Genomic DNA, 227,930 nt, shown 5'->3' on the forward strand with positions numbered 1-227,930 from the left:
AGGAAATCACCAAATTGATCGGCGATGAAAGCCTGCCGCCGTCGACGCCCGCGGACGCCTCGCGCGGCCTCTATGTCAACCGGCTCGGCACGTCGATGCTCGACGCCGTATTGCGCTTGCTGCGCCTGCTCGATACACCCGAGGACATTCCGATTCTCGCACCGCTGGTCAAGCGCGAGATCTTGTACCGGTTGTTAATGAACGGTCCCGGCGCGCGCTTGCGCCAGATCGCGCTGCAGGACAGCCAGACACAGCGCATTGCGAAGGCGATCATGCTGCTGCGCCGGCACTTCGATCAGCCGCTGCGCGTGGAGTCGATCGCCCGCGACGTGCATATGAGCGTCTCGTCATTGCACCATCATTTCAAGGCCGTCACGGCGATGAGCCCGCTGCAATACCAGAAGCAGTTGCGGCTTCAGGAGGCGCGCCGCCTGATGCTGATCGACATGACCGATGCAGCGACAGCGGCGCATCGCGTGGGATACGAGAGCGCATCGCAATTCAGCCGCGAGTACAGCCGCCTGTTTGGTGCGCCGCCATTACGCGATACCCGCAAATGGCGCGAAACTGCGGGCGCTTGATCAAGGTTCGACGCGCGGCATTCACGAGGCTGAAAACGGAAAAAGCCAGGGACGTCCCTGGCTTTTTCGTCTTTAACGCCTGCGCGACCGGTCAATAGTAACGATTCGGAGGGCCGTAGTAACGCGGTGCGTGATGGCGTTCCCACTCGCGCCTTTCCCAGTAGCGATGCCCGTCGTAATACCGGTCACCGTGCCAGCCGCGGCTGTCGACATGAACGTAACCGGGGTGGAAGTGGTCGTCGGCGAACGCGGTGTTCGTGAAGCCGAGACTCGTTGCTGCCGCCACCGCGAGCGATGCGGCTGCCAGGCCTTTTCTGACTGTCAACATGATGGTTTCCTTCGCGCTTGTTGTTCGGCGTGTTCCGCGGTTTAGTACCGGCCGTAGTAGTCGTGATGGTGGTATCCGCCATCCGGCACGACGATACAACCACCCAGGGTGCTGCCGAGGAGTACTGCGAGCGTGACTAGAATCGCTAATCGTTTCATGGGTTTCTCCAAATGAAATCCGTGAAATCAATGTAGCGATTAGCTAAATGACAAGCCGTTTGCGTTTGTAAGGAAAAGTGTGGCCGGAAATATTCGGGAGAGGCAGCGAAGGCCTGATCCCCTGGCGCTGTTACCGAACGATCCTGGGCCTTACATTTGGGGTGAGCGAAACACCGACCACACGCCCGTCGCGCACGCCGCAGCTGCTGTCAACGCGCGTCCATTGCGACTTTCCGCGAATTTTGGCGAACGCGCGCATGGCGATTACTTCGTCTACGGGAATGGGATTGTCCGCGCTGAAGATAGGGGTGTCGTTATCGATCTTCGCACCCAGTACACGCCGGTCGGGGACCATGAACGTGTCGTACCTGGGCGTCAACGCCACCCATCGATCGAACGCCGCCACGCAGCGGATCACCGGTTCAGGGACGTGCATGCGGGTCAGGTAAGCGTAGTCTTCCTGCGGGGAGGCAGGCGATTCCTGAGCGTGACTGAGTTGATTGAATGGACCGAATTGACACAGCGACGCGCAGAGGATCAAGCCGAAAACAAGAGGTAAAGATTTCATGCGGGGAAAGGTAAAGGGAAAGGTACGGGCACGGGGCGGTTGACGGGTAACGTTGAAAGACGGCATCGGACCGTGGCTCGAAGTGTACCGCGTGAGCCGTCGCACGATGCGTTTCAATATTGACGCGGACTACGCGCCGTGGTCACCAGAATGGCGGGTTGATCGCGATTGCCACTTCCGGACGCGACAACCACCATAATATCGGTCACACGCAACTTTGCCGGATAACCGCGAATGACTGACATCAAGCTGAATGCAACCCCGTCACCCCGATTGACCAGCCTGTCCCACGGCGGCGGCTGTGGCTGCAAGATCGCGCCGGGCGTCCTTGCCGACCTGTTGAAACGCAGCGTGCCATTGCCGTTCTTTCCCGACTTGCTGGTCGGTAACGACACCGCCGACGACGCGGCGGTTTATCGTTTGAACGACGAGCAGGCGATTGTTGCAACCACCGACTTCTTCATGCCGATCGTCGATGACCCGTTCGACTTCGGCCGTATCGCGGCAGCCAACGCGCTCTCCGATGTCTACGCCATGGGCGGCAAACCGATCCTCGCGCTCGCGCTCGTCGGCATGCCGATCAACGTGCTGCCGCACGAGGTGATCGCGGCCGTGCTGAAGGGCGGCGAGTCGATCTGCGCCGAAGCGGGCATCCCCGTCGCGGGTGGTCATTCCATTGATTCCGTGGAGCCTATTTATGGCCTGGCGGCAATCGGCATCGTGCATCCGAAGCGCGTGAAACGTAACGCGTCGGCTCGCCCCGGCGACGTGCTGATCCTCGGCAAGCCGCTCGGCGTGGGCGTGTTGTCGGCGGCGCTGAAAAAGGATCAACTCGATGCCGCCGGCTACGCCGCGATGATCGCCGCCACGACCAAGCTGAACCGCCCGGGCGCGGATCTGGCCGCACTCGACGCCGTACACGCGCTCACCGACGTAACCGGCTTCGGCCTGCTGGGCCACACGCTGGAACTCAGCCGTGGCGCCGGGCTGACGGCACGCCTGCGATACGCCGACTTGCCATGGCTGCCCGGCGTGGAGGCATTCGCGAAAGCGGGCGTGGTCACGGGGGCATCGGGCCGCAACTGGACCGCCTACGGGCAGCACGTCACGCTGGCGTCGTCATTGCACGATGTGGCACGAAGCCTGCTCACCGACCCGCAGACTTCAGGCGGCTTGCTGGTGTCATGCGCGCCGGAGGCGGTTGACGAAGTGCTCGCCATCTTCCGTGCGGACGGCTTCGATCAGGCGGCGGTGATCGGAGAAATGATCGATGGCGAAAGCCGCGTGGAAGTCGTTTAGCGCATTTGTGGTTGGTTCATTGTTGATGTCCGTAGAGCGTCCCTGACCCGCTTCCGACTTCCGCCAGGAGCACGATGAAAGAAGAATCGCCGAAAGCCATTTTCTACGCGCTCGCCGCCAACTTTGGCATCGCCGTATGCAAGTTCGGGGCGGCTGCGTTCACCGGTTCCGGCTCCATGTTTGCCGAAGCCATCCACTCCACCGCCGATTGCGGCAATCAACTATTGTTGCTGGTGGGACTCAAGCGTTCACAAGCCCCCGCCGACGTGTTGCATCCGCTCGGCTCGGGCCGCGAGATCTACTTCTATTCCATGCTCGTCGCGCTGCTGCTGTTTTTCGTCGGCGGCGCGTTTTCCGTGTACGAAGGTGTGCATCGGATTGCCCGGCATGAAGTGGTGAGTAACCCCATTGTGGCGCTTGTCGTGCTGGGGATATCGGTCGTGCTCGAATCGTTTTCCTTGGCCGGCGCGTTGCGCGAGATCCGCAAGACGTCGGGGAAAAAGTCTCTCTGGCGATGGTTTCGCGAGACGCGCGAGTCCGAACTGATCGTGGTCACAGGCGAAGATGTCGCAGCCCTGGCGGGTCTTGCCATTGCGTTTTGCGCCGTGCTCATGACCATGATCACCGGCAATCCCGTCTACGACGCAGCGGGGTCGATCGGCGTCGGCCTGCTGCTCATGGTGATCGCGTACCTGGTCGCCCGTGAAGTGAAGTCGATGATCGTCGGGGAATCGGCGAGTCCGGAAGTGCGCCGGGCTATCGATGCGCACTTGCGCGCGCGCCCGGAAATTGTCCGCGTGATCAACCTGATTACGCTGCAGTGGGGCAAGCAGATCGTGGTGGCCGTGCAAGCGGAGATGGTGGACTACGACAGCGGCCGCGCAATGGTCGATGCCATCAATGTGATTGAAGCGGACCTGCAGCGCGCGTTTCCCCAGGCACGCTGGGTCTTCTTCGAGCCGGATATTCCCCGCGTGGCCGAGGCGCGTGCTTGAGCGCCGGTGAGCGTCGCGATAAGCCGTCCAACCATGGTTCCACTAAACTGCACGACGTCGCACAGAATCCTTGCATCACGGCAAATGAGCGGGTGGCCGATCATAGTGCGGTCGCGGGGTATCGGGTGTCGCGGGAAGCTGGGTGTCGCCGCTGGCGGGAAGTTGCGTGGTGCCTTCGTCCGGCGGCGCGACGCTGTCTACGTGCTTGGTAACCTTCGCAGCCGAGGGCGGGATGGGCTTCGCGGCGCGCTCAAGGTTGGCGTGTTCAGCGGCGCATACCCTCCCGGGCGCAAGAAGTGCTAACAGCAGTCCGGTCGCCGACAGCAACATGGCGGCGCCGGACAGGGCAACTCGCAAGGATCGCGTAATTTGGACGTGCATGCCCATATCCCGTAGTTTTGATCTGATGTTTGTTGCACGAACCATTCCAGCTTGAGAGTGAACACCGCAGGTTCAATCGCGCCGCAGGCCGGGCGCATCCGTGGCGGTTTCCCTAACCGAGTTCGTCATCCTCGCCTATGCGCAAAATTGTTCTCGTCGTCTTTCTTTTTGTCCTGAGCGTTCTGAGCGGCACGCTTGCATCTGCCGCGAATGCAGCCGCCGGCGCGGCCAGCCCAGCCCTTGGCTCATCGAGCGTCACCCTGACGCCCGAACAGGCGCGTGCCGCGCTGGCGGTCCTCAACGACCCTGCACGCCGCAGCCAGGTCGAGGACACGCTGCGGGCCGTCGCGGCTGCCGGAGCGCTCTCTACGCCTGTGCAGGCCGCCTCAGGCAGCTCGGCCCCGGCGGCGGCCGCTTCGGCTGCGAGCGGTGCATCGGGCGCGGCGAGCGTGCTGGCCAAGTCGCTGACGAGCAACGGGCTGGCATCGCAGATCTCGCATGAGGCGGGTTACTGGCTCGTGGAACTCAGCAGCGGCCTGCGCCGTTCCGTCACCGCGCTGCTCGACTACGGCTCGGTCATGCAGTGGTGGCACGAGCGCGCTGCCACTGCCAGCGGCCGCGATCTGATCGGCCAGGTGATCTGGTCGATCTCGATCTCGTTGCTGCCTGCACTCTTGCTGGAATACCTGAGCTCGCGATGGCTGCGCCGGCCGCGCGAGCGAATCGCTGCCCGCGGGATCGTGGATGTCGATGCAGCCCAGCCGGAACTGGCGAAGGAAGAGCAGGCCGCAGTGCACGCCGAAGCCGTGGCCGAGCGTTCGGGCAACGAGGCGGCTATCGAAGTCGCCGAGCACAAGACTGATACAGCCCGCGGCGTGCGTCATGCAGCGCGGCACTGGACTTTGTTGCAACGGCTGCCAAGCGCCATTCTTCATAGCTTGCTCACGTTGCTGCCGCTGCTCGTATTCGTGATCGCCACGACTGTGCTGATGTCTGTTTTCATCGACGACAGCACGCCGCAAGGCCGTTCCGTCGGCGCGCTGATCGACGCGTACCTGGTGTGCCGCGGCATTGTGATCGCGTGCGGGTTCTTCATCGCGCCTCGCGCGCCGGGCCTGCGCCTGATCCAGATCAGCGACGATGCCGCCCGCTTCGCACAACGCTGGCTGGTGCGGCTTGTGTGGGTGGCGGGAGCGGGCTCGGCGTTCGCTGAGGCAGCGGCGCCGCTGGGCATGACCGACACCGCTCACGACTCGATCCTGAAGGTGGTCGCGCTGGTCGTGCACGTGCTGATCGCTATCGTGATTCTCAAATGCCGCGTGCCGGTTGCGGTCTGGATTCGCGAGAGCGTCAAGGGACGTCGATCATTCGTACTGCTGGGCAATTGGATTGCTGATGCCTGGGCCGGGCTCGCGGTATTTTTCGTGCTGGCGCTGTGGTTCGTCTGGGCGCTCGATGTACGCAACGGGTATCGCACATTGTTTCATCTGTTCGGCATCTCGGTGCTCGTGCTGGTCGCGGCGCGCGTGGTCGCAATTGTTGCGTTCGGTGCGCTCGGCCGTATTTTCCATACGGCCGGCGGCGAGGAGGACCTGTCGAACAAGTCGATCGTGCATCGGCACGCTTACCGCTATTACCCGCTGCTGCGGCGTGTCGTGCGGACGGCGATCGTCGTGGTTACCTTGCTGACGCTGCTGCAGGTCTGGGGGCTTCACGTCCTGACGCTGTTCTCGTCGGGCGGGGTGGGCCATCGGCTTGCATCCGCGCTGATTACCATCGGGGTCGCCGCTGCGTTCGCCGTCATCGTGTGGGAAGGCGCGAACGTGATGGTCGAGCAACGTCTGGAAACGTGGACCACGAGTGGCGACAGCTTGCGGGCCGCGCGTCTTCGAACGCTGCTGCCAATGATGCGCAGCGCGCTCTTTATCGTGATCGCGATGGTCGTCGTGATGACGGGATTAAGCGAGATCGGTGTCAACACCGCGCCGCTGCTCGCGAGCGCGAGCATCTTCGGCGTGGCGCTTGGTTTCGGTTCGCAAAAGCTCGTGCAGGATCTGATCACCGGCATCTTCCTATTGATGGAGAACGCGATGCAGGTCGGCGACTCGGTCACGCTCGCGGGGGTCTCGGGGACAGTCGAGTACCTGTCGATCCGCACGGTGCGTTTGCGAGGCAGTGACGGCTCGCTGTTCACGGTGCCGTTCAGTTCGGTATCGACGGTGAACAACACGAATCGCGGCATTGGCAATGCCGCGGTACGCGTGAGCATCGCCCTTGGGCAGGACGTGAACCTGGCGGCGGATACGCTTAACGAGATCGGGGCGTCGCTGCGTGAAGATGATGCGTTCAAGGACGGCATTCTCTCCGACTTCAGCCTGTGGGGTGTAGATGCGGTAGATGGGTCGAGCGTCACGCTCGCCGGTCAGATCCAATGCCGCGACAGCGCACGCTGGGGCGTGCAGCGTGAATTCAACCGGCGCATTGTGGACCGCTTCACGGAACGGGGCATTGAGATAGCGAATCCGCAGCGCAATTTCGTGATCGTGAAGGGCGGCGATGCGGGTGAACTGGCTGCAGCCTTCAAGGGAGATCAGCGTGGCGATTGCTCAACCAATACAACCAATACGGCTGTGAACGTGAATGCGAACGCCAATGGCGATCAACGCGGCGAGCGCACCATCACCGGCGAGCCTTCGAACTTGCCGCCCGAGCGTTCGAAGCCCAACCGGCCATAAAATGCTTCGAGCGCGGCGCTGTCGGGTGCGGCGTGATCGATGGAAGGCGCGGCGGGGCCTTCTCCTTTCTGCGTGAGTGGCCGTGGCACGAGTGAAAGCATGACCCCGTGCCTGTCCGCCAGCGCGACCAGCCGGTCCATGGCCACGCGTGCATGTCCCCGATGGTGTTCTCCTTCGGACCACAGGGCCTCTAGCGCGACGGCGCAGTCGCCGGTAGCCTCGAGCCACATCTCGACGTGCTGGCGGTCCTCGACATGGCTGGCGTGAAATGCATCGATCATTCGTGAAGCGGCGGTGTCGGACATGGGCGCCTTGCAGGGAAGTGGACTCAACAACGAGCAAGCGAAACAGCAAGACGAGTGCTTGATGGCCGTTACCGGAACATTTTATGCTGCTTACAACGGCGTCCTTCGTCCTTCTATAATGCGCTCAACACACGCACGCACGGTCGTCCGGCGGTGGCACGGACGAGACGGGCGTGTTGTCCCGTCCGGCATCTTGCCCGTGTGTTTCACCTCGCGTCCTCCTTCCACTTACGGTGCCGCCCAGATGAAATCGATCGTCCGTTCCACGCTCGGCCTGCTCCTTCGTTCTACCCGCATCGTCACGCAGATATCTACTCACATTCCCTCACGAATTCCCGCGTTGAGCTTGATGGCCGCGATGGCTATGCTCTTGTTCAGCGCGTGTGAGCCAACGTTTGCGCAGGTCCCGGATAGCTCCCAACGTAGCGCCAACGGCAATGGCCGCGGCCAGCCCGTCAAGGTCATGATCATTTCCATGTTCGGCCCTGAGGCCCAGGTCTGGCTCGACAAGCTCGGACCCTGGAAGGCCATTCGCGTGGCTGGCCTGTCTCCGGATTATCCCGTTGTGAACTGCAACCGCCAGGAGGTCTGCGTGATGACCACCGGCATGGGGCATGCGAACGCGGCTGCTTCGCTGATGGCGCTCACGTTCTCCGACAGATTCGATCTGCGCCGCACCTATTTCATGATCGCGGGGATCGCGGGCATCGACCCGATGCGAGGCACGCTCGGCTCTGCCGCGTGGGCAAAGTATCTCGTCGACTTCGGGATCCAATGGGAGCTCGATGCGCGCGAAAAGCCCGATAGCTGGCCGAGCGGTTATCTCGGCATCAATACGAAAAGCCCGGCCGACAACCCCCCGCTTGATTACAAGACCGAGGTGTTCCGGCTGAATCCGGATCTCGCCGACGCAGCTTATGCGTTGTCGAAGAACGTGGTGATGTCCGACAACCCCGAAGCGCAGGCCGCGCGCGCCAGGTTCAGCTATGCGCCCGCGAACCAGCCGCCCAAGGTGATCCAGTGCGACACGCTGGCGAGTGATACGTGGTGGTCGGGGAAGGTCATCGGCGAGCGGGCGCGCGACTGGACGAAGCTCGTGACTGACGGCCAGGGCGTGTATTGCACGACGCAGCAGGAGGACAACGCGACTTACGAGGCACTGTCGCGTGCGGCGAGTGTGCATCGCGTGGATTTGAACCGGGTGGCGGCCTTGCGTTCCGGTTCGGATTTTGATCGGCCCCATGACGGGCAATCCGCCTCCGATAATCTCCTCAATTACGCCGCCCAGGGCGGTTTCGCGCCGGCTATCGACAACTTGTATCGGGCGGGGAATCCGCTGGTGCAGGAGATTGCAACGCACTGGACCGAATGGCGCGACGGCGTACCGCAACACTAGCGGCACGAGACCCGCAGCCCACCGCCCGTCCTCCGCATCAGCGCGCTACGAGACGAGCGGCGGCACGGAAGAAGAATTTTCTATCGATACCCCTGCCTTCATAGTTTCCGCGGACGCTGTTACAACTCGGTGCAACATATTCCTTCCGGCGGTCATTCGGACGTTCCGTTAGTCAAATTTCCGCATCAAAAATGTAAGCAGGGTGACAGTTTTTATCCAAGGGTTTTCCTGCGCCGCAATTCCGGAGGTTCACTGACCGGCTGTTACAACTCCGCCATTCCTCGCAATCCGGTTAATTCGTCGGGCATATCAACCGACTATTCCGCGCATCTGTTTTTTCCCCACGAAATCAACCGTCAAGAAAACCCTCTGTCAATTGATCCGGCCCATTTCGCTTCAAAATAGTTGCCATGAACCGGTCACATTTTCCTGTTACAACCCCGGGAAAAAATTACCGTTTCTCTTTGTTGTTTTATGGAAATTTATTATTGAGATGTTCTTGATTTCCCGCAGCGTGGTACTTACAATCCGTTTCACAGTGTTGTTACAAGATGTAACTCAGTGAAACAAAGTTTAAACGTAGCCCGACAGAACAAACGTTTGGCTAGGCAAAAAAGATAGCCGGCAAGAATGCCGGCAGGGTGCTCGGGGTTTATATCGAACGCAGGAAAATCATGAACGGTCGCGAAACGCTGGACTCGATTCGAGAAATCAACTTGTCGTACATCATGCTCGCGCAGCGCATGCTGCGAGAGGACCGTGCCATCGGGATGTTTCGACTGGGTTTGTCTAAGGAACTCGCCGACCTTCTGTCCGGGCTGACGCTCGCGCAGGTTGTCAAACTGGCGGCTTCAGACCAGTTGCTGTGTTTTTTCCGTTTCAACGATCACACCATGCTGGCTGCACTCACGTCGCCCGCGAAGCATGCGGATATCGCGCCGACGCACGCCGCCATCTTGCTGGCCGGCCAGCCAGCAGAACAGTTCCTCTAAGCACGAGAGCGCGCCATGCTTAAGAAGAGCCTCACCGAAGATGCACTGGAAGTTTTCCGCGCGATCGCATTGATCGAACTCGGGGCGCGGATGCAGGTGCTCGAAAGTGAACTGACACTGTCGCGTGACCGGATGATCCGGTTGTATCGCGAGGTGAAGGGCGTATCGCCACCGAAGGGCATGCTGCCTTTCTCGGCTGACTGGTATATGACGTGGCTCGCGAACATCCACGCTTCGCTCTTCTACAACACGTATGCGTTCCTGAAGAAAGAAGCAGGTTGCTCGCACCTCGATGCCCTGACGAAGGGGTATCGGTTGTATCTCGAACATTGCAGGAATAGCGATGTCGAGGCGGTACTTGATTTAACGCGGGCCTGGACCCTTGTGCGCTTTTTCGATGCGGGCATGCTGCAGCTCACGAAATGCTGCCGCTGCACTGGAAAGTTCATTGCGCACAAACATGATTTGCAAGAAAACGTGGTGTGCGGGGCCTGCCAGCCGCCGTCACGCGCGGGGAAGACCAAGAAAGCGGCGGCCGCCCGTCAGGCGAGCCTTGAGACCGCGCTGGTGGAGTTGAGTAGGGTATCGACTAACGAAGTGCCGGAACCGACGGTGCTCGAACACGTGGCGATGTTACAGCCGCGCACAGAAAGCCTGATTGCACAGGCTGCTTAGGCGGCAAGCGGACCGGTGGCCCCGAGGACCATCATTCGATGGGGTGGCCGCAGGACCCGCTGCTGTTTTTTAAGGTTTTAAAGGGGTGTTGGATTTTTTTGGGCTACCGAGGTTGGTAGCCCTTTTGCTTTTCCAGGGGACGCGGTGCGCTCCAACCCCTATGCCGACAATAACGACCCTGTCCTGTATGCAGTCGCACTGGCGACGCGAGCCACCTCCATCCCCGCGGTAGCAAACCGTGCAATCTGCCGCGCATACAACATGCCGGTGGTTGTGCAATTCAACGGCGTAACGGTATCGGTCAGCGGATCGACCACATCGGCAATTGCATCGCCGGCCTTGACCAATGCCCCGACCTTCGCGCGAAACACCAGCACGCCGCTCACAGGCGCAACAATAGGTTCGGCGCCGGCAAGCGGCGTAGCCGGATAGGAAAGCGCCGGCATGGCGGGCGCAGCCGCATCGATCACGCCACGATGCATCAGGTAATTGATGATGCCCTGCGCGTCAGCATCGGCGAATTCATACGACACGTCGTGCTGGCTGCGCAGTTCCACCGTCACCGAAATACCGCCATTGGGCACCGGGAAACGATCGCCAAACCTGGCTCGCAGATCCGACCAGCAGAAACTGTGAATCTCGTCGAACGGGTTGCCCACCGAATTCAACGCCAGCAGCGACGCCTTCGAATCCAGATATCGTGCAAGCGGCTCGACTTCGTCCCAGATATCCGGGTTGGTGTAGAGGTGCAGCGCCGCGTCGAGGTCACAATGCAGGTCGAGCACGACATCGGCATCGTAAGAGAGCTTTTGCAACGCAAGGCGTTGCGACTCAAGCTCGGTTTGCGGTTTTTGCTCGTCCAATGCATCACGCATCGCGCGGCGCACAGCAAGCTTGTTGGCATTGCTGTCCCCAGACAGCCGGCCTTCTATACGCGGTGCGATCAGCGCGGCCAGGTCGTGGAAATTGCGGTTGAAGTTGTGGCCGCTGTTCAGCTCGAAACGCCCGAGCAACGTGCCATGCATGTTCTGGTTCAAGCCGATCGGGTTCGATACCGGCACGATCACCACTTCGCCGTGCAGCTTGCCTGCCGCTTCGAACTCGGCCAGAAGGCGCCGCAGACGCCAGGCGACCAGCATGCCGGGAAGTTCGTCGGCATGCAGCGAGGACTGGATATAGATCTTTTCGCCGCCGCCCGGGCCGTAGTGAAAGCTCAGGATATTGCGGGTGGTGCCGATAGACGGCGAAATCAGGGTGTGCGTTTTGGTTTGCATGATTGTCGGTGCACGGCGCTCGGATACGCGTCGCGCTTGGGAAAAGTGTCGGCGTGTTCAGGAGAGCGGGGCGGAACGTTCGCGACGGCCACCGGGTTTTGCTGCGCGCCCGTGGCGCCGGTTATTACCTGCGAGTAGTTGCGGCGCCGCCTGCCCCAGACGCACGATCTTAGCTGAAAACGACAGCATTGCCGCGCCAGGAGAAAAAGACGCCGAAAACAAAACGGGCTCCGCGTTTGTCGCGGAGCCCGTTTTCTCAAGCGCTCAACCTGTGTCCGGAACGCGTTCCGGACACAGGTTCAGGGACTGCTTAGCTGCCGTACACGTCGAAGTCGAAGTACTTCTTCTCAAGCTTCTTGTACGTGCCGTCCTTGATGATCGAGGCAATTGCCTTGTCGATCTGTGCCTTCAGGTCGGTGTCTTCCTTGCGCAGGCCGATACCCGCGCCGTTGCCAAGGATGGTCGGATCGACCAGATCCTTGCCCACGAACTCGTAACCCGTACCGCGCGGCGTCTTCAGGAAGCCAACTTCAGCTTGCACGGCGTCTTGCAGCGCTGCATCGAGGCGTCCAGCTTGCAAGTCGGCGTAGACGCCGTCCTGGTTCTGGTACGGCGTAACCGTTACACCCTTCGGCGCCCAGTAGGTCTTGGCGTAGGTTTCCTGGATCGTGCCTTGTTCCACACCGACCGTCTTGCCCTTCAAGCCATCGGCTGTCGGCAGGATGCCGCTGCCCTTCTTGGCGATCAGGCGGGTCGGCGTGTTGAACAGCTTGCTCGAGAACGCAATCTGTTCGGCGCGTTGCGGCGTCATGGACATTGACGACAGCACGCCGTCGAACTTCTTCGCCTTCAAGGCCGGGATCATGCCGTCGAAATCGTTTTCCACCCATACGCACTTCGCATGCAGGCGTGCGCAGATTTCATTGCCGAGGTCGATATCGAAGCCGACCAGCTTGCCATCCGGACCTTTCGATTCGAACGGGGCGTAAGAGGCGTCGACGCCGAAACGGATGGTCGAGTAATCCTTCGCATTGGCGGTGACGGAAGTGATCGATGTGACGGCGAGCAAGGAAATCGTCAAAGCCGCGAGCAGTTTTTTCACTGTTTTTACTCCATAGGTGGTCAGTACATCCCGGATAGGTCAGTACCCGGGTTCGTCCGGCGTGAGGCCCCTCGGCACCGGACAGCGAGCATTCCGCGGATTGTGTCCGCAATAGAACCGCAGCAGGTTACCAAGCCAAAAAAATAAGGGAGTTGGTGAAAATCCCGATAGCTAATCTTGCAACCCTTGTGCGGTCAGGCATTTGAGCCTGTGCAGGCAATTGAATCAATTTTCGTGCAACGCGATTGTAAGTCCGATTGGTGAATCAGATGATGAGTCTCGTCATGAAACGTGCGTAGCGCATCTAGTGCGAGTGCGGTGGGCAAGGCGTTGCAAGCCCTTTGCTTGAGCGACACCTCGCAGGCCAGGCTGTTACGAGGTCAGGTCTTCTATCGGCGTGCCCGTCAATGAAACGATGAAGTCGAAAAACGCCCTCACTTTGGCCGGCAGATGATGGCGCGACGGATAGGCAGCATAGAGAGGAAAGGTCTCGTCGGGCCAATCGGGAAACAGGTCCACCAACCGGCCGCTGGCCAGCAATTGCTCGGCGCCAAGCGCGAGGACTTGCGCGACCCCGTGTCCTGCGAGACAAACGCCGTGCATTGTCCCGACGTCGTTCGCGCTCAGGCGTCCCCGGGCGGCAATAAGGATCTTCTTCTTGCCGCGATGAAATTCCCACTGGAAGGGGCGCCCGGTTTCGGGATCACGGAAATGGATGCACGTATGCGGCTCGCGTTCGAGATCGGCCGGGACGAGCGGGCGGCCATGTTTCTTGATGTACCCCGGCGATGCCACGGTAATGACGCGTGTATCCAGCAGCTTGCGCGCGATCAGCGTGGATTCACGCGGCTGACCGAAGCGAACGGCGAGGTCGAAACCGTCCGCGACCATGTCGCCAAGCTGATCGCGCGTGATCAGGTCGAGTTGCAGTTCGGGGTATTTTTCGACGAACGCACCGAGCCGCGGTCCAAGAAACAGACGCGAAAAGAACGGATCGATATTCACGCGCAAGCGCCCGCGCACCGCAGTTGCCCCTTGCGACGCGGACGCCGCCGCTTCTTCAAGTCCGCTTAGCAGCGGCACGATCTGCTCGTAGAAACGCCGCCCTTCGTCGGTGAGCTTGACTGAGCGGGTAGTACGGTCGAATAGCCGGATACCCAGCCGGGCTTCGAGTCGCGCCACCGAGCGGCTCACCCCGGATTGCGACATATCGAGCGCTTCGCTGGCGGCGGCAAAACTGCCGCTGTCGACGATCGCACTCAACACGCCCATGCCGTTCAGCATCCGTTCGTCGAAGCTCATGGACATGCTCTCCTGTCATTAATCGGCTGGAGCTCATGCTATCGTGAAATGAGTGCAATGATGGCGGAGTGGGCGATCGGACACGCAGCGTAGTCGACGAGTCACATGCCTGCCGACAGTCAAACCTTTTCGGGAACCTTGGTCTGCCTAAGCAAGGTTCCTGGACTCGACATATCGCTCGAACGGAAACGCTGCCGGTATTCCATTGGGCTGATATGAAGGCGCTTGCTAAAGGTTCGCCTGAGCGTGTCGGCGCTTTCGAATCCACATCGGCGCGCGATGCTTGAAACCGGATGGTCGGTGCTTTCCAGATATCGCCGGGCGGCATCGATGCGTGCGTCATTGAGAAAGGTCATCAGGCTGACGCCGCACTCCTTGCTAAAGACACGGGACAGGTTGCGCGCGCTCATGTTCAGCCGCTGCGCAAGAGACGCCACGGTGTGCGGCCGATGGAGATTATCGAGCAGGTACTGCTGAACCGGCTGGATCTGTGAATCGGCGGCAGCCTGCGTTTCCAGGAGCGGACTGAATTGCGATTGCCCACCCGCGCGCCGCACATACACAATCAGGTACTTCGCTACGTCCAGCGCCATCTTCCTGCCGAAATCTTCCTCGATCATGACAAGCGCGAGGTCGATGCCCGCCGTCACGCCGGCGGTCGTATAAAGACCGCCGTCTTTCACATAGATCTGATCCGGTTCGACTTTCGCTTTCGGAAACATGGCGGCGAGTCTTGCCGCATCCATCCAGTGGGTCGTCACGGTCTTGTGATCAATCATGCCGGCCGAACCGAAGGCGAATACTCCGTTGCAAATGGCGGCAATACGACGGCTGATGCGACGTTGCTTCAGCAGCCATTCGCTGAGCGTGGAGTCTTCCAGGACCTCAAAAATGCCGAGACCGCCCGGGATGATCACTGTATCGAATTCAGGGCAGGGGTCGAAGATCGTCCTGTCCGGCACGACCGTCAAACCACTGGACGAGAGCACGGATCCGCGCGTCGTGCCAACGGTCAGCATTTCGTACTCACACTGCCCCTGGCTCAGGATACGGACCTCGGCGAACGCATCTTTCGGCCCGGCGATATCGAGCAACTGGAAGCCGGGAAACAACACCATGGCGACGGTGATCTTGCGCATATGCGGGTCCGATGAATTCGGGGTCCGGGCAGGCGGAGCTTGGCGCCGCTGCGGCACCCGCTCACGCGATGAAACCACGCCGGAAATCAGGCTGACCCCGGGCGACGCCAGGAACAATTATTCTAAGTTGGCAAAATTTCGATGACCAGCGGGACGTGACGCCAATTGATCAGCACGGACCCGGCGCACTTGGATTGCGCCGTGCCGCGCTGTTTTAACAAAGTGCTTAGACAGCTTGGTGAAGTGAACGCCCATTCGCCGTTCGGGAACGGGCATGCAGGCTACGCTGTGCCAGGTTGCCGAACAGCAAACCCAACGTGGTCCACATGATCACTTGCATGCCGATGGCAGCAACCCGGAATTTCCAGAGCAGCACGGCAGGAAAAGCGGCTGGGACCTCGTTGATCGCCGGCATGCCAATCTGCACCGCGGCAATGATCACGACAAACACCGCTGCGCCGGCAATGGACGCATTCCATGATCCGACGTAGGCAATTGCCGCCCGGCGAATCCTTAGCGAAAACACCATGGTGGCTAGCGAGATCACGATCATCAGAAAGTACAGGCTTGTGCGATAGCCTATGGTCGCCGGGTCTCCAACCGAAGGTGGATTGGCGGGGTACTTGAGGTTCGGCACGATCACTAAGGCAATGAATCCCGCAATGGCCAGCCACGCCGACAAAGCATTGGCGCTGAGCTTGCCGGCCCGGCCAACCATTGCCGAGAAGGTCAGTGCGAACAGGCCGCCGATAGCCGCGCTGTAAGCCATTACGCCCGTGAGCAACCCGAGCCCTGCCTGCGTGTGACGGCTGACGAGTTCCGGTTCGGGCGCTTCGCCTTTTGCAGCATCTGCTTTTTCCTCGAACGAAATCGCCTGATCGACTTGAGGCTCGCCGACTATTTTCGCAAAACTGAACGTGAGCAGTCCGGCTGCAATGCCCGCGAGCATGCCGCGCACCAATAATTTGCCGACCATGGGAGTCTCCGGATCAATGGCAAGGGAAGCCGAGCAGGTGCCGGCCATCGTGTACAAATTCATGCACGTACATGCCGGGAATCAGCGATGTCGCGCCTTCTTCCGCACCCACGAAATAGATCGCGAGCAGCATCAGCAAGCCACCGAAAATCATCCACGGCATAAGCTCGCGAACGGGAAGCGGTAACGGCATGACGGTTGAATCCAGAACAGCGTCGATCATAAGGATCTCCAAAGGGCGTTAGCCCGGACAGGTGGACATTGAGAAAAATATGACCCGGTTCAAGCGTGAGCGGTGACGGCTGCAGCGTCGATAGCGGCTATTTCCGCCGCCGACAGCACGCCGGCTTCGACCAGGGTCTTCTTGAGCGCGAGAAAGAAACGTTCGTAATAGTCCCAGCGCGGTTGGCCCGCGCAATAGCCGTCCTCCCATTCGGCAATCGATTCGATCAGGTTCTGCCGGAAGGCTTCCCACTCGAAATATCCGGCCTTCGACAACGACAGCGCGAGGCCGAAGACATCGCGTTCCCAAGGTTTGTCGAAGAGAAATTTGCCTTGGCTGCGCGGCGGTGAATCGGGTTGACCCAGCATGCTTGATGCAGCGTATTCCTCGAAGCGCGTGAACATGATCAGCCCGCGGCGAGTGATGTGGGTGATGTCGGTGACATCGATGATGGCGGGGGCACCAGCGCAACGCCCATCATCGCCTCTGGCGTGATGAGTGCGGCCAGTGCCTCTTCGCTCATGCCGTCCGTTCCCGCTGGACGTTCCGGTACGACGAACCAGCGAATCTGCGCACTGCTGTCCCACACCTTGACCTCGGTGTCAGCCGTTACAGGCACGCCGAATTCGCGCAGCACCGCACGCGGTTCACGCACGCCGCGCGCGCGAAATACGGGGTCTTTGTACCAATACGGCGGCAGACCGAGTACCGGCCATGGATAACACGAGCACAGCGTACAGATGATCAGGTTATGCACACCGTCGCCGTTCGCGACTGCAGCCATGTGTTCGCCTTCCGCGCCGTCCATGCCCTGCGGCAAGTCCATTGTCGCGATGGCTCTGGGCGTGTCTTCGATCAAAAGCTGCTTGAACGCGGGATCGACCCACGCATGCGCGACAATGCGCGCGCCGTTGAACGGGCCCGCCACAGTTTCGAAATGGCCGAGCACGGTATCCACCGAGTCGCTGCCCAGCACGCCTTTCTCGATCAACAGCGCTTCCAGAGCGCGTACTTTTGCGGCGCTGGCCGCTTCGCGCTCATCGTCGTATTTAAATAGGTCGCTCATGGTCGTGGTTCCTGGCATGGATCAGTTGGGTGCAAGCAGATAGGTGTCGAAGAGATCGGCGTAGACGGTCGTATTGGGCTCGCTCTTCTCCTCGCCCCAGATGTCGGCGGCATTGAACGCCACGCGATACACGGGCATGGCCTGACCGATGCCATCAGGTCCCGTCGAAACGAAATATGAAAATGCACCGGGATAAACAAGGTCCACCGTGCCGCGTTTGTTACGAAGATATCCGGGCAAGCGCGTGTGCTCGACAGCATCGGGGTCCGCCACGCACACTGGCGCGCCCTTCGAAAAACGCGGCGCCTGTTCGAATGCGTGAAAGCCGGAATCGCCGTTGACCAGGTACGCGTTGATCTGCGCGGCAACCGCGGGATTAGGCATGGCTGGAAGCGCCGCTTGCGGATCAGCGCGGTAATGGCGGGTCTTTTCGTCGAGCTCATCAGCCGACAGATATCCCTCGTCGATAAAGAACTGCGAGATGCCCATCAACCATTTTTCGTAATAGCGGTACTTGAAATACTCGAACGGCTGCATGCCTTCGGCACCCGTGCGCAACGACGCCCAGGTCCATGTATTCCTGAATGTAGTGGGCAGGTCGGCCATGGGATAACGCGGCAACGCATCGGCCAGATGTGTGCTCTCGGCCATCATCACCGTATGGATGCCGAAGATGCGTTTCTCCCACGGCTCGACGAACACTTGCGTGTCCACATTTACCGGACCGAGATTTTCCAGTCCACCCAAGTTGTGCTGTAGTTTCATTCGATGTTCCCGGACGAAAGTGAGTTGAAGTTCAGTTGAAGTTCAGTTGAGCTGCGGCTCGGGTTTGCGGGTCAGGGCGTCGCCGAGGACTTCGGACACGATCCCAAACAACGCGCCCGTGATCAGCGCCGCCGCTGCAACGAGTGCGGGGTTATGAATGCCGGCCGTGGTGATGGCTCGGCCGGTGGCCACCGTCGTACCCACGGTCGACGCAAAACCCCACACGACCGCCGGCAGCACGTTCAGCAACTTGACCTTCGACGCCTGCACCATTGCCGCACTGCCAACGCCCACGCAAATTGCCGCGATGGCGGGCGTCTGCGCCGAACTTGCAATGGCAAGCAACGACAGCGACGCAATCACCAGACCCGTGAGGTTCGAGGCAACGCTTTGCACGAATCCGGCCGAGCCGCCACCGACCACGAAGAACGATGCCCATGCGATAAATGTCACCCAGACGGGGACGGGAAATACCGTGGCGGTGATGTAGGTATCGACTACGGCCAACACACCGATGCTGAGGGTAAAGGCTTCAGACTTTTTCATTGCAGGCTCCTTGAGGGTGGGGATTCAGGGCTGATGCAGGCAATCGAGGAAAGCTTCGCGCAGGCGCGGCATGTCGAGGTCGCGGCCGATGAATACGAACTTGCTGTCACGTGTTTCATCGGTGCGCCACGCGCGTCCGGGACGTGCTTCGAGCAGCATGTGGACGCTATGAAAATGGAACTGCCGCGGCTCGGACTGGAAATGCAGCACGCCCTTCATCCGCATGAGTTGCGGGCCGGACTGCTGCACCAGCTGGTTGATCCAGCGATTGAAGCGATTCGGATCGAGGGCGCCGCTTTCGACCAGCGCACACGATTGAATCGATGAATCATGTTCGTGGTCGTGGGCATTTTCATCAAGCAGATCGGGCTCGATTTCAAGTAGCGCGGGCAAGGAAAAACGCCGTACGCCAAGCAGCGAATCGGCTGGGACTCGCGAATGGCTCGCAGTGGTGATGGCCGCGGTCCGGTTCAGTGCACGCACCTGCGTTTCGAGCTGATCCAGCGCGTGAGCGTCGATGAGATCGACCTTGTTGATGACGACGATATCAGCGAACGCTACCTGCTCGCGCACGATCTCGTCCTGGAGTTGTTGAGCGAAATGATGTGCATCGACAACGGTCACCACGGCTTCGAGTTCGACCGCTGCGCGCAAATCCGGGTCCGCAAGGAAGGTCTGCAACACCGGCGCAGGATCGGCGAGTCCGGATGTCTCGACGATCAGGCGATCAAGCCTTGCGTGCGTGCTGCCTTGCGTGCGCGTCAGCAATTCCTTGACGCTCGCCACCAGGTCGGCGCGCACCGTGCAGCACACACAACCGTTGTTGATTTCGATCAATGCCTCTGCTTCGGCGACGATCAACTGGCCGTCGATACCGACCTCGCCGAACTCGTTCACGACAACGCCGATGCGCCCGGCCGTGCTGTGCTGCATCAGGTGATTGACCAGCGTGGTCTTGCCGGCGCCTAGAAAGCCTGAAATCACGGTGACGGGAATCTTGCGTCGCGGACTGGATTGAGGTTGGTGCATGGCTGATCTCGACAAAGGCGTGAGGGATTTGGCCTTGTAAAGAGCGAGTACCAGGCCCGGTTTTGCCAGACGGCTTGAGTGAAACGCGCTCTGTCTCGATTGCCCCGCTCTTATGGCCGTATTGGTATAAGCGGTCGATAACGGACAAAATTCAGATATGACCGGCTTTAGGCTCAAGACAGGAAATGGTGCAGACACGGGCAGGCGTGCTCACATTGGGTGCGCGATGTGCTTTGATTAGTGGAGCTGGGTTTGAGAGAAGAGCGACGAGCGATGATTCAAGCCGCTGCGCACTAGGCGACCATTCAGCGCGTAGGGGTGAACAATCGCAAGAACAGACGTCAGCGATAATGCGTGAAGCGACGCCGCCTTCCCGCGCGTCGACCTATGAAGGAGTGACGGCGTGGTCGATTCATCCGCAGTCCTGGCTGTTTTGTCTGTCTATATTGCGGGCGTGGTTATTCCCGGACCGAACTTTGTCGCGGTTGCGCACAAGGCGGCTTCGTCGACGCGTTCCGAGGCCCTGGCGGTCGTCGCGGGCATCGTCCTGGTCAGCCTGTTCTGGGCGACGTGCGCCATTCTCGGCGTCGGAATTGTGTTCGCTGCATTTCCGTGGATGGCGCTGGTCGTCAAGATTGGCGGCGCGGCGTATCTCATGTGGTTCGGCTGCCGGCTGATCTTCAAGGCGCGAGCCGGCGAGTCGGGCATGGCTGCGGCGAGCGTGTCTGGCGGATTGCGCAAGGCATTCGTGCAAGGCTTCGCGACCAATATCACGAACCCGAAGTCGGTAGCGTTTTTCGCCGCCATCTTTGCTTCCGCCACGCCCGCGCATATGTCGCCGGTCACCTTCGCGGCCATGCTTGCGATGGTCGCTCTGGTTGCAACGACGTGGTACGACTTCGTCGCACTCGTGCTCTCACACGCGGGGATTGCGTCAGGCTACCGTGGGTATCGGGCATGGATCGACCGGGTCTGCGGCGGGTTGATCGTGGCGCTGGGCGTTCGCCAGCTACTGACTCGATGAAACGCGCTTGACGAAGAAGACGGCGGCGACGGACGGGACGGGCGCTACGGAGGCTCTTCGCTTACGGATGCGAATACGCACCCTTGTCGGCAGTATGTCGCGTCTTCTTGTGCTTCTTATGTTTCGGCGGCGGCGCGTGCCGCGAAGCACCGCCGGATCCCGACACCGACGACTGTCCCTCGCCGAAGTGATAAGTCTCCGCCAATGCGGCGGTCGAGATAAACGCAAAAGCGCTGAGGGTCGAGGCGATCACTATGTGCGTAAGCTTCATTGCGTGGACGTTCCAAAGTTAAAGTGCGTCAGCTTAAACCAAAGCGCCGCTGCCGCACTTCATTCCCCCGGCCTTGCCCTTACTTGCGAAGCGGCTGGTCCTGCATCAACCAGGACAACGCGAACGCAAGCAGGACGACCGAACCTGCCACAAGAAACACGAGATGCATCGATCCCGAGAACGCGTTGAGATAGGTATCGCGCAAAGCGGCGGGAAGATGCTGGACCATCGTGGGTCCCATCGATCGCGGTAACTCCGCACCCGGCGGCATGGCATCTGCCAGACGCGAATGCAGACTGTTCGTAAAGATTGCACCGAACGTGGCTACCCCCACCGAACCGCCAATCGACCTGAATAGTGTCGCGCCGGATGTCGCCACGCCCACGTTCTTGAACGGCACCGCATTTTGCACGGCGAGCACCAGCACCTGCATGACCATGCCGAGTCCAAGTCCCAGCAGCAGCATGAACAGGTACATGGTGTGAAGCGGGGTATCCAGTTGCAGCGTGGACAGCAGGAACATGCCGCAGGCCACGAGCGCGGTACCGCAGATCGGGAACCAGCGATATTTGCCGATTCTGCTGATCAAGCGTCCGCTGATGATGGAGGTGGACAGTATGCCGGCCATCATCGGCAAGATTTGCAGGCCGGCTTGCGATGGTGTTGAACCCTTCGCCACTTGCAGGTACAGCGGCAGGAACGTGATCGCGCCGAACAGCGAAAATCCGATGATGAAACCGATCAGCCCGCTCAGCACGAACGTGCGCTCCCTGAAAAGCTCGAGCGGCATAATCGGTTCATCCGCGAGCCGTTCTTCGTAGATAAAACCGCCCAGCGTAATGAGTCCGAGCGCGAGCGTGAACCAAAGCTGCGGCGAACTCCACGGCAGCAGTGTGCCGCCCTGGCTGGTAAAAAGGATGATACAAGTGAGCGAAGCGGCTAAAAAAGCGGCGCCCATGTAATCGATTTTATGTTTTACATGCGCCACATGCGGTTTGAACACGAGTCCGATCACGATCAGCGCCAGCACGCCCAGCGGCACGTTGATATAGAAGATCCAGCGCCACGAAAGATGCTCGACGATAAACCCGCCCAGCAGCGGTCCGACGACCGTCGCGAGTCCGAATACACCGCCGAACAAGCCCTGGTAGCGGCCGCGTTCGGCGGGTGGAATGACGTCGGCGATGGCGGCCATGGTCACGACCATCAAGCCGCCGCCGCCGAGCCCTTGCAACGCGCGTAACACGATCAACTGGGTCATGTCCTGCGCGACGCCGCACAGGATCGAGCCGGCGAGAAAAATGAGGATTGACGCCTGAATGACGACTTTGCGGCCGAACAGATCGCCGAATTTACCGTACAGCGGCACCACGATAGTCGACGTCAGCAGGTATGACGTCACGACCCACGACAGGCTTTCGAGCCCGCCGAGCTCGCCCACGATGGTGGGCAGCGCCGTCGAAACGATGGTCTGGTCGAGCGCGCCGAGCAGCATCACGAGCAGCAGCGCCGTGAAAAGCAGCCGGATTGGAGGTCGCTCTTCAATGGTGGGAAGTGCGACAGAGGGTTGCAGGGATTCCATTCAGCCGCCCGATGAGATAAATTAATGTTGGAGTTAATATTAGGCGACGCCGTCCCCGGGGTCAATTGCGACTATGACTAAAAATGTAACTGCTCCTTCCGACCATTCTGTTCCTTCCGTCCCCGCCGAGCCGCGGAAGGCTGGGCGCCGGCCCGGGCGGCCGACCGGCGCGCAGCACGGCGAGCCGCGGGCGTTGTTGTTGGACGTCGCGCTGGTTTTATTTGCGCGCCAGGGAATCATGGAGACCACGCTTGGCGCGATTGCGCGCGAGGCGGGCGTGACGCCGGCCATGGTCCATTACTATTTCAAGACGCGCGATCAACTGCTGGACGTGTTGATCGATGAGCGATTCGTGCCGTTGCGCGCCGAGCTTGGCCGCGCGTTTGCGGACTCGGACGCGGAACCGGCGGATGCGTTGCGCGCGTTTGCGGAGGGTCTCGTCGCGGTGGCGGAGCGGCATCCGTGGTTTGCGACGTTGTGGGTTCGAGAGGTCATCAGTGAAGGGGGGTTGCTGCGCCAGCGTATTGCCGAGCGTTTCGGCGATGCGAATAAGAAGGCATCGATTGCACGCATCGCGCAATGGCAGAAGGAGGGCAAGCTCAACCCGCACCTGGAGCCATCGCTCTTGTTTGTGTCGTTGTTCGGATTGACGTTGTTGCCGTTGGCGGTGACTTATACGTGGGCTGAGGAGAGTGGGGGCCGTGCGCCCAGGCGGGATCAGATTGCGCGGCACGCAGTGGCGTTGCTGATGCACGGGGTTGGGCCGTTGGTTGGGCCGTTTTGAGCGGTTGATTTTCGCTCGCGCCGGTGGACGGGGTTTGGGGTGGAGTGGTCGGAGTCTATGCCGGGTTGGTCGGTTCTGGCGTTAGCGGTCGGAGTCTATGCCGGGTTGCTGCTTTCGGCCTTAGCGGTCTGCGAGAGTCGGATATTCTCTTTATCACTATTAGCCACTGTGCGTGGCGGCACGTCATTTCTTTGTCCAAAGCGACAAAGAAACGAAGCAAAGAAAGCGCTTTCAACCACGCTACCCTAAGTGTCCACAGCGTGCAGTTTTGATTCATAGGTGCCCCAAAAGCACGGTGCTCGCCAGAGCGAAGGATGTGTGAAACCCTCCTTCTCCGAACACCGATACCCACACGCTTCGCCACCAGTGATTGAACCTGCCCAAGGGGCACCCCGCGCTATCCGCGGACGACCGACCACCAATTTGTATGCACGACCAACTACCTTGCCAACCTACGTTGAAACGAGGCCGCGGGATGCGTGAGGCCGTAACCGACGAATTCCATGCAACCGACCAGCCGACTCGCCAAAGGTTGAAGCGGTAAATACACATCAGGCTGTGATTGGCGAAGCTGGTCACGGGGGCCCTCCAGCGCAAGCCATTCACCCAACCTACCAAGAAACGAAGCCTTAAATGCGGGTGGGGTCGAGCGGGTTGCCGGGCGAATGGTGCTTGCCCGAGAGCGTACGGGGCGAAGCGTGTTCGTGTCAGGATTCGCGAGAAGGAGGGGTTCACACATCCGTGGCTCTGGCGAGCACCGTGCTTTTGGGGCACCTATGAATAGAAACTGCACGCTGTGGACACTTAGGGTAGCGTGGTTGAAAGCGTTTTCTTTGCTTCGTTTCTTTGTCGCTTTGGACAAAGAAATGATGTGCCGCCACGCACAGTGGCTAATAGTGATAAAGAGAATATCCGACTCTCGCAGACCGCTAAGGCCGAAAGCAGCAACCCGGCATAGACTCCGACCGCTAACCTCCGAGCCTAGCAACCCGGCATCGACCCCGACCGCTAACCCCAGAACCGACCACCCCAGCATAGACCCCACCCGCTACCCCCACCCCCCAAAAAAAGCATCTCAAACCGGCACCACGACGGGCGCGTAACCCCGTCCCCCATCGAGCATACGAACAGCAAACCCATAACACCGTTCGATCAAATCGGGCCGCATCACCTCCCGTGATGCACCTTGCGCGATGATCGCGCCGTCGGCCAGCAGGGCAATGGTATCGGCGTGCCGCCCGGCGAGATTCGGATCATGCACGATAGCCAGCGCGCCGATATGCCAGTCCCGCGTCAAGTCGCGCACCGTCATCAGCAGCCGGTGCTGATGCGCAAGATCGAGCGCGGCGGTTGGTTCATCGAGCAGAAGGTAACGCGGCGTTGCGTGGGTCGAACCATTCGCGTTGGCCGCGTCGGGCCATAGCTGCGCCAGCACCCGTGCGAACTGCACGCGCGCAAGCTCACCGCCCGAAAGCGTCGTGATCTCGCGGCCCGCAAGGTCATTGGCGCCGGCCAGCATCAAGGCATCGGCGACAATGCCCCGGTCATGGCGCGACGGCACACCGCCACGCAGATGCGGATATCGCCCGAGCAGCACGATTTCCTCCACGCTGAATGGAAACGCCGCTTGCGACGCTTGCGGAAGCACCGCGCGCAGCAGCGCAAGCCGCCGTGGCGAGATCGTGTCCAGCGGCTCGCCGTTGAGCGTAGTCGTGCCGCAATGACGCGCGCCCCGCGCTGGTCCGCTGATTTGGAAATCCCCGGCCAGTGCCTTGAGCAAGGTGCTCTTACCCGCACCGTTGCGCCCCAGCAGCGCGGTCAGCGTCCCCGGTTTTATGGTCAATGAGAGGTCGCGCAAAATCGGTGTCGCGCCATGTGCCACGCAGAGGTTGCTCGTCATCAGCATCGGTTGGTGCTCTCCATCGATATCAAACGCTTACAGGCCGAGCTGGCTGCGACTTCGCCACAACAGCATCAGGAAAAACGGCGCGCCGAGCAGCGCGGTCAGGATGCCGAGCGGCACTTCGGCGGGCGAGGCCACGGTCCGCGCAGCAAGATCAGCGAGTACGGTAAGGACGGCACCCAACAGCATCGCGCCGGGCATCACCACGCGTTGATCCGGACCGCACGCAAGCCGTACGCAATGCGGGGCGACCAGCCCGATAAAGCCAATCACGCCCGTGCAAGACACCAGCGCGCCCACGCTCAGCGCCGACGCAACCAGCACGGTGCGTTTGACCGCTTGCGTGGGTACGCCGAGATGCTGCGCTTCGGTCTCGCCCAGTTGCAGAGCATTCAACGCGTGCGAATGGCGCGCGATCAGCACAACGCCCAGCAACACGAACGGCAGCACCGCGCCGAGCACGGGCCACTGCGCACCGCCAAGACTGCCGAGGCTCCAGAACGTGAGCGAGCGCAATTGCGCGTCGTCGGCTATGTAGGTCAGCAGACCGATCGCCGCGCCCACGAGCGCATTGATCGCGATGCCCGCCAGCAGCAGAAGCGGCAACGCGAGCCGCCCGCGTGCCGCCGCGAGCCGATAGACCAGCGCGGATACCGCCAGTGCACCGGCGAACGCGGCTATCGGCAGGAAGTAGAGGTTCACCATTCCGACGGACCCGCCCAACAACGGCCCAAGCACGATCAGCGTCGATGCACCGAGTGCCGCACCGCTCGAGATGCCGATCAGGCCCGGATCGGCGAGCGGGTTGCGAAATAGCGCCTGCAATGCGCTGCCCGCCGCGCCGAACCCCGCGCCCACTAGCAGCGCCAGCAACACACGCGGCAGCCGTATGTTAAGGAGTACAGCATGAGCCTGCTGGAGGGCGGGATCTGATGCGATCAAGTCACCACTTGCGCTCAGTGCCGACCAGACCAGTGACGGTGTCATGCGGTAAGCACCCACGCAGATCGCAACCAGCGTTGCCAGGAAGAGGACTACTGCCAGCCCCGCCAGCATCAACGTTGCTACGCGACGTCTGCGATCGACCATCTCCATGGGTGCGACCGATGCCGCGGCAGAGGTGTTCATCAGGCCTGCCCCAGACGCTGGTTGAGCGCCGTCACGGCAGCCGGCAGACGCGGTCCGAACCCGAGCAGGAATAGCGCGTCGAGCGAGACCACGCGCTTCGCGCGGCCAGCGGGCGTGGCACCAAAACCCGGGCTCGCGAGCAGCGCCGCTGGGCCGCCGACTGCGCTCAAACCTTCATCGGTAATCAACACGATGTCCGGTGCAGCGCTGACCAACGCTTCCGCCGACAACGGCCGATAACCGTTGAATCCCTGCATCGCGTTCCGTGCGCCGGCATAAGCGAGCATGGCGTCGGCCGCCGTGTTCTGACCCGCGGCCAGCGCCTGATTACCCGTGTGATTCAGCACGAACAGGATGCGCGGCGGCGACCCGCTTCGACCGAGCGCCGACGCCTCCACCGCTCGACGTGCGCTCTGCCATTCGTTATCGAATTGCGCCCGAAGCGCATTGCCGGCAGTGGTTGCATCGAGTGCACCGGCAATGCCCGTGATCTTGCCGCGCACGGTGTCCGCGTCGTGGCGCTCGGGAAACGAAACCACTTCCACGCCGGCTTTCTGCACCTGACTCAGCACGCCCGGTGGCCCGGCTTCGGCGGACGCGAGAATCAGGTCGGGTCGCAGTGACAACAAGCCTTCAGCCGAAAGCGCACGTTGATAACCGACCTTCGGCAACTCGCGCGCGGCGGCGGGATAGGTACAGGTGGTATCGGTTGCGACCAGCGTTCCGTGCGCACCGGCTTGCGCGCCGAGCGCATACACGACTTCCGCGAGCGCACCGCCAACGACGATCACCCGTCGTTGCGGTTGCGCCAGCGCACGGCCCTGCAACGCGCCCGTTACCAGCATCACACCGCCGCCTATGAGGAGCTTTCGACGCTGGCCGTTGAAGCGTTCGTGGTTCATACCGGAACCTCATTTTGCAAGGGCACGATGCCTGCAATCAGTTCACGCCAGCCCTCGAGTTCCGGCGTGCCGGGTTTGCGGGCACCGAACAGCATCGCGATGTTTTCACCATCGGCATCGAACAATTCAAGCGATGTGACGATACCGTCGCTCGTCGGCTTGCGCACGACCCATGCGCCAGCGATGAGATCCGCGCGCAGATGCAAGTTGAAATCCGGATCGAGCACGTTGAGCCACGGCCCCATCACGCGGATGGTCTTGACCGGTCCCGTATGGATCTGGATCATGCCGCGGTTTCCCACGAATACCATGATCGGCAATTCGGTCTCTGCGGCCCTTTCCAGCAGGCCCTGCAGTGCGTCTACCCCGACCGGTTGCGCATAACGCCGGTCGGCCAGCCGCAACGCCTGCGTCCGCGCAAGGCTGAACTTACGCAGGATGCCGAAGAACTGATGCGTGTCGGTCATCGCATTCCATGCAGTGTGGAAGGCCGGTACGTCGATGTCACTGTCCGGCAGCACCGCGGGCGGCGGCGCGATCTCGCCGAGCGTCAGGCCAGGTATCTGGTCGCGCATCTGCCAGCGTTCGACCAAGGCATCGAACGCTGCGTGATTGCTATGCTCGCGCAGAAATACCTTATGCACGGCATGACCTTGCGGATCGAAGAATTGCAGGCTCTTTTGCAGGCCGTGCGATGTTTCTTCACGCACGGCAAAACCCGACGCCCAGTTCCGATAGAACACCCGCAGGTCGATCTTGCTTCCCAGCACGAGGCCTACCAAACCGTCATGGCTCATGTCTTCGAACGTGCCGTCTTTCTCATGGACAGCGGCTTCGTTGCGAGTCAGTACCATGACGGCACCGAGTTGCGGCATCTGCTCGAACAACTCGACAAAGCTCGGCTCCAGCCGCACCACATGTTCACCGGTGAACGCGGCCAGCGCTTCGCCCTCGCTGATACCGAGTGCATGCGCCGCTTCGCGGTTGCGCAGCTTTTGCGTGGTCTTGAGAGTAAGAAAGCCGTGGCGCAATTGATGCAGCTTCGCAGCGTCCGGGCGGGTGGTATTCAGCATGTTGCGGGTCCTCTAAATGCGGTGTGGCGGGTGGAAAATAGTCAGCATCAGAAATCAACCTTCATGCTGACCGAGACGTTTCTTCCGGGCGCGGTGTACGCGTCCTTGATCGGCGATGAATCGGCAATGCCGCGCACGTCCGACCAGTTCCAGTATTTGCGATCGAAGAGATTGAACACGCCGAGATACGCGACGACGTGCTTGTTGAAGCGATACCCGCCGCGCAGATCGACGACAAAGGACGAAGGCGGCGCAAAGCAGGTCGCCGAGGTGCAGCTCTTGGGCGTGATATCGCTGGATTTCTTCGCCGCCTGGAACAGCAGATCGGCTTGCGCGAACCAGCGTTCGCTAGGCTCGTAACGCACGCCGAACACGGCCGAGAACGGATTGATCGTGTCGAGCGGCTGGCTGGCGCTGCCGTTGTTGTCGACGCTGCCTTTCGTAAAGGCCATTGCCGTCTTCAATGAAAAGCCGGCCGGCAGGAACCATTCCGCACGTCCTTCGAAGCCGTGGATATAAGCCTTCGAATAGTTGACGTACTGGAACACGAGCGGATCGGTGGGACGTCCGGTGCCGCCCACTGTCTGCTGCGAAATAAAGTCCCGATACCGTCCGGCAAATGCCGCCGCGCTATAAGTCAGCGGACCAAGGCCCGTGCCAAGCTTGCCGCGCAAACCGGCTTCTATGGTGTCGCTGGTCTCCGGCTTAAGATTAGGATTGCCAATCGACGTATAGCCGTAAAGCGGGTTAGCAAAGCTGTTGTTCACCTGATCCGGCGATGGCGCGCGGAATCCGTGCGCATATTGCGTATAGGGAATCAAGGCGGGCGATATCTCATACAGCACCGCGAGGCGCGGCGAGAGCGCGTTGTCGCTCGATGAAACCGGTGTGCCGGTGTACTGCGGATCACCGGTCTTCGCACCCAGCCTGTATGTATCGAAGCGCAGGCCGGGCGTGACGGTCAGCTTGCCGTAGCTGATCTGATCCTGTACGAAGGCCCCGAGCAGCGTGTAGTCGGTGTCCGGGAATGCCTTGTTCGGGAATGGCGATTCACCGGTACCCGGGATCGTGCCGTTACGCAGGTTCGTGATGTGATCGACGCTGCCGTCGCCGCCATAGAGCAGTTTGTGCGTCAGGATGCCGGTGTGGAAGGTACTTTCCGCAAACGCCGAGCCGCCGATCATGCGCTCGCCATAACTGCTGTCGCGGGTGCGCGAGGGTTGCGAACCGCGCGTTTCGTGCGAGTACTGATCCTGTGACGAATCCTGGTAATAAACCTGCACGTGCGCGGTCTGGAAGAAACGCGCGGCTTCATTGCTGAAGTCGTAATCGAGGCTGTAGCGATTGCGTTCCAGCCGGTCGTTACCCGTCAACCCCAACGTGGTGGGCGGATTGATCGCGGAAAGCACATTCGTATCGATGCGCTGACGCACCGTTTCGGCAGTGAACTTGAACGTGTCGTGCGCGGTTGGTTTCACAACGAGCTTGCCCAGCAGCGTCTCGGAGTACGTGTCCTGCGGGTTCGGTGTCGTGCGGTTTGTGCCGGACGAATCGTTCGAGCCTTTGTTGTCGAGTTCGTGGCCGCGCCGGCCGTCGGCTATCACCATGCCCTGGATCATGTCGTTGCCGCCGGCGGCCTGCACCGTCGCGCCAAAACTGCGATCCGTGGAGTCATAGCTCGGGCGCAGCGAGAAATACGTCTTCTTGCCATAGATATCGAGGAGGTCCTGCGGGTCCTTCGTGATGAAGTTGACCGCGCCGGTGAGTCCGTCGCTGCCGTACAGCGCCGAGGCCGGTCCGCGCAAGATCTCGATGCGCTTCAGCGTGCCGAGGTCCGCATAGTCGCCGCGTCCCGCTTCAAGTGGTCCGAACGAGAACGAGTTGGGCAAGCGGATACCGTCTTCCATCAACAGGATGCGGTTCCCTTCGAGGCCGCGAATATTGATGCTCGAGTCGCCGTCGCGGCCGCCTCCCATCGCGGCTGACGACGGCCGGTACGGCGCTCGGCGTACGGTGACGCCGGGTTCGTATCGCAGCGCGTCCTTGATGTTTTCTGCTTGCTGCTCTTCCAGGTCCTCGGCCGTGATGACCGAGACGCTGGCCGCCGTATGGCTCGCGGCCGTGGCGGTGCGCGTGGCCGTGACGGTGACGGGGTCCAGCAGGTTGGAGGTGGTGCGTGGTTCCGCATGTTGCGCAGCGCTGTCCTGAGGCGGCACGACGGGTGTGTCGGCTGCTGCGCGGACTTCGGTGGTCCAGAGTCCGGCAACCCCGAAGATGCCGGCCAGCATGGCGGACAGCGGACGTCGCGCCAGATGAATGTGATGCACGTGAGTTCTCCCGATCAAACAAGCCCGTAAGCTGGCTGGGTGACTGAGAGCACCTGGCTGGCAGCACGCATCGATGTGCGGACTGTGTGTTGGTTAAGTTAAGTGATGGTTATGATTGTTAGCTTCGTAACACGACTGTAAGCTTGATGAATTTATTGTAAATAAGAATCATTGTCAATGATGATCGGGAAGAATGTTCCGATGTCTGCAACAAATTTGCAGATACGCCGTTAAAATGCGCGCCGGGCAAGCTGCCCGGGCGCTCGACAAAATGGCGCGTTACTGGCGGGAAAACAGGCCCCGACAAGGAGACATAAATCGATGACAACCGCTCAGGACCTAGCCCTTTCCCGATCTGATCACGACCATGCATCGGACGCGGCATCGGACGTATTAAGCGCGGGCACGATCTCCGCACGGCTCGATCGCCTGCCTGCGACCCGCTCGATGTGGGTACTCGTCGTCTTGCTGAGCCTCGGGTTCTTCTTCGAACTCTACGATTTGCTGTACTCCGGCTACGTTGCGCCGGGGCTGGTCAGGAGCGGCATTCTCACGTCGACCACCGTCGGCCTGTTCGGCCTGACAGGCGTCGCGAGTTTTATCGCGTCGCTGTTCCTCGGCTTGTTCATCGGCACGATTGCTTGCGGTTTTCTCGCCGATCGTTTCGGGCGCCGCGCGATCTTCACTTACTCGCTGCTCTGGTACACGGCCGCGAACGTGATCATGGCTTTCCAGGACACGGCCGGCGGCCTCAACTTCTGGCGCTTCATGGCGGGGTTGGGCATTGGCGTGGAGTTGGTGACGATCGGCACGTACATCTCCGAACTGGTGCCCAAACACATTCGAGGCCGCGCCTTCGCGTGCGAGCAAGCGGTGGGTTTCGCGGCCGTGCCGGTGGTCGCATTCCTCTCGTACGCGCTGGTGCCGAACAAGCCCTTCGGTTTCGATGGCTGGCGCTGGGTCGTATTGATCGGTGCACATGGCGCGCTGTTCGTGTGGTTCATCCGGCGCGCGTTGCCTGAGAGCCCGCGCTGGCTGGCGCAAAAAGGGCGGCTCGCGGAAGCGGACGCGGTGATGACGGCGCTGGAAGCGAAGGTCGAGAAAGAATATGGGCGGCCGTTGCCGCCGCCCGCCGCGCCGGAACCCGTCAGCACGCGCGGAAGCTTCCGCGACATGTGGGTCGCGCCGTACGGCAAACGCGCGACCATGATGATCATCTTCAACGTCTTCCAGACGGTCGGTTTCTACGGCTTCGCCAACTGGGTGCCGACCCTCCTGATTCATCAGGGCATCACGATCACGACGAGCCTGATGTACTCGACAATCATCGCAATTGCCGCGCCGGTCGGGCCGATCATCGGCTTGTTCATCGCCGATAAATTCGAGCGCAAGAGCGTGATTGTCGTGATGGCGGGCTTGATCGTGGTCTGCGGACTGGTCTTCAGCCAGGTCTCGGGCGCGGCCCTTTTGGTCTGCATGGGCGTAGGGCTCACGCTCGCCAGCAACATCATGTCGTATAGCTTCCACGCGTATCAGACCGAGCTTTTTCCCACCAGCATCCGGGCGCGCGCGGTCGGCTTCGTGTATTCGTGGAGCCGCTTTTCGGCCATTTTCACGTCGTTCTTTATCGCGGGCGTGTTGAAGGCGTTCGGCACGACCGGGGTGTTTATGTTTATCGCCGGGGCGATGGTGGTGGTGATGCTGGCTATCGGACTGATGGGGCCGAAGACGCGGGACCTGGCGCTGGAACAAATCTCGCATTGAGTTTTCGATCGCGCCTGTGAGCGTGATCTCGCCGTGATCTCGCCGCGATTTCGTCGTTATAGGACGCTATACGGCCTGGCGGCTGCGGCGGGCCAACGCGGCAGAAGCACGCGCGTTATGCCAAAATCTGCATAACGCGATTAATTCTCCCGTTACGCCATGTCCGACACGCTCACGCCTGCCGAAGCCGACTACGCGATGCGTCACTGGACGTATCGATCCACCGGCCAGATCAAGATTGGCTCCGCACAACATAAACGCATGTTCTGCGAGATGCTGCTCACTACTCACAACCCCTACAAACCCGCCGTCATCGACTGGCCGATGCTCGCGCCCGCCGTGCTCAAACGCGTCACGTCGCTGCCTATCTGGGATATTGCGGTGCAGACCGAAGGCCGGGCGTCGATTCGCGTGTCGACCTATGCGCGCGGTATCGAAGACCCGCTGCTGCGTGAAGCCGTCACCATGAACGGCGCCGAGGAGGCGCGTCACAAGATCGTACTGTCCCGGCTGGTCCAGGCATATGGCATCGAACTCGCGCCCGAACCACCGTATCCCGCGCCGAAGGACGCGTTGCGCGCGTGGATGCTCACGGGCTACAGCGAATGCATCGATAGTTTCTTCGCCTTCGGTTTGTTCGAAGCTGCGCGCCAGTCGGGTTATTTCCCCGAAGAACTGGTTGAAACCTTCGAGCCGGTGATTCAGGAAGAAGCGCGCCATATCCTGTTCTTCGCGAACTGGGTGGCGTGGTACCGGCGCAGCCTGCCGTGGTACCGGCGGCCCTGGTTCTTCATGAAGACCGCCGGCGTGTGGTTCTCGCTGATTCGCGACCGGATATCGCTGGCACGCGGAATTGACACCAGCGGCGCCGCGCAGGACATGAATTTTCCCGCGAATGTGGGTGATTCGGTGGGCGGCGGGGTATCGGCGAGGGCGCTGATCGATTTGTGCCTGACCGAAAACGAGCGCCGCATGGGCGGTTACGACGTCCGCCTTTTGCGGCCCGTGACAGTGCCCTGGCTCGCTCGGATAGCGCGGCGGTTCATTAAATAGCAACTAACTGTCTGCCGGTTTCTGCCCCGTGGATTGGCGGGGCTTATGATTGGTTTTTTTACGAGGATTTGCAACTAACTGTCGGCCGTACTCGCGTCCGCGAGTTTCCGCCACTTCACTTCTCCCGGCTCGCCGCTGCTTCGAACCGTCGCGATGCTTCTTCCACGTCCCGTCTGAACTGCGCAAGCGCAGTCAGGCTGGCAGCGGGGGGCTGTAGCGCGGTCCACAGCACGTCGATGAGTTCATCGGCGGTCGTATCGATCTGAGCCTGACTCAGATGCCGCTTCGCCAGCGCCGCGTCCCACAGCACATGCTCCATTGGCCCGAAGACCAGGGAGCGCATCAGCCGCAACGGCAAGTCGGCCCGCACCTGGCCGACTGTCTGGCCATGAGCGAGCACACTCATCAGCGGCGCGGTATAACGGCGTTGGAGGTCGGTGAGCGTGTCGCTGAGGTCATGATGTTTCGAGCGCCCCTCCGATAAAACCAGCGCACACAGCCCCGTCCCGTTCACCAGCATCAGCCGCAAATGCGTCCTGACGATAAACGCAAACTGCTGGCGCACGCTGCCGTCGCGAGGCAGTCCGGTTTCGAATGCATCGATGATCTCGTCATACCAATCCGCGATCACGCGCGCGCACAACTCCCGCTTGCCGCTGAAATAGCTGAACACGGTTGCCTCTGAAATCCCGGCACGCTGGGCGATTTCGGCGCTCGTGGCGGCGTCGTAGCCTTTCTCGGCGAAGACTTCACGCCCGGTCTGAAGAATGTCCTTCACGCGCTGCTGCGACTTGACCCCGGCGGGCGTGCGGCGATTTCCGATGACAGGGGGAGAGGACATAGAAGGCGTACGCGATGATGAACCAGATGTGAGCGTAGCTCAAATCCCTATTGACGGGAAGTGGTCTTCGGCGTGAAACTGCCGTCCATCATGGAAATTATCGAGTGTGAGTGCGACTCATAGTTGGGTCGATCATTTGATCCTGCAAGCACCACGCTGCCGACCTCGAGCCGATACACCGAAGAAGGAGACCCGCATGAACGACGTACCCGGTCTGAATTTCGCCTTGGGCGAAGACATCGACATGTTGCGCGACTCGCTCGCCAATTTCGCCGCGAAGGAGATTGCGCCGCGCGCCGCTGAGATTGATAAAACCGATCAGTTCCCAATGGATCTCTGGAAGAAATTCGGCGATCTGGGCGTGCTCGGCATGACGGTGTCGGAAGAGTACGGCGGCGCGAACATGGGCTACACGGCGCACATGGTCGCGATGGAGGAGATTTCGCGGGCGTCGGCGTCGGTGGGGTTGTCGTATGGCGCGCATTCCAACTTGTGCGTGAACCAGATTCATCGCAACGGCACCGAAGCGCAGAAGCGCAAATATCTGCCGGGGCTGGTGTCGGGCGAGCACATTGGCGCGCTGGCCATGAGCGAGCCGAACGCTGGATCGGACGTGGTGAGCATGAAGCTGCGCGCCGATGAAAAGGGCGACCACTACGTGCTCAACGGCACGAAGATGTGGATCACCAACGGGCCGGATTGCGACACGCTCGTGGTGTATGCCAAGACGGATATTGAAGCAGGCGCGAAGGGGATTACGGCGTTTATCGTCGAGAAGGGCATGAAGGGTTTTTCCGTCGCGCAGAAGCTCGACAAGCTCGGCATGCGCGGCTCGCATACCGGCGAACTCGTGTTCGAGAACGTGGAAGTGCCCAAGGAAAATATTCTTGGGGCATTGAACGGCGGCGTGAAGGTGCTGATGAGCGGCCTCGACTATGAGCGCGCGGTGTTGGCGGGCGGCCCGACGGGCATCATGGTCGCATGCATGGACGCGGTCGTGCCGTACATCCACGACCGCAAGCAGTTCGGTCAGGCGATCGGCGAATTCCAGTTGATTCAAGGCAAGGTCGCCGATCTCTATACGACCTTGCAGGCGTGCCGCGCGTATCTCTACGCGGTAGGACGTCAACTCGATACGCTCGGCGTAGGTCATGGCCGCCAGGTCCGCAAGGATTGCGCGGGCGTGATTCTTTACACGGCCGAAAAAGCGACGTGGATGGCTGGCGAAGCGATCCAGATTCTCGGTGGCAATGGCTATATCAACGAGTATCCGGTCGGCCGCCTGTGGCGCGATGCTAAGCTCTACGAAATCGGCGCAGGCACCAGTGAAATTCGGCGCATGTTGATCGGCCGCGAACTGTTCGCTGAAACAGCTTGAGCGGGTAGACAAGAACATGCCGATCATCGAATCGAAACTGAATCCACGCAGCGACGAATTTCGCGCCAACGCGGCGGCGCTCGAAGCGCTCGTCGCCGATCTGAAGCAAAAGGTCGCGAAGATCGCGCTAGGCGGCGGACAAGCGGCGCGCGACAAACACGTGTCGCGCGGCAAGCTGCTGCCGCGCGATCGCATCGCGCAATTGCTTGATCCGGGCACGCCGTTTCTCGAGTTGTCGCAACTGGCCGCGTACGGCATGTACAACGACGACGCCCCCGGCGCCGGCGTAATTACGGGTATCGGCAGGATTGCGGGCCAAGAGTGCGTGATCGTCTGCAACGACGCAACCGTGAAGGGTGGCACGTACTATCCGGTGACGGTGAAGAAGCATCTTCGAGCGCAAGAGATTGCGGAAGAGAACCGCTTGCCGTGCGTGTATCTCGTCGATTCCGGGGGCGCGAATCTCCCCAATCAGGACGATGTATTTCCCGATCGCGATCACTTCGGCCGTATCTTTTATAACCAGGCGAACATGTCGGCGAAGGGCATCTCGCAGATCGCCGTGGTGATGGGATCGTGCACCGCAGGCGGCGCGTATGTGCCTGCAATGAGCGATGAATCGATCATCGTGAAGAATCAGGGCACGATTTTTCTGGGCGGTCCGCCGCTGGTGAAAGCTGCAACAGGCGAAGAAGTCAGCGCTGAGGATCTGGGCGGTGGTGACGTACATACGCGGCTATCAGGCGTTGTCGATCACCTCGCCCAAAACGATGCCCACGCGCTGGGAATTGCTCGCAGCATTGTCGGCAATCTGAATCGCGTGAAGGTCTCGCCGCTGGCGCTTAAAGAGCCGCTGCCGCCGCGTCATGATCCGCATAGCTTGTACGGCGTGATTCCGTCGGACACCCGCAAGCCGTTCGACATCCGTGAAGTGATCGCGCGCATTGTCGACGACTCCGCTTTCGATGAATTCAAGGCCCGTTATGGCACGACGCTCGTATGCGGTTTTGCGCATATCTGGGGTCATCCGGTCGGCATCATTGCGAACAACGGCATCCTGTTTTCGGAGTCGGCGTTAAAGGGCGCGCACTTCATTGAACTGTGCTGCCAGCGCAAGATTCCGCTCGTGTTCCTGCAGAACATCACGGGCTTCATGGTCGGGCGCAAGTATGAAAACGAAGGTATTGCGCGCAATGGCGCAAAGATGGTGACGGCCGTTGCAACGGCGAAGGTGCCGAAGTTCACGGTGATTATCGGCGGCTCGTTTGGCGCGGGAAATTACGGCATGTGCGGCCGCGCTTATTCACCCCGTTTCCTCTGGATGTGGCCGAATGCGCGCATCTCCGTGATGGGTGGCGAGCAAGCCGCGTCAGTGCTTGCGACCGTGCGCCGCGATGGCATAGAGGGGAAGGGCGGTACGTGGTCGAAGGAAGAGGAAGAAGCCTTCAAGTCGCCGATTCGCGAGCAGTACGAAATACAGGGGCATCCGTATTACGCGAGCGCACGCCTGTGGGACGACGGCGTGATCGACCCGGCGCAGACGCGCGATGTGTTGGGGCTTGGGTTGGCGGCTTCCATGAATGCGCCTATCGAGGACACGCGTTTCGGCGTGTTCCGGATGTGACGGCAGCACTTAGCGCTTTAGCGCTTAGTGCTGCCCCATGCTTCGCGGACGGCAGCACTTGGCGCTTCAGCGCTTAGTGCTGCCCCATGCTTCGCGGACGGCAGCACTTGGCGCTTCAGCGCTTAGTGCTGCCCCATGCTTCGCGGACGGCAGGACTTAGTGCTTTAGCGCTTAGTCCCCGTCCCCTGCAAAGCTGACCTCTTCCTACCAGGCTTCGTCATGTTCAACAAAATACTGATTGCGAATCGCGGCGAGATTGCGTGCCGGGTGGCTGCAACCTGCAAACGATTAGGCGTGGGCAGCGTGGCGGTCTATTCGGACGCAGACGCCCAGGCGAAGCACGTCGCCGTCTGCGATGAAGCCGTGCACGTAGGCGGCGCGGCTGCGTCCGAGAGTTATCTGCGGATCGAAAAGATCATCAACGCTGCGTTGGAAACCGGTGCGCAGGCCGTGCATCCGGGGTATGGGTTCTTATCGGAGAACGAGGACTTTGCGCGGGCTTGCGAGAAGGTTGGGCTAGTGTTCATAGGGCCGCCGGTCGAGGCCATCTCCGCGATGGGATCGAAGGCGGCGGCCAAGGCGCTGATGCAATCGGCGTCGGTGCCATTGGTGCCGGGGTATCACGGCGACAGCCAGGACCCCGCGTTGTTGCAAAAGGAAGCGGATGGAATCGGCTACCCCGTGCTGCTGAAAGCAAGCGCGGGTGGTGGCGGCAAGGGCATGCGCGTGGTCGAGAAAAGCGCGGATTTTGTGTCGGCGCTGTTGTCATGCAAGCGTGAAGCCGCGAGCAGTTTTGGCAACGATCGTGTGCTGATCGAAAAATATTTGCAGCGTCCGCGGCATGTGGAGGTCCAGGTATTCGCAGATCAGCATGGCAACGCCGTGTATCTTTTCGATCGCGATTGCTCGGTGCAGCGCCGCCATCAAAAGGTGTTGGAAGAGGCACCGGCTCCTGGCCTCTCGGATGAGGTGCGTAAAGCCATGGGCGAAGCCGCGGTCGCGGCCGCGCGCGCGGTGAATTACGTTGGAGCGGGCACGGTCGAGTTCATCATGACCAACGACGGTCAGTTCTATTTCATGGAGATGAACACGCGGCTACAAGTGGAACATCCGGTGACCGAAATGGTGACGGGCCTCGACCTGGTCGAGTGGCAACTACGCGTGGCGAGTGGTGAACCGTTGCCGTTGTTGCAGGATCAATTGAAGGTGAACGGCCACGCGATCGAAGCGCGTATCTACGCGGAGAATCCATCGCGCGGGTTCTTGCCGTCGACAGGAACGCTGAAGCATTTGCGTCTGCCTGACGCGGTCGAGTTCCAGTTGAACGGCAACGTGCGCATTGATAGCGGCGTGCGTGAAGGCGATACCATCACCCCGTTTTACGATCCGATGATCGCCAAGCTGATTGTGCATGGCCGCGATCGTAACGATGCGCTGCTGCGCATGGCGCTTGCATTGAAACAATGCGAGGTGGTGGGGCCGTCGACGAATATCGAGTTCCTGCATCGGATTGTGGTTAGCGTTCCCTTCTCGGCGGCCGATCTCGATACGGGTCTGATCGAGCGTCATCACGATACATTGTTCGCGCCATCGACAGTGCCAAAAACGCAGGCGCTTGCGTTGGCTTGCGCCGCGTTGCTCACGCGTGAAGGCGGCGAGGCGCATGGCGTGTCGCCGTGGGATGCGTTGTCCCACTGGCGGATGAGCGGTGGCTACACGCAGGCGTTGAACTGGCGCCTCGCGGGTTCGGACGATGAAATCCTGGCCGTCTTTACACGCGATTCAACATCAGGCCGCGCCGATAACAAACAACTCGAACTGCTCGGCGAAACGCTCACGTTCGACTGGTCGCATGGGGATGAGCCACATGCGTTCGTAGTGCTGATCGACGATAAGCGGATCAAGGGCCGTGTGTTTATCGACGGCGATGTGTTCCATGTGTTCTACGCCGGTGCGTCGCTGGCGTTCGAATGGCAGAACCTGCTGGCGCATGCCGCCGATGCCGAGCATGGCGAAGGCCGCTTGACGGCGCCGATGCCGGGCAAGGTGATTGCGGTGCTGGTGGAGGCGGGCGCGGTGGTCGAGAAGGGTGCGCCGCTGCTGGTGATGGAAGCCATGAAAATGGAGCACACCATTGTTGCGCCGGCGGGCGGCACGGTGGGCGAGATTTTGTTCAGCGTTGGCGATCAGGTTACCGATGGCGCCCAGCTATTGGTGATGGAAGTGCAGCCCGCGAAATAACTAGAAGCGTCATTTCGTCTTGACGCTCCCCAATAGCGTTTCTTCAGTTTCCGTCTTCACGATAATCTCCACGCGCCGGTTCAACGCACGCCCTTCGGGCGTGTCGTTGGTCGCGATCGGTTCCAGGAATGCGATCCCTTTTGTCTTGATCCGCGCAGCAGGAACGCCGCGTGCGACTAGCGCATCGCCCACGGCATTGGCACGCGCCGTGGACAGTGCCTGGTTGTAGTCGAACGCGCCGACGTTGTCCGTGTGTCCTTCGACCATGATCGGGCGCGTGCTGCGCTTGAGGAGCACGGCTGCACGATTGAGCACGGCGATGCTTTCGGGGCGCATGGAGGCTTCGTCGAAGTCGAATAGCGCGGATTCCTGAAGACGCAGCTCCACGCCCTCGCGCACCGGATGGACGACGATGCCGACCTTCTGGTTGAGCGCTTCTTCCTTCGACCGGTTCAGGCCGGAAGCGCAGCCAGCGAGCAAGGCCGTGGTTGCGCACGCGTTCACAATCGTTTGAATGGCTTTCACTGCATGTCTCTTGAACGGATGGCGGGACGGGGGTTCCGATTATAGGGAAACGAAAATGGCCAAGTGTGAAATTAGAACAACATCCGGAAAGCCCGTTGAAAGCGCTCCGGCCTTGATTCTGGCCGATACCGGCCCGACTTACAATGCAGGGTTGGTACTCAGTTGGAAGTCTCCGTGAGACTGGGTTTGAAGCGGTTTGCGGGCTTTCACCCAAAGAAGAAATAACAAGGGCGTTTTATATGATTCCACGCGATCAAACCTCTGCGGACGAAAAGGACCGCACGCGGCGTCTGCAACGAACCGCGTCGGGGTTGCTGTACGCGGTGCTCGTCGCCGTTGCGATCTGGATGATCCGCGACTTCATTCCTGCGGTGGTATGGGCGACGGTCATCGCCATTGCGTTATGGCCGTTGTTGACCTGGCTCGAACAGCGGCCGATGTTCAGGGAGCACCGAACCTGGCTTGCGGTGGGATTGACCGTCGTGATCGGGCTGGTGTTCGTGGTGCCCTTTATCCTGGTCGCGGCGCAGGCGGGAAGCGAAGCCCGCGACCTGATGCGGTGGTTTCACGAATCGCTGAGCACGGGTATTCCCATGCCTGATCTCGTCAACCATCTGCCTGCGGGGTCGAAACAGATATCGGTATGGTGGCAGGAGAATCTTGCTACGCCGCTGGGTTCATCGCCGGCCGTGAAGCACTTTCATAGTGCGACGGTGGTTGCCATGACCCGGCACTTCGGCGGTCGGGTGGCGCACGGGCTGGTCGTGTTCGGCTTCATGCTCGTTACGCTGTTTTTCCTGTTCAAGGCGGGGTCGAAACTCGGGGAGCAGTTGCTTGAAGCGTCGAGGCGCGGGTTCGGTTCGGATGGCGCATCGCTCGTGCGGCGTATGGCCGACTCGGTTCGCAGCACGGTGACCGGACTGGTGGTGGTGGGGCTGGGCGAGGGTGCACTGCTTGGCGTGGCTTATGTTGTGACTGGCGTGCCGCACGCCACGTTGCTCGGCATGCTGACCGCCATCGCCGCGATGTTGCCGTTCTGTGCACCAATTGTCTTCATTGGCGCGGCATTGTGGCTGCTTGCTCAGGGCTCAATGGTGGCGGCGGTCTGTGTCGCGGTGTTCGGGTTTATTGTTGTGTTCGTGGCCGAGCACGCTATACGGCCGGTGCTGATCGGCGGCGCGGCGAGGTTGCCGTTTTTGCTGGTGCTGTTCGGGATTCTGGGCGGAGCGGAAACGTTCGGTCTGGTGGGGCTGTTTATCGGGCCGGCATTGATGACGATCCTGGTCGTGCTTTGGAATGACTGGGTGCATTGATGGGGGGTGTTGATCGGGTGTATTGAGGCAACGTCCGCACTGCCGCTGGCAGGAGAAAATTTCCGCAGCAGCAGGGCCTAAGCGTCGCTTGCAGTCGGTCGGAGCCAAGCCAGAATGGTTCTCCCCTCGGGCTGGTAGTGCGTCCCAAAGCGCACGAGACCGCGCTTTTTCAGGTGGCAGGTCATTTCGTAGCTGACTACCATCCCCGGCTTTGCGGGCATCAATTCCAAATCTATTGAACGGATGCGCGGCTCATAGACCAGCAACGTGGCTTCCATCTGCGCCTTGAGTTGATGCGCCGACACGGGCAGGTTCCTGTAGACGGTCGTCAGATCGGGAAGTCCATAGTTGGGCAGGTGCTTGAGCGTTCCCGCGCGGGTATTCAGTATGCGCCTGAGATTCTCCAGCACGCTCAGGATCTCAAGCGTGTTGTCGTCGTGGTCGTCAAGTGCGTCGCCGTTGATGTGGCCGAGCAGCATGTCGTAAAGGGAAGGTCCAGATCTCGTCATGGCTTCAGGCGGGGCAGGTTGGCCAATTGCACGTCGAGCGATTGCCCTAGCACGAACCAGATCAGGCCAGCGGTAACGCATACGACTCCAGCGATGGTCCAGGGCGAGAGCCGGCGTAGCCAATCAAGACGTGTGCCGCTAACGGTGTCAATGACGAAGCCACCGCGCCGGGGTTCCGTTCTCAGGATGCGCTCATTCAGCAAGGTCACCCATTCAGCGCGCTGGAGTTCGCCCTCGTGCGCGTAGCGGCCGAGGAAACCGAGGCCAAGGACGGCTGCGTAGCATTCCAGGAGTGCTACGTCAGGTAGTATCTCCCGCAAGCGAACGGCAATTCGTTCGTAGATCCGATTGCCGGCGTCATGATTCCCAAAACGTTCGACCTGCAATGGCTGAACGTCCCATTCCGATCGTTCGCCCTCCGGTAGACATCTCAACGCCGCCTCGTCCAGCAGCCCGCATTGGGCATACACAGCGTCTTCCCGTACGTCATGAGGAAATTGCTTCGCTTGCAGCGCCCGATCGAAGTCATCGACCACTCGCAGGCAGCGTTTCCGTAAGTCAGAGGCGGAATGCTCAGCCGTGTCTTGCGAAAGCAGAGAGACTTCGAGGGCGGTATCTCGCAGCAGTGCACGCATCGAAGCCGGGTCGGATTCGCGCCGGGTTGTCCCGCTCACGACGTCAGCACCGCATAAAGTTCAAACGATGCATCGGGCAAGGTGGTTGGAAGATAGACGTGGCATGCACGTGCAGCGAGCATTCGTGCATGCGCGGGATCGCGGGCGTCGAGCGCAAAGTACTGGTTTTCGAGGCGCACCGGAATCGCGGCAGGTACTCGTAATACCGCCTTCAACGGTATACCGGCGAGCGCTGAGTTGACAATCCGTTCGATGTCGTCTGGCGCACCGACCTTGCATAATTTTGGAACTTGTTCGGCGATCTGGAACGCCGGCGCAGAAGAACTCACCGATAAATAATAGTCCGCACCTTCCAGCAGTCGGTCGTCATTGAACTGGCCAGACCAGGTAGTCGCGCTCTTGCGCGCCAGGCCTATTGGAATCACACGGGACGGGATGATGGCATCGAGAAGATCGCGGATCAGGGATTCGAGGGCCGAAAACACTTCGTCTTGCTTAGCGTGTTCGTACATAGGAATGGACGTCAACGCGGTGCCAGTCGAAAATGTCATCAAGGCGCCGGTCAGTCCCGCCAGGACTTCGTAAAGGCGCTCGGGCGGCTGATTGGGATGGGTGCCGAGGAACGCCAGTTTGGGCCAGTGCGTATGAATGCAGTGCAGAAGCCAGAAGAGCGATACATCGGACACGCCGAACTCTGCAATTTGATCGACGCGCTCGCTGCGCCGCACAGAGAGCGCCGTACTTTTTGCCAGCAGGATGTCTGACAGACGCGCGACGCGCTCCTGATGCCGCGTATTGGCTGAAAGCGTAAGACAAGGTGGGACGTAAGTGCGATCGACCTCGAACTGGCCCCGTGCCCCGCGTGTGAGCCGCGCTATCGGGCATACGACATCGTCAGCGTGCGGTTCGAAGTCGAACAAGAGATGAACCGCGTGTCGTTCGACTGAAAGCTCTTCCACGCCAGTTCCGTTCAGGTCAGGCACTTCGATGAATTCCCGGAAATAGCGGCGTGGACGCGACAGGGTCTCGTTATCAAACCTGCAATTGCTGCCGTCTGCATTGAGCAACGGGAGCGCCGCGACCACGATCAGGCTCTGCATGTCGGGAGCCACGTCACGGCCGAGATCTCGCGGCCTCGGCAGCACGTCGGTGACTGACGTGTCGATCAGCGTTCCATCAGGTAGCCGCAACTTTAGACGCGTGAGAGACAGACGGCCGGCATCGAGCATTTCCTCATCGACCTGCACATCGATAACGCCCCACGGTTCAGCCACGGCGAGCGAGGCGAACTGCCGGTGAGAGAAATTAAGCCACTGTTCTTGCTGTTGAAAATGCTGCGGCGTGAGTATCAGACCTTCATGCCAGAGCGGTTTGAAAGTCCGCATAGCGATTAAGTTTATTGTTGGCTTATTGGGGAAGCATTCTAAACACGAACCATGCGGTGTCGTCTATTAAAGAGATAGCCAGCGCAATGGATTAAATTGAAATTGTATTTCAGGTGCTGGGCTCGTGTCTGTTTGGCGTTGAGTCAATTTTTTGGTGTTGAAATTTCACATATCTCTTCGCTCGGTTTGATTTTGCAAACATAGCTTCGTCATTTAGATCGAATCGGATACCTAACCGGTTGACGAACGTTCGTTCGTCCTGTTTTAATTAAAAATATGCATGGGCCAATTTAAGTTTGGTTTCGATGAACCCGGCCGGACGTTCGTCACATCTTTCGTCGCATCGTCATCCGTGTTCTCCTTTTCCGTACTTCGTGGTTAGCGTTCTACGCGGGCTGCACAGTCATAAATACAGGGCCACGAAGTCATGTCGGATAACTTTGAACGGGAAATTCCCAAGGCCCGAATTTCCATCGCTGTAGACCTGCACACCGGTGGCGCGCTGCAGCGGGTCGAGCTGCCTCTCAAGCTCCTCGTCGTGGGCGACTATAGCGCGGGACAGGCGCGTGACGCACTCGCCGAGAGAAAAAGAATCGACGTCAATAAGGCCAACTTTGATGCGGTTCTCACCGAGCTGAACCCGAAGATTGAGGTTGATCTGGCACACGCTCTGGAAGACGCGAACCCGGGCTTGAGCGTAGCGCTAGGCTTCAAGTCGATGAAAGACTTCCAGCCGGAAAGTGTGGCGGCGCAGATTCCGGAATTGCAGCGGCTCATCGCCATGCGCAACCTCCTGTGCGACCTCAAATCGAACCTGCTTGACAACAACGCGTTTCGGATTGAACTGGAGCGAATCGTCAAGAGTGCGGCGCTTTCCGAAAGCCTGATCGCCGAACTCGGGCACCTTGATACTGGGGAATTGATGTGACGCGCGCTGATAGTCTGCAAGTCGGCGCGCTGCCGTTCTCACCATCTACGCACGAAAATCGCTGCGTCTTAGCGAATCTGTTCGAAAAAATCGACCTGACTCCCGTCTACGACGGGCGGCCGCTAGAAGGGTTTCAGGACAACGATGCGCTATCTGCTGTTCCGGTCGATGAACGCTTGTCGCGGGCGCTTGGCGTGCTCATGGCGATGCTTGCCGATTCCGGCCGCCCGGTCGGGAGTCTCGATAAATCGCTTCTGGATTTTCATATTGACGCGCTTGATCGGCGCGTCAACAAATGCCTTGACGCGGTAATGCATTCGACGCAGTTTCAGACGATCGAGTCGGCTTGGCGCGGGTTGAAGTTTCTGGTTGACCGTACTGATTTCCGCAAAAACGTGAAAATCGAGGTGCTTGACTGCTCGAAGGAGACTTTGCAGCAAGACTTTGACGATACGCCAGAAGTGATCCAGAGCGGGTTGTACCACCACGCGTACATTCAGGAATATGACACACCAGGTGGCCAGCCGATCAGCGCGATCATCTCGGATTTCGAGTTCGTGAACTCGGCAAAAGATATTGCGCTGTTGCGCAATATTTCGAAGGTCGCGGCGGCTGCGCACATGCCGTTTATCGGCGCTGTGGGTCCGACATTTTTCGGCAAGAAGTCGATGGGAGACGTTGTAGCGATCCAGGATATTGGCGGCTACTTCGAGCGTGCTGACTATCTCAAGTGGATGGCTTTTCGCGGTACCGAAGATGCGCGCTACATCGGCCTTACGATGCCGCGCGTCCTCGGTCGGCAACCGTATGGCCCTGCCAATACGCCCGTGCGTGACCTGAACTATCAGGAAACCGTCAAGGGTATGGATCCAAATCGTTTCCTTTGGGTCAGTGCCTCATTCGCCTTCGCGTCGAACATGGTGCATAGCTTTATGCGCAACGGCTGGTGTGTTCAGGTTCGGGGGCCGCAAGCAGGCGGGAAGGTTGCGGGCTTGCCTGTGCATCAGTATGACCTTGGTACTGGATTTCAAAACAAGATTTCAGCCGAGGTGTTGATCCCTGAAACGCGGGAATTCGAGTTCGCGAATCTGGGTTTCATTCCGTTATCGTTCTTCGAGAACCATGACTTCGCTTGTTTCTTCTCTGCAAATTCCGCGCAGAAGCCTGCGCTTTATGCCACCGCGGAAGCCACTGGTAACAGCAGGATCAACGCGCGCCTGCCTTACCTCTTCCTGCTGTCACGCATTGCGCATCATCTGAAATTGATTCAGCGCGAAAACATAGGTACGACCAAGGACCGACGTCTGCTTGAAGTCGAACTCAATAATTGGGTCAAGACGTTGGTCACGGAGATGACCGATCCCACCGATGACCTTCAGGCTGCGCATCCACTGCGTCAAGCGGAAGTGACGGTAGAAGACATCGAGGACAACCCGGGGTTCTTTTGTGTGAGGCTTTTTGTCGTCCCGCACTTTCAGGTGGAAGGGATGGATGTTGGTCTTTCCATGGTTTCGCAGATGCCGAGGGATAAAAGCCAGTCGACGTAACTGCGGACAACGGACCTCAATAATCAGCCGATGTCCTGCAAAGACATATCGGCCAACAGGAGACGCTCATCAATGGGAATCATGGTTCTACCGACGCAAGCCTATAGCCTGCGCATCTCGAAGCAACCCGCTGCTTTCTCCGTGCTGTCATTGGAGGGCCACGAGGCAATTAGCCAGACTTACCAGTATGTGATTGAGTTCACTTGCGCTCGCGCCGGACTTCCGATTGCAGACGTTCTGGGTAAACGAGCCAAGTTCCTCGTTGAACCGGTGGATCCGAACGCGGGATTGCCGGCGGAATTGGCCGCGCGCGTGGTGAAGCCACCTGAGCGACTGGTCAGTGGGATCGTCGCCGAATTCGATGAATTGAGTTCATCGGCCGATGAAACGCGGTACAGCGTGAAGCTTGTGCCGCGTGTGTCCAATCTTGACTCCGAGGTCGGGAGTCGGTTGTTTCAGAACCAGACAGTGCCGGCTGTTATCGAATCGGTGTTGCGGCACTACGGTAATACCGCCGTTGATTTCAAGTTCCAGCTTAGAGCCGAGTACGAAACCCATGAATACATTACGCAGTATGCCGAATCGGCGCTGGCGTTCATCCAGCGTATTGCTGCTGAAGAGGGCATCTGGTTCCGTTTCGAACAGACGCCCGAGCACGAAGTCATTGTGTTTGGCGACGACCTCGATGCGTACGCGCGTGATCCGAAACTCTCGGCGCCGTATCGCGAGGAAGGCGGTTTTGCCAGCCGAGGTGCGGATTCAGTTATGACACTGATCGAGCGCCGCAAGCGCGTGGCGCAATCGATTACGGTGGATGACTACAACCATCGTACTGCAGGCGTTGCGCTGCTTACGCAAGTGAATACTGCGCGCGACGACGAAACTACCGTCGGCAATCAGTACCGCTGGGGTGAGCATTACACCACGCCCGATGCCGGGAAGCGCGTAGCGACCTTGCGGCATCAGGCTGAATTGGCCCAGCAAGTGATCTTTGAAGGGAAAGGCAATGTGATCGGCATGACGCCCGGCGCTGTCTTTCGCTTTACCAATCGCGAGCTCGACAATGCTGAACATGGATTGATGATCACGCGTGTCAAGCACAAGGCGTCGCGCAAGGAGGCGTACACCTGCGAGTTCACGGCGATTCCGTCGGATCGTATCTATCGGTCGATGGTGGATCCCGCTGCCAAGCGGCGCATTACCGGCATTTTACCTGCGCGGGTCATGTCGCCCGATAACTACAAGTACGCGTACATGACGCCGCAGAGCGGGTACAGGATCAAGTCACCGTTCGATCTCGATGAATGGAGTCCCGGGGGTACCAGCCGGCCGGTTCGGTTGGCGAAACCGTACGCGGGGAGAGACTATGGGCATCACTTTCCGTTGATCGACGGGACCGAGGTGGCCGTTATTTTTACGGATGGGGATCCGAATCGGCCCATTATTATTGGTGCAATGCATGACAGTCAGCATCAGGACCACGTTAATAACGAGAACAACACTCGCAACATCCTTCGTACTGCTGGTGGTAATGAGATGCGGATGGAGGACCGCGAGGGAACCGAACACGTTCATCTGACGACACCGTTTCAGGCAAGTCAGTTGAACCTGGGTCATATGGTGAATGACCAGCGGGAGAAGCGAGGGCTGGGTGGTGAGCTTCGCTCGGATGAGCATGTGGCTATAAGGGGAGGGATGGGGGTTCTCGTTTCTGCTGAGGCGCAGCCCAATGCCGTCGGTAAGCAATTGGACATGCAGAACGCCAGCGACACGCTCACGCAAGCTTTGGAGATCATGAGCACGCTGAACGACTCGGCGACGGCCGCGAAGGCTTGGGTCGCAGAGATTGATGCGCAGCGTGTTTTGCTTGAGCAAAAGCTGTCGCAACTTCAGGCGCCGGTTGTGCTGGCGTCCGCCCCGCAGGGTATTGCGCTTGCGAGCGGTCAACATGTGCAGATGTCGGCGAAGAAACATGTCTTCGTGACGGCCGGGGATGGTCTCGACATAGGTGTCCTGAAACGCATCACGGCAGCGGCTGGCGATGCGATCTCGCTATTCGCGGCCAGACTCGGTATCAAGATTTTTGCGGCGAAGGGGAAGGTCCAGATTCAGGCGCAGGGAGACGAAATGGAACTTCAGTCGTTGAAGGACCTGTTGATCAGTTCGTCGAATGGCGAGGTCAAGATCACCGCGTCGAAGGGCATCACGTTGGGCGATGGATCCGGGGCGTATCTCAAGGTGGCGAACGGGAAGATCGAGTTGGTTAGTACGAGCGAAGTGGACGTTAAGGGCGGGCTGAATGTGGATGGGCCCGGGGGCGGGAGTTTTACGTTTCCGAGTTGGGACGGCGTACCCGTACAGGTCGTAAAGGACCGTATGAAGTCTGGTTTTTCTGAATAAGGTTGGAAATGACGACTGCTACGCCTGTTAGCCCAAGCAACACTTCTTTGCCGCCTAAAAAGGCGGATGACAGCCAACCCGCCGCGCTGAACTTTGCATTCCCATTCAAGAAGTCAGATGGCAAGGACTTCATCGATGAACACCAATTCAACGCGCTGCTCGCGCTCGAGAGCGGTGGCTTCTTTCCGGTTAGCGATTCGGGCATGTGGCACGGTGGCATTCACATCACCACGGGCGGTGCGGGCACATCGCTTGATCTGAAAAATGGCGTGAGCTGCCTCGCCGATGGCGAGGTGGTTGCATATCGAGTCGATCGGGCGTACCCGGTGAGCGAACTGTCGGCGCTAGCTGGTAAGCCCGCCGTCAAGGCGACCTACAGCACGGGCTTTGTGCTCGTTCGCCATACAACGGAATTTCCCCGCGGCACGAAGCTGACCTTCTTCAGCCTGTACATGCATTTGAAGAGCTTCGAGGAATATCAGAAAGACACTTCGCTCAAGATGCCATCGTATTGGACGAAGGTTTGGAAAGTCACGCCGTTCGCCAAGGACATACCGAAGCCGGATGTGCATCGTGGGAAGGCTGCTGCGGGACAGATTGGACTGAACATCCGTTCCGCGCCCATCGGCGGAGCGCCCAACAGCACGTCCGTGATCGGCATATTGCGTCAAGGCGCGCAGGTGCAGATCGGCGCCCAAAAAGGTTCCTGGGGACAGATTGCATTGATTGAGTCGGGTGGTCCTGTCATTGCCGCGACCGTTGGCAGTTTCGCCGATCCGAAGGCGAACACTGGCTGGATATTTCTGGGCAAAGCACATGGCCATCAATTGATGGAGGCGGTGCTGTCGGAGTCGCACTTCGATCAGGTCGTTGTGTTGCCTAAACCCGTCAAGATCAACGCGGGAGACCTGATCGGACATCTGGGCCACTACGACCATTTAAGCGAGCCGAGCGCGGGCAACCAGATGGTGCACATCGAGGTGTTCTGCGATGAGAAGGTCAAGCCATACATCGAGCAGGGCCGGGCGTGGGTCAAGAAAAACGCGGGGAAGCTCGAGCCTACGATCCTGCGTATCGACCGGAAAGTGAAGCTGTATGCGGCGATGGGCCGGGAAGGCGCCGATGCGCCCCAAACGGGTGTCATCCAGATTTATCCGCTTTCGGCGCTCGCACAGGGTCCGAAAGAGGATCAGTTCGAGGAAACGACCGCCGGCACGGATGGATCGAAGTTTCATTGGTGGAAGGTCGATAGCGCGGATGTTCGTCGCGCACCGATCTCGGGATGGGTGCGCGAACAGAATCACGCGGGTGGCAAGGTGACGCGCGAGTTCGCGTGTAAGTGGGTGGACTTTGAGATACACGAAGAAGCCCATGATCCTATGCACACGATGTTCGCCACGCCCAAGGCGTATCTGGATTATTGGCTCGATGCGGATGAGCCGGACGTGCCTGCGCTTGCGAAGTTGAGTCCGCTTGCGGGGAAGGTGTATCGGTCAGTGTTTACAACGGGAAGCGGCTCACACGCGGCTGACGAATTGCGCAAGGCTTCGCGGGACCCGTGGCTGCAGTTACGGTTATCGCGGCTGATTGTGAAGCATGAGAGCGAATGGGCAAATCCGGGGAAGTGGAAGCAGCTGTACGAGTGGATCGAGCAGCGTACCGGACCCGATCCGGCGCATGAGGAAGAGCAGAAGCGCATCGCGAAACTAGTGTGGTGGGATGCGGTGACGGGGAAAATTGAGGGGTTCCCGGAGTCGGCGGATGTGTTTCATATTCATCCGGTGGGATTGGTGGGGAATTTCAGGACAGTCCGCACGTTTGCTCTTGAAGAGGCGCGAGTTCGAGCGTTCCTACGGATGATCCGAGTAGGGGAAGGAACGCAAGGTCCACACGGCTACGAGACCTTGTTTGGAGGAGCATCCTTTATAACCGACTATGGCAGAGATTTTTCAGATCATCCACGAATTAAAATTAAGAGTGGGGCATACACTTCATCCGCTGCCGGGGCTTATCAGGTAATGGGGTACACGTGGGATGATCCAAGCCAGATCGCTCAGAGGGTTAAATACGGAATCACTGATTTTTCACCAAAATCGCAAGATAGATACTGCATTTTACTTATAAAATTCAAGCGACATGCGTTGGAGGATGTAAAGCAGGGAAATATCGAGGCGGCCATAAAAAAATGTAATACAGAGTGGGCAAGTCTTCCCGGTTCTCCATACGGTCAGCCGACTGTAAATTGGGATGTGGTTTTGAAAAAGTATAGTCTATTCCTACAGGATGAAATAGCTGGGAAGGGCGATCTAGCGATAGGATTGCATGAAATTGACGATCTAATAACGTAGAAAATATGAAACACATAATAGGCATCATTGCAGTAGTTGTTGTATTGGCTTTATTTTCAAATAATTCACACGCGTTTTTACCAAATAATCCATTATTGGATGGTGGCGTTGATATATATACAGAAAAATTAATTTTGCCAAAAGGTTACACCAGGGCCGATGGCATTTGGCGTGATGGTCAAGGGAAAGCAATTGATAAGCCGGAAGTAAATTTTGCAGGTAAATACTGGGTTGGCCTACACAGTTGTGGGGCAGAGTGCCGTTATTATTCAATGCTGGATCTTTCCACGGGTATTGAATCGCGTGCGCTCGATATGTTTTCTACTACAGAGCCCCCATCGAAAACGCGTGACGGAAAATCATATGTCACTAGCTTGGAAACTCGTGCACAAAGCAAGCTGTTGATTGCTCAGTATCACGTGACACTCAATCTCTCCGGAGCAGAAGAGTGCAGAGAACGGGTGTTTATTCTGAAGAAATTTTCTCTGATTCCCGTGACCAAAACAAAAATCGGGTGTACCACCACGCAGAATACTAGCAAGTGATGAGCAAAGCGGCTGTTGACTGCGGGCGTTGCAGCAGAACGGGTATCCGTTGTGCGGTATGCGCCTGCACGTCTTAGCAAGGGATTGAACCAAGCCCACGGATTCGCTTCGCAATTTCAGTTAAAGGTAGATTTTATTAATTGATCAGACGATCGCGGGCGAAATAATATTTTGAGATTGTAATGAAATTCGAATATATAACATTTGTTATTCTATCAATGCTGCTGTCTTCTCTTACATATGCTAAAGGTGTAGAAATACAAAAAAACGTGCTGGTGGGTGATTTTGAAGGGGTGGGAGTTAAGAGTCAATTTTTATACGAAACAAGGTCTGGTAGTTTAGAAGTCAGCTATTTTTCGCCCTCGTTGCGGCGGAATTTTCATTATGTCATTGATAAATTTGACGAATGTAGTTCGATGGCAATTTATGCGATTCCGGGAACACGGCGGATAGCAATTGACGGTAGTTGTTCGAGTCGGGGTGGTCAAATATTTATCAACATATACCAATGGAAAGGAAAGTTTTCAAATTGGTGCTTGATCCGTGAAGTAACCGGCGAGAGGGCGGACGACCCGTCTGGAAAGCCCGGGAAAACTGATAGCGTCTTACATACATCGGGTTGTATTTTGATCGGTGAATCGGCGCCGTGACGTTTAGGTAATTGGTTGCGTGGATATCCGGAATTCTGATTTGTGCACGTCAGTCTGGCATGTGATGGGCGAACCGAATAGTTATGCAAGAAGTGCCGCACGTTTTGGCCTTAATAGTGTTTGAGAAACATCTTGTTTTGTCTGAAAATGTAAAAAATGACGGATTTTGGTTCTGACCTTAGGATAAATTGCCTTAAGCTAGCGCCCTATTAGTGCGAGAACAGCCGCCAAATAAGATGAACCGCCAAAAGTCGTATGGAGATGCGAAAGCGTTGTCATTAAGACCGAAGTAAAGCGAGTGACGAATCCGGAAAAAATCAGCCAATCAATAGATGGCTACGGCCGGTGAGATCGATGAGTTGAAGAGCACTTCAAAGATTTCAGAACGCGCAAGCGTTCATTGATAAAGCTCCTTAAAAATAATGAGACACCATTCCATGAAAAATCTAATCTATGTAGATGATGACACCAGCCACGGTGGCAAGGTACTTACCGGTTCGGACCTCATCAAAGTGGGTGGCCGTCGCGCTGCCCGCATCGGCGACCGGGTGTCATGCCCAGAGCACGGTGAGAACGACATTATCGAAGGCTCTAGCAATATGAAAGACGGCGGAATTCCACTCGCTCGGGACGGTGATCACACCCGGTGTGGTTGCGTTCTGATCGCGTCATCGAGCGGCGCGAGAGTGCGGTAAATGCCGGTTGATTTTGCCCGCGTGCCGCCGAGAGTTATTGTCCCAGAAGCGCCGCGCCTTTCCTGGCCGTTGTGGGCACCGCTCTTCGCAATCGTGATGAGTGCCGGAGTCGCGCTTTCCGTCTATATCCTGCCGCCGAGCGGAACGTCCAACGGTCCGTGGTTCTGGATCAGTGTTATCGCGTATCCCGCGATGGCGTGGTTATTCCTTTTGTGTTGCTGGCTGGGTTGGCTTCATGCTCGACGAAGCACCGCAGAAGCCACCAACCATGTCAATGAGCGTGAGCTGCAGAAGTGTCACCAGCAGGCGAGCAAACCTCTTGCCGTGCTTGGTCACGCTTGGTACTTTTCGGAAAGCGAAGAGAAAAACGGGATTGCCGGCCTTGTTGACGGAAGCTTGAAACTGGAACCTCGCGTAAGTCTGGCTGATCCCGACACCGATGTAACCGCGCGGTGGATAGACATTCCAGGGCAGGCGTTCTACGCGGGCTCCGAGGTCGCCGAGGATGCGCGTTGCATAGCTACCTTCGAATGGCTCTTATTGAGGTTGGTCGGCAAGCTTGCTAACGATTTACGCTTGCTACCGGCGTCGATCACGTTGCGGGTAACGCTGTCTATTGCGGAACCGATCGATGCCGAAGCCGCAGGTCAGCTTTTGCGCCGGATGCTCATTGAGATGCGGTTGAACGCGGATGTAACAGTTGAGGCGATAAATGAAAACGTGTCGTTGTTTCAGATCGACGCTTGGCTAGACAGCAAAGATGCAAAGCTTGCACATCTGTTGGTGGCCATTCAGTTACGCAGCGCGGTCAGTGAAGTACTCGCAGCAGGCTCGGCGGAGGCAGGCGTAGCACTTCTTTTTGGCCTACCTTCGCATGCGCAAACGTCAACCGTACATGTACATCGTCCTTCGAAGGGCGCTCAGGATGCGATTGACTCAACGCTCGCTCTTGCTTCGCGCTGGGGCGCGAGTCGAGCGCCTGAATTCAAAGCAGCTTGGGAGAGTTCTGTCTCGCCACCCTTTCGGACAGCCATTCAGTCGTCGTCTGAGTTTGATCCGAATACTTCGCTAATAGGCTTGGACACGAGCGTAGGCGATTGCGGTATCGCTGGCTCATGGTTGGCGTTGGCTCTGGCTTCACAGCAAGCGCTGAACACCGGCGAACCGCAACTTGTTCTTGTCCAGGAAGGCGAAGAACTCATTGCACTCACCTGTAAAAAGCAAACATGAAAGAACATAAGCCGGTGCCAGTCGCGCTGTTCATCGGCGTCGGGATTTTTATCGTCTTCCTGGCAGCCGAGCTTTTCGTTTGGTTCCAGGGGCAGTCGCGCGGTTGGTCGCGAGATGCGCGCATCATGATCGAGTTGTGTCTTCTCTCGGGTCTGCTGCTGTGCCTGATGCTTGTGAAGTACTTCGAAGCCGTCACCCTCTGGGTGGCGTCGCTGCACGCGATGCGATGGCTGCAGCGCTACGACCACAACCATTCCACGAAACCGGGCAGCGCGCCCAGCGAAACCGCGCCTACAGCTTTCGCCAGCCTCCGCGATCGTCTTCGTTCGGTGCACGGTTATCGGTGGGGTTATCGCGACCGCTGGTTGCTGGTGTCCGGTGATGACCTGTTAATTGACAGACTTGCGCCAGGCCTAAGAAAGAATGGTTATACGATCCAACAGGGTACAGTTCTGCTGCACGCGGGAAGCGGCGGCCAAGAATGGCTCAAACATATCCGCAGAATGCGTCGTCATCGTCCAATCGACGCGATGGTCGCAGTTATCTCCGCCAGTGAACTAAGCACGAAGGCGCCGGACACTGAAGCACTCGATACCGACGCTCTCGTCAATCGTCTGGCGCAGCAAAACCGAACGCTCGGTTTCTCCGCGCCGGCATATGTATTGAACGCGGTGGACGTCGACGGTTCGGTTCCTGCGCTGATCGAGCCTGTTATGTGTTCCTGGTCGACTCGTTCCAATAACGCACGCGGGGTCGAAGCGTCGCTCACCGATCTGTCTGACTGGCTCGCCGATGCAGGCGTGCAACGTCTCAGTGAACGCAATGATGAAGTCTGCCTTGCGCAACTGTCGCAACAGGTAGCTCGACGCGCGGAGGCGCTGTCACGTCTTGTCTCGCAGCTATGCAACTCGCGGACTTGGCGCACGGAGGTGTTCGGCGTAATTTTCACACCCCTGTTCAAACAGCAGCCCACCGACGCCACTAACGTACCCCATCTTCCATCTTCACTCGCGCAACCAACATGGCATGCCATCGCTGCCCACAGCCGGACTGTGCGTGGCCGTCACGTTGGCTTTTCGTTCTCACGCGTCGCGGCATGGAGTGCACTCGCACTCGCGGCCATATGGATCACAGGCACACTGATATCCGTAGCCGCCAATCGCGACGCTATCCAAACCGCTTCCACGACGATCGAAAAACTCGCGGCACCACATGACGCAACCCAAGCCACGCAAACCCTCGACACCCTGCAAAACCAGATCGCCACGCTCGAAGCACGCCAGCACGATGGTGCCCCGTGGTACTCCCGCTTCGGTCTGAACCACGACGCTGCACTGTTAAGCGCCACGTGGCCAGCCTACGAAGCCGCAAACAACCGCATCCTGATACAGCCCTTACGCACCAAGCTGGAAGCCGATCTACGACAACTCGGCTCACTCACGGATCAGGAACTGGCGAGTGGTGGCGACGCGCAGGTTAAAGGCGCCTACAGCACCCTCAAGTCATACCTGATGTTAGCCGAGCCTCAGCACGCCGATTCGGGCTTCCTGATCCCTCAATTGCTGGCTACAGATCAACCTGCACGTCCGGAACCATCAACTGTCAACCCGGGCGACTGGCGCGACCTGACGCAGCGTCTCGTGGCGTTCCATGCGAACCACCTACGCCAACGCCCGTCACTCGCGATCACACCCGACGCAACGTTGATCAGCACAGCCCGTCAGACGCTTGTGAGCGTGATGGGTCTGCAGAACTCTACCGACACCGTCTACCAGCAGATCCTCGACGAAACCCGTGTCAAGTACCCACCCGTGTCATTGCAGTCGCTATTGGGCGACACCAGCAGCCGAGGCGTCTTCACAACGAGCGAAACCGTACCCGGCGTCTACACGCGGCAAGCGTGGGACGAGCGCATCGGCAAAGCTATTGATGACGCCGACGAACAACGCACAGTCACCCGCGACTGGGTGCTCTCCGATACACCAACACCAAGCGCAACCGCATCCACCGCGTCACTCAAGGAGCAATTGCGCCAACGCTACTTCGCCGACTACGGCCGTGCCTGGCAGCAGTTCCTGAACAGTGTGCACTGGCAGGCGGACACCTCGTTATCCGGCACTGTCGACCAACTGAGTCTTTACGCCGACCCACAACGATCGCCGCTATCGGCGTTGTTCAAGGTGATCGTGTATCAGGCCAGCACGGGCGCTGCGGGGCAATCGCTATCGGATACGCTCGTCCGCAAAGCCCGGTTGCTGGTGAATGGTGGCGACAAGGATAAAGACCCGTCTAACGCCACCAGCGAACCCGAAGCACCGCTTGCGTCGGCTTTCGGTCCGCTGCTGCGCGTCGCGGGCAGTGATCTGGCGACGACTGGCCCCGCCAAGGCCGCTGCTGCTCAACCTGCCAACACATCCGATATCAGCCTGCCGCGCTATCTCGAACGTGTCACTGGAGTACGTCTCAAGCTCCAGCAGATCATGATGAGCCCCGATCCCGACGCCATGTCTCGTACAGCAGCGCAGGCGATCCTGCAGGGAAAGACATCGGATATCGGTGACAGCCGTGACTATGCAAGTCGTGTTGCCGCGAGCCTTGGCGAGCAATGGTCGGGCTTTGGCAACGCTGTCTTTCAGCGACCGCTCGATCAAACCTGGGATGTGGTTCTTCAACCCGCTACCGCGAGTCTGAACGAAACGTGGCGAACGGCCATTGTCGCGGCCTGGAACAAATCGTTCGGCGGCCGTTATCCGTTTGCGGACTCGGACAGCGACGCATCGTTACCCGAAATGGCCCGCTTCCTGCGCGTGGACAGCGGCGTGCTCTCGCAATTTGTATCGACGCAACTCGGCGGCATCATCGAGCGACAGGGCGACCAATGGGTGGTCATGCAAGCCACTGGACGCAACACGCTCAGAGTTGATCCCGAGTTCGTGAGCGCATTGAATCGGCTCACGCGGGTATCGAACGTCTTGTTCCCAACAGGCGACGCTAGCCTGCGCTACGAACTGCGTGCTATCCCCACACCCGGAATTACGGACGTAAAAATCGCGCTGTCAGGCCGTGATTTGCACTACTTCAACCAACGCGAGGAGTGGACGCCGTTTGTCTGGCCGGGTGACGCGCTGGAAAACGGCACGCGTATAGAGTGGCAGACCGAGCAGGCGGGTCCGCGCGTGGCGTTCGACTTCGCGGGACGTTTTGGGCTGATTCGCTTGCTCGAACGGGCAACCGTGTCGCAGCAAGACGGCGCCCGTTACTTGTTGCGCTGGCCGTTGGGTAAGGAGGCGGAAGGCGTCGTGCCTGAAGCAATGGTTTCGCCGCAGGCGCCGGTCGCGAAGGCGAGCTCACCCGAGCCGTCGAGGCGCACGATGCCGCGCGAGAATGACGACTGGGCCGCTCGGATCCGGACAAGCGTTACCGTGCCGGAAGCAGCCTGGAAACCGGACGAAAGCAGGGTTAGCCGCCCATCTCCGCAGCCACTCGGACCCGTGAAGCCGCGCTTTTTGCAGGTGCAATTGCGCAGTGAGGTAGGAGCAGGTCCGCTCGATGTCCTGAAGCTTCGTCATTTCGTGTTGCCAACGCGGATCTTTCTGCGCAGCGACGCGGGTGGCCGTCCTATACCCATACCCACTGGACCTAATCCACCGCCTTTGCCAGTGACGGCGATAGAAGCGGCGAAACGCGCTTCAACGCCACTCCCTCGCGGTGCTTCGCCGGACATCGAATGAACCTCTTTCGCTGTCCCGCATAAATCGCTGCAGGCCAGCATTGACCGAGAATGAGCGCTGCGATGCAGCCGTAACCGAACCTAAGGATCCCAAACAAATGGATGACGCTATCCTGCGTTATTACGAAGCCGAGATGCGCTACCTGGGCGAGGCTGCGAAGGAATTTGCCGATGCCCACCCGGACCGCGCCCGCATGCTGAATCTTGATCGTGTCGGCGATCGCGATCCGTACGTCGAGCGGCTGTTCGAGGGTTTTGCGTTTCTCACCGGCCGCTTGCGCCAGAAGCTGGATGACGAACTGCCCGAGCTGACTGAAGGACTAGTCAGCTTGCTGTGGCCGCACTATCTGCGCATGATTCCGTCACTATCGATTCTAGAGATGACGCCCGCGCCCGAAACGCTGCAGAAAACCGAGCGTGTTCCCCCGGGCCTGGCGGTACGCTCAGGCAAGGTCGGAAGCAGCGGCGTGCAGTGTTTGTACCGCACAACGCAAGCCGTGACGCTAATGCCAATCCGGCTGACCGAGGCGACACCATCGGTGCGGCACGATGCCCGCTCCGTCATCCGCTTCAAGTTTGAAATCGATCGGTCCGCTCGTCGTGAAGCACTCGATTTGTCGCGCATCCGGCTCTATCTCAATGCCGATTTGCCGGTTGCGTTCGCGTTGCATCTCGCGCTCACACGTCAGGTGCAATCACTTTCGTTGCGGATACCCGAAGTGCACGACGGTGTAGCGACGCCGCTAAAAACTGCCCGGATCGAAGCGGCGGGATTCTCGGCAGAGGAGCGCTTGTGGCCGAAGGCCGATATTGCATTCTCGGGTTATCAACTCCTGCTGGAATATTTTACGTTCCGCGAGAAATTCCTGTTTGTCGACTTGTGCGGCCTGAGCATGAACGCGTTGCCGACAGACGCCTGGAACTTTGAGGTCGAGGTGCTACTCAACGAAAGCTACCCGGTCGATCTTCGGTTCACCGCAGCTAACGTACGGTTGTTCTGCACGCCGATTATCAACCTGTTCGAACTCGACGCCGAGCCCGTGCGGATCGACCATCATGAAACCGAGTATCGCGTGAAGCCGATGCATCACCACGGTGACTTCGTGGAAACGTATTCGGTCGAAGCGGTAGAGGCATTCGATCACGATACCGCCGAACGTTTCGAGTACGTGCCGTTTTCGACATTTCGGCATCGGGGCGGCATGCTCCGCCATGAAGCACCGGAGCGTTACTTTCATACGCGCGTCAGGCAAGGCGTAAAGGGTTTGTTCGACACATGGATCATTCTCGGCGGTCACGCGTGGGAATCGATGCCGGATCTGCCTGAGGAGACATTGTCGTTGCGAGTAACGGGTACCAACGGCATGCTACCGCGCAAAGGGTTACGCGAAGCGAGTATCAACGAACTGGTCGCGAGTGCACCAAACGTCGGGCGTGTCCGCAATCTTACGTCGCCTACGCTGCCGGTTTATCCGCCGGTGAATGACCGCTTCCAATGGCGCGTGCTGTCGCATCTCGCGCCTAACTTCTTGTCGTTGATGGACGCAGAAGTTTTGCGCGGGGCGCTGGCGTTGTATGACTGGACGGGGGACGAACTTAACCGCCGTCGTCTCGCGGGTATTCAGCATGTATCGCAGAAACTCTTGCGCAAGGTGATAGGCGGAGGCATCGAGCGAGGCGTGCTGATCGAGGTGACACTCGACAGCCACGCTTTCGCGGGACCCGGCGACGTGTACCTTTTCGGTGAGCTATTGCACCGGTTTTTTACGCTGTATGCCGAGATCAATCTGTTCACTCAACTGGCGATAGTCAGCTTGCCTTCGGGGAAACGCATTGAATGGGCGGCAAGTCATGCGGAGCGCTCGCCGCTATGAATACGCCCGACATGCCTGATGCAATGACGCCACTTGTGGGGGCCCTTCTCGCACGCGCACCGCAGATGAACTTCTTTCAGTTATGCCAACTTCTTGAACGTCTGATGCCGGAGGGCATGAGCCTTGGCGCGCGTGACACGCCAGCTGGCGAGACGGTCCGGTTCCGGCCGTATCCCAAGGTGGGGTTCCCGGGTACTGAACTTGCCGGCGTGGAATTCGATCACGAGCGTCCGGACCGGCCGCCTAGCATCCGGACCACCTTCCTCGGACTGTACGGCGTGAATGCGGTCATGCCGCCGCATCTGATCGACGACATCGTGCTGAGGCGGGAAGGGCACGAGGAAGTCATGTCCTTTCTCGACCTTTTTAATCACCGGATTGCGACACTCTTTTATCGCACCTGGCGCAAGTATCGGTATCCGTCGGGATTTGAACGGGGCGATGACACTACGTCGCGTGCGCTGTTGTGCCTCGCGGGCTTTGGCATCGGCGACAAGGCAGGCAGCGCGGGTTTGTCTGGTGCGCGCGTTCTTGGATTGCTCGGTCTCTTGACCCAGCGTACGCGAACCGTGGAGGGGTTGGCAGGCGTGGTTGCGCTAACGCTGCCCGGTGCCGGTGTAAAGGTTGATGAGCGCTTTCCTGTATGGGTGAGACTTCACGATCAACCAGGACTACGTTCGGGTGGTTCATTGGGCGCGCCGCGCGAAACCGCTGGACAAGGCCTTGGTCAAGGGCATGTTCTGGGACGGCGTGTCAGGAATCGCGGCGAGGCGGTCCGGCTTACGTTGCGTCCCTCAACCCCCGAACAGGCGCACGAGCTCTTGCCCGACGCGCCGCTTTATCAAGAGTTGATCGGCATATTGCGTGTGTACGTGGGTAACAAAGCGGACGTCGTGCTGCGTATGGAAGTATCCGCCGCAGTTGTGCCGGTACTAAAGCTGAGGCAGCCACACGCTCACGCACTCGGTAAAGGCCATCAGGGTCGCCTTGCCTGGACCACGCTATTGAAACCAGCCAATGACCGTGTCATCACCATCCCGTTAGGCCGATACGAAGCGATCCCCACAGAGAATGCTCCGCGTCCGGCGCCCGTTAGCCAAGCTGCATGAACCAGGAGTTTGCATGCACATTATTTCTACCGTAGTGGCCGTCGCCACGAGCCTGAGTCTATGCGCATGCGGCGCTTGGCAGGGCGTTTCCGACACGTCCTCAAGCGCTTATCAAGCCGTGTTTCACAAGCAGGTCAAGATACTGAATGTCGACTTGAACGCGCGTGCTTCGCTGAACCCTGACGAGGCTAACCGCCCAGTCTCCGTAGCCGTTCGCGTTTATCAGCTAAAGGATCGTAAGTCGTTTGATGGAGCATCCTACGACGACCTGTTAAAAAACGAGCGAGCTGTTTTGAGCGCGGACCTGCAAGACGCGGCGGGAGTGGTTGTCAACCCCGGCAGTGCTGCGAGCCTGTCGCAGCCCATGCGGCCGGACACGGAATTCATAGCGATCGTGGGTTTCTTCCGCAACCCGAAGAGTGATCGCGATTGGCGCCGAGTGGTGGCGAGGAAATCGTTATCGACGAGTGAGCCGCTTAAGTTCGATTTGGTCGGGCAGGAGCTCGTTGCCGCTGATGAAAATCCACGGGAGCAACCTGCACGATGACCTCTCACTCACCTCCTGTCGATCAGGATGGCGCTCGGCCGCCTGCCGATTTCGTGAAGCGTGTCGGTCAGCGGTTCCCAGGTATCTGGCCGGAACTAGACCGGCTTCGTGGTGAATTGCTGACCCATGTCACAGACTTTCCTGCCCATTGGTATTTGCCGTTCCATGCAGTAGCTCGCACGATGGATTCGGCACTAATGGAGATGGGCAGGGCGGGTCTGAATCCACCACGGTTTACAATCGCCACGGTCAATCTGGTCGGCACGATTGCGGGGTGGCGCGTCACGCAAGGCGTCTATAGGTTCGACGCCACGTTATTCGATGCCTTGATTACCACGCCCGTTTCTGGACGCTTACCCACGGACTTGCTATCAAGGCTGCCTGAGTGGACGGTCTACATTGAAACACCTGGCATGCAGTGGGCAGGCGAGCCATTGCGCGGAGTGTTCGCGCAGGTCGGCGAAATGGAGGACGGGGCGGAGTGCCTGTATCTCGTGCTTAGCGTCCGACGCCAGTTGTACGGATTTTTGATTCGGCTCGATCAACCGTCGCTTGAGGCCTCTCTTGATTTAGCCTGTCATCCTGAGTCCTGTAGAGAGATCGGCATCAGTGAAAGCGAGGTACGCGAGGTACTGCCGCGCATTGTGTCGTTGCTGCTGTATCTGTGCAGCGAGTCAGCAGAACTCGGCGACGGTACACGACTTCCCGTAAGGCCGACTCCGCGACGCACGAAAAAGGGTGTGCGTATGTTTCCTGCCGAGCGGCCAACAACGTGGGATGTCGGCATGCGAATGGGCGCGGCGTTGCGTTTGGCTTATCGCGAAGACGAGGAGGAACGGGCCGGCGGCAGCGGTGGTCACGCAAGCCCGCGTCCGCATATTCGCCGAGCACACTGGCACACGATCTTGAGCGGGTCCCGCCAGAATCCAACGCGCACACTTCGCTGGCTGCCTCCCATCCCGGTGAACGTTGAACGCGTCGAAGATCTGGTTCCAACGCTCAGGTCGGTTACCGCGGCTGGGTAAGTGTGAAGAAAAACAGCCGTTCGTAACATCACGGACGGCTGTTTTAGTTGGCGCTGGTCAACTGACTAAATCACGTACAAATCTACATATTCATTGACCGGCATTGCTTCGAGCGTTGCCTGATCCAGCGATACCGCGAGGATTGCCTCTTGCTGCTTGGCTGGGAAACGCCGTGCGAGGTTGGTCCTGAACTTCTCGACCAGAAGGGGGATGCCGTCTTCCCGGCGACGCTTGTGTCCAATCGGATATTCGACGACCACCTCGTCGAATTTCGAGCCGTCGTTAAACTCGACCGTGAGCGCGTTAGCGATCGAACGTTTCTCCGGATCGTGATAATCCTTCGTGAATTGCGGGTCTTCCACGCATTCCATCTTCGCGCGCAACGTGTCGATACGCTGATCCTTCGCTATGCCGTCTTCGTAATCCGAAGCGGTCAGGCGACCGTGAATCAACGGCACGGCGATCATGTATTGAATGCAGTGATCGCGATCGGCGGGGTTATCGAGCGGACCCTTTTTATCGATGATGCGAATCGCCGCTTCGTGCGTGCGGATCGTGATCTTCTTGATGTCTTCAACACGCTTACCCGTTTCCGCGAGTTTGGCGTGCAAGGTCATTGCCGCTTCCACCGCCGTTTGCGAGTGGAATTCAGCCGGGAACGAGATCTTGAACAGCACGTTCTCCATCACGTACGAGCCGTATGGACGCTGAAACTTGAACTCGTTGCCCTTGAAGAGCACGTCGTAAAAACCCCATGTTTTAGCGGTCAGAACCGACGGATATCCCATCTCGCCCGTCTTCGCGATCAACGCGAGACGCACGGCGCGGGAGGTTGCATCCCCGGCGGCCCACGACTTGCGCGAGCCCGTATTCGGCGCATGACGATACGTGCGCAGCGAATGACCATCGACGAAGGCCAACGATACCGCATTGATCAACTCATCGCGCGTGAGGCCGATCATCTGACCGACCACTGCAGTGGATGCCAGCTTCACCAATAAAACGTGATCGAGCCCAACCTTGTTGAACGAGTTTTCCAGCGCGATACAGCCTTGAATTTCATGCGCCTTGACCATCGCGATCAAAACGTCTTTCATCGACAGCGGCTTCTTGCCGGTAGCCACCGCGTTACGCGAAAGCCAGTCGGCCGTTGCCAGAATGCCGCCGAGATTGTCGGACGGATGGCCCCATTCGGCAGCGAGCCATGTGTCGTTGAAGTCGAGCCAGCGGATCATCGCGCCAATGTTGAACGCAGCCTGAACCGGGTCGAGCTGGAAAGAGGTGCCGGGCACCTTGGCGCCGTTGGGGACAATCGTGCCGGGCACGATGGGTCCCATCAGCTTGGTGCAGGCAGGATAAGTCAGTGCTTCGAGTCCGCAGCCGAGCGTGTCGATCAGGCAGTTGCGCGCGGTGTCGAGTGCGAGCGTGCTGTCGACTTGAAAGTTGAGAACGTAGTCGACGATATCGACTAATACTCGATCCGGCTCGGGCCGGACGTTGGAAATATGGCTCATGTGTTTAACAGGTCTCCGTAATTTATTTGCGTTTGTTCAACGGCTCGAACTTCAGGTCGTCCGGGCCCGTGTAATTTGCACTCGGCCGAATGATCTTGTTGTCGATACGCTGTTCAATGATGTGAGCGCTCCAGCCCGAGGTCCGCGAGATCACGAACAGCGGCGTGAACATGGCTGTGGGCACGCCCATCGCGTGATACGACACTGCGCTGAACCAGTCCAGGTTCGGGAACATCTTCTTCGCGTCCCACATCGTTGTTTCCAGGCGCTCGGCGATGTCGTAGAGCTTCGTGTCGCCGGCTTCTTTCGCCAGCTTTTTCGCGATTTCCTTGATCACCTTGTTGCGTGGATCGGAGATCGTGTACACCGGATGACCGAAGCCGATCACGACTTCCTTCGCTTCCACGCGGCGACGGATATCGGCTTCCGCTTCGTCGGGCGTCTGATAGCGCGATTGAATGTCGAACGCGGCTTCATTCGCGCCGCCATGCTTCGGACCACGCAACGCGCCGATACCGCCGGTAATGGCCGAGTACATGTCCGAGCCCGTGCCGGCAATCACGCGACACGTGAACGTCGATGCATTGAATTCGTGCTCCGCGTAAAGGATCAGAGAAGCATGCATTGCATCGACCCATGACTTCGACGGCGGAACACCATGCAGCAAATGCAGGAAATGCCCGCCGATGGAATCGTCATCGGTCTCGGTTTCAATGCGCCGGCCGTTATGCGAATAGTGGTACCAGTACAGCAGAATCGAGCCGAGCGAGGCCATCAGGCGGTCGGCAATATCCTTGGCGCCGGATATGTTGTGGTCTTCCTTCTCGGGCAACACGGTGCCAAGCACGGAGACGCCGGTGCGCATCACATCCATCGGATGAGCGGATGCGGGGATCCATTCCAGCGCGGCTTTCAGGTTCGCGGGCAAGCCACGCAAACCCTTGAGCTTGGCCTTGTAGGTCTTGAGTTCAGCGACGGTCGGCAGCTTGCCATGCACGAGCAGATAAGCGATCTCTTCGAACTCGGACGTGCCGGCGATATCGAGGATGTCATAGCCACGATAATGCAAGTCATTACCCGTCTTGCCGACGGTGCACAGCGCGGTATTGCCGGCTGTCACGCCCGACAGCGCGACCGATTTCTTGGGTTTGAAGCCGCCGGTGGCGGGTGCTTCTTTCGCTAACGTATCGCTCATTTGTGTCTCTCTCCTGATAGGGTTGACGCGTTACTTCGCCTGATTGAACAGGGCGTCAAGCTTGTCTTCGAACTCGTGATAACCAATGCTCGCGTACAGTTCCTCGCGCGTTTGCATGGTGTCGAGCACGTTGCTTTGCGTGCCGTCGGTGCGGATCGCGCGATACACATTCTCCGCGGCCTTGTTCATGGCGCGAAACGCTGAAAGCGGATACAGCACGATCGATACATCCACGCTGCGCAGTTCTTCAACGGTGAAAAGCGGCGTCGATCCGAACTCCGTAATGTTCGCGAGGACCGGCACCTTCACGGCATCGACGAATTGCTTGTACATCTTCAGGTCCGTCATGGCTTCCGGGAAAATCATGTCGGCGCCGGCTTCGACGCAGGCACGCGCCCGCTCAATCGCCGCTTCCAGACCTTCCACCGCCAGCGCATCCGTGCGTGCCATCACGACAAAATTCTCGTCGGTGCGGGCATCGACTGCGGCCTTCACGCGATCCGCCATTTCCTGCTGCGAGACGATCGCCTTGCCCGGCCGATGTCCACAACGCTTGGCGCCCACCTGATCTTCGATATGCATCGCGCCCGCACCCGCCTTGATCAGCGACTTCACCGTACGCGCAATGTTGAACGCGCTGGGACCGAAGCCCGTATCGACATCGACCATCAGCGGCAGATCGCAGACATCGGTGATGCGGCGAACGTCGGTCAGGACGTCGTCGAGTGTGGAAATGCCGAGGTCGGGCAAGCCCAGCGAGCCCGCGGACACGCCGCCGCCCGACAGGTAGATCGCCTTGAAGCCGGCACGTTTGGCGAGCAGCGCGTGATTCGCATTGATCGCGCCGACAAGCTGAAGGGGCTTTTCAGCCGCGACCGCGGCGCGAAATTTCGCGCCGGCGCTGAGTGTTGCAGTTGAGCTCATAGATGTGTCTCCGTTGACCCGTCGATACAGCGCAAGTTGCCTGCCAGATTCCAAGGTTCTGATTTTTAAGAGATTAGACCTTCTTCACAGCACCACGAAATTTCATTAATGAAATCATGGATTGCAAAAATGGCGTTAAACTTCACAATCCCTCGTTCAGCCATAAGTCATGAATCCTCCTCCACGCATCTGGGCAGTTGGTATCAGCAAGTTGCGCGACCTGTATCGCGACATCGCGGCGGAGTACGACGGCATTGCGGATCTGCGCATCGTGCCGCTGGGGTATGAGGACGCAGTGCACGAGGTCGAGAACGCAGGCGATGCGCGTCCAGACGTGGTTGTTTCGGCGGGATCGAACGGGAGCTACCTGAAGGCGCGGATCAGCGTGCCGGTCGTACTCGTGAATCCGACCGGCTTCGACGTGATGCACGCGTTGGCGCGGGCGCGTCGTGAAGGCGACTCCGTTGGTCTCGTGATGCACGGCGAAACGCCGTCCGAGCTCAAGCGGTTTTTCCGCGCATTTGGTGCACACGTGGAGTGCGCTTCGTATCTGTCGGCGGAAGACGCGGAGGCCTGCGTGCTCGATCTGCGCGACCGGGGTGTGGAGGCCATTGTCGGGCCGGGACTGGTGACGGAACTGGCCGAGAAGGCGGGCATGAAGTCGGTGTTTTTATACTCGCGCGCGTCGGTTCAGGGCGCCTTTGAAACCGCGCTGGAAGTCGCACGAGCCACGCTCGCGGAAACGCAGCGGCGCCGGCGGCTGGATCAAGTTCTGCAGCATCTGCGTGACGGCGTGATCGCGCTGACCGCCGATGGCCGCATAGAAGCGTTGAGCGGCAAGATGGCCGACATGCTGCGGCTCGCGCCGTCGCAAGCGGTGGGCAAGCGGCTGGCCGATCTCGCGCCGGAGGTGGCCAGCGCGGTGCCGAAGGAGCCGGGTGAATCGCTGGAGACGGTACGCGGGGCGAGTTATGTGGTGCATCGGAATGCATGGGGCGATGCGTCGACGTCGGCGGCTTCCGGTTCCATCATCACCTTCCAGGAGTCGGTGGCGTTACAGCGCATGGACCGCTCCGTGCGGGCGCGGCAACGTGCGCCGCAACTGGTCGCGCGGTATCGGATTGAGGATCTGAGCGGGACGAGCGAGGCGATAGAACAAGTGCGGCAGCGCGCCCGGCGTTATGCGCGAACGGATGCCACCGTGCTTATCCGGGGCGAAAGCGGCACGGGCAAGGAGCTGGTTGCGCAAGGCATCCATACCGAGAGCGCGCGACGCGAATTCGCGTTTGTCGCCCTCAATTGCGGCGCGTTCCCGGAGACGTTGCTGGAAAGCGAATTGTTCGGCTACGAGGAAGGCGCGTTCACCGGCGCGCGACGCGGGGGGAAAGCGGGGCTGATCGAATCGGCGCATCGCGGCACGCTTTTCCTCGATGAAATCGGCGAGATGCCGATGCCTTTGCAAAGCCGTTTGCTGCGCGTGTTGCAAGAACGTGAAGTGGTGCGTTTGGGTTCTACGGAACCACTGCAGGTCGATGTGCGCGTGGTCGCGGCGACGCATCGCGGGCTGAGCGAGCGCGTGAAGGCGGGGCAGTTTCGGGCTGATCTTTATTATCGGCTGAATATCTTGAATCTTGCTTTGCCGCCGCTGCGGGAGCGGTCATCCGATATTGCCGGGCTTGCCGCGCGGTTGCTGTGGCAGACGGGGCGCGTTGGGTCGGTCGATGCGGCGCACGGGGTGCTTGAACCGGCCATGCCATTGCTGGCGGCGTACCGATGGCCCGGGAACGTGCGCGAATTGCAGAACGTGATTGAACGGATTGCGGTGGAGCTGGACGAGATGCCGGGGATGCGAGTCACGCCTGAATTACTGAAGTCGATCGCGCCGGAACTTCAGGAAGACGAAACCGCTTCGGGCCCGGAAACGCTGAAGCAGCGCAGCCGCAAAGTCGAAGCCGATGAGATCCGCGCGATGCTGGATTCGTTCGGGGGAAATCGCGAGGAGGTCGCCCGGGCGCTTGGCATCAGCAAGACTACGCTTTGGCGGAAGTTGGCGGGGCGGTGAAGGGGCCTCAGCGAACCCTCACCCACGCTCCTGCACACAAACCCACGGCGACACCACCACAGCCCACAGTTCGGGATTCCGCGCAGCAAGATCCTCCGCCACCGGAGGCTCGACGCGCTCGAGCAATCCTGCCGACAACCACTCGGCGACCTGCTTCGCATCGTCACTGGCGACGGCTTCGGCCACACTCACCAGATCGATATCGCGAGCCACTTTCAACAACACGCCGCGCGCGAAAAACCGCTGCAGTTCAGACCATTCGATCTGCGCGGTTTCGGCGAAAAGTTTGAGATACAACGGACTGGCGGACTGAGCGTCTTTCATAGGGGAATCACAGGCAAGTTCGAGCGACCGACATCATAAACCATCGCGCCGGACGCTCTGCCTGGCTGCCAGCGACCGCTCAAAGATCGAAGAAAACCGTTTCCTTGGGTCCTTGCAAATGAATATCGAAGCGATAAATCGTATTCGATGTACCCGCTTCGCGTTGGGCGATCAGCGTGCTGCGCCGCTCCGCAGGAACGAGCGCAAGGACGTCATCGCATGCATTGGCTGCGGTTTCATCGTCGAAATAAATGCGTGTGTAGGCGTGCAGCAACATGCCGCGCATCAATACGATCACATCGATATGCGGGGCCGAATCACTCCCCGTGCTACCCGGTTTGACCGTGTCCACGACAAAGCGCAACGCCGGGTCCGTCCCCGTGCCCACCCGTGCGAAACCACGAAAACCCGACTCACGCGTTTCGGCGAGCGTGCTCACATAGCGACCGGTGGAATCGGCCTGAGCCATTTCGATCACGGCATCGCCGACCACTTTCCCGTCACCATCGAACACTTGCCCCACGATGCTGATGTGCTGCCCCGCCGATTCCCGATCCGCGATCGACGGCGTGAACAAGCTCTTCAGGTCGAAGTTGTATTGCTCGGGACACAGGCCATAAGCGAAATACGGTCCGACTGTTTGCGACGGCGTTTGTTTGTAGATGGTCATGTTCAAGCCTCCGTCGGAGTCTGGTTCGCGCCGCGCAGCACGATGTCGAACTCATAACCGAGCGCATACCCTTCCTCGGTCGTATCGATGGAAAAGCGCGAGATCAACCGGTCGCGCGCATGTTCCGGCGTGCCCTGGAAGATTGGATCGAGATCGAGCAGCGGGTCGCCGGGGAAATACATCTGCGTGACAAGGCGCGAGCCGAAGTAGTCGCCGAACAGCGAGAAGTGAATGTGATTGGGACGCCACGCGTTCGAACGATTGCCCCACGGGTAAGCACCCGGTTTGATCGTGAGAAATCGATACCGTCCTTCGTTATCGGTCAGGCAACGGCCCGCGCCCAGGAAATTCGGATCGAGCGGCGCCGCGTGCTGATCGGCTTTGTGAACGTAACGCCCGGCGGCGTTCGCCTGCCAGATCTCCACCAGCGTATTGCGCACCGGCCGGCCGCTTTCGTCGAGCACGCGCCCCGTCACGATAATGCGTTCGCCCAGCGGCTCGCCATTCTTTGCGGCGTTGCGCGTGAGGTCATGATCGAGTTTGCCGAGGTCGTCGGCGCCATACACGGGTACGCGCCGGTCCTTCAGGTTCTCTTTCAGCGGGATCAGCGGGCGCGACGGGCTACGCAGCACGGAGGACTTGTAGCCCGGATGGCAATAAGGCGGGTGGGAATCCCAGTCGCGCGGCGTCAGGATGAGGGAGGGGGCAGTCATTTTTTCTGTCTCGGATTTTTAAAATGTGAATCAACACTTTATCGAAGCCGTGAAGTTATGGAAAATGACCTTTTATGCATTCAGACATAACTGATCGTCATGGATACCGACCCTACATCGTCCGGCGTGCCTGTCCCGGCGGGTGCGCTAAATAAGCCGACCAAGATGGGTAAACCCGTCACGCCGCTCGCCAACCTGACTAGCGGCCGGATCAAGTTCCGGCACCTGCAGTGTTTCCTGGCGGTGACGCAATTCGGCAGCGTGCAACGCGCCGCCGATAGCCTCTCGATCACGCAACCGGCGGTATCGAAGACGATTGGCGAGCTGGAGTCCATTCTGGGCGTCCGGTTGTTCGAACGGGGCCGCCGAGGCGCCGCGCCCACGCGTGAGGGGAGACTGTTTGCGCCTCACGCCGCAGCCTGCGTAGGGGCTTTGCGGGAAGGCGTGGATGAGTTGTCGCGGCATGGCGTCGAGATGCCCGGCACGGTCGCGCTAGGCGTCCTGCCCACCGTCGCGCCTGCGTTGCTGCCGCCCACGCTTGCCGCGTTTCGGGCGCATTGGCCGAATGTCTCCGTGCGGGTATGGACCGGGTCGAACTCGCAGTTGCTCGAACGTCTGAAATCCGCCGATACCGACCTGGTCATCGGCCGTCTGTCTGAACCTGAAGGCATGGTGGGGATGACCTTCGAGCAGTTGTACCGCGAGCCGTTGACGGTCGTCGTGCGCCGCGATCATCCACTCGTGTACGAAAGCAATATCACGGCGTCGGTGCTTGCCCGTTTTCCGGTAGTCGTGCCGCCGTTTGGAACACTGATCCGCCAGTCCGCTGAAAGCGTGTTGACGGCGTTCGGCGCACAGGCGCTGAGTTCGCTGATCGAAACCTTGTCGGTGTCGCTCGGGCGCGCTCTTGCATTGCACAACGACGCGGTGTGGTTCGTCCCGTCGAGCGTGGTGGAACATGACATCGAATTGAAGCTGCTTGCCCGCTTGCCCATGCCCTTCGCGAGTACCGATGAACCCATCGGCCTGATACTCCGCCATGACCGCGTCCGCTCGCCTGCGCTGGACAGCCTGATCGATGCAATCCGGGAAGCGGGGAGGCAGCGGGAGGCGGTTCGTATCGGTATGAAATAGCTTGGAGAGAGGCTTGCCGCAGGCACTTGTTACCGCAAATGCGGGATGGGCAAAACCCCATTAGCATACGTTCGATAAAAGCTATATAAGTGGGCCAGACGCCGGGCCATGCAGCGTTCAAGGCACGTGCAATGCTGCCACAAAGCAGGCTCGAAGCGGACCTCGCGAGCGGCGGGTGAGCACTGCAAACAACCGTACTGTAAGCAAGCGCAACAGAATTTGCGTGCAACCAAAGTTCGCTCTGTGCTGTCTGACTCCGCAGCTCTTCCATCACCGGGATACCCATCAAAGCCGCCAGCAAGATGAAAACCGTATTGCTCGTCGACGACGACCCCGCCACCCTCGAAGCCTGGACCTTGTGCATGCAGTCACCGGACTGCACGGTGCTGTCCGCGTTCGACGGTAACGGCGCGCTTGTATTATTGGGCGAGCACAGCGTGGATATCGTGGTGTCCGACTGGATGATGCCGGGGCTCGGCGGCGCGCTGTTATGCCAGACGATGAAGACCAACTCGGCCTTTGCACACATTCCCTTCCTGATGATCTCGGGCCATCCGCACCCGCCGGCTTTCGTTCACTACGACGGCTACTTACAGAAGCCCGTCGCGACGGAAGCGTTGTTGTCGGCGGTGGACCGGTTGTGCGCAGCGAAGCGCCGCCGGCCGTTCTGAACCTGCGCACCGCGGTTTCATTTACCCCGTGCTACCGTGCTTATTGCGCGTAGCCGCGCGCGGTTCAGACGAGCCGCGCCAGCTCCTTCTCCATCCGGTCTTGCGCAAGCCGGTTCAACTCTTGAGGCACCACGCAATCGGCCGGCAGGGGCGGCAGCACGATCACGCGGATATGCCCGGGCTGATCGGGCCAGCCTTTTGCCGGCCAGTATTTGCCGGCGTTATGCACGACCGGCACGGCGGGCACTTGCGTCGAACACGCAAGCCTCACGCCGCCCGATGCAAGCTTGAGCGGGGCATCGTGCGCCACTCGCGTGCCTTCGGGAAAGATCACCACCACGTCGCCCAGTGCGAGCTTTTCCGCGCATTCGCGCGTAACCGCCTGATGCGCCTGACGAGGCGAACCGCGATCCAGGCTGACCATGTCCAGGCCCTTCAGCACCCAGCCGAAGAACGGGATGCGCTTGAGGTCGCTCTTGAACACGAAGCTGATGCGGCGTGGAAACAGCGCCATGAACGCGAGCGTTTCCCATGTCGACTCGTGCCGGCACAACATGATGAACGGCTCATCCGGCAGGTTCTCCAGTCCTTCGACCGAACACGATACGCCCGTGATCACGCGCATCATCCTGACCATCGCGCGGCACCATTGTTTGGCGAGCCAATAACGGCCGCTGCGGCCGACGAACGGAAACAGCGGCAGAATCAGGATCGACCACACCGTACCGCTGCCAAGCAGGTAGGTCGCGAACAGCCACTTGACGAAGGTTCGATGCATTAAGAAATGGACGGTGGTAAAAAGGTGCGAAAGGAGTGCGGCGGGTTGCAAGGCGTCCAGGGGTACGGTGACCCCCCGACGTTTGAGCCCGGCGAGCGAAACCCGAAGGATAGCGTGTGCGGCGGCGCATGTCCCAAACCCGATGCTGGGTGCGCGCACGCTGCCCGCCCGATGACAGTCAGGGAGACACCGGTCTCTCTTAAACGGAGTTGCAATGACGGACGAAGCAAACAGCGAAGTGAAGGGCGAGTTGACGAACGACAAAACCGCCAGGCAGGCCGGCGAGCCGACGCCGGCTTTCGACGATGGTCTGCTGGATGTCGGCGATGGCCACGCCGTTTACTGGCGTGCGCAAGGACCCAAGGACGCCCCCGTGATGCTGATTGTCCACGGCGGCCCCGGCGGCGCGATGAATCTCAAGTGGGCGGATGTGCTCGATTCATCGAAGTGGCGCATGGTTTTCTTCGATCAACGCGGCTGCGGCAAATCCACGCCCTTCGGCAAGCTGGAGCACAACGGCACGAATGATCTTATCGGCGATATGGAGAAGCTGCGGGTCGCCCTCGGCATCGAGAAGTGGGCGCTGTTCGGCGGCTCGTGGGGCACGACGCTCGCGCTCAGCTATGGCGTGACGCATCCCGAGCGCTGTCTCGGCTTTTTGCTGCGCGGGATTTTCCTCGCGCGCAAGGAGGACATCGACTGGTTCCTGTGGGACGTGCAGCGCGTGTTTCCGGATGCGCACCGGGCGTTCCTGGATGCCATCGAGACCGCGAGCGGCCAACGTCCGCGCAATGCCGCCGAGATCCTGACGCTCACCGGCGCGCCGCTGGCCCGTTTCGATAACGCCGGCATCAAGCTCGCCCGTGCATGGTCGGGCTTCGAGGCGACGTTATCGGTGGTGAATAAACCCGCGCCGAAGAAGGGTGCTGACCAGGCGCAGAAGGACGAATCGAAAGGCGACGAATCGAAAGGAGAGGCTTCGACCTTGGCGGCTCAAACCGATGTCGCGCAAGCCACCGCCGCGCTGCCCGAAGCGCCCCAGGCTGATCCAGCTCAAGCTGAGCCGGCGTCCCCCGAAGCGACCCGCGAGGCCAACGCCGCTGCGATCTCGATGTCGCTGCTGGAGCATCACTACATGGCGCATGAGTTGCCGCCGGAGCCGTTGTTGCCGCGTATCGGCAGGATTGCGCATCTGCCGTGCGTGCTCGTGCACGGCCGCTTCGACATGGTGTGTCCCGCCGATCAGGTGCAGGCTCTCGCCGACGTTTGGCCGGGCGCGCAGCTATCCATCGTCGATGCGGCGGGCCACTGGACCTTCGAACCCGGCAACGTGACAGCGTTGAAAGCCGGCGGCGAGTATCTTGCGCGAACGCTGGCCGCGAAGCCAACGCCGACCTCAACGCCAACGCTAGCCTGAAGGCGGCAGCAACCCGGCCGCCGACACGGCGAGACGCTCCCAGTTGAGATCCGTGCCGAACACGAGCGGATCGCCACGATAGTTGATGAAGATGGACAGCGTCACGCAGAGTCCGGTGCCAGTCGCCGATAAATACGGAGCGCTTACCATTAGCCGCTGCGGATGCGCGAGGGCGTCGACGAAATACGGCCGGTTGTCCCAGCGGCCGATCGACGGCTTGCTCAGCGGCGCGAGGCGAGGAGCGATCGGGGCAGTGCCGGCGCCGTCGATCATCGGGATACATTCGCGGCCGCCCTGATCGAGGAAAAAGCAACCTACCGTGCACGGCAGCGCCAGCAGGTCCTCGCAGGCCCGCTCCGGCAATGCGCCGGCGCACATTCGCTCGGCCGCCTCCGCGAAGCGCGTCCGATACGGCATCAGCAGCAAATCGATGCCAAGCTCGCGGGTCTGGCGCGTGTGGGCGAGGGTATCGAAGACGGTTTCGATTTGCTGCGTCGCGGCTTCCTCGGGCGACTCCCCGGGACCCGGCTGGCCAAACAGGAAGCCCTGCACGAAGTCCACACCCGAGCGCGCCGCCAGCAGCAAGTCCTCTTCGGTCTCGATCCCTTCGGCCACCACCAGCATGCCTGCCTCGTGCAACAGGCTCACCAGCTTCGGCATGACCGACTCGCGCAAGTCCGGCTGATGCGCATGGATGAGGCTGCGATCCAGTTTCACGATGTCCGGCCGCAGGGTCAGCAACCGGTCCAGATTCGAGTGCCCGGCGCCGAAGTCGTCCACTGCGACCAGAAAGCCTTGCGACCGGAACGCCTGAGTTGCGTGGGCGAACGCGCAGACGTCGTTGCCGCCCGATTCCAGCAACTCGATCACGATTTCTTCCGGCCGGACACCCGATTCCCGCGCGATGTCGGCGAGTTGCCGCGCATAGCCCGGATCGATGAAGCTTGCCGGCGTCACGTTCAGGAACAGCCAGGTCTGGCCGGGCAGCCATCTGGCGGCGTTGTGCAAATGAGTGACATGACTCAGGCGGTCGAGTGCGCCGGTCGAGCTCGCAACGATCGCCTTTGCGAACAGTTCGAACGGCTCCAGCAAACCGCCCGTTGATGCAACGCCGCGCAACAAGGCCTCGTAACCGACCTGGCGCTGGTGGGCCAGGCTGTAGATCGGCTGGAAATGCGAGCAGAGCACGATGCCGTCGAACGTGGCGGCCAGGTGAGGTTTCCCGAGTTTCCCGAGCGTGCGCCGCATCAGGAGGCTGCTGCCTGGAGACGGGCATTGCCGGTCGGCGCAGCCATGCCGGCTACTGCAACATGTCCCGCGACGAATAGTGAAAAGGCGCGCAGGATGAACGGCGTCAACCGTGCGGGCAACGATGTCAGCCCCGCCGTGCTACGACGGCGAACTCGCCCGGTCAGATCGGCTGCACAAACGCGAGCCAGGAACAGTTCGAACATGATGTTGGTCTGCGCGGGTGGTGAATAGGACGGTAGGACTGTAGGACTGTAGGACGAATGCGACGAGTGGGCCGCGGCTCGGCAACGCTTGAGGACGGACAACATCTTATCGGATCAAATGGCGGCCGACTTGAGCGTGGAGTCATCATGCCACGCGTTGGCGAGACGCCGGCAGCTTTGATGGGCGGGCGTTTGCGCGATGCTAAAAATTCCCTGGAAGGCCTGTCGGACGGTAAATTTGGGACAGGAATGGTACGATCGCGCCTTGCAAGCCGGCGCGCGATGCTCGTCGAATAGTGAATCAAGTTACGGAGGCGAACCGATGGCCCAACAGAAAACCAACCCGAAGCTGGAGCAGGCGCTGACGCGCGGCGACCTCGCGATTCGCCAGGCCAACTCCGGCCGCGCAACGGCCGTGCTGCGCGCGCTTGGCAAGATGATTGTGGAGGCTTCGGCGACCATTGGTGTGGAAGCGTTTGTCGTGATTCATGACGGCGACAAGATCTACGATCCCGCCGACGGCATGTGGCCGCAACAATTGCTGGTGTCGCTCGATGGCCCGGTGGAAGACGCGGACCCGGACGAACTGCGCACCGTGACCTTGATGGCCGACACTCCCGCAACCGTGTTTCGATGCGAATGGCAACGTGCGGACGGCAAGATCGGCCGTCAGGAAGGGCGTCCGCTCGCAATGGTGGCGTTTATCACCGACGTGGACATTCCCTGGCTCGACGACGAAGACTGAAGAAGCCTCGGCCTTATTCTGAAAAAACCGGCGGATGCGCCTTGCATCCGCTGTCCCCAGGCTTCTTCATTCGGTACGGCCGGCACCTGGTTTGCGCTTCAGGCGGAATTCTCTTCTTTTCCTAAAGCGCAAATGCGTAGCGCCCTCGAATTGCTTCTGCTTTACATATCGAATTCCATAGTGCCCCAAGGGCTTATTCGCAGCAGACTCTATTCATCAGTTTAATAGGTCTCACTTATTGTGAGCGGGTCATTTTTTCCGCTTCGCCATCCAGCCGTTTCGCTTGCCCGTTATTCACCCTCGATATAAAGTCGGCGACAGAAAATCCGTTATATAAGCATGAGCACCCGAACGGTGCAGCACCGGAGATAGCGGAGGCCAAAACATGGCTTTAGAATATTTCTAACCATAATTAATGGCAAAAAAGAGTCGCGCTTCACGTGTACGACACATACTTGCCTCCGCATAATTTTTCATGATACGAAATGCGGGGAGATGATTTGAGGCGTCGAACACGAAAAGCGCTGAAAATGCATATTTTTTTTAAATTTCTCTAAAGATTTATTTGGTAGCGCGCACCTCATCAATTGCCTTTGGGCGAGACTAAATCCGTCGTGTGATTCGTTTGCGTGAAGTCAAACGTTCCGCGGCGTCCTCCTTCTCGCCAAAAATGGGGTAGCACAAATGGAACAGCTTAATAAGGCAGGTCAAAGCAGCGTTTTTCGCAACGGACATATTGAACACGGTGAACGTGCAGGGCGGCTCGAGCGGGCGGTTGTCCAGGCTCAGGAGAAGCGCGAGTCCATGCCGTTCACGATCCGTATTGTTCGCGAAAACGCCGACCTTGAAAAAGTCGTTGAGATGCGGCGCATGGCTTATGGCCGGCATTTGCCGGTTTTTGCCCAGAAACTGGGCATTGAGGAATGCGATCGGGACCCGGGTGTGGCAGTGCTTCTTGCGGAATCGAAGCTGGATGGCGCGCCGCTGGGTACTATGCGTATTCAAACCAATGAATATGCGCCGCTGGCAGTGGAACAATCGGTGCGCCTGCCTGACTGGCTGGCCAGTAGCCGTTTGGCGGAAGCCACCCGGCTGGGTGTGGCGGGCGGTGGCGTGGGCCGTGTCGTCAAGGTAATGCTTTGCAAGGCCCTGTGGCTTTATTGCGAGCAGCAACTGGTCGACTATATGGTTATTACCGCGCGTGCGCCGCTCGACCGGGAATATGAAGGCATGTTGTTCGAAGATGTATTTGAAGAAAGAGAATTCCTGCCGATGGCTCATGTTGGCGGATTGCCGCACCGGGTACTTGCAAAAGACGTGATGGCGGCTCGGCGCCGCTGGGAGGAAGCGAAGCATCCGTTATTCCAGTTCATGGTGCATACGCATCATCCGGATCTGGATTTACGGACGTCTGATTTATCTTTCCAGCAGGAACCGGTACGATGCCCGGAGGTACCGCAAGTTGCTTACGGCAGGTAATAAAAGATAGCCCGGCCGTTCATTGACCGAGGCCACAAAAAGACGGTGGCGATTCACTGGGGTTTCGCCACCGTCGGCGCGACATCTGTCGTGCATCACGGGGGATTAAAAGGTATGGCGTCGGTTGCCTTATTTTCGCGGGCGAAGTCCGGATATACCGGGTCGAATATGGACCGGTTTCTGTACGCGTTCGCCGTTTATATCGTCCCGACACTGATTGCTCTCGGCACCCTTGCCACCCTGGTGTGGGGAACGCCCCAATTCGATTCGAGGGGCGGTCTCACCCTGCCCCTCCACGTCCTGAAAGACCCGTCTGGAACGCTCGATCCTGCTACCGCGCTTGAGCGGATGCCTACGGCTGTCTTGTCGAACCGGTTCAACACGCAGCTCGCCGAAACGCCATTCTGGTTCGAATTCGCCGTGCCCAACATGAGTCAGGAGCAATCGACTTACGGCGAATTACCGTCGCGTCACGCGCAAACGCTTTCGTGCTGGATTGCGTCAACCATGCAGCCGCTCGGCAGCGCCGATCGCCTGACCACGACCAACGAATTTACCCCCATCAAGGCGGGTTTCGCGCTCCAACTCGGCCACCTCGCGGAGCCGGTCAATGTGCTGTGTCGCGGCACGTTTTCCGGCCCGGCACAAATTACCGCGCTCGGTTGGAGCGGTCCGATGTTGCAAAAAAGCGCGCTCGACTTCCAGGAGAGTTCGGGGTTGATCGCGGGCGGATTGTTGACACTGGCCGTCTTCGTTTTCGTCACGGCAATGATCAACCGCGAGTGGACCTACGTGATCTTCGCGGTCTGGCTTGTCGGCAACCTGCGGTTGTGCGCGAACGCCATGGGCTGGGACATGGAGTGGCTTGGTCGCGTGATCCCGCCGGATTACCTGCAGATCATCCGGCAACTGACGTTCGCAGCCTATTACCTTTTGACGGCCGCTTTGTTCAGTTCGCTGTTCCGGCGCGAGCTGAAGGTCATTGGTTATAAATGGCTCCTGAGGATCGTGCATTACGTCGGCCTCGTGCTGTTTGGCGCGGCGATCGTGTTGCCCTATGCACGCTTTATCCCGACGCTCTGGGTAACCACCGGGTTCGGCGTGTTCGTGCTGATCTTCCTGCTGGCTCGTCTCGTCTGGATGACCCGCTCGCGCACGGTGATGTGGTATGTGGGCTCGCTGGCAATCGTGCTGTTCGCGACATTTTCTGAAGTCATGGGCGCAGCGTTCGGCATCAAGCTGCTGGTCGGCGGCGTCAATACGGTGATGGCCGCATTGTCGTCGAGCATGATGGCCGCCTTCGCTATTGCCGAACAGATGCGTGCCGAACGTGAACACCGGCGGCAGGCCCAAACCGAATTGCGCAACACGTATGACGTGACGCCCATTGGCCTGTTCACGCTCGACAGCGCTGGCCATTTCGTGCGCGCGAATCCCGCGTTGCGGACCATGCTGTCGCTGCAGAAAACCGAGTACAGGGTGCGGCACTGGAATGACTACTTCGAATCGGGCGCCTGGGGTGCTTTGCAGGCGCTGGCATCGAAGGGAAGTGAAGGCGAACTGGAGATGGGGGGCGCGGCATCGCGGGGCAATGGCGAGCGCCGTTTCCTGCTCAAGGCTACGCGCTCGAACGGCTGGATCGAGGGCTCGCTGCAGGATGTGACCGAGCGTTCGAAAGCCATCGAACGACTGCGGTTCCTGGCTGAACACGACCCGCTCACAGGGTCGCTCAACCGGCGCGGCGTGGAAAAGGCTATAGCGGCACAAAGCGAAGAAGGGACGTCCTGGGCGCTCGCGTACGTGGATCTGGATCGCTTCAAGCTCGTCAACGATCTGTTCGGCCATCGTGCCGGCGACGAAGTCCTGAAGCAGGTCGCCACGCGCACGCGGGCGTTGTTTTCAGCCGGGTTTCCGTTCGGGCGGATTGGCGGTGACGAGTTCGTCTGCGTGATGGGTGGCATGTCCATAGACGAAGCCATCGACTGTTGTCATCACCTGATCAGTGCATTGAGTGATGCGCCGTATCAGGTCGGCAACCGTGCGTTCCAGGTGAAGGCATCGGTGGGGCTGGTGGAGTGTTCGCACGGCGTGCGTGTGCAGGACGCGCTCTCGCATGCGGACCGTGCGTGCCGTGAGGCCAAGAAGAGTTCGAATGCGCGGATGGTGACGTATCGCAAGGGTGCGGCGGCGTTCGAGGAGCGGGCAGAGGAATTGAAGCTGGTTGAAACGCTGGGGCGCAATCGATTGCCTCCGGGTCTTTTTCTTGTGATGCAGCCGATCATGTCGCTGTCTGCGCCCACAGAGTCGCTTAATTTCGAGGTGCTGCTGCGCATGCGCGCGCCCGATGGTGCAACGCTGCCTGCCGGCAAGGTGATTGTGGCGGCGGAGGAATCCGGCAACATTGCGGCTATCGATAAATGGGTGATTACCACGTTGCTTGAGTGGATCGAGAAACATCAGGCGTCGCTCACGAATACGCGTTTTATTTGCGTCAATCTCAGTGGGGGTTCGTTGAATGACGAGCAGTTCATGGAAGACGTCTTTGCGTTGTTCGCGCGTTTCCGGCATATCGTTCCTTATCTTTGTCTTGAGATTACCGAGAGCGTCGCGTTGCATGATCTTGGCAATACGCAACGCTTTATTGCACGGGTTCATGAGATGGGTGGCAAGATCGCACTCGATGATTTTGGTGCGGGGTATACATCGTTTAAATATCTCAAGGATCTTTCCGCTGATGCACTCAAGATTGACGGCGAGTTTATTCGGACGATGTGTGCGCATCCGGCTGATATAGCCATTGTTGAAGCTATTGTTGCGCTCGCTCGCAATCTTGGAATGCGTAGCGTTGCCGAGTGGGTTGAGGATGTGGGGACGCTGCGCGCGCTGAAGGAAATTGGCGTGGATTACGTGCAGGGATATCTTATTGCCAAGCCGCAGGAAAGCAGTGCGATTCTTGCCGCTTCGTCGGCGGCGAGTTTTGTGAAGGATTTAGAGGTGGTGCAGTTTATTGATAGTATTGTTGTGCAGGATAAGGCTCTTGCCTTTACTTTCGATGTGGCGGCTAAAGCTGGTTTGCACTGAGAGAGGCGGGGGCGGTGTTATGCGGGGTTGGTCGGTCGGTTTTGAGGTTAGCGGTCGGGGTCTATGCCGGGGTGGTGCTTTCGGCGTTAGTGGTCGGGGGTGATGCCGGGTTGCTGCTTTCGGCGTTAGCGGTCTGCGCGAGTCGGATATTCTCTTTATCACTATTAGCCACTGTGCGTGGCGGCACGTCATTTCTTTGTCCAAAGCGACAAAGAAACGAAGCAAAGAAAACGCTTTAAAACCACGCTACCCTAAGTGTTCACAGCGTGCAGTTTCTATTCATAGGTGCCCCAAAAGCACGGTGCTCGCCAGATCGGAGGGTGTTTGAACCCCTCCTTCTCGCGAATCCTGACACGAACACGCTTCGCCCCGTACGCTCTCGGGCAAGCACCATTGCCAATGAACCCGCACGGCCTTACAGGTATTTACTGCTGCGGTTTTTTGACGGGTTAGCTACCTGGTCTGTGCGACCGTATTCATAGGCCACAGCTTCATGCGTGTTTGTGTTTACTGCCTCAGTTTTTGTGAATTGGCTGCGCGTTCTGTACAGCCATTTTCGTCGGTTACGGCCACCCACATCTTCGCGGCCTCGTTTCTCGGCGGGTTGGCGACGAGGTTCGAGGCGCGTACACATTGGTGGTTGGTGTCCGAGGATAGCGCGGGGTGCCCCTTGGGCAGGTTCAATCACTGGTGGCGAAGCGTGTGGCCGTGCGGGTCCCTTGGCGAACTGTGCTTGCCCGAGAGCGTACGGGGCGAAGCGTGTTCGTGTCAGGATTCGCGAGAAGGAGGGGTTCACACATCCGTGGCTCTGGCGAGCACCGTGCTTTTGGGGCACCCATGAATAGAAACTGCACGCTGTGGACACTTAGGGTAGAGCGGTTAAAAGCGCTTTCTTTGCTTCGTTTCTTTGTCGCTTTGGACAAAGAAATGACGTGCCGCCACGCACAGTGGCTAATAGTGATAAAGAGAATATCCGACTCACGCAGACCACTAACGCTGAAAGCACCAACCCGGCATAGACCCCGACCACTAACCCCAGAACCTAGCAACCGGGCATAGACCCCGACCGCTAACCCTGGAACCTGACACCCGGGCACTGACCCCACCCGAGCCCACCAAAACCGGTCCACCGGCGCGAGCGAAACCCTTACACCCTAAGTTGTTTTCATCCCGTTCAGGATCTTTGTCGCGGCAATCGGAATACGCGTGTCATCCCATTGCGCCAGCCATTGCACTTCCTTCGTCGTGAAAAACCCAGGCTGGTTACGCAATGCAAACTGCAACGAATCCACAATGTGATCTCGGATGATCTGGGGCGAATCTTCGTCGGTGACGATCGCGTGAAGGGCTTCGAGTGCGCTCATGGTGCAGGAGACCAAAATGATAGGTTGGCAAGAATGCTGGTAAACCATAACCCGATAAAAATCCGGAAAACAATTCAATTCAACGCTTTTTTAAACCCCTTTTCCACCCATTAGTGTTTTTACGTAGACGCGACGCAACAATCGCTGCTTGCATAACCCGATTGATCTTCAAAGCGATCTAATCGGCGTCATGCTGCACTGCACCGTTTGGGTGTCATTCCATTTTCTTGACTTGTCTCCATGTCGCTGTTGTACTAAATAAAGTCAATTGATTTAGTCGGCGAACGCGTCCGGTGCGCTTCATCTTCTCGAAGTCGCGGGCGAATAAAAATCTATGGAGCGAGACATGAAAAATCTTCGGCGTGCTGTCGCACGTGCGTCCTTCCTCGGACTTGCAGTTGCGTCGCTGGTGAGTTCAGGCGCGGCAATGGCGACTGACCAGATCGCGATCGGCCTGATTACCAAGACCGACACCAATCCGTTCTTCGTCAAGATGAAACAGGGCGCCGAAGAAGCCGCCTCGAAAGGCGGTGTCAAACTGATCACAGCAGCCGGCAAGTTCGACGGCGACAACGCAACCCAGGTGACGGCGGTCGAGAACATGATGACGGCCGGTGTGAAAGCCATCCTCATCACGCCGAGTGATACCAAGGCCATCGTTCCGACGCTCAAGAAAGCGCGTGCGGCGGGCATTCTCGTGATCGCGCTCGACACGCCGACCGATCCGCAAGATGCCACCGACGCGCTGTTCGCCACCGATAACTTCAAGGCCGGCGTGCTGATCGGCGAATACGCAAAAGCCTCGTTTGCCGGCAAGCCCGCGAAGATCGCCACGCTCGACCTCGCGCCCGGCGTGACCGTCGGTGTCCTGCGTCATAACGGCTTCCTGCAGGGCTTCGGCGTGAAAGAGGGCGACCCGTCCGTGGTATGCAGCCAGGACACTCGCGGTGACCAGTCGAAGGGCCAGACGGCGATGGAAAACTGCCTGCAGAAGGAGCCGGGCATCAACCTCGTTTATACGATCAACGAACCCGCGGCGGCCGGTGCGTATCGTGCGCTCAAAGCAGCGGGCAAGGATAAGGACGTGATGATCGTGTCCATCGACGGGGGCTGTGAAGGCGTGCGCAACGTGAAGGCGGGCAGCTTCGCCGCCACCTCGCAGCAGTACCCGCTGTTGATGGCGCAGCAAGGTGTGCAGGCGGGGATCGAATACGCGAAGACGGGCAAGAAGGCGACCGGCTATCACGACACCGGCGTCACGCTCATCACCGATAAACCCGTGTCCGGCGTCGCGGCCAAGGACACGAAGTTCGGGCTGGATAACTGTTGGGGCAACAAGTAAGCCGTCGCGCCGCATTTGAACCCGCGGCCCGGGCTTGAGCCTCAAGGCGTTTCAAGCCCGGGTCGCGCGAGCGGCGCATTTTTTCGATGTTGCTGTCGAGGTCCCGAGTCATGACGCAATCCACCTCTCCCACGGCCGGCCGCGCGACGTTCTCTGATCGTCTGCCATCGCTTGCCGATATCGGTCCGCTAGTGGCGCTCGTGATCGCATGCGCTTTCTTCATCTGGCAAAGCGACCGGTTTTTATCGATACAAAATCTCTCGCTGATTCTTCAGCAGACCATGGTCGTAGCGGTGATCGCGATAGGACAGACGCTGATCGTGCTGACCGGCGGAATCGATTTATCGTGCGGCATGCTCATGGCATTCGGTTCGATTGTGATGACGAAGTTCGCCGTCACGCTGGGCGTACCCCCCGTGATTGCCATTGCATGTGGCGTGGCGGCAAGCACATTGTTCGGATTGCTGAACGGTACGCTCATCACGAAGATCAAGTTGCCCGCGTTCATCGTCACGCTGGGGACGCTGAACATAGCGTTCGCGCTGACGCAGGTGTACTCGAATGCCGAGAGCATCTCGAACCTGCCGGACGCCATGATGTTCTTCGGCAACACTTTCCATCTTGGCGGCGCGGAGGTCACGTATGGCACCGTGCTGACCTTGTTGATGTACCTCGTGGTCTGGTTCGTGTTGCGCGATACGGTGCCCGGCCGCCATCTCTACGCACTCGGGAACAATGCCGAAGCTGCGCGGCTGATGGGACTTTCGTCGCAGAAAATCCTGATCACCGTGTATACGCTCGCGGGATTTTTCTATGGCATTGCGGCGCTGTTGTCGGTGGCGCGAACCGGTGTGGGCGATCCACAGGCGGGCCAGACCGAGAACCTCGACAGCATTACGGCCGTCGTGCTCGGCGGCACGAGTCTCTTCGGCGGACGCGGCACGATCGTCGGAACCTTGCTGGGCGCTTTGATTGTCGGCGTGTTCCGCAACGGCCTGACGCTGATCGGGGTGTCGTCGGTTTATCAGATTTTGATCACCGGCATCCTGGTGATTCTCGCGGTCGCCGCCGATAAACTCGCGCGTCCCCGCGCCTGAGGAGCCAAGCTCATGAACGACACACTCAAACCCGTTCTGGAAGCGCGCGGCGTCAGCAAGCGCTACGGCTCCGTGACCGCACTCGACGGCGTCGATTTCGAACTGCTGCCAGGCGAGATCATGGCGGTCATCGGCGATAACGGGGCAGGCAAATCGTCGCTGATCAAGGCGCTTTCCGGCGCGCTGGTGCCCGACGAAGGGCAGATCCTGCTGGACGGAAAACCCGTGCATTTTCGCAGTCCGCTCGACGCGCGCTCGCAAGGTATTGAAACCGTCTATCAGGACCTCGCGGTCGCGCCAGCGATGAGCATCGCGGAGAACCTTTTTCTCGGGCGTGAGTTGCGGCGTCCCGGCATCCTCGGCTCCGTGTTCATGATGATCGACAAGCGGCGCATGCTGCAGGAAGCCATCGCGCATATGGAGGGATTGCAGATCGGCATCCGTTCGATGAAGCAGGCGGTCGAAACGCTTTCCGGCGGTCAGCGACAGGGCGTGGCGGTGGCGCGCAGCGCGGCGTTCGCGCGACATGTGGTGATCCTCGATGAACCCACCGCCGCGCTCGGCGTGAAGGAATCGAACATGGTGCTGGAGTTGATCCGGCGCGTGCGTGATCGCGGGTTGCCCGTGATTCTCATCAGCCACAACATGCCGCATGTGTTCGAGATTGCGGACCGCATTCATATCCAGCGGCTTGGGCGACGCGCGGCGCTGGTCAATACGAAGGACATCCATATGTCGGAAGCCGTGGCCATCATGACCGGTGCAAAGCAGGCCGACGTGCAGGCGATCGCCTGATTGCCGATGACGCCTTCAATGTCCGCAAGCACGGCAACGCCGAAGCCGGCCGGCATGCGGCAGATGAACGAGCGCATTGTGCTACAGGCGGTGCGTGTCCACGGTCCGCTGCCAAAGTCCGAGATCGCGCGCCTGACGCATTTGAGCACGCAGACGACGTCGCTGATCGTGGATCGTCTGATAGACGATGGCTTGCTCGCCCGCGAGGCCAGGACGCGCGTGCGGGGACGCATGGGGCAGCCGTCGGTGCCGATCTCGCTGCGGGCGGATGGGGCGTTTTCCATCGGCGTGAAAGTGGGGCGCCGGAGTCTTGATGTGCTGACCATGGATTTCGCGGGGCAGGTGCATGCGCGTGATGTGATCGAGTATGCGTATCCCGATCCGCGTACGGTGTTCGCTTTGCTGAGCGGGAAGATTGACCAGATGATGGTCGCGCTCGGCAATGACGCTACGAAGGTGGTTGGAATTGGCGTGGCGGCGCCGTTGTGGCTTGGTGGCTGGCGCAATTTCTTCGATACTCCGCCGGACGTTTTCGCCGCGTGGAACGAGATCGATATCAGCGCGCGAGTCCAGGCGCTGACCACGTTGCCGGTGGAGTTCGCGAAGGACACCACCGCTGCGTGCGCTGCTGAATTGCTGATGGGGCAAGGGCGCGGATTGAGCGATTTTCTTTATGTGTTTATCGGCACGTTCATTGGCGGCGGGCTGGTCATTGATGGACGGCTGCATGCCGGGCCGAAGGGGAATGCTGGTGCTATCGGGTCGTTTCCGCTGATGAGCGAAGGCACGCCGCAGTTGCTCAATGTGGCGTCAGTGTATGTGCTGGAAAAGCGCTTCATCGATGCCGGTTTTCCTGCCGCCGCCGCTCACGATCAACGGGCGCTGTCGGCGCAATTGTGGCCTTTGTGCGAGGCGTGGCTCGATGCCGCGTGTCCGGCGCTCGCCACGGCTATTGCAACGGCGGCGGCGCTGGTCGACGTCGACGCGATCGTGATTGATGGGGAGCTGGATCGCCAGTTGTTGCGGGAGGTGTTGAGCCGGACCAATTCGGCGCTCGATGCCTTCGACTGGCAGGGGATGGTGAGGCCGAGACTGGTTGAAGGGGAGATAGGCGCTGATGCCCGGGCAATGGGGGGGGCAATCCTGCCGTTGTATGCGCATTTCGCGCCCCGTTATGTGTTGTTTCTGAAGTCCGGGTTGAGTGGGTGATTGGCGGGAAGGGTTGCTAGGTTTTGGGGGGGGGCGGTCGGGGTCTATGCCGGGTTGCTGCTTTCGGCGTTAGCGGTCTGCGAGAGTCGGATATTCTCTTTATCACTATTAGCCACTGTGCGTGGCGGCACGTCATTTCTTTGTCCAAAGCGACAAAGAAACGAAGCAAAGAAAACGCTTTAACCGCTCTACCCTAAGTGTCCACAGCGTGCAGTTTCTATTCATAGGTGCCCCAAAAGCACGGTGCTCGCCAGAGCCACGGATGTGTGAAACCCTCCTTCTCCGAACACCGATACCCACACGCTTCGCCACCAGTGATTGAACCTGCCCAAGGGGCACCCCGCGCTATCCGCGGACGACCACCCTCCAAATGTGTACGCACCTTGAACCTCGTCGCCAACCCTGCTGGAAACGAGGCCGCAACGGTGCATGGGGCCGTAGCTGGTGAAAAGAATCGTGCGGGCCGCGCAACGACCCACCAAACATGAAGCCGTAAATATGCGTTCGGCCGTGTAGCCCACCCAAAAAAAGCAGCGCACGCTCGGCCAACGCACCAAGAAACGCGGCAGCGAATGCGCGTGAGGCCGTGCTCATTCGTGGGCGTTCGTGCTTGCCCGAGAGCGTACGGGGCGAAGCGTGTTCGTGTCAGGATTCGCGAGAAGGAGGGTTTCACACATCCGTGGTTCTGGCGAGCACCGTGCTTTTGGGGCACCCATGAATGAAAACTGCACGCTGTGGACACTTAGGGTAGCGTGGTTTGAAAGCGTTTTCTTTGCTTCGTTTCTTTGTCGCTTTGGACAAAGAAATGACGTGCCGCCACGCACAGTGGCTAATAGTGATAAAGAGAAAATCCGACTCTCGCAGACCACTAAGGCCGAAAGCACCAACCCGGCATCAACCCCGAACCGCTAACCCCGGAACCCCAGCATCGCCCCCCCACCAACCCCACCAAAACCCCGTCCACCGGCGCGAGCGAACTTCTCAATCACGACTGGCTTCAATCATGGCTTTCAGCCTGGCGCGTTCTTCCGCCACACCCTGCGGCGTTTGCGGCCAATCGAGAACAACGCCGCTGTTCATCGCTTCCCGCGTGAGGGCGGCATAACGTGATTTGCTGATCTTGTCTTCTTTCATCGACTCGCTCAGTTCGTGCTTGATACCCTGCGGGAATTGCGGATAAGCCTCGGCGAGAGACGCATATTGGCGCGCATCGATCTCGGTCGATTCTTTCGTGACCGCCCACGACGCAACGAGCACGATCGCCACGAACGGGACCAGGGTGTATCGGAGGAAAAATTGGATTGGCTTCATGGTTGCGGCTGATTCGTCAGCCGTTATTGTAGAGCGTCGCAGTTTTTTTACTTGTGTCACTCCTTCGCCGGACAAAATGAAAAGGCTGTTCCAACTTTCGTTGGAACAGCCTTTTCATTCAACCCGAAAGCTCATACGCGCAAATCGGGTCTCACATGTTTCAGACCCGGCGGCGCACGACCAGCCCCCAGACGAACAGCAGGACGATAGCGCCGACCACGGAGGCAATCCACCCCGCAGCCTGTCCTTCGTGATACCAGCCGAGTGCGCGGCCGGCATAGCCCGCCACGAGCGAGCCGGCAATGCCCAGCAGAATGGTCATGATCCAGCCGATGCTGTTGTCGCCCGGTTTGATTGCCCGGGCGATCAAACCAATAATGCCGCCGATGATGATGGTGCCGATAAGTGAAAGCATGAAGATTCCTTCGTAGTGTTGGCAAAACGCCCGGCATTCCGGGCGCGCGCCGGCGCACCCTTTGCACGCGACACTTCTGTAACAAAAAGACGGGCGGTGCGCAAAGTGCCCGTCGAGTAGACCGATCAGCCAGCGTGTGGGCATTTTCGACGATGCCGGGGCTTCATGCAGGTTAAAATTCGTCGCTTAAGCACGGTGCAACACCCGCGCGCTTCCACACCGTTTCATGCAACTCGAGCTTTTTATTCCCATGACCGATTCAGACCCCGATCTCCAACCCGCCGAAGACACCACGCTCCACGAAGACCGCCTCTGGCGTGACGACGGCTGGACCGCAAGGGTGATCAAGAACGAGGATGACGACGGCTGGGCGGTCCAGATGATCAAGGACGGCGAAGCCGAACCGGCGCTCACCGGTCCCTGGACCATGGGCCGCGACAAGAAGAATCCCAAGCCGCTCGATCCGAACGCGTTCCGCACGCTGGTCAAGACGGCCTCCGAAGTATTGCGTCGGCACGAGCAACAGCGCCACGCAATGCTTCACAAGGATTTTACGGTTCGCGCGGACGGCGAGGATGTGACGGTGTCGCTGGATATCGTGCCCGACGAGGACGATCCCTACGCAGACCTGAAAGCGCTCGATTCGTTCGGTGCGCTGCTTGCCCACGTGCGGGTGTCCGCGGGATTCAAGCTCAGCAAGACCAGCGCGCAGGCCTGGGTGGACAACGACTTCCGCAAGCCGGACTGATCGCGGCACGCGCTGACACTGATACTGAGACGACATTGAGACTGACACGCCCGGGCGGCGTGCAGCACAGGTTCAATAGACGCCGGCTACACCTTCCGGCCGGTGCTTGAAGCGGCGATGTACCCAGTAGTATTGCTCCGGAAAACGCACTATTTGCGATTCCAGGAACTCGTTCATCCGGCGGGCATCGGTTTCGTCGCTTTGCGAGGGAAAGTCGGCGAGCGGCTCGAAAATCGTCATCTTGTAGCCCTTGTAATCGGGCAGCACTTCGGTCACGAACGGCACCACGCGCGCGCCCCCAAGGCGCGCCAGCCGCGACACCGACGTCAGCGTGCAGGCCTGTACGCCGAAGAACGGCACGAATACCGAGTTTTCGATGCCGTGATCCATGTCGGCGGCCAGCATCACCGAACCGCCCTTGCGCAGCAGCTTCAGAATGCGACGGGCACTGTCGGCGCGCATCACCATGTCGGCGCCGAAACGGCCTCGCTGCTCCACGGCGAGCGTGTTGAGCCGCTTGCTGGACATCGGCGTGTAAAGCGCGGTGATGGGCAGCTTCATGGAGTACAGCATGCAGCCCACTTCAATGGCGACAAAGTGGAAGCCCATGAAAATGGTGGGCGGTGAGTTTTCGTCGTCGAGATCGATACGGCTTTCGAGCTGCACCAGTTTTTCGATAGCGGGAGCTGAACCGAACCACTGCACGCCGCGCTCTACATAACTGCGCACGACGTGACGAAAATGCGAACGTCCGAGCAATTCGTATTCAGCGGCGGTCTTTCCGGGAAAACATAATTGCAGATTGACCTGCACAATATGTTTTCGACGGCTCGGAATGCAATAAAGCAGTGCGCCAAGGCCGCTGCCGAATCGCGCGACCAGGCCATAAGGCAGGCGAGCGAGCGAGCGGAGCAGCGCTACGACGAGCGCGAAACCGATGTTATTCAAACTTGCCCCTTGAAACGGGCGGCGAAATGCGTATGACGAGCGCCGAGTGAATTTAAGCTTCAACGATTGGCGCGCAGCCGGATGTTGAAGAGGAGTAACGGCGAAACCCAGGCGCGGCGAGAGTGATTAACCCTTCAGCCGGGGAACCAAGAGGCGAAAAAGCCGCGGAACAGGCATGTTCCGGAGAGCGTCCGACGCTGCAGGAATCTTGAGCGTTGCGGGTAATTCGCGAACCTGCGCCAAGGTAAAAGTCGAAAGTGCCGCCATGATCGCACACACGGACTCCGGCATACAGTTTTGGCGTGCCTACCAAGTCTTACATGCAAGCCTTACACGCATGTCATATATGCGCTTATTACAATGTGGCACGATGATTCGATTGCGACGCGCACAGCTTCGCCTACAACGGAGATAAAGCCATGCACTTTCTATTGATGTACGAACTGAGCACCGATTATCTCGAACGCCGGGCGGCGCTTCGTGACCGCCATCTGGCGGCGGCCTGGGCATCGGCGGAACGCGGAGAATTATTGCTGGGCGGGGCGCTGGAGGCGCCCATCGACCGGGCGATACTGCTGTTCGAGGCGGATTCGTCCACCGTGCCGGAGGCGTTCGCGCGGGCCGATCCGTACGTGACCGAAGGGTTGGTCACGCGCTGGGAGGTACGCAAGTGGAATACGGTGGCGGGCGAGGGGGCCACTCAGCCGGTCAGGCCGGCGTGAGCGTTCATGGCGGCGTCACGTAGGGTCATGACTCGCTGGTGGTTTCCTCGTGCGCGTCCTCATCGCGGGCGGTAGCAGCTCTTGATGCCGTCGCCTTCGCGGCAGAGGAAACCGGGCGGCGAGCCGTGCTGAACAGGCGCGTGAGCGTATCGTCCATTTCCTGCGAGCGCTCGAACAATTCCGCCAGCCAGTCCACGAACGCGCTGACCCTCGGCGCGGCTTGCCGGCTCTTGACGAATGCGACCGACACATTCATCGGCATCGATTTCCATTGCGGCAGCACCTCGCGCAGTTCCCCGGAACGCAGGTACGGCAAAGCGGCAATGCGCGGCGGCTGGATCAGCCCAAGTCCTTGCAGGCCGCACGCGAGATACGCGTGTTCGTCGGTGACTTGTACAAACCCCGCCATTTTCACAGCCACTGCTTCGCCATCCACTTCGAAGTCGAAATCACACGGCCGGCCGGTACGAGCCGACACGCAGTTCACCGCGACGTGCTGCGCGAGTTCATCGAGTGTCTTGGGCGTGCCGTGCGCCTCCAGATACGCGGGCGTGGCGCACGTTACGTGCTCGAAGCTGCCGAGCCGTCGTGCGATCAGCCCGGAATCGGGCAGTTCGCCGAGTTGCACGCTGCAATCCACGCCTTCGCCGACCAGATCGACGGCGCGATTGCAAATGCCGATCGACAACTCGATATGCGGATAACGCGCGTGGAAATCGGGCAGCGCGGGTACGACCAAGGCGGTAGCGACCGTATCGGGCAACTCGATGCGCAGACGCCCGCGAAGACGCTCGTCGCGGCCATGAAAGCCTGCTTCCAGGTCGTCGATATCCGCAAGAATGCGCACGCAGCGCTCGTAACACTCGGCCCCTTCGGCCGTGAGATTGAGGCGCCGCGTCGTGCGTGCGAGCAGTTGCACGCCGAGCAGCGCCTCGAGTTGTTGAATGGTCGTCGATACGCTTGCACGCGGCATGCCGAGAGATTCGGCGGCGCGCGAGAAGCTGTTGGTATCGACGACGCGGATGAAAACACGCATGGCATGAACGCGATCGGTCACGGGAGTTTTCCTGTAGAAGCGATAAATGCGATGACCGGCGGGCACCTTCGGGTGATGCAGAAGGAATGCCGGCAAGGTTCACACTTTAGGCATCAGGAAGGTTCGCGTGAATACATAAAAGTCGCAGATTCTTGCCTGCTTCTCCAGCTAGAGCGTGGGCAATTCGCCGCGCAAACGGCCGCTTTCCGCGCTGCCAATGGTGTTTGAGCTGCTTGCGCCGCCGATCCGCCCGCTCACCAGTCCGCTCATGTCGGCACCGGACGGCGCTTGATAGAGCCGCAGGCCCATCTCCGGCAGGATGGACAGCAGGTGGTCGAACACGTCGCCCTGGATGCGCTCGTATTGTGTCCATGCGGTGACGGCGGTGAAACAATACACCTCGACGGGAATGCCTTCCGATTGCGGTTCCATCATCCGCACCATCATCGACATGTCCTGTCTGATCTCCGGATGCCGTTGCAGATACGCGAGCCCATACGCGCGGAAGGTGCCGATATTCGTCAGCCGCCGCCGGTTGGCCGGCTCGCTGGCGAGCGCGCCGAGATTCTTGTTGGCCTGGTCGACTTCGATCTGCTTTTCTTCCAGATAATCGTGCAGCAAGCGGAATTGCTTGAGGCGCGCGGTTTCTTCATCGGTGAGAAAACGCACACAGGTGGCATCTATTCTCAACGTGCGCTTGATGCGCCGCCCGCCCGATTCGAACATTTGCCGATAGTTTCTATAACTCTCCGAGAACAGCTTGTAGGTGGGCACGGTAGTCACCGTGTTGTCCCAGTTCTGCACCTTCACGGTATGCAGCGCGATGTCTTTAACGAAGCCATCGGCGTTGGATTGCGGCATCTCGATCCAGTCGCCTATGCGCAACATGTCATTCGATGTGAGCTGCGTGCTTGCCACCAGCGACAACAACGTGTCCTTGAACACGAGCAGCAGGACGGCGGACAATGCGCCGAGCCCGGACAGCATCCAGAGCGGCGAGCGGTCGATCACAATGGACAGCACCAGCACGCCGCATATCAACGCGAGCGCGAGCTTGCCGATCTGGATGTAGCCTTTGATCGAGCGTGTCTGCGCCTGCATGCTGGCGGCGTAGACGTCCTGCCATGCGCTGAGCGCGCCGCCCATCGCGAAGAAGACGCAGATCCATGCGCCCGCATGCGCGAGCCGCTCGATCACGTCCGCCGCGTGACCGATGTGCGGCACATCGCCGATACCGATCGCCACCGCCGCGAACGGCACGGCGTACCAAAGCTGGTGATACGCGCGATGCCGGGCGAGGGCCTTGTCCCACGCTTCGCGTTCGGTCAGCACGAGCAGGCGGTGCGCGAAATACAGCACGATGCGCGCGACGACCCACTGCGCGAACAGCGCCGCCAGAACGAGCATCAGCAGGCCGAGCGCGAATTGCGCCCAGTGGTGGGTGGGGTAGTGCTGTTGCACGGTATCTGCAACAGTGTCTATCAGATTGTCCAAATTCAAAATCATGCGGGCCGGGTGAAACATGAAAAGGCGAACTCGACTACAACAAACGAAGCGACCCGTATTGTGCATGAAAGGCGGCTTTGCATTCTCAGGCTTTCACGCTTTCTCGCATTCTGTATAGGGTTCGTCACGCACTCCATTATGATTACGCCTTTATGCATTCCCACGCGCGAGCGCAACGCCCATGCGAACCGTCAAGCTGGAACATAACGACGACACCGTTCTCGATCCCGCCGATCCTCAACTGGTCAAACGCGGCTCCCTGCTGCTGGACGGCCATGAATGCGGAGGCTGGGAACAGCGGCGCGACGGCACGTGGATTGCGCGGCTTACAAGGTCCGGCGAGATGGTCGTCGCGGCGAGCCGTGAGCAGCTCATCGAGCGTCTAACGCTCATTCCTCTCTGATCTTCTGCCTTCGCTCATGTATCTGTCGATTCTGGCTGTAGGTATTGGCGGCGCGCTCGGTTCCCTGTTTCGATGGGTCCTCGGCCTGCGCCTGAACGCGTTGTTCCCCAATCTGCCGCTTGGGACGCTCGCGGCGAACGTCATCGCAGGCTATGTGATTGGCGTGGCGGTGGCGTGGTTCGCGCGTTTCCCCGGGGTATCGATGGAATGGCGGCTATTCGTCATTACCGGCTTGATGGGCGGCCTGTCCACCTTCTCGACGTTCTCGGCCGAAGTCGTCGCGCATCTGCAGCAAGGACGCTACGGCTGGGCGGCGGGCGAGATCGCGATTCACGTGACGGCGTCGGTCGTGATGACCATTTTGGGTATCGCGACGGTCTCGCTGACGCGCTAAAGAACCCGTGCATTCATCGATGCAACCTGTCATCCGGCGTTATGAAGCCGCCGATCTGGACGCGGTTATCAGTGTGTTTCTGCGCTCGGTGCGGGGAGTGGCGTCTCGTGATTACGATGCCGGGCAGATCGCGGCGTGGGCGCAGGTGGACCGCGATGTGTGGTCGCGTCGCCGGCTTGACCGGCCTACGTGGGTTGGGTTGATCGACGGTGTCATTGCAGGTTTCATCGATCTGGAAAGCAGCGGACACATCGACATGTTGTTCGTTGATCCGGCCAGCCAGCGTAGAGGCGTGGCTAGCGCGCTGCTTGATGCGGTGGAAAACGCGGCGCGTGTGCAACGGCTCGCGATCCTCGATACCGACGCCAGCATTACCGCGCGGCCGTTCTTCGAAAGGCACGGTTTTCAGGTCATCCGCTCGCAAGATGTGGCGCTGCGCGGCCAGTGGTTGACGAACTTCCGGATGGAAAAGCAACTTTTCGCTGTATAGACAACCGACCGGAAAAATAACCGGACGGATCCCTGAAAACGCCAATTAGGTGTTTTCAGGCCTTGTTTTGGGGGATTTATTTGTTTAGACTGGGCCGCAACTTGTATAGACAGGACTTGCGATGATCGAATTGACTCCCGGCCACCTCACGCTGGCGCACTTGCGCCAGATCGCCCGCGGCTCTGACGCCTTAACCCTCGATCCGGCCAGCTTCGCCGCCATCGACGCGTCCGCGCAAACCGTTGCCGACATCGCCGCCAAGGGCGAGCCGGCCTACGGCATCAACACGGGTTTCGGCCGTCTGGCGAGCACCCACATTCCCGCGGATCAGCTCGAACTGTTGCAGCGCAATCTGGTGTTGTCGCACGCGGTGGGCGTGGGCGAACCCATGTCGCGCCCGGTCGTGCGGCTGCTGATCGCGTTGAAGGTGTCGAGCCTGGGACGCGGGCATTCGGGCATCCGCCGCGAGGTGATCAACGCGCTGATCACCCTTTTCAACGCCGATGTCCTGCCAGTCATCCCGGTCAAGGGGTCGGTTGGCGCATCGGGTGATCTGGCGCCGCTTGCGCATATGTCGACGGCGTTGCTCGGTATCGGCGAAGTCACCATCCGTGGCGAGCGCGCGAGTGCGCTGGACGGGTTGCGCGTGGCCGGTCTCGAACCGCTGACGTTGCAGGCTAAGGAAGGGCTTGCGCTGCTTAACGGCACGCAGGCTTCCACGGCGCTCGCGTTGTACAACATGTTCGCGATCGAAGACCTGTATCGCACGGGGCTGGTATCGGGCGCGCTGTCGGTGGACGCCGCGATGGGTTCCGTCGTTCCCTTCGATGCCCGCATTCACACGCTGCGCGGTCACGCCGGACAGATCGATGCCGCTGCTGCTTATCGCACGTTGCTGGAAGGCTCCGCGATCAACTTGTCGCATCAGGATTGCGACAAGGTGCAGGACCCATACAGCCTGCGTTGCCAGCCTCAAGTCATGGGCGCGTGCCTCGACCAGATGCGTCATGCAGCCAATGTATTGCTGATCGAAGCGAATGCTGTCTCGGACAATCCGCTGATCTTCCCGGACACCGGCGAAGTGCTGTCGGGAGGAAATTTCCACGCGGAACCCGTTGCGTTCGCTGCCGATAACCTCGCCATTGCCGCTGCGGAAATCGGTGCATTAGCGGAGCGCCGGATCGCGTTGCTGATCGATGCGACGCTCTCCGGTTTGCCACCATTTCTCGTGCGCGATGGCGGCGTGAATTCGGGCTTCATGATCGCGCATGTGACGGCGGCGGCGCTGGCGTCGGAGAACAAGACCTACGCGCATCCGGCATCGGTTGACTCATTGCCGACATCGGCGAATCAGGAAGATCACGTTTCCATGGCGACGTTTGCCGCCCGCAAGCTTGGATATATTGCGGAGAACGTCGCGCATATTCTCGCGATCGAGTTGCTGGCGGCGGCGCAAGGCGTGGACCTGCGCGCGCCGCATCAAACCAGTCCGCGACTCGCCGACGTGATGAAGACGCTGCGCTCGGAAGTCGCGCATTACGATCTCGATCATTATTTCGCACCGGATATCGCGGCGATCGCGAAGCAGGTGGTCAGCGGTGAAATCGCGAAACATTGCCCGCTTTCGTTTGTTTCGGAAGTTCAATCCCATGTTCAACCGGACGCCACACGCCCAGCATGAGCACGCCCGCGTATCAGGAAATCAAGGATCACATTCTCACGCGCATTCATGCCGGGGAGTGGAAGGAAGGCGATCAGGTGCCTTCCGAAAACGAACTGGCGCGTGAGTTCAAGGTAGCGCGCATGACGGTCAATCGCGCGTTGCGCGAACTGACCGCCGAGCAGATCCTGACACGCGTGCAGGGCGCGGGCACGTTCGTGGCGCAGCCGAAATACGCATCGACGCTCGTGGAAATCCGCAGTATCTCCGACGAAATCACCGGACGCGGTCATGTGCATCGGGCAGAAGTGATGCACTTGGGCGCATCCGTACTGGACGAACGCCTCGCGCTGGAAATGCAACTCACCGAGGGCAGTCCGGTGTTTCATTCGCGGGTGCTGCACTTCGAAAACGACTTGCCGATCCAGTTGGAAGAGCGCTGGGTCAATCCCGCGCTTGCGCCGGAATATGCGCGCCAGGATTTCACCAGGATCACGCCGAATCAATACCTGATGGTCGCTGCGCCTTTGCAGCGCGTTGAATACAGGATTGAAGCAGCGCTTCCCGATGAAAGCACGGGCCTCGCGCTCTCCATGAAAGCGGGTGAGCCGTGTCTCATGCTGCATCGGCGGACGTGGTCGCGCGACGCGGTGGCGTCAGTGGTGAACCTCTGGCATCCCGGCGATCGATATCAATTCACGGGCCATTTCTAGGCCTGTATCCACGCCGGGCCCATTCCGGGTTTGGCGGAATTATTGTGGAAACCGCAATATAGTTCGCCGTGCTTGGATTATTCTTCAAATTTAGACGCGTTCTCCGTCTTTTTTGGCAATAAATCCCGAAGCACCTCCTCCAATTCCGCTTGCCTGGCCATTTTCATTCGATTGTTGCGATCTCAACAATGATGTTTCGCATAAATAAGGGTTTTCCCTCAGAGTATCGAAGCATAGACTTCTTACATCCGAAACAAATTCAGAAAAAGGCTTATATCCCTCTGAGATTGTTTCGAGACCACATACAAAATACTGGAGGTTTTCCCATGTTCAAGTCACTTATTCCCGCTGTGGTTATCGTGTCGGCATTGGCAGCTCCGACGTTCGCATTTGCGCAAAGCACTGACAACAACGGTCCGTTGACGCGTGCTGAAGTCAAGGCGCAACTGGTTCGACTGGAAAAGGCTGGGTACAACCCCGCTGGCGACGACGTAGACTACCCGGCGAACATCCAGGCCGCTGAGGCTCGTGTGACTGCACAAAACGCTCAGGCAGCGACGGCGTATGGTCCTTCGAGCAGCGGCACCTCGGCAACGGGCGTGCGTAGCTCGGCTGCAGCGGCGCAAAACGGTGCCGATTAAGCGCCCTTCGGTTGCTAATTCGACGTTGTGAAGATTTGAAGTGGACTTGGCTGGATCAGGTCCGGTGCAAGACTCGATTGGGTGTTAATCGCCCTTTTTGGGTGTTGTTCCAAATGAAAAACTCGCCATTCGTGTTTAAGCGGAGGGCGAGTTTTTTTTCGCTCGCGCCGGTGGACGGGTTTGGGGTTTTTGGCGGGCTTGGAGTCGCGGTGGGGGGGTATGCCGGGGTGGTGGTTTCCGGGGGGGGCGGTCGGTCGGGGTCGATGCTGGGGTGGTCGGTTCTGGGTGTAGTGGTCGGAGTCAATGCCGGGTTGGTGCTTTCGGCGTTAGTGGTCTGCGAGAGTCGGATTTTCTCTTTATCACTATTAGCCACTGTGCGTGGCGGCACGTCATTTCTTTGTCCAAAGCGACAAAGAAACGAAGCAAAGCGCTTTTAAAACACGTTACCCTAAGTGTCCACAGCGTGCAGTTTTCATTCATAGGTGCCCCAAAAGCACAGTGCTCGCCAGAGCGAAGGATGTTTGAACCCCTCCTTCTCGCGAATCCTGACACGAACACGCTTCGCCCCGTACGCTCTCGGGCAAGCACCATTGCCAATGAACCCGCACGGCCTTACGGGTATTTACGGTTGTGGTTCTTCGCTGGTTAGTGGCTAATAGTGATAAAGAGAAAATCCGACTCATGCAGACCACTAACACTGAAAGCAGCAACCCGGCATCAACCCCGACCACTAACCCCAAAACCGACCAACCCAGCATCGACCCCTGACCACCGAGCGCCAGCAGACCCCATCCACCCCCCAGTGCGAACGAAAACCAATTTCGTAACAACCTCTAAGGAAAAGTGGCCGCGGTTCAATGACCGGCCACCCCACGTGCGACCGCGCTTAATTTTCTTTGGAAGTCGGCGCGGCAAACGCAGCACTGAGGCGATCCCTGTTAACGACCGGCCTCGAAATGGCCGAGAATCGCGCCCGGATGCGCTTGCGAAGGGGCTCTTCGTAAAACCTGAAGATCAGCAGGCTCGCAACGACGGCGAACACCATCGCGATCCAGCCATTCGATTGCCTGAAACCCGCTATGTACGCGAGATAGGCAATCGGCACGTGAATCAGATACAGCGAATAACTTGCCTCACCCAGCTTGATAAATGCCCGCCGGTTCAAGACATTGATCACCGGCCGCTCAAGTAGCGCGAGCCCCAGGATCAACGCGGCGAACCACGGCGAGGCGAGATAGAACGCAGGAGAAACCGGCCGCCAGAGCCCAAGAACCGTTAGCGCGATCAACGCGATGCCGACGAGCTTGATGCCCAATGCGTGCCGGCTCACGCCTTGTTCGCGCAACTGGTGAAACAGAATGGCGGCGTAGATGCCAACGACGAATTCGAACAGGCGCGTCAGCGGCAGGCCAACGACAAGAAAGCCGCTGCGCGATAGCGGCAGGAAAGTTTGCAGGAACACGATCCAGAGCCCCTGCATCAGGAAGAAGCCGATGCAAGCGAATGTCAGCCAGGCCAAACGCATGGACATCATTTTTCGCAGCATGAGCGGAAACATCAGATAGAAAAACGCTTCGCATGAAACGCTGTCGGATGGTCCGTTCCAGGGCTGGTTGACCGCAGCAAACGGGAACCACGCATTCAGCAACAACAACTGGCACGCGAGACTCACGCCGAGCGACAGGTACACGTGATTCTTCAGCGCATACCACCGCGTGAGCAAGGTCGGATCGTTGCCGTTCAGCAGGTACAGCGTGGTCGGCACGCACAACGCCAGGCCAAGCAATATGCCTGGATAGATACGTGCAAACCGCGCCTGATAGAAGGGCCGCGGGCCCTTCACCGGCAGCTGGTCGCGGTAGGTAAAGGTGAGGATAAATCCGGACAGCACGAAGAACAGGGAAACGGCGGGACGACCACCATCGACGAAATCGAAGATCTGCGACGGGAGAGGGAGCAGACCAAGTTCTGAGTAATGCGAAACAACTACCGTGATTGCCGCAAGAAAACGGACGCTGGTCAGCGCAGGTAGAGAACCGCCAGACTGGTTTATCGGCGCATGCAAAGTGTTCTCCCGTTTCCCCGCTGTTTTAGCACTTCGGCAGGTTATCACCGTGCGGGCGGGATCAATGTCCGGGAACGCTCACACAGCGAAATTGGCGGACCACTGCGTAACTTTGGCGGCATTCAACGCCATCATGGTGCCGGGCGAACGAGCACTCGAACAGGGCTATGATTGTCCTCGGATAACTCGATTGCAGCGTGACCGCTGCATTACTCGCCGGTCCGGCGCATCGCCATCACGATGGCGACAGGCAACGTCCCGGCGTCGGCGCAGTTTGACCGATCAACCCGAAGATGGCGTCACGTGTGGCGCTAAAAAGGAGACCCTGCAATGAGCAGCATGGATGTTGTACAGACAGAGCGTGCGAGCGAAATAGCCAAGCGTGTGGAAGAGTTCGTGCGCACGGTAGTGGTTCCATACGAACGCGATCCGCGTTGCGGCAGTCACGGCCCGAGCGAGGAACTGGTGCGCGAACTGCGCGGCAAGGCGCGCGCTGCGGGCGTTCTCACGCCGCATATCCTCGCCGGAGGCGATCATCTCACGCAGCTCGAAACCGCAACCGTCCTGAAACGCTCAGGCTTGTCGCCGCTTGGCCCGGTCGCGGTGAATACCGCCGCGCCGGACGAAGGCAACATGTACCTGATCGGCAAGATCGGCACTGCGGCGCAGAAAGAACGGTTTCTCGCGCCGCTTGTAGCGGGCGATGCACGCTCCGCTTTCTTCATGACGGAACCCGCATCCGATGGCGGCGCGGGCTCCGATCCCTCCATGCTTCAGACCACGGCCAGACACGACGGCGAGCACTGGGTTATCGACGGTACGAAGGCCTTCATTACCGGTGCCGAAGGGGCATCGGTCGGCATTGTGATGGCGCGCAGCAACACGGGCGAAGACGGAGACCAGAAGGACGGCAAGGTCAGGGCGACCATGTTTCTTGTCGACTTGCCGCATCCCGCCGTTCACCTTGAGCGAATTCTCGACACCATCGACAGTTCAATGCCCGGCGGCCACGCGGTGGTCCGTATCAACGGGTTGCGCGTGCCCGAGAGTCAGGTGCTGGGTGAAGTGCACGAAGGCTTTAAATATGCGCAGATCAGGCTGTCGCCCGCGCGGCTGTCGCATTGCATGCGCTGGCATGGCGCGACCACGCGCGCGCATGAGATCGCGACACACTACGCCTGCACGCGCCGCGCATTCGGCAAGTTGCTGATCGATCACGAAGGCGTGGGGTTCATGCTCGCGGAGAACGTGATCGATTTGCAGCAGGCGGAACTGATGATCGACTGGTGCGCGGCGGTACTCGATGGCGGCTCGCTAGGCACATCCGAAAGTTCGATGGCAAAGGTCGCCGTGGCCGACGCGCTGTTCCGCGTGGCCGACCGCTGCGTGCAGGTCATGGGCGGCACCGGCGTGTCGCGAGACACGGTAGTCGAGCAAGTGTTCCGTGAGATTCGCGCGTTTCGTATCTACGATGGCCCCACGGAAGTACACAAATGGTCGATCGCCAAGAAGATCAAACGCGACACCCTTTCAGGGCTTAACAGGACGCTTAACAGGACTTAAGGAAACTAACATGCGCTGAAATCGCCATGAGTCTGCCGCCGCCCAAGCAGGGTGTCCATGCCCGCGCCAGATCAGCCGAACAACGCGCGCGCCTGCGAATAGCCGAGCGCGCGATGCGACTCCCACTGGACATCGTCGAAGAACTGGTCAGCGGTTGTTTCATGCGGGAAGTCGGGACTGGTGTTCTTATATTGACGTACGTCGTGAGGGGCGGCCGCGGTCAGGCGGGGTTTGATCGCGACGATCTGACCGGTGCGCCCGTCCGGAAACGCAACCATCAGGCGAATCGCGAGATAGTCGGGACCTTTTGCAAAAGCATCAAACGATTTGGCAATCAGGCTCGTGTTCAGCCGCAGGCCGTCGGGCGAAGAGATCTTGCACGATGACTCGAAAATTTCGATGCCGAAGTCGACGCGAACACGCCGCATCAGGTTGGCCAGGTCGTCGAACACATAATCCGGATCGCACCCGTTGTCGAAGATGACAATGAACGCCAACTGGCGGCGCAGCAATTCGTATGCGCCGGTGTTCTCGAAATGGCCGCCGTCGGTCAGATACCAGCGCCGGCCTCGCGGCCCGTCGAACTGCCCGAGCAGTTCGCTGGTCAGGCAGAACTGCGTGCCGAATACCTTCTCGCGAAAAATACGCTTTGGGTCCTTGTCGTCCGGAAGCGGTACACGTGCGCGCGGGCTGCTTTTCGTGCCGTGGCGAAACGGCGCAGAGTACGTGTCCCACCAGTAACCAAGGCGAATGTTGGCAATGCCCAGCAGCAGCGAATAACCCGGACGCGTCATTTGTCCAAGTCCGGTGCTCACCGCCGCGCCCGAGATCGCGATCCAGTCGCCCAGCGTCAGCGACTCGAGCCAGATGTCCGGCGTCGGGTGGCCGGACAGGATGTGCGTAGCGCGCGTGGAGATGTCGTTCGCGTGGTCCCATTCGCATTTCAACACGCCTAGTTTTGCGCCCACGGTCATGCCGGCTGGCCCGATGCTCATGATCATGCCGCGCGCGCCGCGCTGCACCAGCGACGAATTCCAGTCGATGGTCTTGTTGATCGTCGTGTTGATCAGATGCACCGGCGCGCAACTCTCGCCGTGGTAATAGTGGCCCATCGCAATGTTGTCGCCGGGGACGAGTGACGTGACGTCGCGGCGGTTCGCATGATCGAGCCGGACGCGGTTCGTGGCGCCAATAAACGCGCGCGTCAGGCGCGTGCTATAGAAGCGCTGGTAGGTCGAGAGATTGAGAAACTGGATGCAAAGGCCATCGACGACTGCGAGTATCAGGATGACGAAGCAGGTAAGTCCAAGGAATAGCAGGCCGCCGTGATTGGCATCCCGCCAAGTGCCTGATAAGCCGTCGAGGAGCGCGGTCTTGCTCGCATAGTGCCTTAACGCGGTGTCGGCGGCGCGCGCGGCGATCGACCAGAACGTCAGCGTAATCAACGCGGCGAGTATGGCGGCGACCGAGGCGAGCACGATCTTCGGCACCTTCATGATCTGATCCTTGACGGTGCTGCCCTCCGACAAAAGGAACTTGGCCGCCGCCCAGATCGCCGCGCCGGAACCCGCCAGCACGCCGAGCGAAGCGGGCACGGACGAAGTATCGGCAGAGGCGGCGGCGGTGGCCGCGGCATCGCTAGACGCCAAGAGCATGCACATGTGGCCGGAGAGGACCGGTGCGCATGCATAGCCTATTTGACCGAGAGCATCGATCGCCGCGATGGCGGCAGCCCAGATCATGACCTGGACGGGACCGGAGAAGAAGCGATGCCGGCCGATGCGAAGCGGCGTGGTGTACGCGTTCGTCAATGCGTTGCGCAAGCGGTCCGCGAACGCGCGGCTATCGAGGCGGGATGCGGGGCTCGCTCTCGGACCGGCGCGCCACGCAATGCCCGACGTGCCCGGCGAGGCATTGCGGTTCACGAAGGCCCATGCAATAGCGAATGCAGCGACGGCAAGAATCTCGGTCAGGATAACGAACCATGAGCCAATTCCAACAAACGAGTAATTAATCGAGGACGATGAGACAGTCGTGGAATGCACCGGAAAAATTGTCCCGGGACGATTGATTTCCACGCTGACCAGCGCGATCAAGGTCACCAGGATCAACGAGGCGGCCGGCAATACTTTGTAGGCCGAGTGGGTTCCCTGGGCGAGATTTTGCGTGAGCCAGTATGCGCGGCTCAAAGGTGAAATGAGCAGGATGGAAATGCCTATTGCCAGGAGGCCCGGAACGGATTTGAGCAACGGATGCCAATGGTAGGCGAAGCGTGCGAAATGAAAGATCGTTTGATTCGCGAGACTGATCCACAGCAGGACGGTCAGCAGCGATACACCAATGACGTATTGCAACGCGAACCAGTTGCGCAGCGAGAACGCAACGGATTGCAGCAGGTCGCTCATACCGTTCGGCACGAGGTAGTTACAGTTATCGCGCAGGTACGCAATCGGCGTGACCGAGGCGGGCGTGGCCGGGCCTGTCTTTGGGGCGAGCGTAGCGGCTGCCCTCTGTGCGCGCGTTTCGAACTCGCTAGCGGGTGTTTGCGCTTCGCCGCTGCGCAACGTATCGGGGACAAAGAGGCTGCCATAGAACGCGCCGATGTAGCTGCCGCCGGATACCGTCGATACATAACCGAAGTGCTTCAGCACTTGTTGATCCGCCATGGCCTGAAGGACACCGAGCGAGAATACCGCGCTGCGAATACCGCCGCCGGAGATGGCGAGGCCAGGTATGCCGGCGGCATCGTGCGGAGAGTGTGGAACGTCAGACAGCGACTCGAGCCCGACCGCTCGCCGATGACGCCGCGCTTGCGCAATCTCGATGCCGATGAAGTCCTGCGGCAACGTGGAGGACGTATCGTTTTCGGCGTTAGCGGCAGAGGGTGCCGATGCAAGCAAGGCCCGGCGCTTTGCAAGCAGGTGGCGTCCGAACAAACAGGCGATGAGCTTCAGCATGGCGGATTTTCCCGAAAAACTTTCGTGAGTCGGACGCTCTAATGCTTTGACGTGTATTCGGTGTTCGTACGGCGCAGACAGGTAAACCGTTGCCATGGCGCGCAATTGTCTGAACAATAACCAGACTGTTTGCGGTTATTGCGGCGCTTGTCGAATGTACTGCAAAGTGTTTTACGTGGGGAAGGTTTCACGATGACGCGGCAGTACGTCGATCGATATTGAGCGAATAGCGAGGGGTGATGGCGAGGCAAGCCAAGTTCGAGCCCGGACTCGCCGCCGCGAGCCGGAGCTTGAACCTTGGTTGAAGCTGTACCGTTCTAGCCGTTCTGCGTGCTGCTTTTGTAGCTTCCCGTGCTGGCGAATCCCTTGAGGATCAGCATCAGGTGGAAGTAGAGCCGTTTGCTGAGCCCGTGGTTGTACGCGTACAGATGCGCAAGGGCGATGCTCAGGGCCTGCATGGGTTGATGGTTGCGTGCATACACCGACACGACAATTGGCACGATCCGCTTGAGCGCCAGTTCACGCGCCGGCTCAAGACTGCTGTCGAGCTTCAGCGACTTAAGAAAGTCGTACGCCAATACAGCCGCGGCGGTGGTCGAGCGCGCCGTGGTCTTGGACATGGATACGTCGGTCTTTCTATAAAACGACACGTACTCCTTGAGGTAATACACCTTCCGGGCTGCAATGCAAATCTGCGCGCCGAACACGAATTCGCAGCCGATGCCGTATTGTTTCCTATAGCTGATTTTCTTGACCAGATCCGCATTGGCGAGCCAGCCATTGTTCGGCATCATCTGGATCAGGCCAGTGCGTCCGGGATTGGCTTGCAGGCCAACCACGGCTTCCGTGCGGTGGTAATCCGTATTGAGCTTACGGCTGGCTTCCAGGTCGACGTGGCCGTTATCGTCCATTTGATATTGATCGCCGAATGCAATTTCCAGATCCGGATAGAGGTTCCAGAGGGACAGCAGACGTTCTATGCAATCGGGAGCGAGGGCATCGTCATCGTGAATCAGGAGGATTTTATCGCCTGTGGCGCGCTCGAAAAGGCTGGCGATATTGTCCGCCTGCCCGAGCGACGGTTCATTCTTGACATAGGAGATACGCGTTTCGTGCAAATACGTTGTATCGATCAGGTTACGCGTGCGGTTATCGCTGGAATCATCACCAATGACTATTTCAATGCTCGCGTGAGTTTGCGCAAGACACGAGGTCAGCGATTCCATCAGCAGTTCGGGGCGGTTGCACGTTGGCAGGCAAATCGAGATTTTGGTCTGTCGCATGATGTCTTCACCGTGGGCTGAATGATTGGATCGACCGGGCGCATTCGGGCTAAGCTAAACCAGCAATAGCGGCGTCGGATGATGGAAAGACTGCGCAAGGACGGGCGGCGTTGATGGTTTTATACGGTTGCGCATTTATTTCGTCAACGCGATTAAATGGCGATAAAACCCGGACTGATTTATTTTTATTTTTTTACCCAACAAACGCTTAAAAATCTTTCATATCTTTGCACGGGTGAATGAGCGCTCGAATGCAGGAGCATTCGAGCGTCCGTGCCGGCGCGATGGCGTTTATTCGCCTTCCAGGTTGTAACCGCTGAACCCCATCAGCGCGGACAAGCGCCCGGTCATCTCGCCGACCATCCTGCAGACCTCGTCGAACTCGGGATTGATCTTTTTATCGATACGTTCGAGATACGGCACGTTGACCGCCGCCACGGCATCGCCGGCGCTTCCGATCACCGGGAATGCCACGTTGGTCACGCCGCGCATTTGCCGGCTGGGCACGATCTCATGTCCGGCCGCGCGAATCTCGTCGAGCAACGCCAGCAAGACCGCCGGTTCCACATCGTTCTCGCCTTCCACGCGTGTATGCGCGGCAAGCATTCTCTCCCGCTCGGCGAGATCGCGGAAAGCAAGCAGCACGTGGCCTGACGAGGTATCGGTTAGCCCCATCACCGCGCCGACTTTCAAGCCGAAGGACCATCGTTCAGGGCTATCGACTTGCGCGATAACCGCTACGCGGCCGCTGTGATAGATCGACAAATGACACGACTGCCGCGTCACGTTCGCCAGATCGCGTAACAGCGGCAGCGCCATGGCGGTCAGCGATCGAATCGGCTGTTGCCGGTGCGCCATCTCGAACAGCTTGAGCGTCAGCGTATAGCGGTCGTTGTGATCACCTTGCACATAACCGCGGCGCTCGAGCGTCACGACCATGCGAAAGATTTCACTCACGGTGCGGCCGAGTTTCACGGACAGTTCGTTGAGCGTGTAACCCTCGGCGGTGTCCACGAGCACGTCGAGAATATCGAGTCCTTTTTCGAGGGCGGGCGCGGCGTAGCGCGGGCCGTCAGTGCTCTCGTCGGACGCGTTCCGGGAAGGTTTTAGAACTGTATTCATGGCAATGTCTTGAGCGAAAGGGAGCGTATCGTCATCAAGCTGAGCGAGATCATCAAAGCGCTTGATCGCGGTTCGCAATACGAGCGGGCAAGCCGAACAGGATCAGCAGGGCCGCGAGGATCAGGACCGCCGCGATAGCGTACAGACCGCCTGACGGTACGCCGGTCATATCCACAACCTTACCGACCAGATACGGGCTGATGATGCCGCCCAGATTGCCAATGGAATTGATCAGCGCAATCCCGCCGGCCGCTGCCGTGCCGCTCAGGAACGCAGGCGGCAAGGTCCAGAACACCGGCAGGCAGCCGATCGCGCCCACGGCGGCAATCACGAGCGAGATCATGGCAAGCGTGGTGTCATGAGCGAAATACGCACTCAGCATGTAACCGATGCCGCCCACGCCGACCGCCAGCCCGAGGTGCCAGCGGCGCTCGCCGTGCCGGTCCGAACTCCTGCCGAGCGCCACCATGCCAATGCCCGCTGCCGCATATGGAATCGCGGTCAGCAGACCGATGCTCATCGGACTGGTGATGCCGGTGTTCTTGATCAGTTGCGGCATCCAGAACGTCAGTCCATAAAGTCCCATCAGCATGAAGAGATAGATCAGCGAGAGCAGCAGCGTGCCGGGCTGGCGCATGGCGTCGATGAATTTGTGCGACGTGCCGTGGTCCTCGCGATCCAGGTTGGCTTGCAATACAGCCTTCTCTTCAGCGCTGAGCCACTTCGCGCTGGCAATGCGGTCATCGAGAATGGCCAGCACCAGCAAGCCGAGCAGGGCGGTCGGCAAACCTTCGAGCAGGAACAGCCACTGCCAGCCCGCCAATCCGCCGAGTCCGGCAAAACGGGTCATGATGAAGCCCGACAACGGGCCGCCGATCACGCCCGAGATGGAGATCGATGTCATGAAAAGCGCATTGATACGCGCTCGCCGCTTGGCGGGGAACCAGTACGTGAAGTACAGGATGATGCCCGGCAGAAACCCTGCTTCGGTCGCGCCAATCACGAAGCGCAGCACGTAGAACCACGTTTCCGACGTAACGAACATCATCGCGGCCGAGGCGATGCCCCACGAGATCATGATGCGCGCGATCCAGACGCGCGCACCTACACGGCTCAGGATCAGGTTGCTGGGAATCTCGAAGATGAAATAGCCCACGAAGAAGATGCTGGCGCCAAAACCGTACGCCGCGTTCGAGAGGCCCAGGTCGCCCTGCATCTGCAGCTTGGCGAAGCTGATGTTGACGCGATCGAAGTAGGCGAAGATGAAGCAGACGATCAGCAACGGCACGATCCGCCACACCGCCTTGCGATACGCATTTTCTTCAAGCGCGGCAGCGGTTTCCGGGCTCGCCGCCAGCGGAATAGATCCTGACATGAAGGCCTTCTCTTTTTATATTGATAAGCTATACGAATCAATCAACCTTAATTCGACCAGCCACCGTCGATCATGTGAATCGTACCGGTGGTGAACGCGGATTCATCGGAGGCGAGGTAGGTCACCAGCGCCGCGACTTCTTCCGCCCGCCCAACCCGTCCAATAGGCTGACGTGCGACGAACGCAGCGCGGACCTGTTCTTCGTCCAGATGCGACGCCGCCGCTTGACTCGCGATCCGGCCTCGCAGCGACGGCGACTCGATGGTGCCGGGACAAATCGCGTTGCAACGAATGGCCTGGCCGACGAAATCAGCAGCCACGGACTTGGTCAAACCGATCACGGCCGCTTTCGATGCGCCATAAACGAAGCGATTCGGCACGCCTTTCACGCTCGACGCCGCCGAGGCCATGTTGATGATCGATGCCCCCTTGCCTGTGTCGATCATGGCCGGGAGGAACGCGCGAATGGTCCGGTACATGGCTTTGACGTTCAGGTCGAAGCTGAAATCCCAGTCCTTGTCCTCGCACTTGAGGATGTTGCCGTCGTGGACGTAGCCGGCGCAGTTGAACAGTACGTCGAGCGGGCCGGTCGTCGCGGCGAAGGTCTCGACATCGGCGGAATCCAGCACATTCAGACGCGCGGTGCGCAACGTGGAGCCAGCGCCTGCGTCGCGGGCGAGTTCGGCGAGGGCGTTTTCGTCGATATCGGTTGCCCAGACGTGGGCGCCTTCGGCGGCGAGCATGAGCGCGGAAGCCCGTCCGATGCCTTTGCCGGCAGCCGTCACCACGATGTTTTTGCCTTCGACACGCTTGACCATTGATGCTCCTTTTTCGGTGGTTGGTCCCGTCGATGCGGTTCCCCGCATGGGTTTCGTGTCCGATTTTCACATATGAAAAGAATTTTTATAAGTGAAGGTAAACGCGGAGAGGTATTGCAGGAGGGGTTTTCCGCCTGGGCCGGCAGACGGGATAGGGCGTTCCGCCGATGCGGGCAACAAGCGGCGCCAACGAAAACGACCGCGCGTGATACCGTTCCCCTTTTTCCAGCCAGGAGACGGCCATGCCGACCGGACGAGTAAAGTGGTTCAGCGATGCAAAGGGTTTTGGTTTCATCACGCCGGACGACGGCAGCGAAGAGTTGTTCGCCCATTTCTCGGAGATCAAGACTGAAGGTTTCAAGTCATTGCTCGAGAACCAGAAAGTCAGTTTCGATATTGGCCAGGGCCCCAAGGGCAAGCAGGCGTCGAACATCCAGCCTGCCTGAAACCTCTTGAAGCCCCGTGGAACCCCGCTGAATCCGCCGGCGCGGCTGGTCAGCGTCGTGCCCGAGTTGCTAGCTCAACCGACGCCGCACGCTTATCCCGCGTGCCGCTCCGGATGCCGCAGCCGCGAGTTATTGCGTCCATATGAGAAGTAGATCACGAGCCCGATCACCAGCCAGACCACTAGCCGCATCCACGTGACGAGTGGCAAGCCGGTCATGAGCAGCACGCAAAACAGGATGCCGAGAATCGGTACGACCGGCACGCCTGGCACACGAAACGGCCGGTTCGCGCCGGAGTCGCTGCGCCGCAGATAGATCACCGCGCCGCACACCAGGACAAAGGCGAAGAGCGTGCCGATGCTCACCATTTCACCCAGCACGCTGATTGGCGTGAACGCCGCGACGATTGCAACAACAGCGCCAATCATGGTCTGGCTGAGGTGGGGCGTCTTCAAACGCGGATGAACCCGCGCGAACAATCCCGGCAGCAAGCCATCCTGCGACATCGTGAAGAAGATGCGGCTTTGCCCATACAACAGCACGAGGATCACGGTCGTCAAACCGGTCAGCGCGCCGATCTTGATGAGGATGGAGAACCAGGTGAGGCCAATCACGTCCACGCCCTTCGCAATGGGATCGGGCACGTTCAATTCGCCATAAGGCACGAGTCCGGTGAGCACCCCCGCCACCGCTATATACAGGATCGTACAGATCACCAGTGACCCGAGAATGCCGACCGGCATGTCGCGCTGTGGTCTTTTGGCTTCCTGAGCGCAGGTCGACACCGCATCGAATCCGATGAACGCAAAGAACACGACCGCGGAGCCGCGCAGGATTCCGCTCATGCCGAAGTTGCCGAACTCGCCGGTATTCGCCGGAATGAATGGATGCCAGTTCCCGGGATGCACGAAGAACACGCCCAGCGCGAGAAACGCCACCACGACAACCAGCTTGATCGCGACCATGATGTTGTTGAGCCGCGCCGACTCCTTGGTCCCCATCACCAGCATGAGCGTAAGGGCGGCGACAATAAAAACGGCCGGCAGATTAACCATTCCCGCTACCGACGTGCCGTCGGCAAGCTTCACCATGGTGCCGGGAGCAGCTGCCAGTTGGGGTGGAAAGGCAATCCCCACGTTACGCAGCAGGCTGACGATATAACCCGACCATCCGACCGCAACGGTGGCCGCGCCCATTGCATATTCGAGGATCAGGTCCCAGCCTATGATCCACGCAAACACTTCGCCCAGCGTGGCATACGTGTAGGTGTAGCTGCTGCCGCAGACGGGCAGCATGGCCGCGAGTTCGGAATAACACAGGCCGACAAACGCGCACGCAATGCCGCCCAATATGAATGACAGGATGATGGCTGGTCCCGCGAACTGCGCAGCGGCCGTGCCTGTCAGCACGAAGATGCCGGCGCCGATGATTGCGCCAATGCCCATTGCCGTGATGCTGAGTGCGCCCAGTGTCTTCGCTAGCGGGCGCTCGCCGCCGTCAGCACTCTTGACGATATCGGCAACGGATTTACGCGCCATGTAACTCGTGTCAGCCATGATGTGTCGCCTCGGTCGTACGTTGGTGGGCACGAATTGAACGGGACGCAATGCCCGGATCAACTTGCGGATCACTACGAAAAACGCTTGATGCAAGACGACTCGCGATCCTCACTGCAATGAGTGAATGACGCTGACGGATTAAGTCTATGCCTAATGAAATTTAATGTGAAGCAACGCAATAACCCTATCTTGCACGGGTCAGGGTGCAAGACAGGTGTGGCATGCGCAGTGCTACGGGGGAGAGTTGATCATCGCGTGAGCACGCGATGTGGTTGCGGCAACGCAGCGTTCCACGAAGCTCGGGGAGCCTCGTGGCGAGTCCGTATCAGTGCTTGCGGCGCTCACGTACTGCAGCAGCGAGCGTTTGCAATACCGGTTCGGTTTGCGTCCAGGCGAGGCACGCATCGGTAATGGAGACACCGCGGCGCAGCGGTACACCCGGTTTCAGATCTTGGCGGCCTTCTTCCAGGTGGCTTTCGATCATCACGCCAATAATGCGCTTGTCACCGCCGTTCAGTTGCCGCGCGATGTCCTGACCTACCTCGATCTGGCGAAGATGCGACTTGCCCGAATTCGCATGCGAGCAATCGATCATCACCTGCTCGCGAAGTCCGACTTCCTTGAGTGCGGCACAGGCGGCAGCGACCCCTTCGCTATCGTAGTTCGGTCCCGTCTTGCCGCCGCGCAGGATCACGTGCGCGTCCGCGTTGCCGCGGGTTTCGAAGATGGCAGCCATGCCCATCTTGGTCATGCCCATGAACGCATGGCTCGCATGGGCCGCAACAATGGCGTCTGCCGCGATCTGCACGCCGCCGTCGGTGCCGTTCTTGAAACCGATCGGGCAGCTTAGTCCCGAAGCCAGTTGCCGATGGCTCTGGCTCTCCGTCGTTCGTGCGCCGATAGCGCCCCAGGCAATCAGGTCCGCAATGTACTGCGGGCTTAGCAAGTCGAGAAACTCGGTGCCCGTTGGCAAGCCGATGCCGCTGATGTCGAGCAGCAACTGGCGTGCGCGTCGCAGGCCTTCGTTGATACGAAACGTGCCGTCCAGAAGCGGGTCGTTGATGTAACCCTTCCAGCCCACCGTGGTACGTGGTTTTTCGAAGTACACGCGCATTACGATCAGCAGGTCGTCGCGCAGTTCGTCAGCGGTGGCCTTCAGCAAGTGCGCGTATTCAAGCGCCTGGTCATGGTCGTGAATCGAGCACGGTCCGACGACAACGACCAGCCTGTCGTCGCGGCCTTGAATAACGTCGGCAATTTCAACGCGGCTTTTTTCAACCAGCGTCTGCACTGAAAGTGGTACAGGCAGGTCGTCTTGCAGCAGCGCAGGGGAAATCAGCGGACGGACGGCGCCGATGCGGACGTCGTCGATGCGGGTCGTATCTTGCGTCGAGTCGGCACGGCCGGCCTCCTGGTCGTGAAACGGGTTGTCGAGGCGGCTCATGGGATGGTTCTCCGGAAACAGGGTGACAGCCCGGGATTATCGCATTCGGGCCGCGCTTTGGGCGGCAGCCAGGACTGGAACAGTGGCTCGTGCGAGGGGTCGGACTTGCTGAAATCTGGTATGTCCGTGAGCGCGAGTGAAATAATCGGCTGGCTGGATCCTGATTCCGTCCAGACCTGTTTCGATAACAACCTCGCAGGTTTACCCTCAATTTAGTCATACTATTTGGAGCTTTTTGCCGCCGTGCTTATGCTATGCGTACGTCGGTCGAGACCGAGGCATCATCCTTCACTGAACATGGACTATCGACATCTCCGGCAAGGCAAAAGCATGCACGGGCGCATCGTGCAGAACCTCGGCATGGATATCGTCGGCGGCAAGGTTGCACCCGGCGAACGCCTGCCCGCCGAAGTACTGCTGTGCGAAACCTATGGCGTGAGCCGCCCGGTCTTGAGGGAAGCAACGCGTGTGCTTGTGGCAAAGGGACTGGTGGTGTCGAAGCCGCGGGTAGGCAGTGTCGTCAGGCCACGGGCCGACTGGCACATGCTTGATCCCGACGTGCTCTACTGGACGCTCAGCAGCGTGCCCGAAGGTGAGTTCTTCCGGTCGCTGCTCACCGTGCGGCGGATCATCGAACCGGCTGCTGCGGCGCTCGCGGCGACAAGCGGCAGCGGCGAGGATCTCGCCCGGATCGAAGCCGCTTACATGCGCATGGAAGCGGCCGCGACCGCGCCCGAATTGCTCGAACCGGATCTGGAGTTTCATCGCGCGATCATGGCTGCCACGCACAACGACATGCTGGCGTACATCGGCAATATGTTGTCGCTTGCCTTGTCCGAATCCATTCGCCTGACCAGCCGTCATCCCGATACTCACGCGCTCTCCTTGCCGCGGCACAAGGCGATTCTCACGGCCATTCAAAGCCGCGATCCGCTGGGCGCGCGTCAGGCGAGTCTGGTGCAACTCGAAAGCGCGCGGGTCGATGCGGACAGCGTGCTTGAAGAGGGCGGTGCGCGCCACGCTTGAGTCATTGCGTCAGTCGTCATTGCGTCAGTCTCCATTTAGTGGGAAATATAGTAAGACTATTTGATGGTCGGCCCGGGTTTACTCCGCTGCCTCCCGGAATCATTGCGAAATATAGTGTGACTATTAAAAACCCCTAAAAAGGGCGTCCATTCGACGGCGCCCATTGGCATAGACGAGGAGACGGATGTGGCTGACAAGCTCGTATCCCCCGCTGAAGTTGCAACCGGCACCGGCATGAATTTTCGCTGGACCGTGCTGATATGGCTGGTGGCGGGCGGCATCATCAATTACATCGATCGCGCCAGTCTCTCCATCGCGGCGCCGGAAATGATTCGCGAACTCGGGTTGTCGCGAACGCAGATCGGCTTGCTCGGCACGGTGTTCGCATGGACCTACGCCGTGATGCAATTGCCGGCGGGATGGGTGATCGACCGCTTTGGCGCGAAGAAGGCCTACGCCGTTGCCATGATCTGGTGGAGTGTCGCGACCTACATGACCGGCGTGGTCGGATCGGTCAGCGCGCTGCTCGTGATGCGCGCGCTGCTCGCCGTCGGCGAAGCGCCGTGCTGGCCAACCTCGGCGAAGATCACAGCCGCGTGGTTCCCGACCAAGGAGCGCGGGTTCGCGACGGGCATCTGGGATTCGTCATCGAAATGGGGCCCCGCGCTTGCGCCCGCTGTGCTCGTTGCGTTGATGGTTGCGTTTGGATGGCGTTCGCTATTTCATGTGGCGGGGTTTGTCGGCATCGCGTTCGCCATTGTGTTTCTCTTTCTTTATCGAAATCCCGAGCAGAGCAAGCGGCTTTCGAAGGAAGAGTTCGCTTATATAGAAGCGGGCGGAGGCGGGCGTGAGCGGTCGATCAGCAATTCAACCCACGAGTGGCGCGGACTGTTCACGCACCGCAGCGTGTGGGGCATGATCTTCGGCTACTTCTGCGCGATCTGGCTGTGGAATCTGTTCCTTGTGTTCCTGCCGCTGTATTTGCTTGATCGCTTTCACATATCGTTCGTACAACTGGGTATCTATGCGAGCATTCCGTGGATCGGCGGCGCGGTGGGCGAGATTATCGTGGGATATCTGACGAAGAAGATGGTTGATCGCGGAATGGCGACGCCCATTGATGCCAAACGCATGTGGATCGTGATCTGCGCGATCGGTGCGGCAGTTTCGGCGTTGGCCATTCCTTTCGTTGACTCATTGGGTGTCACCATCACGCTGATGACGCTGGGCCTTGCGTTCCTCGCGGCGATTATTGGCGCTGCTTGGGCGCTAGCGTCGGACGTTGCGCCCAAGTCGATGGTCGCGTCCGTCAGCGCGATCCAGAATTTCGGCGGGTATTTCGGCGGCGCGTTCTCGCCGGTGGTGGCAGGGTTTATCGTCGATAAAACCGGCTCGTATTCGATCGCGTTGATTTCAGGCGGGTTGATTGCGGGATGCTCGGCGCTGTTTTACTGGTTCATGGTGCGGCGGGTGGTGCCGGAGCGGGGAGGGGTTGTTTAACGACGCGGACGAGCCTTCTGGTTGCCTGCAATTGTGAATCGCGGCCGAGGTATGTCTTGGCTTAGATGCTGAGTAATCTCCGGTTGAGGGTCTCCTCCAGATCCTGGGTTTGTCCGCAGATCACATGGATAAATATCTGATCGCCTGCAATTTCGTAAATGATGCGTTGCTGATTGGTCAAGACTTGTCTGTATCGATCTGGATAGCCGAGCAGTTCCGGAGGACATGCGCCCGACAAGGGGAAATCTTCAATCTGGAAAATTTTGCTTTGGAGTTGGGTCTTGATCTCGCTCCAGGTTCCCTTCGGTTTGTGTCTGGCGATGTAATCCCGCAGATCAGCCAAGTCTCTTTTGGCCGAGTCGAGGATGGTGAGATTCATTCCCTATCCTTTTCGTCAAGGCGATCCAGCTCGGCAAAAACATCAGTTGCAGATGAAAACTTACCCTCAGCAATCTCTTTTTGGCCCAATGCCAAGATGCGAAGCAGGGCGTTCGTTTGCCGCTGTCGCTCGAATGTATGGATGTCTTGCACCACCAGTTTCGCTTCCCCATTTTGAGTAATGATCAAAGGCTCATGTGTTTCCATAAGTTCCGTCACAATCCTCGCCGCATCACTCTTGAGGTAACTGATGGGTTTGATATTCGAGAGCTTCATATTGGGTCTCAACGATTTTTGCATGAGTCTAAATATAGACTAAATTTAGTCTCATGTTGATCGGTCTTCGCTAAACGCATTGCCCGACAAGCTGTTTTGTCCTCGATTGATCACGCAAGAAGGCAGTCTCAACGCAGATTGAGACTGCCTTCGCTCTTGCTTCGCTTAAGGCATGCGCTGCAAGGGAGAGAGACTTGATCACGCTCACTGCAACGGCTTTTAGGGGAGCCTACGCGGTCCGCAGCGTACCGGATTTTCCCTGATCACGAGCGCCGCGCTGTTAGACCCTCAAACCGCCGTCGCTTTCCCCGATCCAAGATCGGCGCCGGTCGTCGGATCCGAACTCTTGTCCGATGCCGTGCGCGTGGCCATTGCCTGTAAAACATCCACCTCTTCCGCTGACACTCCCACGGTCGCGAGTCCATCTCCGCCATCCACGGCGGGTTGCGGATCTTCCACGAACCTCCAGTCGCCGCCTTCGTTCCACGGTCCGCGCACTGCCGGCTCGTTGCCTTGCGACATGTTGTAGTAGACGCTTGTAAATTCCGGCACCCCCGGTAATTTGCCTTGCGGGAAATTCGGCTGGATGGAATGCAGCGCTTTCTCGAACGACTTCTGATGCGCAATTTCACGCGTCATGAGGAACCCGAGCGCTTCCTGGATACCAGGGTCGTCGGTGACATTGATCAGGCGCTCGTACACGATCTTGGCGCGCGCTTCGGCTGCAATATTGGAGCGCAGGTCGGCAGTCGGCTCGCCAATGGTGTCAATATAGGCCGCCGTCCACGGCACGCCTGCCGAATTCGTGAGCGCAGGACCACCGCCGTAGAGAAGGGCGGTGGTGTGAGAGTCGTTGCCGCCAGAAGTCATCGACCGATACAACTCCGCCTCCTGCTCGACCGCTTCGGCCAGTTGACCCTTTGCGCCTTTGTTCAGCATCGCGACGATTGAACCGATGATTTCCAGATGGCTCAGCTCCTCCGTGGCGATATCGAACAACATGTCCTTGCGGCCCGGATCGTCTTCCCCTACGGCTTGGGTGAAGTAGCGACAGGCTGCGGCGAGCTCGCCCTGCGGGCCGCCGAACTGTTCGAGCAGCAGGTTGGCGAGACCCGGATTCGGCGCGGCGACACGGACGGTGTATTGCAGGCGTTTGTTATGGACAAACATAGGTAGTACTCCTTTAATAGTTTATCGTTCGGATTTTTTTAAGCGCGCAAAAGGCGTGCAGAAGCACGCGAAATCGTCGCGATAAAAACAGAACGAAGGTGGCGAATTGCTCCGGACAGCAACGCGATACAAAAACCGCGTCACACCCAACCCTGGGCGCCCGGGTCTCAGAGCGGCGAAATGCTCTGGCGTACAAGCGGCAATTTCGCCGCGAGGGAAAAGGGACTGCGATGACAACTTCAGCATGGCCCGTTCCTGAGGCGCCGCGGCCCGATTTCCGGCTTCTCCAGACCATGGTGAGTTGGCTAAAAACCTTGACGCACTGCAAAAACCAGCCTATAACCATCTCATTGGATGGTAACCGGATGTTTTTGATGATTCAAAAAATTGAAGTACTCAGGCCGAAGGGCGGTGAGACGGAGAAGATCACGATCAACCTGGGTCCTGTGGATCTGGGCCAGATCGACCTGCTGGTGGAAGAGGGTTTTTATTCCAACCGCACGGACCTGATTCGCACGGCTATCCGGAATCAACTGGCGACGCACTCTCAGGTGGTGAGCGAAACGGTGACACGGCGCGCGCTGGTGCTGGGCATGCAGCATTTTTCCAGGCGCGATCTTGAAGCGGCGCGCGCGGCGGGTGAGCGGTTCGACATTCAGGTGCTCGGACTCGCGAGCATTGCTGCCGACGTGTCCGCTGAACTGGCGCTCGAAACCATCGCATCGATCGTCGTGCTCGGCGCCTTTCATGCCTCGCCTGCGGTGAAAACGGCGCTGGCCGGCCGGATTGCCTAGTGATGCGGGTAGACAAGCAATAGCAGGGAACAACGGGAAAGATAATGAAAATCAACGAAGCATTCCTGCATTCGATGCAGGATGCAATGAAGCTGCTGCGCGCACGCGGCCCGAAGGAAGCGACGGCGGCGCTGCAGCGTGCGCTTGGGGCGCACGCTCAGCCAACGCCTCAATCGAATACAGACGTCCCGGCTGTCACGTATCCGGGAACGTTCACGACTCATACGTTCGCGAACGCCGCAGGTCATCGGAACTACAAGCTCTATGTGCCGAAGCAGCACAGCGGCCAGTCGCTGCCGCTGGTGGTGATGCTGCATGGCTGCACGCAGGACGCCGACGACTTCGCTGCCGGCACGCAAATGAACGCGCTGGCGGAGCGGGACGGATGCATCGTGGTGTATCCGGTGCAGCCGCAGGGGGCGAACGCATCGAAGTGCTGGAACTGGTTCAAACCTGCCGATCAACGGCGCGACAGCGGCGAGCCGGCACTGATTGCAGGCATCACGCGCGAAGTGATGTCAAAGCACGCCGTGGATCCGGCGCGCGTATTCGTGGCGGGTTTATCGGCGGGTGGGGCGATGGCCGCCATCATGATCCAGGCGTATCCGGATCTTTATGCCGCTGCGTGCGTGCATTCAGGGCTGGCAGTCGGGTCGGCCCATGATTTGCAATCGGCGCTGGCGGCCATGCGAGGCGGGAAGTCATCGGGCGCTCGTCGCGCGGAGGCACCGAAGCGACCGCTGATCGTGTTTCACGGCGATGCCGATGCAACCGTGCATCCATCAAACGCGGCTGATTTGTTGCGCGGCTTCGGCGCTGAGGCTGTTGTCTTCGACGAGACTTCCCATGTAGAAGCGGGCAAGCGTACGAGCACGGTGGAGCGGCTGAAATCAGTGGACGGAGTTGATGCCGAGTTGTGGCTCATCCATGGCGCGCCGCACGCCTGGGCAGGCGGTAGTGGAAATGGTTCGTACACCGATGCAAAGGGTCCGGATGCGAGCGCGATCATGATGCGATTTTTCCTCGATCATCCATTGAAAAGTTGACCGTAGCATCTTTTTATAAAAAGGGAACGAGAGCATGCACGAACAGGCAAGCGAACGCGATATGGCGCTGTTGCGCGAGGTTATCGCGTTATCGGAGAAGTCAAAACGCGATGGACGGCATCCGTTCGCCGCGCTGATAGCCGATGAAAACGGCCACGTAGTTGCAAGCGCAGGAAACAATTCGATGCCCCCGCTCGGCGATCCGACCCAGCACGCCGAACTGCGCGCCGCGGCTCAGGCAGCGAAAGATCTGACGCCGGAGCAATTGCTGACGTGCACGCTTTATACGAATGCCGAGCCGTGTTGCATGTGCTCGGGCGCGATCTATTGGTGCAACATCGGGCGTGTGGTGTATGCCATGTCCGAGCGGCGCTTGCTGGAGATCACCGGCGATCACCCCGAGAACCCGACGTTCTCGTTACCTTGCCGCGAAGTTTTTGCGCGAGGGCAGAGGACGGTGAGTGTGGTTGGACCGCTTATTGAAGATGAAGCGGCGGTCGTGCACGAGGGATTCTGGACGCGCGAATGACGTGCAATCAGAAACGCGTGCAATAGAAAAGTCTTGTTGATGCAAGACGAAAGGGCCATGCGAATGGCCCTTTCGTTCATTTGCAAAACTCAACCCGGCAGCGAAAAGCTCCCGATCGCTTCACGCAGCACATCGACCTGATCCTTCAGCGAATGCGCCGCCGCTGCGGCTTCTTCCACCAGCGCCGCGTTCTGCTGCGTCACCTGATCCATTTCACCCACTGCGCGATTCACCTGTTCAATACCCGCGCTTTGCTCATTCGAAGCGTGGCTGATTTCATCGAGGATCTCGTTCACGCGGCGCACCGAATTCACGATCTCGCCCATCGTCGCGCCCGCGTTCGACACCAGCGACGCACCTTCCTTCACCGTCTCCGTCGATGTCCCGATCAGCGCCTTGATCTCCTTCGCCGCCGTGGCCGATCGCTGTGCGAGACTGCGCACTTCCGCTGCCACCACCGCAAACCCGCGTCCCTGTTCGCCGGCACGCGCAGCTTCCACGGCGGCGTTCAGCGCCAGGATGTTGGTCTGGAACGCGATGCCATCAATCACGCCGATGATGTCGCCAATCTGCTTCGAGCTTTCCGTAATGCGCGTCATGGTGTGAATGACTTGCTCGACTACACCGCTGCCCCGTTGGGCCACGTCGGCGGCTTCGCCGGCCAGCTTGGCGGCTTGCGTCGCGCTGTTGGCGTTCTGCTTCACGTTCGCTGTCATCTCGTCCATGCTCGACGCGGTCTGTACCAAGGCGGCGGCCTGCTGCTCGGTGCGTTGTGACAGGTCGGTATTGCCCGCTGCAATCTCCGATGCCCCCACGTTGATGTTCTCGGTCCCGGTGCGCACCCGCGTGACGGTTTCCACCAGGCCGCTTTGCATCTCGCTCAGCGCGAACATCAGGCTATGCGAATCGCCGATGGCAAGCGGCACGTGCGTGGTCAGGTCGCCGCGCGCAATGCGCTGCGCCGCGCCGACAGCAATCGACGGATCACCGCCGAGTTCACGCTTGATGCTGCGCAACACCAGCAGCATGGCCAGCGAAGCGAGCACGCCGAGCACGGCGGTAATCGCGAACCAGCGCAATGCGCTGGCGTAGAACGCGGCCTCGATGTCGTCGGTGTACATGCCGGTCACGATATACCAGTCCCACGGGACAAAGTGCTGGGAGAAGCTGAGCTTGGGCACGGGTTTGTCGCTGCCGGGCTTCGACCACAGATAGCTGACAAAGCCCCCCTCGGGCGTCGAATTACCGGCGTTCACAATATCGACGAAAAGTCTGTTGCCCGCCGGGTCGGTAAACCCCGCCATGTTCTGGCCATTCATGGACTTCTTGATCGGATGCATGATCATCACCGGGCGCGAATCGTTGACCGAGATGTATCCGTCTGTACCGTAGCGCATGGCGGCAAGTACTTCCAGCGCCCGCGTTTTGGCTTCTTCTTCCGTGATCGTTTTAGCCGCGGCGAGGCTCTGGAAATGGGCCGTCATGCTCGCGCCCTGGGCAACCAGGGCTTTCAATTGATCACGACGATCGTCCATAGTCGATGAACGGCTTTGCCATGCCCCTATAAATCCGATCGCGACCAGTCCGAGCCATAGCACGGCGATCATCGATCCGAGCTTCTGATTCAATGTCATCTTCTTCATGTTTCCGCCGTCGCCTAGTGTTGAGCCGTCTGATTGAATTTGCGGCGTCGGGCGTTGCCGAACGCTATGCCTGACTTCTTTACGGCAAAGCGGTGGCGGAATGTAGGGGTGGGATAACCCGTACCAAGAGAAATAATCGGTCTGTTCTGGACGTGTGCGCGTCAGGTTATTCATCAGACAATAAGCTTCGTGCGACGCGTTTAGTCGCGTGTCCGGTCGCACGGCCTCGTAAAACAACCGGACACGTATCGTCTTGACGGGCAGTGGTCAGATCGTCGAATCAAAAACTGCTGCGAATCCCCACTCGGCCAACCGCCTGCTTCTGATTGCTTGAAGGATTGAAGCCTGCGATCTGAGCGGCCTGCGCGTCGCCGGCAGCTTTCTGGAATACGCCCAGCGCATACACCGATGTCCGCTTCGACAACGCATATTCGGCCGTCAGGTTGAACTGGTTGTATTTGGGCTGTGCGCCGGTCGCATGATCGCGGCCGGTGGTGTAGGTGTAACCCGCGCCTATCGTCACGTCAGGGGTTGGATTAAAGAGGCCCGACAACTCGTAGTTCTGGAACGTCGCATCATGTCCCGCGCTGCCTTGCTGGAAAATCGTGTTCGTGAAATCGGCGAGCACGCGCAGCGACGCCAGCACCTGATACGAAGCGCCTATGCCCAACACCTTCTGCGCCCGCGCTGCGGCGAGGAAGTCGCCATAAACCGAGTTCGTGAAGCCCGGATAGTTCTGGTAGCCCTGTGTGGAGACACCCGGATCGTTGATGCGCAGATACCCCACGCCTGCGCTGACCGGTCCGGCGGCATAGGTCGCTCCCGCGCTGAACGTGGCGTTGTTCGAGAACTGCCCGGCGATGCCGCCTAGTGAATACAGTCCGCCGAACGTGAACCCGGCAAAGGTGGGGCTGCGATATTTGATGGCGTTCGAGATGGGGAAACCATTGTCGGTGTTATCCATGTCGTTCGGATGGGCGAAATAATAGCCGCCGACGTTGCCGTTAAGCGTGTAAGGCTCGACGAAATCCACAACCGAGTCCCATTGACGTCCGAGCGTCACCGTACCGGCCTGTTCGCTCTGGAGACCCACATAAGCGTTACGTGAAAACGCGAGCCCGCTGCCCAGGTTTCCCGAGTTGATATTGAAGCCGCTTTCGAGGCGGAAGAGGGTTGAGAGACCGCCGCCCAGATCCTCGGTGCCGCGCACGCCCCAGCGGCTGCCGGCGGTCACACCGGATGCAAGCTGAACGAGATGGCTACCCTGCACGTTGCTGACGATATCGATACCGTCCTCCACGATTCCATATAACGTGACCGAACTCTGTGCGTGCGCCACGGAGGCAGTGGCCATGATTGGAATGATTGCGGCAAGTTTTTTAATCATATGAACGCCCGGTTTAGAAAGTTAGACGATGGATTTATTTAGAGGGCATACATTTAGTACAACAAAGCTGAAAAAGCGAGCGAATGGCGTGTCAAATTTCGTTCATTCGTTAATTCAAGAGTTGCGTGTTAAGATCGCGAAATTTTATTTCGGATAACTTATGTACTGGGGTATAAGAAAACTCTGAGTTTCCGCTCGACGTTCTTTTGTGAGCGCTCAAACGTGTTCCATCACCAGGCTAGACGCGGCAAACCTCGCGAACACCGGCAATGCCCCGTTGCAGTCCTGCATCGGTCAGCGCGAGCGTCGCGCCAACGCAGGTGCCGAGCCTGGTGCTCGCAAGGTGACGGATATTACGAATGTGGCGAATGGCTGGGAGCTCACGCTTGCGGTTTCATCGACCCGGCGAGCCATTCCCGGCCCTTCAACATGCCTTTCCAGTAGAGCCACGGAAAGACGGCAGTTTTCAGGTACCACGCGAGGGCACGTGGCACGGTCGGGTCGAGCGGGAAGGTCGGCAGCAGCTTGCCGCCATAGCCGAATTCCGCCAGTACAACCTTGCCTTTTTCAACCGTCAGCGGACATGCGCCGTAGCCGTCGTAGCGTGCGGGTAGAGGCTTTTGCTCACGCGCGGCCAGCAGGTTTTCCGCCACTATGACAATCTGCTTGCGAACGGCCGCGGCCGTTTTTGCGTTGGGCGCTGAACAGGCGTCGCCGAGCGCAAAGATGTCCGGATAACGGGGGTGAATGAGCGTGGCATGATCGACTTCGCACCAGCTGGCCTTGTCGGCGAGCACGCTCTTGCTGATTACGTCCGGCGGAAGCTGGGGCGGGACGACGTGCAGCATGTCGAACGGTTTGTCGATACGAACTACGTTGCCGGCATTGTCTTTGACGTTGAACGAAGCGACCCGGCGGGCGCCGTCGACGCTCACCAGGTTCGATCCAAACGCAAGCGACGCGTGATACCGCTCGACATATTTCATCAACGACGGCACGAACGCAGCGACCCCGAAAAGGACATCGCCGGCAAGGTTGAACTCGACATCGATATGATCGAGCACGCCTTGCTTGAGCCAGTTATCGCAAGACAGGTACAGCGCTTTTTGTGGCGCACCGGCGCATTTGATCGGCATGGCCGGCTGCGTAAAGAGCGCCTTGCCACGCTTGAGTTCATTGACCAGTTTCCACGTGTACGGCGCAAGATCGAATCGATAATTCGACGTCACGCCGTTCTTGCCCAGTGTGTCTTCCAGACCTTCAATTTTCTCCCATGCGAGCCGCAAGCCGGGACAGACGATCAGGTGCCGATAACTGGCGGTTTGCCCATTGTCGAGCCGGACAAGATGCTGCTCGGGCTCAATCGCGCTCGCACTGGCCCGCAGCCAGTGCGCTTTCTTCGGCATGACCGACGACGTCAGCCGCATGGTGTCGTCTATGTTGAAAGCGCCGCCGCCGACCAGCGTCCACGCGGGCTGATAGAAATGCCGGTCACTCGGCTCGATGACCGCGATGCGAAGATCGGGCCGTCGGCGCAGCAAGCTCGCCGTCACGCCGATACCCGCAGCGCCGCCGCCAATGACCACCACGTCGAAGGTCTCTGTGTTGCCTGAAGATGCTGCATTCGTGCTCATTGCGGTATTCCTGCTTCCAAGTTCATTTTCTTACCCTGCCCGACTGCCTTAAAACGTGTTCAGCGGAAATTTCAGATAACTTACGCCGTTGGATTCGGCCGGCGGAAAAGCACCCGCGCGGATGTTCAGTTGAATCGAGGGGATGATCAGCGCCGGTGGACCAAGCGTCGCGTCGCGGGCCGTGCGCATGGCGACGAATTCGCTGACAGTGATGCCATCGCGGACGTGGATGTTTGCTGCGCGCTGATCAGCGACCGTGGTTTCCCAGCGCGTTTCACGGCCATCGGGCGGATAGTCATGGCATGCAAACAGACGCGTTTGTGGCGGCAAGCCAAGCAGTTTCCCGATTGATTCGTATAACGTGCCGGCGTCGCCACCGGGAAAATCGCAGCGCGCCGTGCCGACGTCCGGCATGAACAAGGTGTCGCCCATGAACGCCATGTTGTCGAACACGTAGGCGACATCGGCCGGCGTGTGACCGGGAACGTGCATCACACGGCCGATCAGCGCACCGACCTGGAACGTGTCGCCGTCAGCAAACAAGTGGTCGAAAGGCGCGGGGCCGGGTGATATTGACGACATCGGCGGCTCAAGGTTAAAAAGCCGTTCGAACACGACCTGCACCGACCGGATATGTTCGCCGATGGCAATGGCGCCACCCAGTTGTTTCCGGAGATATGCCGCAGCCGAAATGTGGTCGGCATGGGCGTGCGTCTCGAGCAGCCATTGCACCTGCAAGTCCTGCTCGTTCACGAAACGGATCACGCGATCCGCCGAATGTGTCGAAGTGCGGCCGGATTGCGGTTCATAGTCGAGCACCGCGTCGATGATCGCGCAGGGTGAACCGGCTGCCTCATACACCACGTAGGTGATGGTTGAGGTCACCGGGTCCGGGAATGCTTCAACGCATGGCGTCATGACATGCTCCAAAAATTAACAAGAATCGGCCGGATAACTGTGCAGCAAGGTCGCCGCCGCCCGGAAATCCGGCGTCAGCGGCCGGTCGCGATCGAGGAGCGCAAGCTTTCCGGGCAGCGCATGTAGAGGCCCGCGGTGGCCGGCGACAGCGTGAAGCCCGGTTGCTGCTGGCGGCGCAAATCGATGGCCTGGTCCGCCGATATCCAGCAGCGTGAAGCGGTTGTCGATCTGCTGTCGCACCCGTTCCACCACACGCGACGCATTGGCCGCCATGTCCTCGATGTCACCCGCCACCGGCAGGTAGTCCACGGATACCGGCATGGCCAATTCCTTTTTTTCCATGGCCAGCGCGACCGGCGATTTTTTCATCGCCGAACGCGTGCAGGGTTTGATCGATGCCGAGGAAGCGCGACAAGCCGGTCATATGCGGATCGTTCAGCTTGATGATACGTTGCGCCGACGCCAACGAGTTATGAGCAAGGACAAGGCCCGTCTCTTCGAACGACAATACCCACGGCAACGGCTCGAAATTCGCGCTGCGCAGCACCGCGCTGGTCACGCCATTGACCTTCACATAACTGCGCGATTCCTGTGCACGTGCCGAAGTGCAGCGTGACGCCTATGGCGACGCGGGGGCATGGTCTGACGAGTGGAGCTGGACGTCGAGCAGCGTCGTTGATGGCACGCGCGTTTTTGTATCAAACCATTCGCGAGCTGGATGCAGTGCCGGCGCCTGCCCGGACGATAACAAGCGGGCATGAGCCCGTAGCGTTCACCAACTGTGAATCCCGCCGCCGCGAGTGTGCTCCTTGAGCGGCATCTGCCAACTGTTTCTCTGGCCGAATCCTTCGGATGCGCGAAGGCAAACACACGGCTCCCGAGTAATCCGGCGGGAGCCATTGGCGTATTGGAAAACTGTTTTTAATTCTGTCGCCGCTTCCGTCACAGCGTAATGTCACGCCACTTAGCCGATACCGGCTGACCGTTGCCTACCCGGCGATCTCACCCATCTGAAAAACGCCTGCGGCATTGATCGTCGACACTCAAGTCCGAATCCCCCTGTGCCGATAAACAAACATGGCAAGCCGCCGCCGATTTAAACAACCATTGCAAAGCCATGGCGATCAATCCGGCGCTTTTCCCTTTGCGACAAAGTGTTGCGATTTTGCCGACAACCCGCCCAAACGGGCGATCCAGGCATACAGTTAAAGTGTTTTATCAAGTTCAGGTTGCAGTGCGGGAGGTGTGCCATGAAGCGCAGGACAGCTAGACAACTTGTTGCTCAACTTGCAGATTTAAGGTATTCCGCGCGGTGCAGCGCACTGAGAGCGGCGGCGCTCAGCAGGACGATAGCTCAAAGCCCGGATGAAGAAATGGGGCGGAAAGCGGACAGCGTCAAGCAGGAATCGTTTGCCGGAGCAGCACATGAAATCCACGCATGAATATTCGCTACGTACTCAGGTCGACAAATGGCTGGCTCCCGGCTTTTCGACACCGGTTCGTGTCACTGAGTTCAGCCGCACGCGCTTGGGCGGAAGGCGGTATGTGTGTGTAGAAACCGCATTGCCGCCTGGATCGCGCGCGCTGCTTTTCTTTCGACACGACGACGGCTGCTGGTGCGTATTCCCACCGGCGTTGGATAGGCCTAATATGAGTATGGGACGTTTCATCGAACATTGACCAGCGTTGCAGAAATTGAGGGGCGCCAATAGTTCGGGATGCTTATTTCGTTAGACCGTTGGTATAGAGATCGTTGGCAACCCGACGGCGGCGGTTAACGGACTAACCGGCTAACAAAGCGAAAGGCTGATAAGCGGAAAGAAGGAGGATTATGCAGAAACGACAACAACTATATACGCCAACCCCCTTAATTAGCGGAAGCGAATAAGCCCATGTCGCCGCGCGAATGCGCGTTCGAACTCCGAGCTGCCGACTTTCCGTGAACTCAAAAGTCCAACGTTGGGAGAGTCACCATGTACATCGGGCTGCTGGTCTCGCAGGTTCGGCAGGTTCAGGAAGTTCACTACCATCCTGACGAAGCATTGTTGATCGATGTCCCGCCTCCGCATCGGCTCGCGTTCTGGCAAAGAATCAGACGTTTGTTCGCGTGAAGCTTGTCTGCGGGAGCGTCATCCAGTGAGTATTAAAACGTCGCAGCGATGCTTGCAAAAGCCGTTTCAGCCACCGGGAAGAAACGCATTCGCTGCGGCGTCCGGTTTACCGGGCCAAGTTCCACGTTCGAAGTTTTCATTTCAACCCCCGCCAGCGCATTGACGTACGAAACAGTCAGCGAGTCGCCAGAAACACGCAGGGTTAGCGACGCGAGAGATTCGGCATGGTCCGGTCGACCGCAAAAACACGCGACGCCGGATCAGCGAACGTCTCCATTGGAGGTGGGTTCGACAATCGATCGATCCGCCGCCTTGCGCTCGCCATTGGCGGCCGGCGATTGCTGCGGGTTGTCCCGTTCATATTTCTCGTTCTGTTGAACCACGCGGTCCAGCGCTCTTGGGCCGTCGGCTTGGGCGGCAAACGATACGGCGGGCAGAATCACGACCGAAGCGGCGATGACCACGGACATAAGCTGTTTCATGATGAACTCCCGGACCGCGCGTTTCATGCAAAGCGTTGCACGAGTCGAGGAAGATGACGACCCGGCCGCTCTCGCACTTCCAACCTATACAAGAGAAATAGCCGTTCAGAACATTGAGCGATCTCATTGTTCATGATGACGTCTGTGTACGGCTGTTATGACAAGAGTAGACGGAAATACTTAAAAAAACCTTGCAAATATCCGGTGAGTCGAACGAATGCGCCGCTCGTGAATGGACAAGCTGCCGGGCTGGTTATCCGGCGTTCTCGGCATCCTCGGCATTCTCGGCGAGCTCAGGCCGCAGCATGGCGCGGCCCAGTAGCTTGCGGGCCTGGTCGGTCTGGACATGCTCAAAGGCATCCTCGAAGTCATCCAGTTCCTCAGCGCCAAGTCCGACGTCCGGCGTAACGGCCACTTGCCGCCAGTCCATTACCGCGTCCAGGACTTCCCCAAGGATCACCTTGGCCTGTGCGTCGGTCAGCGAAAAGTAGGCGCACGTATCCAGAAGCATCTGGACCGATTCAATGGGGCCCGCATCTTCTGTGAGCCACGTCTTGGACTCTCGTACCTTGCCGGGCATCGGGTTCACGTCGAACGCCGGTGAGATGCGCCACAGGCCGTTGCCGTCGTATAGAAAACCGAGGTTCTGCAGATGGTCGTCGGTGTTGGTGATGAGCAGGTTGAACATCAGGCGGCGCCATAACTCTCGCGCGTCGTCGTCCGGATGTGAGCACTTTTGCTGCATGACATCGACGATCTCGGTGTACGCGTGGACATTCTGCCGCGAGGCCTGAAGCATGGACGCAGCCGAGAGATAAGGGACGCGCAGGTCGCCGTCCTCCCGGTCAAACCGTTCGATGATCGCGACTGGCGTGTCATTGAGGGTGACGCACCGGGCGTTGGCCGTCGTAATGCCGGCCTGACGCGCGAGCTTGAGCGCCAGCACTTCGGCCCGGGTGACATTGATGGTGTCATTGACGCTTGGAAACTTGCCGATGGCGAGCTTGCCGTTTTCATCCAGTACGGTGCATTTGGGCCGCATCCCACCGAGCGAGGTGCCTTTGCCTTGCAAGTAGCGCAGGTCCTCGGTCGTTTCCCTGGTCGTCTCGACCGCGCGCGTGGCCTTGTACATGCGTTCGAGCTCGATCATTGGCGGCGTTGTGCGCCGGCCTTCATCAACTGTCCTCAGATAGATCCCTTCCTTGCAAAGGCGAAGCGCGCCGATGCGGCTGAAGTCGTCCACTGCACACAGGTAGTCGAGTTCGTTCAGAGGGAGCAGGCGAGGATTGTCCTTGCGGGCTCGCGCGTGGATCCGGTTGATGACACGACGCCCCCATGCGTCAGGCGCCGTGTCGGCCAGTGCGAAGTGAAACACCGAGTCCACGGGGTTGGGCGCCCGACGTGGCTGATAGCCAGGTTCGAGAGGCAGGTCGGGCGAAACGTCAAACCGGTCGGGGTTAGTCAGCCACGTCTCGTCATAAGCAAACTGCGACACTTCGCGCCGTCCCTGGCTTACGTAGTTCAGATGGCCGACAAGCGTACCTGTGGCCCCGAGGTGAACCTCCAGGGCGGTACTGATTCCGGGCTTGCCGAACCTGGAAGGTTTGGTTTTCATTCACTTATGCCGTTAGAACGCTTTGGTGGTTTTCTTGGCGGTTCGTACCCGCTGCGGTAGCTTTTCATCCATCAATGCGAGACCGATATCATCCTGGCCGCTGTCGAGGAGGTCATTGAGCCGCTGCAACTCACCGAAAAAATGGAGCGCTCGCACGAGGAAATGCAACTGCACGTGCGGATCGCCGTTCTCCATGCGCTTGACGGTATTGAGTCCCGCACCGATGCGCGCGGCGAGCGCTTGCTGCGTCAGCCCTCTGCGGCGGCGCGCTCGATTGAGGTCTTCGCCCAGCTTTGCGAGTGACCGCTGCACTGGAATGGGAAGCGGTTTACCGGCTTTACGGACTCTAGCAGGGCTTTTAAGGGGTTTAGTAGACTCCATGTGGGCCATTATAGCAATTTAAAGTGAGTGTCATGAGATATTGCGTTTAAAGAACCCCACATGGGCTTTTAAAGGATTTTGTGACCCTTATGAGGGTCTTTATGGGGATTCCAGTACTTGGCAGCAAGTTCTTCTTTTTCGGTGGTTTTCTCACCGTTTCGACACGCCCAGGCAGAGGAGATCAGACTCTCGCATTCGCCTCCATCGGCCCGTTGGCACAGACACGCCAACGCCTTGCACGATTGCAGGCGCTTGCGAACGATCCGCTCTCGTTGCTAATCGCCAGATCGGTTTCGTTTATCCCGGAAGAGGTTTCGTTAGTCTGCAACCAAAAGAAAACGTCATTGAAAAAAACGTGAGCGCGTGTTTAAGTGCCCGCTGAACGTCGTTTTTCTCGCTCGCCACGAGCGTTACGCGACGGACCTTGGCCGCCAACGTGAATTTCAATGAACGCCGTATTCAAGACTTTTCTCGCGCTGATCCGTCTTCCCGGTTATCCCGGCATTTCCCTCGCAATGTTCCTGTCAGGCATCGCGTCCTCATTCGCGGTGCCGTACACGTCGCTGTTCGGCGCGACCGAGGCGCACATGACGCCGGTTCGGCTAGGCATCTTCATGACGCTGACCGCGGTGAGCAGTGTGATCGTGAGTACCTATCTCGGACGTATCGCCGATCGCCGGACCGATAAAAAACGCATTGTGCTGCTATCCATCGCGGGGTCGGCGCTGGGTTACGCATTGCTGTGCGTCACGCGCAACTACGTGTTGCTGACGATCTTCGGCTGTGTATTCCTGAGCATCGGCGCGGCGGTGTTCCCGCAACTTTTCACGTTCGGTAAAGCGAGGCTGCACGCGGAAGGCATCGAACATACCGAACTGCCGATGGCCACCTTGCGCACCACACTGTCCTGCGCGTGGGTGTTCGGCCCGGCGGTGGGCGCGATCGTACTGGGGGTGTCGGGATTTAACGGACTGTTCTTGTCGGCGGCGGGCGCGTTCGCGGTGGCTGGTTTCATCGTGCTGTGCATGCGTGAACCCAAGGCCTATGACACCTTTGAAGCCGCCGATAAAACCACCAGCGAAATTCCGCCGCAAGCCAAAAACGCGCATGTATATGCAGCGCTGGTGAGTTTTACGCTGATCGGCATGGGCTCGGCGATCGCGACCATCATGCTGCCGGTGCTGATTGTCGATCAGCTGCACGGCACGACCGCGCACGTCGCGCAGATGGTCGGCCTTGGCGCGTTCGCCGAGATTCCGATGATGCTCTTTCTCGGCGGTGCGTCCCGGCGCATCAACAAGGCGAACATGATCGCGTTCGCGTCGCTGTCGCACATTGTGTATTTCGCGGGCATCGCGCTCGCGCCCAACCTGTGGGTGCTCGTGCCGCTACAGATTCTTAACGCCGTCGTGGTCGCGGTGACGTCATGTCTTGGCATGTCGTACTTTCAGGAACTGATGCCTGGCGCGCTGGCCCGGGCGACCACGCTGTTTTTCAACACCATGCGCACCGGCTCCGTGCTGGCGGGCGTTGCGTCGGGATTCGTGGCAGCAACGTGGGGTTATCGCGCGGTGTTCATGTTTTGCGTGTTGCTGGCATCTACCGCGTCGATTGTGCTGTTCATTTTTAACTATCAACGCGGTGCGAAGATTTTCTTCGATCCCACCCGGGAATCTGCTGCCGAAGGCAACGCGGTCACCTCGGTGGTCGCCGTTGGCGAGCAAAACGGAAGCCGTGTCATAACAATGGTAGATAACGAGTCTATTTAGATAGGATGCCCATCCGGTGGCGCGTCGGGATGCTGTGGCTCATCAGGCCGATGTCCGGGCGACGGCGGCGACAGCGGGTCTGCCTCGGGATCGCGGTTTGGATCGGCGAGCGGGTCGGGGATCGGGTTGGTCTGCATGTCGTATCTCGGGTACTGGAAGTTGTTCACGTGGTTCATGAGTGCGCCTCGGTTTGTTCTGTCGTCGATAGTGAATGCCGTGTCCTCCAGCATAGACGCATGCGGACTGAAAGGCAGGTCCGCGAACTCCGGCCGTGCACGTTAAACCCGGCCGGGTGCCATGCGGGCAACGGTTCACGCCTGACGGCTCGCGTCCCGCAGGCCGATGACAATTAAAGGAGTGCCGCTTTCATCCCCGGACGTCCCTCTAGCTACTACCTTCAGACACCCTCATGCCGCCATTTTCCGCAGGCGCACAGGGACCGCCTTGGCCGCCGGCACCTTGCTGCGTTTCGCGTGATGCGACACCGGTATCAGACGATTGCACTCCGGGTAATAGCCCATCACACAGCCGGCGGGGATGTCGAACGCATGCACGCGCAGACCGCCCAATTCGCGCAATACCTCATCCTGCGCGACTGTGATTGCCGTGACCGTATCGTTTTCGGCTAAGCCCAGCCGGGTCATATCGGCTTGATTCATCAGCAGCACGTCACGGGTGTCATACACGCCGCGGAAACGGTCATCGAGCGAATACACAGTCGTATTGAACTGGCTGTCGCCGCGTGTGGTCATCAGGCGCAGCGTGCGTTCGCCGTCGAATTCCATGTCCGGGTCTTCACCGAAACCATCCGGCACGATGAAGTTCGCCTTGCCGGTTTTTGTTTTCCACTCGCGTTTCGCAGCCGGCAACGGCCGATGAAAACCACCAGGCTGCGTCATGCGCTGGTTGAAATCCTTGAACTGCTCGGGGTAGGTGCGCTCGATGGCATCACGAACCAGCCCGTAATTGCCTACCCACGCATCCCAGTCGACATTCGGATTCGGCGGCAGGATCGCCTTCGCCAGCCCGGCGACAATAGCCGGCTCCGACAGCAAGTGTTCACTCGCCGGCTCAGCCATACCCTTCGATGCGTGAATGCACGCCGTGCTGTCCTCCACGGTCACCGTCTGCTCGCCGCTCGCCTGCCGGTCCACCTCGATCCGGCCAATACACGGCAGCAAATATGCCGCGCGCCCGTGCACGATATGGCTGCGGTTCAGCTTGGTCGCGATCTGCACGGTGAGCGGCAGTTGCATCCACGCCGGGTCCATTACGCCCTGATCGGGGGTTGCGCGCGCGAAATTGCCACCGAGCCCGATAAACGCGTCGAGATTGCGGTCCCTGACGGCCTCGCAGGTATCCACGGTGGTCAAGCCGGTTTCCTGGGGCGGCTCGAATTGATACAGCTCCCTGAGCTTGTCCATGGGGACGAGCTCAGGTTTTTCGGTGATACCAACGGTTCGCTGCCCCTGCACGTTCGAGTGGCCGCGAATCGGGCAGATCCCGGCTCCCTTCTTGCCGATATTGCCGCCAAGCAGCATCAGGTTCGTGAGCATCTGCACGGCAAGCACGCCTTCCCGATGCTGCGTGATGCCCATGCCGTACAAGATGATCACGGCCTTCGCGCGCGCATATTCGGCCGCGGCCGCTTCGAGTGCGGAGCGGGTTAGCGCTGACATCGACTCGATCTCTTTCCAGTCGGCGGCCCGCATGGCGTCGGCGAACGCGTCGAAACCGTGCGTATGTTCCGCGATGAAATCCGCATCCAGCACGCGTGGTTTGTAGGCTGCACGGGCTTTGTCGTCGGCTTCTATCAGCGACTTGCAAATGCCCGTGATCGCCGCTATGTCGCCGCCGATCTTCACCTGATGGTATTGCGTGCTGATGCAGGTTTCCTCGGTCGAAAGCATTTCCTTTGGCGACTGCGGGTTCGCGAAGCTCACCAGCCCGCGCTCGCGCAATGGATTGAACGTGATGATCTGCGCATTGCGTTTTCTCGCTTCTTGCAGCGGATGCAGCATGCGAGGCGCGTTTGTGCCGGTGTTGTGACCGAAGAAAAACAGGCAGTCAGTGTGCTCGAAGTCTTCGAGCGTCACTGTTCCAACCGGCACGCCGATGGTGTCGGGCAACGCCACCGACGTACTCTCGTGGCACATGTTCGAACTGTCCGGCAGGTTATTGCAACCGTATAAACGGGCAAGCAGTGCGTACATGTAAGAGGTTTCCAGCGACGCGCGACCCGAGGCGTAGAACACCACGCGTTTCGGATCGAAGCTGCGAAGCTTTTCGCCGATCTCATCGAAGGCTTGTTGCCACGGGATGGGCTGATAGCGATCGGTCGCGGCGTCGTAGCGCATGGGGTGGGTCAGCCGGCCTTGCGACTCGAGCTCGAAATCGCTCCAGGCTTCCAGCGCGGCCAAGGTGTGGTGGTCGAAGAACTCGGGCGTCGCGCGTTTGGTCGTGATTTCCCAGGCGGTGGCTTTTGCGCCGTTTTCGCAGAACTCGAACAGGTGCGGATCGGCTGGTTTAGCCCACGAGCAACTCACGCACGCAAAACCGTCCGGCTTGTTCTGCTTGAATAGCACCCGCGTGCCGTTCACGGCGACGTGCTCTCGCATAAGTATCGATGAAACGGCTTTGACCGAGCCCCAGCCGCCGGCCGGATGGTCGTATTGCTCGATGCGAGGTTGTTTGCTCATGGCTGTGTCGCTCCGCGGGTGAACAGGGCGAACGGCGGGAATGCGTTCGCGGACGCAATTCATCCAGCAAAAAACAGACTCGGCGCGCGAGCATAAAAATGAAAGCCGCCGGCCCGCGAATGCGGGGCGGCGGCTTTCAGATTCGTTCACATCCGGATTTTCACCCGGTAAACGGTGATTTTTTTGCGATGTCTTTCGCCGCGGTTTATCCGGCGAAACGCACGACGATCAGCTTTCTGCCGGTTCCAGACCTTCGGCTTGCGGTTTGAACGCATCGGCGCGACGGCGAATTTCTTCCGCTTCCACGGTCACGAACGTCCGGTTGTCGGCGGCGAGGGCGTTTTGATACGAGATGCCTTCCGGGACACGATGCAGCAGCACGCGCAGCTCACCCTGGGTGGTCTGTTCGACGGGTTCGTAGTTGTAGAGCCGCAAGGTGAGTTCCGTGCGCTCGTGCAGCAGGAACAGGCACGCCGCGAACACCGCCACGCCGACCACTTCCTGGGCACCGAAACTGAAGTCGTCGGGGATGGACGAGAACGGCAGCACGGCGACGACGATCACACCCAAGATAGCCAGCGCGATGGTCGCATGGAGGAAAAATTGCGCGCGCCCGACGATGCGGTCGTGTTCCGCCTTGAGTTGCCCGGCGGATCTCGGAACGAGCGCCGCGTGGCCTTGTTTTTGTCGACGTTGCTGGAGTGCTGAAAGCGGAAGGGCGGCCATGGGGTCGGTTGCCTTGAAAATCGTCGCCAGGATTGGCGCTGTCCACGGGTTAACGCCAAGCTTTCAGGAAAGTTGACTCTGGTTACGTGTTGTTTCAGTTGGATCTCAAAATGTTTCGGGCGGTTTTACTCGTTAGCCATTCGGACAGCTATCAGAGGTCGACTGCTCGTGTGTAATATTTACCACGTCGGGATGCTTATTTCGCCGATAGTTGTTAGCAACGTTCGCGCAAACAAGGGAGAATAAAATCGATGAAAGTGGGTCAATATAAGGGGAGGCGAATCGCTGTGCTCACAAGAGACGAGCATTGTCCGCCGCATGTGCATCTGGATGGCGGCGACTGGTCCGCACGGTTTGAATTTTCGTTCTGGCACAACGGGGTGAGTCTGCTGGACGTCATTCCGGATACCGCCAGGGTGCCTTCTCAAGTGAAAAGTGACGTCATCGCCATTGTCAAAGGTCGCTTGCCCGTGGCCAGGGAAAGTTGGATGGAAGCTATAAAAAACACCTGCCTGGAAAATCAGGCGTGGGACGACGCAAAACAGTACGTTGTGAAGCCGAATCTGGCGGGAAGGACGCTGGTCAACATCCAGGCGGGAACGTACGATCCCGCCGAGCGTCTGACCGTGCTGCACTTGGCAGACCGCACGCAAGTAGGGATCAAGTTATGAAAATCATCAACGCGCCTGACGAGAAACCTGTCGATCTCGACGAGGGAAGCAACACGCATTTCGTTTTGGAGCGTCGCCCGGTTGGCGCAGTGTTCAAGCTCAACGCTGCTTTCGAGACCATCCAGAGCGCCTTGCATGGCGCTCGTTCCGGTGCTTTCCCTAGTATTGCGGACGGCGTGAAATATCTCCCGGAACAGGCCGTGATCATGATCCATTTCCCGCGCGGAAAGAGTGTCATGATCCCGGTGAACCAGATATCGGAACTGGATAACGTCCCGGCTGACGCGCTCTCGTCAATTGCACTGTCCTTTGCTGGTACGGCGCTCACCCTGATTGATCACAATATCGACATATCCGTACAGGGGCTAATGAAGTCCCGTCAAGGTAAGGATGGCTCAGGATCACCGGAAGATCGGTTCAATGGAAACGCCGCTAAGCACTTCGGTTGAGGCTGAAGCCTGCAAACCTCGGCGGCAGTAGCAACATGGTAAAAGTCCAAAGTCGAATGCTTCCACGGTGGTTAGGGTCGAGTTAAGGGCTGCCAACAAGTTTCACGATCCGATGGCCGATTGAGCCGTCCGATGCTGTTTTTCTGCGAAACGGCCTTCTCGTGGAACAGGCGAAGCCGGCCCACTCGCTGCTTCGTTTTCTGAGTGCGTGTGTACTCCAGGCACGCCTGCGCCATCTCAGTATTGTCCGCGGTTCAAACGTCTACCCCTTCCAATGTTCGCTTGCCCACATTTCGCCTGGGTGCCGGCAGACCTTTCAATTCACTGGGAATAGCCATTGCTGTGTCCTTCGGCAACCGTGTCCGGGCAATCTGGACGCCAAAAATGCGAAGGGAGAAAACAACATGCTTGGCATCGTCATTCCCGCTCATAACGAAGGGGCACATATCGGGGCGTGCGTAAGCGCGGCAAAACGCGCGGCGGATCATCATGAATTGCTGGGGGAGGACGTGCGCGTGATCGTGGTCGTCGATCATTGCACCGACGATACCGCCGCTATCGCTGCCTCGCTGGGGGCCGACGTGCTCAGTGTGAGCGCGCGCAATGTAGGCGTGGCGCGGGCGGAGGGGGCGCACCGTGCGTTGTCGCTGGGCGCGCGCTGGCTGGCCTTCACCGATGCAGACAGCGTCGTCGCCGATGACTGGCTGGTGCGGCAACTCGATTGCCGCGCCGATGCGGTGTGCGGTGTGATCGCCGTCCACGACTGGTCGCCGCATCTGGCGGCCGTGCGGGAGCATTTCGCGCGCACTTATAACGATGCCGACGGTCATCGGCACATTCATGGCGCGAACATGGGGGTATCGGCGGAAGCGTATGTGCGGGTAGGCGGCTTCGCGCCGCTCGAGCACAGCGAGGACGTGGCGCTGGTGGAAGCGTTGATTGCGGACGGGGCATCGATCGCATGGAGCGCTTTACCGAGAGTGGTCACGAGTGCGCGCACGGATTTCCGCGCGCTGAAGGGGTTTGGCGCGACGCTGGTGGATGTGAGTCGGCGATGTTTTTTGGCGGAGACAGACGAGGATGGGGCGTTGGCGGCTTGAGAGATTGGGGATCGGATGCGCGAGCCAATGTGATTTGCGTCTTGCCGACAGCGTGACTGTTGCGGCATTTTTATCGCAATGGAGCAATCAGATCCCCCATGAAGTTGGGTTCCGCGTGCTATATGAACGGATAGCGCCCGATCGCTTCAACATCTCAATGCAACTGCAAATCCTCCGGTAAATCCACATCGCGCAAAATGTTCGCGTCTTCAACGTCGATACGCTGAACCGCTTCCGACATAAACAACGCCCTCGCGCCGGCATCGCCGTCGAGCGCACTGAGCGCGTCAAGATGCATGGCGCCAAATCCCGCAGGATGTCCCCTTTGCCCGCGGTAAAACGGCGCAACAATCGAGGCTCCCGCGTCCAGCGATCGCGCCACCGCCTCGACCGTCCCGGGCTCGATCCACGGCATATCGCCCAGCGTGACCAGCCAGCCTTCCGCGTCCTGCGTCGCGCGAACTGCAGCGGCAAGCGTCGCGCCCATGCCGCGCTCGGCATCGATGGAAAACATCACGTCGCAGCCCGCTTCGTTCAACACCTCCGCCAGCTTCTCCGACCCCGGCCGCACCACGGCCACCACCCGCGACACCGCCGACAGCAACCGTCGAGCGGACTGAAATACAACCGGCGTGCCGTTCGGAAGCGTGGCGAGAAGTTTGTTGTGAAGACCGCTTGGATCGAAGCGGGAACCGTAACCGGCTGCAAGCAGAATGCCGGTCGCACTCGATGAATAACTCATGGCCGGCTTCCTGATAGTAAGAATCGTCGATTTTGACAAGCACCACGATACACCGCAAGCACGAAAAAAAGCCGCGCGGCAAGCGCCGGAGCGCAGCCGCGCGGTTTTCCCGGCAAAAACGTCACACCGTTGTTTTCGGCATCACCTTGTCGAGCGTGATCGGCAAATCGCGCACCCGCACGCCGGTCGCGTGATACACGGCATTTGCTATCGATCCCGCCGCCCCCGTAATGCCGATCTCGCCAATCCCGCGCGCGCCGAGCGAGTTGATATGCGGATCGGGTGTGCCCAGCAAGGTGATGTCGAGCAAACCGATATCAGCATTCACCGGCACGTGATACTCGGCAAGGTTGGCGTTGGTGTAGCGGCCATAGCGCGTATCGAGATCGCTCTTCTCGGTCAACGCCGAGCCGATGCCCCACACGAGGCCGCCCATCAACTGGCTATGAGCGGTCTTTTCGTTGAGCAGGCTGCCGACGTCGTACACCGCCACAATGCGCGGCACGCGGATCGTGCCCAGGTCTGCATCGACATGAACTTCCGTGAACACCGCGCCGAACGAGTGAAACGCGAACTGCTGTTTCTCATCGCCGGGCTTGGTGGTCGCCAAGGCTTCGATCGGTTTGCCGCCGTTGCGCGCGATTACCGCGGCAGCCGGATCACGCTTAGATGGATCGGCGCGACTGATGACCCAGCCGTTGTTGACGGTGACATCATCAACGGACCCCCCGCTTAGCGGCGATCCCGAGTCCGCTATCGCCATGGCAATCAACTTGGCGCGTGCCTGCGACGCCGCCTCACGCACTGCGGGCGACACGCTCGCCGCCGACTGCGAACCGCCCGACACCGGCGCGTGCGGCAGCGACGAATCGCCGAGCGCGAAGTCGACCTTGTCTACCGGGAAGCCTAATGCGTCGGCGGCGACTTGCGTCATCACGGTATAGGTGCCGGTGCCGAGATCCTGCGTACCCGATGCGACTATCGCCGTGCCGTCCGGCAAGATGCGCGCAATAGCGGATGCCTCGCTGCGGTTCGCCGGATACGTTGCGGTCGCCATGCCGAAACCGGTCAGCGTGTTGCCGTCGCGCATGGAACGTGGCTTGGGATTACGCCGCGACCAGCCGAATTTATCGGCGCCGATTTGATAACACTCGCGCAGTGATTTCTCCGACCACGGCTTCTTTTCCTGCGGTTCCATCTCGGCATAGTTCTTCAGCCGGAATGCGAGCGGGTCCATGTTCAACTGGTAGGCCATTTCGTCCATCGCGGATTCGAGCGCGAATGAGCCGCTCGTTTCGCCGGGGGCGCGCATAAACGTCGGTGTGCCGACATCGAGTTTCACCAGCTTGTGCGTGGTCGCCTGGTTCGGCACGGCATACAGCATGCGCGTGAGAATGGCCGAGCTTTCGTTCCAGTCCTCGAACGTCGATGTGGTCGAGATCACGTCATGGCGCATGCCGGTAAGCGTGCCGTCGTCGCGCGCCGAGATCTGGATGTGCTGGTCCGTGAACGGCCGGTTGCCGACCATGCCGAACATTTGCGGACGCTCCAGCACGAGCCGAACAGGCCGGCCGGTTTGCTTCGCGGCCATGGCGGCGAGCACGACATGCGACCACGCCGAGCCCTTGCATCCAAAACCGCCACCAACGAACGGGCAGAGCACCCGCACGTTTTCTTCCTTGATGCCGAGCGTTTTCGCCACCGCGCCGCGTGCGCCGGAGACGCCTTGGGTTGCATCGTAGAGGGTTAGGTTTGGGCCGTCCCAGCGGGCGAGCGTGGCGTGCGGCTCCATCGGATTATGGTGTTCGTTCGGCGTGGTGTAGACCACGTCGAGGCTCGTCGTGCCCTGACGCAGGCCGGCTGCGACATCGCCGCGCTGGGTGTTGATCGGCCGCCCCATCATTTTTTCCGGCTGGTAAGCGGTGCCTTTCGCGCGCTGATAGTCCGCGTTGGGCGTCGCGGCTTCGTATCGAATCGATGCCTGGAGTTTGCGGGCGCCATCGGTTGCACGTTCCAGCGTATCAGCAACGACTACGGCCACCGGCTCATTGCTGTAGCGCACTTCGTCGGTTTGCAGGAGCGACAACCTGCGCACGGCCGGCGGCTCGGCATTCGGTTTGCCGCCATTGGGCAGGCGCATGGCGGTTTCGTACGTCATCACGAGCAGCACGCCGGGCATGGCCTGTATGCGCGCGGTATCCATTGAAGCCACCCTGCCATGCGCGATCGTGCTTGTCACCAGCACCGCATGCGCGAGCTTCGCTTCGGGGTTATCGGCGGCATATTTTGCCTGGCCCGTGACTTTCAGAAGACCGTCGGTGCGGTCGAGCGGTTGTCCAAGAACACTCATGCCACACCTCCTGCAGTCGACACCGCGCGGATAATCGCGCGCTGCGCCAGTTCGATCTTGAAGCCATTCTCGCGATAACTCCGCGCGTCGCGAACGGCAAGCGCCGCGGCGCTACGCAACATGTCGCGTGATAACGGCTGGCCAGTGAGCGCTTGCTCGGTCGCTGTGGCACGCCACGGTTTGTGCGCGACGCCGCCCAGCGCGATACGCGCTGTCCTCACCGTGTTGCCATCCATCTGCAAGGCGGCGGCCACCGACACAAGCGCGAACGCGTAGCTTGCGCGGTCACGTACCTTCAGATAATGCGAGTGCTGTGCAAAGAGCGGCGGTGGCAGATCGACGGACGTGATCAGTTCGCCGGGTTGCAGCGTGGTATCGACTTCAGGATGATCGCCCGGCAAACGATGAAACTCTGCGAACGCAATCGTACGTTCACCCTGGGGACCGTTCACGTGCACCACGGCATCGAGTGCGGCGAGCGCCACGTTCATATCGGATGGGTTCGTCGCGATGCATTGCGCGCTCGCACCCAAAATTGCGTGGATGCGACTGTTGCCTTCTATCGCCGCACAGCCGCTTCCGGGCGTGCGTTTGTTGCATTGGGGAAAGCCGGTGTCGTAGAAGTAATAACAGCGTGTGCGTTGCATCAGGTTGCCGCCGACGGTGGCCATGTTGCGCAACTGCGCCGATGCACCCGCGAGGAACGCCTGCGACAGCAGCGGATAACGCCCGCGAATCCATGCATGATTCGCGGCGTCGCTGTTGCGAACCAGCGCACCGATCCGCAGGCCGCCGTCGGGCAGTTCGCTCACCGTGTTCAAGCCGGCTATATGGGTGATGTCGACAAGCTTCATTGGCCTTGCGACGCCGCCTTTCATCAGGTCGAGCAGATTCGTTCCGCCGCCGATAAACGCGACACCCGGCTGCTGCGCTGCCTTGATCGCCGCGCTTACGTCAGTGGCGCGTTCGTAGGAAATAGCATCCATTTTGCGCTCCTAAGCTTTATTGATCGAGACGGTTTTCACCGCCGCGACAATGTTCGGATACGCACCACAGCGACAGATATTGCCGCTCATGCGTTCGCGGATTTCATCGTCGGAGAGTTGGGGCGGACGGTAGCGGACATCGGCGGTCGCGGCGCTGGCGTCGCCGGCCCGGAATTCATCGATCAGCGCGGTGGCCGAACACAGTTGGCCGGGCGTACAGAAACCGCACTGGAAGGCGTCGTAATCGATGAAAGCCTTTTGTATCGGACTGAGACTGAGCGTTTGCGCGTTGGCGAGTCCTTCCACGGTCACGATCGATTCGCCCTCGTGCATGACCGCGAGCGTCAGGCACGAGTTGATGCGGCGGCCGTTTGCGATCACCGTGCACGCGCCGCACTGGCCTCGGTCGCAGCCTTTCTTCGTGCCGGTGAGGCTCGCGTATTCGCGCAATGCGTCGAGCAATGTCGTGCGTGCTTCAAGTTGCATTTCGTAAGCATGGCCGTTGATGGCCAGCTTCACGGGCATCAGCGGCGCGGCGGTGGTGGACGTTGGCGGCGGTGGTGCGGAAGTCGCCGCCGGTTGCTGCGCGTGGGCGAGCGGCGCGGCGGTGACGGCTGCCGCTGCTGCTGCGGATTGCAAGAACCTGCGCCGGGACGGTTTTATTGCTTCGGATGATTCGAGGTCTGGGTTGCTGTTACGGGGGACGTTGATGTGGCGCATGGCGATATGAAGCTCCTCGCTCGGTCGAGTTGGCGCTGCGTTGGCTGGACGCGTCTGGGGTGGCGGCGTGTCTGGCTGGAAAAGAAACTGACGACATTCGCGTCAATGATGCAGGACGCAATACGATGACGCGAATGAAGATGAACGGCAGCCAGCAAATCCAATGCCATCGACGCGCGCCGCGCCCCTACGGTGTTTGCCGTTAAGGATTGCAGGTAAGGGCTACATTCATCGGTAAATCGCGAAGCGGGAAAGGTTGGGGTTCTCTGCGCTTACTGTGCGTTGGCAGGTTCGATGTCGGTTTCCTCGGTCCATCCGGTTACTCATTTGATGGCGCGAAAGTGACCTGGAAGTGCTGCAGAAGTGGCGCCTGTGTCATATCGCAAAATCGGCCAACACACTCTTGCTAAAAATAACCAAATAGGTTATTTTGATTGCATGGAAAAAGGCGTCCCGCACTGCAAACTGTCTCTCATTATCGCCTTGATCGAAGCGGGTAAAGTCCGCTCAACTTTGTCGGCACTCGCCGGCGGAGCTGCGCTGGGCTTTGACTTCGAGGGAGTCATCGGCGTAGTCAAAGCGCTGGTGTCAACCGACTTTTACAAAAGCATGACCACGCACGCCGATCACCGTGTCTGGCAGGACGTGTATCAACCGACTACGCCCGCAGGACCGGTCTATCTGAAATTGACGGTCATTGATGACGTGCTCGTCGTGTCCTTCAAGGAGCTATGAACATGAAGTGTCCAATTTGCGCGGCGGCAGAGCTGGTGCATGACACGCGCGACGTGCCATACACATACAAGGGCGAGTCGACCGTCATTCCAGATGTGACCGGTGATTTCTGCCCCGCATGTAGCGAGGCTATTTTTGATTTATCCGAGTCGACGCGCGTCAGCGCGGCAATGCTTGAATTCAACAAACAAGTGAATGCATCGATTGTCGATCCGGCTTTTATTGCAGGCGTCCGTAAGAAGCTTGCACTGGATCAACGCGAAGCTGCTGAAATATTCGGCGGTGGCGTCAACGCGTTTTCGCGCTACGAGAACGGTAAGACCAAACCGCCGTTGGCCTTGGTCAAGCTATTGAAGATACTGGATCACCACCCTGATTTGCTCGACGAGGTAAGGGCGGCTTAAAGCTGATCTCGGTACCACCACAACCAGAAATGCAAACTGCCACCTCGCGGTGGCAGTTTCACATCGACAACACTGAGCTTGCTTACAAATCGCTCGGATACGGCGCTTTGAGCCACTTCGTCGAGAGCTTGTTCAGCGTGCCGTCGTTCTTCGCTTTCAGCACAGCCCCATCCACTTCCTTCAGCAGGCGTGTCTCGCCTTTGTTCACGGCAACATGGTCGGGTGAACTAAAAAGCTGGAATTTCTGCTCGGGCGCGATAGGCGGATTACGCGCGATGATCGTTGCGCCGACGTCGTTACCCACCACCAACAACTGAACCTGCCCCGACAGAAACGCCGAAATGGCGCCATTGGGATCGTCGAAACGCTTGATGGTCGCGTCCGGCGGCGCGACCTTCGTCACGCTCAAATCTTCCAGCGTGCCGCGCGCCACCGAGATCGTCTTGCCTGCGAGATCCTTTTCGCTTTTCACCGGCAACGACTTCGGTCCGAACACCGCGAGATAGTACGGCGCATACGGCCGCGAAAAATCAAGCACCTTGTCGCGCTCCGGCGTCTGGCCCACGCTCAACAGCACGTCGGCCTTGCCGGTGGCGAGATAGGCAATGCGGTTTTCGCCGGTGATGGGTACAAGGTCGACCTTCACCTTCATCGTCTTGGCCAGATAGTCGGCCATCTCGATGTCATAACCCTGCGGTTTCATGTCCGGACCGATAGAGCCGAACGGCGGATAGTCCATGAATACGCCAACCCGGAGCACGCCGTTTTTCTGGACGGTATCGAGGGCATCCGCGTGGGCGAAGGTGGCCGTGGCCGCCAAGGGCACGGCGAAAGCCGCAGCCACGAAGAGGCGCCGGGCGAGGCGGGAAAGGCGAGTCGTCATGATGGTGGCCTTGGGCAGAAAAGTCGGAGAGCGGGAAATCGGTATCTACTCGCGGTATTGACTCGCAGTATCCACTCGACATCCCGGAGCGCTACGTGACCGTACGCGTGCAAGCACTCTAGGCAGGCCAAAAACCCGCAACAATCGAAATCTGCTCATGCCAGCCATGACCGGCGTGCATGCCTCGCGGCGCATTTCCCGATGCTATTTGATCAGCGCCAATGCGTCCTTGAAACGCGGATGCCGGCAGCTTCCCAACCAGCCGAAGATCGCGGTTTCCGTGGTGGTAGGAAGCGCGCCCTCGCGCTGCGCTCGGGCCAGCGCGATTGCCTTATTCTCCGGGGCGCGTGAACCGACCGCATCGGCGATCAGTTCCACCGTATAGCCCAGTTTCAGCAAGCCGGTCACGGTCAGCAACACGCACACATGCACTTCGCAACCGGCCACGAACAGCACAGTTTCCTTCGATGGCAACGCCGCCACGAAGTCCGGGCACAGCGTGGCGTCGAAGGTGTCCTTCTCGATCGCGCGCTGCCGCTCGCCAATCAGGCCATCGACGCACGCGCCAAGGCGGAGCGGATTCTGCTCGGTGACAAGGACCGGGATATCGAGCAAACCGGCTGCTTTCACGAGCGTTAAACAACGCTTCAGCACAGCCGCGCCGTTATCGATATGCGGCAACAATTTCACCTGCATATCGATGACAACAAGCACCGGATCAGGCTTCACTTTCCATGATCCGGTCGATCAGCCGCGCGTTTTCCCCCGCCGACCCAATGCCTTCGTGCTTGGCCATCGGGATGAAAAAATGCATCTTCACGTTCGGCAGGTTTGCATGATCCAGCCATTCGGTCAGATGCCGGGTGAGCCTTTGCGCGGGCGCGTCGACCTCGGCGCGCAATGCGGGCGGCAACTGACTGAGATAACGCGCTTCGGTCTGATAGGGCTCGGGCGCGACGCATAACGCATCGGGACGGCCATCGGGGTCCGCCGGCAGGCGTTGCAACGCCTCACGCAGCAACGCGACCCCCAAGCCTTGACCGCGCCACGGTTTCCTCACTTCCCACGTGCTGATATATACCACCCGGTGCGTATTGAACACGCTGCACAGGCGCTCGGCCCCAAGCGCTTCGGTGGCGGCGAGCGCGAGAGACAGCATCTCGCCGGAGTAGGTATCGAGGACATAAACGAGGTCCGCGCTGCTCTGGATGGGCGGCACTTTCACGAGTTTCAGCTCGAGCGCCGCCGCGACGATATCCGTGCCCGCCTCGTGAAACACCGCGAACGCGGTGCCGAGCCGTTCGTCGTCCACCTGCGGATATTCATGGCGATAGGTCATGGTCAGCAGGAACGGGCCGATCTTTTCACCGGCTTTTTCACCGGCTTTTTCACGATACGCCAATGGCTTGTCGACGTCGTAATCGCTTGTGCCCTGCAGCCCGTAGGGGTCGTAGTCCTGCGTGGCCGATGCCGGCGCCAGATCCGCAGCCGCTTTCGGCACCACGGCCGGCCGGCGCGACTTGGGCACCAGGTCTTCCGGCAAACCTTCCCAGCTCAGGCGAAGAAATTCGCGCGCGCCGCGATAGTGCGTTTCGAATAACGACGCAACCGGCGCCGCTTCGAACGGCGCAAGAATGCGTTCCGCAGATTCGAGCGCACGGTCCATCAATTGATCGGCTTCAGCGGGATCGGGTACGTGCCGCGTGTCATCGCTGTCTGCACCACCATTGGCCGCGTGCTGTTGGCGCGCGAGTTCGAGCCATTCGTCGGCGGCCCGTTCAGCGAGAAATCCCGCCGCAAGCTGGTAACCGGACAGCACGATCGACTTGCCGGTTTCTCCGAGCGGGAACACGTATTCGTCGGTCAAGACATCCGCGACGTGCACGTTTTTGTAATCCTTGCGCGCAGACGGCGCGTTAACGGCCGCGTCGTAGCGTTCGTGCGACAGCACGTAGGCCGCGAGATCGGACGCGGCCGGTGTCGCGTACGGCCCGCTCGCTGCGGTAACCGTTGCGCCGGAGGGGAGCAGAGCCAGCAGGGATACGTGCTTCATGAGTGCCATCTCCGTCTCGTGGGGTGTCATCGTAGCAAAACCGCACTTTTTTGCACGTCGCAAAGCCGATGCGGCGCGCAGGTTGCTACCACGCGGATTGCTACTAAGATTGTTGCCATGGCCGCCGCTGCCAGCGGTGTCAGGGTCCTGCATGCCAGTAGATAACAGATACCAGATTATAGGGAGGCTGCGATGAACGACATGATTCAGGACACGGATCAGGAAGTTCGACATGAAGGGGGCTGCGCGTGCGGTGCGTGGCGTTTTACGGCGACGGCCGCGCCGGATCGCGTCGGACTTTGCCATTGCATGACATGCCGACGCGTGCATGGTTCGGCGTTTGGCGCGTACGCGGTGTATGCGGAGGAGCAGGTCACCATGTCGGGTGTGACCAAAGCCTGGCAAAGCTCCGCCGATGCCCGCCGTCACTTCTGTCCGGTATGCGGGTCGGTCGCCTACATGGCGTATGTCAACAATGACGAAATCGACTTGCCGATTGGCGCCTTCGACGAAACCGGTTTTCTCGACCCGTCCTATGAACTCTGGTGCATCCGTCGCGAGCCGTGGCTGTCCGGCGGTGGACGGCGGGAATATCTGGAAGACCGGTCCTGACGGGTGCATTGGATGGCCGGACCAATCGACCGCCAGATGAACGGGCCTTTTTTCACCATTGGTCATTCGACGCGTCCGCTGGCGGAATTTACCGCCTTGCTGAAAGAAAGCGAGATTGAAATGCTGGTCGATATCCGCAGCATTCCGAGATCGCGGACCAATCCGCAATTCAACCTGGACACGCTGCCGGCTTCGCTGCGTGCAGAGGGTGTTGCCTACGTGCATATGGCGGCGCTGGGTGGCCGGCGCAGCAAGCGCGACACGGGCCAACCGTCGCCGAACACCTACTGGACCCATCCGGCGTTCCGCAACTACGCCGACTACGCGCTGGGCGACCCTTTCCGCGAAGCGCTGGAAGAATTGCTGGACCTCGGCCACGCGCGGCGCTGCGCGGTCATGTGCTCGGAAGCCGTGTGGTGGCGGTGTCATCGGCGGATTGTGGCGGATTATCTGCTTGCGCGAGGCGAGACCGTGCTGCACATCATGGGCCCTCATCAGGTCAGGCCCGCGACGCTTACGCCGCAGGCTTTACCCCAGCCCGACGGCACCGTGATCTACCCCGAATCAAGCGCAAAACCGGGGGCGACGCCGAATTGACAGTCTCCCTGCAACCGATGCATAAGCAGAAGGCAATCGTTTGCGTATGCTGGAACTGCGCCCGTCGCGCCGTGTCGGATAACAGGCTGAAGCAGGCAAAGATCACCTGGAATCGAGGCGATCGCTGGCAAGTCATCTCGAACTCCGAATCCGCGCGACATGAATTTTTCCGTACCAGCAAGGAGCCACAAGCCATGAGCAAGCATCCGATAACCGGTAGTGACAAGTCGCAACCCGAAGGCGCACGTTGCATCGGCGCATGCAATCCGGACGAAAAAATCGAAGTAGTAGTGATGCTTCGGCGGCAAAACGAGGACGCGTTCCGACAGTTGATGCAAAAGATCAATACGGGCGCCGCCGACGCCGTGCCGGTTTCCCGGGAGGAGTTCGGCAAACGTTTCGGGGCATCGGCTACCGATGTGGCCAAGACGGAAGCCTTCGCGAAGGCGCATGGCCTGAGCGTGGTCCGCTCCGATGCAGGCTCGCGCAGCGTGGTGCTGTCAGGCACCATCGCCCAGTTCAGCGCGGCCTTCGGCGTGAAGCTGGAGCGCTTCGAACATCACGCGATCGGCGAGTATCGCGGGCGCACGGGACCGGTGAACGTGCCGGACGACATGAAGGACATGGTGACCGCGGTGCTGGGTCTCGACAGCCGTCCGCAGGCGCGCCCGCATTTCCGCTTCCGGCCGCCGTTCAAGACAGCGCGCAGCGAATCCAGCACGTCGTACACGCCGCTCGATCTCGCGCGGCTCTACGACTTCCCGAGCGGCGATGGCAGCGGCCAGTGCGTCGGCATTATCGAACTGGGCGGGGGATATAGCGAAAGCGACCTGAGCGCCTATTTTTCGCAACTGGGCGTGGCGCAGCCGACGGTGGTTGCGGTTGGCGTCGACCAGGCCAAAAACGCGCCAACGGGTAACCCGAACGGGCCCGACGGCGAGGTGGCGCTGGACATCGAAATTGTCGGCGCGATTGTTCCGGGCGCGCGCATCGCGGTGTATTTCACGGCCAACAGCGACGCGGGTTTTATCGATGCCGTCAACCGCGCGATCCACGACGATACCAACAAGCCCTCGGTCATCTCGATCAGTTGGGGCGGACCGGAAACCAACTGGACGTCGCAATCGCAAAACGCCTTCGACGAAGTCCTGCAATCGGCCGCGGCACTGGGCGTGACCGTGTGTGTAGCCTCCGGCGACAGCGGGTCCAGCGACGGCGCCACGGACGGGCAAGATCACGTCGATTTCCCGGCGTCGAGCCCGTACGTGCTCGCGTGCGGTGGAACGCAACTGCGGGCATCGGCGAAAGGGATCAGCAGCGAAGTGGTATGGAACGACGGCGAGCAGGGCGGCGCGGGCGGGGGCGGCGTGAGCGCCGTGTTTGCGTTGCCGGTCTGGCAGGAAGGTTTGAGCGTCACGCGGGTCAGCGGAGGCAAGTCGGCGCTGACCAGGCGCGGCGTGCCCGATGTCGCAGGCGACGCGTCGCCGGTCACGGGCTACGATGTGATTATCGGCGGGACGCAGACGGTCGTGGGTGGCACGAGCGCAGTCGCGCCGCTATGGGCGGGACTGATCGCCCGGATCAACGCGGCGGCCGGCAAGCCGGTGGGTTTCCTCAACCCGAAGCTGTATGGTGCGAAGACGGCGGGCCACGACATCACGCAGGGCAACAACGGCAGCTTCGAGGCGACGGCGGGATGGGACGCGTGTACAGGGCTGGGTAGCCCGGACGGCGTGAAAGTCGCGGCTGCGCTGAAGTAAAGTTTTAGTTGATTGGTTCAGTTTTGATAGTGCTATGACGATGGGCCAGGCAAGAACTCCAACAACACCGGCAAGGGAGCAATCATGACGAACTCCAGTTCAGCGGCGAAAAAGTCTTCAACGGGGGATCAGCCTTACTTCGATCCCACCGCTTACGGCAACGGTCCCGACGATTCCATCGACGCGACCCAGACCGACGAAAACGCCGCCATCACGCATCACTCGACCGTCATAGGCGGCAAGACGATCGACTACACGGCGACGGCCGGGCATCTTGTGATCGTCGATCCGAGCAGTTCCAAGCCCGACGCGAAGCTGTTCTATGTCGCGTTCACGCAGGATCATCAAACTGAAGAATCGCGCCCGGTCACGTTTTTCTATAACGGCGGACCGGGATCGTCGTCAGTATTCGTGCTGCTCGGATCTTTCGCGCCGCAACGGATCAAGACCTCCACGCCCGCGTTCACGCCGCCCGCGCCCTACCAGATGGAGGACAACCCGGACAGCTTGCTCGACAAGAGCGATCTCGTGTTCATCAACCCGGTCGGCACGGGTTATTCGGCGGCCATCGCGCCGAACAAGAATCGCGATTTCTGGGGCGTTGACCAGGACGCGAATTCCCTCAAGCAATTCATCAAGCGCTTCCTGACGAAAAACAATCGCTGGAATTCGCCGAAATTTCTATATGGCGAGTCGTACGGCACGGCGCGCAGTTGCGTGCTTGCGTACCTCTTGCACGAGGACGGCGTGGATCTGAACGGCATTACGCTGCAGTCGTCCATTCTCGACTACACGCAATCCGGCAATCCGGTCGGCGCGCTGCCGACCGCCGCCGCCGATGCCTGGTTTCATCGCAAGCTGGGGGTGCATCCGCGGCCCACGGATCTGCTGACGTTCGCCGAGGAAATCGCGCAATTCGCGCGCACGGATTACCTCGCGGCGCTGCGTAAATTTCCGCAGACGGACAACGACACCGTGGAGAAACTCTCCGAATACACGGGCATCGACAAAGCCACGCTGATCGCGTGGAGTCTCGACGTCGCTTCCTACGACAGCCGCGGCAACTCGCTCTTTCTCACCACGCTGCTCAAGTCCAAAGGCGTGGCGCTAGGTTCCTACGATGGCCGCGTGACCGCTATTTCGACGGGTATCGCGGGCAAGATCGATCCGAACTCCGGCGGCAACGATCCCACCATGACAGCCGTGACCGGGGCTTACACGGCGATGTGGAACGAGTACCTGAACGAGCAGTTGAAGTTCACGTCCACGTCGTCGTTTACGGACCTCAACGACCAGGCTTTCGCCAACTGGGACTTCCATCACACGGACCCGACGGGCGCCCAGAAGGGCGTGGACGCGAAGGGTAACGTCATTCTCTATACGGCCGGTGATCTGGCTGCGGTGATGGCGCTCAACATCGACTTGAAGGTGTTGTCGGCGAATGGGTTCTACGACTTCGTGACGCCGTTCTACCAGACGGTAATCGATCTGCAGCAAATGCCGCTCATCGATAAAACCGTGCGGGAGAATTTGACGGCGAAGTTCTACCCGTCGGGCCACATGATTTATCTCGACGGCGGTTCGCGCACGCAACTGAAGGCGGATCTCGCCAAGATGTATCAGGCCGCGACGACCGATCATGAAGCCATGGGCCGGATTCGCGCACTGCAGCAACGCAAGGTTGAAGTGAAATAGCGGGCAATCAGCGGGCAATTGCCAAGGGTTTGACGAGGGTTTGAATCGGCGTCGGCGGGAACACAAGTTGCGAACGGACGAACGAGCGCATGTCGAATGCGCCACTTCAACTGCACACTGGAGTCCTCCCGATGCCAACCTCGAAGAAGAATGCTGGCGCGTCCGCGCCCTCAAAAAACACCAGCGCAGTTGCGCGCACCCCCTCACAAAACAACACCAATCCCAAGCTCGACAGTCTTGAGCCGTTTCGCTCGGACGCGACGGATCAAGCCCTGACGACCAACCAGGGCGTCAAGGTTTCCGATAACCAGAACACCCTTAAAGTGGGTCCTCGCGGACCCTCGCTGCTCGAAGATTTCATCATGCGTGAAAAAATCACGCACTTCGATCACGAGCGGATTCCCGAGCGCATCGTGCATGCACGCGGGTCAGCCGCGCATGGCGTGTTCAAGCCGTACAAGGCGCATACGGACCTGACGAAAGCGGCATTCCTGCGGGACCCGACCAAGGAAACGCCGGTGTACGTACGATTCTCGACGGTGCAGGGCTCACGCGGTTCGGCGGACACCGTGCGCGACGTGCGTGGTTTTGCCGTCAAGTTCTACACCGAAGAAGGCAACTTCGACCTGGTCGGCAACAACATGCCCGTCTTCTTCATCCAGGACGCAATCAAGTTCCCCGACTTCGTTCATGCAGTCAAACCGGAACCGCATAACGAAATGCCGCAGGGCGGCTCAGCCCACGATACCTTCTGGGACTTTGTCTCGCTCGTGCCGGAGTCCGCGCACATGGTGTTGTGGACCATGTCGGACCGCGCCATTCCGCGCAGCCTGCGGACCATGGAAGGATTCGGTATCCATACGTTTCGTCTGGTGAATGCCGAGGGCAAGGGCAGGTTCGTTAAATTCCACTGGCGTCCGACTATTGGTTCGGCCTCGCTCCTGTGGGACGAAGCGCAGAAGCTGGCCGGCAAGGATGCGGATTTTCATCGGCGCGATCTCTGGGAAGCGATCGACATGGGCGACTACCCGGAATGGGAGTTGGGCGTACAGATTGTGGAGGAGGACGACGAGCATTCGTTCGACTTCGATCTGCTCGATCCGACCAAGATCATTCCAGAGGAAATCGTGCCAATCACGATGCTCGGCAAGCTCACGCTGAATCGCAATCCGGATAATTTTTTCGCGGAAACGGAGCAGGTGGCGTTCTGTCCCGGGCACATTGTGCCGGGCATCGACTTCTCGAACGATCCGCTGCTTCAGGGCCGTCTGTTTTCGTATACGGACACGCAGATCAGCCGCCTCGGCGGTCCGAACTTTCATGAGATCCCGATCAACCGCACCATCGCGCCGATGCACAACAACCAGCGCGATGCGAAACACCGGATGACGGTGAATCGCGGACAGGCTTCGTACGAACCCAATTCCATCGATAGCGGCTGGCCGAAGGAAACCGAACCGGCCGCTATTGGTGGCGGGTTCGAGACCTATCCGGAACGCGTGGATGCCGTGAAGATCCGCCAGCGCAGCGAGTCCTTCGCCGATCATTATTCGCAAGCCACGCTGTTCTGGAACAGCATGACGAAGCCGGAGAAAGATCACATCGTAGGCGCGTATTCCTTTGAGCTGAGCAAGGTCGAGCGCAAGTTCATCCGCGAACGGCAACTTGGAATCCTGGCGAATATCGATAGTGAACTGTGTGCGCGTGTCGCCGATAACCTCGGTCTGCCGGCGCCGAAAGCGAGCGCCGGCGCGGAGGAATTGGGCAAGTCATCGCTGGCTGAGTCGCCGGCGTTGAGCATTGTTGCGAAGACCAAGCCGTCGGTGAAGACACGCAAGGTCGCCATTCTCGCCGCGAAGGGGGCGGATATTGCCACCATCAAGGCGATCAAGGATGCGCTGACGGCGGAAGGTGCGCATGCGAAGGTGGTCGCGCCGCAGCTGGGCACGTTAGGCGACGGCGTGGAAGTCGATGCAACCATTCTCGGTTTGCCATCGATCATGTTCGACGGCGTGGTGGTAGCCGGCGGCGCGGCGAGCGCGAAGCTCTTGTCGGAATCCGGCGATGCCCGCCACTTCGTACTCGAATCGTTCAAGCACCTCAAGGCGATCGGCGCGGTGGGTGACGGCGAGGACGTGCTGGCCGCTGCGCATTTGCCGACCGGTGACGAGGGCATCAGCGTAGGCAGCGACGCGAACAAGGTGATGAAGGCGTTTATTGCGGCGTTGTCGAAACATCGCGTATGGGCGCGGGCCGAAAAGGCAGAAAGCGTACCGGCGTGATGGGCGCTGAGCGCATGGGTATGTGAAAGGAACCTGCGGCGCCCAGTCGCGGGTTCCTTTTCAATGCAGTTCTTGCAGAGCCTGCCACGCTTTTGCAGGTAAGCACCGGCACGCAGGCGGCGCTCGTCTTATGATCGATGAACGCGTTCCCAAACGGCAGACGCGATTCCACGGAGGATGACATGGTCAAGACAGCATTGTGGGTCCGGTTGGAAGCAAAACCCGGCAAGGAGAAAGATGTCGAGGCGTTCTTGCTGGGCGGCCTCGCGCTGGTCGAGCAGGAGCCGGCCACGACCGCATGGTTCGCGCTGCAGTTGAACGCAAGCACGTTCGGAATCTTCGATGCCTTCCCCGACGAAGCCGGTCGCGACGCGCATCTTTCCGGCAAGGTCGCCGAGGCGCTGATGGCGAAGGCGGGCGAACTGTTCGCCTCGCCCCCGCAGATCATGAAGATCGATGTACTGGCAGCAAAGCTGCCGGGCTGAATTCACGCTATACGTGGGTCATTTGCTGCGGCGTTCAGCGTCAGCCGCAGCAAACCTCACATCATTTCAATGATGGTCGTTCGTGAAGGCCGCGCGGGTCTTCGGCGTGGCGGGCATCTTCGCGTATTCAAATTCCGGCAGTGCCTTGATCGCCGCCTTCGTCGCGCCCGCCAACACGATCTTGCCGCCGACTATATCGAGTTGCTCAATGGGAATGGCAACGTCGTGATGCGAGACGCCTGCGAACTGGCTGGCTGCGACGATCGCAAACGACACCGCCTTGTCCGGCGCCACGATGATGTCGTGAATCACGCCGACCCGATCACCGTTCTCGTTGACAACCGGCTTGTTCAGGATGGATTTCTTGATGCTCCACCCGTCCAGGATGGCCGTGGATTCTTCCACGCTGATGCCGATTGTCTGCGAGCCGGCAACTTGCGCCTGCGAAGGAAGGGCGACTTGGGCTAGCGCTGCTGCGAGTAGCGCTGCGATGAGTTTCGTCTTCATGTGTGTCCTCTTGCGCGAGTGAATGAGCAGGCAGGCGGCGTGCGCATGCACGGCTACGGGCTGGAAGACCGGAGACACGCCTGCACCGACCGCCGGAAAAACCATCGGCTGAGAGTCGATAGCTGATGGTCATGGGTGGAGCGTTATACGAACGACTAACGAACGACTACGCGACGATTGCCAAACGGACAGCTTGGTACGAGCAACACGAAACGCATTGGGGAAAGCGAACGAGCATGGTCACGCCGACAATGAACGTCGGCGCCTGGCCGGTCAGGTTGAATGTTGCGTGGCCCGGATGGCTCGTTTGAGCGATGTGTCATGTATCGGCACGAGCGAGCTGATTGGATACGGCAACAAAACCTTGCTGAATGGTAGCGGTGAAATCAGTTTCTGTCAGAAACCTGCTAGCGGGGGGCTAAGAGAGGGGGCGGCCTGGGATAGAGAAGACTATTCGTAAAGTACGATCGAGATATTTGTAAGGTTAAAACGAAGAAAGCCACTAACTAGATAGCGGCTTAGCGGCTCTCTTCATCGACTCAATTTAACTAAGGCATTAATTTTGCTCGATGGCAGTCCGGTCATTAATGTCGAGCTTGGTGCCCGACGTACATCGAACGTGTTCCGTCGAGGTGCGCCGTCGAGGTGCGCATGCCGGCCCTGGAATAACCAGACGCAGCGCCCGTCCTGCATGCTCAATGTGACTGTGTCATTTAGGTTAACTGACCGTTTCAATTTCCCCAATTGGCGTGGCCGCTCGTATTTGCGACACTGGCGCTCTTTTCAGGAACGCGTGTCTAGCGTTGTACGCAGGCAATCATCCAATGAGTTCGCTAAGGACACACGTGGCGAGACAAAGCATCAGGGCATTGCATCAGGCAATAGCGTTCGCCTGTCTGCTGGCACTTTCCATTGCAGTCAATGCCGCAACGCCCAAGCCGTTTATCGTGGGCGCGGTCCCGGGCGCGTTGCCGCCCATGGAAATGAATGATCCGGATGAATCCGGTCCGGGAGTCAGCGGCGTCTCTGCCGATTTCGCGCAACGCGTGGCTATCGCGTTGCAAAGGCCGCTTGAATGGCGGACCTTTTCTGATCGTTCTGCCATGATGGACGCGCTGCGCCACCATCGGATCGATGCCGCGACCAGTGCGACCGGCAATGACGCAGGACCGGCGCTGCGTTACAGCCGGCCTTATGTTGCGACCAAGCAAGTCTTCGTTGAGCGGCGTGTTGCGGGCGGTCGCACGGGACGTCTTGCTTATGTCGAGCAGCAAACATCGGCGCAACGGCTGCACGACGCTTATCCCGCGCTGCGCGCGGTCGGCTATCGCGATACGCTGAGTGCGCTGCTGGCTGTGTCGCTAGGCGATGCGGACGCGTTTGTGGGCGACCTGGCCACGGCGGGTTACACAATCGATCACCTGGACCTGGTGAGCCTCACTATCTCGGGCTTTGCGGCATTCGATGAAGCCGGCTACAGCTTCGCCTTCGCTGGTGACGCCGCAGGAGACATCCAGCGTCAACGCGTGGATGCGGCGCTTGCCGCGCTGTCCCCCCGCTTTCTGCTCGAAGTGCGTGCGCGATGGGCCGCTGCCGCCGCGGTGACGTTCACCCGGCCGCTGACGTTAAGTGATGCGCAACGTGCCTGGATAACCGCGCATCCGGTGATCGACTACTCCATGTATGCCGACGCCGCGCCCATGACTTTCCGCGATTCAAGCGGCAAGCCCGCGGGTCTGGCCATCGATATGCTTGCGGCTATCGGCGCGCTCACGGGCCTTAGCTTCGAAGGCCGGCTGCGCGGTTCGACAGAGCGCGTGACCGATGACCTGGGCGACGGCCGCGCGAGCCTGATCGCCTACGGGCTGAGCGCGGGACAGATCCCGCCGCAATTCGCGCCGAGCAAACCTTATGGCGAAGGCGTGCTTGTCATCCTCACGCGCGCGGGCGCGGAGCCGCTGCGCGATGCGCAAGCGCTTGCTGGAAAACGCGTTGCGCTGTGGCGCAACCATGCGCTCATGAACATGTTGCGCGAGCGCATGCCTTCGGTGCGTATCGTGGAGACATCGCCGATCAATGGCCAGTTCGATGCCGTGGTGAACGGCCAGGCCGACGCTACCATCATTGACATGACGTTCGCCAACTATGCGGTCGGCAATCCGTATCGCAACAAGCTCGTCATCACGGGCGCGTTCTCGGATCAGCCCGTGCAGCACGGTTTTCTCGTGGCGCGTAACCAGCCCATGCTGCTGTCGATCATGAACCGCGCGATCGAACACATGCAGCCCGGCGAACTTGATGCCATCCGCCGCCGCTGGATGCTTATCGAACATCCGGAAAGCCAGTGGGAACGGCGGCGTCCGCAAGTCATTTTCGGCGCGCTGCTGGGTGCGGCGCTGCTGGCCCTGTTGATCGGCTGGGCGGTGTCGTTGAAAGCGCAGATCGCGCGCCGGCGGGCGGCCGAACATGCGATGCGCGTGGCAAAGGAAGAAGCCGAAACCGCGAACCGCGCGAAGTCGACGTTCCTCGCCACCATGAGCCACGAAATCCGTACGCCGATGAACGCCGTGCTCGGACTTCTCGAACTCGAATTGCGCAGTCCGGGGGACCGCGCATCGACGGAGCGGGCGTTGGGCACGGCGCATCAGGCAGCGCATGATCTGCTTGGAATGATCGACGATATCCTCGACATGGCGAAGATCGAAGCAGGCCGGCTCGTGTTGACCTCTGCGCCGCTGGAATTTGGCGAATGGGTGAAAAGCGTGGTGGCGATCTATGAGCCGGCGGCGCGCAGCAAAGGCGTCGCGTTGGTTGTGCGCGTGCGTGGCCCTAAGGAGCACGAACTCGAGCACGAGCGCGTGTGGGTGATGGCCGACGCGACGCGCCTGAGGCAAGTGCTGGGCAACCTGTTATCGAATGCAATCAAGTTCACGGATGCGGGACAAGTGACGCTCGAGTATGCGATCGGGGCGGTGAGGAAGGGCCACGCGCATAGCCTTCCAGGTGACGATGCACGCATCGCGCGTCGCGAACTGTTGCTGGCAGTCTCCGACAGCGGCATCGGTATCCCGGCGGATCAGCAAGCGTTGCTGTTCGCGCCGTTCGTGCAGGCGCGACAGGAGCGGCCCGGCCGCTTTGGCGGCACCGGTCTCGGCCTCACCATCTGCCGGCGCTTGATGGACATGATGGGCGGCACGATCCGGTTGTCCAGCAAACCCGGGCAGGGAAGCCGCTTCACCGTGCGGGTCCGCTTGCCTGTAGCCCGGCCGCCGCTGGAAACGCTTGCGGCCACGCACGCACTGGAGCTCGATACACATGACGTGCTCGGCCTGCATGTACTCGTTGTCGACGATCATCCGGCCAATCGCATCCTGCTGGCGAGCCAGTTGACTACGCTCTGCTGCGTGATTGAAACCGCGAATGACGGCGGGGCTGCTTTTGCGCGTTGGGAACAGCAGCGGCAAGAAGGCGCTCCGTTCGACTTGATCCTGACCGATTGTTCGATGCCCACGATGAGCGGCGAGGATCTTGCGCGTGCAATTCGTGCCCGCGAACTGGCGCTGACGCGTGCGAACGCCGGTCCGAAGCTGACGCCCATCGTAGGCGTGACCGCGAACGCACAACCCGAGGCGCTGACTCAAGCGCTCGACGCAGGCATGACGCTGTGCCTCGTCAAGCCGCTGGGGCTCGACGCGCTGCACCGCGCGCTGGTACTTGCCATGCAGGATCAGCGGGCGTCCAAGGTCGCCGCGCCGAGCGCCGTCTTGCCGGTTGCCCCCCGCACTGAGCATCCGACGCCGCCATTGGATTCCAGGTCCTTCTTCGATCGCGTATTGGGCGTCGCTGCGCCCATGCATGTGTCGACCGCATCGATTGGTTCTGCCAGGTCCTTCGCGTCAGGCCGTGCGCATGCCGATACCTATGGCCCCACGCAAAACTTCCCGGCGAACAGGGCCGTCGGCAGCGGCGTTTCAGCTGCGCTCAGTATGTCCGTTTCCTATCCGGGGCAATTGAACAGCGCATTCGACGGCCCCTCGGATATCACGCACGAACCTGCTCAACCTGTCGATCACGCCGTTGCGGAACCCGGCGCCGCCGTTTTCCCATCCACGGTCCCGCGTTTTAACGTGGACCGGCTCAACGGCTTCGGGGACCAAGCCGCCGCCCTGGTCAATGCATTGCAGTCGGAGAACCGGCAGGATCTCGATGAGGCGCGCCGGGCGTTCGCATCGGCGGACTTCCATCGTCTGCTTGAACTGGCGCATCGGATGAAGGGCGCGGCGTTCGTTGTCGGCGCCACCTCTTTCTCCGATGCCTGCCTGGATCTGCAGCACGCATGCGCGATAGCGCCAGGACAAGGCTACGACACCGCGGCGATCCGCGCGGCCTATGCACGTTTTTACGACGAAGCAATAGCGCTCCATGCGGCGCTCGAGCAGCACGCGGTCTAAACGCTCCAGCACGATTTACTCTCGATCGGCGTCGTTCGGCGCGGGTCGTTTCACGTTCGTGATTAATGTCCGATTCCGTTCCCGGAACGCGCATGTGTTTTAATTAGCCCCTCCTCTCGCTCCGACACATGGCCGTTGCGTCTCCGGCGCGGCCCGATCGCCGAATGAATAGAAGGTTTTTTTCGCGTCACCGTCACCGCCGGCATGGTCGCCGGCGTGTTGCCATCGTGTGGTTCCTGCTTGCGCTTTCGGCCGGCGGTGTGCCGGTTCACGCGCAAAAAGCGGAACTGCTTGATCCGCGCGTGACCCAGTCGAGCATTGTGGACACGATCTGCCGCCCCGGTTATGCCGACGATGTCCTGCCTCCCTTCGACACCTTGCAGCGCCAGAAGGAGCAACTGCTGAGTCAACGCCATGTGAACTCGCAGAATGCTTCGGACTACGCGCTCGATCACCGCATGCCGATCCTGCTGGGCGGCTCCCCGACCGCTGAGGCGAACCTCGATATCCGTCGCTGGGACGGGCGTGCAGGGCAGCGCCGCAAGGAACGGCTGGTGGTGTTTCTGAAGCGCTGCGTGTGCACGGGGGATGTGCCGCTGGCAGCGGCACAGGAGGCGATATCGGGGGATTGGCCGAACCGTTTCCGCAATCTGTCGAGCCCTACTTGCAACGGAGGGTGAGCGGACGGTCGTTCTCCTCGGGCCGTTGGTAGATAGTCGCACCCCAAAACCCGGATCGAGTGCGAACGACGGCTTATTCCATTGTGAACGTATCGAGCGGCTGGTTTGCCTGCGCCTCGCTTGCAAAACGCCTTGCAAGCTGGTCGTGGAGACGGCGGGCTTCGTCGAGCGTCAGGTCGATCCAGTACGGGTCTCCCGCGCCGTCATTCAGACGCTCGGGCGGAAACTGGATCTCCAGCACAATGCCTTTCTTGTAGCTCATCGATCAACACTCCGCGCGGTCGCAGAAAAGAACAGGCGTCGAGTTTACCGGTCGGGGGTGCTTTCATTGCCGTGCAGCGAGGAAATAGACTCTTGCCGCTGGCTTAATGACGCTGCTTCATGTGGCCACTGGTGCTGCGGGCTCATGACACGCGGCCGCGCCGCCAAGGTGCCGCGTCTGCGACAAGTTGTCACGCTGTGGGCAGCGCCGCCCCATCAATCAGATGACTGACTACGCGCTCGCCCAGCGCCGGTCCGACGCTCATGCCCACGCCGCTATGCATGTACACACCGGTCACATTCGGCGCGGCCCGCAGGACAGAAAACGGCGCGCCCGACATCCCGGTGCGTGCCCCGTACACGCCCTGCCACCGTTCGATGACCCGCAACGTACCGCCGAGCGTGTCCTCAGCCAGACCGAGCAGGATTTCATCGATAGCCTGCGAATTGAACGGTGACGGGTCGTCACCATAATCGTGCGAGTCACCCACGATCAGATCACCCCCAGGCGTCGGGCTCGCCAGCAGATGAATGCCGTGTTTGAGCAACGCGGGTTCCCGCGCAGCCACTTCCGCTTGCAGCGCGGCGGCTTCGGGAAGGTCCGAGAACGCGCCGTAATGCAGGCAGCTCAACCCGGTCAGCACGGCATGATCGAGGGCGAAAGGCGTGGTTGGCCGCACGCGCAACATCTGCAACCGGCACACCCGCGGTTCCAATGCAGCGAGTTGCGGCGCGAGCAGCGAAAGATAATCATGTCCCGCGCAAACCACAACATGCTCCGCCCGCCACTGGCCTGCAGTTGTCTCGACCCGTCCGCCATCCACATCCTGCACGAGCGTCCCGAAGCGGAATTCCACGTTGAACTCACGCCGCAAATAGTCGATGAGCGCAGGCACCGCCTCGCGCGAAAACACCTGCAAATCGGCACGCCCATGCAATGCAGCGCGATGTTTCCGGAAGCGGCCATCGTAGAGATCATCGAGCGCGGCGCGTGAAAGCAACGCGGCGTCGTAGCCCGCCGACTCGGCGCGCGTTGCCGCGAACGCCTCCATTACCTGAGCTTCGGCTGCGCTGCGGGCGAACATCAGCGAGCCGGAACGCCTGACATGCAGCGCCGCGCCGGACGCCCAGTCGAGCCATATTTTCCGCGATGCCTGCGCAAGCGCATGCATCGCGCCCGGCGGCTGGCCGGTCACCAGCACCATGCCAAAATTTCTGATGGACGCACCGACCGGCGTGCCGCTGCGCTCGAATACGGTCACGCGCAAGCCGCGTTTAGCGAACGCATAGGCATGCGCCAGGCCGAGAATACCCGCGCCGATAATCGCAACGTCGGTGCGATGGGGAGTAGGTGTCGTTGTCATGGTCATCCGTGTAGCGGCCCGTCGCGTACTACAATACGCGCGGTCCCGGGTTTATCTTCGGGGCTATCCTGCCTATCCATTCGCTAGTTCATTCATTGCCGGCATGCCCGGCCGCACTCGATGCTTGCCGAACAACGTCATCAATACATCCTGTCGGAGTTGTCGAAGAACGGCGCGTTGTCGGTCGCCGAACTCGTGCGCGCACTCGACGTGTCGCGCGAGACTATCCGTCGCGACCTCAATGCTCTCGCTGAACGCGGCCTGATCGCGACCACCCACGGCGGCGCGCTGTCCAATGATCGCCGGGAGCCGGACCTCGACGTGCGGGAAGCCGCGAACGCCGCCGCCAAGCGCGCGATCGGCGAGCGTGCCGCGCAACTCGTCCCCGACGGCGCGTCGGTGATCATCGACTCGGGCAGCACGACCCAGGCCGTCGCGCGCGCACTCGGCGACCGGCACCGCTTGGCGGTCTATACCAACGACTGGCGCATCGCGCTGCTGCTCGGCCGGCGCAACGACAACAAGGTCACGCTGTTCGGCGGTGAACTCTCGGACAACGAGGACGCGGTATTCGGGCTGGATACCGTGCAGCAACTCTCGCAATATCACGTGGATTTCGCGTTTGTCGGCGCGGGCGCGATCACGCCCGAAGGCTTCCTGACCGACTATTCGCGCCTCGCCGCCGAAGTGCGCAGCCGCATGATCCTGGCGGCGAGCGCGGCGGCTATCGTTGCGGACAACTCGAAGTTCGGCAACGTCACGCCCGTGCGTATTCGCGACTTCGAGAAGGCGCGTTACCTGATCACCGAAGTCGCGCCCGACAAAGCCATGCGCCGCGCAATCGCCGCACGAGGGCCGGAGCTGGTGATCGCCTGAATGCCCGGGCTTCACGCTGATCTCACGCTGCCATCACGTCTGCCGGTAGCACGTGCAGCGCGCCCAGCGCCCGCCCGATGGCCGCTACCGCGTTAAACATTTCGTTCGTATCGATTGCGCCGATGCACCCCACGCGGAACGTCTCCACTTCCGTCAGCTTGCCCGGATAGAGCACATAACCCGTATCGCGGACGGCTTCATAAAAGCGCTTGAAATCGTAGGCCGGATCGTGCGGCGCGTGGAACGTAACGATCACCGGCGCCTGCACAGCGGCATCCAGGAACGGCTTGAAACCCAGCGCCGCCATACCCTCGATCAATGCCGCGCAATTGCGGCGATAGCGCGCGCCACGTGCCGGCTGCCCCCCTTCCGCGATGAACTGATCAAGCGCCGCGCGCAACGCGGCGACCACATGCGTAGGTGGTGTAAAGCGCCATTGCGTGGTCTTCATCATGTACGTGTATTGATCGTGGAGATCCAGCGCGAGCGAGCGCGAGTTCCCCACCGACGCTTCCAGCAGCGTGCGTCGCACGATCACGAAACCCATCCCGGGCACGCCTTCAAGACACTTGCCGCTGGCCGAAATCACTGCGTCGATACCGCCCTTCGATACATCGATAGGCAACGCGCCGAACGAACTCATTGCATCGACGATCAGGCTCTTGCCATGTTGCTTGCACAACGCCGCGATGTCGTCGAGCGGGTTCAGCAAACCCGCGCTCGTCTCCAGATGCACCTGCGCCACGTGCGTAATACGCGGCTCGCGGTGAAACATGTCCTCGATCCGCGCGACGCTCGCCGGCTCGTCATCGCGAAACGTCAGTTCGACCGACGCCACGCCCAGCCGCTCCAGTATTTTCAGCAAGCGCGTGCAATACGCGCCGTTGTTTGGCACGAGCACCACGGCGTCGCGCGGCACGAGTGAACCGAGCGCGGCCTCCACGGAAAACGTGCCGCTGCCTTGCATCGGAACGCACACAAAATCTTTTTGGCCGGACACGATCGCAAGCAGGTCGCGGCAGATATCGCTTGTCATGCTGTTGAAAGCCGCATCCCAGGAACCCCAGTCGCGCAGCATCGCCTGGCGGGTGGCAGGCGATGTAGTCAGTGGGCCAGGGGTCAGCAAAATCGGGTCACTTCCGTTGATCACGTTTTCCTCCATTCATGGCAACAGGCGCCGCTCGACGGTGGGGTTGAGGCTCTAGTCGACAACTCGGCATCGTTCGGCAGGCATGAAATAGTCTAAGCGGAATTTTGGCGAAATGTGTTCTTTATTGGAAAAATGTGGCATCGTCACGTCGCTGTCACGAAGTTCTGTGATGCTTCGTTCGGGTTGCTCGCGCACTGAAATTCAGGACGCTGCGCCAATGAATCATCCGACGCATCGGACCCAAAAGAATCCAGCCGATGCCTGGAAAAATGTGTGTCTACCTTCACGCCACCTGGTTGTATCCGCCTTCCCGGAGAAACAAGCACCATGACAAAAAATCGCTTTCCCGCTTCCCGTTTCGTCGCGCAGCGCGTGCTGCCGGCGCTGGCCGTGGCTGCGTTTGCCGGTGCCGTGACGGCGCCGGCTTTTGCTGCCGATGCAGTCGTGCTGTACAGCGCCGATGGTCTGGAAAACCTGTACAAGGATGTATTGCCGGCCTTTGAAAAGAAGGAAGGCGTGAAGGTCAATATCGTGATTGCGGGTAGCGGGGAAGTCGTGAATCGCGCGACAGTGGAGAAGGATTCGCCGAAAGCGGACGTGCTTGTCACGCTGCCGCCGTTCATTCAGCAGGCGTCGCAAAGCGGCTTGCTGCAGCCGTACCAGAGCGTCAACTACAAGAACGTACCGGCAATCGCCAAAGCCTCGGACGGTTCCTGGGCGACCTTCGTAAACAACTATTTCTCGTTCGCGATCAACCCTGAAATCACGAAGACCGCTCCGAAGACGTTTGGTGACCTGCTGCATCCCGACTTCAGCGGCAAGATCGCCTATTCGAATCCCGCCACCGCCGGCGACGGCATGGCCGTGATCATCCTGACGAGCGCGCTGATGGGCGAAGACAAGGCGTTCGACTACCTGAAGGATCTGGAAAAGAGCGCAAAATTCCACACCAAGGGCACGGGGTATCTCGATGTCCTGCTCTCACGCAACGAGATCGCGTTCGCCAATGGCGACCTGCAGATGGACCTTGACGACTCAACCAACGGCGGCCTGTCCCTCAAGCCGATCTTCCTCTCGGCCAAGCCCGGCGACGCACCGACCACGTTCCAGTTGCCCTACGCAATCGGCCTGATCAAGGGCGGCCCGAACCAGGCGGAAGGCAAGAAGCTGGTGGACTACCTGATGTCGAAGGAAGTGCAGTCGAAGGTACCGGATATCTACGGCATTCCGGGCCGTACCGACGTACCGCTCGCGGGTAAGAACGGCGAGACGGTCAAGCAGGCCATTGCGGGCGTGAAGCTGATTCCGGTTGACTGGAACCAGGTGATGGAGAAGAAGGCTGCATGGACCACGCGCTGGAAAAACGACGTGATCGGCAACTCCGACAAACAGCTCGAGGTCGTCAAGCCGAAGTCCTGAGCGTCTGAGCTTTAACCTGCTTTGATCTTCGGGCTCGTCCTGTTTTCCCCAAGCTCTCAAGGATGCGAACCGTGAACACTTTGACGCTGGCTCCGGCCACTCGCGATGCCGCCGCCGTGGATTCAAATCAGCACGCGCACGGCGGCGTGCGTATTGACCGCCTGAGCGTGCGCTTTGGCACACGCACCGTGCTCGATGACCTGTCGCTGACCATCGAGCGCGGAGAACTGCTCACCGTGCTTGGCCGTAGTGGATGCGGCAAAACCACGTTGCTGCGGTTTATCGCGGGCTTTATCGAGGCGGACGGGCTGGCGGGGACGTTGACGGTGGCCGGGCGTGACCTCACGCATGTGCCGCCGTTCAAGCGCAATCTCGGCTTGCTGTTTCAAAGTTATGCGCTGTTTCCGCATCTGTCGGTGTATGACAACGTCGCGTTCGGTCTGCGGGCGCGGCGTCTGAAAGCAGGGGAGATCGCACGGCGCGTAGCCGATGCGCTCAAGCTCGTGCAACTCGGCGACGCAGGGCACGTGATGCCCGCGCAGTTGTCGGGCGGCATGCAGCAGCGCGTGGCGTTGGCGCGGGCGCTGGTGATCGAGCCGGACGTGCTGCTGCTGGACGAGCCGCTGTCCGCACTCGATGCCAACCTGCGCGCCTCCGTGCGCACCGAGCTCAAGGCGTTGCATGAGCGTTTGCCGAACCTGACCATCGTGTGTGTCACGCACGATCAGGACGATGCGCTCGTGCTCTCCGACCGCACGTTGCTGATGCGCGATGGCCGCATTGCGCAACTCGGCACGCCGCGCGAACTCTACGACAACCCGAAGGATGCATTCGTCGCGCGCTATCTTGGCGCGGCGAACCTGTTGCCGCCTTCCATCATGTTCCCCATCGGCGATCCTCGTCACGACGATCGCGACCACGTGGCATGCGTGCGTCCCGAGTGCCTTTCGATCGTACCGCTGGGCGATGCCCAACTGCATGGCACGATCGCTTCGGTGGAGTGGTACGGCGCGGCCTTGTCGATATCGGTCATGATCGACGCACTGCCCGATCAACCTGTGCTGGTCACCATGCAGCGTGCCCACGGCCCGATGCCCGTGAAGGGTGCGCGCGTTTCCCTACGCCATGAGGTTGACGATGTCGTCCTTATCAGTGAGTGACCACGTAGTCGACGACGTTGCGCATACCGCCGCCAAGCGGCGTCGCGAACGGCTGGCGCAGTGGCATTTGTGGTTCATTCTCGTGGTGGTGCTGGGTCCGCTGGTCATCTATCCGCTGGTGCAGCTCCTGCGGCTGAGCGTGGCCGGCGCGCACGGCCTGAGCTTGCATGCGTACACCGCGTTTTTCACCAATCCCGAGACGAGCGGCGTGATCGGCACGACGCTCGGCATCTTGTTCGGCAGTGCGACACTCGCTTCAGTGCTCGGCGTGCTGCTCGCGGCCATGCTGTTTTTCAAGCCATTCCCCGGGGCGAAGCTTGTCACCCGGTTCCTCGAATTGTTCGTCGCATTCCCGTCGTTTCTGGTCGCGTTCACGCTGATCTTTTTGTATGGTTCGCAAGGCTCGGTGAGCATTGGATTGCAGCGGCTTTTCAACCTGCAGGACCCGCCGCTCAACTTCCTGTTCGGTATCGGCGGCGTGATTTTGGCGGAGGTCGTGTTCTACGCGCCGTTCGTCGTACGGCCCACGCTCGCGTCGTTCGCTACGCTCGACATGCGCCTGATCGAAGCCGCCAAGAGTCTTGGCGCGAGCGGCTGGATGGTCGCGTTCAAGGTCATCTTGCCGCTCGCGTGGCCCGGCATTGCAGCGGGCACGATCCTGTGTTTCCTGCTGACGCTCAATGAGTTCGGCATTTTGCTGGTGCTCGGCAGTGCGCATCTGATCACGTTGCCAATGGCGATCTACAGCTCGGCCACGGTCGATCTCGACTTGCCGACGGCAGCCGCCGGCGCCGTCGTGATGCTGGCGATGTCGCTCTCGCTGTACGCGCTGTATAGACGAGTCAATCGACGCACGGGAGGCCGCAATGGCAACTGAGTTCACGCTGCCCGTAACGACGTCGAAGCCGCATTCGCTGAAGCGGATCTGCGCATGGGCATTCACCGCGTTTGCTGCGCTGCTGTGCTTCTGGCTGTTCGTGTTGCCGGTGATCGTGGTGGCGTTGTCCAGCGTGGCGTCGCACTGGTCGGGAACCATTTTCCCCGATGGTTTCAGCATGCGCTGGTTCGAACGTTTGGGCTCCAGCGACTTCGATGCGTTGACTACGAGCCTTGAAGTTGGCTTCGGTGTCGCCGTGCTCGGTACCGTGCTTGGCCTGTGGCTTGCACTGGCGCTGGAAGGCCGTGACCGCCGCGGCGTGGGCGCGTGGGTCGACACCATCGCGATGATGCCCAACGGCGTGCCGAGCGTCGTGCTCGGGCTGTCCGTGCTGATCGCGTATCACAAGAAACCGCTGGATATCTCGGGCTCGGCGGCAATCGTGGTGCTGGTTCAACTCGCGCTCGTGCTGCCCTTTTGTTATCGATGTGCAGCCGCCGCGCTGCGCCCCGAACTCACGATCTTGCGTGAAGCGGCAGCGAGTCTCGGCGCGCCGCCTTCGATGGTCCTCTCGCGTGTTGTCCTGCCGCAGTTGGTCCCCGCGATCCGCGCGAGCCTCGCACTGGGGTTTGCCTTATCGCTGGGCGAACTGGGCGCGACATTGACCGTCTATCCGCCGGGTTTTGCGACCGTGCCGATCGTGGTGGTCGGGCAGGTGAATCGCGGTTATTACTTGCCGGCGTCGGCGCTTTCGCTGATCTTGCTGGCGGTTTCGCTCGCTGCATTGTTGCTGATCGCGGCAAAAGTGCCACGACGGAGAATGGCCTGATCCAGCCTGGTTCTCCCGAAAATCCCATTTTTCGGGACTTTTTTGCGCCGAAAAATGTGGCAAATATTGGCGTTGTGCATCAAAATATGGAATCACGCGCTTAGCCCTGACGGCAGCAAACGGGCGGGCAAACCGCTGGTTCATCACGGAAAGGAAGCTCATGTCCACGTCCACCGAAATGCTCATGGAAGTTAATGGCCGCGCTTATGGTCCGGCGCGCGCGCTGACTGTTGTCGTCTGCGTCGACGGTTGCGAATACGATTACCTTGAAGCGGCCGTTGCGGCGGGTGTCGCACCGTTTATCGGCACGATGCTGCGTGGCGGGTCCGCTTTCCGGGCCGACTGCGTGATTCCGTCGTTCACCAACCCGAACAACTTGTCGATCGTGACGGGCGTGCCGCCTTCGGTGCACGGCATTTGCGGCAACTATTTCTTCGACCCGCAAGCGAACGGCGGCAAGGGTGCCGAAGTCATGATGAACGACCCGGCCTACCTTCGCGCCGGCACGATCCTCGCGGCTGCTGCGCGGCGCGGCGAGAAGGTGGCAGTGGTTACGGCGAAGGACAAGCTGCGCCGACTGCTCGGCTGGCAACTCGACGGCATCTGTTTCTCGGCGGAGAAAGCGGACGCGGTGACGCTCGCGGAGAACGGCATCGAGAACGTGCTTGAACTGGTCGGCAAGCCCGTGCCGGACGTGTATAGCGCCGGCCTTTCCGAGTTCGTGTTCGCGGCTGGCGTGCGGCTTGCCGAGACCCGCAAGCTTGACCTCATGTACCTCTCGACGACCGACTACGTGCAGCATAAATGCGCGCCCGGCACGGACGGCGCGAACGCGTTCTACGCGATGATGGACGGTTACCTCGCGCGCCTGAACGAACTCGGCGCGGTGATCGGCCTCACCGCCGACCACGGCATGAACGCGAAGCACGACGCCGCAACGGGCGAGCCGAACGTGGTGTACCTGCAAGACTGGCTGGATGAAACGCTGGACGCTCCGAATGCGCGTGTGATCCTGCCGATTACCGATCCCTATGTGGTCCACCACGGGGCGCTTGGTTCGTTCGCGACCATCTACCTGCCGGCTTCCGTCGATGCAAAAGCGCTGGCGGCGCGCATTGCTGCGTTGCCGGGCGTGGATATCGTGCTCGACAACGCGGCTGCATGTGAGCGCTTTGAATTGCCCAACGATCGCGTGGGCGACCTCGTGGTCGTGAGCGGGCGCAACACGGCGCTCGGCACCCGGCGTGCGGAGCATGACCTGTCGGGATTGACCGTGCCGTTGCGCTCGCATGGCGGCGTGTCCGAGCAGGAAGTGCCGTTGTTGTTCAATCGTCCGACCGATGGTTTCGAGTCGAAGCAGGACGGGAAACGCTTGCGCAACTTCGACGTCTTCAGCATCGCGTTGAACCACCTGGAGCTTGCATCATGAGCGCCGTTCTCGCGGTTGAGCACCAGGCACTGCGGGTCGAAAAGCTGCGCCTCAAAGGTGAGCGCGTGGCGCGTGCACGCACTATCGATGTTTTCGATCCTTACACGAATACCCGCGTTGGCACCGTGCCGATGGCAAGCGTTGACGACGTGCGCGACGCATTCGAGTACGCGGTGAACTACCGCTCGACGCTGACGCGTTATGAACGCTCGCAGATTCTCGAACGCGCTGCCGGGTTACTGCGTGAGCGAACGGAAGAAGCGTCCGATCTTATTTCGCTTGAATCAGGTTTGTCGAAACAGGATTCGCGTTATGAAATTGGCCGCGTTACCGACGTGCTCAAATTCGCCGCGATGGAAGCGTTGCGTGACGACGGCCAGAGTTTTTCCTGCGACCTTACTCCGCACGGCAAGGCCCGCCGCGTGTTCTCGCAACGCGAGCCGCTGGCCGGCGTGATCGTCGCGATCACACCGTTCAATCATCCGATGAATCAGGTCGCGCATAAACTTGCACCGGCTATTGCAACGAACAATCGCGTGATCCTGAAGCCGTCGGAGAAGGTGCCGTTGTCGGCGTATTACTTGGCCGACGTGTTGTACGAAGCCGGTTTGCCCGCACCCATGCTGCAGGTTTTAACGGGCGACCCGCGCGAGATCGCCGAAGAACTCGTGACGAACCGGCACGCTGATCTCGTCACTTTTACCGGTGGCGTGGCGATCGGCAAGGAGATTGCGGCGAGGGCGGGGTATCGGCGCGTGGTGCTGGAACTCGGCGGCAACGACCCGCTGATCGTGCTCGACGACGCCGACCTGGAGCGCGCGGCAACGCTGGCCGTGCAAGGCTCGTACAAGAATTCCGGGCAACGCTGCACAGCGGTCAAACGCATGCTCGTGCAAAAGGGCGTCGCCGCCCGGTTCACGGAACTCGTGGTGGAAAAAACGCTTGCGTGGACTCACGGCGATCCCTTCGATCCCGCCAACCAGATGGGCACCGTGATCGACGCGGCCGCCGCCGACTTGTTCGAAGCGCGCGTGAACGAAGCGGTATCGAAGGGTGCGCGGCTGCTCTGCGGGAATCATCGCAATGGCGCGCTGTATTCGCCCACGGTGCTTGATCGTGTTGATCCGTCCATGACGCTGGTGCGTGAGGAAACCTTTGGGCCGGTGTCTCCGATCATCGAATTCGATACCATCGACGACGCCATTCGTATCAGCAACGGTACGGCGTTCGGTTTGTCGTCCGGCGTATGTACGGACAGGGCGGACCTGATCACGCGCTTCGTGAACGAACTGCGCGTGGGCACGGTGAACGTGTGGGAAGTGCCAGGTTACCGGATCGAGCTGACGCCGTTCGGCGGCATCAAGGATTCGGGTCTGGGTTACAAGGAAGGCGTGCAGGAAGCGATGAAAAGCTTCACGAACCTCAAGACTTTTTCTTTACCCTGGGCATGAATCATGGCGCTCACGCTTACTGATATTCGTCATCTCTTCGATACCTACGGCGCCATTGCCTATAGCGGCGAACCCGTCACGCAACTCCAGCACGCGTTGCAGACGGCTGCGCTGGCCGAGGAGGCGGGCGCCGACGAAACACTCGTTGGCGCGGCGTTTTTGCACGACCTGGGCCACTTGTTGAATCTCCAGGGCGAGACGCCGACCGAGCGGGGTATCGACGACTTGCACCAGTATTTCGCGCTGCCCTTCCTGCGGCCGCTGTTCGGCGATGCCGTGCTCGAGCCGATCCGTCTGCACGTGGACGCGAAACGTTGTCTATGTGAAATCGACAGCGATTATTTTTCGACACTATCAGCGGACTCGGTCCGTAGCCTGAAACTGCAAGGCGGCATTTTCAGCAAGGAAGAAGCGGATGATTTCATGCGCAAGCCCTTCGCGCAGGACGCGCTTTCATTGCGCCGCTGGGATGATCTTGCCAAGCGCCCGGAGCGCGTTACGCCGCCGATCGACCACTATATTCAGCTAATCGAAAGGCTTGCGGAAGGGCACAGCGCGGTGTCATCAAATCGCGCTTAAACACGACCATGATCAGGAAACCAAAGTAATTAACAATTCTGTTTCCGGATCAGCCACGCTGTTCCCGATGACGGAAATGCGACAAAAGGACGGACCGCCGGCGGATGTCGTGCCGATTCCACGGCCGCCGGGGCCAATACCCAAAAAAATAAAAATAGCGTAACCTGCCTGTTCACCCGGCCCCGTCCCGCTTGACAGAACGCGGCTCGTACCCAGCGCGTTGTCCAGCAATGCATTTCTGGAGAGTTCGATGACATCCGTCGACCTGGAATTCGAACAGCTGAACAGCACCGTCGATGCGCTCAGGCGCTCCATTTCCAACCGTCTCATGTACGGAGTCGGCAAGGACGCCGTCACCGCGCAGCCGCGCGACTGGCTCCATGCGGCCGAACTGGCGGTCCGCGACCGGCTGGTGGCGCGCTGGATGAAAACCACGCGCCAGCAGTACGAGCAGGATGTAAAGCGTGTCTACTACCTGTCGATGGAATTCCTGATTGGCCGGACTTTTACCAACGCGTTGCTTGCGCTCGGCATTCACGACGAAGTCCGGGACGCGCTTGCCGGCCTTGGGATCGACCTCAATACGTTAGAAAACCTGGAGCCGGATGCGGCGCTTGGCAACGGTGGCTTGGGCCGCCTTGCCGCGTGTTTTCTCGACTCCATGGCGACCGTCGGCATTCCCGGCTTTGGCTATGGCATCCGCTATGAATACGGCATGTTCCGGCAGACCATTGTTGACGGCAATCAGGTCGAAACGCCCGATTACTGGCTGCGCGCGGGTAATCCGTGGGAGTTTCCGCGGCCGGAAGTGAACTATGTGATCCATTTCGGCGGCCGCACGATACGTCATGGCGACCGGACCGAATGGATCGACACGGAACACGTGAACGCCATGGCGTACGACACCGTGATCCCCGGTTTTGCCACGACCGCGACCAATACGTTGCGCCTCTGGTCGGCGCGGGCGACCGATGAATTCGACTTGTCCGCGTTCAACCAAGGTGATTATCGCCGCTCGGTGGAAGCGAAGAACACCTCCGAACATGTGTCGCGTCTGCTGTATCCGGACGACTCCACGCAGGCCGGCCGCGAACTGCGTTTGCGCCAGGAATACTTCTTTGTTTCCGCGACGATGCAGGATCTGATCCGCCGATATCAACGCACGCACACGCATTTTGGGCGGCTGGCGGAGAAGGTGGCGGTGCATCTGAACGACACCCACCCGGTGCTGGCTATTCCCGAGCTGATGCGTTTGCTGGTCGATACGCATCATTTGCCGTGGGACAAGGCGTGGAAGCTGATTCAGCAAATGTTCTCGTACACGAACCACACCTTGATGCCCGAGGCGCTGGAAACCTGGGACGTGGAAATGCTGTCGCGGCTGTTGCCGCGCCACCTTGAGATCATCTTCGACATCAACGCGGATTTTCTCAAGCAGGTGGGTGAGAAGTTCGGGCGCGACATGGACCTGATCCGCCGTATTTCCCTCGTCGATGAATATGGTCAGCGGCGTGTTCGCATGGCGCACTTGGCCATTGTTGCCAGCCACACGGTAAATGGTGTGTCGAAGCTGCATTCGCAGTTGATGACGCAAAATATTTTCGCCGATTTCGCGCGCATGTACCCTGAACGTTTCACGAACGTGACGAACGGCATTACGCCGCGGCGGTGGTTGTCGCAGGCGAGTCCGAAGCTGTCGTCGTTGATCGATGAACGGCTTGGGCCGCGCTGGCGGACTGATTTGTTCGAGTTGGCCCGGCTGCGTGAATGGCGCGATGACCCTGAATTCACCAAAGCCTTTCACGATGCGAAGTTTGCGAGCAAGGTACGGCTCGCCGCGCGTGCGAAGTTGGAGACGGGGGCGATTATCGACCCGAATGCGCTGTTCGATTTGCAGGTCAAGCGCATTCACGAATACAAGCGGCAGTTGCTTAATATCCTGCATGTGATTGTGCGGTACAACCGGATTCGCGAGCAGCCGGAGAAGGCGTGGACGCCGCGTGTGGTGATGTTTGCCGGCAAGGCGGCGTCGGCGTACAAGATGGCCAAGACGATCATCAAGTTGATTAACGACGTGGCGGAGAAGGTTAACAACGATCCGTTGATTGGTGACCGGTTGAAGGTCGGTTTCATTCCGAACTATGGTGTGAGCGTGGCGGAACTGATCATTCCGGCAGCGGATTTATCGCAGCAGATTTCGATGGCGGGGACTGAAGCGTCGGGTACGGGCAATATGAAGCTCGCGTTGAACGGGGCATTGACCATTGGCACGCTGGATGGCGCGAACATTGAGATTTGCGACGCCGTTGGGCGCGAGAACATGTTTATCTTTGGGCACTCGACTGAAGAGATTGATGCGTTGCGGGCGACGGGATACCGGCCGCGGCATATTTACGAGGAGAATCCTGAACTGAAGTTGGCGCTCGATCAGATTCGGCTTGGGCATTTTTCGCCGGACCAGCCGCATCGGTTCTATGACATTTTCCATACGCTGGTGGATTGGGGCGATCATTACATGGTGTTGGCGGATTTTGAGAGTTTCGACAAAGCTCAGGCGGACGTCGATGCGAAATTCCTCGATAAGGAAGCGTGGACGCGCAGTGCGATTGAAAATGTCGCGGGGATGGGGATTTTTTCGTCAGACCGGACGATTGCGGAGTATGCCAGGCATATTTGGCATGTTGAGCCCTTGGTCGTTTAGTTTTTGCTCGCGCCGGTGGACGGGTTTTGGGGGGGATGGTGCGAGGGGGGCTCGGTTGTCAGGGGTTGGTGCTTTCGGCGTTAGTGGTCGGGGTCTATGCTGGGGTGGTCGGTTCTGGGGTTAGTGGTCGGGGGTCAATGCCGGGTTGGTCGGTTCTGGGGTTAGTGGTCAGGGTCTATGCCGGGTTGGTGCTTTCGGCCGTGGTGGTCTGCGAGAGTCGGATATTCTCTTTATCACTATTAGCCACTGTGCGTGGCGGCACGTCATTTCTTTGTCCAAAGCGACAAAGAAACGAAGCAAAGAAAACGCTTTTAAAACACGCTACCCTAAGTGTCCACAGCGTGCAGTTTTCATTCATAGGTGCCCCAAAAGCACGGTGCTCGCCAGAGCGACGGATGTGTGAACCCCTCCTTCTACGAACACCGATACCCACACGCTTCGCCACCAGTGATTGAACCTGCCCAAGGAGCACCCCGCGCTATCCGCGGACGACCACCCTCCAAATGTGTACGCGCCTCGAACCACGTCGCCAACCCTGCTGAAAATGAGGTCGCGAAGACGCGGGCGGCCGTAACCGACGAAAATAGCTGTACAGAACGCGCAGCCAATTCATAAAAACTGAAGCAGTAAACACAAACACGCATCAAGCTGTGGCCTACGAAATACGGTCGCACAGACCAGGTAGGTAACCTGTCAAAAAACCGCAGCCATAAATACCCGTAAGGCAGTGCGGGTTCCTTAGCAATTGTGCTTGCCCGAGAGCGTACGGGGCGAAGCGTGTTCGTGTCAGGATTCGCGAGAAGGAGGGGTTCACACATCCTCCGCTCTGGCGAGCACCGTGCTTTTGGGGCACCTATGAATAGAAACTGCACGCTGTGGACACTTAGGGTAGCGTGTTTGAAAGCGTTTTCTTTGCTTCATTTCTTTGTCGCTTTGGACAAAGAAATGACGTGCCGCCACGCACAGTGGCTAATAGTGATAAAGAGAAAATCCGACTCTCGCAGACCACTAAGGCTGAAAGCACCAACCCGGCATTGACCTCGACCGCTAACCCCAGAACCTAGCAACCCGGCATAGACCCTGACCGCTAACCCCAGAACCTAGCAACCTGGCACTGACCCCGCCCACTAACTCTGGAACCTGGACATCCAGCGCCAACCCTGACCGCTAACCTTAAGAACCAGCGCACCGGGCCCCTCAAAACCCCATCCACCGGCGCGAGCAAAGCCAACCCTGGCGCGAGCGAAACCAACCACTTTATTGCCGCAGCGTGAACGTCGTCGCATGCCCCAAGGTCGCCTGCTCAAACCGGGAAGTCACCACCCCAATCACATCATTCAACGTCCGCGAAGGCACTTCAACGTGCAACGTGACGCAATCATGCCGGCGATCGGTCGCCACCACCTGCATGCGAGCCTCACCCCCCAGCGCCTTCTGCAAAACGCGGCGTGGCCCGCTAGAGTCAAGCCCCGGCAGGATGAGATCGAACGCGACTACCGTGTGAAACTTTCGCGTGGCCCGCACGAACGGCTTGACCACAGGAACAGAAGAGGAACGGACCGGGGAAACAACGCTTGCCTGAAGCATCGGATGTTGCACCGTCTCGCGACGGGCGGTGGTGGGAACAACACCACTTTAGCGAGCCACGCATTAACAACGGGCATCGATCGCCGCGGTCCGCGTAAAGAAAACGTTAAATAGGCGCCGACGTGGCTACCGCCGGAATGCCCTCGCGCACCAGCTTCGCCACGCGCTGCGCAAACTCCTCGTCCTTCGTCGTGAACACCTCACGTTCGCCTGCCGGCGTCGTGACGTACATCCTGTAGATCACATCCTGCGTAATCCACGACAAATATCCCACTACCGCAATCATCACGCCCAGCAGCAACGCCGGCCCTGAACCGAGAATTCCACCCGTCACCGCGACGATCAAACCGATCACACCCAGCGTAATCGGCAAGGGTTTCTGCCGCGGCACCATCACCACCGTTGCCCCGAGTAAATCGCGCAATGGAAACAACTGGCCCGACGCACTCAGGCCAGCGCGGGCAAACGTAATACCTCGTTCGTTGAAAGGGAGATCCTGTTGCATGGTTCGAAGTCTTGTCGGCGGAAAGAAAGGCGCAGATTAACAGACACGCCCCCCTCCGGGCATCCCGCACATCGCCGCATGAGAGTTCGCCCCGGCGCAAAGCGGGTCATGCACTCCAATCCCATCCGTTACATTTCGATACTTTTTTGCACCCGCTTTCCGTCGATTTCGACCCTGCTCATGCGTCTACAGGGTGAAGCCACCCCTAAGCGGAGATATCGATGAAATTCCTGTGCCTCATTGTCTTTGACGAACGCGTGCTCGACGATCTGTCGAAACGCCAGTACGACGCGCTAGTCGATGAATCCCTGGCATACGATGAGCGTCTGCGCGAAACCCGCCAGCTCATTGCGGCGCAGGCGCTGCACTCCGCCAAGGAAGCGGTCACGCTCAGGGTCCGTGGCGAGGATGTTTCGATTACGGAAGGTCCGTTCGCGGAGACCAAGGAGCAGGTAGGTGGTTTCGTCCTGATTGAGGCACGTGACATAAATGAAGCGATGCGCATCGCGTCAGGATTCCCCGTCGTTCGCTTGGGCGGGGTGGAAGTGCGGCCGGTCAGGGAATTGCGCGCGTCGTGGCCGGACGCATGACTTGCACAAACTGAAAGGAGCAAACAATGCAAACGCTATTGAAAGACAGCCCGGCGTTCAGCGGCTTCGCGGTGAAGGATCTCGCTGAAGCGAAGGCGTTTTACAGCGAGACATTGGGCATCGAAGTGACGAGCGATCCCATGGGCATTCTCAAGCTGCATCTGGCGGGTGGCAACACCGTACTGGTCTATCCCAAGCCCGATCATGTGCCGGCGACATACACCGTACTGAACTTCCCGGTCGATAGCGTGGACCACGCAGTCGACACACTGAGCGCGCGCGGCGTGAAGTTCGAACACTACGACATGCCGAGTCTCAAGACCGATGCCAAAGGGATCTGCCGTGGCCCCGAAGGCCCGGTGATTGCCTGGTTCAAGGACCCGGCGGGCAATATTCTCTCGGTGCTTGAAGAGCGGTAAAGAAGGGCCGGGGTCATGCTCGCGCCTCCATCGTCGACTCGCTGGAGACGAGCCGCAATTCGTCGGCGATGATTGCAATCAGCGCTTCGGCAGCCGCGCTCAATGGGCGCCGTGGATGGCTGATCCGCACAATATGGCGCACGATTCTCGGCGCGAGAATGGGATAGGCGCGCAGCGTGCCGAGCCGCACCGCGCGCTCCACCACGATGCGCGGAAGGATCGTCGCAAAGCGCGTGCTTTCGACCAGCCTGACGATCGTGCTCAGCACGTCGATCTCGAAACGTGGTGCGAGTAGTACGTCTTCGTGCTGGGCGGCGGTATCGAGTACGCCGCGCAAGCCATGGCGCTTCGTGGGCAACACCAGTTCGAGTTCAGGAAGCTGCGCAAGATCGATGGCATGCGGCAGGTCAGGACCATGCACGGCACTGGTGACGAGCACCATCTCTTCATCGAGCAAGGGCTGCGAGTCGAGTGACAGGCGCGCCCGAGGTTTGTTGATCAGCGCGGCATCGAGTTGTCCACCTGATACCCAGTCGATAAAAGTCGCGCTGTAACCGTCGGCTACGGTGACTTCCACATGCGGATAACGAGCGTGAAACCGTGACAGTGAATCCGCCAGAACGCTCTCCGTCACCGACGCAATCAAGCCGATCGATACGTGTCCCGTCACCACTTCGTCACGCTGCACCAGTTGCTGGCGCGCGTGTGCGAGGTCCCGCACGATCGGCAGGAAGAGGCGGTACATCAGGCGTCCCGCCGCGGTGGGCGCCATGCCGTGTGCCCCGCGTTCAAAGAGTTGTTGATGCAGTTCGTCCTCCAGCTTGGCGATCTGCATGCTCAAGGCTGGCTGCACGATGTTCAGCCGCTTGGCCGCGCGCGTGACGGAACCGTCCTCGAACAGGGCGATGAAATACTGAATCTGCTTCAGGTCCATGTAGGTCGGCTCGTAAAGATAATGGCCCGGCGGGCAGGCTATCAATAGATCTAATGAAGCAGCCGCTATTTATCACACGCGCGGTCAGAGGGTACCGCGCCCATGTCCCATGGTATTGATAATCTACTAACGAAAGACTTACATCAGGGCAAACACGGATATCACGACCACTGATCGCGAACATCAAAAAACAGTATTAGAAGTTATATCGCGTTGTCGCTACGCTTCATTTCAGAAATGATGGAGACGCAGATGAACCAACGTGACGCCGCGACGAACGGCCCAGCAACAACCCCACTTGCCCGCCAATCCTTCGACGTATTGTCGCTGCGTGGCTGGCTCGCCCACCTCTCCGCCACAGGACGCGTCGCGACCATCGCCAAACCGGTCGCGCTGAAACACGAGCTTGCGGCCGTGGCGAAGCGGCTCGACGGCAAGCAAGCGGCAGTATTCCTAGCCCCCGGCGGTCACGACATGCCGGTAGTGAGCGGCTTTATGTCCAGGCGCGCGTGGATTGCCGAGGCTATGGGCGTGGTGGAGAAAGACCTGTTGCAACGTTTCCGCGATGCAGCGGATCATCCGCTGCCATGGAAAGAAGTGCCCGCCGCGCAAGCCGCTTGCCAGCAAGTCGTGCATACCAGCGGTATCGACCTTCACGCGCTGCTGCCGATCCCCACCCATAGCGAACACGACAACGGTCCGTACATCACCGCAGGTCTCGTGATTGCACGAAACCCCCGCACCGGCGTGCAGAACGTTTCGATCAACCGTATCCAGGTTCACGCCCGGGACCGCATGGCGATCCTGCTGCTGCCGCGCCATCTTCATGCGTTCCAGAAGGCAGCCGAAGCCGCTGGCGATGCGCTCGATATTGCTGTCGCAATCGGCGTTGATCCGCTGACCATGCTCGCGTCCCAGGCCATTTCTCCGATCGATTTCGACGAGCTGGAGATTGCCGGCGCATTACACGGCATGCCCTTGCCGGTCGTTAAATGCGTGACGAACGAAGTGCGCGTGCCGGCGTTCGCGGAGATCGTGATCGAAGGCCGCATCCTGCCGGACGTGCGCGAAGCGGAAGGCCCGTTCGGTGAGTTTCCGAAGTATTACAGCGCGCGGGAAGCGCGTGAAGTGATCGAGGTGACGGCAGTTACGCATAGGCAGAAGCCGGTCTATCACACCATCGTGCCAGCCGAAATGGAGCACTTGCTGCTCGGCGGGATTCCGCGCGAGGCGACGCTTTTATCGCACCTTCAACGCAGTCATCCGGGTGTGACCGACGTGCATCTTTCAGTGGGTGGCGTATGTCGATATCACCTGTGGGTGCAGCTCGCGAAGAAGCGCGAGGGCGAAGCGAAGAACGTGATCCTGTGTGCATTCGGCGCGCATTACGACATCAAGCAGGTCGTGGTGGTGGACACCGACGTGGACATTCATGATCCTGCCGAAATTGAATGGGCGATCGCCACGCGTTTCCAGGCGGACCACGATCTTGTGTTGATCGAAGGCGCGCAAGGGTCGCCGCTGGACCCGTCGACGACCGTGGGTCATCCCGACGATGCGCCCCCGCATCTGCAGGGCATCAGCGCGAAGATGGGTCTCGATGCCACGCGGCCGGTGGTCTATTCGGGCCATGTGTTTACCCGCGTGCGGATTCCCGGATACGACGCGGTCGATCTCGACGCGCTCGTTGCTCCCGATAACGACGGCTTCGACACCTACCTGAGCGCGAAGTAATGAGCGCCGATCAAAAACCGCGTCTGGTCGTCGGCATCTCGGGGGCGAGCGGCGCTGTGATCGGCGTGCGGCTGCTTGCCGCGTTGCGCCGGATCGGCACGCACGAGACGCATCTGATCGTGTCGGCGTCGGGTGCGGTGACGGCGGCGCAGGAGCTCGGGCTTACGCGCCATGATCTCGATGGGCTGGCCGATGTCGTGCATAACGTTCGTGATGTCGGCGCGTCGATTGCGAGCGGTTCGTTCGTGACCAGCGGCATGGTCGTGGCTCCCTGTTCGATGAAAACGCTGGCCGCAGTGGCGAATGGTTTTGCCGATAACCTGCTCACACGCGCAGCCGACGTCATGCTGAAAGAGCGCCGCCGTCTTGTGCTGGTGGCGCGCGAAACACCGCTCAATCTCGCGCACTTGCGCAACATGACGATGGCGACCGAGATGGGCGCGATCGTCATGCCGCCGGTCCCGGCGTTCTACGCGCATCCCAAGACTATCGAAGACGTCGTTGACCATACTGTCGGCCGGATTCTCGATCTGTTCAGCATCGAGCACCGTGAAATAGCCCGGCGATGGAGTGGTCTTGCCGATGAGTTCGGCACGCGACGCGACGAAGGAGCAGACGAATGAACCAGCGCGAACCAACCGGTTTCGCCGGTATCGACGCGCGCGCGTCTGAGGCGGTCGAAATAGCGCACGAGGTGCAAGAAGTGCACGAGGCGCTGGCGCAGCCGGTGAAGCCAAAAACAAAGCATGTTGGGAAGTCGTACGAACGTTTCGAAGACCCCGCCATCCTGACTGGCCGCGGCCGATATGGCGACGACCTGGGTATCAAGCCAGGAACGCTGCACGCGGCCGTCCTGCGCTCACCGCATGCTCATGCCGAACTGATTTTCATCGATACCACCGCTGCGCTCGCATGCGAAGGCGTGCGGGCGGTACTGACGCGTGACGACCTCGCTGCGTGGTCGCGCCCGTTCGTGGTCGGCGTGAAGTCGAAGATGGAGCAGTGGGCGCTTGCGACCGATCGCGTGCGCTATGTCGGCGAACCGGTTGCGGTCGTGATGGCAGAAACGCGTGCGCTGGCCGAGGACGCACTCGACCTGATCAAGGTGGAGTACAAGACGCTCGACCCGGTGACATCGATAGAAGGCGCGCTCAAAAGCGATGCGCCGGTGCTGCATCCGAATGTCCAGACCAACGTGATCAGTGACCGCAGTTTTCGCTACGGCGAGCCCGAAGCGGCATTCAGCAACGCGCCGCATCGCGTGAAGCTGGAAGCGCACTATCCGCGCAATACCTGTGCGCCGATCGAATGCGCCGTGGTCGTGGCCGAGTACCTTTCCGGCGACGAAGGTTACGAGGTTACCTCGAACTTCATGGGGCCGTTCTCGCTGCACGCAGTGATGGCGCTCGCGCTGAACGTGCCGGCTAACCGTTTGCGTCACAAGGCGCCGCGCGATTCGGGCGGCAGCTTCGGCGTGAAGCAGGCCGTATTCCCGTACGTGGTGCTGATGTGCCTGGCCTCGCGCAAGGCGAACGCGCCGGTGAAATACGTGGAAGACCGGCTTGAACACCTGAGCGCGGCGACCTCCGCCACGGCACGGCTGACCACGCTCGAAGCGGCCGTGGAAAACGATGGCCGGATCACCGCGCTCAACTACGACCAGATCGAGGATTGCGGCGGTTATCTGCGCGCGCCCGAGCCTGCCACGTTTTATCGCATGCACGGCTGTTTAACGGGCGCCTACGCCATTCCCGGACTGCTGGTGCGGAATAGGGTTGTGCTGACCAACAAGACGCCTACGGGACTCGTGCGCGGTTTTGGCGGCCCACAGGTTTATTTCGCGCTCGAGCGCCTGATGCAACGCATCGCGATCGAGTTGAAGCTGGATGTGCTGGACGTGTACCGGCGCAATTTTGTTCCCGCCGACGCCTTCCCTTATCGTGCAGCGGCCGGTGCATTGCTGGACTCGGGCAATTATCAGGAAGCGTTGAAACGCTCGCTCGCCGAGGGCGGTTACGACGAGCTCAAGGCACGCCGCGAAGCTGCACGCAAGAAAGGCCGTTTGTACGGCATCGGCTTCGCGGCGATCGTTGAGCCGTCGGTATCGAACATGGGTTACATCACGACGGTGATGCCCGCCGAAGCACGCAAGAAGGCAGGACCTAAGAGCGGTGCGATTGCGAGCGCGACAGTCAGCGTCGACCTGCTTGGCGGCGTGGTGGTGACAGTGGCGTCGACGCCGGCGGGGCAGGGGCACATGACCGTGTGCGCGCAAGTGGTGGCGGACGTGCTCGGGCTCGCGCCGCACGAGATCGTGGTGAACGTGGAGTTCGATACCTACAAGGACGCGTGGTCGGTGGCGGCGGGAAATTATTCAAGCCGCTTTGCGGGAGCTGTCGCCGGCACGGTACATCTCGCGGCCATGCGCGTTCGCGACAAGCTGGCGCGGATTGTTTCAGCGCAGCTTAAATGCAAGCCGGACGATATCCGTTTCGAAGGCGGACGCATCTACAAAGCAGGCGACGAAACCCGCGCAATGCCCTTCGGCCGCGTGGCCAGCAACGCCCCGCATTGGGCGCCTGCGTTGCTGCCTGAAGGCGAAGAACCAGGTCTGCGCGAGACGGTGTTCTGGACGCCGGAAAACATGGACGCGCCCGACGAGCAGGACCGCATCAATACATCGGCGGCCTATGGTTTTGCCTTCGATATGTGCGGCGTGGAAGTGGACCGTGCAACCGGGCGCGTGCGGATCGACCGCTATGTGACCGCTCACGATGCCGGCACGTTGCTGAACCCCGCACTCGCCGACGGCCAGATTCGCGGCGCGTTCGCGCAGGGGCTCGGTGCGGCGCTGATGGAAGAGTTTCGTTACGGTGCCGACGGCAGTTTTCAGTCCGGCACGCTAGCCGATTACCTGATGCCGACCACCTGCGAAGTGCCCGATCCGATGATCATTCATCTGGAGACGCCATCGCCTTGCACGCCTCTTGGCGCCAAGGGACTGGGCGAAGGCAACAACATGAGCACGCCGCCGTGCGTGGCGAATGCAGTGGCCGACGCGCTCGGTATCGATGACATCCGTTTGCCGCTCACGCCTTCGAAGGTGATGGCGCTGGTCGGTATCGATGACCCGGAGCCATCGCGGCCCGAGTTCCGGGAGATGCAGCAGAAGAAGCCGGTCTTGCCCGGCGGCAAGGCGCTGACCGCGCAAGGCAGCGTGGATCTTGCTGCATCGCCGGAAGCGATCTTCGCGGTACTGCTCGATCCAAACGCGCTCGCCAGGGTGATCCCCGGTTGTCATGCGCTCGAAGCGAAGGGCGAGAACGCGTATCGCGCCGATGTGACCGTGGGTGTCGGGATGATCAAGGCGCGCTTCGAAGCGGAGATCACGCTGTCCGATCTCGATCCGCCGCACCGGTTGCGTCTCGCTGGCGCCGGCATGTCGTCGCTTGGCAGCGCGCGTGGCAATGGTCTCGTGGAACTCACGCCCGTTGGTACCGGCACGCGGCTCACCTACGACTACGAGGCACAGGTATCGGGCAAGGTCGCAGCGGTAGGCGGACGGATGCTTGAAGGCGCGGCGAAGGTCGTGTTGCGCCAACTGTTTGAATCGCTGGGACGTCAGGCGGCGGGCAAGCCCGTGAAGAGTGGCGCTTCGTGGCTCGGCAGGCTCGTTGCGCGCTTCAGGAGGAAGTCATGAAGCCGGCGCCATTCGATTATCTGCGCGCCGTTTCCACGCACGACGCGCTCGAGGCCCTCGCGCAAACCGGCGAAGAGGCCCGCATTCTCGCAGGCGGTCAGTCGCTGATGGCCGTGCTGAACATGCGGCTTGCGCAACCGCGGGTACTGGTCGATATCTCTCGCACCGAGGAACTTGACCGCGTGAGCATTGACCACGGTCATCTCGTGGTGAATGCGGCCGCCACGCAAGGCAGCGTGGAATGGCGTCCGTCATTGCAGAGCGAAGTCCCCTTGCTTGCGCTCGCGTTCCCGCACATCTCGCATTTTCAGATCCGTAATCGCGGCACCGTGTGCGGGTCGATTGCTCACGCCGACCCCAGCGCAGAGCTGCCTCTAGTGCTCTCGGTGCTCGGCGGTGACGTCATGTTGCGGTCAAAGAAACGCAAGCGCGTGCTCAAGGCGGAAGATTTTTTCCAGGGCATGTTGATGACCGCGCGCGAGCCCGACGAACTGGTTGAAGGTGTGCGGTTCCCGCTGAAGCGAGCCGGCGAGCGATACGCGTTTACCGAATTTTCTGCCCGCCACGGCGACTTCGCGATGGTCGCGTGCGCAACGGTGGTCACCGATACATCGATCAGGATCGCCGTGGGCGGCGTAGCGGACCGGCCGGTGGTCGAGCAATGGCCAAGGCTGCACGGCGATGACTTGCGTGGCGCGCTGAACGACTTGAGCTGGAAGCTGAATGCGCAGGACGACACCCATGTCAGCGCAACGTATAGACGCCATCTGGTGCGGCAACTTGGATGGCGCGTGATAGAGGAGGCGAAGTGAGCAAGACATCATCGACGACGCTTGCGCGGGGCGAGCGCAGGCGTATCACCTTGACGCTCAACGGACGGGAGCGTACGGGCTATTGCGAATCGCGCGACCTGTTGTCCGATTTCGTGCGTCATGAACTGGGCGCGACCGGCACGCACGTGGGATGTGAACATGGCGTATGCGGTGCGTGCACTGTGCAAGTGGACGGCGTGGCGGCCCGGTCGTGCCTGATGCTGGCGGTGCAGGTGGAGGGCCGCCGTGTGGACACGGTTGAAGGTCTCGCGCCCGATCAGACGCTGGGCGATCTGCAACGGGCGTTCCAGCGTCATCACGCATTGCAGTGCGGCTTTTGCACGGCGGGCATTCTCATGTCGTGCGCGGACTATCTCCAGCGCGTACCGGACCCGACCGAAACGCAAGTACGCGAGATGCTGTCGGGCCATCTGTGCCGGTGTACGGGCTACACGCCGATCGTGGCGGCAGTGCTCGATGTTGCAGCTTTGCGCAACCAGAAGAACGAGAGCAGCAAGAAGGAGCCGGAACATGCTTGATCTCGGCCGGACTTTTTTGCAAAGCGTTGAACGCAGCCCCAACACGCTTGCCCTCGTGGATGGCGACATCAGGCTGACTTACGCGCAGTGGCACGACACCATCCTCAAGGCCGCCGGTGGTTTGCGCGAGCTGGGTCTCGCACGCGGCGACCGCTTGCTCGTAGTGCTGCAAAACCGCTGGGAAATGGCGACCTTGCATTGGGCCTGCCAGTTTGCTGGCATTGTCATGACGCCGTTGAACTGGCGCGCGAAGCCCGACGAACTCGACTACTGCGTGACCGATGCAGGCGCGAAAGCGGTCGTGTTCGAACCGGTTTCCGCCGATGCGGTTTATGCAAGCGAGGCGGCGCAGAGGCTGCCGCGTATCGCACTGGACGATGCACGCGGCACGATTTCGTTCGATGCGTTGCTGAGCGGACAGGCAGCGAGTGTCACGACAGAAGCCACGGCCGACGACATCTCGCTGATCCTCTATACCTCCGGGACAACGGGCAAGGCAAAGGGCGTGCCGCGCCGCCACCGGCATGAGCGCGCTGCAGCGCTAGCGCACGTCGCACAGAACCTGTACCGCTACGGCGAGCGCACGCTCGGCGTCATGCCGCTGTATCACACCATGGGCGTGCGTTCGCTGCTCGCCATGGCGCTGGTCGACGGCCTGTTCGTTTGCGTGCGGCGCTGGAACGCCGCACTGGCGCTGGAATCGATTGGCGCGTTCGAGCTCACGTGCCTGTATCTCGTGCCCACGCTTTATCACGACCTGCTGGCCGCGCCCGGCTTTGCAAATGCAAGCATAGGTTCGGTGACAAAGCTCGGTTTCGCGGGCGCACCCATGAGCGATGGCTTGTTGAAGCGTCTGTCCACCGCATTCAAGCCCGAACTGTTCGTGAACCACTATGGTTCTTCCGAGGTGTACACGTTCAGCATCGACCAGGACGCCACGCGCAAACCGGGCAGCGCAGGCCGTGCCGGGATCAACACGCGGCTGCGCGTGGTGAAGTTGGATGCCGCCTCGCCGAGCGATTTCGCGGCCGTGCACGAGGAAGGCCAGATCATTGCGGACCTGCTTGGCGACGAAGCATTTGAAGGTTACTGGAATCGTCCGGACGCGAATGCGAAGTCCCTGCGCGACGGCTGGTACTTCACCGGCGACACCGGTTTTTTCGACCAGGACGGTGACCTCTTCGTGAGCGGCCGGGTGGACGACATGATCATCAGCGGCGGAGAAAACATCTCGCCAGTGGATATTGAATCAGTGTTGTCGCTGCATCCCGCCGTGGACGAAGTGGCGGTCGCGGGCGTGAAGGACGAGCGCTGGGGACAGCGCGTGGTCGCGTTCATCAAGCGCCGTGATTACGTCGATTCCGGTGCGCTCGATGCCTGGTGCCGCGAGTCGGATCTCGTGAATTTCAAGCGTCCGCGCGACTACGTTTTCGTCGACGACATTCCAAAGTCGCCGGTCGGCAAGATCCTGCGCCGCAAATTGTCTGCCGGTGAATATGACATCGACACCACGAACAACCCTACCGAAACAACGAAGGAGTAACCGATGACTGACTTGACCCATCGCGGCCAGACGCTGTTGCAGGACCTGGACGGCTTCTCGATTGAAGTCGATGAAAAACGCGAGCGCGCCGACATCATTTTGCATCGTCCGCCGTTCAACGTCATTTCGATGCACGCACGCGACCAGTTACGCGCGGCGTTCGAAGCACTCGACGAAGATGACCGCGTGCGTGTGATCGTGGTTCGCGCCAACGGCGAGCATTTTTCGAGCGGCGGCGACATCAAGGGTTTCCTTGAAGCATCGCCGGAACATGTGTCGAAACTGGCGTGGAATATCGCGGCGCCCGCTCGCTGCTCGAAGCCGGTGATTGCGGCGAATCGCGGCTTCTGCTTCGGCGTGGGCTTCGAGTTGTCGCTCGCTTGCGACTTCCGCATTGTGACCGACACGACCTTCTACGCGCTGCCGGAGCAGAAGCTCGGCCAGATCCCGGGCTCGGGCGGATCGGCGCGCCTGCAGCAAATGGTGGGCATTGGCAGGACCAAGGACATTGTGATGCGTTCGCGCCGGATTCCCGGCAAGCAGGCGTATGAATGGGGCATCGCGGTGGAGTGCGTAGCTGATGCGCAGCTTGAAGCCACGACTGATTCACTCGTCGATGAACTGCGCGCGTTCTCCCCGCTCGCACAACGCACAGCCAAGAAGCTGCTCAATGACACGGAAGATGCACCGCTCTCGATCGCTATCGAACTTGAAGGGCATTCTTATAGCCGGCTGCGTACATCGGACGATTTTCGTGAAGGTGTGGAAGCATTCCATAGCAAACGCAAGCCGGTGTTTCGCGGTAGCTGAGAGTGGCGACGGTTGCATCGCACTATAAGCAACCGTCTTGCATGAGACCAGAGTGAGGCGCTAAAGCGCGAGCACCCGATGCTGAGCATGCAAGTCAGTTCCGATGCAGGCGTACAGCACCGGCATTCAATACACCCGACGATTTCTTAAACGCCAACGAGAGCACGACAGTTCGATGTGCCAAAAACACGGTGCCATTCGAGAGAGGGCACCGCGACCTTCAAGGAGATAACATGTCCGTAGCAGCACAGGAAAGCGCCGCCATGCCCGAAGTAAACACGCGACAGGTGATGGGCGCAGTCGTGGCCTCATGCCTGGGCTGGGCACTCGATCTATTCGATCTGTTCGTGCTGTTATATGTGGCTCCCGTGGTTGGCCGGCTGTTCTTTCCGTCCCAACATGCGATGCTTTCGCTGGCTGCGGTCTATGCGTCATTCGCCGTGACCCTGCTGATGCGCCCGCTCGGCTCCGCGTGGTTCGGTTCCTACGCGGACCGGCACGGCCGCAAGGGCGCGATGATTCTCGCGGTCGTTGGCGTGGGGATATCGACGGCTCTTTTCGGTATCCTGCCTACCGTTGCGCAAGTCGGCCTGGCAGCGCCAATCCTGTTCCTCGCACTGCGCCTGGTGCAGGGCGTGTTCGTGGGCGGCGTGGTAGCGTCCACGCATACCATCGGCACGGAATCCGTTGCGCCGAAGTATCGCGGCGCGGTGTCCGGGCTGATCGGCGGCGGCGGTGCGGGCCTGGGCGCCTTGCTCGCTTCTATCGTCTACCTGACCATGTCGTCGATCTTTCCGGGTGAGCTCTTCGACGTCTGGGGCTGGCGTTGCATGTTCTTCACCGGGATCATCAGTTCAGGGCTTGGGCTGTTCGTGTTCAATAGCCTCGAAGAGTCGCCGTTGTGGAAAAAGCTGGCGGAGGAGAAGGCCGCAAAGGCTGCGGCACGCGACATCTCCGCGTCGGTGGAAATCATCCGGTCGCCGATCAAGACACTGTTTTCGCGGGACTATCGCGGCATTCTGTTCGTCAACCTGCTGCTCACGATCGGTGGCGGCAGCGGTTATTACCTGACCTCGGGTTACCTGCCGACCTTCCTCAAAGTGGTCAGCCACGTGCCTAACGGCGCGGCCGCTGGCATCCTGATGATTGCGAGTGTGGGGGTACTCATCGCGTCGGTGGCGGCGGGGCACCTGAGCACGTTCATCGGCCGCAAGGGGGCGTTTATCTGGCTCGGACTGGTCCGCCTGGTCGCGCTGCCCGCGCTGTTCCTGCTGTTGCCCACCGCACAAAGCATCACGATGATCTGTGTCTATGCGGTCGTGTTGAGCGCACTCGGCAGCGCGGGGTACGCGCCTATCCTGATCTTCCTGAACGAGCGCTTCCCGACCGCCATCCGTGCAACCGGAACGGGGCTGTCCTGGAATATCGGCTTTGCGATCGGCGGCATGATGCCCACCGCTGTCTCGCTGGTGGCGAAGGACCCGGGCGAGTTGCCGATGACGCTGGCGATCTTCGTCGGCGTGATCAGCGTGATCTTTCTTGGCGGTGCGTTCATCGTGCCGGAGACACTGGGCAAGCTCGAGAATCGTTCGGCGCAGGTGGGCTGACGTTTTCGAGCCCGCCCCCGAATCAAGCGGATGTGGCGGTCGTGGTCACGCGACGGATGTTGTCGGTGATGATTTCGATGAGCGCGTTCGTCGCGGCGCCAATTGGCCGCTTCGGGTGACTCACGCACACGATATGCCGCACGATCCCCGGCGACGCAATGCGGTAAGCGCGCAGCAGACCCTCGTCCACTTTCCGCTGGACGACGACGCGCGGCAGGATGGTCGCCACGTTGCTCTGTTCGACGAACTGCACGATTGTATTCAGCAGATCGATTTCAAACTTCGGCTGGATGACTATATCCGCGTTGAGAAGCGCAGCATCCAGCACGCCGCGCAGGCCGTTGCGGCGGGTGGGCAGCACGAGTTCCAGATCACCGAGTTCAGCCAGGTCGATGGCCTCGGGCATCGGCCGTCCATGAGTGGCGCTGGTGACCAGCACCATCTCTTCGTCGAGCAAGGAACGCGTGTCGAGTGACAGGCGCCCGCGCGGCTTGTTGATGACCGCGGCATCCAGGCGCCCGGCCTCGACTGCATCGATCAATTGCGCGCTGAAGCCGTCCGCCACCGACACTTCCATTTGCGGAAACAGCGCGTTGAAGGTCGCGAGCGATTCAGGCAGCACGCTCTCCGCTTCGGACGACACCATGCCGAGCGCCACGCGTCCGGTGACGATCACGTCGCTGCGGCTCAGTTGCTCGCGGGCGTGTTCGATATCGCGAATGATCGGTACGTATAGCCGATACATCAGCCGCGCGGCTTCGGTCGGCGTCATGCCATGCGGTCCGCGCTCGAACAACGGCTGGTGAAGCTCTGCTTCAAGCTTCGATATCTGCATGCTGAGCGCCGGCTGCACAATGTTGAGCCGCTTCGCCGCACGCGTGACCGAGCCGTCTTCGAACAGCGCGATGAAATAGTGAATCTGCTTCAGGTCCATGAATGGCGGCGCGTTGTCCGTGCGATCCAAAGGACGAATGAAACCACAAGCATCTCTTCGGCGCCAGCGTGTTCTGGCTTTCAGGAAGGTTCCGTCCTGCTTTTTTCGGCAGGTGGCGCGGAACACTACTTGCTGCATTGCTCGGTTCCCCCAACGTCCAAACCAACGCCCATGAAGCCCTATATCGTTTGCCACATGATGTCTTCCGTCGATGGCCGCAGTCTCACCGACGGCTGGCATCTCGACTTTGCGTCCGATCTCTACGAGAACACGGCCGGCACCTTTGAAGCCGACGGCTGGATTTGCGGCCGCGTTACGATGCAGGAAATCGCCCACGGAGAGGGTTATCCGAAGGGCCTCGCGAAGCAGCCGGTTCCTCGCACGAATCACTTCGCCGAACGCGGCGCGGACCAGTACGCCATTTCCATCGACCCGAAGGGACTGGTTGAATGGAAATCGAATACCGCGTTGAAGTCGCACGTGGTTGAAGTGGTGACGGAACAGGTCTCCGACGACTTCCTCGCCTATCTTCAGTCGATTGGCGTGTCATACGTTTTCGGTGGCAAGACCGACATCGACCTGGCAGATGTAGTCAGTACGCTTGAACGCGAACTGGGTGTGAAGAAGCTGATCGTGGAAGGTGGCTCGCACGTGAGCGGTGCGTTTGTGAATGCCGGTCTGGTGGATGAAGTAAGCGTGCTGATCATGCCGCTCGTGGACGGCCGCAGCGAACATCCGTCCTCATTCGAGGTGGCGATGGACGCATGGAAAAGTCCCGCGTATCTGGCCCTTACATCAGTTGAGCAGGTCGCTCACGACGCCGTCTGGTTGCGTTATACGCGCAAGACGACCTGACGGGGAACGCTCCAAGCGGCGAGATTCGGGATTACCCCTATCGGCTATACTGGATTGCTTGTATATCGGATTTTTACGAAATATACTTCGTTTCATCGCGATTCTACTTAAGCCGTTTTTCCATGGATATCGACGCCATTCACAAGGCCCTGGCTAACCCGGTCCGCCGCGAGATTCTCGTGTGGCTCAAGGAGCCCGAAGCCTACTTCCCCGAGCAGGAGTTTCCGCTCGCGAATGGCGTGTGCGCCGGGCAGATCGACGCACGTTGCGATATGTCCCAATCCACGGTGTCGGCTCACCTGGCCACGCTTCACAAAGCGGGCCTGGTGACCTCCAGGCGGGTTGGGCAGTGGATATTTTTCAAGCGCGACGAAGCGGTCATTCAGGCGTTTCTCGATCAGCTTCGCAACGGCCTTTGACGCATTCAACTTGGTCCCCCGTGTTCTGGTTGCCGGATCTCATTCCACCCTATTTAGGAATACTTTCAAAATGCCAAATCTTTTCGACCCGCTCAAAGCCGGTGCCTTTAATCTTCGTAACCGCATCATCATGGCGCCGCTCACGCGTCAGCGCGCAGGTGTTGAACGTGTGCCCAACGCGTTGATGGCGCAGTACTATGCCGATCGTGCCGCAGCCGGCATGATCCTGAGCGAAGCGACGTCGGTTACGCCCCAAGGCGTGGGTTACGCCGAAACGCCGGGGATCTGGTCGGACGAGCAGGTTGAAGGCTGGAAGCTCGTGACGAAGGCGGTCCACGACGCAGGCGGCACGATCCTGCTGCAACTGTGGCACGTCGGCCGGATCTCGGACCCGATCTTCCTCAACGGTGACTTGCCGGTGGCGCCTAGCGCGATTGCGGCGCAAGGCCATGTGAGCCTGGTGCGTCCGCAGCGCGAATATGTGACGCCGCGCGCGCTCGAACTCGACGAGATCCAAGGGGTGGTCGCGGCGTTCCGCAAGGGTGCCGAGAACGCGAAGCTTGCCGGTTTCGACGGCGTTGAGGTGCACGGCGCGAACGGTTATCTGCTCGACCAGTTCCTGCAGGACAGCACGAACAAACGCACGGACATCTACGGCGGCCCGATTGAAAATCGCGCACGCCTGATGCTCGAAGTGGTCGACGCGTGTATTGAAGTGTGGGGCGCTGACCGGGTTGGCATGCATCTCGCACCACGCGCCGATTCGCACACCATGGGCGACAGCGATCGCGCCGCTACCTTCGGTTACGTGGCACGTGAGTTGGGCAAGCGCAAGATCGCTTTCATCGCAGCACGTGAACGCGTTGGCGAAGACTCGATCGGACCGCAGTTGAAGCGAGCCTTTGGCGGCATTTATATTGCCAACGAGAAGTTCACCAAGGAAAGCGCTCAGGCAGCGCTCGACCGGGGTGACGCCGACGCCGTCGCGTGGGGGCAGTTGTTCATCGCCAACCCGGATCTCGTGAAACGCTTCGAAAGTGACGCTGCGTTGAATGCGCCCATCCCCGAGACGTTCTATGCTCGCGGCACCGAAGGGTACACGGACTATCCGACGCTCGAAACGATGGACTAAGTGGACTAAGCGTTCCGGTTTTGGTGTACAGCAGCCGGTGGCTCCATAGGGAGTCACGGGCTGTTTTGTTTCCAGGCCCTCGCTCAGTTGCTCAGGCGAAACCTCAGGACAAGCAGGCCTTCAGATACCTTGACGTATAGCTGCTGGTTTTCCCCCGCTTCACTACGTCTTCCGGCGTGCCGCTGACCACCATCTTTCCGCCTTCCTCTCCTGCGCCCGGTCCCATGTCGATGACCCAGTCGCTTTGGGCCGCCACGCGCATGTCGTGCTCCACGACAATCACTGTGTTGCCCGCATCGACCAGACCCTGCAATTGAATCAACAAGCGGTCGCTGTCCGTGGAATGCAGTCCGGTCGTGGGTTCATCCAGGATGTAAAGGGTCTCGCCCCGCTGCGCTCGCTGAAGTTCGGTCGCCAGCTTGATCCGCTGCGCCTCGCCGCCGGACAGTTCAGTAGCCGGTTGGCCCAGGCGCAGATAACCCAGTCCAATGTCCTTTAGCACGGTGAGCGCGCGCATGATCTGCGGTTCTTCGACAAAGAACGCACATGCCGTGTCCACGGTCATCTGCAGCACGTCCGCAATGTTCTTTTCCTTCCATTCGATCTCCAGCGTTTCCGGGTTGTAGCGCGTTCCTGCGCACGTTGAACACGGTGCATATACGCTCGGCATGAACAGCAATTCGACACTCACGAAGCCCTCTCCCTCGCACGTCGGGCAGCGGCCCTTCGCAACGTTGAACGAGAACCGGCCCGCGTCATAGCGGCGCCGGCGCGCTGTGGGCGTCTCCGCAAACAATTTGCGCACGTGATCGAAGAGGCCGGTGTAGGTCGCGAGGTTCGAACGCGGCGTGCGCCCGATCGGCTTCTGATCGACCCGTACCAGTCGCCGGATTCGCTCCATCCCGGCCGTTATTTCGCCACCGGTCGGAATGTCCTCGACATCCAGCAACGGATCGCGCTCTTCATCCGTTTCTGCTGTGACCGGCCGGCCAAGCCGGTCCGCGACCAGTTCCGGCAGCGCCTGACTGACAAGGCTTGATTTGCCCGAGCCCGAGATACCCGTGACGGTCGTGAAGCAGCCGAGCGGAAAAGCGATCTCCAGGTCGTGCAAGTTGTTACGCGTCACCTTCTCAAGCCGCAACCAGGCGGTCGGCGTGCGTTTCGAACGCGGGGTTGGCCGGTAATCGCCAAACAGATGCAGCCGCGTTTGTGATTCCTCGATGTCCGCCAATCCCGCCGGTGGCCCGCTATATACGATCTGGCCGCCTGCCGCGCCCGCGGCCGGACCCACATCCACCAGCCAGTCCGCCCGGCGCATCATCTCCAGATCATGCTCGACCACGAACAGTGAATTGCCTGCGGCCTTCAGGCGCAGTAACGCGCTGAACAACGCTTCGCCGTCGGCGGGGTGAAGACCGGCGGAGGGTTCATCGAGGACATAGATCACGCCGAACAACTGGGATGCGAGCTGCGTCGCAAGCCGCAGCCGCTGCAACTCGCCCGACGATAAAGTCGGCGTGCCCCGATCCAGCGCCAGATAACCCAGGCCGAGATCGATCAGCGTGGTCAGGCGTTCGAGCAACTCGCTCGCAATCCGTTGCGCCGCAACCTGCTTCTCCCTGGATTGATTCGTAGTCCGTCTGATATCGGGAGAGGCCTTGTGTTCCGATCCGCCGGATGCGACCCGTTGTGCGACGGCTGCGCGCATCTCGTCTTTGCTCAATATTTCACCGGCGGATGCCGATATAGTTGCGCCCCCTGGCGCCTCACCGCGAGCAACAGGGCGCAATACATCGGCAACACGGGCAAGCGGCATCTGCGATAACTCGCCTATATCAAGTCCCGCGAATGTCACGGACAGCGCCTCGGGCTTCAATCGCTTGCCATGGCACGACGGACACGCGCTGCTCACCATGAAACGCGACACGCGCTTCTTCATCAATGCGCTTTGCGTATTGGCGAAGGTGTGCAGCACATATCGTCGCGCGCCTGTAAACGTGCCCTGGTAGCTCGGTTCCGCGTGGCGCTTGAGCGCCGCGCGCGTCTCTTTCGGCGTCATGCCGGCATACACGGGAACGGTCGGCGTCTCGTCCGTGAACAGGATCCAGTCGCGGTCTTTCTTCGGCAAGTCGCGCCACGGCGTATCGACATCAAACCCCAGCGTGACCAGGATGTCGCGCAGGTTCTGACCATGCCACGCCGGCGGCCACGCAGCGATTGCGCGCTCGCGGATAGTCAGCGAGTCGTCGGGGACCATCGATTGCTCGGTCACTTCATAGACACGCCCCAGACCGTGACACGTGGGACACGCCCCTTGTACCGTGTTCGGCGAGAAATCCTCGGCGAACAACATAGGTTGCTTCGCCGGGTAGGTACCGGTGCGCGAGTACAGCATGCGCACGAGGCTGGACAGTGTGGTCACGCTGCCCACCGACGAGCGTGCGTTGGGCGTACCGCGTTGCTGCTGCAGAGCGACAGCGGGCGGCAAGCCCTCGATGGAATCCACTTCCGGAACACCGACCTGATCGATGAGGCGACGCGCATAGGGCGCCACGGATTCGAAATAACGGCGCTGCGCTTCGGCATAGAGCGTGCCGAAGGCCAGCGACGACTTGCCCGAGCCCGAGACGCCGGTAAAGACGACGAGCGCGTCGCGCGGAATGTCGACATCGATGTTGCGCAGGTTGTGCTCGCGCGCGCCCCGCACCCGCACGAAGCCGGTCCGGGATGGATGGGGTGGTGTGTGTTCGGGCTTCTTGTTTCGAGTTGGCATGCGCTTGACGCTGTTGTGTGGTTCGGTTTGCCTGCACGGTAGCAAGGACGTGTCTGAATACGATGAAGCAGTCGCGCGACACCTGGCCTGGCGGATTGCAGACAGTTTAAGTGGCTTGCGAAATTGCTGTCGATCCGGCATTGGCATTGGGCGCACGGCGCGTGCCCGAATACTTGCGTTCTGATATCCGGGATATACCAGGGGTTTTCGGAAGGTTTTAAGCAACCCGATCAAATCGGCTAATTAGTCTGTTATGTTTCTGTTCAACACGTAATCTCCTTCATGCGCGAGTCTGTCCATCATTGCAATCGGTAATACGGTCGAATATCAGGCACGCTTGGGTATCAGCGCTTTAAACGCTGTTTGATTGCTTGCGCGCGATGGCCTTTGCCAGCAAAGGCCATCGCGCGCAAGCCCCACGAGAAAACATAAAGCGATTGCGTTTGAAGTTTTCTCCCCTAGACTATTAACTCGCAAGCCTGCGGACGGTATCTTGATTATTTCATTGCCCAAAATTATCGTGATCATAATGCATAAACAATCTGTGTATTGATTTGCGGAATTGTTGCGAAGTTCAGTTGAAAAGGAGTGGTGTAGTGCCCGGTTAATGAGCTGCAATCGGGCTGCAATCAAAGACGCAAAACCTGAAAATTCATTGCCGCTTTTCTCCCAAAGGGACTGACGTTTACCCGAGAACGTCGTTCTTTCAAGCAGTCGATCATTTCTGGAGGTGTTGGATGGCAAAATCTACAAAGGCGGGCTCGCAGGAACAATCCAAGATCGCGGCGCTCAGCCCGTTCGAACTCAAGGATGAATTGATCAAGGCCGCCGGCGGCGGCGCGGTCGAGCGTCCCGCCAACGCGGCCATGCTGAACGCAGGCCGGGGCAATCCGAACTTCCTCGCCACCATTCCGCGCCACGGCTTCTGGCAACTCGGCCTTTTTGCCATGCGCGAGTCGGAGCGATCGTTCGCGCACATGCCTGAAGGGTTGGGCGGCTTTCCGAAACACGAAGGACTGGAAGAGCGCTTTGAAATTTTTGCACGCGACAACAAAGGCGTTGCCGGCATCGACTTCCTGCGCGGCGTGCTGTCATATGTGCGCGACCAGCTTGGTCTTGACGGCGGCGAGTTCCTGTACGAAATGTGCGAGGGGATTCTCGCGTCGAATTATCCGGTGCCGGACCGGATGCTGAAGTTGTCGGAGGTGATTGTTGCGCAGTATCTGAAGAAAGAAATGATCGGCAAACACCCGTTCGTTGGCGACTTCGATATCTTCGCGACCGAAGGCGGCACCGCCGCCATGACCTACATCTTCAACACGATGCGCGAGAATCACCTGATCAAACCAGGCGACACCATCGCGCTAGGCTCGCCCATCTTCACGCCGTACATAGAAATCCCGACGCTTAACGATTACCAGTTGAACGTGGTCAACCTGGACGCCGATGTGGAACTCGGCTGGCAATATTCGAAGAAGGAACTCGACAAGCTGCGCGATCCGAAGGTGAAGGCGTTCTTCCTCGTGAATCCGAGCAATCCGCCTTCCGTCAAGATGGATACCGAGAGCCTGGAGTACATCGCGGAGATCGTGAAAGAGCGGCCGGACCTGATTCTGCTGACCGACGACGTATACGGCACCTTCGCCGACGACTTCGTCTCGCTGTTCGCGCTGTGTCCGAAGAACACCATCCTCGTGTATTCGTATTCGAAGTACTTCGGTGCGACTGGCTGGCGGCTCGGCACGATCGCCATGCATCGCGAGAACGTGATCGACGAACTGATCCGCAAGTTGCCAAAGGAGCAGCGCAAGGAATTGCATGAGCGTTATGAGTCGATCACCACTGAACCGGAGAACCTGAAGTTCATCGACCGCCTGGTGGCCGACAGCCGTACCGTCGCGCTGAACCACACCGCAGGGCTCTCCACGCCGCAGCAGGTGCAGATGGTGCTGTTCTCGCTCTTCGCGCTGATGGATACGCCTGAGGCTTACAAGAACGCGCTCAAGCGCCTGATTCGCGGCCGCAAAGAGGCGTTGTACAGGGAGATAGGGATTTCGTTTGACGACAGCGATGTAAACCAGGTCGATTACTACACCATCATCGACCTCGAATTCCTTGGCAATCGTGCCTATGGGCCGGAGTTCGTCACGTGGCTCTTCGAGAACACCGAGCCCTCCGAGCTGCTGTTCCGGCTCGCGAAGGAGGCACGCGTCGTGCTGTTGCCGGGACGCGGCTTCGGCACGCAACACCCATCGGGCCGCGTGTCGCTCGCCAACCTCAACGAGAGTGACTACAAGGCAATCGGCCGCGCGATGCGCAAGCTGATGGTGGAGTATGTCGAGCGCTATAACGCCGCAACGGGCAAGTCGCTCGATAAGAACAAGGTGCTTTGAGGCAGCAACGGCGCTTCGAGAGAAGCGTCTGAACGAGCGTCAAACGAAAAACGGGCCGCTGGGGGAAAAGTAACCCCAGTGGCCCGTTTTGTCGTCAAATGCCTGCTTTAGAACTTGTGGCGAATACCCACGCGTGCAGCGATCTGCTCGTTCGTACCTTTGCCCGACGACGTTCCGAAGTAGCTGGTGCTCGAACCGATCTCCGCTTGCACAGGTGTGCCGGCATTCGAACCCGACGCGTGTTGATAGATACCCAGCACGTAGACGTCGGTACGCTTGCTCAGTGCGTAGTCCACGCTTGCATCGACCTGTTGCCACTTGCCTGTCGCCGCATCGGTGAGCTTCATGTACGTGTAGCCGAGGCCGCCGGTAAGGGCCGGCGTGAATGCATACTTGCCGCCGATTTCATAGACGTTGAACTTCGACGTCGCGCCCGTGATGGACTCAAAGCGCGTGTTGGTCCAGAGGCCGAACACCGTTGCAGCAGCAAACTTGTAGCTGGCGCCAATACCGAACGTGCGCAGATCCTTCGAACCACCTGTCGGGACGTTCGCAATGCTGGTGCTGAACGTCGGCGTCGCTGAACCCGGGTAGTGGATGTCCGTGTAAGCTGCGCCGACACTGAACGGGCCGGTCGCGTAGTTCGCCCCGAAGCTATAAGCGCGCGACGAACCTTGCGTCGTCGTGGTTGGCGAACCCGCGAATGCGCCAGCCTGGTTCGAGAAGCCGTACAAACCGCCAAACGTCACGCCGTGGAAGTTGGCGCTGCTGAACTTGATCGCGTTGTTGATACGGCTCGACGTGAGCTGGTCGACGTCGTTGATGTGGTACGCATAGTTGCCTGCAACCGTCTGGCCGCCGATGGAATACGAACCGCCGAGGTAATCGGTCGAGAACGAGTATTGCCGGCCGAGGGTCACCGAGCCGACATCCGACTTCGAAATCCCGACGAACGCTTGCCGGCCGAATTCCGCGCCGCCCTGGCCGAGCGTGCCGTTGCCGCTGTTGAAGCCATTCTCCAACGTGAAGATCGCCTTCAGGCCACCGCCCAGGTCTTCAGCGCCGCGCAGGCCCCAACGGCTACCTTGTGCCACGCCATCGTCATACTTGAAATTCTTCGAGCTGCCGTTGCCGACGGCGCTGTGGTTCACATAGCTGATACCGGCGTCAACAAGGCCGTACAGCGTGACGCTGCTTTGAGCCTGAGCGGAAGTGGCCGATGCAGCGAATGCCGCCATTGCAGCAGTGGCGAGCAGTGTTTTACGGTTCAAAACGTTCTCCCTAAGCGTGGGTGTGAGTAAGTGACGTGAGTAAGTGACGCAACTAATCGGTTCAAGTAACTGATGCAAACAAGTGATGCACGGCATCGGACTCTGACGGTCCGTAGCTCGCGACGGGCGGACTTTATCGAATGAATATGTAAGGTATATGACAGTTGTTTTTAAGCTACGGCCAGAGAAAAAATACTTCCGGCAAGCCTCTGGACCGGTTATTTGGCGAGCACTTAGCCGACAAATCAGCCAACGAATCGACCCATGCAAAGCTGCTCGTCGAGCGGCTTGGTCCGGTATCGAAAGAGGGCGCGAAAGCGCGCTTTCGCCAGTCGTTGCGCTATGCTGGCGGCTCATCTTCAAACCAGGGACAAAGCGATGACCGAGAGCGTGATTGCGGAACTGGAAGGGCGCTTGCGGGACGCCATGCTCGCATCGGACGTGGATGTGCTGGATACGCTGCTCGCCGACGACCTCACGTTCGTCGACGCAACAGGCAAGGTGTGGAGCAAGGCTGACGACCTGAACGCGCATCGCTACGGGATACAGCGGATCGAGCGGCTGGAGATCAAGGAACAGACAGTGCGCGTGTACGACAAGAGCGCCGTGACGCTCACGCATGCGGCGCTAAGCGGCCAATTCGGCGGCGTGCCGCTCTCGGCCAATCTTTGCTACACGCGCATGTGGGTGGAGACGGAGTGCGGCTGGCGGATCGCCGCCGCTCACTGCAGCGTGCTAGCTTTTTAAGGCTGGCCCGGCGCTTGCCGACACAGCACGCGGCTTGGCCAGTTGCTCCTCCACTACCGCCTGAATCACAGCGCTTGCGGGCTGTGCCCCGACGGCTGCCGGGATCATCGAGCTGGCCGGCCGCGACTCATCCACGGCGGTGCGCCCGCCGTCCGCAAAGAACGTTTGTTCGGCGGCCTTATTCAAAACCAGGATGCTGATGCGCCGGTTAGTGGGTTCGTCGGCGACTGCCTTGTTGAGCGGCAATACATTGGCTAGTCCGCGCACTTGCAGGATCTTGCCTTCGTTCATGCCGCCGGCGATCAGCGCGCGGCGTGCGGCGTTCGCCCGTTCGCTCGATAACTCCCAGTTCGAATAACCTGCTTCACCGCCCGAGTAAGGCACGGCGTCCGTGTGTCCGGCGATCGACACGCGGTTGTCCACGTCGTTGAGCGAGGCGCCGATCTGCGAGAGGATGGTCACCACGTACGATTCCAGCTTCGCGCTGCCTGAGGGGAACATAGGCCGCTTGAGTGAATCGACGATCTCTATGCGTAATCCTTCGCTTGTGATGTCAATACGAATCTGATCCTTGTACGCGGCCAGTGCGGGCGTGTGTTCGATCAACGCGCTGAGTTTCTGCTTGAGTTGCTGCAAGCGCTGCGCGTCGTCCTTGGCTGCGGCAACCGCAGTCGCGCTCGCGCTCTCGGCCGCACGTTGGGCCGCCGTCGGCAACGGCTGAGGCTGGCTCTTGGTTGCCTCTCCCGGACGCGAACTGGAGAGATCGCGTCCACCGCCTTCGATCACGCTCGTGCGTGCGGCGCCGCTGCCGTCCTTGCCGCCGAAGACCGCTGAAAGCGGCGTGTTGAAATAGTCTTCAATACCCTGCTTGTCGTACTTCGAGGTCGAGCCGAGCAGCCACATGAGCAGGAAGAACGCCATCATGGCCGTCACGAAATCCGCGTAGGCGATCTTCCATGCACCGCCATGATGGCCAGCATGCCTGGACTTCCTCTTGCGTCGCACTACGACGGTCGGCGCCAGCACCGATTGCATGGGCTCGCGGGAGGGGATGTCAGCCATGAGCGAACCTCTTGGTGATCTGCGTGGTGCGGCTAATGTGCGCCGGGCAGGACAGGCTCGTCACGCCGACTTCGGTTGCTTGGTGGCGCGCACGGCGTCGTCGAGTTCCTTGAAGGTCGGACGATCCGCGGTGAACAGCACCTTGCGCCCGAACTCGACGGCAATCGCCGGTGCGTAGCCGTTCATCGACGCGAGCAGCACCGACTTCACGCACTGGAACGGCTTGGCTTCGGCCTGTCCTTTTGCCGCCAGCAGATCGGCCAGTGGCCCAAAGAAACCATACGAAAGCAGGATGCCGAGGAACGTGCCGACCAGCGCGCCCGCGATCATTTCGCCGAGTATCGCGGGCGCGGCGCCCACTGAGCCCATGGTATGCACGACACCCATCACGGCCGCGACAATGCCGAACGCGGGCAGGCCGTCGGCCATCTTCTGGATTGCGTCGGCTGCCAGCGATGTTTCCGCGTGATGCGTCTCGAGTTCTTCGTCCATCAGGTCCTGCATCTCGAGCGCGTTGATGTTGCCGCTCGACATCATGCGCAGGTAGTCGACAATGAATTCCAGCAGATTGTGATCGTTCAGCACGTGCTCGTATTTCTTGAACGTCGGACTGTTTTGCGGCGCTTCCACGTCGGCTTCGAGCGCCATCATGCCTTCCTTGCGCGCCTTCTGAAGCAGCTCGTACAGCAGTGCGATGAGCTGCACGTACTTTTCCTTCGAGTAGCCTCCCGCTTTGAACGCGCTGGGGAGGACCTTGATGGTCTTCTTGAGCGTCGTAACCGGATTCGATACGACGAACGCACCCATTGCCCCGCCGAAGATGCACAACAGCTCGAAGGGCTGGAACAGTGCGACCAGATGGCCGCCTACGCCTACAAAACTGCCGATCACCGACCCGATGACGACGACCCAGCCAATAACGACGAACATGCTCTCTCCGCTTGATTTTTTATGCTTCGTTTGAATGAAGCTGTCCTAGACCTTAACGGCAAGCGGGCCAGCAGATTTAGGGTAGAGCGGAGGTATCTTTTTCCTGATGTCGGAGGAGCACGGCAAAAAGGTCTGCCTACGTAGTGGTCGGAACAGCTTTGTCTAATCTTCAGATGATTGCGTTCGACGGACAACCAGGATCGCTGCGCGCCTTGGTTCATCGTCATTTTTTGAACCTGCGTCGCGCTGGATGCCCAATAGATAACAGGGACGAACAGGGTGCGGAACGTTTTATGCGTGCTTGGCCCGATACCCATTTACTACAGGCGAACCCTAGCGATGATTCAAACTTTCGAGCAAACCATCGACGGCAAGTCGGTGCAGTTCTGTGCAAGCATCGCAGACGGCGGCAGTCCGCAGCGCGTCATCATCAGCCGGGCGGATTCGGCGAAGTCATTGGTCATTGTCGAGGCGTCGGGGATCATTGGCGCGATCAAAGCAGAAGTCGAAGCGCCGGAAACGTTTGTCGCCGAAGCCGTGCGCAAGGCGCAGCAGGAAGGGCTTATCGAGCGAGCGCTCGCATCGGGCGAAATCCTGACGACGACCCTTTAATTTGTACAGCATCGGCCAAAAAAAAATGCCCGCCTGCCTGAACGCAGGCGGGTATTTCTTTGGCTGTTCCGCAGTTGCAAAATCAAAGACGCGGCGTACCGTTGTTCGGATCTGCAGGAACCACTGGCGTGGCGGAATCCGGACCATCGGGTGAGTCGGGATCGTCCGGGGGCGGTGGTGAATCGGGGTCGAGCAGTTCGTCGGGATCGGGTTCGATCGGCAAGTAGGTCGGGTCCGGCGGCGGCGTGGACATGTCCAGTTCCTCATTAGCGGCCTGCGGACCGCGCGTTGCACGACAAGTGCATAAAGAAGCATATGCCACACCAGACGCAACGAGCGTTCCCGGCGTGGTTCATTCGCCCTTAGCGTGCAGGCATCATGCTCAGTGGCGAGTTCCTGCGCCACATTTAACCGATACCGTCTCAGTCGCTTTATCTTCCTTGGCGCGCTTGCTCTCGACCACCCGCCATGCAAGGACTGCAGCGAATAAAAGCAACGCCACCGATACCCCCGCCGACACCCTTACGCCCATCACGATCTGCGCGCTTTCCGCCATAACGGAATGACTCGCCAGCGCGCCGAATGCGGCGACGCCTATTGCGCCAGCCGCTTGCCGCGCCGTATTCAGAACCGCCGACGCCGTGCCAGCCCGATCGGGCGCAACCGAGCCCAATACGGCGGTTGTCATCGCGGGGACGGCGAGTCCCATGCCCGTCGGAATCAGCAAGAAGGGCAACAGCAATGCAACCACGGGCGTAGACGCGTTGACGAAAAGGAGCGCGGCAAAACCAGTTGCATCGATCAATGCGCCAACGATCATCGGCAAGCGCGAGCCGAAGCGCGCGACGACCACACCACTCGCAAGATTCGACAACAGGAACCCCCCGGTGAGCGGCAGGAACGCGAGCCCGGCTTCCAAAGGCGTATGGCCAAGCACGCGCTGCAGGTACAGGCTCAGCACGAACACCATGCCGTAATACGTGAGGTTCACGCAAATGCCAAACATTGTGGCCGAATTAAACGTCGAGTCCCGAAACAGCGCAGGCGGCAGCATGGGCGCTGACGCGCGCCGCTCGACCAGCACAAGTCCCACGGCCGCGAGAAGCGCCACGGCAATGCCGCCGATCACCAGCGGGTGCGTCAGCCCCAACGGCCGGAGCTCGATCATCGCGCCGACGAAGGCGGTCAGCGCAACGGTCGCGAGCACTTGCCCGGGCAAATCGATATCGTGCGCTTGCTGCTCGGGCTTTTTATCGGCGATCCACACGTAGGTCGCCGCGATGCCTGCTGCGCATAACGGCACGTTGACCCAGAAAATGCTGCGCCAGCCGAACGCGGCGATCAACAGGCCGCCCACGATCGGCCCGGCGGCAATCGCCACTGCGCCCGCTGCCGTCCACAAGCCCACGGCACGCGCCCGCAGGCCGCCGTCGTGACCGCAAGCCTGGTTGAGCAGCACCAGGGAGTTGGGCAGCATCGCGGCCGCGCCTATGCCCTGCAATGCGCGTGCAGCGACCAGTTGAGTCGCGTCCGTTGCAAAGCCGCAAGCGGCGGAAGCCACCCCGAACAGCATCAGGCCCGCGACGAACAAGCGTCGTGCGCCGAAACGGTCGCCGAGCACGCCTGCCGAGAGCATCAGCGCGGCGAAGGCGAGCGCGTAGGCGTCGACGGTCCACTGCAAGCCCGCCACGCTCGCGTGCAGGTCGCCTCCGATGCTCGCAAGCGCCACATTGACGATGGTGACATCGAGTTGAGAGACCACGAAACCCATGCTGGCCGTGGTGACGATCAGCGCCTGGCGTGTGCTCAGCCCGGTGCGCGAGGAGATAAGGTTCGAGTTCATGGAGACCAGCTTATCGACCCGGAGCGTCCGACGTTTCCGTGATTCGTGAAATATGCATGCACGACTTTTCGGGAGCCGTGCGCGCCCTTGTGCGTCCGCTTAAAACACCTGAAATGGCTTCCGGGCAACATTTGTTCGAAAGTGTCTGACGCCGTTACGTGTCGGCACAAACAGTGACTTCGCGAGACATATTGAAAGCATTTGTGACGATCCGGCGACCGAGATTAAGAGTTTTCCGATGGATCAACCCGGTACCGCTCTGCAGAATTCGCGCGTCTAAAGCGGTCTCGTGGAGCCTCATGAGGCCCTCTTTGGTGTCTTCAATAACGTTATTTCAGTACGTCCCGAAGTCACCGTTTGCAGGTTCACGGGTCTCGCCATCATGCGCATCGCAATTCTTCAATCCGATCCACAGCACCGCTTCGTCGTCGGCGGAATCATCGAACGGCTCAACCATGTCTGCATTCCGTTCAGCGACGGTTTGTCGATGTCGAAAGCGCTGTCCCGGTCCACGGTCGACATGCTGATCCTCGACTGGCATTCCAGCGGCTTGTCCGGGCTCGACCTGCTGAAGTCGATGCGCTCGGGCATCGGTGAGCGCGTGCCGGTCATGTTCGTCTCGGTGGATGGCGGCGAGAGCAACGTGGTGCGTGCGCTGACCGCGGGCGCCGACGACTTCGTCACGCATCCCGTGCGTTCCGCCGAGTTCGGGGCACGCGTACAAGCGCTGCTGCGGCGGGCGTATCCGGCGAACACTGCCGCTATCACGGAACTGGGCCCGTATCGCTTCGATTCGCGCCAGCAGAGCGTCACCGTACGGGGTCAACCGGTGCAATTGAGCGGCACGCAATTCCGGCTGGCGTTGCTGTTTTTCTCGAACATCGGGCGGGTGTTGTCGCGCGATCACATCTTCGCGATGGTCTGGGGGCGCGAGTTTCGCGAGTCCACGCGGACCATCGACAGCCACGTGTCACGCTTGAGGCTCGCGCTGATGATCGAGCCGATCAATCACTTCCGCTTGCAGCCTGTGTACAAGAGCGGCTATAGGCTGTTGCATCTTTACGGTGACACCGTCGATGAAACGCTCATGCATGAGGAAGCCACTGCTTGCACTGCGTGATACATGCGTGGTGTCTGAAAATGAACAAGCCGTCGCAGGACGGCTTGTTTTTGTGTACCTGATGCCTCGGCCCATCAAATGGACCAGATAGTTAATTTATCGATGTCCACCGAGAACCGATGTGTTGTGCCGGTCTTCAGGCGAGCGTCATCGCTGGGAATATCGAACGTCACACCGCAGACTTTCAGCCGTGCATAACGGTCTCCACGCCGTAGTTCGATACCTTCGACCGTACCCTGGAACTTACCTTCGTCACCTTCCTCAGACGGCATGATCGCAAGCGCGGGCAGTCGCCACATCACAGTTTGTCCCACGGGGATCGCGCTATTACCCGCAATGTCCAGGCGTAACTCGCCACCCAGTTCGACCGTGTTTGCTTCAAGCATGCGTCCTTGCCCGACATTGTGAAGCCCAAGCAATTCCGCCACGCGCATTGAAGCGGGGCGTTCGAAGACATCGCTCACCGGTCCCGCCTGAAGCACACGGCCGTGCTCGATCAGCAATACTTCGTCGGCGAGCAGCGCAGCTTCATCGGGATCATGAGTGACGATCACCGTGACCGCCGATATCTCACGCTGCAGTGCCCGCAACGATTGCTGCAGACGGCGCCGCCGCGGGGTGTCGAGTGCGGCGAAGGGTTCGTCGAAGAGCAGTAACTGGCTATGCTGCGTGAGTGCACGAGCAAGCGCCACGCGCTGACGCTGACCGAATGAAAGTTCACGCGGCAAGCGGTTAAGCAGCGTTGAAAGACCCAGTTGATCGACCCATTGGCGTGCGCTCGCCGCATCCGCATTCAGCGGGAACGCCAGTTGTCGCGCGACCGTCATGTGCGGGAACAGACCGTAGTCCTGCGGCATATAACCGATCCTGCGCTCTTCCGGTGACAGGGCATGGAGAGGACTTCCACCCAGCGTCACGGTAGCCGTCTGTCCGTCTTCAAGCCCCGCGATCAGGCGCAACGTCAGCGACTTGCCCGACCCCGACGTGCCAATAATGGCAAGACGCCGTGTCTGCGGCGCCCATTCGATGTCGAGATCGAAGCTGCCAAGACGCTTTTTCAACACGATGCTCAGGCGGCGGTCATCTTCATCTCGGACCGGATGTGCGGGGACGCTGTCGTCGGCCTCATCGCCATTGACGAGTTCCGGGCTCAACGAAGCGCGCCCTTTGCGGCTGTAGATGGACAACGCTGCACACGCAATGGCAATGGCCAGCGTAGGCAACAGCAAGGGCATCATGGCCGGCAAGCCCTGGCCGCCGAACACCACATACGTATAAACCGGCAGCGAGTACGGGTGATACGCGACCATGACGGTCGCACCGAATTCGCCGAATGCGCGCAGCCACGCCAGCGCCAGTCCGGCGCTGATTGCAGGCCATGCAACCGGCAGCGTGACGCGAAAGAAGCGGCTGCCGGCACGATGTCCCAGCGTGGCGGCCACGTCCTCGAACATGGGGTCGACGGCCGCGAACGCGGAGCGCGCCGCGATGATCAGGAACGGCGCCGCGACAAACGTTTCAGCCAGCACGATGCCGGTGAACGAATCGGTCAGTGCGCCGCCGGTCAGTTGTCCGACCCAGCTATAGGGGCCGAGAAGAAACAGCAGCAAGACGCCGCTGGTGAGCGGCGGCAAGGCGAGCGGCAATTGCACGACAAAGCCCAGCAACGCCGCCTTGCGCGAATTTGACCGGGCGAGCAGGTAACCCAGCGGCACGCCGCCCAGCAAGATGACGAGCGACGCCACGCTCGCGCTGCCCGCCGATACCGCCACCGCCGACAGCGTACTGGTCCAGTCGACCCCGTGCCAGTCCGCTGCGCCGACCTGCGGGATGCTCGCGAGGAAGGGCGCGCATAAGTAGACTGCGAGCAGCGCTGCAAGCCACAGCAGTGGACGCGCAGCGGTGCGTTTCATCGAGTCGCGTCGATCACAGCCTGGAGGGACGGCGGCATGGCCTGGGCGTTACCGGTGATCGCGGGTTTGATGACGTCGACACCGTGTTCCTTAAGCAACTCGCGGCCCTTCTCGCTGAGCAGGAAGTCGACAAAGCGCGTGGCGCCCGCCGAGTTCGGCGCGTCACCGAGAATGGTCAGCGTATAGCTCGCCTTGGCTTGCAATTCGGGTGCGGGACGCAGCGACGGAATCTTCAGGTCGGAGGTCTCGGTGGAATAGAAGAAGCCCGCGTCGAGTTGTCCGGATTGCAAGCGACCGACCAGGGTTTCTTCAGGCAGGACCTGATCGGGATTATCGGCTGCGCCCAGCGTCTTTTCGACCAGATCCGGCTGGTGATAAAGCTCGGCGGCCTTGTTCACCATCTCGACGGTGAACGCGCCCTTCGGGTCCAGTTTGGGATCGGTCCGGCCGATCCGAATACCCGGCTCCTGCAAGACCTTGTCCCAGCGCTTGGTCTTGAAGTCGGCGGCAAATTTGCTGCGCGGGTTATAGCCGATCATCAGTGGCGATTCGGCGAATGTGACATACCACGTCACGTGGTCGCCGTTGGCCGCACCCATCAAGCTCGTGTTGACCTTCGGGCTCGCGCTGATGAACACGTCGCCGCGACGCAGTTTGCCCTTGATCTCGTTGGCGATCTTGTTCGAACCCGCCGCATAGCCCTGGAAATGCAGGCCGGTTTCCTTTTCAAAAGCGGGGCCGACACTGCGCTCCATCAAATTGACGAGCGACCCGGCATACAACACGTTTACGGCGTTTTCATCCGCCACGGCGGCATGGCTCAAGAGCGCGCTGGCCATGACCGCAACCGACACCATCACCTTACGGATCATTTGATTCTCCACGTTGATAAAGGGCGTAATAAAGGGCGCTATATTACGCCGAGACTTAACTTGTTCGCTAACTTCATCGACAGACATGGACATGTTTTGCGCGGCGATTCGTCCCAAGCGGGGCGGCGTGGTGCGGTTACACTTGTGGCCTGCAATGCAGATGACCATAGCAACATGTGCGTCCTGAGATCCGGGTGATCCACGCCTTCGAAGGACGCCGCAACCGGAGATGAATATGCGAACAAGTGCCCGAAATCAATTTGTCGGTGAAGTGGTGGACGTCAAGCATGGCGCGGTCAATGACGAGATCTTGCTGCGCGCCAATGACGGTCTGGAGATTGTCGCGGTGATCACGCATGGCAGCGCAGCATCGCTTGGACTGGCCGCCGGCAAGGCTGCGTTCGCGCTGGTCAAGGCATCGTCCGTCATTGTGATGGTCGATGTGGCGGATAGCCAGGTATCGGCGAGGAACCGCTTTGCCGGGACGGTGTCGGCCGTGACCACGGGCGCCGTGAACAGCGAAGTCATTATTACTGTCGCGGGCGGCGCGCAAATTGCCGCTATTGTCACGAACGAAAGCGCGCAACGGCTGGCGCTCGCCAACGGGAAAGCGGCCACGGCGATCTTCAAGGCGTCGAGCGTGATTATCGGCGTGGATGACTAACCTTCTCGCTAATCCGTGCTGCGTCAGTTCAATGGAATAACCCGCAGGGTACTGGCGCTGTCAGCGGATTTCGGCCGGTCTATGACGTACAACATGTGATGCGCCGGGTCGATAGCGACGCCGCGCGCATCCTCGAAATCGTTTGCGATGACGGCAACCGATTCATCGGGGCTTATCCGGCAAACCGCCGTCGAATTGCATTTTGTATAGAGCGTGCCGTTTGAATCGATGGTCAACAGGTCGGGTCCGTTGATCTTGATCACCTTTGTGCTCAGGCCGCCGCCTTGAGCATGGTTGATCAGTCTGGACAGGCTGGTCTTCAGGATCATGTTGTCAGTCTGATCCGATATAAAAACGGTGTCGCCTTGTACGGCTATGCCGACGGGCTTGGCCAATCCAGTCAACAGGTTGTGTTCGGACGCGGTGTGGGTTGAGACATCGTAAGTAATCAGGCTGAGGCCGCCCGTTGCCGGGCTATTGCCGTTCTTGACGAACCAGGTTGAGAGTATTTTTCCCGTACCAATTGCCGCAAGTCCCAGTCTTCGCCGCATTGGATCGGTGCCGGACAGGGGCGAGACGGACTTGTTTGCTTCAATGTCGAACACGGCGCCTGCTGTGCCGAATCCGAATCGTCCGACCAGTAGCGAACCGGTATCCGCGATGCTCACCTGGCTTAGCGCATTTCCTTGTCCGGTGACCACGGGAATGGCGGCAAACGGTTTGAATGTCTTGCCGTCGGCCGATGAAAGCACGCTATTGGTCTTATCGTCAGTGATGAAGATCGTGCCATCGGCTGGGCGGATCGCAATGCCATTTGCCCGTGCATCCAGGGTGACGCGTTGTGGCGCACTTACGATTTGCGCCGAGCTGCAACCGGATAGCGCGATGACCGCAGCGGCGGTCAGGGTACTTGCGAGCGTTAGGACGTAGCGGGTGAGACGCTGGGACATCGTATTTTCCTTGGCCTGTGCGTGGGTCTGAGGCCATCAATATATCGCTTTAGGCGGGCAGGGTTGGTACTGGGCCGATTCACGGCTAGTGGCCGGGGTTTTTAATGCCGGGCGCTAACCCTGAAACCGCCAATACCCCGGAATAGACCCCTTCCAACGATCGCCAGAACTCAAAACCCGCCCACCGGCGCGAATTCAAAATCAATCGCCTGATTTAGCAACGTGCCATCCTGGCGCGCATATGCGCGGATTTATATGTTGCCTATTGTTCGCGCACTGACTTGCCGACCGTGACAGCAGCGTAATATTCACGTGGATATAATGCAAGACAAGCCGCCTGCAACCGGCCCCTGGAGGATGAGAAATGAGTGATGCGAGTGATGCCCATTCCCACGCAGTCGCGCTCGAAACCACTGCGAAAGCCGTCATATCGCTTGAAGGGGATTTTCTGCGGCCGTTGACCGTCGATCTTGCGGAATTCAGGGAGCAACCCAATGTAGTTGCCGATCCGTTCGATTTGCGCTGTTATACGACGAACCGGTTTATCCGCAGCGTCGACACCTATAGGGGGGTGTTGCTGAAAGACCTGATCTTGAAAGCCGGACTGCGGCCCGAGCCTAAGGGCGAGTTCAAGCGCACAGTGTTCATTGCGGTCGCGCACGATGGCTACGCGGTCACCTTCTCATGGCACGAATTGTTCAATACGCCCGTGGGTGAGCGGGTCATCGTCGCGCATGAATGCGGGGGCCGCTCGCTTAGCACCGAGGATGGCGTACCCATTCTGTTTTCAGGCGCGGATATTCTTCCGGCCCCCCGTCACGTCAAGCGGCTTGTGCGGATCGTGGCCCGGGTCTTGACGGCCTGAGTTGATCGCCTTATATCCGGTAAATCCCTGAAGCCTGTTACGGCAAGCGCCTTTTTGCAGCGTTTGCCGGCCACCGGAAATAACGAATCAGAACTTGTGACGCAAGCCGATGCGGGCTGCAACCTGATTGTTCGCGCCGGTACCCGAGTTACCGATGAAGCTCGAGCTCGATCCAATTTCAGCCTGGACCGGAACGTCGCGGCCATTGATCGTATTGCTGCCCAAAGCCTTCTGGTAAATCACGAGTGCGTAGACGTCGGTGCGCTTGGATAGCGCATAGTCGAGCATGCTGCTGACCTGGTGCCATTTGCCCTCGAAATGATCGTCAAGCTTCGAGAATGTGTAGCCCAGGCCTGCGCTCAAGGCCGGTGTAAACGCATACTTGCCGCCAAGTTCGTAGTTGTTCAGCCTGGACTCGGCGCCCGTGATCGGATCGAACGTCGTATGAGTCCAGTTACCCCAGATCGTGCCCGCACCAATGGCATAACGCGCCCACGCCGAAGGTTTCCAGGTCGCGCAGTCCGCCGGTATTCACGTTTGCGATGCTGACGCTGAACGCGGGCGTCGCGCCATTGGGGAAGCGAATATTGGTGTAGGCAGTGCCGATACTGAACGGCCCTTGCGCGTAATTCACACCGGCGCTGATCGTGCTCGACGACCCTTGCGTGGTTGTGGTGCCGGCGGTGGTGGTAGGCGAACCGGCGAACGAACCGGCTTGATTCGAGAAGCCGTACATCGCGCCAAAGGTCAGGCCCGAGAAATTGGCGCTGCTGAACTTGACGGCGTTGTTGATACGGCTGGACGTCAGTTGATCCAGGTCATTGATGTGGAACGCGTAGTTGCCCGCGGGCGTTTGGCCGCCCATCGTATAGTTGCCGCCGAGATAGTCGGTCGAGAACGAGTACTGGCGGCCGAGCGTGACCGAGCCCAGGCCTTTCTTCGCAATACCCACATACGCCTGGCGGCCGAACAACGCGCCGCCTTGCCCGAGCGTGCCATCGCCTGAACTGAAGCCGCTCTCGAGGGTGAAGAGGGCTTGCAGGCCGCCACCCAGGTCTTCTACGCCGCGCAGGCCCCAACGGCTGCCTTGGGCTACGCCGTCGCCGTATTTGAACAGCTGGCCATGTCCGGCCGGGGACGCGGCGTTACTGACGTAAGTCACGCCGGCGTCGATCAAGCCGTATAGCGTCACGCTGCTTTGTGCATGTGCAATTACCCCGACACTGCTCAATGCAGCCGCCGCCACGATTTTCCTTTTCATCGCTATTCCTGTCTTTAGTTTGAGTTGCCGCCGTTTGTAATGGACGCCACGCCCACGTGTTGCTCGAGGCGAAATGAGCCTTACAATCAGTCTTTCGAAATATCGGCAGGAATATAACGGTATGTCACAATTTGGTAAACTAAATATGGGTTGTTTGTAGGGTTGACGAGACACGGGCTTGACTCCGGGCTGCGCGTGGCATACTCGTTTTGAGTCAGGGCTTGCCGTGACACCCCGCAATCGGCTGTATCCCCGCTACCCGGCAATGACACATTCGCTCGTGACGCGCGCCCAATTGTTGGCCGCTTCGGCCTCTCCCGATGCTCCCGGCACCGCTTTGTTCGCCACCTTGCTTGCCGCGCACGATGACCCTTCTCTGCTTGGGTTATCGCCGGAACAATTCGCCTTGCTGTATGGCCGGCACTTTGGCGCAATGCGACCGACAAGGGCGGGTTTGGTTATCCGCTCGGAAGAGCAGGCCGGGTTCGTCAGCGCGCTTGTGGTCTTCCTGCTGAGTCATGTCCGGGCGGGTGGCGCCGTCGACATGGCCGATGCGGACTGTCTCGCATCGATCATTGCCCATGCGTGCTTGCGGCCGGACCATCTGTGGCGAGATCTTGGGCTAAGCGGGCGCGACGAAGTCACCGACATGCTCAGCCGGTATTTCCCGACGCTGGTGGCGCGCAATGTTGACGGAATGCGCTGGAAAAAATTCCTCGCGCGAGAACTTGCTTTGTCGCTTGGACTGGTGCCGCAGCCGGCGCCAGGATGTCCGGGCTGCGAAGATTTCGGGTTTTGTTTCGGCGGTAAAGGCAGTAAAGGCGGTAAATAAAGGCAGTAAATCGTGAGCGCTGCGCCTGACCACTGGCCTGAGTGTTGCGGCTTCCTGGTGAAGGGGTGATGTCGTGGATGCATGGGCCTGTCGGCCTCGTGTATGCTTTCGCGCATGGCCAAATCCGTGAAAGATCCAGTGACTCCTTCCTTATCCCATCAACCCGAGGTGCGTTTTCGCATGCGCATTCGCCAGGCGGACGCTGTGGCAATCGGCCCTGGGAAAATTGATTTGCTCGAGGCTGTGCATGAGCATGGTTCGATCTCGGCTGCCGCGCGCAGCCTGGGCATGTCGTACCGGCGGGCGTGGTTGCTCATCGACGAACTGAACCGTACGCTCAAGGCGCCGGCAACGTCTTCGGAAACGGGTGGCTCGGCGGGTGGTGGTTGCGTGTTGACGCCGGTTGGTGAAAAGATCGTGCGGCTTTATCGGGAGATTGAAGCGGAAGCGGCCAGGACCTGCGCGCCGCAGATTTCCGCGTTGACCAGGCTTATGAAGCGGTGATGATGAGAGGGGGCTTTCGTTCGCACTTGGTTGGGGGCGGCAGTGCCGGGTTGGTCGGTTCTGGGGTTAGTGGTCGGGGTCTATGCCGGGTTGGTGCTTTCGGCCTTAGTGGTCTGCGAGAGTTGGATTTTCTCTTTATCACTATTAGCCACTGTGCGTGGCGGCACGTCATTTCTTTGTCCAAAGCGACAAAGAAACGAAGCAAAGAAAGCGCTTTCAACCACGCTACCCTAAGTGTCCACAGCGTGCAGTTTTCATTCATAGGTGCCCCAAAAGCACGGTGCTCGCCAGAGCGGAGGATGTTTGAAACCCTCCTTCTCGCGAATCCTGACACGAACACGCTTCGCCCCGTACGCTCTCGGGCAAGCACGGTTCGCCAAGGGACCCGCACGGCCTCACGCGTCTTCACTGCGTCAGGGCTGCCAGGTTGGCGGCGTAGTTTGCGCCGTCGTCTTCGCGGGTTACGGTCGACGCATATTTAAGGCTTCGTTCTTTTTGGATTGCTTGCGCGACCTGCACCTTATTTTCGCCTACTATGACCTCGCGCATTTCGATGGCCTTGTTTCTGCGCGGGTTAGCGATATGGTTCGAAGTGCGTACTAATCTGGTGATTGGTTATCCGCGGATAGCGCGGGGTGCCCCTTGGGCAGGTTCAATCACTGGTGGCGAAGCGTGTGGGTATCGGTGTTCGGAGAAAGAGGGGTTCAAACATCCTCCGCTCTGGCGAGCACCGTGCTTTTGGGGCACCTATGAATAGAAACTGCACGCTGTGGACACTTAGGGTAGAGCGGTTAAAGCGCTTTCTTTGCTTCGTTTCTTTGTCGCTTTGGACAAAGAAATGACGTGCCGCCACGCACAGTGGCTAACAGTGATAAAGAGAAAATCCGACTCAAGCAGACCACCAACACTGAAAGCAGCAACCCGGCATTGACCCCGACCACTAACCCCACAACCTAGCAACCCCGCCCCCCGACCGAGTGCGAACGAAAACCAATTCCACCTTAACCCCTTAGCAATCGCGATGCACAATGGGTTAGCCGTGCCGCAGACAAAACCGCGACGCCGGCGGCGTATTACCCGATTGCAGCGACGCTCGGCCCAACCGCGTCATCAATTCCACAAAACTCGCCACGCTCGCGGTTCTTAGCGGGTGATAATCGACCTGATGGCGGTCGCATACGCGCTTGAGCAGGTTCATGGAGTCATGGTCTATACAGTCGACCGGAAACACGACAATGTCCGCTCGCGGGAGCGCGGCGGCGAACATGCCCTTGCGGTCTTCTATGCCGCCATCATGGACGATAAAATCGCCTCCCGCCGATTCGACCAGTTGCTTTAACGCGGCGTTCGAACCGGGCCGGCCGCCAACGTACACCACGCGCTTGCCGCTCAGGTTAGTGAGCTCCTCGGCCTTTGAACCGGCCTCGCTGCCCTGAGCCACCAGCGCCTGTTCCAGCGCGTTGCATTCAGCCTGGACCACGTTGAGCATCGCAATGGCATCGTCCAGCCGCTGGCTCAAGCTCTGCGCATGACGCTGCTCGTCGAGCGCGCGTTGCTCAGCGGTTTCCCGGCGGCTAGTGTGAATCGCAAGACGTTCGTCGCGTGCAGCCAGCGCCTCGCGCAGCGCCTGGACTTCCGCCGCGAGACTTGCTTCGGACGTATCTGGCATGCGCTCCGCCTTCGCGGACAACTCGGCCACTTGCGCGCTCAGTTGGCGCAGTGACGCGTCGCGTTCCGTAGTCAATTCGTGTAGCTTGTCTTGCTGCCGCTCGATCTTGTCCTTGAGTGCCGCATTTTCTTCTTCAAGTGCAACCAGGCGGCGGATGTCAGCCCGGTTGGCCGCGCCCACCAGATGGGACAACATATGCAGGTCGCCGAACGCAGCCTGACGCACGCTCATGATGGCTTCCGGATGCGTCATCAACGCCCAGTAAGCTGGCGGAATATCGCCGCTCTTGAGTGCTTCTTTCCAGAGCGCCAGCAGGGCTTCAGGATTTTTTGCCGCTTCGAAGCGGCGCACGGCACCCGAATAACGCGCATCAAGCGCCTTCTGTAATGCCTTGGCGCCCGCGCCGCCCTCTATGGCGAGCTCCACCGCCGCGTGATGAATCTCCAGATCCGTCGCATGTTGCCGGTCGCGATCTGTAAACTTCGGAACGAGTTTTCTAAGCTCGTTCGTGCTCAGGCATGTGCCGATGACCGAGCAATGCAAATGCGAATCCAGATCCGACAGCCGCGCCCGGCGGTGCGGACTGCGAAGCTCTGCGTCGGTAGGCGCGCAGCAGGCATCCGCCGCGCCGGTGTGAGTGCCGGCATAAGCACCCGCAGCGCTGGTCGATTCAGCGGACGGCGTGCGGGCTAGGCGGAAAGGGGGAACGGGTTGCACATTCACCTCGAATCGATCTGGATGTCAAACTGGATGTCAAACGGCTGAACAGACAACGGCCTTTAGCCTGCTCGATGAACGGATATCGAAATATACCATCGAATATAACGGTGCGAATCCGGACGGGTGCTTCGACGCAATCAACGCCGGGCGCTTCCGGCGTACAGGACGTCGACGTTCAGACAGACATGTCGCTGCTCGCACGGTCTCGATAGTGCCGCTCAAGCACGTGCTCGACGCATAAACCCACGAAGGTGGCGTCCAGGCGTTCGAGACTCCGCGCAACCTGCTGAAGACCGGCCGTGCCGCTGCCAGGTGCGGCCAGGAATACCTGATCCCGCTGCTGCTCAGCCGTTCGGGCGGTTTCGATGGCAAACGTCAGGTCGTCGAGGCGGCCGAAGTCGAGCGCGCGAGCGTGATCTTCAAGGGAAAACAAAAGGTCGCCGAGCGGCTGGCCGGTCGTGGATTCGAGGGAGCGGGCGTTACCGCGGATGTCCTCGAGCATGAGGACAAAACGGGCGACGCTTGCGCGCAGGTTCCGGAATGCATCGACCACTTCCCTGATCGCTTCTGTGCGCTCAGGATTGCGCGCCGAGTTGAGCGGCGTGATCGCGACCGACAGGTCGTGGCGCAGCGTGACGGAAGCGGGAGCGCGGGGTATTGATGCCTTTTGCCCGGACATGGGTAAATCCTCGAGATGCATGATTGGATAGGTTTCCTTGCGCCGGCAAGATGAATAATCGGGAGCAAAAGAATAGTACCGTGATATTCCGTAGAATATAACGAATGACTATTTTTTGTCTTGGAGGTTAGAGGGAACCTGGCCGGTTTTGAGGCTTTGGAGCGTTCGCAGACGGGCTGCCTTTTGTTCAGGCGGCCGCGCGGTCATTGACGGGAACGGAGCCAGGACAGGCTCGTTTTTACGGCTGGAGGATCAGGAGGGGCGGGATCGATCAGGAATAAAACTGCGGCGGCTACCGACTTGTTTCAATGAGAACAAGCCGAAGCCGCCGCGGGAAAACTCAATTTAGAGCGTCGGCAAAACCGGCCGGGTTTCAATCGAACGCTTGATCAACGCTTCGACCGCGAGGCGTTCGTCGCCGGCCAGTGGCAAGCGCGGCGGCCGGACCGGTTCGGTGCCAAGGCCGACCATGGCCTCGGCCAGCTTGATGTTCTGCACCAGCTTGGCCGAGACGTCGAGCGCCAGCAGCGGTGCGAACCAGCGATAGATCGTGCGGGCTTCTTCCAGGCGGCCGGCCTTGAGCAGCTTGAAGATTGCCACGGTCTCTTGAGGAAACGCGCAAACCAGCCCCGCAACCCAGCCATGCGCGCCCATCAGGCAGGCTTCCATCGCGAGGTTGTCGACGCCGCAAAAGAGTGCGTAGCGGTCGCCGACCGCATTGATGAGATCCGTGAAGCGGCGTACATCGCCGGCCGATTCCTTGATGGCAACGAGCTTCTTTTCATCGGCGAGTTCGGCGAACATTTCTGGTGTCACATCAACGCCGTACGCGAGCGGGTTGTTGTAGACCATGATCGGCAAGGGACTCGCACTGGCGACCACGCGGAAGTGGTTGAGCGTTTCGCGCCGGTCCGACAAATAACGCAAACCCGGCAACACCATGTAACCGGCAGCGCCGTGCTTGACGCCGAGTTCGGCCTGGCGGCAACCGTCGAGCGTGCTGTTTTCCGCAATCGTCAGCAACACGGGCACGCGTCCCTGGGCTGCATCGACGGCGATATCCAGCACGTCCAGCTTCTCGTCGAGCGAGAGCGTCGACGCTTCGCCAAGCGATCCGCAGACGATGATGCCGTCCACCCCGGCCGCGATCTGCGCCTCGATATTCTTCTTCGTCCAAGCGCGATCTATGCTGAAATCTGCATTGAACTTGGTCGTGACGGCGGGCATTACGCCTTCCCAGATATGCCCCATGGCGGCTCTCCTAAAAGTGATCGGTTGAGTGCAGTCTAAGCATTGCAGAATGAGCCGTCTTGCACGTTGCGCGCAATTACGATGCCGATTTCGGCACAATGATGATTCCCTGGCCTGCTTGACCGAAGGGCTTGAGCGCAGCGGAATCGGGCCGTGAAGAGGGGTTATGCGAGGGCTTCGGACTTATATAGATCTACTCCATCTATGCCGAAATCGGCATCAAATCCGCTGAGCGCTACCAAGACGGACCCGGCCCGAATTTCTACGATGTCAGCATGAAAATCCTACACTTCATCGATTCACATACGGGCGGGGAACCCACCCGTCTCGTCACGTCGGGTGGGCCTGATCTGGGCGGCGGCAGCTTGGCCGAACGCCTGGAAAACCTTCGCACGAAACACGACGACTGGCGGGCGGGCGTGGCCACAGAACCACGCGGCTCGGACGTGATCGTGGGGGCGTTATTGTGCGAACCGGACGATCCGGGATGCGCGGCTGCTGTCATCTTCTTCAATAACGTCGGATATCTCGGCATGTGCGGCCACGGCACGATCGGCCTGATCGTGTCCCTTGCTTACCTCGGGAAGATTCAGCCCGGCTCGCACCGGATCCAGACGCCCGCGGGAGTTGTCGAAGCCACATTGCATCAGGACGGCAGCGTGAGCGTGCGCAATGTACCGTCGTATCGATACCGGCAAGCGGTCCGTGTGGATGTGGACGGTTATGGGCCGCTGACGGGCGATATCGCATGGGGCGGCAACTGGTTTTTTCTCGTGGCCGATCACGGCCAGGATCTCGTTGCAACGAACCTGATACGACTGACAGCGGTAACAGACGCCATTCGTGAGGCATTGCAGGCACAAGGCATTACCGGCGCGGACGGAGCGCTCATCGACCACATTGAATTGTTCGCGGACTCGCCGCGTGCCGGTATCGATAGCCGCAATTTCGTGCTGTGTCCCGGCAGCGCCTATGACCGTTCGCCGTGCGGCACAGGCACAAGCGCGAAAGTCGCTTGTCTTGCCGCCGACAATAAACTGGCCGAAGGCGAGGTGTGGCGGCAGGAAAGCATTATTGGCAGCGTGTTCGAGGCAAGCTACCGGCACTCCGGCGAACTCGCGGGCCAGGCGGTGATCCCGACCATCACCGGGCATGCGCACATCATGGCCGAAGGCCGACTCTGCTTCGACAGTACGGACCCGTTCGCCTGGGGTATCCCGGCGGCATGAGCGTGGGGCTGGGACGTCGATAGTCCCGGTCAGCGCAACGCGCCCGCCGCGTATTCGTCCCCGTCATCCTCCGATTGCCCCAAGCCTCCCTGTCGTCAGCCCCAATTTTGACCGACGCTTCTCGCCCCTATAATCGGGCGCAGCGCGGTGCGCGCCCATCCACGCGGCATACGTGGCATGTGCGGCACTTGCGGACCCCGACGACGCCAGCGAGACGCGAATGACCACTACGACGGACCGTCCGGCGCATGCTGAGCCCGACCACGGCGCCGCGCCACCCGGCTTGCACGCCACGTTGCAGGCCCCTGCGGGCGCCGCGACGCTCGAGGCCATGCTGCAGCATTTCAGGCTGCTGGAACCGGTCTTCGACGCGATGCCCGATATCGTTTTCTTCGTGAAGGACGCGCAGGCGCGTTACGCCCTGGTGAACCGCGCGCTGGCTTCGCGCTGCGGCCTGAAGGACAAGCTGGGACTGCTTGGCAAGACGGCGGAAGAAGTCTTCCCGCAACGCTTTGGCCGCATTTATACGGCGCAGGACCAGTCGATCATCGCGCAGGGCAGCCCGATGATCGACCAGCTCGAACTGCATCTCTACCCGGCGCGCCAACCGGGCTGGTGCATGACGTCCAAGCAGCCGCTCCACGATGCACACGGCACGGTCGTTGGCCTGGCCGGCATCTCGCGCGACCTGCAGGCGGACGAAGGGACGCATCCGGCTTACAGCCGGCTCGCGGCCGTCGTCCAGCATATCCAGAGCAACTTCGTGCAGCCGCTGAACATGCCGCATCTGGCGGCGATGGCGAACATGTCGATTGCCCAGCTCGAGCGTTATTTCCACAAGGTCTTTCATCTGACACCGCGTCAGGTGTTGCTCAAGACGCGGCTCGATGCGGCTACGGCGCTGCTTGTCTCGCATGACAAGGTCACCGACGTAGCGGCGTTATGCGGCTACACCGACCACAGTGCATTCACGCGACAGTTCAAGGCGACCGTCGGCCTGACGCCGACCGAATATCGAGCGCTGTTGCGCTCGCATCATGTGGTGACGCATCCCGCGACACATGCCGCAGCAAAGCTTTCATTGTGATTATCAGAGTCGATAAGTCTGAACTTTCAAAACGGCATGGCGGATAAAAAATTACCTGCGCGGTGGCAAATGCGGCCGGCGCGTGCCTTCGCGCAGAGCTGGCGCGAACACCTTAGGGTTCGCGCAAAGCCCCGCGCAGAGGAGCTTCCGCCGTGGTTCCTCATGCAGTTTCTGCGCTCGGTCTATTTTTTGCTGCAAGCTTGGTCGACTACGCAATGAGGCATACTGCGCCCGTTGAATTTTTAATCCGCGCGACGTTCGACACCGGCGCGCGCGGCCGCTCACACGGTGCCGCATGGATCTCATGCCGTCGTGCCGCAAGGTCCGCAGTGAGTGAGACGCGAGAGCCGCGACATTGGCACTGGAATCCTGTTTGGGCTGTTAGAAAAGATAATGATGAATGAAGTAGCGAGACTGGGACATACCAGGATTGTGCTGATCGAAGATGACCTGGAAAGCCGCGAGTCACTGCGAATGCTGCTGGAGGAGGAAGGCGCGGAAGTCGTCGCCGTGGAGGACGCCGAAGAGGGCGCCGAGACGGTCATCCGGGAGTTGCCCGACGCAGTTATCTGCGACATTGATCTGCCGATGATGGATGGTTTTTACCTGATCCAGCGCCTGCGCGACCATGAGATTCGAGGCAACCTGACGCCATCGATAGCGATTGCCCTGACAGGGCACGACGGAGACGAATATCGCTTGCGAAGCATCGGCGAAGGGTTCCAGCACTTCATGACGAAGCCTGTGCATCCCGATGTGCTGGTGAGGCTAATACAGCAGTCGCTTAGTACGCGCGTGCTGTCCTAGCGTTCTATACGCCGCTCGCCGCCAAAACGTGCAGGACGGGCTTGTCCTGCGCGTCGGCGGTCCTATGACCGGTCGCGGTTGCGCGCGCGGGTGGCGCCGGTAATCACCGCGATGCCCAGCAAGATCACGTCGACAATCATGATGGTGTGTTGCGACACATGCATGGCGACCAGCGCCCATGACACGCCGCCGATCAGTATCAGCCAGCCCAACAGATAAATAACCAGGGTCATTGAATTGTCCTTTTGCGTTGTTTTGATCCGGGAAAGCGCGTGTTCGATCATTAGCCCCTGCACAAAGCGGGCCGCACCCCATCAATCCGGCACTTAACCGAATATAACCTCGGTGCGTATACCGAACGCGAACGCCCGTACACAGCCATGTTGTATTCTTGGCGCGTTTGCGCCCGGACTTCAACCCTAACGGCAATCCTCCATGCTTATAGTTCATCACCTCAACAATTCCCGTTCACAACGCGTGCTCTGGATGCTGGAAGAATTGGGCGTCGATTATGAAATCAAGCGTTATCAGCGCGACCCCAACACCATGCTCGCGCCGCCCGAGTTGCGCGCTGTGCATCCGCTCGGAAAGTCGCCGGTCATCACGGACGACGGCCAGACGATCGCCGAGTCGGGCGCGATCATCGAGTACCTGAACGAGCGTTATGGACAAGGGCGTTTCGCACCCCCGCACGGGACCACGCCGGAACGCCTTCGCTATAACTACTGGATGCACTACGCCGAAGGCTCCGCCATGCCGCCGCTGCTGCTGAAACTGGTGGCGCTGCGCATCGCGAGCGCGCCCATGCCGTTTTTCGTCAAGCCTATCGCGCGGCGCATCGCGCAGACCATGCAGGACAGTTTCATCGACCCGCAATTGAAACTGCACTTCGGCTTCATGGAGAGCGAGCTGTCGAAGTCCGAATGGTTCGCCGGCGATTCCTTCAGCGCCGCCGACGTGCAAATGAGCTTCCCGCTCGAAGCCGGAACCCAGCGTGCGGGCGCGAAGAAGCTTCCCCACGTAGCGGCTTTCGTGAAGCGGATTCACGAGCGTCCGGCCTATCAGCGAGCGTTGCAGCGTGGCGGAAAATACGATTTTGCGGACTGACCCGGGACGGCCGCGCGGCTTGCGTACAATGGCCGCTGGCTCCCTGGATTCACCTCGAATCAGGCACTTTCCGGCACTCATACGCACTTAGGCGCGAAGGCGAAGCATGGCTCGAATCGTCCCCGACGACTGGAAGAATATGGAAGCGACCGGCGCTGCCGTGCGTGAACTCGACACGCTGGCGCTGCTCGCAAAACTCCCCGACGATTACACCGTGTATCACGGTGTTCACTGGACCCGCATCAACGAAGGTTTTTCGGTGTTCGGCGAAGCGGATTTCGTGGTGGTCGCGCCGTCGGGCCGGGTGCTGGTCATCGAACAGAAGGCGGGGTTCCTGCGCGAAACGCCCGCGGGCCTGATGAAGGTCTACATGCAGAAAGAGCGTAACGTCGCCATCCAGCTTGCACGGACGCTCGAGAACCTGCACCGGCGCTTCACGGCCGCATTCGGCGCGGGCACCTACCGGATTGAAGAGCTGCTGTATTGCCCGGACTACACGGTGAAGGACGCGTCCATAGCAGGCGTGCCCGAAGCACGCATTGTCGATGCCAGCCGCCGGGCGAAGCTGCCGTCCGTCGTGCTCGATATCCTGCCGCCCAATGAGCCGCGTTTCGAAGCGTCCGCCCGCATCCATCACTTTCTCTCCGACGAACTCGCGCTCACACCCGATACCAACGCGCTGGTCGGTCAGGCCGACATGCTTGTCACCCGGCTCTCGGGAGGCCTCGCCACATGGGCGCGCCGGCTCGAGTTCCAGCCGTTCAGGCTGCGCGTGATCGGTACGGCCGGCTCGGGCAAGACGCAACTGGCGGTGCAGGTCATGCGCGATTCGGTGGCGAAGGGCCGCAGCGTGCTGTACGTGTGCTTCAACCGGCCGCTCGCCGATCACATCCGTCTGGTCGCGCCGCCCGAAGCACGCATTGCCAACTATCACCAGCTCAGCGCAAGCGTGACGCGCGACGCCGGTACCCCGCCGGATTTCAGCCAGCCGAACGTATTCGCTACGCTGGAGGAGCGTTTCGCCAACGTCGAGATTGCGGAGCACTGGAAGTTCGATGTATTGATTGTCGATGAAGGCCAGGATTTTCAGGCCCCCTGGGTGGACGCGCTGGCCCGTTTGCTGAAGCCGGACGGCGCATGGTGGTGGCTCGAAGATCCGATGCAGAACCTGTATTTCCGCGACCCCGTGCCGCTGCCCGGCTGGACCACGTTGCGCGAGACCACGAACTATCGCAGTCCGCGTGACTTGCTCGCGTACATCCGGCGGATCGTCGGACGCGAGGTGCAGCTCGACGCGGGCAGTCCGTTCGACGGTTCCGAAGTCAGTCTCTCCACCTACGAAAATGGCCACCCCGACGAAGTGATCGAGGCGACCAAGCGGGCGATCACCCAGGCGCTGGCGCTCGGCTACCGGAAGCAGGACATCGCGGTGTTGTCCTTTCGCGGACGCGAAGGCTCGGTGCTGACTTCGGTCGACCAGCTCGGGCCGCATCGCTTGCGCAGCTTCACGGGCAGTTACGATTTGTTCGGGAATCCGGAATATCGGGAAGGTGACGTACTGCTCGAATCGATCTACCGGTTCAAGGGCCAGTCGGCGCCCTGCGTGATTTTGACTGAAGTCGATTTCGACACCTTCGACGAACAGGTCGCGCGCAAGTTCTTTGTCGGTGCGACGCGTGCCACCATGAAGTTGATCGTGGTGGCGTCCGAACGTGCGGCGCTGGCCTTCGACGAACAGCATTGAGCGCCGCCATGAGACAGCAGTCAGTGTTGAGATTTCTTGCGGCCTCGTTGCTCGCTTCGTGGCTCGTCTCGTTGCCGTTTGCCGCGAGCGCGGCGCCGTTGGCGCTGGACGTGCAGGGAATGATCGGGCGCACCAACGATGCAAGCCATAGCGTCTATCACATCAGCGAAGCCGACCTGCTGAAACTGCCGGTCCATACGATCACGACCTCGACCACCTGGACGCCAAAGTCCACCTTCGCCGGGCCGCTGCTGGGTGACGTGCTGAAGCTCGTGGATGCACGCGCCGACGGTATCGAACTGCGCACGATCGACGACTATTCATACACGGTGAGCGCCAGGGAAGCCGAGCGCTACGGCGCGATTCTGGCCTACAGCAGGAATGGCGTGCGCCTCACCGTCAGCAACTTTGGTCCACTGTTCCTGATCTATCCACGCGACGCCTATCCGTCCGAGTTGAGTGGTTCGGCCGCGGAGGCAAAGTTCGTGTGGCAGATCAAAGGGATGGTCGTGAAATGATGCGTGCGCCGCTTCGCCGTTTCAAGGTGGCGATGCTGGTGGCGGCAGCCATTGCGCCGCCGCTTGGCGGCGTGGGTTACGTGCTGTATTCCGTCCTGCTGGCGAACCAGACCACGCAGCAACTCACCCTGCCGTACGACGGTTTCTACTGGGACGGCGCGCAATTCCAGATTGCGTACGGCCGCTTTGCGAACCAGGTTCTGTTGTATCGCAGCGGGATCGACGCCGATACCGACGAGATCCAGCTCCGGTTCGAGGTGCTTGAATCGAAGCTCGCCATTGTCACCGCTTCCACCGCGATGCTCTCCGATCGAGGCACCTTGCGAAACCGCCAGCAGGAGATCCTGCGGCAACTGGACGCAGCGCTCGGGTCTATCGACCCGGATATTGGTTTGTTGAGCAAGGACCCCGGGCGCACGCTGAAGATCATTGGCGTATTGCGGCAGAACCAGGATGCAGTCAACGAGCTGGCGAACGGACGCCGCGTGGTCGACGTGGCGGAGCGCGACTACATTGCGCGCGATTTCGTTTCGAAGCGGCGTTATCTGTTCGCAGCGGGCATGCTGCTCGCGCTGCTTTCCATGGTCGCCACCGCCATGCTGCTGCTCAACGGCTACCGGCGTTCGCGGCTGATTCACCAGCAACGTGCGGCGCTCGAAGCGCAACACCAGGCAACCCGCGCTGCACGCGAAGCGTCGCAGGCGAAGGACGCGTTCCTCGGCATGATCAGCCACGAGTTGCGCACGCCGTTGCATGCCATTGTGTCGTCGGTGGAACTGCTCGAACTGAACCTGCATAGCGAAAGCGATCGCAAGATCATCCAGCGGCTCGAGACCGGAGCACGCCATCTTGAGGCACAGATGCGCGACTTGACCGACTTCGCTAGGATCGGCGCCGGCAAGCTTGAATTGCGGCTGACTGTATTCGATCCAATGGAACTGCTCGACTCCATCGTGGACGCGAATACACCGGCGGCCGTGGCGAAGGGGCTGGCGTTGCGCGGGCAGTTCGCGGGCGAGGCGGGTCTGGTGGAATCGGACCAGCACCGGCTGCGTCAGATCGTGACCAACCTGGTGACGAACGCTATCAAGTACACCGACTCAGGCTCGATCGATGTGCGTTTCGAACGCTCGCTCGAACGGCTTGATATCTCCGTCATTGATACCGGTCCCGGGATTGCGCGCGAACAGTTGCCGCTGATCTTCAAGGAATTCACGCAACTCGATTCATCGAGCACGCGGCGTTTCGATGGCGCCGGCATGGGGCTCGCGGTCGTGCGCGGGCTGGTCGAATTGTTGGGCGGCGTGGTCAACGTGTCGAGTGACGTCGGTCAGGGCGCCGCGTTTCGCGTGAGTTTGCCCGCTGCATCGGTGGCGCGAATGCCCGAGCGCGAGCGTGCGCCCGCTGACTTGCCACCGTTGAAGAAAGCACGCGTGCTGGTGATAGACGACCATGATTCCATCCGCGAGTCGCTGACTGAAATGCTGGCGCACCTCGGTTATGCGAGCGTGGCAATGCCCGACGTGGACAGTGCGCTCGCGTGGCTCGAGAACAATCAGGCCGATGTGATCCTCGCCGACCTCCACATGCCGGGCAAGGACGGGTACTCGTTCGTGAATGAGTACCGCGCAAGGCGGGCAGCGGGCGCGAGCTTGCCTGTGATCGCGGTGAGTGCCTACGCGCCGGATCTGGTCGACCCCAGCGCCGCTATCCTGTTCTTCGATTACCTGCTCAAGCCCGTGCGCTACGAAGTGCTGAAAAGCGCCTTGGCGCGGGCGTTATCGGCGGCAAGGCGGATACGTTGAGCGGTGCGCGCTAACGTTCGGGATCAGGTTCGCTGCAAGCGCTTCGACAAGTCGGCCACAAGGATCGCCATGCGCGCCGGTTTCTCGAAGCATGTGACGTTGTAGCGCTGGATGATGTCGCTGATTTCCGACTCGCTTGCCTTGCCGGTCGTCAGTTCGCCCGTCAATACGAAGATGGGCGCATCCGGGTTGTCGGAATTGCGCACGGCACTGATAGCATCGGCCGAGGTGTGCGCCCCGAACAGCCAGTCGATCACCACTGCGTCGAACACTTGCGTCTGCAGCGCTTGCGAGAACCCTTCCAGACCATACAGAGCGACCGCTGTGAAGCCGCTGCGCTCGAGATAATCGTGCAGGTTGTCGGCGGAGGTCTGGTCGTCGTCCACGACCGCGATCAGCGGTTTGTCCATGTCCGTGCGGCGCGGCTGGATCTCGATCTTGTGGACATCGTGAGCGGCGTGCAGCAGCACACCTTCGTGCGTCGTCACAAGCCAGCGGCCGTTCATGTTTTGCGCAATGAAATCCGGGCGGCTGCCCGGTTCGAGCGCTTCGCCAATCCACGCAACACAGGGAATCTCGATAGCGCCAAGCATAAGGACGACATCCTGGGCGGTGCCTTCGGTGTCGTCCACGTCGGCGTTCTTCGCGTCGAATAGCTGCAAGGCGGGCTCGCCGAACGCGTCGGCCACGCGGCGGATTTGCGCAAGCGTCCACGGACTGTTGCCACGTAGCTTTCGATGTCCTTGCGAGAAACTGAGATCGAGAATGCGGCAAAGCTCGGCTGTCTGCTGCCGCTTGCCAATGCCATGACGATTCATCAGGTCGCGTACGCGCTGGGCGACTGCGAGGGAATCGGAGGATGAGGTTTCAGTGACCATGCTGCTATAGACCAGTAAAAGCGCGTGGCGGGTTGGAAGACGGTGAGGCGGATTCGGGATGGACCGGGGGGTATTGTAGGCGTAAGACAGGGCTAGTTCGAAAAACTCTTGCGAAGATAATCGCCTGTCCTACAAGGGGCGGGGAGGTTGTTACCGGTTGCGAACACATGATCCTATTCGAACCGGAAATTGATTCGCGGCTGGCAAACGTTATCGTGCATCAGATAGCGGTATGAAGCCTCCCGAAGCACTATAAAACGGTCGATCGGACACTCGGGATGTTTGACCACCCGTGTCAATCGTCATTCCTTTGGACGCGGGACTTTCTACAACTTCAACAAAGCACTGCTCGTTCGATACCCAGCATGCTTATTAATGCGGTGCTCAAAGCGGGTCGTGCTGACAACCCAATCGACACCGGGCACCGTGAGTCGCCGCATCAGGATCAAACTCAATCCGGTCATCTCGTTTGTTTCCGTCGAATATTGGTTCTGATCGGGGTTTACGCCGGTTTTCGCTACCGTTGCATTCCGACATTTCTTCCGAATCCGGGACACGCTGCGCCTGATTCGGCCAATTCTGCCGGTAGCCGGCCCCGCCATCTCATCATTAGCCCGAATTCCACGGGCACATACTACTTCCCGCTTTGTCTTCGGAGCACTATGCTTTCTACGGCAAAGAGATATGAACATTCGACACACGATGGACGTTTAAAACTCTGACTTGGGGGAAGACTAGTGGAACTCGAAACCCGCACTTTGGGACGCGTGACGAAGAGACTCGTCCCGTTCCTGATTCTCTGTTATTTCATAGCGTACCTGGACCGCGTCAACGTCGGTTTCGCCGCGTTGCAGATGAATAAAGACCTTGGACTATCCTCGAGCGCCTTCGGCTTCGGCGCGGGGATTTTCTTCATCGCTTATTTCTTTTTCGAGGTTCCGTCCAACCTGCTGCTGGAGAAGTTCGGTGCGCGCCGATGGATCGCCCGGATCATGTTCACCTGGGGCATCCTTGCCGGCGCCATGGCGTTCATTCCCGGGATCTCGCGGTTGACAGGACTCTCGCCCGCACACGTGTTCTATACCTTGCGGGTGTTGCTCGGGATCGCGGAAGCGGGATTCTTCCCGGGCATCATCTTCCTGCTGACGCTGTGGTTTCCGGCGGCGTACCGGGCACGCGTGGTTGGCTATTTCATGGTGGCCATCCCGCTGTCCACCGTGATCGGCGCCCCCATCTCCGGCGCGCTGCTCAACCTCGACAAACTCGCGAGCCTCGCCGGCTGGCAGTGGGTCTATCTGGTTGAAGCATTGCCGGCCCTGCTCCTGTCGTTCGTAGTCCTGTTTTATCTCACCGACAAACCGGCGGACGCAACCTGGCTTGCAGCCGATGAGCGCGACTGGCTCGTGGGCCGGCAAGCCCAGGAACGCGCGCAGCGTGAGGCCGTGCGCGCCTTCAGCGTGCGCGAAGCCTTGTTCAATCCGCGGGTTCTTGCCGTCGCGCTCATCTACTTCGGCGCCAACGCGACCAACTACGGCCTGAGTTTTTTCCTGCCGCAAATCGTCAAAGGGTTTGGCCTCGGTAATGTCCAGACGGGCCTTGTGACGTCGTTGCCGTACATTGTCGGCGCGTTCAGCATGATCTTATGGGGACGCCGCTCTGACCGCAAGCTCGAGCGCAAGTGGCATGTGGCCATCCCGCTGCTGGTGGCTGCCGGTGGAATTGCGGCATCGACGGCACTGGATGACCCTGTGCTGAAAATGATCGCGCTGTCCATTGCCGGCTTTGGCATATTCGGCTGCCTGCCGGTGATCTGGACGCTACCCGCCGCTTTCCTTTCGGGGGCGGCCGCAGCGGGTGGCATTGCCGCGGTGAACTCGCTCGGCAATCTGGCCGGGTTCTTCGGACCCTACGCGATGGGGTGGATCAAGGACAGTACCGGCAGTTTTGCTGCTGGCTTGCTCTGTCTGGCCGGGGCCGGGCTGGTCGCCGTGGCAGCGGTCCTCCTGCTTCGTCACGATAGCGCTTTGGAGAACGCGCCCGGGCCTCTTGTTGAAGAAAGCTCGCGGCACGCTTAAGGGCTCGTCTTAACGTATTGACGAGATTCCGGGGAAATTGTTCGGCCCGTTCCCTATCGCGGTGAACGGGCAGGATCCCGTCGGCCTCGGCGCGGGTCTATGGCGGCTCGACCGGCAGCAGCTTCAATTCGAACTGGACGGCAGGCTTTGTCTTGCCGACTGCCTGGCGACGGGCAAGGGCATCGACGCCATAGCCGAGATGCTCATGCGGAGTGCCAGGACCACCAGCACGCACAAGATGCACCTCACGCAAAAGTTCGGCATTGAAAACGATGCCGAACTGATCTGCTATGCGATCAAACATGGTTTGATTTACGAGCGCGATCGCTCGTAGGGATATTCCGACAAGAAAACCAGCCCCGTCTGAAGCCACAATCGACCGTCTCCGACAGATAAGGACCTATGGCGCTCCTAGCATGGTTTTATGGGGTGGATAGCAAACCACGGAGAATCCTTATGGTTGCGTCGGAGCAGTCTTTGCGCGTTTTGTTTGAAAAATGGCTGGGCGCGGGGAGCACCGGGCATCTGCAGGTGCGCTCCATTCATCGTATTCGTGCAGGGCGCCGCCGGTGCGTCTGCATTGAAGTGGAGCGGGCCGCTGGCGCCCCATTCAGCTCCGCTTTCAGTCCTTTCACGCTCTTCTTTTTCCGCCACGACGACGGCGCCTGGCATATCTATCCGCCGGAGGCCGTACGTCCTGCCATGAGTCCCGACCGGCTGGCCGCTTGAGCAGGGACGGATAGCCCATCTCCGCCAAAATCTAGCAAAGACGCACACCCCGGCGAATGACGCGGCACGTGCACACTTCAATACGGCACGCCGATAAACATCTCAAGCGGGCTGCATCAACCTTCCACAGGTCTTGATCTCTCAACCGTTTCACGGGTCCAAGGCCCTTGGCCGTGAGATCGCCGTGCGTCGAAAAAGGGACGTCGTTGTGATGTTGTCTGAAGAAATGGAGTTGATTAAATGTTC

206 protein-coding genes and 1 pseudogene (1 of these 207 cut by a window edge) are annotated in these 227,930 nt (G+C 59.9%); 111 read left to right on the top strand and 96 right to left on the bottom strand.

Going from position 1 to position 227,930, the window contains the following annotated elements; translation table 11 throughout:
• A protein-coding gene (locus tag ACSQ8V_RS20710; protein ID WP_436206977.1) for an AraC family transcriptional regulator N-terminal domain-containing protein crosses the window boundary here: on the top strand, positions 1-581 show its 3' portion. 412 nt of this gene lie to the left of the window's left edge; the window shows 581 of its 993 coding nt (coding positions 413-993); its start codon lies off the left edge, out of view; its stop codon occupies positions 579-581.
• A gap of 91 nt (positions 582-672) precedes the next feature.
• On the opposite strand, the gene ACSQ8V_RS20715 is transcribed toward ACSQ8V_RS20710, so the two are convergent.
• Entirely contained in the window at positions 673-909 is a 237-nt protein-coding gene (locus ACSQ8V_RS20715; protein WP_436206978.1) for a hypothetical protein, read from the bottom strand.
• Positions 910-1,197: 288 nt separating this feature from the next.
• The gene (locus tag ACSQ8V_RS20720; RefSeq protein ID WP_436206979.1) at positions 1,198-1,635 is read right to left on the bottom strand and encodes a BspC domain-containing protein; all 438 of its coding nucleotides are present in this window, start codon (positions 1,633-1,635) and stop codon (positions 1,198-1,200) included.
• A 234-nt stretch (positions 1,636-1,869) separates the two neighbouring features.
• Between ACSQ8V_RS20720 and selD the strand changes: the two genes are divergently transcribed.
• Both selD and ACSQ8V_RS20730 read left to right on the top strand, forming a co-directional pair.
• A complete protein-coding gene (gene selD / locus ACSQ8V_RS20725; RefSeq protein WP_213764414.1) occupies positions 1,870-2,934 on the top strand; it encodes a selenide, water dikinase SelD in 1,065 nt (354 codons plus the stop codon).
• A gap of 74 nt (positions 2,935-3,008) precedes the next feature.
• Complete coding sequence (locus tag ACSQ8V_RS20730) at positions 3,009-3,929, top strand: cation diffusion facilitator family transporter (protein WP_436206980.1); 921 nt, start codon at positions 3,009-3,011, stop codon at positions 3,927-3,929.
• A 75-nt stretch (positions 3,930-4,004) separates the two neighbouring features.
• On the opposite strand, the gene ACSQ8V_RS20735 is transcribed toward ACSQ8V_RS20730, so the two are convergent.
• Positions 4,005-4,310 carry a hypothetical protein gene (locus tag ACSQ8V_RS20735; protein ID WP_436183458.1) on the bottom strand — a complete coding sequence of 102 codons (306 nt, stop codon included), beginning with the start codon at positions 4,308-4,310 and terminating at the stop codon, positions 4,005-4,007.
• Positions 4,311-4,447: 137 nt separating this feature from the next.
• Here ACSQ8V_RS20735 and ACSQ8V_RS20740 point away from each other — a divergent pair, with 137 nt between their 5' ends.
• Entirely contained in the window at positions 4,448-7,045 is a 2,598-nt protein-coding gene (locus ACSQ8V_RS20740) for a mechanosensitive ion channel family protein (RefSeq protein WP_436206981.1), read from the top strand.
• On the opposite strand, the gene ACSQ8V_RS20745 is transcribed toward ACSQ8V_RS20740, so the two are convergent.
• Positions 6,970-7,350 (bottom strand): hypothetical protein, encoded by a 381-nt coding sequence (locus tag ACSQ8V_RS20745; RefSeq protein WP_213764418.1) that lies wholly within the window; start codon positions 7,348-7,350, stop codon positions 6,970-6,972. The genes ACSQ8V_RS20740 and ACSQ8V_RS20745 overlap by 76 nt on opposite strands.
• Before the next feature lie 349 nt (positions 7,351-7,699).
• On the opposite strand from ACSQ8V_RS20745, the gene ACSQ8V_RS20750 reads away from it, so the two are divergent.
• From ACSQ8V_RS20750 to flhC, 3 genes are all read left to right on the top strand, one after another.
• Entirely contained in the window at positions 7,700-8,746 is a 1,047-nt protein-coding gene (locus tag ACSQ8V_RS20750) for a purine-nucleoside phosphorylase (RefSeq protein WP_436207974.1), read from the top strand.
• A 674-nt stretch (positions 8,747-9,420) separates the two neighbouring features.
• Positions 9,421-9,738, top strand: coding sequence for a flagellar transcriptional regulator FlhD (gene flhD, locus ACSQ8V_RS20755; RefSeq protein ID WP_047845882.1), 318 nt, complete (start codon positions 9,421-9,423; stop codon positions 9,736-9,738).
• Between the two features lie 15 nt (positions 9,739-9,753).
• Positions 9,754-10,413, top strand: coding sequence for a flagellar transcriptional regulator FlhC (gene flhC / locus ACSQ8V_RS20760; RefSeq protein ID WP_213764419.1), 660 nt, complete (start codon positions 9,754-9,756; stop codon positions 10,411-10,413).
• A 158-nt stretch (positions 10,414-10,571) separates the two neighbouring features.
• On the opposite strand, the gene ACSQ8V_RS20765 is transcribed toward flhC, so the two are convergent.
• The 11 genes from ACSQ8V_RS20765 to ACSQ8V_RS20815 all read right to left on the bottom strand — a co-directional run bounded on the left by ACSQ8V_RS20765 (position 10,572) and on the right by ACSQ8V_RS20815 (position 19,835).
• Complete coding sequence (locus tag ACSQ8V_RS20765; protein WP_436206982.1) at positions 10,572-11,687, bottom strand: succinylglutamate desuccinylase; 1,116 nt, start codon at positions 11,685-11,687, stop codon at positions 10,572-10,574.
• Positions 11,688-11,997: 310 nt separating this feature from the next.
• Entirely contained in the window at positions 11,998-12,789 is a 792-nt protein-coding gene (locus ACSQ8V_RS20770) for an ABC transporter substrate-binding protein (RefSeq protein ID WP_213764421.1), read from the bottom strand.
• A gap of 372 nt (positions 12,790-13,161) precedes the next feature.
• Positions 13,162-14,091 (bottom strand): LysR family transcriptional regulator, encoded by a 930-nt coding sequence (locus ACSQ8V_RS20775; protein WP_436206983.1) that lies wholly within the window; start codon positions 14,089-14,091, stop codon positions 13,162-13,164.
• 119 nt (positions 14,092-14,210) lie between these two features.
• Complete coding sequence (locus ACSQ8V_RS20780) at positions 14,211-15,230, bottom strand: GlxA family transcriptional regulator (protein ID WP_213764423.1); 1,020 nt, start codon at positions 15,228-15,230, stop codon at positions 14,211-14,213.
• A gap of 226 nt (positions 15,231-15,456) precedes the next feature.
• A complete protein-coding gene (locus tag ACSQ8V_RS20785) occupies positions 15,457-16,206 on the bottom strand; it encodes a CbtA family protein (RefSeq protein ID WP_436206984.1) in 750 nt (249 codons plus the stop codon).
• A gap of 13 nt (positions 16,207-16,219) precedes the next feature.
• Positions 16,220-16,429 carry a CbtB domain-containing protein gene (locus tag ACSQ8V_RS20790; RefSeq protein WP_213764425.1) on the bottom strand — a complete coding sequence of 70 codons (210 nt, stop codon included), beginning with the start codon at positions 16,427-16,429 and terminating at the stop codon, positions 16,220-16,222.
• A 59-nt stretch (positions 16,430-16,488) separates the two neighbouring features.
• On the bottom strand, positions 16,489-16,833 hold the full coding sequence (locus ACSQ8V_RS20795; protein ID WP_436206985.1) for a nitrile hydratase accessory protein: 345 nt from the start codon (positions 16,831-16,833) through the stop codon (positions 16,489-16,491).
• A gap of 2 nt (positions 16,834-16,835) precedes the next feature.
• Complete coding sequence (nthA, locus tag ACSQ8V_RS20800) at positions 16,836-17,495, bottom strand: nitrile hydratase subunit alpha (RefSeq protein ID WP_436206986.1); 660 nt, start codon at positions 17,493-17,495, stop codon at positions 16,836-16,838.
• A gap of 21 nt (positions 17,496-17,516) precedes the next feature.
• The gene (gene nthB / locus ACSQ8V_RS20805; RefSeq protein WP_436206987.1) at positions 17,517-18,260 is read right to left on the bottom strand and encodes a nitrile hydratase subunit beta; all 744 of its coding nucleotides are present in this window, start codon (positions 18,258-18,260) and stop codon (positions 17,517-17,519) included.
• Between the two features lie 42 nt (positions 18,261-18,302).
• Positions 18,303-18,806: a DUF1097 domain-containing protein gene (locus ACSQ8V_RS20810; protein ID WP_213764429.1), complete on the bottom strand. Its 504-nt coding sequence runs from the start codon at positions 18,804-18,806 to the stop codon at positions 18,303-18,305.
• A gap of 24 nt (positions 18,807-18,830) precedes the next feature.
• The gene (locus tag ACSQ8V_RS20815; protein ID WP_436206988.1) at positions 18,831-19,835 is read right to left on the bottom strand and encodes a CobW family GTP-binding protein; all 1,005 of its coding nucleotides are present in this window, start codon (positions 19,833-19,835) and stop codon (positions 18,831-18,833) included.
• 403 nt (positions 19,836-20,238) lie between these two features.
• Between ACSQ8V_RS20815 and ACSQ8V_RS20820 the strand changes: the two genes are divergently transcribed.
• Positions 20,239-20,859, top strand: a complete 621-nt coding sequence (locus ACSQ8V_RS20820) for a LysE family translocator (protein ID WP_436206989.1) — start codon at positions 20,239-20,241, stop codon at positions 20,857-20,859.
• Positions 20,860-20,920: 61 nt separating this feature from the next.
• Here ACSQ8V_RS20820 and ACSQ8V_RS20825 read toward each other — a convergent pair whose 3' ends face one another.
• Both ACSQ8V_RS20825 and ACSQ8V_RS20830 read right to left on the bottom strand, forming a co-directional pair.
• Positions 20,921-21,130, bottom strand: a complete 210-nt coding sequence (locus ACSQ8V_RS20825; RefSeq protein WP_436206990.1) for a hypothetical protein — start codon at positions 21,128-21,130, stop codon at positions 20,921-20,923.
• Between the two features lie 79 nt (positions 21,131-21,209).
• Positions 21,210-22,712, bottom strand: a complete 1,503-nt coding sequence (locus ACSQ8V_RS20830) for an MDR family MFS transporter (RefSeq protein ID WP_436206991.1) — start codon at positions 22,710-22,712, stop codon at positions 21,210-21,212.
• A 73-nt stretch (positions 22,713-22,785) separates the two neighbouring features.
• On the opposite strand from ACSQ8V_RS20830, the gene ACSQ8V_RS20835 reads away from it, so the two are divergent.
• Entirely contained in the window at positions 22,786-23,496 is a 711-nt protein-coding gene (locus tag ACSQ8V_RS20835; RefSeq protein WP_436206992.1) for a TetR/AcrR family transcriptional regulator, read from the top strand.
• 1,075 nt (positions 23,497-24,571) lie between these two features.
• On the opposite strand, the gene ACSQ8V_RS20840 is transcribed toward ACSQ8V_RS20835, so the two are convergent.
• Genes ACSQ8V_RS20840 through ACSQ8V_RS20860 form a run of 5 tightly spaced genes read right to left on the bottom strand, consistent with a single transcriptional unit; the run spans position 24,572 to position 30,814 of the window.
• On the bottom strand, positions 24,572-25,402 hold the full coding sequence (locus tag ACSQ8V_RS20840) for a heme ABC transporter ATP-binding protein (RefSeq protein WP_436206993.1): 831 nt from the start codon (positions 25,400-25,402) through the stop codon (positions 24,572-24,574).
• Positions 25,403-25,432: 30 nt separating this feature from the next.
• Positions 25,433-26,527: a FecCD family ABC transporter permease gene (locus ACSQ8V_RS20845; RefSeq protein WP_436206994.1), complete on the bottom strand. Its 1,095-nt coding sequence runs from the start codon at positions 26,525-26,527 to the stop codon at positions 25,433-25,435.
• Complete coding sequence (locus tag ACSQ8V_RS20850; protein ID WP_436206995.1) at positions 26,527-27,429, bottom strand: heme/hemin ABC transporter substrate-binding protein; 903 nt, start codon at positions 27,427-27,429, stop codon at positions 26,527-26,529. Before ACSQ8V_RS20850 ends, ACSQ8V_RS20845 begins: the two co-directional genes overlap by 1 nt.
• Positions 27,426-28,502, bottom strand: coding sequence for a hemin-degrading factor (locus ACSQ8V_RS20855; protein ID WP_436206996.1), 1,077 nt, complete (start codon positions 28,500-28,502; stop codon positions 27,426-27,428). The genes ACSQ8V_RS20850 and ACSQ8V_RS20855 overlap by 4 nt, the downstream gene beginning before the upstream one ends.
• 47 nt (positions 28,503-28,549) lie before the next feature.
• Positions 28,550-30,814 carry a TonB-dependent hemoglobin/transferrin/lactoferrin family receptor gene (locus tag ACSQ8V_RS20860; RefSeq protein WP_436207975.1) on the bottom strand — a complete coding sequence of 755 codons (2,265 nt, stop codon included), beginning with the start codon at positions 30,812-30,814 and terminating at the stop codon, positions 28,550-28,552.
• A gap of 336 nt (positions 30,815-31,150) precedes the next feature.
• Between ACSQ8V_RS20860 and ACSQ8V_RS20865 the strand changes: the two genes are divergently transcribed.
• Together ACSQ8V_RS20865 and ACSQ8V_RS20870 are read left to right on the top strand one after the other, a co-directional pair.
• Positions 31,151-32,593 (top strand): MFS transporter, encoded by a 1,443-nt coding sequence (locus ACSQ8V_RS20865; RefSeq protein WP_436206997.1) that lies wholly within the window; start codon positions 31,151-31,153, stop codon positions 32,591-32,593.
• 159 nt (positions 32,594-32,752) lie between these two features.
• Complete coding sequence (locus ACSQ8V_RS20870) at positions 32,753-33,646, top strand: ferritin-like domain-containing protein (protein WP_213764441.1); 894 nt, start codon at positions 32,753-32,755, stop codon at positions 33,644-33,646.
• Between the two features lie 115 nt (positions 33,647-33,761).
• Here the strand turns inward: ACSQ8V_RS20870 and ACSQ8V_RS20875 are convergent, their stop codons facing one another.
• Entirely contained in the window at positions 33,762-34,487 is a 726-nt protein-coding gene (locus tag ACSQ8V_RS20875; RefSeq protein WP_436206998.1) for a TetR/AcrR family transcriptional regulator, read from the bottom strand.
• A gap of 196 nt (positions 34,488-34,683) precedes the next feature.
• Here ACSQ8V_RS20875 and ACSQ8V_RS20880 point away from each other — a divergent pair, with 196 nt between their 5' ends.
• From ACSQ8V_RS20880 to ACSQ8V_RS20890, 3 genes are all read left to right on the top strand, one after another.
• Positions 34,684-35,865 (top strand): isovaleryl-CoA dehydrogenase, encoded by a 1,182-nt coding sequence (locus tag ACSQ8V_RS20880; RefSeq protein ID WP_436206999.1) that lies wholly within the window; start codon positions 34,684-34,686, stop codon positions 35,863-35,865.
• A gap of 16 nt (positions 35,866-35,881) precedes the next feature.
• Positions 35,882-37,489 carry a carboxyl transferase domain-containing protein gene (locus ACSQ8V_RS20885; protein ID WP_436207000.1) on the top strand — a complete coding sequence of 536 codons (1,608 nt, stop codon included), beginning with the start codon at positions 35,882-35,884 and terminating at the stop codon, positions 37,487-37,489.
• Positions 37,490-37,708: 219 nt separating this feature from the next.
• Positions 37,709-39,730, top strand: coding sequence for an acetyl/propionyl/methylcrotonyl-CoA carboxylase subunit alpha (locus tag ACSQ8V_RS20890; protein ID WP_436207001.1), 2,022 nt, complete (start codon positions 37,709-37,711; stop codon positions 39,728-39,730).
• Positions 39,731-39,739: 9 nt separating this feature from the next.
• Here the strand turns inward: ACSQ8V_RS20890 and ACSQ8V_RS20895 are convergent, their stop codons facing one another.
• Positions 39,740-40,255, bottom strand: a complete 516-nt coding sequence (locus ACSQ8V_RS20895) for an OmpA family protein (protein ID WP_436207002.1) — start codon at positions 40,253-40,255, stop codon at positions 39,740-39,742.
• A 239-nt stretch (positions 40,256-40,494) separates the two neighbouring features.
• Here ACSQ8V_RS20895 and ACSQ8V_RS20900 point away from each other — a divergent pair, with 239 nt between their 5' ends.
• Positions 40,495-41,568, top strand: coding sequence for an AI-2E family transporter (locus tag ACSQ8V_RS20900; RefSeq protein WP_436207003.1), 1,074 nt, complete (start codon positions 40,495-40,497; stop codon positions 41,566-41,568).
• Between the two features lie 77 nt (positions 41,569-41,645).
• On the opposite strand, the gene tssE is transcribed toward ACSQ8V_RS20900, so the two are convergent.
• From tssE to tssK, 3 genes are read right to left on the bottom strand one after another with little or no spacing between them, the layout of a single operon-like run.
• A complete protein-coding gene (gene tssE, locus ACSQ8V_RS20905) occupies positions 41,646-42,077 on the bottom strand; it encodes a type VI secretion system baseplate subunit TssE (protein WP_436207004.1) in 432 nt (143 codons plus the stop codon).
• The gene (locus ACSQ8V_RS20910; protein ID WP_436207005.1) at positions 42,074-42,751 is read right to left on the bottom strand and encodes a DotU family type IV/VI secretion system protein; all 678 of its coding nucleotides are present in this window, start codon (positions 42,749-42,751) and stop codon (positions 42,074-42,076) included. The genes tssE and ACSQ8V_RS20910 overlap by 4 nt, the downstream gene beginning before the upstream one ends.
• Positions 42,748-44,097, bottom strand: a complete 1,350-nt coding sequence (tssK, locus tag ACSQ8V_RS20915; RefSeq protein ID WP_436207006.1) for a type VI secretion system baseplate subunit TssK — start codon at positions 44,095-44,097, stop codon at positions 42,748-42,750. Before tssK ends, ACSQ8V_RS20910 begins: the two co-directional genes overlap by 4 nt.
• 427 nt (positions 44,098-44,524) lie before the next feature.
• Between tssK and tssB the strand changes: the two genes are divergently transcribed.
• From tssB to ACSQ8V_RS20980, 13 genes are all read left to right on the top strand, one after another.
• Positions 44,525-45,025: a type VI secretion system contractile sheath small subunit gene (gene tssB, locus ACSQ8V_RS20920; RefSeq protein WP_436207007.1), complete on the top strand. Its 501-nt coding sequence runs from the start codon at positions 44,525-44,527 to the stop codon at positions 45,023-45,025.
• 29 nt (positions 45,026-45,054) lie between these two features.
• Complete coding sequence (gene tssC, locus ACSQ8V_RS20925; protein ID WP_436207976.1) at positions 45,055-46,572, top strand: type VI secretion system contractile sheath large subunit; 1,518 nt, start codon at positions 45,055-45,057, stop codon at positions 46,570-46,572.
• 72 nt (positions 46,573-46,644) lie between these two features.
• On the top strand, positions 46,645-48,972 hold the full coding sequence (locus ACSQ8V_RS20930; protein WP_436207008.1) for a type VI secretion system Vgr family protein: 2,328 nt from the start codon (positions 46,645-46,647) through the stop codon (positions 48,970-48,972).
• Between the two features lie 8 nt (positions 48,973-48,980).
• Positions 48,981-51,320: a glycoside hydrolase family 24 protein gene (locus ACSQ8V_RS20935; RefSeq protein WP_436207009.1), complete on the top strand. Its 2,340-nt coding sequence runs from the start codon at positions 48,981-48,983 to the stop codon at positions 51,318-51,320.
• A 5-nt stretch (positions 51,321-51,325) separates the two neighbouring features.
• A complete protein-coding gene (locus tag ACSQ8V_RS20940; RefSeq protein ID WP_436207010.1) occupies positions 51,326-51,865 on the top strand; it encodes a hypothetical protein in 540 nt (179 codons plus the stop codon).
• 182 nt (positions 51,866-52,047) lie between these two features.
• Complete coding sequence (locus ACSQ8V_RS20945) at positions 52,048-52,515, top strand: hypothetical protein (protein ID WP_436207011.1); 468 nt, start codon at positions 52,048-52,050, stop codon at positions 52,513-52,515.
• A 437-nt stretch (positions 52,516-52,952) separates the two neighbouring features.
• On the top strand, positions 52,953-53,210 hold the full coding sequence (locus ACSQ8V_RS20950) for a PAAR domain-containing protein (protein WP_436207012.1): 258 nt from the start codon (positions 52,953-52,955) through the stop codon (positions 53,208-53,210).
• Positions 53,211-54,440: a hypothetical protein gene (locus tag ACSQ8V_RS20955; RefSeq protein ID WP_436207013.1), complete on the top strand. Its 1,230-nt coding sequence runs from the start codon at positions 53,211-53,213 to the stop codon at positions 54,438-54,440.
• Entirely contained in the window at positions 54,437-58,171 is a 3,735-nt protein-coding gene (locus ACSQ8V_RS20960) for an ImcF-related family protein (RefSeq protein ID WP_436207014.1), read from the top strand. The genes ACSQ8V_RS20955 and ACSQ8V_RS20960 overlap by 4 nt, the downstream gene beginning before the upstream one ends.
• Before the next feature lie 97 nt (positions 58,172-58,268).
• A complete protein-coding gene (gene tssF / locus ACSQ8V_RS20965) occupies positions 58,269-60,044 on the top strand; it encodes a type VI secretion system baseplate subunit TssF (protein ID WP_436207015.1) in 1,776 nt (591 codons plus the stop codon).
• Positions 60,041-61,153 carry a type VI secretion system baseplate subunit TssG gene (gene tssG / locus ACSQ8V_RS20970; RefSeq protein ID WP_436207016.1) on the top strand — a complete coding sequence of 371 codons (1,113 nt, stop codon included), beginning with the start codon at positions 60,041-60,043 and terminating at the stop codon, positions 61,151-61,153. The genes tssF and tssG overlap by 4 nt, the downstream gene beginning before the upstream one ends.
• Positions 61,154-61,166: 13 nt before the next feature.
• Complete coding sequence (gene tssJ, locus ACSQ8V_RS20975; RefSeq protein ID WP_436207017.1) at positions 61,167-61,700, top strand: type VI secretion system lipoprotein TssJ; 534 nt, start codon at positions 61,167-61,169, stop codon at positions 61,698-61,700.
• The gene (locus ACSQ8V_RS20980; protein WP_436207018.1) at positions 61,697-62,725 is read left to right on the top strand and encodes an AcrVA2 family anti-CRISPR protein; all 1,029 of its coding nucleotides are present in this window, start codon (positions 61,697-61,699) and stop codon (positions 62,723-62,725) included. Before tssJ ends, ACSQ8V_RS20980 begins: the two co-directional genes overlap by 4 nt.
• A gap of 65 nt (positions 62,726-62,790) precedes the next feature.
• Here the strand turns inward: ACSQ8V_RS20980 and ACSQ8V_RS20985 are convergent, their stop codons facing one another.
• From ACSQ8V_RS20985 to prpB, 3 genes are read right to left on the bottom strand one after another with little or no spacing between them, the layout of a single operon-like run.
• Entirely contained in the window at positions 62,791-64,239 is a 1,449-nt protein-coding gene (locus ACSQ8V_RS20985) for a bifunctional 2-methylcitrate dehydratase/aconitate hydratase (RefSeq protein WP_436207019.1), read from the bottom strand.
• A gap of 22 nt (positions 64,240-64,261) precedes the next feature.
• Positions 64,262-65,434 carry a bifunctional 2-methylcitrate synthase/citrate synthase gene (prpC, locus tag ACSQ8V_RS20990; RefSeq protein ID WP_436207020.1) on the bottom strand — a complete coding sequence of 391 codons (1,173 nt, stop codon included), beginning with the start codon at positions 65,432-65,434 and terminating at the stop codon, positions 64,262-64,264.
• Between the two features lie 30 nt (positions 65,435-65,464).
• On the bottom strand, positions 65,465-66,358 hold the full coding sequence (gene prpB / locus ACSQ8V_RS20995; RefSeq protein ID WP_436183480.1) for a methylisocitrate lyase: 894 nt from the start codon (positions 66,356-66,358) through the stop codon (positions 65,465-65,467).
• A gap of 169 nt (positions 66,359-66,527) precedes the next feature.
• On the opposite strand from prpB, the gene prpR reads away from it, so the two are divergent.
• Positions 66,528-68,420: a propionate catabolism operon regulatory protein PrpR gene (prpR, locus tag ACSQ8V_RS21000; protein WP_436207021.1), complete on the top strand. Its 1,893-nt coding sequence runs from the start codon at positions 66,528-66,530 to the stop codon at positions 68,418-68,420.
• A gap of 18 nt (positions 68,421-68,438) precedes the next feature.
• On the opposite strand, the gene ACSQ8V_RS21005 is transcribed toward prpR, so the two are convergent.
• The 3 genes from ACSQ8V_RS21005 to pcaH form a co-directional block, all read right to left on the bottom strand.
• Positions 68,439-68,744 (bottom strand): DUF2288 domain-containing protein, encoded by a 306-nt coding sequence (locus ACSQ8V_RS21005; RefSeq protein WP_436207022.1) that lies wholly within the window; start codon positions 68,742-68,744, stop codon positions 68,439-68,441.
• 79 nt (positions 68,745-68,823) lie between these two features.
• On the bottom strand, positions 68,824-69,414 hold the full coding sequence (pcaG, locus tag ACSQ8V_RS21010) for a protocatechuate 3,4-dioxygenase subunit alpha (protein ID WP_213764452.1): 591 nt from the start codon (positions 69,412-69,414) through the stop codon (positions 68,824-68,826).
• Between the two features lie 2 nt (positions 69,415-69,416).
• A complete protein-coding gene (pcaH, locus tag ACSQ8V_RS21015) occupies positions 69,417-70,127 on the bottom strand; it encodes a protocatechuate 3,4-dioxygenase subunit beta (protein ID WP_436207023.1) in 711 nt (236 codons plus the stop codon).
• Between the two features lie 165 nt (positions 70,128-70,292).
• Here pcaH and pcaQ point away from each other — a divergent pair, with 165 nt between their 5' ends.
• On the top strand, positions 70,293-71,261 hold the full coding sequence (gene pcaQ / locus ACSQ8V_RS21020; RefSeq protein ID WP_436207977.1) for a pca operon transcription factor PcaQ: 969 nt from the start codon (positions 70,293-70,295) through the stop codon (positions 71,259-71,261).
• Positions 71,262-71,563: 302 nt separating this feature from the next.
• Positions 71,564-71,932 (top strand): response regulator, encoded by a 369-nt coding sequence (locus ACSQ8V_RS21025; RefSeq protein ID WP_213764455.1) that lies wholly within the window; start codon positions 71,564-71,566, stop codon positions 71,930-71,932.
• Positions 71,933-71,996: 64 nt separating this feature from the next.
• Here ACSQ8V_RS21025 and ACSQ8V_RS21030 read toward each other — a convergent pair whose 3' ends face one another.
• On the bottom strand, positions 71,997-72,710 hold the full coding sequence (locus ACSQ8V_RS21030; protein WP_436207024.1) for a lysophospholipid acyltransferase family protein: 714 nt from the start codon (positions 72,708-72,710) through the stop codon (positions 71,997-71,999).
• Positions 72,711-72,924: 214 nt separating this feature from the next.
• Here ACSQ8V_RS21030 and ACSQ8V_RS21035 point away from each other — a divergent pair, with 214 nt between their 5' ends.
• Positions 72,925-74,127 (top strand): alpha/beta fold hydrolase, encoded by a 1,203-nt coding sequence (locus ACSQ8V_RS21035; RefSeq protein WP_436207025.1) that lies wholly within the window; start codon positions 72,925-72,927, stop codon positions 74,125-74,127.
• On the opposite strand, the gene ACSQ8V_RS21040 is transcribed toward ACSQ8V_RS21035, so the two are convergent.
• Both ACSQ8V_RS21040 and ACSQ8V_RS21045 read right to left on the bottom strand, forming a co-directional pair.
• Complete coding sequence (locus ACSQ8V_RS21040; RefSeq protein ID WP_436207026.1) at positions 74,119-75,375, bottom strand: EAL domain-containing protein; 1,257 nt, start codon at positions 75,373-75,375, stop codon at positions 74,119-74,121. The two genes, ACSQ8V_RS21035 and ACSQ8V_RS21040, sit on opposite strands and share 9 nt — an antisense overlap.
• A complete protein-coding gene (locus ACSQ8V_RS21045) occupies positions 75,375-75,581 on the bottom strand; it encodes a hypothetical protein (protein WP_436207027.1) in 207 nt (68 codons plus the stop codon). Before ACSQ8V_RS21045 ends, ACSQ8V_RS21040 begins: the two co-directional genes overlap by 1 nt.
• A 322-nt stretch (positions 75,582-75,903) precedes the next feature.
• On the opposite strand from ACSQ8V_RS21045, the gene ACSQ8V_RS21050 reads away from it, so the two are divergent.
• From ACSQ8V_RS21050 to ACSQ8V_RS21060, 3 genes are all read left to right on the top strand, one after another.
• Positions 75,904-76,326 (top strand): hypothetical protein, encoded by a 423-nt coding sequence (locus ACSQ8V_RS21050; protein WP_031357205.1) that lies wholly within the window; start codon positions 75,904-75,906, stop codon positions 76,324-76,326.
• A gap of 684 nt (positions 76,327-77,010) precedes the next feature.
• Complete coding sequence (locus ACSQ8V_RS21055) at positions 77,011-77,805, top strand: hypothetical protein (protein WP_213764460.1); 795 nt, start codon at positions 77,011-77,013, stop codon at positions 77,803-77,805.
• A gap of 168 nt (positions 77,806-77,973) precedes the next feature.
• Positions 77,974-80,886, top strand: coding sequence for an EAL domain-containing protein (locus ACSQ8V_RS21060; RefSeq protein WP_436207978.1), 2,913 nt, complete (start codon positions 77,974-77,976; stop codon positions 80,884-80,886).
• 1,154 nt (positions 80,887-82,040) lie between these two features.
• On the opposite strand, the gene ACSQ8V_RS21065 is transcribed toward ACSQ8V_RS21060, so the two are convergent.
• Entirely contained in the window at positions 82,041-82,250 is a 210-nt protein-coding gene (locus ACSQ8V_RS21065) for a hypothetical protein (RefSeq protein WP_213764462.1), read from the bottom strand.
• 427 nt (positions 82,251-82,677) lie between these two features.
• Here ACSQ8V_RS21065 and ACSQ8V_RS21070 point away from each other — a divergent pair, with 427 nt between their 5' ends.
• The 4 genes from ACSQ8V_RS21070 to ACSQ8V_RS21085 all read left to right on the top strand — a co-directional run bounded on the left by ACSQ8V_RS21070 (position 82,678) and on the right by ACSQ8V_RS21085 (position 86,693).
• The gene (locus tag ACSQ8V_RS21070) at positions 82,678-83,592 is read left to right on the top strand and encodes a sugar ABC transporter substrate-binding protein (RefSeq protein WP_436207979.1); all 915 of its coding nucleotides are present in this window, start codon (positions 82,678-82,680) and stop codon (positions 83,590-83,592) included.
• A gap of 110 nt (positions 83,593-83,702) precedes the next feature.
• On the top strand, positions 83,703-84,689 hold the full coding sequence (locus tag ACSQ8V_RS21075) for an ABC transporter permease (protein ID WP_436207028.1): 987 nt from the start codon (positions 83,703-83,705) through the stop codon (positions 84,687-84,689).
• A 12-nt stretch (positions 84,690-84,701) separates the two neighbouring features.
• Positions 84,702-85,484: an ATP-binding cassette domain-containing protein gene (locus ACSQ8V_RS21080; RefSeq protein ID WP_213764465.1), complete on the top strand. Its 783-nt coding sequence runs from the start codon at positions 84,702-84,704 to the stop codon at positions 85,482-85,484.
• Positions 85,485-85,502: 18 nt separating this feature from the next.
• Entirely contained in the window at positions 85,503-86,693 is a 1,191-nt protein-coding gene (locus ACSQ8V_RS21085; RefSeq protein WP_255631356.1) for an ROK family transcriptional regulator, read from the top strand.
• Between the two features lie 981 nt (positions 86,694-87,674).
• Here the strand turns inward: ACSQ8V_RS21085 and ACSQ8V_RS21090 are convergent.
• Entirely contained in the window at positions 87,675-88,004 is a 330-nt protein-coding gene (locus tag ACSQ8V_RS21090) for a hypothetical protein (RefSeq protein WP_436207029.1), read from the bottom strand.
• Between the two features lie 160 nt (positions 88,005-88,164).
• Entirely contained in the window at positions 88,165-88,419 is a 255-nt protein-coding gene (locus tag ACSQ8V_RS21095; protein ID WP_213764467.1) for a GlsB/YeaQ/YmgE family stress response membrane protein, read from the bottom strand.
• Between the two features lie 250 nt (positions 88,420-88,669).
• On the opposite strand from ACSQ8V_RS21095, the gene ACSQ8V_RS21100 reads away from it, so the two are divergent.
• Positions 88,670-89,167, top strand: a complete 498-nt coding sequence (locus ACSQ8V_RS21100) for a hypothetical protein (RefSeq protein WP_213764468.1) — start codon at positions 88,670-88,672, stop codon at positions 89,165-89,167.
• A gap of 72 nt (positions 89,168-89,239) precedes the next feature.
• On the opposite strand, the gene ACSQ8V_RS21105 is transcribed toward ACSQ8V_RS21100, so the two are convergent.
• Positions 89,240-90,115 carry a lipid A biosynthesis lauroyl acyltransferase gene (locus tag ACSQ8V_RS21105; RefSeq protein WP_213764469.1) on the bottom strand — a complete coding sequence of 292 codons (876 nt, stop codon included), beginning with the start codon at positions 90,113-90,115 and terminating at the stop codon, positions 89,240-89,242.
• Positions 90,116-90,534: 419 nt separating this feature from the next.
• Between ACSQ8V_RS21105 and ACSQ8V_RS21110 the strand changes: the two genes are divergently transcribed.
• Entirely contained in the window at positions 90,535-90,837 is a 303-nt protein-coding gene (locus tag ACSQ8V_RS21110; RefSeq protein WP_436207030.1) for a YciI-like protein, read from the top strand.
• Between the two features lie 25 nt (positions 90,838-90,862).
• Here the strand turns inward: ACSQ8V_RS21110 and ACSQ8V_RS21115 are convergent, their stop codons facing one another.
• Both ACSQ8V_RS21115 and ACSQ8V_RS21120 read right to left on the bottom strand, forming a co-directional pair.
• Positions 90,863-91,873 carry a LysR family transcriptional regulator gene (locus ACSQ8V_RS21115; protein ID WP_436184910.1) on the bottom strand — a complete coding sequence of 337 codons (1,011 nt, stop codon included), beginning with the start codon at positions 91,871-91,873 and terminating at the stop codon, positions 90,863-90,865.
• 168 nt (positions 91,874-92,041) lie between these two features.
• Complete coding sequence (locus ACSQ8V_RS21120) at positions 92,042-93,379, bottom strand: mechanosensitive ion channel family protein (protein ID WP_436207031.1); 1,338 nt, start codon at positions 93,377-93,379, stop codon at positions 92,042-92,044.
• A 181-nt stretch (positions 93,380-93,560) separates the two neighbouring features.
• Between ACSQ8V_RS21120 and ACSQ8V_RS21125 the strand changes: the two genes are divergently transcribed.
• From ACSQ8V_RS21125 to ACSQ8V_RS21150, 6 genes are all read left to right on the top strand, one after another.
• Complete coding sequence (locus ACSQ8V_RS21125; protein ID WP_213764473.1) at positions 93,561-93,782, top strand: hypothetical protein; 222 nt, start codon at positions 93,561-93,563, stop codon at positions 93,780-93,782.
• 16 nt (positions 93,783-93,798) lie between these two features.
• Positions 93,799-94,176: a fluoride efflux transporter CrcB gene (gene crcB, locus ACSQ8V_RS21130; protein WP_165104547.1), complete on the top strand. Its 378-nt coding sequence runs from the start codon at positions 93,799-93,801 to the stop codon at positions 94,174-94,176.
• 19 nt (positions 94,177-94,195) lie between these two features.
• Positions 94,196-94,666, top strand: coding sequence for a GNAT family N-acetyltransferase (locus ACSQ8V_RS21135; RefSeq protein ID WP_436207032.1), 471 nt, complete (start codon positions 94,196-94,198; stop codon positions 94,664-94,666).
• 121 nt (positions 94,667-94,787) lie between these two features.
• On the top strand, positions 94,788-96,347 hold the full coding sequence (hutH, locus tag ACSQ8V_RS21140) for a histidine ammonia-lyase (RefSeq protein ID WP_436207033.1): 1,560 nt from the start codon (positions 94,788-94,790) through the stop codon (positions 96,345-96,347).
• Positions 96,344-97,039 carry a histidine utilization repressor gene (hutC, locus tag ACSQ8V_RS21145; protein WP_213764475.1) on the top strand — a complete coding sequence of 232 codons (696 nt, stop codon included), beginning with the start codon at positions 96,344-96,346 and terminating at the stop codon, positions 97,037-97,039. The genes hutH and hutC overlap by 4 nt, the downstream gene beginning before the upstream one ends.
• Before the next feature lie 326 nt (positions 97,040-97,365).
• Entirely contained in the window at positions 97,366-97,680 is a 315-nt protein-coding gene (locus ACSQ8V_RS21150; RefSeq protein ID WP_436207034.1) for a DUF4148 domain-containing protein, read from the top strand.
• An 886-nt stretch (positions 97,681-98,566) separates the two neighbouring features.
• On the opposite strand, the gene ACSQ8V_RS21155 is transcribed toward ACSQ8V_RS21150, so the two are convergent.
• A complete protein-coding gene (locus tag ACSQ8V_RS21155) occupies positions 98,567-99,745 on the bottom strand; it encodes an acyltransferase family protein (RefSeq protein WP_436207035.1) in 1,179 nt (392 codons plus the stop codon).
• Between the two features lie 339 nt (positions 99,746-100,084).
• Here ACSQ8V_RS21155 and ACSQ8V_RS21160 point away from each other — a divergent pair, with 339 nt between their 5' ends.
• Positions 100,085-101,308 (top strand): acyl-CoA dehydrogenase family protein, encoded by a 1,224-nt coding sequence (locus ACSQ8V_RS21160; RefSeq protein WP_436207980.1) that lies wholly within the window; start codon positions 100,085-100,087, stop codon positions 101,306-101,308.
• A gap of 71 nt (positions 101,309-101,379) precedes the next feature.
• Here ACSQ8V_RS21160 and ACSQ8V_RS21165 read toward each other — a convergent pair whose 3' ends face one another.
• The 5 genes from ACSQ8V_RS21165 to ACSQ8V_RS21185 form a co-directional block, all read right to left on the bottom strand.
• On the bottom strand, positions 101,380-104,265 hold the full coding sequence (locus ACSQ8V_RS21165; protein ID WP_436207036.1) for a patatin-like phospholipase family protein: 2,886 nt from the start codon (positions 104,263-104,265) through the stop codon (positions 101,380-101,382).
• Positions 104,266-104,582: 317 nt separating this feature from the next.
• Entirely contained in the window at positions 104,583-105,548 is a 966-nt protein-coding gene (locus ACSQ8V_RS21170; protein WP_436207037.1) for a glycosyltransferase family 2 protein, read from the bottom strand.
• 291 nt (positions 105,549-105,839) lie between these two features.
• A complete protein-coding gene (locus tag ACSQ8V_RS21175) occupies positions 105,840-106,670 on the bottom strand; it encodes an IclR family transcriptional regulator (RefSeq protein ID WP_436207038.1) in 831 nt (276 codons plus the stop codon).
• Positions 106,671-106,722: 52 nt separating this feature from the next.
• The gene (locus ACSQ8V_RS21180) at positions 106,723-108,045 is read right to left on the bottom strand and encodes an MFS transporter (RefSeq protein WP_436207039.1); all 1,323 of its coding nucleotides are present in this window, start codon (positions 108,043-108,045) and stop codon (positions 106,723-106,725) included.
• A gap of 47 nt (positions 108,046-108,092) precedes the next feature.
• Complete coding sequence (locus tag ACSQ8V_RS21185) at positions 108,093-108,863, bottom strand: SDR family oxidoreductase (protein WP_436207040.1); 771 nt, start codon at positions 108,861-108,863, stop codon at positions 108,093-108,095.
• 242 nt (positions 108,864-109,105) lie between these two features.
• Here ACSQ8V_RS21185 and ACSQ8V_RS21190 point away from each other — a divergent pair, with 242 nt between their 5' ends.
• Positions 109,106-109,309, top strand: a complete 204-nt coding sequence (locus ACSQ8V_RS21190; protein ID WP_031363642.1) for a cold-shock protein — start codon at positions 109,106-109,108, stop codon at positions 109,307-109,309.
• A gap of 92 nt (positions 109,310-109,401) precedes the next feature.
• On the opposite strand, the gene ACSQ8V_RS21195 is transcribed toward ACSQ8V_RS21190, so the two are convergent.
• Both ACSQ8V_RS21195 and ACSQ8V_RS21200 read right to left on the bottom strand, forming a co-directional pair.
• Entirely contained in the window at positions 109,402-110,865 is a 1,464-nt protein-coding gene (locus ACSQ8V_RS21195) for an amino acid permease (RefSeq protein ID WP_213766118.1), read from the bottom strand.
• 328 nt (positions 110,866-111,193) lie between these two features.
• Entirely contained in the window at positions 111,194-112,312 is a 1,119-nt protein-coding gene (locus ACSQ8V_RS21200) for a 3-deoxy-7-phosphoheptulonate synthase (RefSeq protein WP_213766119.1), read from the bottom strand.
• Positions 112,313-112,609: 297 nt separating this feature from the next.
• On the opposite strand from ACSQ8V_RS21200, the gene ACSQ8V_RS21205 reads away from it, so the two are divergent.
• Both ACSQ8V_RS21205 and ACSQ8V_RS21210 read left to right on the top strand, forming a co-directional pair.
• The gene (locus ACSQ8V_RS21205) at positions 112,610-113,338 is read left to right on the top strand and encodes a FadR/GntR family transcriptional regulator (RefSeq protein ID WP_436207041.1); all 729 of its coding nucleotides are present in this window, start codon (positions 112,610-112,612) and stop codon (positions 113,336-113,338) included.
• 186 nt (positions 113,339-113,524) lie between these two features.
• Positions 113,525-114,838: an MFS transporter gene (locus ACSQ8V_RS21210; protein ID WP_436207042.1), complete on the top strand. Its 1,314-nt coding sequence runs from the start codon at positions 113,525-113,527 to the stop codon at positions 114,836-114,838.
• Positions 114,839-114,899: 61 nt separating this feature from the next.
• On the opposite strand, the gene ACSQ8V_RS21215 is transcribed toward ACSQ8V_RS21210, so the two are convergent.
• The 3 genes from ACSQ8V_RS21215 to ACSQ8V_RS21225 form a co-directional block, all read right to left on the bottom strand.
• The gene (locus tag ACSQ8V_RS21215; RefSeq protein WP_436207043.1) at positions 114,900-115,217 is read right to left on the bottom strand and encodes a type II toxin-antitoxin system RelE/ParE family toxin; all 318 of its coding nucleotides are present in this window, start codon (positions 115,215-115,217) and stop codon (positions 114,900-114,902) included.
• Positions 115,214-115,492 carry a type II toxin-antitoxin system Phd/YefM family antitoxin gene (locus ACSQ8V_RS21220; protein ID WP_436207044.1) on the bottom strand — a complete coding sequence of 93 codons (279 nt, stop codon included), beginning with the start codon at positions 115,490-115,492 and terminating at the stop codon, positions 115,214-115,216. The genes ACSQ8V_RS21215 and ACSQ8V_RS21220 overlap by 4 nt, the downstream gene beginning before the upstream one ends.
• A 288-nt stretch (positions 115,493-115,780) precedes the next feature.
• Entirely contained in the window at positions 115,781-116,662 is an 882-nt protein-coding gene (locus ACSQ8V_RS21225; RefSeq protein ID WP_436207045.1) for a manganese catalase family protein, read from the bottom strand.
• 374 nt (positions 116,663-117,036) lie between these two features.
• On the opposite strand from ACSQ8V_RS21225, the gene ACSQ8V_RS21230 reads away from it, so the two are divergent.
• From ACSQ8V_RS21230 to ACSQ8V_RS21240, 3 genes are read left to right on the top strand one after another with little or no spacing between them, the layout of a single operon-like run.
• Positions 117,037-117,456 (top strand): CopG family transcriptional regulator, encoded by a 420-nt coding sequence (locus ACSQ8V_RS21230; RefSeq protein WP_436207046.1) that lies wholly within the window; start codon positions 117,037-117,039, stop codon positions 117,454-117,456.
• A 44-nt stretch (positions 117,457-117,500) separates the two neighbouring features.
• Positions 117,501-118,502, top strand: coding sequence for an extracellular catalytic domain type 1 short-chain-length polyhydroxyalkanoate depolymerase (locus ACSQ8V_RS21235; protein ID WP_436207047.1), 1,002 nt, complete (start codon positions 117,501-117,503; stop codon positions 118,500-118,502).
• Positions 118,503-118,536: 34 nt separating this feature from the next.
• Positions 118,537-119,031 (top strand): nucleoside deaminase, encoded by a 495-nt coding sequence (locus ACSQ8V_RS21240; protein WP_436207048.1) that lies wholly within the window; start codon positions 118,537-118,539, stop codon positions 119,029-119,031.
• An 89-nt stretch (positions 119,032-119,120) separates the two neighbouring features.
• Here ACSQ8V_RS21240 and ACSQ8V_RS21245 read toward each other — a convergent pair whose 3' ends face one another.
• From ACSQ8V_RS21245 to ACSQ8V_RS21270, 6 genes are all read right to left on the bottom strand, one after another.
• Positions 119,121-120,665: a methyl-accepting chemotaxis protein gene (locus ACSQ8V_RS21245; RefSeq protein ID WP_213766169.1), complete on the bottom strand. Its 1,545-nt coding sequence runs from the start codon at positions 120,663-120,665 to the stop codon at positions 119,121-119,123.
• 289 nt (positions 120,666-120,954) lie between these two features.
• On the bottom strand, positions 120,955-122,028 hold the full coding sequence (locus ACSQ8V_RS21250) for a porin (protein ID WP_436207049.1): 1,074 nt from the start codon (positions 122,026-122,028) through the stop codon (positions 120,955-120,957).
• A gap of 413 nt (positions 122,029-122,441) precedes the next feature.
• Complete coding sequence (locus ACSQ8V_RS21255; protein WP_436207050.1) at positions 122,442-123,695, bottom strand: NAD(P)/FAD-dependent oxidoreductase; 1,254 nt, start codon at positions 123,693-123,695, stop codon at positions 122,442-122,444.
• Positions 123,696-123,743: 48 nt separating this feature from the next.
• Positions 123,744-124,613: an MBL fold metallo-hydrolase gene (locus ACSQ8V_RS21260; RefSeq protein WP_436207051.1), complete on the bottom strand. Its 870-nt coding sequence runs from the start codon at positions 124,611-124,613 to the stop codon at positions 123,744-123,746.
• Positions 124,614-124,628: 15 nt separating this feature from the next.
• Positions 124,629-124,934, bottom strand: a complete 306-nt coding sequence (locus tag ACSQ8V_RS21265) for a hypothetical protein (protein WP_436207052.1) — start codon at positions 124,932-124,934, stop codon at positions 124,629-124,631.
• A complete protein-coding gene (locus ACSQ8V_RS21270) occupies positions 124,897-125,187 on the bottom strand; it encodes a hypothetical protein (protein WP_436207053.1) in 291 nt (96 codons plus the stop codon). The genes ACSQ8V_RS21265 and ACSQ8V_RS21270 overlap by 38 nt, the downstream gene beginning before the upstream one ends.
• Positions 125,188-126,038: 851 nt before the next feature.
• Between ACSQ8V_RS21270 and ACSQ8V_RS21275 the strand changes: the two genes are divergently transcribed.
• Both ACSQ8V_RS21275 and ACSQ8V_RS21280 read left to right on the top strand, forming a co-directional pair.
• Positions 126,039-126,293 carry a hypothetical protein gene (locus tag ACSQ8V_RS21275; protein WP_436207054.1) on the top strand — a complete coding sequence of 85 codons (255 nt, stop codon included), beginning with the start codon at positions 126,039-126,041 and terminating at the stop codon, positions 126,291-126,293.
• Between the two features lie 293 nt (positions 126,294-126,586).
• Positions 126,587-126,724 carry a hypothetical protein gene (locus ACSQ8V_RS21280; RefSeq protein WP_213766129.1) on the top strand — a complete coding sequence of 46 codons (138 nt, stop codon included), beginning with the start codon at positions 126,587-126,589 and terminating at the stop codon, positions 126,722-126,724.
• Positions 126,725-126,984: 260 nt separating this feature from the next.
• On the opposite strand, the gene ACSQ8V_RS21285 is transcribed toward ACSQ8V_RS21280, so the two are convergent.
• From ACSQ8V_RS21285 to ACSQ8V_RS21295, 3 genes are all read right to left on the bottom strand, one after another.
• Positions 126,985-127,206, bottom strand: a complete 222-nt coding sequence (locus tag ACSQ8V_RS21285; RefSeq protein WP_436207055.1) for a hypothetical protein — start codon at positions 127,204-127,206, stop codon at positions 126,985-126,987.
• A 253-nt stretch (positions 127,207-127,459) separates the two neighbouring features.
• Positions 127,460-128,821 carry a type II toxin-antitoxin system HipA family toxin gene (locus ACSQ8V_RS21290; RefSeq protein ID WP_436207056.1) on the bottom strand — a complete coding sequence of 454 codons (1,362 nt, stop codon included), beginning with the start codon at positions 128,819-128,821 and terminating at the stop codon, positions 127,460-127,462.
• Between the two features lie 12 nt (positions 128,822-128,833).
• Positions 128,834-129,211, bottom strand: coding sequence for a helix-turn-helix domain-containing protein (locus ACSQ8V_RS21295; protein WP_436207057.1), 378 nt, complete (start codon positions 129,209-129,211; stop codon positions 128,834-128,836).
• A 92-nt stretch (positions 129,212-129,303) separates the two neighbouring features.
• Here ACSQ8V_RS21295 and ACSQ8V_RS21300 point away from each other — a divergent pair, with 92 nt between their 5' ends.
• Both ACSQ8V_RS21300 and ACSQ8V_RS21305 read left to right on the top strand, forming a co-directional pair.
• Positions 129,304-129,561: a hypothetical protein gene (locus ACSQ8V_RS21300; protein WP_436207058.1), complete on the top strand. Its 258-nt coding sequence runs from the start codon at positions 129,304-129,306 to the stop codon at positions 129,559-129,561.
• An 87-nt stretch (positions 129,562-129,648) separates the two neighbouring features.
• A complete protein-coding gene (locus ACSQ8V_RS21305; RefSeq protein ID WP_213766132.1) occupies positions 129,649-130,971 on the top strand; it encodes a sugar efflux transporter in 1,323 nt (440 codons plus the stop codon).
• Here the strand turns inward: ACSQ8V_RS21305 and ACSQ8V_RS21310 are convergent.
• The 3 genes from ACSQ8V_RS21310 to ACSQ8V_RS21320 form a co-directional block, all read right to left on the bottom strand.
• Positions 130,968-131,147 (bottom strand): hypothetical protein, encoded by a 180-nt coding sequence (locus ACSQ8V_RS21310; RefSeq protein ID WP_213766176.1) that lies wholly within the window; start codon positions 131,145-131,147, stop codon positions 130,968-130,970. The genes ACSQ8V_RS21305 and ACSQ8V_RS21310 overlap by 4 nt on opposite strands.
• Before the next feature lie 231 nt (positions 131,148-131,378).
• Complete coding sequence (locus ACSQ8V_RS21315; protein ID WP_436207059.1) at positions 131,379-133,670, bottom strand: FdhF/YdeP family oxidoreductase; 2,292 nt, start codon at positions 133,668-133,670, stop codon at positions 131,379-131,381.
• A 228-nt stretch (positions 133,671-133,898) separates the two neighbouring features.
• Positions 133,899-134,396 (bottom strand): hypothetical protein, encoded by a 498-nt coding sequence (locus tag ACSQ8V_RS21320; protein WP_436207060.1) that lies wholly within the window; start codon positions 134,394-134,396, stop codon positions 133,899-133,901.
• A 251-nt stretch (positions 134,397-134,647) separates the two neighbouring features.
• Between ACSQ8V_RS21320 and ACSQ8V_RS21325 the strand changes: the two genes are divergently transcribed.
• The 3 genes from ACSQ8V_RS21325 to ACSQ8V_RS21335 all read left to right on the top strand — a co-directional run bounded on the left by ACSQ8V_RS21325 (position 134,648) and on the right by ACSQ8V_RS21335 (position 136,616).
• Entirely contained in the window at positions 134,648-135,067 is a 420-nt protein-coding gene (locus ACSQ8V_RS21325) for a DUF4160 domain-containing protein (protein ID WP_436183521.1), read from the top strand.
• Complete coding sequence (locus ACSQ8V_RS21330) at positions 135,064-135,516, top strand: DUF2442 domain-containing protein (RefSeq protein WP_436207061.1); 453 nt, start codon at positions 135,064-135,066, stop codon at positions 135,514-135,516. The genes ACSQ8V_RS21325 and ACSQ8V_RS21330 overlap by 4 nt, the downstream gene beginning before the upstream one ends.
• Positions 135,517-135,920: 404 nt before the next feature.
• Entirely contained in the window at positions 135,921-136,616 is a 696-nt protein-coding gene (locus ACSQ8V_RS21335) for a glycosyltransferase (protein WP_436207062.1), read from the top strand.
• Positions 136,617-136,770: 154 nt separating this feature from the next.
• Here ACSQ8V_RS21335 and ACSQ8V_RS21340 read toward each other — a convergent pair whose 3' ends face one another.
• The 4 genes from ACSQ8V_RS21340 to ACSQ8V_RS21355 form a co-directional block, all read right to left on the bottom strand.
• Entirely contained in the window at positions 136,771-137,358 is a 588-nt protein-coding gene (locus tag ACSQ8V_RS21340; protein WP_436207063.1) for a nucleotidyltransferase family protein, read from the bottom strand.
• Positions 137,359-137,479: 121 nt separating this feature from the next.
• Positions 137,480-139,708, bottom strand: a complete 2,229-nt coding sequence (locus tag ACSQ8V_RS21345; protein WP_436207064.1) for a xanthine dehydrogenase family protein molybdopterin-binding subunit — start codon at positions 139,706-139,708, stop codon at positions 137,480-137,482.
• Positions 139,705-140,694: an FAD binding domain-containing protein gene (locus ACSQ8V_RS21350; RefSeq protein WP_436207065.1), complete on the bottom strand. Its 990-nt coding sequence runs from the start codon at positions 140,692-140,694 to the stop codon at positions 139,705-139,707. Before ACSQ8V_RS21350 ends, ACSQ8V_RS21345 begins: the two co-directional genes overlap by 4 nt.
• Positions 140,695-140,703: 9 nt before the next feature.
• The gene (locus tag ACSQ8V_RS21355; RefSeq protein WP_436207066.1) at positions 140,704-141,414 is read right to left on the bottom strand and encodes a 2Fe-2S iron-sulfur cluster-binding protein; all 711 of its coding nucleotides are present in this window, start codon (positions 141,412-141,414) and stop codon (positions 140,704-140,706) included.
• Between the two features lie 438 nt (positions 141,415-141,852).
• On the opposite strand from ACSQ8V_RS21355, the gene ACSQ8V_RS21360 reads away from it, so the two are divergent.
• Positions 141,853-142,149, top strand: a complete 297-nt coding sequence (locus ACSQ8V_RS21360; protein WP_213766142.1) for a type II toxin-antitoxin system MqsR family toxin — start codon at positions 141,853-141,855, stop codon at positions 142,147-142,149.
• Between the two features lie 2 nt (positions 142,150-142,151).
• A complete protein-coding gene (locus tag ACSQ8V_RS21365; protein WP_213766172.1) occupies positions 142,152-142,553 on the top strand; it encodes a type II toxin-antitoxin system MqsA family antitoxin in 402 nt (133 codons plus the stop codon).
• An 82-nt stretch (positions 142,554-142,635) separates the two neighbouring features.
• Here the strand turns inward: ACSQ8V_RS21365 and ACSQ8V_RS21370 are convergent, their stop codons facing one another.
• From ACSQ8V_RS21370 to ACSQ8V_RS21380, 3 genes are all read right to left on the bottom strand, one after another.
• A complete protein-coding gene (locus tag ACSQ8V_RS21370) occupies positions 142,636-143,436 on the bottom strand; it encodes a transporter substrate-binding domain-containing protein (protein WP_436183527.1) in 801 nt (266 codons plus the stop codon).
• Positions 143,437-143,640: 204 nt separating this feature from the next.
• The gene (locus ACSQ8V_RS21375; protein WP_436207067.1) at positions 143,641-144,165 is read right to left on the bottom strand and encodes an isochorismatase family protein; all 525 of its coding nucleotides are present in this window, start codon (positions 144,163-144,165) and stop codon (positions 143,641-143,643) included.
• A complete protein-coding gene (locus ACSQ8V_RS21380) occupies positions 144,155-145,489 on the bottom strand; it encodes an inositol monophosphatase (RefSeq protein WP_436207068.1) in 1,335 nt (444 codons plus the stop codon). The genes ACSQ8V_RS21375 and ACSQ8V_RS21380 overlap by 11 nt, the downstream gene beginning before the upstream one ends.
• Before the next feature lie 192 nt (positions 145,490-145,681).
• Here ACSQ8V_RS21380 and ACSQ8V_RS21385 point away from each other — a divergent pair, with 192 nt between their 5' ends.
• From ACSQ8V_RS21385 to ACSQ8V_RS21410, 6 genes are all read left to right on the top strand, one after another.
• Entirely contained in the window at positions 145,682-146,101 is a 420-nt protein-coding gene (locus ACSQ8V_RS21385) for a GFA family protein (protein ID WP_213766144.1), read from the top strand.
• Between the two features lie 36 nt (positions 146,102-146,137).
• Positions 146,138-146,698 (top strand): DUF488 domain-containing protein, encoded by a 561-nt coding sequence (locus ACSQ8V_RS21390; protein WP_436207069.1) that lies wholly within the window; start codon positions 146,138-146,140, stop codon positions 146,696-146,698.
• A gap of 194 nt (positions 146,699-146,892) precedes the next feature.
• Positions 146,893-148,458, top strand: a complete 1,566-nt coding sequence (locus tag ACSQ8V_RS21395; RefSeq protein WP_436207070.1) for a S53 family peptidase — start codon at positions 146,893-146,895, stop codon at positions 148,456-148,458.
• Between the two features lie 84 nt (positions 148,459-148,542).
• On the top strand, positions 148,543-150,153 hold the full coding sequence (locus ACSQ8V_RS21400; RefSeq protein WP_436207071.1) for a S10 family peptidase: 1,611 nt from the start codon (positions 148,543-148,545) through the stop codon (positions 150,151-150,153).
• Between the two features lie 131 nt (positions 150,154-150,284).
• Positions 150,285-152,435, top strand: a complete 2,151-nt coding sequence (katE, locus tag ACSQ8V_RS21405; protein WP_436207072.1) for a catalase HPII — start codon at positions 150,285-150,287, stop codon at positions 152,433-152,435.
• 182 nt (positions 152,436-152,617) lie between these two features.
• Positions 152,618-152,920: a putative quinol monooxygenase gene (locus ACSQ8V_RS21410; RefSeq protein ID WP_213766149.1), complete on the top strand. Its 303-nt coding sequence runs from the start codon at positions 152,618-152,620 to the stop codon at positions 152,918-152,920.
• Between the two features lie 66 nt (positions 152,921-152,986).
• On the opposite strand, the gene ACSQ8V_RS21415 is transcribed toward ACSQ8V_RS21410, so the two are convergent.
• On the bottom strand, positions 152,987-153,427 hold the full coding sequence (locus tag ACSQ8V_RS21415) for a PRC-barrel domain-containing protein (protein WP_213766150.1): 441 nt from the start codon (positions 153,425-153,427) through the stop codon (positions 152,987-152,989).
• A gap of 845 nt (positions 153,428-154,272) precedes the next feature.
• Between ACSQ8V_RS21415 and ACSQ8V_RS21420 the strand changes: the two genes are divergently transcribed.
• Both ACSQ8V_RS21420 and ACSQ8V_RS21425 read left to right on the top strand, forming a co-directional pair.
• A complete protein-coding gene (locus ACSQ8V_RS21420) occupies positions 154,273-157,878 on the top strand; it encodes an ATP-binding protein (RefSeq protein WP_436207073.1) in 3,606 nt (1,201 codons plus the stop codon).
• Positions 157,879-158,042: 164 nt separating this feature from the next.
• Positions 158,043-158,558 carry a hypothetical protein gene (locus ACSQ8V_RS21425; protein ID WP_436207074.1) on the top strand — a complete coding sequence of 172 codons (516 nt, stop codon included), beginning with the start codon at positions 158,043-158,045 and terminating at the stop codon, positions 158,556-158,558.
• A 73-nt stretch (positions 158,559-158,631) separates the two neighbouring features.
• Here the strand turns inward: ACSQ8V_RS21425 and ACSQ8V_RS21430 are convergent, their stop codons facing one another.
• Both ACSQ8V_RS21430 and ACSQ8V_RS21435 read right to left on the bottom strand, forming a co-directional pair.
• Positions 158,632-158,820, bottom strand: a complete 189-nt coding sequence (locus ACSQ8V_RS21430; protein ID WP_213766152.1) for a hypothetical protein — start codon at positions 158,818-158,820, stop codon at positions 158,632-158,634.
• A 190-nt stretch (positions 158,821-159,010) separates the two neighbouring features.
• Positions 159,011-160,183 carry a TIGR03364 family FAD-dependent oxidoreductase gene (locus tag ACSQ8V_RS21435; RefSeq protein WP_436207075.1) on the bottom strand — a complete coding sequence of 391 codons (1,173 nt, stop codon included), beginning with the start codon at positions 160,181-160,183 and terminating at the stop codon, positions 159,011-159,013.
• A 120-nt stretch (positions 160,184-160,303) separates the two neighbouring features.
• On the opposite strand from ACSQ8V_RS21435, the gene ACSQ8V_RS21440 reads away from it, so the two are divergent.
• Positions 160,304-161,059, top strand: a complete 756-nt coding sequence (locus ACSQ8V_RS21440) for a DeoR/GlpR family DNA-binding transcription regulator (protein WP_436207076.1) — start codon at positions 160,304-160,306, stop codon at positions 161,057-161,059.
• A gap of 22 nt (positions 161,060-161,081) precedes the next feature.
• Here the strand turns inward: ACSQ8V_RS21440 and ACSQ8V_RS21445 are convergent, their stop codons facing one another.
• Positions 161,082-162,221: a 2-aminoethylphosphonate--pyruvate transaminase gene (locus ACSQ8V_RS21445; RefSeq protein ID WP_436207077.1), complete on the bottom strand. Its 1,140-nt coding sequence runs from the start codon at positions 162,219-162,221 to the stop codon at positions 161,082-161,084.
• Between the two features lie 315 nt (positions 162,222-162,536).
• Here ACSQ8V_RS21445 and phnS point away from each other — a divergent pair, with 315 nt between their 5' ends.
• The 8 genes from phnS to ACSQ8V_RS21485 all read left to right on the top strand — a co-directional run bounded on the left by phnS (position 162,537) and on the right by ACSQ8V_RS21485 (position 172,654).
• Positions 162,537-163,628, top strand: a complete 1,092-nt coding sequence (gene phnS, locus ACSQ8V_RS21450; protein ID WP_436207078.1) for a 2-aminoethylphosphonate ABC transporter substrate-binding protein — start codon at positions 162,537-162,539, stop codon at positions 163,626-163,628.
• Positions 163,629-163,690: 62 nt separating this feature from the next.
• On the top strand, positions 163,691-164,788 hold the full coding sequence (gene phnT / locus ACSQ8V_RS21455) for a 2-aminoethylphosphonate ABC transport system ATP-binding subunit PhnT (RefSeq protein ID WP_213766157.1): 1,098 nt from the start codon (positions 163,691-163,693) through the stop codon (positions 164,786-164,788).
• Positions 164,766-165,665: a 2-aminoethylphosphonate ABC transporter permease subunit gene (locus ACSQ8V_RS21460; RefSeq protein ID WP_255631531.1), complete on the top strand. Its 900-nt coding sequence runs from the start codon at positions 164,766-164,768 to the stop codon at positions 165,663-165,665. The genes phnT and ACSQ8V_RS21460 overlap by 23 nt, the downstream gene beginning before the upstream one ends.
• Positions 165,655-166,494, top strand: coding sequence for a 2-aminoethylphosphonate ABC transport system, membrane component PhnV (gene phnV, locus ACSQ8V_RS21465; protein ID WP_436207079.1), 840 nt, complete (start codon positions 165,655-165,657; stop codon positions 166,492-166,494). The genes ACSQ8V_RS21460 and phnV overlap by 11 nt, the downstream gene beginning before the upstream one ends.
• 160 nt (positions 166,495-166,654) lie before the next feature.
• The gene (phnA, locus tag ACSQ8V_RS21470) at positions 166,655-167,923 is read left to right on the top strand and encodes a phosphonoacetate hydrolase (RefSeq protein WP_436207080.1); all 1,269 of its coding nucleotides are present in this window, start codon (positions 166,655-166,657) and stop codon (positions 167,921-167,923) included.
• The gene (phnY, locus tag ACSQ8V_RS21475) at positions 167,920-169,374 is read left to right on the top strand and encodes a phosphonoacetaldehyde dehydrogenase (protein WP_436207081.1); all 1,455 of its coding nucleotides are present in this window, start codon (positions 167,920-167,922) and stop codon (positions 169,372-169,374) included. The genes phnA and phnY overlap by 4 nt, the downstream gene beginning before the upstream one ends.
• A 3-nt stretch (positions 169,375-169,377) precedes the next feature.
• Entirely contained in the window at positions 169,378-169,953 is a 576-nt protein-coding gene (locus ACSQ8V_RS21480) for a phosphonate degradation HD-domain oxygenase (RefSeq protein WP_436207082.1), read from the top strand.
• 250 nt (positions 169,954-170,203) lie between these two features.
• Complete coding sequence (locus tag ACSQ8V_RS21485) at positions 170,204-172,654, top strand: glycogen/starch/alpha-glucan phosphorylase (protein ID WP_213766162.1); 2,451 nt, start codon at positions 170,204-170,206, stop codon at positions 172,652-172,654.
• A gap of 1,257 nt (positions 172,655-173,911) precedes the next feature.
• On the opposite strand, the gene ACSQ8V_RS21490 is transcribed toward ACSQ8V_RS21485, so the two are convergent.
• Together ACSQ8V_RS21490 and ACSQ8V_RS21495 are read right to left on the bottom strand one after the other, a co-directional pair.
• On the bottom strand, positions 173,912-174,241 hold the full coding sequence (locus ACSQ8V_RS21490; protein ID WP_436207083.1) for a hypothetical protein: 330 nt from the start codon (positions 174,239-174,241) through the stop codon (positions 173,912-173,914).
• Positions 174,242-174,347: 106 nt separating this feature from the next.
• Positions 174,348-174,746: a DUF6232 family protein gene (locus ACSQ8V_RS21495; protein WP_213761912.1), complete on the bottom strand. Its 399-nt coding sequence runs from the start codon at positions 174,744-174,746 to the stop codon at positions 174,348-174,350.
• 221 nt (positions 174,747-174,967) lie between these two features.
• Here ACSQ8V_RS21495 and ACSQ8V_RS21500 point away from each other — a divergent pair, with 221 nt between their 5' ends.
• The gene (locus ACSQ8V_RS21500) at positions 174,968-175,336 is read left to right on the top strand and encodes a YciI family protein (protein WP_436207084.1); all 369 of its coding nucleotides are present in this window, start codon (positions 174,968-174,970) and stop codon (positions 175,334-175,336) included.
• A gap of 26 nt (positions 175,337-175,362) precedes the next feature.
• Entirely contained in the window at positions 175,363-175,755 is a 393-nt protein-coding gene (locus ACSQ8V_RS21505) for a VOC family protein (RefSeq protein ID WP_213761914.1), read from the top strand.
• 13 nt (positions 175,756-175,768) lie between these two features.
• Here ACSQ8V_RS21505 and ACSQ8V_RS21510 read toward each other — a convergent pair whose 3' ends face one another.
• Positions 175,769-176,689: a LysR family transcriptional regulator gene (locus tag ACSQ8V_RS21510; protein WP_436207085.1), complete on the bottom strand. Its 921-nt coding sequence runs from the start codon at positions 176,687-176,689 to the stop codon at positions 175,769-175,771.
• 252 nt (positions 176,690-176,941) lie between these two features.
• Here ACSQ8V_RS21510 and ACSQ8V_RS21515 point away from each other — a divergent pair, with 252 nt between their 5' ends.
• The 8 genes from ACSQ8V_RS21515 (at position 176,942) to ACSQ8V_RS21550 (ending at position 187,434) form a co-directional block, all read left to right on the top strand.
• Entirely contained in the window at positions 176,942-178,423 is a 1,482-nt protein-coding gene (locus ACSQ8V_RS21515) for a UbiD family decarboxylase (RefSeq protein WP_436207086.1), read from the top strand.
• Positions 178,423-179,046, top strand: coding sequence for a UbiX family flavin prenyltransferase (locus ACSQ8V_RS21520; RefSeq protein WP_436207087.1), 624 nt, complete (start codon positions 178,423-178,425; stop codon positions 179,044-179,046). The genes ACSQ8V_RS21515 and ACSQ8V_RS21520 overlap by 1 nt, the downstream gene beginning before the upstream one ends.
• Positions 179,043-182,123 (top strand): xanthine dehydrogenase family protein molybdopterin-binding subunit, encoded by a 3,081-nt coding sequence (locus ACSQ8V_RS21525; protein WP_436207088.1) that lies wholly within the window; start codon positions 179,043-179,045, stop codon positions 182,121-182,123. The genes ACSQ8V_RS21520 and ACSQ8V_RS21525 overlap by 4 nt, the downstream gene beginning before the upstream one ends.
• Positions 182,120-182,935 (top strand): FAD binding domain-containing protein, encoded by an 816-nt coding sequence (locus tag ACSQ8V_RS21530; RefSeq protein ID WP_436207089.1) that lies wholly within the window; start codon positions 182,120-182,122, stop codon positions 182,933-182,935. Before ACSQ8V_RS21525 ends, ACSQ8V_RS21530 begins: the two co-directional genes overlap by 4 nt.
• Positions 182,932-183,474, top strand: coding sequence for a (2Fe-2S)-binding protein (locus tag ACSQ8V_RS21535; RefSeq protein ID WP_436207090.1), 543 nt, complete (start codon positions 182,932-182,934; stop codon positions 183,472-183,474). Before ACSQ8V_RS21530 ends, ACSQ8V_RS21535 begins: the two co-directional genes overlap by 4 nt.
• A complete protein-coding gene (locus tag ACSQ8V_RS21540; protein ID WP_436207091.1) occupies positions 183,467-185,017 on the top strand; it encodes an AMP-binding protein in 1,551 nt (516 codons plus the stop codon). The genes ACSQ8V_RS21535 and ACSQ8V_RS21540 overlap by 8 nt, the downstream gene beginning before the upstream one ends.
• A gap of 3 nt (positions 185,018-185,020) precedes the next feature.
• On the top strand, positions 185,021-185,827 hold the full coding sequence (locus ACSQ8V_RS21545; protein WP_436207092.1) for an enoyl-CoA hydratase/isomerase family protein: 807 nt from the start codon (positions 185,021-185,023) through the stop codon (positions 185,825-185,827).
• Positions 185,828-186,060: 233 nt separating this feature from the next.
• On the top strand, positions 186,061-187,434 hold the full coding sequence (locus ACSQ8V_RS21550; protein WP_436207093.1) for an MFS transporter: 1,374 nt from the start codon (positions 186,061-186,063) through the stop codon (positions 187,432-187,434).
• Positions 187,435-187,456: 22 nt separating this feature from the next.
• On the opposite strand, the gene ACSQ8V_RS21555 is transcribed toward ACSQ8V_RS21550, so the two are convergent.
• Positions 187,457-188,368, bottom strand: a complete 912-nt coding sequence (locus ACSQ8V_RS21555; protein WP_436207094.1) for a LysR family transcriptional regulator — start codon at positions 188,366-188,368, stop codon at positions 187,457-187,459.
• A 171-nt stretch (positions 188,369-188,539) separates the two neighbouring features.
• Between ACSQ8V_RS21555 and ACSQ8V_RS21560 the strand changes: the two genes are divergently transcribed.
• From ACSQ8V_RS21560 to ACSQ8V_RS21570, 3 genes are all read left to right on the top strand, one after another.
• Complete coding sequence (locus ACSQ8V_RS21560) at positions 188,540-189,223, top strand: dihydrofolate reductase family protein (RefSeq protein ID WP_436207095.1); 684 nt, start codon at positions 188,540-188,542, stop codon at positions 189,221-189,223.
• A gap of 122 nt (positions 189,224-189,345) precedes the next feature.
• Positions 189,346-189,642, top strand: coding sequence for an ArsR/SmtB family transcription factor (locus ACSQ8V_RS21565; protein ID WP_213761926.1), 297 nt, complete (start codon positions 189,346-189,348; stop codon positions 189,640-189,642).
• A 70-nt stretch (positions 189,643-189,712) separates the two neighbouring features.
• Complete coding sequence (locus tag ACSQ8V_RS21570) at positions 189,713-190,774, top strand: alkene reductase (protein WP_436207096.1); 1,062 nt, start codon at positions 189,713-189,715, stop codon at positions 190,772-190,774.
• A 103-nt stretch (positions 190,775-190,877) separates the two neighbouring features.
• Here ACSQ8V_RS21570 and ACSQ8V_RS21575 read toward each other — a convergent pair whose 3' ends face one another.
• Positions 190,878-193,547, bottom strand: coding sequence for an excinuclease ABC subunit A (locus ACSQ8V_RS21575; RefSeq protein WP_436207097.1), 2,670 nt, complete (start codon positions 193,545-193,547; stop codon positions 190,878-190,880).
• A gap of 737 nt (positions 193,548-194,284) precedes the next feature.
• Between ACSQ8V_RS21575 and ACSQ8V_RS21580 the strand changes: the two genes are divergently transcribed.
• Positions 194,285-195,940 carry a bifunctional aspartate transaminase/aspartate 4-decarboxylase gene (locus tag ACSQ8V_RS21580; RefSeq protein ID WP_213761929.1) on the top strand — a complete coding sequence of 552 codons (1,656 nt, stop codon included), beginning with the start codon at positions 194,285-194,287 and terminating at the stop codon, positions 195,938-195,940.
• Positions 195,941-196,047: 107 nt separating this feature from the next.
• On the opposite strand, the gene ACSQ8V_RS21585 is transcribed toward ACSQ8V_RS21580, so the two are convergent.
• Positions 196,048-197,211, bottom strand: a complete 1,164-nt coding sequence (locus tag ACSQ8V_RS21585) for a porin (protein ID WP_436207098.1) — start codon at positions 197,209-197,211, stop codon at positions 196,048-196,050.
• 378 nt (positions 197,212-197,589) lie between these two features.
• On the opposite strand from ACSQ8V_RS21585, the gene ACSQ8V_RS21590 reads away from it, so the two are divergent.
• The gene (locus tag ACSQ8V_RS21590; protein ID WP_436183557.1) at positions 197,590-197,958 is read left to right on the top strand and encodes a nuclear transport factor 2 family protein; all 369 of its coding nucleotides are present in this window, start codon (positions 197,590-197,592) and stop codon (positions 197,956-197,958) included.
• Here ACSQ8V_RS21590 and motB read toward each other — a convergent pair.
• Both motB and motA read right to left on the bottom strand, forming a co-directional pair.
• Positions 197,947-199,020, bottom strand: a complete 1,074-nt coding sequence (motB, locus tag ACSQ8V_RS21595; RefSeq protein WP_436207099.1) for a flagellar motor protein MotB — start codon at positions 199,018-199,020, stop codon at positions 197,947-197,949. The two genes, ACSQ8V_RS21590 and motB, sit on opposite strands and share 12 nt — an antisense overlap.
• Before the next feature lie 60 nt (positions 199,021-199,080).
• Positions 199,081-199,950, bottom strand: a complete 870-nt coding sequence (motA, locus tag ACSQ8V_RS21600; RefSeq protein ID WP_436207100.1) for a flagellar motor stator protein MotA — start codon at positions 199,948-199,950, stop codon at positions 199,081-199,083.
• Between the two features lie 339 nt (positions 199,951-200,289).
• On the opposite strand from motA, the gene ACSQ8V_RS21605 reads away from it, so the two are divergent.
• Positions 200,290-200,562 carry a hypothetical protein gene (locus ACSQ8V_RS21605; RefSeq protein WP_158936157.1) on the top strand — a complete coding sequence of 91 codons (273 nt, stop codon included), beginning with the start codon at positions 200,290-200,292 and terminating at the stop codon, positions 200,560-200,562.
• Positions 200,563-200,644: 82 nt separating this feature from the next.
• On the opposite strand, the gene ACSQ8V_RS21610 is transcribed toward ACSQ8V_RS21605, so the two are convergent.
• Together ACSQ8V_RS21610 and ACSQ8V_RS21615 are read right to left on the bottom strand one after the other, a co-directional pair.
• Positions 200,645-200,815, bottom strand: a complete 171-nt coding sequence (locus ACSQ8V_RS21610) for a hypothetical protein (protein WP_213762302.1) — start codon at positions 200,813-200,815, stop codon at positions 200,645-200,647.
• Between the two features lie 129 nt (positions 200,816-200,944).
• Entirely contained in the window at positions 200,945-202,405 is a 1,461-nt protein-coding gene (locus ACSQ8V_RS21615) for an MFS transporter (protein WP_436207101.1), read from the bottom strand.
• A gap of 382 nt (positions 202,406-202,787) precedes the next feature.
• Between ACSQ8V_RS21615 and ACSQ8V_RS21620 the strand changes: the two genes are divergently transcribed.
• Positions 202,788-203,525, top strand: a complete 738-nt coding sequence (locus ACSQ8V_RS21620) for a response regulator transcription factor (RefSeq protein ID WP_436207102.1) — start codon at positions 202,788-202,790, stop codon at positions 203,523-203,525.
• 74 nt (positions 203,526-203,599) lie between these two features.
• Here the strand turns inward: ACSQ8V_RS21620 and ACSQ8V_RS21625 are convergent, their stop codons facing one another.
• Both ACSQ8V_RS21625 and ACSQ8V_RS21630 read right to left on the bottom strand, forming a co-directional pair.
• Complete coding sequence (locus ACSQ8V_RS21625; protein ID WP_436207103.1) at positions 203,600-205,438, bottom strand: ABC transporter ATP-binding protein/permease; 1,839 nt, start codon at positions 205,436-205,438, stop codon at positions 203,600-203,602.
• Positions 205,435-206,310: an extracellular solute-binding protein gene (locus tag ACSQ8V_RS21630; protein WP_213761993.1), complete on the bottom strand. Its 876-nt coding sequence runs from the start codon at positions 206,308-206,310 to the stop codon at positions 205,435-205,437. The genes ACSQ8V_RS21625 and ACSQ8V_RS21630 overlap by 4 nt, the downstream gene beginning before the upstream one ends.
• 235 nt (positions 206,311-206,545) lie before the next feature.
• Here ACSQ8V_RS21630 and ACSQ8V_RS21635 point away from each other — a divergent pair, with 235 nt between their 5' ends.
• On the top strand, positions 206,546-206,974 hold the full coding sequence (locus ACSQ8V_RS21635; protein ID WP_436183642.1) for a TOBE domain-containing protein: 429 nt from the start codon (positions 206,546-206,548) through the stop codon (positions 206,972-206,974).
• A gap of 23 nt (positions 206,975-206,997) precedes the next feature.
• Here the strand turns inward: ACSQ8V_RS21635 and ACSQ8V_RS21640 are convergent, their stop codons facing one another.
• Complete coding sequence (locus ACSQ8V_RS21640; protein ID WP_436207104.1) at positions 206,998-207,924, bottom strand: hypothetical protein; 927 nt, start codon at positions 207,922-207,924, stop codon at positions 206,998-207,000.
• Positions 207,925-208,288: 364 nt separating this feature from the next.
• Between ACSQ8V_RS21640 and ACSQ8V_RS21645 the strand changes: the two genes are divergently transcribed.
• Complete coding sequence (locus ACSQ8V_RS21645) at positions 208,289-208,789, top strand: molybdopterin-dependent oxidoreductase (protein ID WP_436207105.1); 501 nt, start codon at positions 208,289-208,291, stop codon at positions 208,787-208,789.
• An 87-nt stretch (positions 208,790-208,876) separates the two neighbouring features.
• Here the strand turns inward: ACSQ8V_RS21645 and ACSQ8V_RS21650 are convergent.
• Positions 208,877-210,050, bottom strand: a pseudogene (locus tag ACSQ8V_RS21650) (porin).
• Positions 210,051-210,315: 265 nt separating this feature from the next.
• Between ACSQ8V_RS21650 and ACSQ8V_RS21655 the strand changes: the two are divergent.
• On the top strand, positions 210,316-210,882 hold the full coding sequence (locus ACSQ8V_RS21655; protein ID WP_436207106.1) for a nitrogen fixation protein NifQ: 567 nt from the start codon (positions 210,316-210,318) through the stop codon (positions 210,880-210,882).
• Between the two features lie 180 nt (positions 210,883-211,062).
• The gene (locus ACSQ8V_RS21660; RefSeq protein ID WP_213762267.1) at positions 211,063-211,386 is read left to right on the top strand and encodes a winged helix-turn-helix domain-containing protein; all 324 of its coding nucleotides are present in this window, start codon (positions 211,063-211,065) and stop codon (positions 211,384-211,386) included.
• Between the two features lie 405 nt (positions 211,387-211,791).
• On the opposite strand, the gene ACSQ8V_RS21665 is transcribed toward ACSQ8V_RS21660, so the two are convergent.
• From ACSQ8V_RS21665 to ACSQ8V_RS21680, 4 genes are all read right to left on the bottom strand, one after another.
• Positions 211,792-211,935, bottom strand: coding sequence for a hypothetical protein (locus ACSQ8V_RS21665; RefSeq protein WP_436207107.1), 144 nt, complete (start codon positions 211,933-211,935; stop codon positions 211,792-211,794).
• Between the two features lie 484 nt (positions 211,936-212,419).
• Positions 212,420-213,772 (bottom strand): DUF2325 domain-containing protein, encoded by a 1,353-nt coding sequence (locus ACSQ8V_RS21670; protein WP_436207108.1) that lies wholly within the window; start codon positions 213,770-213,772, stop codon positions 212,420-212,422.
• A 178-nt stretch (positions 213,773-213,950) separates the two neighbouring features.
• Entirely contained in the window at positions 213,951-214,454 is a 504-nt protein-coding gene (locus ACSQ8V_RS21675) for a hypothetical protein (protein WP_436183649.1), read from the bottom strand.
• A gap of 345 nt (positions 214,455-214,799) precedes the next feature.
• Positions 214,800-215,705: a dihydrodipicolinate synthase family protein gene (locus ACSQ8V_RS21680; protein WP_436207109.1), complete on the bottom strand. Its 906-nt coding sequence runs from the start codon at positions 215,703-215,705 to the stop codon at positions 214,800-214,802.
• 275 nt (positions 215,706-215,980) lie between these two features.
• Between ACSQ8V_RS21680 and ACSQ8V_RS21685 the strand changes: the two genes are divergently transcribed.
• From ACSQ8V_RS21685 to ACSQ8V_RS21695, 3 genes are all read left to right on the top strand, one after another.
• A complete protein-coding gene (locus tag ACSQ8V_RS21685; RefSeq protein ID WP_436207110.1) occupies positions 215,981-216,934 on the top strand; it encodes a 4-hydroxyproline epimerase in 954 nt (317 codons plus the stop codon).
• Positions 216,935-217,265: 331 nt separating this feature from the next.
• Entirely contained in the window at positions 217,266-218,021 is a 756-nt protein-coding gene (locus ACSQ8V_RS21690; protein ID WP_436207981.1) for a helix-turn-helix domain-containing protein, read from the top strand.
• 393 nt (positions 218,022-218,414) lie between these two features.
• Complete coding sequence (locus ACSQ8V_RS21695) at positions 218,415-218,828, top strand: response regulator (protein WP_255631141.1); 414 nt, start codon at positions 218,415-218,417, stop codon at positions 218,826-218,828.
• Positions 218,829-218,890: 62 nt separating this feature from the next.
• Here the strand turns inward: ACSQ8V_RS21695 and ACSQ8V_RS21700 are convergent, their stop codons facing one another.
• On the bottom strand, positions 218,891-219,061 hold the full coding sequence (locus ACSQ8V_RS21700; protein WP_213762005.1) for a hypothetical protein: 171 nt from the start codon (positions 219,059-219,061) through the stop codon (positions 218,891-218,893).
• Between the two features lie 202 nt (positions 219,062-219,263).
• Here ACSQ8V_RS21700 and ACSQ8V_RS21705 point away from each other — a divergent pair, with 202 nt between their 5' ends.
• The 4 genes from ACSQ8V_RS21705 to ACSQ8V_RS21720 all read left to right on the top strand — a co-directional run bounded on the left by ACSQ8V_RS21705 (position 219,264) and on the right by ACSQ8V_RS21720 (position 224,002).
• Positions 219,264-219,935: a glutathione S-transferase family protein gene (locus tag ACSQ8V_RS21705; protein WP_436207111.1), complete on the top strand. Its 672-nt coding sequence runs from the start codon at positions 219,264-219,266 to the stop codon at positions 219,933-219,935.
• Between the two features lie 106 nt (positions 219,936-220,041).
• The gene (locus ACSQ8V_RS21710; RefSeq protein WP_213762007.1) at positions 220,042-221,679 is read left to right on the top strand and encodes an ATP-binding domain-containing protein; all 1,638 of its coding nucleotides are present in this window, start codon (positions 220,042-220,044) and stop codon (positions 221,677-221,679) included.
• Positions 221,680-221,687: 8 nt separating this feature from the next.
• Positions 221,688-222,197 carry an oxidoreductase gene (locus ACSQ8V_RS21715; protein ID WP_213762008.1) on the top strand — a complete coding sequence of 170 codons (510 nt, stop codon included), beginning with the start codon at positions 221,688-221,690 and terminating at the stop codon, positions 222,195-222,197.
• Positions 222,197-224,002, top strand: coding sequence for an ATP-binding response regulator (locus ACSQ8V_RS21720; protein WP_213762269.1), 1,806 nt, complete (start codon positions 222,197-222,199; stop codon positions 224,000-224,002). Before ACSQ8V_RS21715 ends, ACSQ8V_RS21720 begins: the two co-directional genes overlap by 1 nt.
• A 23-nt stretch (positions 224,003-224,025) precedes the next feature.
• Here the strand turns inward: ACSQ8V_RS21720 and ACSQ8V_RS21725 are convergent, their stop codons facing one another.
• A complete protein-coding gene (locus ACSQ8V_RS21725) occupies positions 224,026-224,880 on the bottom strand; it encodes a helix-turn-helix domain-containing protein (protein WP_213762009.1) in 855 nt (284 codons plus the stop codon).
• Positions 224,881-225,617: 737 nt separating this feature from the next.
• Between ACSQ8V_RS21725 and ACSQ8V_RS21730 the strand changes: the two genes are divergently transcribed.
• The 3 genes from ACSQ8V_RS21730 (at position 225,618) to ACSQ8V_RS21740 (ending at position 227,684) form a co-directional block, all read left to right on the top strand.
• Positions 225,618-226,955, top strand: coding sequence for an MFS transporter (locus ACSQ8V_RS21730; RefSeq protein ID WP_213762010.1), 1,338 nt, complete (start codon positions 225,618-225,620; stop codon positions 226,953-226,955).
• Between the two features lie 37 nt (positions 226,956-226,992).
• A complete protein-coding gene (locus tag ACSQ8V_RS21735; RefSeq protein WP_436207112.1) occupies positions 226,993-227,289 on the top strand; it encodes a response regulator transcription factor in 297 nt (98 codons plus the stop codon).
• 122 nt (positions 227,290-227,411) lie between these two features.
• On the top strand, positions 227,412-227,684 hold the full coding sequence (locus ACSQ8V_RS21740) for a hypothetical protein (RefSeq protein ID WP_436207113.1): 273 nt from the start codon (positions 227,412-227,414) through the stop codon (positions 227,682-227,684).
• The last annotated feature ends 246 nt before the right edge of the window (positions 227,685-227,930 follow it).

The organism is Caballeronia sp. LjRoot31 (genome assembly GCF_964253885.1).
In the GTDB taxonomy this organism is placed as follows: domain Bacteria; phylum Pseudomonadota; class Gammaproteobacteria; order Burkholderiales; family Burkholderiaceae; genus Caballeronia.

Excerpts from the sequence above, each read along its gene's own strand:
- tssK (WP_436207006.1), bottom strand. The coding sequence starts at position 44,097 with ATGCGGACTTTCAAACCGCTCTGGCATGAAGGTCTGATACTCACGCCG.
- ACSQ8V_RS21360 (WP_213766142.1), top strand. The coding sequence starts at position 141,853 with ATGGAAAAAGGCGTCCCGCACTGCAAACTGTCTCTCATTATCGCCTTG.
- ACSQ8V_RS21240 (WP_436207048.1), top strand. The coding sequence starts at position 118,537 with ATGCACGAACAGGCAAGCGAACGCGATATGGCGCTGTTGCGCGAGGTT.
- phnV (WP_436207079.1), top strand. The coding sequence starts at position 165,655 with ATGGCAACTGAGTTCACGCTGCCCGTAACGACGTCGAAGCCGCATTCG.
- ACSQ8V_RS20980 (WP_436207018.1), top strand. The coding sequence starts at position 61,697 with ATGACCTCTCACTCACCTCCTGTCGATCAGGATGGCGCTCGGCCGCCT.
- ACSQ8V_RS20900 (WP_436207003.1), top strand. The coding sequence starts at position 40,495 with ATGATTCCACGCGATCAAACCTCTGCGGACGAAAAGGACCGCACGCGG.
- ACSQ8V_RS20985 (WP_436207019.1), bottom strand. The coding sequence starts at position 64,239 with ATGAGCCATATTTCCAACGTCCGGCCCGAGCCGGATCGAGTATTAGTC.
- ACSQ8V_RS21440 (WP_436207076.1), top strand. The coding sequence starts at position 160,304 with ATGCTTGCCGAACAACGTCATCAATACATCCTGTCGGAGTTGTCGAAG.
- ACSQ8V_RS21160 (WP_436207980.1), top strand. The coding sequence starts at position 100,085 with ATGGATGTTGTACAGACAGAGCGTGCGAGCGAAATAGCCAAGCGTGTG.
- ACSQ8V_RS21265 (WP_436207052.1), bottom strand. The coding sequence starts at position 124,934 with ATGCCGGTATCCGTGGACTACCTGCCGGTGGCGGGTGACATCGAGGAC.
- ACSQ8V_RS21320 (WP_436207060.1), bottom strand. The coding sequence starts at position 134,396 with ATGGCCGCCCTTCCGCTTTCAGCACTCCAGCAACGTCGACAAAAACAA.
- nthA (WP_436206986.1), bottom strand. The coding sequence starts at position 17,495 with ATGAGCGACCTATTTAAATACGACGATGAGCGCGAAGCGGCCAGCGCC.
- selD (WP_213764414.1), top strand. The coding sequence starts at position 1,870 with ATGACTGACATCAAGCTGAATGCAACCCCGTCACCCCGATTGACCAGC.
- ACSQ8V_RS21365 (WP_213766172.1), top strand. The coding sequence starts at position 142,152 with ATGAAGTGTCCAATTTGCGCGGCGGCAGAGCTGGTGCATGACACGCGC.
- phnS (WP_436207078.1), top strand. The coding sequence starts at position 162,537 with ATGACAAAAAATCGCTTTCCCGCTTCCCGTTTCGTCGCGCAGCGCGTG.
- ACSQ8V_RS21415 (WP_213766150.1), bottom strand. The coding sequence starts at position 153,427 with ATGAAGACGAAACTCATCGCAGCGCTACTCGCAGCAGCGCTAGCCCAA.
- prpC (WP_436207020.1), bottom strand. The coding sequence starts at position 65,434 with ATGAGCGATACGTTAGCGAAAGAAGCACCCGCCACCGGCGGCTTCAAA.
- ACSQ8V_RS20865 (WP_436206997.1), top strand. The coding sequence starts at position 31,151 with ATGACAACCGCTCAGGACCTAGCCCTTTCCCGATCTGATCACGACCAT.
- tssF (WP_436207015.1), top strand. The coding sequence starts at position 58,269 with ATGGATGACGCTATCCTGCGTTATTACGAAGCCGAGATGCGCTACCTG.
- ACSQ8V_RS21645 (WP_436207105.1), top strand. The coding sequence starts at position 208,289 with ATGAGTGATGCGAGTGATGCCCATTCCCACGCAGTCGCGCTCGAAACC.
- ACSQ8V_RS21330 (WP_436207061.1), top strand. The coding sequence starts at position 135,064 with ATGAAAATCATCAACGCGCCTGACGAGAAACCTGTCGATCTCGACGAG.
- ACSQ8V_RS21235 (WP_436207047.1), top strand. The coding sequence starts at position 117,501 with ATGAAAATCAACGAAGCATTCCTGCATTCGATGCAGGATGCAATGAAG.
- ACSQ8V_RS21325 (WP_436183521.1), top strand. The coding sequence starts at position 134,648 with ATGAAAGTGGGTCAATATAAGGGGAGGCGAATCGCTGTGCTCACAAGA.
- ACSQ8V_RS21615 (WP_436207101.1), bottom strand. The coding sequence starts at position 202,405 with ATGAACTCGAACCTTATCTCCTCGCGCACCGGGCTGAGCACACGCCAG.
- flhD (WP_047845882.1), top strand. The coding sequence starts at position 9,421 with ATGAACGGTCGCGAAACGCTGGACTCGATTCGAGAAATCAACTTGTCG.
- ACSQ8V_RS20945 (WP_436207011.1), top strand. The coding sequence starts at position 52,048 with ATGAAATTCGAATATATAACATTTGTTATTCTATCAATGCTGCTGTCT.
- ACSQ8V_RS21335 (WP_436207062.1), top strand. The coding sequence starts at position 135,921 with ATGCTTGGCATCGTCATTCCCGCTCATAACGAAGGGGCACATATCGGG.
- ACSQ8V_RS21495 (WP_213761912.1), bottom strand. The coding sequence starts at position 174,746 with ATGCAACAGGATCTCCCTTTCAACGAACGAGGTATTACGTTTGCCCGC.
- hutC (WP_213764475.1), top strand. The coding sequence starts at position 96,344 with ATGAGCACGCCCGCGTATCAGGAAATCAAGGATCACATTCTCACGCGC.
- tssE (WP_436207004.1), bottom strand. The coding sequence starts at position 42,077 with ATGACGAGATCTGGACCTTCCCTTTACGACATGCTGCTCGGCCACATC.
- ACSQ8V_RS21610 (WP_213762302.1), bottom strand. The coding sequence starts at position 200,815 with ATGTCCACGCCGCCGCCGGACCCGACCTACTTGCCGATCGAACCCGAT.
- ACSQ8V_RS21090 (WP_436207029.1), bottom strand. The coding sequence starts at position 88,004 with ATGAAGCCAATCCAATTTTTCCTCCGATACACCCTGGTCCCGTTCGTG.
- ACSQ8V_RS21540 (WP_436207091.1), top strand. The coding sequence starts at position 183,467 with ATGCTTGATCTCGGCCGGACTTTTTTGCAAAGCGTTGAACGCAGCCCC.
- katE (WP_436207072.1), top strand. The coding sequence starts at position 150,285 with ATGCCAACCTCGAAGAAGAATGCTGGCGCGTCCGCGCCCTCAAAAAAC.
- ACSQ8V_RS21095 (WP_213764467.1), bottom strand. The coding sequence starts at position 88,419 with ATGCTTTCACTTATCGGCACCATCATCATCGGCGGCATTATTGGTTTG.
- ACSQ8V_RS20735 (WP_436183458.1), bottom strand. The coding sequence starts at position 4,310 with ATGCACGTCCAAATTACGCGATCCTTGCGAGTTGCCCTGTCCGGCGCC.
- ACSQ8V_RS21115 (WP_436184910.1), bottom strand. The coding sequence starts at position 91,873 with ATGCGTGTTTTCATCCGCGTCGTCGATACCAACAGCTTCTCGCGCGCC.
- ACSQ8V_RS21260 (WP_436207051.1), bottom strand. The coding sequence starts at position 124,613 with ATGACGCCATGCGTTGAAGCATTCCCGGACCCGGTGACCTCAACCATC.
- ACSQ8V_RS21565 (WP_213761926.1), top strand. The coding sequence starts at position 189,346 with ATGGATATCGACGCCATTCACAAGGCCCTGGCTAACCCGGTCCGCCGC.
- ACSQ8V_RS21520 (WP_436207087.1), top strand. The coding sequence starts at position 178,423 with ATGAGCGCCGATCAAAAACCGCGTCTGGTCGTCGGCATCTCGGGGGCG.
- ACSQ8V_RS21400 (WP_436207071.1), top strand. The coding sequence starts at position 148,543 with ATGACGAACTCCAGTTCAGCGGCGAAAAAGTCTTCAACGGGGGATCAG.
- nthB (WP_436206987.1), bottom strand. The coding sequence starts at position 18,260 with ATGAAACTACAGCACAACTTGGGTGGACTGGAAAATCTCGGTCCGGTA.
- ACSQ8V_RS21685 (WP_436207110.1), top strand. The coding sequence starts at position 215,981 with ATGAAAATCCTACACTTCATCGATTCACATACGGGCGGGGAACCCACC.
- ACSQ8V_RS21390 (WP_436207069.1), top strand. The coding sequence starts at position 146,138 with ATGAACGGGCCTTTTTTCACCATTGGTCATTCGACGCGTCCGCTGGCG.
- ACSQ8V_RS21580 (WP_213761929.1), top strand. The coding sequence starts at position 194,285 with ATGGCAAAATCTACAAAGGCGGGCTCGCAGGAACAATCCAAGATCGCG.
- ACSQ8V_RS21195 (WP_213766118.1), bottom strand. The coding sequence starts at position 110,865 with ATGGCTGACACGAGTTACATGGCGCGTAAATCCGTTGCCGATATCGTC.
- ACSQ8V_RS20720 (WP_436206979.1), bottom strand. The coding sequence starts at position 1,635 with ATGAAATCTTTACCTCTTGTTTTCGGCTTGATCCTCTGCGCGTCGCTG.
- ACSQ8V_RS21480 (WP_436207082.1), top strand. The coding sequence starts at position 169,378 with ATGGCGCTCACGCTTACTGATATTCGTCATCTCTTCGATACCTACGGC.
- ACSQ8V_RS20850 (WP_436206995.1), bottom strand. The coding sequence starts at position 27,429 with ATGAACCACGAACGCTTCAACGGCCAGCGTCGAAAGCTCCTCATAGGC.
- ACSQ8V_RS21355 (WP_436207066.1), bottom strand. The coding sequence starts at position 141,414 with ATGCGCCACATCAACGTCCCCCGTAACAGCAACCCAGACCTCGAATCA.
- ACSQ8V_RS21500 (WP_436207084.1), top strand. The coding sequence starts at position 174,968 with ATGAAATTCCTGTGCCTCATTGTCTTTGACGAACGCGTGCTCGACGAT.
- ACSQ8V_RS20875 (WP_436206998.1), bottom strand. The coding sequence starts at position 34,487 with ATGTCCTCTCCCCCTGTCATCGGAAATCGCCGCACGCCCGCCGGGGTC.
- ACSQ8V_RS21150 (WP_436207034.1), top strand. The coding sequence starts at position 97,366 with ATGTTCAAGTCACTTATTCCCGCTGTGGTTATCGTGTCGGCATTGGCA.
- ACSQ8V_RS20715 (WP_436206978.1), bottom strand. The coding sequence starts at position 909 with ATGTTGACAGTCAGAAAAGGCCTGGCAGCCGCATCGCTCGCGGTGGCG.
- ACSQ8V_RS21550 (WP_436207093.1), top strand. The coding sequence starts at position 186,061 with ATGTCCGTAGCAGCACAGGAAAGCGCCGCCATGCCCGAAGTAAACACG.
- ACSQ8V_RS20785 (WP_436206984.1), bottom strand. The coding sequence starts at position 16,206 with ATGGTCGGCAAATTATTGGTGCGCGGCATGCTCGCGGGCATTGCAGCC.
- ACSQ8V_RS21725 (WP_213762009.1), bottom strand. The coding sequence starts at position 224,880 with ATGGTCACTGAAACCTCATCCTCCGATTCCCTCGCAGTCGCCCAGCGC.
- ACSQ8V_RS21515 (WP_436207086.1), top strand. The coding sequence starts at position 176,942 with ATGAACCAACGTGACGCCGCGACGAACGGCCCAGCAACAACCCCACTT.
- ACSQ8V_RS21570 (WP_436207096.1), top strand. The coding sequence starts at position 189,713 with ATGCCAAATCTTTTCGACCCGCTCAAAGCCGGTGCCTTTAATCTTCGT.
- ACSQ8V_RS20845 (WP_436206994.1), bottom strand. The coding sequence starts at position 26,527 with ATGAACACCTCTGCCGCGGCATCGGTCGCACCCATGGAGATGGTCGAT.
- prpR (WP_436207021.1), top strand. The coding sequence starts at position 66,528 with ATGAATCCTCCTCCACGCATCTGGGCAGTTGGTATCAGCAAGTTGCGC.
- ACSQ8V_RS21445 (WP_436207077.1), bottom strand. The coding sequence starts at position 162,221 with ATGGAGGAAAACGTGATCAACGGAAGTGACCCGATTTTGCTGACCCCT.
- ACSQ8V_RS21340 (WP_436207063.1), bottom strand. The coding sequence starts at position 137,358 with ATGAGTTATTCATCGAGTGCGACCGGCATTCTGCTTGCAGCCGGTTAC.
- ACSQ8V_RS21525 (WP_436207088.1), top strand. The coding sequence starts at position 179,043 with ATGAACCAGCGCGAACCAACCGGTTTCGCCGGTATCGACGCGCGCGCG.
- ACSQ8V_RS20840 (WP_436206993.1), bottom strand. The coding sequence starts at position 25,402 with ATGCTGATGACGAGCAACCTCTGCGTGGCACATGGCGCGACACCGATT.
- ACSQ8V_RS20955 (WP_436207013.1), top strand. The coding sequence starts at position 53,211 with ATGCCGGTTGATTTTGCCCGCGTGCCGCCGAGAGTTATTGTCCCAGAA.
- ACSQ8V_RS21640 (WP_436207104.1), bottom strand. The coding sequence starts at position 207,924 with ATGTCCCAGCGTCTCACCCGCTACGTCCTAACGCTCGCAAGTACCCTG.
- ACSQ8V_RS21255 (WP_436207050.1), bottom strand. The coding sequence starts at position 123,695 with ATGAGCACGAATGCAGCATCTTCAGGCAACACAGAGACCTTCGACGTG.
- ACSQ8V_RS21605 (WP_158936157.1), top strand. The coding sequence starts at position 200,290 with ATGATTCAAACTTTCGAGCAAACCATCGACGGCAAGTCGGTGCAGTTC.
- ACSQ8V_RS21205 (WP_436207041.1), top strand. The coding sequence starts at position 112,610 with ATGGACTATCGACATCTCCGGCAAGGCAAAAGCATGCACGGGCGCATC.
- tssB (WP_436207007.1), top strand. The coding sequence starts at position 44,525 with ATGTCGGATAACTTTGAACGGGAAATTCCCAAGGCCCGAATTTCCATC.
- ACSQ8V_RS21075 (WP_436207028.1), top strand. The coding sequence starts at position 83,703 with ATGACGCAATCCACCTCTCCCACGGCCGGCCGCGCGACGTTCTCTGAT.
- ACSQ8V_RS21590 (WP_436183557.1), top strand. The coding sequence starts at position 197,590 with ATGACCGAGAGCGTGATTGCGGAACTGGAAGGGCGCTTGCGGGACGCC.
- ACSQ8V_RS20830 (WP_436206991.1), bottom strand. The coding sequence starts at position 22,712 with ATGGAATCCCTGCAACCCTCTGTCGCACTTCCCACCATTGAAGAGCGA.
- ACSQ8V_RS21110 (WP_436207030.1), top strand. The coding sequence starts at position 90,535 with ATGCACTTTCTATTGATGTACGAACTGAGCACCGATTATCTCGAACGC.
- prpB (WP_436183480.1), bottom strand. The coding sequence starts at position 66,358 with ATGAGCTCAACTGCAACACTCAGCGCCGGCGCGAAATTTCGCGCCGCG.
- ACSQ8V_RS20885 (WP_436207000.1), top strand. The coding sequence starts at position 35,882 with ATGCCGATCATCGAATCGAAACTGAATCCACGCAGCGACGAATTTCGC.
- ACSQ8V_RS20930 (WP_436207008.1), top strand. The coding sequence starts at position 46,645 with ATGGGAATCATGGTTCTACCGACGCAAGCCTATAGCCTGCGCATCTCG.
- ACSQ8V_RS21135 (WP_436207032.1), top strand. The coding sequence starts at position 94,196 with ATGCAACCTGTCATCCGGCGTTATGAAGCCGCCGATCTGGACGCGGTT.
- ACSQ8V_RS21200 (WP_213766119.1), bottom strand. The coding sequence starts at position 112,312 with ATGAGCCGCCTCGACAACCCGTTTCACGACCAGGAGGCCGGCCGTGCC.
- ACSQ8V_RS21030 (WP_436207024.1), bottom strand. The coding sequence starts at position 72,710 with ATGCATCGAACCTTCGTCAAGTGGCTGTTCGCGACCTACCTGCTTGGC.
- ACSQ8V_RS21485 (WP_213766162.1), top strand. The coding sequence starts at position 170,204 with ATGACATCCGTCGACCTGGAATTCGAACAGCTGAACAGCACCGTCGAT.
- ACSQ8V_RS20750 (WP_436207974.1), top strand. The coding sequence starts at position 7,700 with ATGGCCGCGATGGCTATGCTCTTGTTCAGCGCGTGTGAGCCAACGTTT.
- ACSQ8V_RS21660 (WP_213762267.1), top strand. The coding sequence starts at position 211,063 with ATGCGCATTCGCCAGGCGGACGCTGTGGCAATCGGCCCTGGGAAAATT.
- pcaH (WP_436207023.1), bottom strand. The coding sequence starts at position 70,127 with ATGACTGCCCCCTCCCTCATCCTGACGCCGCGCGACTGGGATTCCCAC.
- ACSQ8V_RS21460 (WP_255631531.1), top strand. The coding sequence starts at position 164,766 with ATGTCGTCCTTATCAGTGAGTGACCACGTAGTCGACGACGTTGCGCAT.
- ACSQ8V_RS21380 (WP_436207068.1), bottom strand. The coding sequence starts at position 145,489 with ATGAAGCACGTATCCCTGCTGGCTCTGCTCCCCTCCGGCGCAACGGTT.
- ACSQ8V_RS20745 (WP_213764418.1), bottom strand. The coding sequence starts at position 7,350 with ATGTCCGACACCGCCGCTTCACGAATGATCGATGCATTTCACGCCAGC.
- ACSQ8V_RS21740 (WP_436207113.1), top strand. The coding sequence starts at position 227,412 with ATGGTTGCGTCGGAGCAGTCTTTGCGCGTTTTGTTTGAAAAATGGCTG.
- ACSQ8V_RS21085 (WP_255631356.1), top strand. The coding sequence starts at position 85,503 with ATGTCCGCAAGCACGGCAACGCCGAAGCCGGCCGGCATGCGGCAGATG.
- ACSQ8V_RS21305 (WP_213766132.1), top strand. The coding sequence starts at position 129,649 with ATGAACGCCGTATTCAAGACTTTTCTCGCGCTGATCCGTCTTCCCGGT.
- ACSQ8V_RS21490 (WP_436207083.1), bottom strand. The coding sequence starts at position 174,241 with ATGCTTCAGGCAAGCGTTGTTTCCCCGGTCCGTTCCTCTTCTGTTCCT.
- ACSQ8V_RS21545 (WP_436207092.1), top strand. The coding sequence starts at position 185,021 with ATGACTGACTTGACCCATCGCGGCCAGACGCTGTTGCAGGACCTGGAC.
- ACSQ8V_RS20780 (WP_213764423.1), bottom strand. The coding sequence starts at position 15,230 with ATGCGCAAGATCACCGTCGCCATGGTGTTGTTTCCCGGCTTCCAGTTG.
- ACSQ8V_RS21215 (WP_436207043.1), bottom strand. The coding sequence starts at position 115,217 with ATGAATCTCACCATCCTCGACTCGGCCAAAAGAGACTTGGCTGATCTG.
- ACSQ8V_RS21275 (WP_436207054.1), top strand. The coding sequence starts at position 126,039 with ATGAAATCCACGCATGAATATTCGCTACGTACTCAGGTCGACAAATGG.
- ACSQ8V_RS21190 (WP_031363642.1), top strand. The coding sequence starts at position 109,106 with ATGCCGACCGGACGAGTAAAGTGGTTCAGCGATGCAAAGGGTTTTGGT.
- ACSQ8V_RS21295 (WP_436207057.1), bottom strand. The coding sequence starts at position 129,211 with ATGGCCCACATGGAGTCTACTAAACCCCTTAAAAGCCCTGCTAGAGTC.
- ACSQ8V_RS21175 (WP_436207038.1), bottom strand. The coding sequence starts at position 106,670 with ATGAATACAGTTCTAAAACCTTCCCGGAACGCGTCCGACGAGAGCACT.
- ACSQ8V_RS20890 (WP_436207001.1), top strand. The coding sequence starts at position 37,709 with ATGTTCAACAAAATACTGATTGCGAATCGCGGCGAGATTGCGTGCCGG.
- ACSQ8V_RS21040 (WP_436207026.1), bottom strand. The coding sequence starts at position 75,375 with ATGCGGCGCACGCTCGGGAAACTCGGGAAACCTCACCTGGCCGCCACG.
- ACSQ8V_RS20810 (WP_213764429.1), bottom strand. The coding sequence starts at position 18,806 with ATGAAAAAGTCTGAAGCCTTTACCCTCAGCATCGGTGTGTTGGCCGTA.
- ACSQ8V_RS21630 (WP_213761993.1), bottom strand. The coding sequence starts at position 206,310 with ATGATCCGTAAGGTGATGGTGTCGGTTGCGGTCATGGCCAGCGCGCTC.
- phnA (WP_436207080.1), top strand. The coding sequence starts at position 166,655 with ATGTCCACGTCCACCGAAATGCTCATGGAAGTTAATGGCCGCGCTTAT.
- ACSQ8V_RS21505 (WP_213761914.1), top strand. The coding sequence starts at position 175,363 with ATGCAAACGCTATTGAAAGACAGCCCGGCGTTCAGCGGCTTCGCGGTG.
- ACSQ8V_RS21620 (WP_436207102.1), top strand. The coding sequence starts at position 202,788 with ATGCGCATCGCAATTCTTCAATCCGATCCACAGCACCGCTTCGTCGTC.
- ACSQ8V_RS21280 (WP_213766129.1), top strand. The coding sequence starts at position 126,587 with ATGTACATCGGGCTGCTGGTCTCGCAGGTTCGGCAGGTTCAGGAAGTT.
- ACSQ8V_RS21230 (WP_436207046.1), top strand. The coding sequence starts at position 117,037 with ATGATTCAAAAAATTGAAGTACTCAGGCCGAAGGGCGGTGAGACGGAG.
- ACSQ8V_RS21710 (WP_213762007.1), top strand. The coding sequence starts at position 220,042 with ATGGCTCGAATCGTCCCCGACGACTGGAAGAATATGGAAGCGACCGGC.
- ACSQ8V_RS21285 (WP_436207055.1), bottom strand. The coding sequence starts at position 127,206 with ATGAAACAGCTTATGTCCGTGGTCATCGCCGCTTCGGTCGTGATTCTG.
- tssG (WP_436207016.1), top strand. The coding sequence starts at position 60,041 with ATGAATACGCCCGACATGCCTGATGCAATGACGCCACTTGTGGGGGCC.
- ACSQ8V_RS21250 (WP_436207049.1), bottom strand. The coding sequence starts at position 122,028 with ATGGCCACTGCCTCCGTGGCGCACGCACAGAGTTCGGTCACGTTATAT.
- ACSQ8V_RS21410 (WP_213766149.1), top strand. The coding sequence starts at position 152,618 with ATGGTCAAGACAGCATTGTGGGTCCGGTTGGAAGCAAAACCCGGCAAG.
- ACSQ8V_RS20825 (WP_436206990.1), bottom strand. The coding sequence starts at position 21,130 with ATGAAGCTTACGCACATAGTGATCGCCTCGACCCTCAGCGCTTTTGCG.
- ACSQ8V_RS20765 (WP_436206982.1), bottom strand. The coding sequence starts at position 11,687 with ATGCAAACCAAAACGCACACCCTGATTTCGCCGTCTATCGGCACCACC.
- ACSQ8V_RS21720 (WP_213762269.1), top strand. The coding sequence starts at position 222,197 with ATGCGTGCGCCGCTTCGCCGTTTCAAGGTGGCGATGCTGGTGGCGGCA.
- ACSQ8V_RS21185 (WP_436207040.1), bottom strand. The coding sequence starts at position 108,863 with ATGGTCAAGCGTGTCGAAGGCAAAAACATCGTGGTGACGGCTGCCGGC.
- ACSQ8V_RS21705 (WP_436207111.1), top strand. The coding sequence starts at position 219,264 with ATGCTTATAGTTCATCACCTCAACAATTCCCGTTCACAACGCGTGCTC.
- ACSQ8V_RS21100 (WP_213764468.1), top strand. The coding sequence starts at position 88,670 with ATGACCGATTCAGACCCCGATCTCCAACCCGCCGAAGACACCACGCTC.
- ACSQ8V_RS21080 (WP_213764465.1), top strand. The coding sequence starts at position 84,702 with ATGAACGACACACTCAAACCCGTTCTGGAAGCGCGCGGCGTCAGCAAG.
- ACSQ8V_RS21385 (WP_213766144.1), top strand. The coding sequence starts at position 145,682 with ATGAACGACATGATTCAGGACACGGATCAGGAAGTTCGACATGAAGGG.
- ACSQ8V_RS20935 (WP_436207009.1), top strand. The coding sequence starts at position 48,981 with ATGACGACTGCTACGCCTGTTAGCCCAAGCAACACTTCTTTGCCGCCT.
- ACSQ8V_RS21180 (WP_436207039.1), bottom strand. The coding sequence starts at position 108,045 with ATGTCAGGATCTATTCCGCTGGCGGCGAGCCCGGAAACCGCTGCCGCG.
- motB (WP_436207099.1), bottom strand. The coding sequence starts at position 199,020 with ATGGCTGACATCCCCTCCCGCGAGCCCATGCAATCGGTGCTGGCGCCG.
- flhC (WP_213764419.1), top strand. The coding sequence starts at position 9,754 with ATGCTTAAGAAGAGCCTCACCGAAGATGCACTGGAAGTTTTCCGCGCG.
- ACSQ8V_RS21395 (WP_436207070.1), top strand. The coding sequence starts at position 146,893 with ATGAGCAAGCATCCGATAACCGGTAGTGACAAGTCGCAACCCGAAGGC.
- ACSQ8V_RS21370 (WP_436183527.1), bottom strand. The coding sequence starts at position 143,436 with ATGACGACTCGCCTTTCCCGCCTCGCCCGGCGCCTCTTCGTGGCTGCG.
- ACSQ8V_RS21290 (WP_436207056.1), bottom strand. The coding sequence starts at position 128,821 with ATGAAAACCAAACCTTCCAGGTTCGGCAAGCCCGGAATCAGTACCGCC.
- ACSQ8V_RS21245 (WP_213766169.1), bottom strand. The coding sequence starts at position 120,665 with ATGACATTGAATCAGAAGCTCGGATCGATGATCGCCGTGCTATGGCTC.
- ACSQ8V_RS21300 (WP_436207058.1), top strand. The coding sequence starts at position 129,304 with ATGGGGATTCCAGTACTTGGCAGCAAGTTCTTCTTTTTCGGTGGTTTT.
- ACSQ8V_RS20740 (WP_436206981.1), top strand. The coding sequence starts at position 4,448 with ATGCGCAAAATTGTTCTCGTCGTCTTTCTTTTTGTCCTGAGCGTTCTG.
- ACSQ8V_RS20950 (WP_436207012.1), top strand. The coding sequence starts at position 52,953 with ATGAAAAATCTAATCTATGTAGATGATGACACCAGCCACGGTGGCAAG.
- phnT (WP_213766157.1), top strand. The coding sequence starts at position 163,691 with ATGCGAACCGTGAACACTTTGACGCTGGCTCCGGCCACTCGCGATGCC.
- ACSQ8V_RS21045 (WP_436207027.1), bottom strand. The coding sequence starts at position 75,581 with ATGTTCGAACTGTTCCTGGCTCGCGTTTGTGCAGCCGATCTGACCGGG.
- ACSQ8V_RS20855 (WP_436206996.1), bottom strand. The coding sequence starts at position 28,502 with ATGCTGAATACCACCCGCCCGGACGCTGCGAAGCTGCATCAATTGCGC.
- ACSQ8V_RS21430 (WP_213766152.1), bottom strand. The coding sequence starts at position 158,820 with ATGAGCTACAAGAAAGGCATTGTGCTGGAGATCCAGTTTCCGCCCGAG.
- ACSQ8V_RS21060 (WP_436207978.1), top strand. The coding sequence starts at position 77,974 with ATGGACCGGTTTCTGTACGCGTTCGCCGTTTATATCGTCCCGACACTG.
- ACSQ8V_RS21510 (WP_436207085.1), bottom strand. The coding sequence starts at position 176,689 with ATGGACCTGAAGCAGATTCAGTATTTCATCGCCCTGTTCGAGGACGGT.
- ACSQ8V_RS21665 (WP_436207107.1), bottom strand. The coding sequence starts at position 211,935 with ATGCGCGAGGTCATAGTAGGCGAAAATAAGGTGCAGGTCGCGCAAGCA.
- ACSQ8V_RS21220 (WP_436207044.1), bottom strand. The coding sequence starts at position 115,492 with ATGAAGCTCTCGAATATCAAACCCATCAGTTACCTCAAGAGTGATGCG.
- ACSQ8V_RS21680 (WP_436207109.1), bottom strand. The coding sequence starts at position 215,705 with ATGGGGCATATCTGGGAAGGCGTAATGCCCGCCGTCACGACCAAGTTC.
- ACSQ8V_RS21035 (WP_436207025.1), top strand. The coding sequence starts at position 72,925 with ATGACGGACGAAGCAAACAGCGAAGTGAAGGGCGAGTTGACGAACGAC.
- ACSQ8V_RS20815 (WP_436206988.1), bottom strand. The coding sequence starts at position 19,835 with ATGCACCAACCTCAATCCAGTCCGCGACGCAAGATTCCCGTCACCGTG.
- ACSQ8V_RS21310 (WP_213766176.1), bottom strand. The coding sequence starts at position 131,147 with ATGAACCACGTGAACAACTTCCAGTACCCGAGATACGACATGCAGACC.
- motA (WP_436207100.1), bottom strand. The coding sequence starts at position 199,950 with ATGTTCGTCGTTATTGGCTGGGTCGTCGTCATCGGGTCGGTGATCGGC.
- ACSQ8V_RS20790 (WP_213764425.1), bottom strand. The coding sequence starts at position 16,429 with ATGATCGACGCTGTTCTGGATTCAACCGTCATGCCGTTACCGCTTCCC.
- ACSQ8V_RS21560 (WP_436207095.1), top strand. The coding sequence starts at position 188,540 with ATGAAGCCCTATATCGTTTGCCACATGATGTCTTCCGTCGATGGCCGC.
- hutH (WP_436207033.1), top strand. The coding sequence starts at position 94,788 with ATGATCGAATTGACTCCCGGCCACCTCACGCTGGCGCACTTGCGCCAG.
- ACSQ8V_RS20940 (WP_436207010.1), top strand. The coding sequence starts at position 51,326 with ATGAAACACATAATAGGCATCATTGCAGTAGTTGTTGTATTGGCTTTA.
- ACSQ8V_RS21225 (WP_436207045.1), bottom strand. The coding sequence starts at position 116,662 with ATGTTTGTCCATAACAAACGCCTGCAATACACCGTCCGTGTCGCCGCG.
- ACSQ8V_RS21655 (WP_436207106.1), top strand. The coding sequence starts at position 210,316 with ATGACACATTCGCTCGTGACGCGCGCCCAATTGTTGGCCGCTTCGGCC.
- ACSQ8V_RS21050 (WP_031357205.1), top strand. The coding sequence starts at position 75,904 with ATGGCCCAACAGAAAACCAACCCGAAGCTGGAGCAGGCGCTGACGCGC.
- ACSQ8V_RS21120 (WP_436207031.1), bottom strand. The coding sequence starts at position 93,379 with ATGATTTTGAATTTGGACAATCTGATAGACACTGTTGCAGATACCGTG.
- ACSQ8V_RS21690 (WP_436207981.1), top strand. The coding sequence starts at position 217,266 with ATGCTGCAGCATTTCAGGCTGCTGGAACCGGTCTTCGACGCGATGCCC.
- ACSQ8V_RS21025 (WP_213764455.1), top strand. The coding sequence starts at position 71,564 with ATGAAAACCGTATTGCTCGTCGACGACGACCCCGCCACCCTCGAAGCC.
- tssJ (WP_436207017.1), top strand. The coding sequence starts at position 61,167 with ATGCACATTATTTCTACCGTAGTGGCCGTCGCCACGAGCCTGAGTCTA.
- ACSQ8V_RS21055 (WP_213764460.1), top strand. The coding sequence starts at position 77,011 with ATGGAACAGCTTAATAAGGCAGGTCAAAGCAGCGTTTTTCGCAACGGA.
- ACSQ8V_RS21555 (WP_436207094.1), bottom strand. The coding sequence starts at position 188,368 with ATGGACCTGAAGCAGATTCACTATTTCATCGCGCTGTTCGAAGACGGC.
- ACSQ8V_RS21700 (WP_213762005.1), bottom strand. The coding sequence starts at position 219,061 with ATGACCCTGGTTATTTATCTGTTGGGCTGGCTGATACTGATCGGCGGC.
- ACSQ8V_RS21635 (WP_436183642.1), top strand. The coding sequence starts at position 206,546 with ATGCGAACAAGTGCCCGAAATCAATTTGTCGGTGAAGTGGTGGACGTC.
- ACSQ8V_RS20775 (WP_436206983.1), bottom strand. The coding sequence starts at position 14,091 with ATGAGCTTCGACGAACGGATGCTGAACGGCATGGGCGTGTTGAGTGCG.
- ACSQ8V_RS21425 (WP_436207074.1), top strand. The coding sequence starts at position 158,043 with ATGAATAGAAGGTTTTTTTCGCGTCACCGTCACCGCCGGCATGGTCGC.
- ACSQ8V_RS21345 (WP_436207064.1), bottom strand. The coding sequence starts at position 139,708 with ATGAGTGTTCTTGGACAACCGCTCGACCGCACCGACGGTCTTCTGAAA.
- pcaQ (WP_436207977.1), top strand. The coding sequence starts at position 70,293 with ATGGGTAAACCCGTCACGCCGCTCGCCAACCTGACTAGCGGCCGGATC.
- ACSQ8V_RS21695 (WP_255631141.1), top strand. The coding sequence starts at position 218,415 with ATGATGAATGAAGTAGCGAGACTGGGACATACCAGGATTGTGCTGATC.
- ACSQ8V_RS20880 (WP_436206999.1), top strand. The coding sequence starts at position 34,684 with ATGAACGACGTACCCGGTCTGAATTTCGCCTTGGGCGAAGACATCGAC.
- ACSQ8V_RS21715 (WP_213762008.1), top strand. The coding sequence starts at position 221,688 with ATGAGACAGCAGTCAGTGTTGAGATTTCTTGCGGCCTCGTTGCTCGCT.
- ACSQ8V_RS21315 (WP_436207059.1), bottom strand. The coding sequence starts at position 133,670 with ATGAGCAAACAACCTCGCATCGAGCAATACGACCATCCGGCCGGCGGC.
- ACSQ8V_RS21350 (WP_436207065.1), bottom strand. The coding sequence starts at position 140,694 with ATGGATGCTATTTCCTACGAACGCGCCACTGACGTAAGCGCGGCGATC.
- ACSQ8V_RS21625 (WP_436207103.1), bottom strand. The coding sequence starts at position 205,438 with ATGAAACGCACCGCTGCGCGTCCACTGCTGTGGCTTGCAGCGCTGCTC.
- ACSQ8V_RS21435 (WP_436207075.1), bottom strand. The coding sequence starts at position 160,183 with ATGACAACGACACCTACTCCCCATCGCACCGACGTTGCGATTATCGGC.
- ACSQ8V_RS20795 (WP_436206985.1), bottom strand. The coding sequence starts at position 16,833 with ATGTTCACGCGCTTCGAGGAATACGCTGCATCAAGCATGCTGGGTCAA.
- ACSQ8V_RS21125 (WP_213764473.1), top strand. The coding sequence starts at position 93,561 with ATGCGAACCGTCAAGCTGGAACATAACGACGACACCGTTCTCGATCCC.
- ACSQ8V_RS21165 (WP_436207036.1), bottom strand. The coding sequence starts at position 104,265 with ATGCTGAAGCTCATCGCCTGTTTGTTCGGACGCCACCTGCTTGCAAAG.
- ACSQ8V_RS20835 (WP_436206992.1), top strand. The coding sequence starts at position 22,786 with ATGACTAAAAATGTAACTGCTCCTTCCGACCATTCTGTTCCTTCCGTC.
- ACSQ8V_RS20870 (WP_213764441.1), top strand. The coding sequence starts at position 32,753 with ATGTCCGACACGCTCACGCCTGCCGAAGCCGACTACGCGATGCGTCAC.
- ACSQ8V_RS20960 (WP_436207014.1), top strand. The coding sequence starts at position 54,437 with ATGAAAGAACATAAGCCGGTGCCAGTCGCGCTGTTCATCGGCGTCGGG.
- ACSQ8V_RS21070 (WP_436207979.1), top strand. The coding sequence starts at position 82,678 with ATGGCGACTGACCAGATCGCGATCGGCCTGATTACCAAGACCGACACC.
- ACSQ8V_RS21575 (WP_436207097.1), bottom strand. The coding sequence starts at position 193,547 with ATGCCAACTCGAAACAAGAAGCCCGAACACACACCACCCCATCCATCC.
- ACSQ8V_RS21065 (WP_213764462.1), bottom strand. The coding sequence starts at position 82,250 with ATGAGCGCACTCGAAGCCCTTCACGCGATCGTCACCGACGAAGATTCG.
- ACSQ8V_RS21170 (WP_436207037.1), bottom strand. The coding sequence starts at position 105,548 with ATGCGACAGACCAAAATCTCGATTTGCCTGCCAACGTGCAACCGCCCC.
- ACSQ8V_RS21675 (WP_436183649.1), bottom strand. The coding sequence starts at position 214,454 with ATGTCCGGGCAAAAGGCATCAATACCCCGCGCTCCCGCTTCCGTCACG.
- pcaG (WP_213764452.1), bottom strand. The coding sequence starts at position 69,414 with ATGACCATCTACAAACAAACGCCGTCGCAAACAGTCGGACCGTATTTC.
- ACSQ8V_RS20730 (WP_436206980.1), top strand. The coding sequence starts at position 3,009 with ATGAAAGAAGAATCGCCGAAAGCCATTTTCTACGCGCTCGCCGCCAAC.
- phnY (WP_436207081.1), top strand. The coding sequence starts at position 167,920 with ATGAGCGCCGTTCTCGCGGTTGAGCACCAGGCACTGCGGGTCGAAAAG.
- crcB (WP_165104547.1), top strand. The coding sequence starts at position 93,799 with ATGTATCTGTCGATTCTGGCTGTAGGTATTGGCGGCGCGCTCGGTTCC.
- ACSQ8V_RS21530 (WP_436207089.1), top strand. The coding sequence starts at position 182,120 with ATGAAGCCGGCGCCATTCGATTATCTGCGCGCCGTTTCCACGCACGAC.
- ACSQ8V_RS21005 (WP_436207022.1), bottom strand. The coding sequence starts at position 68,744 with ATGAAAGACGCTCAGTCCGCCAGTCCGTTGTATCTCAAACTTTTCGCC.